At 46.4% G+C, this 230,686-nt stretch carries 190 protein-coding genes and 2 tRNA genes (1 of these 192 running past the window's edge); 67 read left to right on the top strand and 125 right to left on the bottom strand.

Annotated elements, in window-relative coordinates; genetic code table 11:
• The 3 genes from NH568_RS10715 to NH568_RS10705 form a co-directional block, all read left to right on the top strand.
• Nucleotides 1-305: the 3' portion of a tetratricopeptide repeat protein gene (locus tag NH568_RS10715; protein ID WP_253046944.1), read on the top strand. The gene continues 1,033 nt to the left of window position 1, outside the view; only the last 305 of its 1,338 coding nucleotides appear in the window; its start codon lies beyond the left edge, outside the window; it ends in the stop codon at nt 303-305.
• A 110-nt stretch (nt 306-415) separates the two neighbouring features.
• Nucleotides 416-988 carry an elongation factor P-like protein YeiP gene (gene yeiP / locus NH568_RS10710; protein WP_054014673.1) on the top strand — a complete coding sequence of 191 codons (573 nt, stop codon included), beginning with the start codon at nt 416-418 and terminating at the stop codon, nt 986-988.
• A gap of 189 nt (nt 989-1,177) precedes the next feature.
• Nucleotides 1,178-3,841 (top strand): ATP-binding protein, encoded by a 2,664-nt coding sequence (locus NH568_RS10705; RefSeq protein WP_253046941.1) that lies wholly within the window; start codon nt 1,178-1,180, stop codon nt 3,839-3,841.
• Between the two features lie 27 nt (nt 3,842-3,868).
• On the opposite strand, the gene rimI is transcribed toward NH568_RS10705, so the two are convergent.
• The 5 genes from rimI to guaB form a co-directional block, all read right to left on the bottom strand.
• A complete protein-coding gene (gene rimI, locus NH568_RS10700; RefSeq protein ID WP_253046938.1) occupies nt 3,869-4,342 on the bottom strand; it encodes a ribosomal protein S18-alanine N-acetyltransferase in 474 nt (157 codons plus the stop codon).
• Nucleotides 4,339-4,644, bottom strand: a complete 306-nt coding sequence (locus NH568_RS10695) for a hypothetical protein (RefSeq protein ID WP_253046935.1) — start codon at nt 4,642-4,644, stop codon at nt 4,339-4,341. Before NH568_RS10695 ends, rimI begins: the two co-directional genes overlap by 4 nt.
• A 115-nt stretch (nt 4,645-4,759) precedes the next feature.
• Nucleotides 4,760-4,836: transfer RNA gene (locus NH568_RS10690), tRNA-Trp, on the bottom strand.
• Nucleotides 4,837-4,983: 147 nt separating this feature from the next.
• Nucleotides 4,984-6,558, bottom strand: a complete 1,575-nt coding sequence (gene guaA, locus NH568_RS10685; RefSeq protein ID WP_046006173.1) for a glutamine-hydrolyzing GMP synthase — start codon at nt 6,556-6,558, stop codon at nt 4,984-4,986.
• Nucleotides 6,559-6,737: 179 nt separating this feature from the next.
• Nucleotides 6,738-8,207: an IMP dehydrogenase gene (gene guaB, locus NH568_RS10680; protein ID WP_054014677.1), complete on the bottom strand. Its 1,470-nt coding sequence runs from the start codon at nt 8,205-8,207 to the stop codon at nt 6,738-6,740.
• A gap of 131 nt (nt 8,208-8,338) precedes the next feature.
• Here guaB and xseA point away from each other — a divergent pair, with 131 nt between their 5' ends.
• Nucleotides 8,339-9,703: an exodeoxyribonuclease VII large subunit gene (gene xseA, locus NH568_RS10675; RefSeq protein WP_253046932.1), complete on the top strand. Its 1,365-nt coding sequence runs from the start codon at nt 8,339-8,341 to the stop codon at nt 9,701-9,703.
• Here the strand turns inward: xseA and NH568_RS10670 are convergent.
• From NH568_RS10670 to NH568_RS10660, 3 genes are all read right to left on the bottom strand, one after another.
• Nucleotides 9,700-10,362 (bottom strand): hypothetical protein, encoded by a 663-nt coding sequence (locus NH568_RS10670; protein ID WP_253046930.1) that lies wholly within the window; start codon nt 10,360-10,362, stop codon nt 9,700-9,702. The two genes, xseA and NH568_RS10670, sit on opposite strands and share 4 nt — an antisense overlap.
• A 29-nt stretch (nt 10,363-10,391) precedes the next feature.
• Nucleotides 10,392-11,213 carry a serine O-acetyltransferase gene (gene cysE / locus NH568_RS10665; protein ID WP_253046927.1) on the bottom strand — a complete coding sequence of 274 codons (822 nt, stop codon included), beginning with the start codon at nt 11,211-11,213 and terminating at the stop codon, nt 10,392-10,394.
• 199 nt (nt 11,214-11,412) lie between these two features.
• A complete protein-coding gene (locus NH568_RS10660) occupies nt 11,413-14,286 on the bottom strand; it encodes a M16 family metallopeptidase (protein ID WP_253046924.1) in 2,874 nt (957 codons plus the stop codon).
• A 302-nt stretch (nt 14,287-14,588) separates the two neighbouring features.
• On the opposite strand from NH568_RS10660, the gene NH568_RS10655 reads away from it, so the two are divergent.
• On the top strand, nt 14,589-15,545 hold the full coding sequence (locus NH568_RS10655) for a hypothetical protein (protein WP_253046921.1): 957 nt from the start codon (nt 14,589-14,591) through the stop codon (nt 15,543-15,545).
• A 66-nt stretch (nt 15,546-15,611) separates the two neighbouring features.
• On the opposite strand, the gene gpsA is transcribed toward NH568_RS10655, so the two are convergent.
• The 4 genes from gpsA to NH568_RS10635 all read right to left on the bottom strand — a co-directional run bounded on the left by gpsA (nt 15,612) and on the right by NH568_RS10635 (nt 17,873).
• Nucleotides 15,612-16,619: an NAD(P)H-dependent glycerol-3-phosphate dehydrogenase gene (gene gpsA / locus NH568_RS10650; RefSeq protein WP_253046993.1), complete on the bottom strand. Its 1,008-nt coding sequence runs from the start codon at nt 16,617-16,619 to the stop codon at nt 15,612-15,614.
• Between the two features lie 3 nt (nt 16,620-16,622).
• Nucleotides 16,623-17,105, bottom strand: coding sequence for a protein-export chaperone SecB (gene secB, locus NH568_RS10645; RefSeq protein WP_046006181.1), 483 nt, complete (start codon nt 17,103-17,105; stop codon nt 16,623-16,625).
• A 73-nt stretch (nt 17,106-17,178) separates the two neighbouring features.
• On the bottom strand, nt 17,179-17,433 hold the full coding sequence (gene grxC, locus NH568_RS10640; protein WP_054014682.1) for a glutaredoxin 3: 255 nt from the start codon (nt 17,431-17,433) through the stop codon (nt 17,179-17,181).
• Nucleotides 17,434-17,441: 8 nt separating this feature from the next.
• Nucleotides 17,442-17,873, bottom strand: a complete 432-nt coding sequence (locus tag NH568_RS10635) for a rhodanese-like domain-containing protein (protein WP_138551383.1) — start codon at nt 17,871-17,873, stop codon at nt 17,442-17,444.
• Nucleotides 17,874-18,136: 263 nt separating this feature from the next.
• Between NH568_RS10635 and gpmM the strand changes: the two genes are divergently transcribed.
• The 5 genes from gpmM (at nt 18,137) to NH568_RS10610 (ending at nt 23,376) form a co-directional block, all read left to right on the top strand.
• Nucleotides 18,137-19,681 (top strand): 2,3-bisphosphoglycerate-independent phosphoglycerate mutase, encoded by a 1,545-nt coding sequence (gene gpmM, locus NH568_RS10630; RefSeq protein ID WP_253046918.1) that lies wholly within the window; start codon nt 18,137-18,139, stop codon nt 19,679-19,681.
• Nucleotides 19,682-19,684: 3 nt separating this feature from the next.
• Nucleotides 19,685-20,824, top strand: coding sequence for a peptidoglycan DD-metalloendopeptidase family protein (locus tag NH568_RS10625; protein ID WP_253046915.1), 1,140 nt, complete (start codon nt 19,685-19,687; stop codon nt 20,822-20,824).
• A gap of 38 nt (nt 20,825-20,862) precedes the next feature.
• The gene (locus tag NH568_RS10620) at nt 20,863-22,083 is read left to right on the top strand and encodes a S41 family peptidase (RefSeq protein ID WP_253046912.1); all 1,221 of its coding nucleotides are present in this window, start codon (nt 20,863-20,865) and stop codon (nt 22,081-22,083) included.
• Nucleotides 22,084-22,119: 36 nt separating this feature from the next.
• Nucleotides 22,120-22,854 (top strand): divergent polysaccharide deacetylase family protein, encoded by a 735-nt coding sequence (locus NH568_RS10615; RefSeq protein WP_253046909.1) that lies wholly within the window; start codon nt 22,120-22,122, stop codon nt 22,852-22,854.
• A 102-nt stretch (nt 22,855-22,956) separates the two neighbouring features.
• Complete coding sequence (locus NH568_RS10610) at nt 22,957-23,376, top strand: CBS domain-containing protein (RefSeq protein ID WP_138551388.1); 420 nt, start codon at nt 22,957-22,959, stop codon at nt 23,374-23,376.
• Between the two features lie 43 nt (nt 23,377-23,419).
• Here the strand turns inward: NH568_RS10610 and pepB are convergent, their stop codons facing one another.
• The gene (gene pepB, locus NH568_RS10605; RefSeq protein ID WP_253046906.1) at nt 23,420-24,715 is read right to left on the bottom strand and encodes an aminopeptidase PepB; all 1,296 of its coding nucleotides are present in this window, start codon (nt 24,713-24,715) and stop codon (nt 23,420-23,422) included.
• Between the two features lie 81 nt (nt 24,716-24,796).
• Here pepB and sfsA point away from each other — a divergent pair, with 81 nt between their 5' ends.
• The 8 genes from sfsA (at nt 24,797) to NH568_RS10565 (ending at nt 31,334) form a co-directional block, all read left to right on the top strand.
• A complete protein-coding gene (gene sfsA, locus NH568_RS10600; protein WP_253046903.1) occupies nt 24,797-25,504 on the top strand; it encodes a DNA/RNA nuclease SfsA in 708 nt (235 codons plus the stop codon).
• 260 nt (nt 25,505-25,764) lie between these two features.
• Nucleotides 25,765-26,208 (top strand): RNA polymerase-binding protein DksA, encoded by a 444-nt coding sequence (gene dksA / locus NH568_RS10595; protein WP_010383453.1) that lies wholly within the window; start codon nt 25,765-25,767, stop codon nt 26,206-26,208.
• Between the two features lie 18 nt (nt 26,209-26,226).
• The gene (gene gluQRS, locus NH568_RS10590; protein ID WP_253046900.1) at nt 26,227-27,171 is read left to right on the top strand and encodes a tRNA glutamyl-Q(34) synthetase GluQRS; all 945 of its coding nucleotides are present in this window, start codon (nt 26,227-26,229) and stop codon (nt 27,169-27,171) included.
• A 301-nt stretch (nt 27,172-27,472) separates the two neighbouring features.
• On the top strand, nt 27,473-28,804 hold the full coding sequence (pcnB, locus tag NH568_RS10585; RefSeq protein ID WP_349287996.1) for a polynucleotide adenylyltransferase PcnB: 1,332 nt from the start codon (nt 27,473-27,475) through the stop codon (nt 28,802-28,804).
• Nucleotides 28,801-29,310 (top strand): 2-amino-4-hydroxy-6-hydroxymethyldihydropteridine diphosphokinase, encoded by a 510-nt coding sequence (gene folK / locus NH568_RS10580; RefSeq protein ID WP_253046897.1) that lies wholly within the window; start codon nt 28,801-28,803, stop codon nt 29,308-29,310. The genes pcnB and folK overlap by 4 nt, the downstream gene beginning before the upstream one ends.
• Before the next feature lie 55 nt (nt 29,311-29,365).
• Nucleotides 29,366-30,160: a 3-methyl-2-oxobutanoate hydroxymethyltransferase gene (panB, locus tag NH568_RS10575; RefSeq protein ID WP_253046895.1), complete on the top strand. Its 795-nt coding sequence runs from the start codon at nt 29,366-29,368 to the stop codon at nt 30,158-30,160.
• Complete coding sequence (gene panC, locus NH568_RS10570) at nt 30,160-31,014, top strand: pantoate--beta-alanine ligase (protein ID WP_253046891.1); 855 nt, start codon at nt 30,160-30,162, stop codon at nt 31,012-31,014. Before panB ends, panC begins: the two co-directional genes overlap by 1 nt.
• A gap of 80 nt (nt 31,015-31,094) precedes the next feature.
• Entirely contained in the window at nt 31,095-31,334 is a 240-nt protein-coding gene (locus tag NH568_RS10565; protein ID WP_253046888.1) for a hypothetical protein, read from the top strand.
• 70 nt (nt 31,335-31,404) lie between these two features.
• On the opposite strand, the gene NH568_RS10560 is transcribed toward NH568_RS10565, so the two are convergent.
• From NH568_RS10560 to NH568_RS10510, 11 genes are all read right to left on the bottom strand, one after another.
• Entirely contained in the window at nt 31,405-32,373 is a 969-nt protein-coding gene (locus NH568_RS10560) for a phosphate ABC transporter substrate-binding protein PstS family protein (RefSeq protein ID WP_010383461.1), read from the bottom strand.
• Nucleotides 32,374-32,449: 76 nt separating this feature from the next.
• Nucleotides 32,450-33,778 (bottom strand): phosphate regulon sensor histidine kinase PhoR, encoded by a 1,329-nt coding sequence (gene phoR / locus NH568_RS10555; RefSeq protein ID WP_253046885.1) that lies wholly within the window; start codon nt 33,776-33,778, stop codon nt 32,450-32,452.
• 56 nt (nt 33,779-33,834) lie between these two features.
• Nucleotides 33,835-34,524, bottom strand: coding sequence for a phosphate regulon transcriptional regulator PhoB (gene phoB / locus NH568_RS10550; protein ID WP_010383464.1), 690 nt, complete (start codon nt 34,522-34,524; stop codon nt 33,835-33,837).
• Nucleotides 34,525-34,984: 460 nt separating this feature from the next.
• The gene (locus tag NH568_RS10545) at nt 34,985-35,926 is read right to left on the bottom strand and encodes a porin (RefSeq protein ID WP_253046883.1); all 942 of its coding nucleotides are present in this window, start codon (nt 35,924-35,926) and stop codon (nt 34,985-34,987) included.
• A gap of 499 nt (nt 35,927-36,425) precedes the next feature.
• Nucleotides 36,426-37,490 (bottom strand): class II fructose-bisphosphate aldolase, encoded by a 1,065-nt coding sequence (gene fba, locus NH568_RS10540; protein ID WP_054014697.1) that lies wholly within the window; start codon nt 37,488-37,490, stop codon nt 36,426-36,428.
• Nucleotides 37,491-37,688: 198 nt separating this feature from the next.
• On the bottom strand, nt 37,689-38,867 hold the full coding sequence (locus NH568_RS10535) for a phosphoglycerate kinase (RefSeq protein WP_253046880.1): 1,179 nt from the start codon (nt 38,865-38,867) through the stop codon (nt 37,689-37,691).
• A 32-nt stretch (nt 38,868-38,899) separates the two neighbouring features.
• Nucleotides 38,900-39,913, bottom strand: a complete 1,014-nt coding sequence (gene epd, locus NH568_RS10530; protein ID WP_253046878.1) for an erythrose-4-phosphate dehydrogenase — start codon at nt 39,911-39,913, stop codon at nt 38,900-38,902.
• 156 nt (nt 39,914-40,069) lie between these two features.
• Complete coding sequence (locus NH568_RS10525; protein WP_253046875.1) at nt 40,070-40,687, bottom strand: 3'-5' exonuclease; 618 nt, start codon at nt 40,685-40,687, stop codon at nt 40,070-40,072.
• Nucleotides 40,684-42,522, bottom strand: coding sequence for a DUF294 nucleotidyltransferase-like domain-containing protein (locus NH568_RS10520; protein WP_253046872.1), 1,839 nt, complete (start codon nt 42,520-42,522; stop codon nt 40,684-40,686). The genes NH568_RS10525 and NH568_RS10520 overlap by 4 nt, the downstream gene beginning before the upstream one ends.
• Before the next feature lie 85 nt (nt 42,523-42,607).
• Entirely contained in the window at nt 42,608-44,332 is a 1,725-nt protein-coding gene (locus NH568_RS10515) for a sodium:solute symporter family protein (RefSeq protein ID WP_253046987.1), read from the bottom strand.
• Between the two features lie 11 nt (nt 44,333-44,343).
• Entirely contained in the window at nt 44,344-44,607 is a 264-nt protein-coding gene (locus NH568_RS10510) for a DUF4212 domain-containing protein (RefSeq protein ID WP_010383473.1), read from the bottom strand.
• 366 nt (nt 44,608-44,973) lie between these two features.
• On the opposite strand from NH568_RS10510, the gene NH568_RS10505 reads away from it, so the two are divergent.
• Nucleotides 44,974-48,402, top strand: a complete 3,429-nt coding sequence (locus tag NH568_RS10505; RefSeq protein WP_253046869.1) for a PAS domain-containing hybrid sensor histidine kinase/response regulator — start codon at nt 44,974-44,976, stop codon at nt 48,400-48,402.
• Here NH568_RS10505 and NH568_RS10500 read toward each other — a convergent pair.
• Nucleotides 48,399-49,433 carry a sensor domain-containing diguanylate cyclase gene (locus NH568_RS10500; RefSeq protein ID WP_138550654.1) on the bottom strand — a complete coding sequence of 345 codons (1,035 nt, stop codon included), beginning with the start codon at nt 49,431-49,433 and terminating at the stop codon, nt 48,399-48,401. The genes NH568_RS10505 and NH568_RS10500 overlap by 4 nt on opposite strands.
• A gap of 146 nt (nt 49,434-49,579) precedes the next feature.
• Nucleotides 49,580-51,208, bottom strand: a complete 1,629-nt coding sequence (gene panP, locus NH568_RS10495; protein ID WP_253046865.1) for a pyridoxal-dependent aspartate 1-decarboxylase PanP — start codon at nt 51,206-51,208, stop codon at nt 49,580-49,582.
• A 313-nt stretch (nt 51,209-51,521) separates the two neighbouring features.
• Between panP and NH568_RS10490 the strand changes: the two genes are divergently transcribed.
• Nucleotides 51,522-53,420, top strand: coding sequence for a GGDEF domain-containing protein (locus NH568_RS10490; protein WP_253046862.1), 1,899 nt, complete (start codon nt 51,522-51,524; stop codon nt 53,418-53,420).
• A 44-nt stretch (nt 53,421-53,464) separates the two neighbouring features.
• Here NH568_RS10490 and NH568_RS10485 read toward each other — a convergent pair whose 3' ends face one another.
• From NH568_RS10485 to rph, 7 genes are all read right to left on the bottom strand, one after another.
• On the bottom strand, nt 53,465-54,130 hold the full coding sequence (locus NH568_RS10485) for a methyltransferase domain-containing protein (RefSeq protein ID WP_253046860.1): 666 nt from the start codon (nt 54,128-54,130) through the stop codon (nt 53,465-53,467).
• Between the two features lie 281 nt (nt 54,131-54,411).
• Entirely contained in the window at nt 54,412-55,179 is a 768-nt protein-coding gene (locus NH568_RS10480; RefSeq protein WP_253046984.1) for an ABC transporter permease, read from the bottom strand.
• A gap of 2 nt (nt 55,180-55,181) precedes the next feature.
• Nucleotides 55,182-56,102: an ABC transporter ATP-binding protein gene (locus tag NH568_RS10475; RefSeq protein WP_253046857.1), complete on the bottom strand. Its 921-nt coding sequence runs from the start codon at nt 56,100-56,102 to the stop codon at nt 55,182-55,184.
• 75 nt (nt 56,103-56,177) lie between these two features.
• Complete coding sequence (locus NH568_RS10470) at nt 56,178-56,795, bottom strand: flavin prenyltransferase UbiX (protein WP_130244907.1); 618 nt, start codon at nt 56,793-56,795, stop codon at nt 56,178-56,180.
• Nucleotides 56,796-56,799: 4 nt separating this feature from the next.
• A complete protein-coding gene (gene mpl / locus NH568_RS10465; RefSeq protein WP_253046854.1) occupies nt 56,800-58,149 on the bottom strand; it encodes a UDP-N-acetylmuramate:L-alanyl-gamma-D-glutamyl-meso-diaminopimelate ligase in 1,350 nt (449 codons plus the stop codon).
• Between the two features lie 192 nt (nt 58,150-58,341).
• Nucleotides 58,342-58,986: an orotate phosphoribosyltransferase gene (gene pyrE / locus NH568_RS10460; protein WP_253046851.1), complete on the bottom strand. Its 645-nt coding sequence runs from the start codon at nt 58,984-58,986 to the stop codon at nt 58,342-58,344.
• Nucleotides 58,987-59,011: 25 nt separating this feature from the next.
• Complete coding sequence (gene rph / locus NH568_RS10455; protein WP_010383487.1) at nt 59,012-59,725, bottom strand: ribonuclease PH; 714 nt, start codon at nt 59,723-59,725, stop codon at nt 59,012-59,014.
• Nucleotides 59,726-59,950: 225 nt separating this feature from the next.
• Between rph and NH568_RS10450 the strand changes: the two genes are divergently transcribed.
• A complete protein-coding gene (locus NH568_RS10450) occupies nt 59,951-60,811 on the top strand; it encodes a YicC/YloC family endoribonuclease (protein ID WP_130244905.1) in 861 nt (286 codons plus the stop codon).
• Between the two features lie 116 nt (nt 60,812-60,927).
• Here the strand turns inward: NH568_RS10450 and NH568_RS10445 are convergent, their stop codons facing one another.
• Entirely contained in the window at nt 60,928-62,265 is a 1,338-nt protein-coding gene (locus NH568_RS10445; RefSeq protein ID WP_253046847.1) for a HEAT repeat domain-containing protein, read from the bottom strand.
• Between the two features lie 264 nt (nt 62,266-62,529).
• Here NH568_RS10445 and NH568_RS24195 point away from each other — a divergent pair, with 264 nt between their 5' ends.
• Nucleotides 62,530-62,751 carry a DUF4377 domain-containing protein gene (locus tag NH568_RS24195; protein ID WP_366041144.1) on the top strand — a complete coding sequence of 74 codons (222 nt, stop codon included), beginning with the start codon at nt 62,530-62,532 and terminating at the stop codon, nt 62,749-62,751.
• A gap of 800 nt (nt 62,752-63,551) precedes the next feature.
• Here NH568_RS24195 and NH568_RS10440 read toward each other — a convergent pair.
• Together NH568_RS10440 and NH568_RS10435 are read right to left on the bottom strand one after the other, a co-directional pair.
• Nucleotides 63,552-64,088, bottom strand: coding sequence for a hypothetical protein (locus NH568_RS10440; RefSeq protein ID WP_253046844.1), 537 nt, complete (start codon nt 64,086-64,088; stop codon nt 63,552-63,554).
• 3 nt (nt 64,089-64,091) lie between these two features.
• Nucleotides 64,092-64,391: a helix-turn-helix transcriptional regulator gene (locus NH568_RS10435; protein WP_138550669.1), complete on the bottom strand. Its 300-nt coding sequence runs from the start codon at nt 64,389-64,391 to the stop codon at nt 64,092-64,094.
• Between the two features lie 315 nt (nt 64,392-64,706).
• On the opposite strand from NH568_RS10435, the gene NH568_RS10430 reads away from it, so the two are divergent.
• From NH568_RS10430 to NH568_RS10405, 6 genes are all read left to right on the top strand, one after another.
• The gene (locus tag NH568_RS10430; protein ID WP_253046841.1) at nt 64,707-65,882 is read left to right on the top strand and encodes a MerR family transcriptional regulator; all 1,176 of its coding nucleotides are present in this window, start codon (nt 64,707-64,709) and stop codon (nt 65,880-65,882) included.
• A 110-nt stretch (nt 65,883-65,992) separates the two neighbouring features.
• Nucleotides 65,993-66,616, top strand: coding sequence for a guanylate kinase (gene gmk, locus NH568_RS10425; RefSeq protein WP_253046838.1), 624 nt, complete (start codon nt 65,993-65,995; stop codon nt 66,614-66,616).
• A 162-nt stretch (nt 66,617-66,778) separates the two neighbouring features.
• Nucleotides 66,779-67,054 (top strand): DNA-directed RNA polymerase subunit omega, encoded by a 276-nt coding sequence (gene rpoZ / locus NH568_RS10420; RefSeq protein ID WP_054014719.1) that lies wholly within the window; start codon nt 66,779-66,781, stop codon nt 67,052-67,054.
• 250 nt (nt 67,055-67,304) lie between these two features.
• Nucleotides 67,305-69,407 carry a bifunctional GTP diphosphokinase/guanosine-3',5'-bis pyrophosphate 3'-pyrophosphohydrolase gene (gene spoT / locus NH568_RS10415; protein WP_253046835.1) on the top strand — a complete coding sequence of 701 codons (2,103 nt, stop codon included), beginning with the start codon at nt 67,305-67,307 and terminating at the stop codon, nt 69,405-69,407.
• Between the two features lie 10 nt (nt 69,408-69,417).
• Entirely contained in the window at nt 69,418-69,810 is a 393-nt protein-coding gene (locus NH568_RS10410) for a RidA family protein (protein WP_010383501.1), read from the top strand.
• A 229-nt stretch (nt 69,811-70,039) separates the two neighbouring features.
• Nucleotides 70,040-71,650 (top strand): FapA family protein, encoded by a 1,611-nt coding sequence (locus NH568_RS10405; protein ID WP_253046832.1) that lies wholly within the window; start codon nt 70,040-70,042, stop codon nt 71,648-71,650.
• A 42-nt stretch (nt 71,651-71,692) separates the two neighbouring features.
• On the opposite strand, the gene asnA is transcribed toward NH568_RS10405, so the two are convergent.
• Nucleotides 71,693-72,688: an aspartate--ammonia ligase gene (asnA, locus tag NH568_RS10400; protein WP_253046829.1), complete on the bottom strand. Its 996-nt coding sequence runs from the start codon at nt 72,686-72,688 to the stop codon at nt 71,693-71,695.
• 179 nt (nt 72,689-72,867) lie between these two features.
• On the opposite strand from asnA, the gene asnC reads away from it, so the two are divergent.
• The 3 genes from asnC to recG are packed head-to-tail and all read left to right on the top strand — an operon-like array spanning nt 72,868 to nt 76,165.
• Nucleotides 72,868-73,326 carry a transcriptional regulator AsnC gene (asnC, locus tag NH568_RS10395; protein WP_253046826.1) on the top strand — a complete coding sequence of 153 codons (459 nt, stop codon included), beginning with the start codon at nt 72,868-72,870 and terminating at the stop codon, nt 73,324-73,326.
• 53 nt (nt 73,327-73,379) lie between these two features.
• A complete protein-coding gene (gene trmH / locus NH568_RS10390; protein WP_253046823.1) occupies nt 73,380-74,078 on the top strand; it encodes a tRNA (guanosine(18)-2'-O)-methyltransferase TrmH in 699 nt (232 codons plus the stop codon).
• A 2-nt stretch (nt 74,079-74,080) separates the two neighbouring features.
• Nucleotides 74,081-76,165: an ATP-dependent DNA helicase RecG gene (gene recG / locus NH568_RS10385; RefSeq protein WP_253046821.1), complete on the top strand. Its 2,085-nt coding sequence runs from the start codon at nt 74,081-74,083 to the stop codon at nt 76,163-76,165.
• Nucleotides 76,166-76,194: 29 nt separating this feature from the next.
• Here recG and NH568_RS10380 read toward each other — a convergent pair whose 3' ends face one another.
• A complete protein-coding gene (locus NH568_RS10380) occupies nt 76,195-76,590 on the bottom strand; it encodes a VOC family protein (protein ID WP_125717109.1) in 396 nt (131 codons plus the stop codon).
• 14 nt (nt 76,591-76,604) lie between these two features.
• Here NH568_RS10380 and NH568_RS10375 point away from each other — a divergent pair, with 14 nt between their 5' ends.
• Together NH568_RS10375 and NH568_RS10370 are read left to right on the top strand one after the other, a co-directional pair.
• Nucleotides 76,605-76,880: a ribbon-helix-helix domain-containing protein gene (locus NH568_RS10375; RefSeq protein ID WP_253046818.1), complete on the top strand. Its 276-nt coding sequence runs from the start codon at nt 76,605-76,607 to the stop codon at nt 76,878-76,880.
• A gap of 134 nt (nt 76,881-77,014) precedes the next feature.
• On the top strand, nt 77,015-77,698 hold the full coding sequence (locus NH568_RS10370) for a hypothetical protein (protein WP_253046815.1): 684 nt from the start codon (nt 77,015-77,017) through the stop codon (nt 77,696-77,698).
• Between the two features lie 62 nt (nt 77,699-77,760).
• Here the strand turns inward: NH568_RS10370 and galU are convergent, their stop codons facing one another.
• The 6 genes from galU to rplU all read right to left on the bottom strand — a co-directional run bounded on the left by galU (nt 77,761) and on the right by rplU (nt 81,806).
• Nucleotides 77,761-78,636 carry a UTP--glucose-1-phosphate uridylyltransferase GalU gene (gene galU / locus NH568_RS10365; RefSeq protein WP_253046812.1) on the bottom strand — a complete coding sequence of 292 codons (876 nt, stop codon included), beginning with the start codon at nt 78,634-78,636 and terminating at the stop codon, nt 77,761-77,763.
• Between the two features lie 207 nt (nt 78,637-78,843).
• Nucleotides 78,844-79,218: a DUF3718 domain-containing protein gene (locus NH568_RS10360; protein WP_054014727.1), complete on the bottom strand. Its 375-nt coding sequence runs from the start codon at nt 79,216-79,218 to the stop codon at nt 78,844-78,846.
• Nucleotides 79,219-79,295: 77 nt separating this feature from the next.
• Entirely contained in the window at nt 79,296-79,787 is a 492-nt protein-coding gene (gene folA, locus NH568_RS10355) for a type 3 dihydrofolate reductase (RefSeq protein ID WP_253046807.1), read from the bottom strand.
• 89 nt (nt 79,788-79,876) lie between these two features.
• The gene (gene cgtA, locus NH568_RS10350) at nt 79,877-81,025 is read right to left on the bottom strand and encodes an Obg family GTPase CgtA (RefSeq protein ID WP_253046804.1); all 1,149 of its coding nucleotides are present in this window, start codon (nt 81,023-81,025) and stop codon (nt 79,877-79,879) included.
• Nucleotides 81,026-81,219: 194 nt separating this feature from the next.
• On the bottom strand, nt 81,220-81,477 hold the full coding sequence (rpmA, locus tag NH568_RS10345) for a 50S ribosomal protein L27 (RefSeq protein ID WP_010383519.1): 258 nt from the start codon (nt 81,475-81,477) through the stop codon (nt 81,220-81,222).
• 17 nt (nt 81,478-81,494) lie between these two features.
• Nucleotides 81,495-81,806, bottom strand: a complete 312-nt coding sequence (gene rplU, locus NH568_RS10340; RefSeq protein ID WP_010383520.1) for a 50S ribosomal protein L21 — start codon at nt 81,804-81,806, stop codon at nt 81,495-81,497.
• Between the two features lie 357 nt (nt 81,807-82,163).
• Here rplU and ispB point away from each other — a divergent pair, with 357 nt between their 5' ends.
• Nucleotides 82,164-83,135: an octaprenyl diphosphate synthase gene (gene ispB, locus NH568_RS10335; protein WP_253046801.1), complete on the top strand. Its 972-nt coding sequence runs from the start codon at nt 82,164-82,166 to the stop codon at nt 83,133-83,135.
• Nucleotides 83,136-83,190: 55 nt separating this feature from the next.
• On the opposite strand, the gene NH568_RS10330 is transcribed toward ispB, so the two are convergent.
• Both NH568_RS10330 and mutY read right to left on the bottom strand, forming a co-directional pair.
• Nucleotides 83,191-83,463, bottom strand: coding sequence for an oxidative damage protection protein (locus tag NH568_RS10330; RefSeq protein ID WP_054014731.1), 273 nt, complete (start codon nt 83,461-83,463; stop codon nt 83,191-83,193).
• A 34-nt stretch (nt 83,464-83,497) separates the two neighbouring features.
• Complete coding sequence (gene mutY / locus NH568_RS10325) at nt 83,498-84,556, bottom strand: A/G-specific adenine glycosylase (RefSeq protein WP_253046798.1); 1,059 nt, start codon at nt 84,554-84,556, stop codon at nt 83,498-83,500.
• 131 nt (nt 84,557-84,687) lie between these two features.
• Between mutY and trmB the strand changes: the two genes are divergently transcribed.
• The 5 genes from trmB to arcA all read left to right on the top strand — a co-directional run bounded on the left by trmB (nt 84,688) and on the right by arcA (nt 89,659).
• The gene (gene trmB, locus NH568_RS10320) at nt 84,688-85,413 is read left to right on the top strand and encodes a tRNA (guanosine(46)-N7)-methyltransferase TrmB (RefSeq protein ID WP_253046795.1); all 726 of its coding nucleotides are present in this window, start codon (nt 84,688-84,690) and stop codon (nt 85,411-85,413) included.
• 48 nt (nt 85,414-85,461) lie between these two features.
• The gene (locus NH568_RS10315) at nt 85,462-86,499 is read left to right on the top strand and encodes a methyltransferase (protein WP_253046793.1); all 1,038 of its coding nucleotides are present in this window, start codon (nt 85,462-85,464) and stop codon (nt 86,497-86,499) included.
• 186 nt (nt 86,500-86,685) lie between these two features.
• Complete coding sequence (locus NH568_RS10310) at nt 86,686-88,308, top strand: ATP-binding protein (protein WP_253046790.1); 1,623 nt, start codon at nt 86,686-86,688, stop codon at nt 88,306-88,308.
• Nucleotides 88,309-88,313: 5 nt separating this feature from the next.
• Nucleotides 88,314-88,832 (top strand): YfiR family protein, encoded by a 519-nt coding sequence (locus NH568_RS10305; RefSeq protein ID WP_253046981.1) that lies wholly within the window; start codon nt 88,314-88,316, stop codon nt 88,830-88,832.
• A gap of 107 nt (nt 88,833-88,939) precedes the next feature.
• The gene (gene arcA / locus NH568_RS10300) at nt 88,940-89,659 is read left to right on the top strand and encodes a two-component system response regulator ArcA (protein WP_253046787.1); all 720 of its coding nucleotides are present in this window, start codon (nt 88,940-88,942) and stop codon (nt 89,657-89,659) included.
• A gap of 7 nt (nt 89,660-89,666) precedes the next feature.
• Here the strand turns inward: arcA and arcB are convergent, their stop codons facing one another.
• A complete protein-coding gene (gene arcB, locus NH568_RS10295; protein WP_253046783.1) occupies nt 89,667-91,994 on the bottom strand; it encodes an aerobic respiration two-component sensor histidine kinase ArcB in 2,328 nt (775 codons plus the stop codon).
• Nucleotides 91,995-92,265: 271 nt separating this feature from the next.
• Between arcB and folE2 the strand changes: the two genes are divergently transcribed.
• From folE2 to NH568_RS10275, 4 genes are all read left to right on the top strand, one after another.
• Nucleotides 92,266-93,186: a GTP cyclohydrolase FolE2 gene (folE2, locus tag NH568_RS10290; protein WP_253046780.1), complete on the top strand. Its 921-nt coding sequence runs from the start codon at nt 92,266-92,268 to the stop codon at nt 93,184-93,186.
• Between the two features lie 143 nt (nt 93,187-93,329).
• On the top strand, nt 93,330-93,920 hold the full coding sequence (locus tag NH568_RS10285; RefSeq protein ID WP_138545357.1) for a DUF2726 domain-containing protein: 591 nt from the start codon (nt 93,330-93,332) through the stop codon (nt 93,918-93,920).
• Nucleotides 93,921-94,046: 126 nt separating this feature from the next.
• Nucleotides 94,047-94,754, top strand: coding sequence for a 5'-methylthioadenosine/S-adenosylhomocysteine nucleosidase (gene mtnN / locus NH568_RS10280; protein WP_138545356.1), 708 nt, complete (start codon nt 94,047-94,049; stop codon nt 94,752-94,754).
• A gap of 1 nt (nt 94,755) precedes the next feature.
• A complete protein-coding gene (locus NH568_RS10275; protein ID WP_253046776.1) occupies nt 94,756-95,706 on the top strand; it encodes a cobalamin biosynthesis protein in 951 nt (316 codons plus the stop codon).
• Nucleotides 95,707-95,767: 61 nt separating this feature from the next.
• On the opposite strand, the gene tyrS is transcribed toward NH568_RS10275, so the two are convergent.
• Nucleotides 95,768-96,967 carry a tyrosine--tRNA ligase gene (tyrS, locus tag NH568_RS10270; protein WP_054014985.1) on the bottom strand — a complete coding sequence of 400 codons (1,200 nt, stop codon included), beginning with the start codon at nt 96,965-96,967 and terminating at the stop codon, nt 95,768-95,770.
• A 162-nt stretch (nt 96,968-97,129) separates the two neighbouring features.
• Between tyrS and NH568_RS10265 the strand changes: the two genes are divergently transcribed.
• Nucleotides 97,130-98,467, top strand: a complete 1,338-nt coding sequence (locus NH568_RS10265; RefSeq protein WP_253046773.1) for a peptidoglycan DD-metalloendopeptidase family protein — start codon at nt 97,130-97,132, stop codon at nt 98,465-98,467.
• A 61-nt stretch (nt 98,468-98,528) separates the two neighbouring features.
• Here NH568_RS10265 and NH568_RS10260 read toward each other — a convergent pair whose 3' ends face one another.
• Together NH568_RS10260 and radA are read right to left on the bottom strand one after the other, a co-directional pair.
• Complete coding sequence (locus NH568_RS10260) at nt 98,529-99,446, bottom strand: hypothetical protein (protein ID WP_253046770.1); 918 nt, start codon at nt 99,444-99,446, stop codon at nt 98,529-98,531.
• Between the two features lie 15 nt (nt 99,447-99,461).
• Nucleotides 99,462-100,832, bottom strand: coding sequence for a DNA repair protein RadA (gene radA / locus NH568_RS10255; protein ID WP_054014744.1), 1,371 nt, complete (start codon nt 100,830-100,832; stop codon nt 99,462-99,464).
• 136 nt (nt 100,833-100,968) lie between these two features.
• On the opposite strand from radA, the gene NH568_RS10250 reads away from it, so the two are divergent.
• Nucleotides 100,969-103,473, top strand: a complete 2,505-nt coding sequence (locus NH568_RS10250; RefSeq protein ID WP_253046767.1) for a PilZ domain-containing protein — start codon at nt 100,969-100,971, stop codon at nt 103,471-103,473.
• Nucleotides 103,474-103,508: 35 nt separating this feature from the next.
• On the opposite strand, the gene ampE is transcribed toward NH568_RS10250, so the two are convergent.
• Nucleotides 103,509-104,393 (bottom strand): beta-lactamase regulator AmpE, encoded by an 885-nt coding sequence (ampE, locus tag NH568_RS10245; RefSeq protein ID WP_253046764.1) that lies wholly within the window; start codon nt 104,391-104,393, stop codon nt 103,509-103,511.
• Between the two features lie 11 nt (nt 104,394-104,404).
• Nucleotides 104,405-104,941 carry a 1,6-anhydro-N-acetylmuramyl-L-alanine amidase AmpD gene (gene ampD, locus NH568_RS10240; protein ID WP_253046760.1) on the bottom strand — a complete coding sequence of 179 codons (537 nt, stop codon included), beginning with the start codon at nt 104,939-104,941 and terminating at the stop codon, nt 104,405-104,407.
• A 189-nt stretch (nt 104,942-105,130) separates the two neighbouring features.
• Between ampD and nadC the strand changes: the two genes are divergently transcribed.
• The 7 genes from nadC (at nt 105,131) to yacG (ending at nt 111,722) form a co-directional block, all read left to right on the top strand.
• Nucleotides 105,131-105,970: a carboxylating nicotinate-nucleotide diphosphorylase gene (nadC, locus tag NH568_RS10235; RefSeq protein ID WP_253046757.1), complete on the top strand. Its 840-nt coding sequence runs from the start codon at nt 105,131-105,133 to the stop codon at nt 105,968-105,970.
• Nucleotides 105,971-106,370: 400 nt separating this feature from the next.
• On the top strand, nt 106,371-106,826 hold the full coding sequence (locus tag NH568_RS23985; RefSeq protein ID WP_290444192.1) for a prepilin-type N-terminal cleavage/methylation domain-containing protein: 456 nt from the start codon (nt 106,371-106,373) through the stop codon (nt 106,824-106,826).
• 54 nt (nt 106,827-106,880) lie between these two features.
• Nucleotides 106,881-108,113, top strand: a complete 1,233-nt coding sequence (locus NH568_RS10225) for a type II secretion system F family protein (RefSeq protein WP_138545347.1) — start codon at nt 106,881-106,883, stop codon at nt 108,111-108,113.
• A gap of 19 nt (nt 108,114-108,132) precedes the next feature.
• Nucleotides 108,133-109,008: an A24 family peptidase gene (locus NH568_RS10220; RefSeq protein ID WP_253046754.1), complete on the top strand. Its 876-nt coding sequence runs from the start codon at nt 108,133-108,135 to the stop codon at nt 109,006-109,008.
• A 4-nt stretch (nt 109,009-109,012) separates the two neighbouring features.
• The gene (gene coaE / locus NH568_RS10215) at nt 109,013-109,624 is read left to right on the top strand and encodes a dephospho-CoA kinase (protein WP_253046751.1); all 612 of its coding nucleotides are present in this window, start codon (nt 109,013-109,015) and stop codon (nt 109,622-109,624) included.
• 107 nt (nt 109,625-109,731) lie between these two features.
• Nucleotides 109,732-111,408 (top strand): type IV-A pilus assembly ATPase PilB, encoded by a 1,677-nt coding sequence (pilB, locus tag NH568_RS10210; RefSeq protein WP_138545344.1) that lies wholly within the window; start codon nt 109,732-109,734, stop codon nt 111,406-111,408.
• A gap of 71 nt (nt 111,409-111,479) precedes the next feature.
• Complete coding sequence (gene yacG / locus NH568_RS10205) at nt 111,480-111,722, top strand: DNA gyrase inhibitor YacG (protein WP_054014754.1); 243 nt, start codon at nt 111,480-111,482, stop codon at nt 111,720-111,722.
• A 50-nt stretch (nt 111,723-111,772) separates the two neighbouring features.
• Here yacG and NH568_RS10200 read toward each other — a convergent pair whose 3' ends face one another.
• Nucleotides 111,773-112,282, bottom strand: coding sequence for a Spy/CpxP family protein refolding chaperone (locus NH568_RS10200; protein WP_253046748.1), 510 nt, complete (start codon nt 112,280-112,282; stop codon nt 111,773-111,775).
• A gap of 215 nt (nt 112,283-112,497) precedes the next feature.
• On the opposite strand from NH568_RS10200, the gene NH568_RS10195 reads away from it, so the two are divergent.
• The 3 genes from NH568_RS10195 to NH568_RS10185 are packed head-to-tail and all read left to right on the top strand — an operon-like array spanning nt 112,498 to nt 115,571.
• Nucleotides 112,498-113,184 carry a response regulator transcription factor gene (locus NH568_RS10195; RefSeq protein ID WP_253046745.1) on the top strand — a complete coding sequence of 229 codons (687 nt, stop codon included), beginning with the start codon at nt 112,498-112,500 and terminating at the stop codon, nt 113,182-113,184.
• 1 nt (nt 113,185) lies between these two features.
• Nucleotides 113,186-114,565, top strand: a complete 1,380-nt coding sequence (locus NH568_RS10190; protein ID WP_253046742.1) for an ATP-binding protein — start codon at nt 113,186-113,188, stop codon at nt 114,563-114,565.
• The gene (locus NH568_RS10185) at nt 114,555-115,571 is read left to right on the top strand and encodes an alpha/beta fold hydrolase (RefSeq protein ID WP_253046739.1); all 1,017 of its coding nucleotides are present in this window, start codon (nt 114,555-114,557) and stop codon (nt 115,569-115,571) included. Before NH568_RS10190 ends, NH568_RS10185 begins: the two co-directional genes overlap by 11 nt.
• Here NH568_RS10185 and NH568_RS10180 read toward each other — a convergent pair.
• Nucleotides 115,523-116,368, bottom strand: a complete 846-nt coding sequence (locus NH568_RS10180; protein WP_138550877.1) for a cation diffusion facilitator family transporter — start codon at nt 116,366-116,368, stop codon at nt 115,523-115,525. The two genes, NH568_RS10185 and NH568_RS10180, sit on opposite strands and share 49 nt — an antisense overlap.
• A 252-nt stretch (nt 116,369-116,620) precedes the next feature.
• On the opposite strand from NH568_RS10180, the gene trmL reads away from it, so the two are divergent.
• Entirely contained in the window at nt 116,621-117,085 is a 465-nt protein-coding gene (gene trmL, locus NH568_RS10175) for a tRNA (uridine(34)/cytosine(34)/5-carboxymethylaminomethyluridine(34)-2'-O)-methyltransferase TrmL (protein ID WP_253046736.1), read from the top strand.
• 49 nt (nt 117,086-117,134) lie between these two features.
• Here trmL and raiA read toward each other — a convergent pair whose 3' ends face one another.
• Complete coding sequence (gene raiA, locus NH568_RS10170; protein ID WP_054014760.1) at nt 117,135-117,491, bottom strand: ribosome-associated translation inhibitor RaiA; 357 nt, start codon at nt 117,489-117,491, stop codon at nt 117,135-117,137.
• A 599-nt stretch (nt 117,492-118,090) separates the two neighbouring features.
• Here raiA and NH568_RS10165 point away from each other — a divergent pair.
• The 5 genes from NH568_RS10165 (at nt 118,091) to NH568_RS24190 (ending at nt 127,249) form a co-directional block, all read left to right on the top strand.
• Nucleotides 118,091-120,214: a YjbH domain-containing protein gene (locus tag NH568_RS10165; protein ID WP_253046734.1), complete on the top strand. Its 2,124-nt coding sequence runs from the start codon at nt 118,091-118,093 to the stop codon at nt 120,212-120,214.
• Nucleotides 120,215-120,270: 56 nt separating this feature from the next.
• Nucleotides 120,271-121,437, top strand: a complete 1,167-nt coding sequence (locus tag NH568_RS10160; RefSeq protein WP_253046731.1) for a nucleotide sugar dehydrogenase — start codon at nt 120,271-120,273, stop codon at nt 121,435-121,437.
• Nucleotides 121,438-121,710: 273 nt separating this feature from the next.
• Nucleotides 121,711-125,592: a PKD domain-containing protein gene (locus tag NH568_RS10155; RefSeq protein ID WP_253046729.1), complete on the top strand. Its 3,882-nt coding sequence runs from the start codon at nt 121,711-121,713 to the stop codon at nt 125,590-125,592.
• A 255-nt stretch (nt 125,593-125,847) separates the two neighbouring features.
• Nucleotides 125,848-126,926 (top strand): IS3 family transposase gene (locus NH568_RS10150; protein ID WP_253046726.1). Its coding sequence is split into 2 segments (ribosomal slippage): nt 125,848-126,100 and nt 126,100-126,926, totalling 1,080 coding nucleotides; the frame shifts between segments, so codons are not numbered across the junction.
• A gap of 83 nt (nt 126,927-127,009) precedes the next feature.
• Nucleotides 127,010-127,249 carry a helix-turn-helix domain-containing protein gene (locus NH568_RS24190; RefSeq protein ID WP_366041103.1) on the top strand — a complete coding sequence of 80 codons (240 nt, stop codon included), beginning with the start codon at nt 127,010-127,012 and terminating at the stop codon, nt 127,247-127,249.
• 193 nt (nt 127,250-127,442) lie between these two features.
• Here the strand turns inward: NH568_RS24190 and NH568_RS10145 are convergent, their stop codons facing one another.
• From NH568_RS10145 to NH568_RS09960, 38 genes are all read right to left on the bottom strand, one after another.
• On the bottom strand, nt 127,443-129,386 hold the full coding sequence (locus NH568_RS10145) for a nucleoside-diphosphate sugar epimerase/dehydratase (protein ID WP_253046724.1): 1,944 nt from the start codon (nt 129,384-129,386) through the stop codon (nt 127,443-127,445).
• 118 nt (nt 129,387-129,504) lie between these two features.
• On the bottom strand, nt 129,505-130,059 hold the full coding sequence (locus NH568_RS10140; RefSeq protein WP_253046722.1) for a sugar transferase: 555 nt from the start codon (nt 130,057-130,059) through the stop codon (nt 129,505-129,507).
• Nucleotides 130,056-130,982: an NAD-dependent epimerase/dehydratase family protein gene (locus NH568_RS10135; RefSeq protein ID WP_253046720.1), complete on the bottom strand. Its 927-nt coding sequence runs from the start codon at nt 130,980-130,982 to the stop codon at nt 130,056-130,058. The genes NH568_RS10140 and NH568_RS10135 overlap by 4 nt, the downstream gene beginning before the upstream one ends.
• Complete coding sequence (locus NH568_RS10130; RefSeq protein ID WP_253046718.1) at nt 130,969-131,781, bottom strand: glycosyltransferase family 2 protein; 813 nt, start codon at nt 131,779-131,781, stop codon at nt 130,969-130,971. Before NH568_RS10130 ends, NH568_RS10135 begins: the two co-directional genes overlap by 14 nt.
• Before the next feature lie 78 nt (nt 131,782-131,859).
• Nucleotides 131,860-132,306 carry a GDP-mannose mannosyl hydrolase gene (locus NH568_RS10125; protein ID WP_253046716.1) on the bottom strand — a complete coding sequence of 149 codons (447 nt, stop codon included), beginning with the start codon at nt 132,304-132,306 and terminating at the stop codon, nt 131,860-131,862.
• Nucleotides 132,307-132,413: 107 nt separating this feature from the next.
• Nucleotides 132,414-133,208: a hypothetical protein gene (locus NH568_RS10120; protein WP_253046715.1), complete on the bottom strand. Its 795-nt coding sequence runs from the start codon at nt 133,206-133,208 to the stop codon at nt 132,414-132,416.
• A 10-nt stretch (nt 133,209-133,218) separates the two neighbouring features.
• Nucleotides 133,219-134,316, bottom strand: a complete 1,098-nt coding sequence (locus tag NH568_RS10115; protein WP_253046713.1) for a DegT/DnrJ/EryC1/StrS family aminotransferase — start codon at nt 134,314-134,316, stop codon at nt 133,219-133,221.
• A complete protein-coding gene (locus NH568_RS10110; RefSeq protein WP_253046711.1) occupies nt 134,309-134,869 on the bottom strand; it encodes an acyltransferase in 561 nt (186 codons plus the stop codon). Before NH568_RS10110 ends, NH568_RS10115 begins: the two co-directional genes overlap by 8 nt.
• Nucleotides 134,869-135,276: a hypothetical protein gene (locus NH568_RS10105; RefSeq protein ID WP_253046709.1), complete on the bottom strand. Its 408-nt coding sequence runs from the start codon at nt 135,274-135,276 to the stop codon at nt 134,869-134,871. Before NH568_RS10105 ends, NH568_RS10110 begins: the two co-directional genes overlap by 1 nt.
• A 3-nt stretch (nt 135,277-135,279) precedes the next feature.
• Complete coding sequence (locus NH568_RS10100) at nt 135,280-136,197, bottom strand: NAD-dependent epimerase/dehydratase family protein (protein WP_253046707.1); 918 nt, start codon at nt 136,195-136,197, stop codon at nt 135,280-135,282.
• On the bottom strand, nt 136,194-137,228 hold the full coding sequence (gmd, locus tag NH568_RS10095; protein ID WP_253046977.1) for a GDP-mannose 4,6-dehydratase: 1,035 nt from the start codon (nt 137,226-137,228) through the stop codon (nt 136,194-136,196). Before gmd ends, NH568_RS10100 begins: the two co-directional genes overlap by 4 nt.
• Nucleotides 137,229-137,276: 48 nt before the next feature.
• Nucleotides 137,277-138,494: a hypothetical protein gene (locus NH568_RS10090; protein WP_253046705.1), complete on the bottom strand. Its 1,218-nt coding sequence runs from the start codon at nt 138,492-138,494 to the stop codon at nt 137,277-137,279.
• Nucleotides 138,469-139,368, bottom strand: a complete 900-nt coding sequence (locus tag NH568_RS10085) for a glycosyltransferase (RefSeq protein WP_253046703.1) — start codon at nt 139,366-139,368, stop codon at nt 138,469-138,471. Before NH568_RS10085 ends, NH568_RS10090 begins: the two co-directional genes overlap by 26 nt.
• Nucleotides 139,361-140,428 carry a hypothetical protein gene (locus tag NH568_RS10080; RefSeq protein WP_253046701.1) on the bottom strand — a complete coding sequence of 356 codons (1,068 nt, stop codon included), beginning with the start codon at nt 140,426-140,428 and terminating at the stop codon, nt 139,361-139,363. The genes NH568_RS10085 and NH568_RS10080 overlap by 8 nt, the downstream gene beginning before the upstream one ends.
• Nucleotides 140,406-141,521, bottom strand: coding sequence for a hypothetical protein (locus NH568_RS10075; protein WP_253046699.1), 1,116 nt, complete (start codon nt 141,519-141,521; stop codon nt 140,406-140,408). Before NH568_RS10075 ends, NH568_RS10080 begins: the two co-directional genes overlap by 23 nt.
• A 299-nt stretch (nt 141,522-141,820) precedes the next feature.
• The gene (locus NH568_RS10070; RefSeq protein WP_253046697.1) at nt 141,821-142,801 is read right to left on the bottom strand and encodes a hypothetical protein; all 981 of its coding nucleotides are present in this window, start codon (nt 142,799-142,801) and stop codon (nt 141,821-141,823) included.
• A gap of 111 nt (nt 142,802-142,912) precedes the next feature.
• On the bottom strand, nt 142,913-145,147 hold the full coding sequence (locus NH568_RS10065; RefSeq protein WP_253046695.1) for a polysaccharide biosynthesis tyrosine autokinase: 2,235 nt from the start codon (nt 145,145-145,147) through the stop codon (nt 142,913-142,915).
• A gap of 14 nt (nt 145,148-145,161) precedes the next feature.
• Nucleotides 145,162-145,596, bottom strand: a complete 435-nt coding sequence (locus tag NH568_RS10060) for a low molecular weight protein-tyrosine-phosphatase (RefSeq protein WP_253046693.1) — start codon at nt 145,594-145,596, stop codon at nt 145,162-145,164.
• An 11-nt stretch (nt 145,597-145,607) separates the two neighbouring features.
• Nucleotides 145,608-146,732: a polysaccharide export protein gene (locus tag NH568_RS10055; RefSeq protein WP_253046691.1), complete on the bottom strand. Its 1,125-nt coding sequence runs from the start codon at nt 146,730-146,732 to the stop codon at nt 145,608-145,610.
• 411 nt (nt 146,733-147,143) lie between these two features.
• A complete protein-coding gene (locus NH568_RS10050) occupies nt 147,144-148,568 on the bottom strand; it encodes a phosphomannomutase (RefSeq protein ID WP_253046689.1) in 1,425 nt (474 codons plus the stop codon).
• Entirely contained in the window at nt 148,568-149,977 is a 1,410-nt protein-coding gene (locus tag NH568_RS10045) for a mannose-1-phosphate guanylyltransferase/mannose-6-phosphate isomerase (protein WP_253046687.1), read from the bottom strand. The genes NH568_RS10050 and NH568_RS10045 overlap by 1 nt, the downstream gene beginning before the upstream one ends.
• 1,207 nt (nt 149,978-151,184) lie before the next feature.
• Nucleotides 151,185-152,309 (bottom strand): UDP-N-acetylglucosamine 2-epimerase (non-hydrolyzing), encoded by a 1,125-nt coding sequence (gene wecB, locus NH568_RS10040; RefSeq protein ID WP_349287995.1) that lies wholly within the window; start codon nt 152,307-152,309, stop codon nt 151,185-151,187.
• A gap of 604 nt (nt 152,310-152,913) precedes the next feature.
• Nucleotides 152,914-153,633, bottom strand: a complete 720-nt coding sequence (locus NH568_RS10035) for a WecB/TagA/CpsF family glycosyltransferase (protein ID WP_253046685.1) — start codon at nt 153,631-153,633, stop codon at nt 152,914-152,916.
• Complete coding sequence (locus NH568_RS10030) at nt 153,623-155,056, bottom strand: hypothetical protein (protein ID WP_253046683.1); 1,434 nt, start codon at nt 155,054-155,056, stop codon at nt 153,623-153,625. Before NH568_RS10030 ends, NH568_RS10035 begins: the two co-directional genes overlap by 11 nt.
• Nucleotides 155,053-156,456, bottom strand: coding sequence for an oligosaccharide flippase family protein (locus NH568_RS10025; RefSeq protein WP_253046681.1), 1,404 nt, complete (start codon nt 156,454-156,456; stop codon nt 155,053-155,055). Before NH568_RS10025 ends, NH568_RS10030 begins: the two co-directional genes overlap by 4 nt.
• Nucleotides 156,457-156,727: 271 nt before the next feature.
• On the bottom strand, nt 156,728-157,876 hold the full coding sequence (gene rffA, locus NH568_RS10020) for a dTDP-4-amino-4,6-dideoxygalactose transaminase (protein ID WP_253046679.1): 1,149 nt from the start codon (nt 157,874-157,876) through the stop codon (nt 156,728-156,730).
• Nucleotides 157,877-157,911: 35 nt separating this feature from the next.
• Nucleotides 157,912-158,583 carry a formyltransferase family protein gene (locus tag NH568_RS10015; RefSeq protein ID WP_253046677.1) on the bottom strand — a complete coding sequence of 224 codons (672 nt, stop codon included), beginning with the start codon at nt 158,581-158,583 and terminating at the stop codon, nt 157,912-157,914.
• A gap of 5 nt (nt 158,584-158,588) precedes the next feature.
• Complete coding sequence (locus NH568_RS10010; protein WP_253046675.1) at nt 158,589-159,776, bottom strand: ATP-grasp domain-containing protein; 1,188 nt, start codon at nt 159,774-159,776, stop codon at nt 158,589-158,591.
• Entirely contained in the window at nt 159,769-160,809 is a 1,041-nt protein-coding gene (locus tag NH568_RS10005; RefSeq protein WP_253046673.1) for a TDP-N-acetylfucosamine:lipid II N-acetylfucosaminyltransferase, read from the bottom strand. The genes NH568_RS10010 and NH568_RS10005 overlap by 8 nt, the downstream gene beginning before the upstream one ends.
• Nucleotides 160,806-161,681 (bottom strand): glucose-1-phosphate thymidylyltransferase RfbA, encoded by an 876-nt coding sequence (gene rfbA, locus NH568_RS10000; protein ID WP_253046671.1) that lies wholly within the window; start codon nt 161,679-161,681, stop codon nt 160,806-160,808. Before rfbA ends, NH568_RS10005 begins: the two co-directional genes overlap by 4 nt.
• A complete protein-coding gene (gene rfbB, locus NH568_RS09995) occupies nt 161,678-162,742 on the bottom strand; it encodes a dTDP-glucose 4,6-dehydratase (protein ID WP_253046669.1) in 1,065 nt (354 codons plus the stop codon). The genes rfbA and rfbB overlap by 4 nt, the downstream gene beginning before the upstream one ends.
• Nucleotides 162,739-164,007 (bottom strand): UDP-N-acetyl-D-mannosamine dehydrogenase, encoded by a 1,269-nt coding sequence (wecC, locus tag NH568_RS09990; protein ID WP_253046667.1) that lies wholly within the window; start codon nt 164,005-164,007, stop codon nt 162,739-162,741. The genes rfbB and wecC overlap by 4 nt, the downstream gene beginning before the upstream one ends.
• A gap of 13 nt (nt 164,008-164,020) precedes the next feature.
• Entirely contained in the window at nt 164,021-165,154 is a 1,134-nt protein-coding gene (wecB, locus tag NH568_RS09985) for a UDP-N-acetylglucosamine 2-epimerase (non-hydrolyzing) (protein WP_253046665.1), read from the bottom strand.
• Nucleotides 165,155-165,184: 30 nt separating this feature from the next.
• Nucleotides 165,185-166,228, bottom strand: a complete 1,044-nt coding sequence (gene wecA / locus NH568_RS09980; RefSeq protein WP_253046663.1) for a UDP-N-acetylglucosamine--undecaprenyl-phosphate N-acetylglucosaminephosphotransferase — start codon at nt 166,226-166,228, stop codon at nt 165,185-165,187.
• Nucleotides 166,229-166,298: 70 nt separating this feature from the next.
• Entirely contained in the window at nt 166,299-167,240 is a 942-nt protein-coding gene (locus tag NH568_RS09975) for a Wzz/FepE/Etk N-terminal domain-containing protein (protein ID WP_138550739.1), read from the bottom strand.
• 123 nt (nt 167,241-167,363) lie between these two features.
• The gene (locus tag NH568_RS09970; RefSeq protein ID WP_253046661.1) at nt 167,364-170,027 is read right to left on the bottom strand and encodes an SLBB domain-containing protein; all 2,664 of its coding nucleotides are present in this window, start codon (nt 170,025-170,027) and stop codon (nt 167,364-167,366) included.
• A gap of 115 nt (nt 170,028-170,142) precedes the next feature.
• Nucleotides 170,143-170,943 carry a DUF481 domain-containing protein gene (locus NH568_RS09965; RefSeq protein ID WP_253046659.1) on the bottom strand — a complete coding sequence of 267 codons (801 nt, stop codon included), beginning with the start codon at nt 170,941-170,943 and terminating at the stop codon, nt 170,143-170,145.
• A gap of 21 nt (nt 170,944-170,964) precedes the next feature.
• Complete coding sequence (locus tag NH568_RS09960) at nt 170,965-171,780, bottom strand: mechanosensitive ion channel domain-containing protein (protein ID WP_253046657.1); 816 nt, start codon at nt 171,778-171,780, stop codon at nt 170,965-170,967.
• Between the two features lie 186 nt (nt 171,781-171,966).
• Between NH568_RS09960 and NH568_RS09955 the strand changes: the two genes are divergently transcribed.
• Nucleotides 171,967-172,042 (top strand) — tRNA-His (locus NH568_RS09955).
• A gap of 487 nt (nt 172,043-172,529) precedes the next feature.
• Here NH568_RS09955 and nagP read toward each other — a convergent pair.
• The 5 genes from nagP to secA all read right to left on the bottom strand — a co-directional run bounded on the left by nagP (nt 172,530) and on the right by secA (nt 182,154).
• Nucleotides 172,530-173,831 carry an N-acetylglucosamine MFS transporter NagP gene (gene nagP, locus NH568_RS09950; RefSeq protein WP_253046655.1) on the bottom strand — a complete coding sequence of 434 codons (1,302 nt, stop codon included), beginning with the start codon at nt 173,829-173,831 and terminating at the stop codon, nt 172,530-172,532.
• Nucleotides 173,832-174,090: 259 nt separating this feature from the next.
• Nucleotides 174,091-176,676, bottom strand: coding sequence for a family 20 glycosylhydrolase (locus tag NH568_RS09945; RefSeq protein ID WP_253046653.1), 2,586 nt, complete (start codon nt 176,674-176,676; stop codon nt 174,091-174,093).
• Nucleotides 176,677-176,851: 175 nt separating this feature from the next.
• A complete protein-coding gene (locus tag NH568_RS09940; RefSeq protein WP_253046651.1) occupies nt 176,852-178,921 on the bottom strand; it encodes a M13 family metallopeptidase in 2,070 nt (689 codons plus the stop codon).
• Between the two features lie 40 nt (nt 178,922-178,961).
• Nucleotides 178,962-179,369 (bottom strand): 8-oxo-dGTP diphosphatase MutT, encoded by a 408-nt coding sequence (mutT, locus tag NH568_RS09935; RefSeq protein WP_253046648.1) that lies wholly within the window; start codon nt 179,367-179,369, stop codon nt 178,962-178,964.
• 76 nt (nt 179,370-179,445) lie between these two features.
• Nucleotides 179,446-182,154 (bottom strand): preprotein translocase subunit SecA, encoded by a 2,709-nt coding sequence (gene secA, locus NH568_RS09930; RefSeq protein WP_253046645.1) that lies wholly within the window; start codon nt 182,152-182,154, stop codon nt 179,446-179,448.
• A 416-nt stretch (nt 182,155-182,570) separates the two neighbouring features.
• Here secA and NH568_RS09925 point away from each other — a divergent pair, with 416 nt between their 5' ends.
• A complete protein-coding gene (locus tag NH568_RS09925) occupies nt 182,571-183,056 on the top strand; it encodes a DUF721 domain-containing protein (RefSeq protein WP_253046643.1) in 486 nt (161 codons plus the stop codon).
• Nucleotides 183,057-183,088: 32 nt separating this feature from the next.
• Here the strand turns inward: NH568_RS09925 and lpxC are convergent, their stop codons facing one another.
• From lpxC to mraZ, 16 genes are all read right to left on the bottom strand, one after another.
• On the bottom strand, nt 183,089-184,012 hold the full coding sequence (gene lpxC / locus NH568_RS09920) for a UDP-3-O-acyl-N-acetylglucosamine deacetylase (RefSeq protein WP_138550746.1): 924 nt from the start codon (nt 184,010-184,012) through the stop codon (nt 183,089-183,091).
• Nucleotides 184,013-184,107: 95 nt separating this feature from the next.
• Nucleotides 184,108-185,322, bottom strand: coding sequence for a cell division protein FtsZ (ftsZ, locus tag NH568_RS09915; RefSeq protein ID WP_253046641.1), 1,215 nt, complete (start codon nt 185,320-185,322; stop codon nt 184,108-184,110).
• Between the two features lie 20 nt (nt 185,323-185,342).
• Nucleotides 185,343-186,578: a cell division protein FtsA gene (gene ftsA / locus NH568_RS09910; RefSeq protein WP_138550748.1), complete on the bottom strand. Its 1,236-nt coding sequence runs from the start codon at nt 186,576-186,578 to the stop codon at nt 185,343-185,345.
• The gene (locus NH568_RS09905) at nt 186,575-187,354 is read right to left on the bottom strand and encodes a cell division protein FtsQ/DivIB (RefSeq protein WP_253046639.1); all 780 of its coding nucleotides are present in this window, start codon (nt 187,352-187,354) and stop codon (nt 186,575-186,577) included. Before NH568_RS09905 ends, ftsA begins: the two co-directional genes overlap by 4 nt.
• Before the next feature lies 1 nt (nt 187,355).
• Nucleotides 187,356-188,264: a D-alanine--D-alanine ligase gene (locus NH568_RS09900; RefSeq protein WP_253046637.1), complete on the bottom strand. Its 909-nt coding sequence runs from the start codon at nt 188,262-188,264 to the stop codon at nt 187,356-187,358.
• Nucleotides 188,261-189,730 carry a UDP-N-acetylmuramate--L-alanine ligase gene (gene murC / locus NH568_RS09895; RefSeq protein WP_253046635.1) on the bottom strand — a complete coding sequence of 490 codons (1,470 nt, stop codon included), beginning with the start codon at nt 189,728-189,730 and terminating at the stop codon, nt 188,261-188,263. The genes NH568_RS09900 and murC overlap by 4 nt, the downstream gene beginning before the upstream one ends.
• Nucleotides 189,709-190,773: an undecaprenyldiphospho-muramoylpentapeptide beta-N-acetylglucosaminyltransferase gene (murG, locus tag NH568_RS09890; protein ID WP_253046633.1), complete on the bottom strand. Its 1,065-nt coding sequence runs from the start codon at nt 190,771-190,773 to the stop codon at nt 189,709-189,711. The genes murC and murG overlap by 22 nt, the downstream gene beginning before the upstream one ends.
• Nucleotides 190,770-191,945 carry a cell division protein FtsW gene (gene ftsW / locus NH568_RS09885; RefSeq protein WP_253046631.1) on the bottom strand — a complete coding sequence of 392 codons (1,176 nt, stop codon included), beginning with the start codon at nt 191,943-191,945 and terminating at the stop codon, nt 190,770-190,772. The genes murG and ftsW overlap by 4 nt, the downstream gene beginning before the upstream one ends.
• Nucleotides 191,939-193,264 (bottom strand): UDP-N-acetylmuramoyl-L-alanine--D-glutamate ligase, encoded by a 1,326-nt coding sequence (gene murD / locus NH568_RS09880; protein ID WP_253046629.1) that lies wholly within the window; start codon nt 193,262-193,264, stop codon nt 191,939-191,941. Before murD ends, ftsW begins: the two co-directional genes overlap by 7 nt.
• Nucleotides 193,265-193,286: 22 nt before the next feature.
• Nucleotides 193,287-194,369, bottom strand: coding sequence for a phospho-N-acetylmuramoyl-pentapeptide-transferase (gene mraY / locus NH568_RS09875; protein WP_253046627.1), 1,083 nt, complete (start codon nt 194,367-194,369; stop codon nt 193,287-193,289).
• On the bottom strand, nt 194,363-195,766 hold the full coding sequence (gene murF / locus NH568_RS09870; protein WP_253046625.1) for a UDP-N-acetylmuramoyl-tripeptide--D-alanyl-D-alanine ligase: 1,404 nt from the start codon (nt 195,764-195,766) through the stop codon (nt 194,363-194,365). The genes mraY and murF overlap by 7 nt, the downstream gene beginning before the upstream one ends.
• Nucleotides 195,763-197,241: a UDP-N-acetylmuramoyl-L-alanyl-D-glutamate--2,6-diaminopimelate ligase gene (locus NH568_RS09865; RefSeq protein ID WP_253046623.1), complete on the bottom strand. Its 1,479-nt coding sequence runs from the start codon at nt 197,239-197,241 to the stop codon at nt 195,763-195,765. Before NH568_RS09865 ends, murF begins: the two co-directional genes overlap by 4 nt.
• Nucleotides 197,231-199,045, bottom strand: coding sequence for a penicillin-binding transpeptidase domain-containing protein (locus NH568_RS09860; RefSeq protein WP_253046620.1), 1,815 nt, complete (start codon nt 199,043-199,045; stop codon nt 197,231-197,233). The genes NH568_RS09865 and NH568_RS09860 overlap by 11 nt, the downstream gene beginning before the upstream one ends.
• Entirely contained in the window at nt 199,042-199,362 is a 321-nt protein-coding gene (gene ftsL, locus NH568_RS09855) for a cell division protein FtsL (RefSeq protein WP_253046618.1), read from the bottom strand. The genes NH568_RS09860 and ftsL overlap by 4 nt, the downstream gene beginning before the upstream one ends.
• Nucleotides 199,362-200,297, bottom strand: coding sequence for a 16S rRNA (cytosine(1402)-N(4))-methyltransferase RsmH (gene rsmH, locus NH568_RS09850; protein WP_253046616.1), 936 nt, complete (start codon nt 200,295-200,297; stop codon nt 199,362-199,364). The genes ftsL and rsmH overlap by 1 nt, the downstream gene beginning before the upstream one ends.
• A gap of 21 nt (nt 200,298-200,318) precedes the next feature.
• Entirely contained in the window at nt 200,319-200,777 is a 459-nt protein-coding gene (gene mraZ, locus NH568_RS09845; RefSeq protein ID WP_046004813.1) for a division/cell wall cluster transcriptional repressor MraZ, read from the bottom strand.
• 444 nt (nt 200,778-201,221) lie between these two features.
• Here mraZ and NH568_RS09840 point away from each other — a divergent pair, with 444 nt between their 5' ends.
• On the top strand, nt 201,222-204,224 hold the full coding sequence (locus NH568_RS09840) for an EAL domain-containing protein (RefSeq protein ID WP_253046614.1): 3,003 nt from the start codon (nt 201,222-201,224) through the stop codon (nt 204,222-204,224).
• A gap of 265 nt (nt 204,225-204,489) precedes the next feature.
• On the opposite strand, the gene NH568_RS09835 is transcribed toward NH568_RS09840, so the two are convergent.
• The 6 genes from NH568_RS09835 to NH568_RS09810 form a co-directional block, all read right to left on the bottom strand.
• Complete coding sequence (locus NH568_RS09835; RefSeq protein WP_253046612.1) at nt 204,490-205,467, bottom strand: transposase; 978 nt, start codon at nt 205,465-205,467, stop codon at nt 204,490-204,492.
• A 148-nt stretch (nt 205,468-205,615) separates the two neighbouring features.
• A complete protein-coding gene (locus tag NH568_RS09830) occupies nt 205,616-206,182 on the bottom strand; it encodes a hypothetical protein (RefSeq protein WP_253046610.1) in 567 nt (188 codons plus the stop codon).
• Nucleotides 206,183-206,297: 115 nt separating this feature from the next.
• The gene (locus tag NH568_RS09825) at nt 206,298-217,199 is read right to left on the bottom strand and encodes an RHS repeat-associated core domain-containing protein (RefSeq protein ID WP_253046608.1); all 10,902 of its coding nucleotides are present in this window, start codon (nt 217,197-217,199) and stop codon (nt 206,298-206,300) included.
• A 268-nt stretch (nt 217,200-217,467) separates the two neighbouring features.
• Nucleotides 217,468-218,955 (bottom strand): hypothetical protein, encoded by a 1,488-nt coding sequence (locus NH568_RS09820; protein WP_253046606.1) that lies wholly within the window; start codon nt 218,953-218,955, stop codon nt 217,468-217,470.
• Nucleotides 218,956-219,289: 334 nt separating this feature from the next.
• A complete protein-coding gene (locus NH568_RS09815; RefSeq protein WP_253046604.1) occupies nt 219,290-220,993 on the bottom strand; it encodes an alkaline phosphatase in 1,704 nt (567 codons plus the stop codon).
• Between the two features lie 95 nt (nt 220,994-221,088).
• Complete coding sequence (locus tag NH568_RS09810; RefSeq protein WP_253046602.1) at nt 221,089-222,285, bottom strand: cation:proton antiporter; 1,197 nt, start codon at nt 222,283-222,285, stop codon at nt 221,089-221,091.
• A gap of 306 nt (nt 222,286-222,591) precedes the next feature.
• On the opposite strand from NH568_RS09810, the gene NH568_RS09805 reads away from it, so the two are divergent.
• Nucleotides 222,592-223,512, top strand: a complete 921-nt coding sequence (locus tag NH568_RS09805; RefSeq protein ID WP_253046600.1) for a manganese-dependent inorganic pyrophosphatase — start codon at nt 222,592-222,594, stop codon at nt 223,510-223,512.
• Between the two features lie 59 nt (nt 223,513-223,571).
• Here NH568_RS09805 and NH568_RS09800 read toward each other — a convergent pair whose 3' ends face one another.
• The 5 genes from NH568_RS09800 to NH568_RS09780 form a co-directional block, all read right to left on the bottom strand.
• Nucleotides 223,572-224,474: a DMT family transporter gene (locus NH568_RS09800; protein WP_253046598.1), complete on the bottom strand. Its 903-nt coding sequence runs from the start codon at nt 224,472-224,474 to the stop codon at nt 223,572-223,574.
• A gap of 12 nt (nt 224,475-224,486) precedes the next feature.
• Complete coding sequence (locus NH568_RS09795) at nt 224,487-225,884, bottom strand: amidase (RefSeq protein ID WP_253046596.1); 1,398 nt, start codon at nt 225,882-225,884, stop codon at nt 224,487-224,489.
• Nucleotides 225,885-225,897: 13 nt separating this feature from the next.
• Complete coding sequence (locus NH568_RS09790) at nt 225,898-226,863, bottom strand: hypothetical protein (RefSeq protein WP_253046594.1); 966 nt, start codon at nt 226,861-226,863, stop codon at nt 225,898-225,900.
• A 104-nt stretch (nt 226,864-226,967) separates the two neighbouring features.
• Nucleotides 226,968-227,903 (bottom strand): NADP-dependent oxidoreductase, encoded by a 936-nt coding sequence (locus NH568_RS09785; RefSeq protein ID WP_253046592.1) that lies wholly within the window; start codon nt 227,901-227,903, stop codon nt 226,968-226,970.
• Between the two features lie 125 nt (nt 227,904-228,028).
• Nucleotides 228,029-228,715, bottom strand: a complete 687-nt coding sequence (locus NH568_RS09780; protein ID WP_253046590.1) for a thermostable hemolysin — start codon at nt 228,713-228,715, stop codon at nt 228,029-228,031.
• Between the two features lie 265 nt (nt 228,716-228,980).
• On the opposite strand from NH568_RS09780, the gene NH568_RS09775 reads away from it, so the two are divergent.
• A complete protein-coding gene (locus NH568_RS09775; RefSeq protein WP_253046588.1) occupies nt 228,981-229,628 on the top strand; it encodes an acyl-homoserine-lactone synthase in 648 nt (215 codons plus the stop codon).
• Between the two features lie 150 nt (nt 229,629-229,778).
• Nucleotides 229,779-230,513, top strand: a complete 735-nt coding sequence (locus NH568_RS09770) for a LuxR family transcriptional regulator (protein WP_253046586.1) — start codon at nt 229,779-229,781, stop codon at nt 230,511-230,513.
• The last annotated feature ends 173 nt before the right edge of the window (nt 230,514-230,686 follow it).

The following is a 230,686-nucleotide window of genomic DNA, read 5'->3' as shown; positions in this document are numbered from 1 at the left end:
AGGTGCATTACACGCAAAGCCATTATGCCGATTTCCCGGATCTCGATTTGTCGCCCCAGAAGGCCCGTTTTCTGGATGTCAGTTCACGCCTGGATAAGCAGTTGTCTGAGTTACGAACCCAGTTTAAGGCAGATTTAGACCAGGCCTGGCAGCAAACCTATTGCGAGAATAAACTGGCTGCCGCCAGTGGTGAGAATGTCCTGCGCTGCGCCAAACTGGCACCCCATAACGACTATGTCAACAACTGGTTTAACAAGCACTTTGGACTGAATTACCAGGCGATGTCGAGTCTCTACTCACTTTAGTCTTTATTCGTCGTTCCTTTGCAGAACAAGCAGATTGGGAACACAGCACTTGGCGAGATACCGACTTCATGCTAACTTCTCGCTCAGTTTAGACTAACAGGAAGCATTTTATGCCTAAAGCCAGTGAAATTAAAAAACACGCCGCGATTGATTATAATGGTCGCGTTATGATCGTCCGAGACATTGAGCGCTCAGTACCACAAGGCCGTGCTGGCGGCAGTTTGTACCGTATGCGTATGTACGATGTCGTCAATGGCGGTAAAGTAGATGAAACGTTTAAAGCGGAAGAAATGCTGCAACTGGCTGATTTAACCCGCCGTCCTGCTATGCTTTCTTATATTGATGGCGAAGAATATGTGTTTATGGATGAAGAGGATTACACCCCTTACCATATCCACAAAGACTCGATTGCTGAGCAGGTCCTGTTCATAAACGAAGAAACCAAAGGTCTGTTGATTGTGGTTGTTGAAGGCACGCCGGTTTCATTGGATCTGCCGTCAAGCGTTGAGCTGGTGATCGAAGAAACAGCACCATCAATCAAAGGCGCATCGGCCAGTGCCCGCACTAAGCCAGCTACCCTGACAACAGGTCTGGTTGTGCAGGTACCTGAGCATATTTCCACGGGTGATAAGATTAAGATTAACACCGCAGAATCTAAGTTTATGAGCCGCGCAGACAGTTAATCTCAGTGTGCCCGCAACAGAATCGCGGGCACCTAATTTGGGTAAATAAAGTTCAGTTAATTTATATTATACAATAGCCGTTTGACGCAAAAATCGGTAACATGCTCCACAACAGCAGATTAAATTGGACAGGTTTGTGGTCATACTCGGGTGGCTCTCCACCGCGTTGATAGATGGAATTGGACACGGATGAAAACAAGTAAGCTGAGTATCAGGCTATTATGGTATATCACTCCTTTGGTGATACTGCCACTGCTATTGCTCGGTGGTTTTACGCTTACCAACGTCACCAGTTCTACTCAAAAACAGGCAAAACTCATTGTCAGCCGCTTTGTTGAACAGCAACAACAAAAAATGTTCAACTACATGGAGATCTATCAGTCCACCACCAAGTTGCTATCGACTTCACCGGTACTCAGTGATTTTTTGAGCATGCCTGAGGTATCCAGTCAGGAAAAAACCCAGCGCTTAGGGGCACTCATGGATGTGTTTGCCAGTTACACCGAAGCCTATCCGGATATTCTCAGTATTAACCTGGTTGATGAACGTGGCCAGAGTCATGCTTTCTATGCCAGTAACCTCAACCGGGCACCTCAGTCTTATCCCTTTTTTGCTCAGGTCAGGCAAAGTAATTTGCGCCAGCAACAGTTTATGCAGGCATCAAATAATGGTGGTACACAACTGTACTTTGTGCAGCAAATCTACGGGGTGGATTTTAACCTCAACCGTCCTCAGCGAGAGGGTTATATTATCGTCCAGGTTGCACCTTCAATTATTAGCAGCAGTATTCTTGAAGCGCCCTATGACAACACCTTAAACCTGCTGGTATCCGCCTCCGGTGAGGTGTTGTTTAGCTCCGACAGTCATTTTAATCAAAGCTTTCTGAGCGTTGAAGAGATGGCTCAAATCAATACCCTGGCAGATAAAGGCAAGCTGGACTCGCTGGTATTACCATCCATCGACAACCTTCGCCGTATGACCTATAGCGCACAGCTCAGTGGCGGCTATTACTATATCTCTACCATCCCAAAAACGATTTTATATCAGTCGGGTAAAGCAATCAGCCTGACAACAGCCCTGATCGTGATACTGTCTGTGATAACCCTGCCAATTTTGATCTTTATCGTAGTCAGAAACCTGCTGCTGACTCCTATCGAGCTACTTGGCGAAGCCAGTCATCGCGTTGGGGATGGGGATCTCTCTGTTGCCTTGCCCGCGCACGATGATGACGAAGTCGGGATACTGTTTGATGACTTTAATCACATGATCAAACAGATCCGGGATTTCCAGGGAGAGCTGGAGGATTACAAATTACACCTGGAAGAAAAAGTCGAAAACCGCACCCGAGCACTCGAAGAGATGAACCAGCAGCTCGAAGTGGCGATTGCGGAAGCTGAGCAGGCCAGTCAGCTAAAAAGCCGCTTCTTAGCGAATATGAGCCACGAAATCCGCACCCCATTAACCGCTATCATGGGGTTCACCGAGCAGATGCTGCACTCCCCCAATGCCACTAATTCAGCTCTGCATCTGGATACCATTTTACGTAACTCACGGCATCTTCTTGAGCTTATAAATAATATCCTTGATCTGTCTAAGATAGAGGCCGAGAAATTGGCTGTTGAACGAGATCCTATCGAGTTACTTCACTTGCTCAAGGATGTGGAATCCATCATTGCGCCCATGGCAGAACAAAAGCAGCTGGACTTTACAATGCACTATGCATTGCCACTGCCTCAGCAGCTGTTCAGTGATGAAACCCGACTCAAACAGATTTTATTGAATATCGCAACGAATGCGGTGAAGTTTACCGAAACAGGCAGCATTGAGATCAGCGCCCGTTATCGCTCAGATACCGCCCTGTTTGAGTTTGAAGTTAAAGACAGTGGTATTGGTATGTCGCAGGGTGAAATGTCGCGGGTATTCAAACCCTTTGAGCAGGCAGACTCCACCACTACTCGTCGCTTTGGAGGCACCGGCCTGGGACTCTGTATTTCTAAGAACCTGGCCCAGTTACTCGGTGGTGATGTCAGCGTAGAAAGCGCTCAGGGTGTTGGCAGTCGATTTATCATCACCATTGCAGCCAACCACTCGCACAGTGCGTTTGCGTGGATCGAAGACGAAGCGCAGCTGGCACATGACCACGTGGTCTCCACCTTGCAACTTGATCAGACTCAGCTTGAGGCTGACATTTTGCTAGCTGAAGACAACCCGGATAATCAGGAATTACTGACGCTGCTATTAGGGGCCTGGGGACTCAACCCGGATATAGCCAGCAATGGCGCACAAGCCGTGGAGATGGCGCTGGTGAACGATTACGATCTCATTTTGATGGACATGCAAATGCCTGTTATGGGCGGGCTGGAAGCCACTGAAATGCTCCGACATGCTGCTTATGATGGTCCAATCATTGCGCTGACCGCGAATGTCATGAAACATGATATAGACACCTATCTGGCGGCGGGTTGCGATGCCACGCTCGCCAAACCCATCGACCGTGAAAAGCTCGGAGCCGTATTGCTTAAGTATTTGCAATTGGAAGAAGACAAAAGCTCGCAGTGGAACTCGTTACTGCAAAGTGAAAAATACCTGCAGATCAGCCGCAACTATGTTGAAAAGCTACCCGACCAGCTGACACAACTGGAACACTTTTTTGGCGCTCAGGAGTGGGAATCACTCAGAGCACTGGCGCATAGCCTGAAAGGCAGTGCCGGATGTTTTGGTTTTACTAATATTCATAATGCTGCCGGCGATCTGGAAACTTGCCTGCGCGAAGATAACCCTACAAAATGGGAATATGCAATGCTGACACTCACTCAGGCCATCAAATACACCCTTGAACAGGAGCACGCCTGACTCTGTGCAGCGCACGAGATAGTGTGATCACCCATCCGCCAGTTCAGGGTTAAAGAGTACTTTGCCCATCAGCACAGCGTCTTCTTTGCCTTCTGCGCTGGGGTAGTAGTTTTTGCGTACGCCCATCTCCGTGAAACCCGCCTTATGATATAAGCCAATGGCCGCCTCATTACTTACCCGTACTTCCAGAAAGATATTTTCGGCGTTATCTTGCTCGCACCTTGTCATGAAATGCGTCAGCAACTGCCAGGCCAGACCCTGCCCCTGACAAGCAGGAGTGATACAAATATCCATCAGTGTAAAGTCAGGTCCAGCGCGCTCACCTACATAAAACCCGACTAAGCGCTCATCCATATACAGGGCAGCATTAAAGTAACGACCGCTCAAACACGACTGCATCGTCTTGATGGTCCAGGGGTGGCTATGACAGGCCTGTTCAATGTCCATGAGCTGTTGCAGTGGTACGTTGGCCAGATGATCCGACAGGATAGCAACGCTCATTGTTGTGCGCTCCAGATCTGCTGCCACAAGCTGCGTTTTTGCTCACCTGTCAGCTGCGCATCCGGCACAATCAGTTGTGCTTGTTGCCCGTTACAGGCCCAATTTACAGCATCTCCTTTGACGACACTTAACTCACCAACATTGGCGGCTTTGCACAGATCATGTTGCAGCTGCTCATTCAGCGAGAGCGGCTCATGTTCGACAGACACAGGGTCTGGTTTGGCTGGCTGTGGATTGGGATCAAACGCCGATTTAAGTTTAAGTGGCATTACACCAAGTAACTGAGCCTGAGCTGCATGCATGTAAAAACACCGAGAAAATTAAATGCTGAGAATTCTAGAATATGCGCGTAATGACTGCAATCTGAATTGTATTAAATATGGGAATTATCGAGAAATCGAGAAATCGAGAAGGAAGTGGCAGGGGCGGCAGGACTCGAACCCGCAACCATCGGTTTTGGAGACCGCTGTTCTACCAATTGGAACTACGCCCCTGCAATGTCGACGCATTATAATGAGCAATTTGAAAAGGTAAAGAGAAAATATCACATTTCTGATCGTTTGCTGATTTTATCAACAAAAAGGGCGAATAGTTGCCCTATCCGCCCTTTTATTAACCTATATCAGGTGCCTGGCGAGTGATTATTCCCACTCGATCGTCGCAGGCGGTTTACCTGAGATGTCGTACACCACGCGAGAAATACCATCGATTTCGTTGATGATGCGGTTTGAAACCTGGCCCAGGAACTCATACGGCAGGTGTGACCAGCGTGCCGTCATAAAGTCGATGGTTTCTACACAGCGCAGTGAGACAACCCAGTCGTACTTACGTGCATCACCCATTACGCCCACTGAACGTACAGGCAGGAATACAGTGAAAGCCTGAGACACTTTGTGGTACAAATCAGCCTTGTGCAGCTCTTCAATGAAGATAGCGTCGGCACGACGTAGCAGGTCACAGTATTCTTTCTTGATCTCACCCAGTACACGAACACCCAGACCAGGACCTGGGAACGGGTGACGGTATAGCATGTCGTACGGCAGGCCGAGCTCCAGGCCAATCTTACGTACTTCGTCTTTAAACAGCTCACGCAGCGGCTCTACCAGGCCCAACTCCATGTCTTCTGGCAAACCACCTACATTGTGGTGAGACTTGATCACGTGTGCTTTACCCGTGGCTGAAGCCGCAGATTCAATCACGTCCGGGTAGATGGTGCCCTGTGCCAGCCATTTGGCGTTAACACGCTTGCCCGCTTCTTCGTCGAATACTTCAATGAAGGTGTGGCCAATTGCTTTACGCTTGTCTTCCGGATCATCAATGCCTTTAAGGGCATTCAGGAAGCGGTCTTCTGCGTCCACTTTAATGATGTTCAGGCCGAACTTATCGCCGAACATGTCCATCACCTGCTGGCCTTCGTTAAGGCGTAGCAGGCCATTGTCAACGAATACACACGTCAGCTTGTCGCCGATAGCGCGGTTGATCAGCATAGCAACCACAGATGAATCAACCCCGCCTGACAGGCCCAGGATCACTTCGTCGTCACCTACCTGCTCTTTAATACGTGCAACCGCATCTTCGATTATTTGGCTTGGTGTCCACAATTTTTCACAGCCACAGATATCAGTGGCAAAGCGCTCCAGCAAGCGCAGGCCCTGCTGAGTGTGTGTTACTTCCGGGTGGAACTGCACGCCGTAGAAGCGTTTCTCTTCCCAGGACATAGCTGCATGCGGACAGGTTTCTGTTTTTGCAGAAGTGATGAACTGCTCAGGGATCTCGATAACCTTGTCACCGTGACTCATCCACACGTCCAGTTTGCCAATGCCATCTTCGATGTGATCTTCAATCGCTTCAAACAGGGCACAGTTACCCACTTTTTCTACTTTCGCGTAACCAAACTCTTTCTTATCTGAGCTGTGTACTTTACCACCCAGCTGTGACGCCATGGTTTGCATGCCGTAACAAATCCCAAGCACAGGTACACCCGCGTTGAACACATATTCAGGCGCGCGCGGGCTGCCCTCTAGAGTCGTTGACTCCGGACCACCTGACAGAATGATACCCTGCGGATTAAATTCGCGGATCTGCTCCTCGGTTACATCCCAGGCCCATAGCTCACAGTAAACGCCGATCTCACGGATCCGGCGGGCGATCAATTGAGTGTATTGAGAACCAAAATCTAAGATCAAAATACGGGAATCATGGATGTCTTTGCTCATTGATAATCTCGTTTGTTAGGAAGCGATAAAACTAGTAAAGCATAGTAAAAGTACTTTACCTAAATGACCGGGCAAGTTTGCCTGCCCAACGCATTGTGTTTGTTTGTACCCGCCTTATAAAAGCAGACACTAAAATTAAGAAGGGCCGGCAACCGCCAGCCCATTTTTACCCGCCGGGATTAACCCATGCGGTAGTTTGGAGCCTCTTTGGTGATCTGTACGTCATGGACGTGCGATTCACCCATACCAGCAGAGGTCACGCGGACAAACTGCGGCTTTGTATTCAGCTCTAAAATAGTCGCGCATCCTGTCAGACCCATGGCACTGCGGATCCCGCCCACTTGTTGGTGTATGATAGTCGCGATTGGGCCTTTATAAGCCACGCGGCCTTCAATGCCTTCCGGAACCAGTTTTTCAGCAGAGTTGCTCTTTTGGAAGTAACGATCCGATGAGCCTTCTTTTTGGTTCATCGCGCCCAGTGAGCCCATACCACGGTATGACTTGTAGTAACGACCCTGATACAGCTCAACCTCACCCGGTGCTTCTTCAGTACCAGCCAGCATAGAACCAACCATGACACACGATGCACCAGCAACCAGGGCTTTAACAATGTCACCTGAGAAGCGGATACCGCCGTCAGCAATCACCGGAATGTCGCGCCCTTTCAGGCCATCAACGGCATCTGAAATTGCTGTGATTTGAGGCACTCCACACCCAGTTACGATACGTGTAGTACAGATAGAGCCAGGGCCGATACCCACTTTCACCGCATCCACACCCGCGTCAGCCAGTGCCACAGCACCCTCAGCCGTCGCCACGTTACCCGCCACAATTTGCAAGTCAGGGTAAGCTTCGCGGGTTGCTTTAACACGATCAATAACGCCCTGAGAGTGACCATGCGAAGTATCGATAAGTAATACGTCAACGCCAGCAGCAACCAGCGCAGCGATTCGCTCGTCAGTGCCTGCACCCACACCCACAGCTGCACCTACACGAAGACGGCCTTGCTCGTCTTTACATGCGTTTGGTTTTTCTTGCGCTTTTTGATAATCCTTAACGGTGATCATGCCTTTCAGTTTGAAAGCGTCATCAACCACTAAGATTTTCTCGATGCGGTGCTCATGCATCAAACCCAGGATCTCTTCACGTGATGCGCCTTCTTTCACCGTCACCAGATCCGCTTTTTGTGTCATCACAGATGACACAGGCTTATCCAGTTTAGTTTCGAAGCGCATATCACGGCTGGTGATGATACCTTCCAGTAGGTTGTTCTCGCCAACCACAGGGAAGCCTGAGAAACCATTTTCTTCAGCCAATGCTAATGTATCAGCAATGGTCTTGTCTGCGGTCACGGTAACCGGAAAAGAGACAATCCCCGCTTCGTACGCTTTTACTTTACGTACATTACGCGCTTGTTCTTCAATGGTCATATTCTTATGGATGAATCCGATGCCACCTTCCTGTGCAAGTGCAATTGCAAGGCGTGCTTCAGTGACTGTATCCATAGAGGCAGAAACTAATGGCAAATTAAGTTCAATACCACGAGTCAGGCGTGTTTTTAAGTTCGCAGTGTGTGGTAGAACAGTTGAATGAGCGGGTACTAAAAGTACGTCGTCAAAGGTAAGGGCTTCTTTTGCAATTCTTAGCATGTGTGCGGCATCTCTCAAGTGAAACTGAGTATAAGGAATTGCGTGCGCATTTTATCAGCGTTCCTTATGCGAGTAAATAAAATTTAGCAAAAATATGCTAGAGTGTTCGTGAATTTTTTATGGAGCTGAGTATGTCGTTGCCACAACAAGAAAAAGTTTATTCGGTGTCGCGCCTGAATCGAGAGATCCGCAGTTTGCTGGAACAGGGGTTCGCTTCTTTACAGCTGACGGGCGAAATCTCCAACTTTGTCGCCCCGGCGTCCGGGCATTGGTATTTCTCGCTCAAAGACGACAAAGCCCAGGTAAAGGCAGCCATGTGGCGTGGCAACAACCGCTACTGTCGCTACCGGCCACAAAACGGTGAGCAGGTACTGGTGCAGGCTCGGGTGTCTGTATATGAACCCCGCGGTGATTATCAGTTAATCGTCGAACAGATGGCACCGGCAGGTGAAGGCCTGCTAAAACAACAGTTCGATGCACTCAAACTGCGCCTGGCCGGTGAAGGCTTGTTCAGTAGCCAGCATAAGCAACCACTGCCAGCACGCATAAACCGGGTGGGCGTCGTGACGTCTCCGACCGGGGCCGCAGTCAGAGACATTTTGTCGGTTCTGAAACGTCGTGCACCTCAGCTGGAAGTGGTGATCTACCCGACTCAAGTACAAGGTCAGGAAGCACATCATCAGATCGCAGCACAAATTGAGTTGGCGAATATTAGAAGTGAAGTAGATGTACTCATTGTTGGGCGTGGCGGTGGCTCGCTCGAAGATCTGTGGTGCTTTAACGAAGAAACCGTGGCACGGGCCATCTTCGCCAGCCAGCTGCCAGTGATCAGCGCCGTTGGGCATGAAATCGATACCACCATCAGTGATTATGTCGCCGACTTGCGTGCCCCAACCCCTTCAGCCGCCGCTGAGCTGGTCAGCCCGGATGGGGCAGAAATTCAGGCTCAGTTAGGTCAACAGAAACAGCGCCTGAGCAGCGCAATGCAGCGCTATCTGACCCATCATGCTCAGCAGCTGCAAAATTCTCATCAGCGGCTGTTACTCCAACACCCGCAGGCACAGCTGATGCAACAGGCACAAAAAGTAGATGAACTGAGTAGCCGATTGCTCAGGGCAATGAACCACCAGCAACACAGTGCTCAAAGTCGCGTTACCCTGGCACAACATCGCTTGGCGCAGTTTCATCCAGAGCAAAAGCTGCGATACGCACATCAACATCTGGACAGCCTGAAAGAAAAGCTCACCCGGACAATACAGGCTTCACAGCAACAACATACTCAGCAACTGGCTTTGCTCGCAGCCAGGCTCGACAGTGTTAGTCCGCTGGCGGTTTTGTCGCGGGGTTACAGCATTACTAAATCAGGTGGAAAAGTGGTGAAATCAACCCGGGATGTAACGGCAGGCGATATACTCACCACAGAATTACACGATGGTCGGTTGCAAACCCAGGTCATTGATGTCACACCGGCCGAGCCAAATCGCGAAAACGATTAGTACTCAGTGGCCAGCTCTCGCAGACTTTTGGTGCTAAAATGCACCAGCATACCTTGCGCCGTTTGCTGCGCTGAGCTGACCTTAAATTGCTTTATCCAGGGACTATTAAAGAGGCTGTCATTCAGGCGTTGCCACTGCATGGCATCGATATCCTCACTGCGCGGCACAAAACTGAGCTGACAGACATGGCGCTTGCAGCCATAACTGGCGTAAGTAAAGTATGTACTGAGATCACTGGTGTACAGAAAGTCCCCAAGCTGCAATTCCAACTCATCGGCCCAGACAGGGTCCCGCGCTTCAGCTTGAAATATCTCGGCCAGCTGACGGCTAATATTGCCCGATGAAGGGGGTCGTTGTTGCTGGGCGGACTGCTCCGGCTTTGATGATGTATGGTTTTGGACCTGTTCCAGCTCTTCTTGTAACTGAAGAATTTGCTGTTGCAGCGCTATCAGTTCGGTGCTGCTGGCCGGGTCAGAGGCACTTTCTGGTTGAGCCTGCTCCAGGAGCAAAGGAGCTGTGTGTTGGGTCGCATCGCCAGCGTTAGCCAAAACCGAAGTGGCAGGCTGTTCTGGGTCATTTGATGCAAACCACCAGGTTAGAGGAGCCGCAATGGCTGCCCCCAGCAACATCCAAAAACACTTTTGGCTCAGACTATCCATAAAGCACTGCCAGCTTACTCAGTCACATGCTAGAGCATAGCACTGGTGTGTGATTCGTTACGAGCTATCAGATCTTCATCCAGAAAGTTTTGATCCATAGATTCCGCCGGGCAAGAACAGGGCGGTTTGCCAACCACTTTCGCGGGCACACCCACCACTGTGGTGTGTGGATCTACTGCTTTCAATACCACAGAGCCTGCACCTATCCGCGCGCCTTCACCCACTTCAATGTTGCCCAGTACTTTGGCACCCGCGCCGATTAATACGCCTGCACGTATTTTGGGGTGACGATCGCCTTGCTCATTACCGGTTCCCCCTAAGGTAACCGATTGCAAAATAGAGACATTGTTCTCTATTACTGCAGTTTCACCTATGACTATACCAGTCGCATGGTCAAACATAATGCCATGGCCGACTTGACAAGCAGGATGGATATCAACACCAAATACTTCGGATGTACGGCTTTGGATAAAACGCGCGAGCTCTTTTCTGTCTTGTCGCCATAAGCAATGGGCGAGTCGGTGTGCTTGTATTGCATGAAAGCCCTTAAGGTTTGAAATAACGTTAAGATAGCTATCGGCAGCCGGGTCACGATCTTTAACCGCTTTTATATCATGTGCCACATGCGTCAGCATACGGTCGCAATCGACAAAGGCCTGGTCGAATAGTTCACGAATGGTGAATGCAGACACCACGGCGTCTGCCAGCTTGTTTGCCACAATAAAACTCAATGCCGCACCCAGACATTCATGATTTAAAATACTTGAATAAACATGGCTGGCGAGCAACGGCTCGCGGTCAACTAATTCGGTGGCTTCCTGACGAAGCTTTTGCCAGATCTCGTGTCTCATAAACTGCACTTTTTCAATAATTCCAAGGCCTTTGTCTATCTTACCCTGCAATGCGGTAAATTAGCAGTGATAGTCAAATGCTTCTTGCATCAATTTGTTATTAATTATAACCCGAAATAGCGAACAGAGGATGGGAAACAAGGCGGATACACGATCCGCCTGACAAACTCAGAGCCCGGCAGAGGGCTCTGATGGGGCGTTACCTGAAGACCGCTTCTGCGTTCATCACCTCGATGTTCGCAGCCGGAATAGCCAGTTTGTAGTTGGCAATTTGCTTATCTTCATCGATAAGCGCTTGCGGTTTTTGCGCATTATAGTGCATCGGCGACTCAGTCTGATTCACCAGACGTGCTTTCATATCAGCCGCGTTTCCTGTCACAAACACATAGTGAATGTTGTCACTTTGCAGGTTTTCGCGGATCACCCGATTCACATCTTCTACAGTCAGCGAAGCAAGTTGCGCGCGTACGTAGTTCACAAACTCATCGGTATTGTAGAACTGGCTGTCCAGTGCATACCCGAGCTGACGATCCTGACTGGCAACCATCTGAGGCACAAAGTTACTCAGGAAGTTGCGGGTGGCGGAAAAATCACTCTCAGTCATGCCCTCTTTAATCAGCTTGTCTAACTCAAACTGAGCAACACGAGTGGCAAAGTGCGCGTCGTTATTAGAACGCAGCGGACGTAACCACACCTGAAAAATTTGCTCAGAGCGGCCCAGGTTGGCATCGGGCTTAGTCTGGAACATACCACGCGGGAAATACTCAATATAGGCATAGTCACCATAGTTCATACCACGCACCTGACGGATCCGCTGGAACAGGTACGCGTTTGAGTTACGGTGCTCACCAAAGTAAGAGCGCACCAGCCATAAGGCAGTCCAGTCTTTGCTGCTGCGAATGGTATCTATTGGGAAACCAAACGATACCGCAGTCGATTTCGCGCTCTTCTCAACGATAGTAGCATGACGACCCTCTAACGCTGGCGCATCCGGGATCGTCAGCCGAGGCTCCTCCCCTTTGGGCAGCTTAGCCAGTTCAGTGAGCATACGCGCTTTAAGCTGCTCATCCAGCGCACCGGTGATCCCCACGTTCAGTTTTGCCTGAGTAAACTGGCTGTGGTAGAAAGCTTTCACATCATCCAGAGTCAATGCTTCGAGATCGGACAAATCGCCCAGATTGTAACTCTCGTATGGATGGCCCTGATACAATTTATGATACAGCACCTCTTTGCCCAGCTCTTCATCATTTGATGCTTTAAGGCCCGCTTTGATGTTGTCTATCAGCTCTTTTTTCAGACGTTTAAAGTCATCTTCTCTAAAGCCTGGATTGAGTAACTGTTCACTGATCAAGGCATACCATTGTGCAGCATTGTCCTTGTGCACCCGACCACGCAGTGACAGCATTTCTTTGTCAATCTGATAATCAAAGCTACCTGCAATGGGATACAGGGCTTTTTGGATCTCTTTATAAGACTTGCTCTGCGAGCCACCATTGGCAATCATGGCAGCAGTCAGAGCGGCCACGCCTTTTTTGCCTTTAGGATCCGCGGCTGCCCCAGTGTAAAACAGTAGATTCACATCAACCAAAGGGGAAGCATTGGTTTTATCCAGTACGGTGAATTTCTGTTGTTTTGATTGGCTTTGTTGCGACACCAGCGCATCCAGTTCAACTCCTTTGTCAAACCCAGCGACTTGGGTCAATGCCGACATCGTCACTGTGGTACGGCCACTGTCAACGAAATAACGGTTGGCGACATCGCGAATGTCTTCAGCGGTGATGGAATCACTGGTCGCATACAAGGTGTTGATCACTTCAGGATCGCGCTCGAAATGCATATATTCCGCCAACATGCTGGCAATCGCCTGCGAGGAGTCCAGGCCGTTGGCAAAGCTATATTTGCGGTTCGACTTCAGTGCAGCCAGCTTATCACTGTCAACCAGCTCAGTGCGCGCGTTAGCATAAGTACGATTGATTGCATCGCGTACCACAGCTAAGTCACTTTCTTCATTAACCTTAACAAACACGTGAAGCAGACCCGGATCTTTGGTCTCCGGATTATAAGTGAACATCTGGCTGGCAATTTGTTTATCGACGACCAGCTCCTGATAAAGCTCTGAGTTTTCAGAGAAATAAAGCTGTGAGAGCAGATCCAATGCGGCACGGTCTTTCTTTGCAGGTTCCCATGCAGCCCCTTTATAGGAAACCAGTAACCAGTGGCCCGGCAACCCTTCGTAGTGTTCATGCACATACCTGGCTTGTTGCTGCTTCGGCTCCACCGGAATATCGGCAACATAGTTACCACGCTGCCAGCCACCCCAGTGCTTTTTAACCATTGCCATGGTTTCCTGCGGATCGACATCACCCACAATCACGATAGACACGTATTCAGGCTTATAGAAACGCTCAAAAAAGATTTGACCATATTCCATTTGATCCGGCATGGCTTCAATATCTTCGAAGAAGCCCATGGTGGTATGCTTATAGGTGTGCTTATCAAATGCTTCTTTACGCACCGCACTTAACAACTTACGGATCGGGCTGGCGTTGTTCTTCAGGTATTCACCTTTGACCGTCAGCGCTTCGGTACGGAACTGCGACTCACTGTAGCTTAGGTTTTGAAAAATATCCGCTTTGATCTCAAGGACCTTATCCAGATGCTCTTTTGAGAAATTCAAATGGTAGTTAGTATAATCGTTGGTAGTATATGCGCGGTTGTCCACCCCGGAGTTTTTCAGAATGTCGGCATAGACATCCTGTGGAAACTTCTCAGAGCCTTTAAACATCATATGCTCAAAGAAGTGAGCAAACCCGGTTCTGCCCGGCTCGACTTCGTTACGCGAGCCAACAGAGACTGGGATCTGCAGTGACACAACATCTGGGTAGTCGGTTTTCACCACCATCACACGTAAGCCATTATCCAGCTCTTCAAGAACATAGTCTTGTGCAAACACTTTATTGCTGGCCTGCGCCTCTATGCTGGTTGGCGCCTGCTGCGCCGATTGTTGCGTTGCGGTGCAGCCGGCCAGAGCCAGTGACACAGCCAGGCTGGTCGCCAGTAGTTTAAATTTCATATGCTTCCCTTAAATTTGTCGTGATTTTTATTCTTGGTCCCATTGTAATTGGGACGCATAGTTCCCAATTATGCCGCAATCCCACCTTAATTCATCTTTACACGCCCAAATAATGTAAAGAAATATGAACTAAATTTCCCTGAATAAACCGGCGGGCAAACAACAGCTTGCTCCAACATGACGAAAACACCATGAGAGAAATTCATCTGTATTGAATTTGTTTCAAGAAAAAAATCTATCTAGACGTCTAAATGGCTGCTATATTAGATCCCATACACTGAATTTTTGCCGGAATCTGGACCATGGCGTTATCACTACAAGAGAAAATCTTAGACCCGAACCAAGGGGTATATTTGATTGGTACGACTCCGCCCAAATCTGGTACGGAGCAGGATAAGGTAAAACGTATTGCAACTAAGCTTTTGGATCGACTGCATGAAATTGAATACGACGGTGTAATCGTTTACGACATTCAGGATGAAAGCAGCCGCACCGATGTGCCCCGCCCTTTTCCGTTTAAGGAAACCGTCGACCCGTGCGAATACAGTCGTCTGGTGAAGTCGTTGTCACAACTGGACGTGATCACCTATAAAAGTGTGGCACAACGTGATAGTAGTGAATTTAACCAGTGGCTTAGCAACACCAAACAGGAATTTGGCCTGAACAATCTGGTCCTGGTTGGCTCTCCTTCATCACAGGGTAAAATTAACTTGCCACTGCCAGACGCTTATCAGGCCCTGGCTGCGCACCAGGCAGACTTTTTTCTGGGCGGTGTAACCATTGCAGAGCGTCATGCATCCAAACGCAATGAACATGAACGGCTGATTGAAAAAACCGCTCAGGGCTGTGAGTTCTTTATTTCTCAGGCTGTTTATAATGCTCAGGCAACCATAGACCTGATCACCAGCTATGCCCGTACCTGCAAACAACAAGGCATTGAGCCGAAGCGACTGATCCTGACTTTTACCCCATGTGGTGGTGAGAAGACGCTGCAATTTATGGAATGGCTTGGGATTTCAGTACCTGAAGCAACCAAATGGCGCATGCTGGATGCAGACAATACGCTGAGTGAGTCGATCCGCATTTGCCGTGAAAATCTGGATTCCATTCTGCGTAGTTGTGCCCAACTGGATGTCCCGCTGGGACTGAACATAGAAAGTCTGACCAACCGCAAAGAAGAAATTGATGCGTCAATCAACCTGTATCGTTTGCTCAAAGCAACGATGGAACTGACGCTGGCAGAAAAACAAATCGCTTGAGCGATTCACAAAGACATAAAAAAAACCGAGCCTGTGTGCTCGGTTTTTTTATTATCAGAAGCCTGATTACTCCGACTTCTGCTCTCTGCCAAGCAGAGCCATAGCTGCTTCTTTGACGTCTTTTTGTTGATACAGCACCTGATAGATCTGCTCCGTGATCGGCATTTCGATACCTGTGCGCTTTGCCAGCAGGTAAACTTCTTTGGTGTTGCGGTACCCTTCCACCACCTGACCAATGCTCTGCATCGCCTCTTCGACGTTTTTCCCCTGACCCAATGCCAGACCAAAACGTCGGTTTCGCGATTGGTTGTCCGTACAGGTCAGGATCAAATCGCCCAGCCCGGCCATCCCCATAAAGGTTTCCGAGCGTGCACCAAGCGACAACCCGAGTCGGCATAGCTCTGCTAACCCGCGGGTGATCAAGGCAGTTCTGGCATTGGCACCAAAGCCAAAACCATCAGACATACCTGCGCCAATGGCAATCACGTTCTTCACCGCGCCACCAAGCTGAATACCGATAAAGTCATCATTACTGTACACCCGGAACGAGCGACCACAATGCAGCAACTTAGCCAGTTCACCGCGGAACGCTTCGCAACGCGACGACACTGAAATGGCAGTCGGTAACCCGGCAGCCATTTCTTTTGCAAAAGTTGGCCCGGACAACACGGCCAGCGGAACCTGCTCACCGAGTACATCCAATGCCACATCCTGCAATAATCGGCCGGTATCCGGCTCCAATCCTTTCGTTGCCCAGGCCACTTTCGCACCCGGCAACAAATGTGGCTTAATCGCTTCCAGCGTTTGCGCAAACGCGTGGCTGGGTACCACCACCAAAACCAATTGACTGGCCTGAACGGCTTGAGTCAGGTCGGCTTCCAGTTGCAGTGACGCGGGAAAGTCAATATCCGGTAAATAACGGGCATTCTGACGCGAGCTGGCTAACTGCGCAATGGCAGTGCTGTCACGTCCCCAAAGAGTAACCTGGTGACCGTTGCGGGCAAAACAAATAGCAAGGGCGGTGCCATACGACCCCGCCCCTAATACGGTCACAGCTGATTGTGCTGTATTCATCATTTATGCGTCAGCAGGTTGCTCTTGCGCGGCACGTTGCTGCATGTACTGAGCAAATAGCGCGTCAAAATTTACTGGCGCCAGGTTTAGTTGTGGGAAGGTACCACGGTTAACCAGGCTTGCAACCGCTTCACGCGCGTAAGGGAACAGAATGTTCGGGCAGAACGCGCCTAACATATGTGCCATTTGCAGCTCTTCCAGCTCACCAATAGAGAAAATACCAGCCTGTTGGATTTCACACAGGAATGCAGTTTCTTCGCCCAATGACGCAGTGACAGTCAGTGCCAGAACAACTTCATATACACCTTCGTCCAGCTTGGCAGAACGCGTGTCCATGTCCAGCTTTACTTCAGGTGTCCACTCTTTTTGGAAAATAGCCGGAGAGTTTGGCGTTTCGAACGACACATCTTTGGTGTAGATACGCTGAATGTTAAATTGTGGACCTTGTTGTTCTTCTGCAGCAGCTGCGTTGTTTTGCTCTGTCATTGTTCTTCCTAATTATTCGTCTTTATTTTAAGTGGGGTAGCACCTCGGGCCCGTAACCTGGGTGCAATAAATTTTAACTCAGTAAGGCGTCCAGCTTACCTTGTGATTCAAGCGCCATCATGTCATCGCAACCGCCAATGTGCTGCTCTTTAATGAAGATCTGTGGCACCGTGTGACCACCATTTGCTTTGCTGATCATCTCTTCACGCAGCTCGGGTTGCGCGCCGATATCGTACTCGGTATATGTGACACCTTTGCTGTCCAGCAACGCTTTTGCGCGATGACAGTAAGGACAGTAATCCTTTGTATAAATAACAACTTGGCTCATATTTACTCCTATTTACCCGAGGCTGTTGGCAGGCCAGCAGTTTGCCAGGCACCAAATCCACCCGACAACACGTACACTTGCTCAAAGCCAGCTTTGTACATATTGCTGGCAATGCCAGATGCGGTCATGCCAGTGTTACACACCAGTATAATGGGCTTAGTTTTGAACTTTTCAAGTCCTGCGAAATCATTTTGTTTGGCTTTTTCCACATTCATATGCTCGCTACCAGCGATACGTGAACCATTGAACTCTTTCGCCGCACGCATATCAAACACCTGGCCATCCTGACGGTTTACTAAAATAGTAAGCTGCTGCGGATTGATCTGACGGATCTTGGAAAACATGCCTTTCAACCAGCTTGAGACCAACATAGCCGCCAAAACCAGCCAGATAATGCTGAGAATGGGGTTTCTACCTAAAAATTCGATGTATTGTTCCATATTGTTTTTACCAACCAGGAAAATGAAATTGCTCGCGAGTATACTTTCTTACGGGCGCTGGTACAAACATCTGTGACATAATGCCTGACTTTGCGAGCAATCGCTGGCTAACCGCTTGCAGCGCTTAGTGACAGGGTTCAATTCGGGTTTGTAACTTATATGAAATTTAAAGTGGTTGAGGATAAATCACGCCCAGAGGGCTGAATATTCATATAAAACAAGGTATCCTATGGCCAGATTTCGTGCACATTTCAGGAGCCCAAATGACTGCAAAGAAAAAACCTCTGGTATTAATGATCCTCGATGGTTGGGGATATCGCGAAGACGCCGAGAGCAATGCAATTCTGGCGGCTAACACCCCCGTTTTGGATGAACTATGGCAAACGCGTCCACGTACGCTGATCTCGGGTTCAGGTCTGGATGTGGGACTACCGGATGGGCAGATGGGTAACTCTGAAGTCGGCCATGTCAACCTGGGCGCCGGCCGCATTGTTTATCAAGACTTTACGCGCATTACCAAAGCCATCAATGATGGTGAGTTTGAGCACAACCCGGCACTGGTTGAGAACATAGACAAGGCGGTTGCCGCCGGTAAAGCCGTCCACCTGATGGGACTGTTGAGCCCGGGTGGCGTACACAGCCATGAAGACCATATTGTTGCAGCCATCGAACTTGCCGCCAAGCGCGGTGCCAAAGCGGTTTACTTCCACGCCTTCCTGGACGGTCGTGATACGCCACCACGCAGCGCTCAGGCTTCGATTGAACGTATTGAAGCACAGTTTGCAGAACTCAAGTGTGGCCGTCTGGCGTCAATCGTAGGTCGTTATTATGCTATGGACCGTGATAACCGCTGGGAGCGTGTTGAAGCCGCTTACAATCTGATGGTGTGTGGCGAAGCTGAATATCGTAATGCTGATGGGGTCAGTGCCCTGAACGCGGCGTATGAGCGCGACGAAAACGATGAGTTTGTCAAGGCAACCATCATTGCCGCAGAAGGACAAGAAGCAGCGACCATTAACGATGGCGATACGCTGATTTTCCTCAACTTCCGTGCTGACCGTGCCCGTCAGATGACCCGTGCCTTTGTGGATGCGGATTTCGCTGGCTTCGAGAAGAAAAAAGTCCCTGCACTGAGCGGCTTTGTGATGATGACGGAATACGCGGCCGATATTAACGCGCCCGTCGCCTTTGCCCCGGAAAAACTCACCAATGTACTGGGCGAATGGCTGGCAAAACACAACAAAACGCAACTGCGTATTTCCGAGACCGAGAAGTACGCCCACGTCACCTTCTTCTTCAGCGGTGGTCGTGAAGAACTGTTCGACGGCGAAAAACGCGAACTGATCCCATCGCCTCAGGTAGCCACGTACGACCTGCAACCTGAAATGAACTCCGCCCTGCTGACCGATAAGCTAGTCGAAGCCATTCACAGTGGTGAGCACGATGTGATCATCTGTAACTATCCAAATGGTGACATGGTAGGTCACTCAGGTGTCTTTGAAGCCGCCGTGAAAGCCTGTGAAGCCGTTGATACCTGTATCGGCCGCGTTGTTGCAGCACTTGAAGAAACTGGCGGTGAGGCGCTCATTACGGCTGACCACGGTAACGCAGAGCAAATGGTGAACAGCAAAACCGGCCAGGCCCACACAGCACACACCAGTGAGCCGGTACCATTTATTTACATTGGCCGGGATGCAGAACCACAGGCAGGCAAAACACTGAGCGATGTGGCACCGACCATGTTGCACCTGTTGGGCATGCCTCAGCCTGAGGAAATGACTGGTTCACCTGTCATGCGGCTGAAGTAAACTATGCGCCGTACGCTTGCTGTACTTTCGGTCTGTTTGCTCCTGCCCCTGACCGGGCAGGCGAACGAAACCCGCACCAAAGCCGACCTGGCTGCGGTGCAGGCCGAGCTCAAAAAGAGTCAGGTCGCGTATCAGCAACAACAAGCCAGCTTTCGTGCCCTGCAGAGCACCCTGCAGTCTTTTGAACTGGAAATCGCCAAAAGTGCCAAAGCACTGGCATTGACAGAGCAAGGGATCAGCGAAAACAAGCAGCAGCAGTACACACTGCAACGCGAAGCTGAGCAGCTCAAGCAGCAAAAAAAGCGCCTCCAGCGATTACTGGCTGCACAGCTCAAAAGCGCGTATGTGACAGGCAGTCACGATTATTCCAAAATGCTCCTGAACCAACAGCATGCTGCAGCTCTGGAGCGCACCATTAGTTACTACGACTACTTTAATCAGGCCCGCATTGCTCAGCTCGAAGCGCTTAAGTCAGTTTTTGAGAAACTGGCCCAAAACAGCGCGCAACTGGCGCGCAAAAAGAAGCAACTGCACGCTTTACAAGGCCAGCAAAAAACCCGTCAGGACGAGCTGTTGTTGGCACAAAATGCCCGCAGAACCCATCTGTCGAAACTCAACGACAAGCTCAATCAGGCAAAGGCTGCGATTGCCTACCTTGAAGAGAACGAGCAGACCCTGATCACAACCCTGGAAGCCTTGGCCTCCGAGCAGGCAGCCAGCCCTGAACACTATGTCGCGCAGCTGCAAGGGTTACAGCGCTTAAAAGGCAAACTGGCCTGGCCGCTTGATGGCCGCCTGAAGCATCGCTTTGGCCAGCGCAAACATGTCGGCATGAACTGGAAAGGCGTCGTGATCCGCGGCAGCAATGGCGATCCCGTTAATAGCGTGGCACCGGGTCAGGTGGTCTATGCAGATTGGTTGAACGGTTTCGGCTGGGTCATCGTATTAGATCACGGGGAAGGCTTTATGAGCCTGTATGGCCATGCCCAAACCCTGCTCAAAGACGTTGGCGATCAGGTCATGCCAGGCGAGCCCATTGCCCTGGTAGGGCAAAGCGGCGGACAAACCGATCCTGGTCTATACTTCGAAATACGGCATAAGGGAAGCGCTGTTGATCCAGTAAAATGGTGCAGATCCAGTTAACTGACTAACCGATGCTGCCCCCCAGTGAGGAGCAGCATATGATGACTCCATGTGTTCAACCAAATAAAAACTTCGTATGGCAATGGCTGCTGGCACTTGGCCTGATGCTCAGCTTATTGTGCCTGCCACTTAATGCCAGACAGCTTTCGAGCGAGCAAATTGATGAGATCCTGTATCATATTCATACCTACTATGTTGAAGACTTGCCGCTCAGCCATGTTAAAAAAGACAACTTTGGCGAGCTACTCACCCAGTTAGATGACTATTCAAAGTACCTTGATGAACATGAACTTGAAGCCTTATTCAGCGCAGCCAATGGTCGCTACACCGGACTTGGGATCGAAGTTGAAGAAGTCGAAGACGGCGTCGTGATTGTGGATACTCTGCCTGGCTCACCCGCGGAAGCTGCAGGTATTGAGGGGGGTGATAAACTTCTGGCCATCAACACTCATGACGTGAAAAGAAAATCTATTGCTGAAGTTTCAAAATTACTGCGTGAAGCACAGTTCTCGACGATTCAGCTCACCGTAAAGCGCGCCAATGCAGAAGTCACACTGGCCCTTAGACGACAAGAGATCACGCTTCACAGCGTGTCCAGCCAGCTGTTGTCCGGCGGCATTGGCTACATACTGCTAAGTAGCTTTAACAATCACAGTTATCATGATTTTGCCCGGCACATCAGTATGCTTAATAGCCACCTGGGTGAGCCGCTCAAAGGGCTCATTGTCGATTTAAGAGACAACCCGGGCGGTACACTGAACAGCGCCGTCGCCATTTCAGATCTGTTTTTACAAAGCGGCACTATTGTCAGTACCCGGGGTCGTTTTTACGATGCAAACCAACGCTTTTTTGCAGCTCAGGGCGATATACTCAACGGCGCGCCCATGTTGGTGCTTATCAATGAGCAGTCGGCATCGGCGGCTGAGATACTCGCCGGAGCACTGCAAGACAACAGTCGGGCACTCATACTGGGTAACCGCTCTTATGGCAAAGGCTCTGTACAGTCGCTCATTCCCATCGGTAACGGCACCACAGCACTGAAACTGACGACAGCACGCTATTTTACTCCCTCGGGCCAATCTATCGAAGGCACCGGGATCCAACCCGATGTGGTTTTTAGCAAACAAGTACTTTTAGAACTCGACAAAGACGCTATAATGGCTGGTGAAAAAAAGGTCAGACAGACCTTTATTGCCAACCTTGATAAACATTGGCAAGAAGCGGAACAACTATTACAAAACCATAATTTACAACAATAATTCAGGATAGTGCGCTTACTTATATTAGGCTTTGTGGTGCTTTTTCTCTGTGCGGCACCAAGCTATGGCAACCAGGTTGCCATCGTCATTGATGACATTGGATACCACGAACGTGATTTAGAACTGCTGGATTTGCCCGGCCAACTGAGTTACGCCATTTTACCGCATACCCCATTTTCACAACGCTTTGCTTACCAGGCCAGCCACAAACGCCGTGAACTGTTGCTTCACATTCCTATGCAGGCTTTGGAAGACAAAGCCCTTGGGCCGGGCGCCCTGACACTGGATATGCGCAAATGGCAACTGCAAACCACGCTGGGGCATGCCCTGGCTACCCTGCCTCAGGTCAAAGGGGTGAACAATCATATGGGCTCGGCATTAACTCAGTACGTTGAGCCGATGAAATGGACCATGGAATTGCTGAAAAAACGTGGCCTGTATTTTCTGGATAGCCGCACTACAGAGCTCAGTCAGGCCCAGCATGTGGCAAACCTGTATGGCGTGGCCAATGTCGCCCGCCATGTGTTTTTAGACAATCAAACTCATCCGGATGCATTGCGCAGGCAGTTTGATCAGCTCAAGGCATTAGCCCACCAGCAAGGCTATGCCATCGGCATTGCCCACCCTTACCCGCAAACCCGGGCATTTCTTGCCACGGTACTGGGCGAGCTGGCAACCGAAGGCATTGAACTGGTTCCGCTGTCACAACTGGTTGAACACAAGTACATTCAACTGGCTGCCGTCAAACACTCAGCCCAAGCCTCAGAATAAACTTCAGAGTAAAAACCAGACAAAATTGATCTGGCACCATTCACTGACACCCAGTGTCGGCTAGACTTAAGCAAGATATTATGTTCGCTTAAGGAAGTGCTTATGTTAACCACAGTAGCCGATTTAATGACGCCCGATCCACTGGCCGTCAGTAAAACCAATACACTCAACGATGCGCACAACCTGATGCGCGAGAAGAACATTCGCCATATCCCTGTGATAGACGACGATGGCATGCTGGTTGGTATGCTGACACAAAAGATCATGATCGCAAAAGTCATGGGGATCATTGCCACCTATGGCACTAACGCGCTGGAGCGCAAAGAAAAGCAACAGCAGGTTGCAGAAGTCATGGCCACCGACTTTGCCAGTGTACAGCCACAACAGAGCCTGCAAGAAGTGGTACGGTTTTTTGTTGATAATCGTCATGGCTGCATGCCGGTGACCGACGACAAGGGCAAACTACTGGGTATTTTAACCTCGTCAGACTTTGTCCGCCTGGCCGCCGCCTTGCTGTCATAAAAAAGCCCCGTCACGGGGCTTTTTTTATTGCTTACTCTGATTATCAGGCTTTCGCTTGCAGGGTACGTGCAACCGTGCGCATGCCCAATGTCGTAGCGCCTGATGCCCACTGTGAGCCGGCATTATTCTGGAATGACGCCGCCAGGTCGATGTGCACCCAGCCCTGCCCTTCGTTTGGCACAAAGCGAGACAGGAAACCTGCTGCATTAGAGGCGCCACCAAAACCACCGCCTTTTTGCGCTCGGCTATTGGCCGTGTCTGCATATGCCGATGGACAGTTATTCTGATGCCACTTTTCTAATGGTAACGGCCAGGCCGCCTCAAACTCTTCCTGAGCAAACTGCTGTACGTCATTGACCAGCTCTTTGTCCAGGCCAAATAATGCATTGTACTCCTGACCGACCGCAACCAGCGCCGCGCCTGTCAGTGTTGCTGCATCGATGATCAAAGGTGCACCTGTTTCGCCAGCAGCCATCAGGCCATCAGCCAGAACCAAACGTCCCTCTGCATCAGTGTTGACGATTTCAACAGTGGTGCCATTTTTATAAGTCAGAATATCACCCAGCTTGTACGCATGGCCTGAAATCAAGTTTTCAGCACAACACAGGAACAATTTGATGCGCTTGTCGATCCCACGCTGAATAGCAATGGCCAGACCCGCGGTCACTGTCGCTGCACCACCCATGTCACATTTCATGGTCAGCATGCCCTCGCTGGGCTTAATTGAGTAACCGCCCGAGTCGAAAGTGATCCCTTTACCTACCAGAGCTGCGGCAACCGGTGCGTCTTCGTCACCCGTCGGGTTGAAATCCAGTTCCAGTAACACAGGAGGGCGTTCACTACCGCGGCCCACTTCATGGATCCCAATCCATTGATGCTCAAGCAGCGCGTTGCCCTTAATGATTTGGTAGCTCACATGCTCTGGCGCCAGAGACTGAATGAATTCAGCCGCTTTACCCGCCAGGCTTTCAGGATAGATGTCTTCAGCCGTGCCATTGATCATCTGACGGGTCCAGATAGCAGCGGTTTTCAGCGCCTGCAACTCAGCCAGGTCCGACTGTGCGTTGTCACAGAAGATCACACCATCAAGTTGTTTCGGGCTTACAAAGCCCTGATAAAATGCCCACTGAGACTCAGTGCACCAGGTATCCCCCTGTAATTCAACAGCCAGGATCCCTTGCTGAGCCACACTGCGGCCCGCTTTTTGAATAGTCTTCAGTGTGTCGTGTTCGCTCAGATGCACCAGGGCACCATCCTGATCGTACGATAAAGTCGCATTGCCACCCCAATGTTCAGCCGGGGCCTGATCCGTCAGTCGAACAATAAATTTGTCAGCCATATATGATTTCACTCTTGCGCTTATTAGTAACTTGCAGTGTACACTAGCGGGCAAAATGCCCCAAACGAATGCGATTAATCTATGAAGTTTCACGCCCCACTGGCCAAAGCCACCTTGCTTAAACGCTACAAACGCTTTTTGGTTGACTTGCAAGACGACACACAGCGGGAGTTCACCGTACATTGTGCAAACACAGGTAAAATGACCGGCTGCGCCGATCCCGGCTTCAGCGCATATTACTCAACCAGTGACAACCCGAAACGTAAATATCCTCACTCGCTGGAACTGACGGCCAACCAGAACGGTGCACTGATCTGTGTCAATACGGCAATGGCCAATAAGGTGGCCATTGAAGCCATCGAACGTGACGGTGTTTCGGAGTTAACGGGGTATCAGACACTGCGCAGTGAAGTAAAATACGGCACAGAAAACAGCCGCATCGACATCTTACTCCAGGATGACAACAAGCCTGACTGCTATATTGAAGTAAAATCAGTCACTTTGCTGGACAATGAACAAGGTTATTTTCCGGATGCCCAGACAGCCCGGGGACAAAAGCATCTGCGCGAGCTCATCCAGATGCGACAACAAGGCATGCGCGCAGTCTTACTATTTGTCGTCATGCACAATGGCATCCACAGTGTAAAACCGGCTGCACACATCGATAACAAGTACGCCTTACTGATTGAAGAGGCGTTGCAACAAGGGGTAGAAATTTACGCCTACCGGGCGGAGGTATCAACGCAGGAGGTCAACCTGACTCAGGCCCTCCCCTTCAGCACGGATTGAAATGAACGTCACAGTTACAGTGATCTTGGGGCATAAAAAGTGCAGTATAATGAGTATTAAGCTTGAAAGTAGAAAATTTGCCTCCATATAGCTGCAAATGTCAGTGTGACCCCCGTCCGTCGCGACTTTGTGATTCCGATCATACCTTCAAACCGGGAGTGGTCTAACAAGCAAAAAGTGTTTGCCAAGGGGTAAAGATTTTGCTATCTATAGCCGCCGGCGTTAGCTGGGGTTGTTTATTAAGGATTTAGGAGAATGCTATGCCAGACCAGAAAAAACTAGGGTTGTTGGCTCAAGCCGGTTTAGAACCTTATCAGGAAAAGCCGGGTGAAGAATATATGAATGACGCACAGCGTGCGCATTTCAAAAAATTACTGGAAGCGTGGCGTAGCGATCTTCGTAACGAAGTTGACCGCACTAAGAGCCACATGCAAGATGAAGCGGCAAACTTCCCGGATCCAGTCGATCGTGCGGCACAGGAAGAAGAGTTTTCTTTAGAACTGCGTACCCGCGACCGTGAGCGTAAGCTGATCAAGAAAATTGAAAAAACACTACAACTGATCGAAGACGATGATTTCGGTTATTGTGACTCATGTGGCATTGAAATTGGTATTCGCCGCCTTGAGGCCCGCCCGACTGCGGATCTATGTGTAGACTGTAAATCAATCGCTGAAATAAAAGAAAAACAACAAGGCCGGGGCTAACACACGTTCGTCTCAGCTATGCTACCCCAGTTTAATAGCGACTATCTGTCCGGGAGCTATCGAGGTCGATTTGCTCCCTCTCCCTCCGGTGCGCTCCATTTCGGTTCTTTGATCGCCGCACTCGCCAGTTATCTCGATGCCAAAATCAACCAAGGTCAGTGGCTGGTCCGTATGGAAGACATAGACACACCCAGAGTGGTTGCGGGTGCCGCGGACGAGATCCTCAGAACCCTTGAAGCATATGGTTTGCATTGGGACGACGAAGTCGTCTATCAAAGCCAGCGTCATGCGTTATATCGAGATATCTTAGCTCAACTTAACCATGCCGGACTCACTTACCCGTGTAGCTGTACCCGCAAAGCACTCAAGCAACGTGGTGGGTTTTATGACAATCATTGTCGGGACCGCCATATTGCACCCGACGGGAATGCCCTCAGACTAATACAAACCCAGCCAGTCTATGCATTTGACGACCTGTTGCAGGGGCAGGTCAATCTGCCGGCGTCTCTGGCCAAAGAAGACTATATTGTAAAACGTCGGGATGGCCTGTTTGCCTATCAATTGGTAGTGGTGGTTGACGACATTGAGCAGCAAATTACGCGTGTCGTACGTGGTGCCGATTTACTGGAGCCGACAGCTCGTCAGATAAGCCTGTTTAACCAGTTGGGCTACCAGGCCCCAGAATACGCACATGTGTCGTTAGCAGTAGCACAACCGGGGTTTAAACTGTCAAAACAAAACCACGCGCCCGCCATCAACACGACCAAGCCACAACCTGCGTTGTGTGCTGCACTTGGTTTTTTGGGCCTGCCTGTTCCCAGTGAGTTACATGGTGATTCGGTGAACAATATTCTGCACTGGGCTGAACAGCATTTTTCACTGCGTACCTTACCACACCACCGTGAAATTCAGGTCTCGCTGCAAGCCGACGGACACTATGATTTCACTGGGTTAACGGCCTGAGCCCACTCCCATCGTTTCGTGTCTGCCTTGACTGTCAATCTAATGTCGGATTTTTAATCATGAATACGTCCCCGCTCCTTCAATTTGACCCCATTTGAGTATATGATAGCGGGCCTCGTTAATTCGCCTACACTATACAAACTAAAACAAGTTCTATGGCCGTATGGTGAATATAGGTGCATTATGCACGCTTTATTGCACGCAATTTGGATTGTTCAGGGTCGTTAGGAGAGTGGTTATTATTTCCAAAATTATAAAGCTTTGCCGTCAGATAGTTAAAGGCAAGGATCCGGTAGGAACCGTGACATGTAGTGCTACACCTGCGTTAATACCACGCAGTGAACATGCTATCTCGCGCAAACAATTTAGCCCCAATGCAATCAAAGTTTTGTACCGACTTAAAGATGGTGGCTACGACGCCTATCTGGTGGGTGGTTGTATTCGTGATATCTTGTTAGGCATTGAACCCAAAGATTTCGATGTTGTTACCAACGCCACACCTGAGCAAGTCAAAAAGTTATTTCGCAATTGTCGGCTAATCGGCCGCCGCTTCAGGCTCGCTCATATCGTTTTTGGTCGTGAAATCATCGAAGTGGCAACCATGCGTGGACACCACCAGGCACAGGACAACCCGGATCCAACCAGCCAGTCAAGCGATCAGGGCCAGCTGCTGCGCGACAACGTCTATGGCACCATTGAAGAAGATGCACAGCGTCGTGACTTTTCTATCAATGCACTTTACTACTCGATTAACGACTTCAGTATCAGGGACTTTGCAGGCGGTATTGCAGCCATTGAGCAACGCAAGATTGAACTGATTGGCGATCCTGAAACCCGTTATCGAGAAGATCCGGTACGTATGCTGCGTGCCGTGCGCTTCGCCACTAAGTTAGATATGACCATTGCAGGTCCAACCGAAGCACCAATTAAAGCACTCGCACCTCTGTTGACTAATATTCCTCCGGCACGCTTGTTTGAGGAAACACTGAAGCTCTTTTTGGGTGGCAAAGCCGAAGCTAACTTCCTGATGCTCAGAAAATATGGCCTGTTTAAACAACTATTTCCGGCCGTTGACGCTATCTTGGATAATGCCAACAGTGAGTTTGAAAGCACATTTATCCAAAAAATGTTTGCGAATACGGACGAGCGTATTAACGCAGATAAGAAAGTCACCCCAGCCTTTATCTATGCCGCATTACTATGGTTCCCGCTACGAGACCGCAGTAACGCATTAATAGCTGAGGGCATGAATGAATATGATGCCTTTATGCAGGCCATCAGCCAGGTTCTGGCAGAAAACGCCCGTCACATTGCCGTGCCGAAACGCTTTACGCTGGGCGCGCGGGATATCTGGCATATTCAGCAACGTCTCGATAAACGCGGTGGCCAGCGCGCTTACCGTCTTAGTCTGCAACCGAGATTTAAAGCCGGTTATGACTTCTTGCTGTTGCGGGTAGAAAGTGGCGAAACCGACCAGCAGGAGCTGGCAAACTGGTGGACTGACTATTTGCAACAGGACGTCAATGGACAAAAAGAGATGGTGAAAGCGCTAGGTCAACGCTCTGGTGGCTCAGAAAGACGCCGCCGTCGTCCCAGAAATAAACCGCGTAGAAAACCAAACCCAGAATCATGAACACTGTTTATATTGGACTAGGGGCGAATCTGAACGCCCCTGAGGCACAGTTACGCAATGCGTTGGATGCGCTGAGCGCATCCTCATCACTCACGCTGGCAAGCGTATCAAGCTTTTATGCCTCAAAGCCTATGGGTCCGCAGGACCAGCCTGATTATGTCAATGCCGTTGCTAAACTTATGACAGACCTGCCCGCCATAGAAGTGCTCGATCTGCTGCAGCAGATTGAACTACAGCATGGCCGGGTCCGAAAAGCAGAGCGCTGGGGACCACGTACATTAGATTTAGATATCCTGCTATACAACGATGAACAGATAGACACACAGCAATTAATCGTGCCGCATTACGGCTTGTGTGAACGCGAGTTTGTGGTCTTTCCACTGCTAGAAATTGCACCCGAACTCACCTTACCAAATGGGCAGTTGCTGGCCAATATTGCCACTTCACTGCCACGAAATGGGCTTACAGCTGTCGCCCAATATCGCATAACCAAATCGATTGCATAGTAAGATCTGGGCGACACAGTACGCTCAGCTTTGAATTGATCACAAAGGGGGAAATATGGCTAAAGTAACCGTTTCAACATTGGCCAAGAAAAAACGTGAAGGAACAAAAATCACAGCACTTACGGCATACGATGCCAGCTTTGCAAAGCTGTTCCATGACAGCGGCGTTGACGTCATTCTGGTAGGCGACTCTCTGGGTATGGTACTGCAAGGTGGCGAAGATACTCTGGCTGTGACCACAGCGGATATTGCATACCATACGCGCTGTGTTCGTGCCGGCAGCAAAGAGTTGTTTGTGGTAGCCGATATGCCCTTTATGAGTTATGCCAACCCGGCACAAGCATGCGAGAACGCAGCAGTGCTCATGCGTTCAGGCGCTAATATGGTCAAACTGGAAGGCGGAGAATGGTTGCTAGACTCTATTCGACTGCTGACGCAACAAGGCATTCCTGTGTGTGGTCATTTAGGTCTGACTCCGCAATCGGTGAACGTCTTTGGTGGTTTCAAGATCCAGGGTCGTGAAGAAGCCCAGGCTGAGAAAATGATCGCTGATGCCATTGCGCTGGAGCAGGCAGGCGCTCAGCTACTGGTCATCGAATGTATCCCATCAGCACTGGCCAAACGCATCAGCGAAGCACTGACTATCCCTGTGATTGGGATTGGCGCGGGTAAAGATACCGATGGTCAGATTTTGGTTATGCATGATTTAGTTGGAATTTCAGCGGGCTATATTCCTAAGTTCTCGAAAAACTTCCTCGCAGAGACAGGCAATATGCCCGCTGCGGTCGAAAAGTTCTGCACTGATGTCAAAAGCGGTGCATTTCCCTCTCAGGAACATGAGTTTAACTAATGCAATCAATTACAGAAATCAAATCTCTGCGCAGTCAAATTAAAGCCTGGCGACAACAAGGTCAAAGCATTGCATTTGTGCCCACCATGGGCAATCTGCATCAGGGACATTTTTCACTGGTAGAGAAAGCCAAGACACTGGCAGACAAAGTCGTTGTCAGTATTTTTGTCAATCCGATGCAATTTGGGGCCAATGAAGATTTGGATAAATACCCACGCACGCTGACGCAGGACAAGCAAGGGCTGGCCGAGCTGGACACCGATATTGTCTTCACGCCCAGTGTTGATGTGATCTATCCAAACGGCCTTGAAACACAAAGTTATGTGGATGTACCAGGCGTATCCGAGGGCTATTGTGGTGGTAGTCGCAGCGGTCATTTCAGAGGAGTGGCCACAGTTGTGACCAAACTCTTTAATCTGGTTCAACCTGACTTTGCCTGCTTTGGTGAAAAAGACTACCAACAGCTTCAGGTGATAAAAACCATGGTGCGCGACTTATCCATGCCTATTGAAATCATCGGAGTACCAACTCAGCGAGAGATCTCGGGTTTGGCCATGAGTTCTCGCAATGGCTACCTGTCAGAGCAAGAAAAAGACACCGCAAAAGTACTCTGTCAGACTCTCAATGACACAGCTCAAAAGTTGGCAGACGGAGCCCGAGACTTCGCAGCACTGGAGCAAGCCGCCAGCTCGACACTCGAAGCAGCAGGTCTGACACCCGATTACTTTTCTATCGCCCAAAGAGACAGCCTAAAACCTGCTACACTGGAAGACAGTGAGTTTGTGATCCTGGCTGCTGCTTACCTGAATCAGGTGAGACTAATCGACAATATCCAGGTCCTAACTGAAGCATAACAATGAATAGGATCCCCGGTATCACCTTGTGAACTTACGCGGGATCCTCACTTTAAATACTCTCTTGCAGGACTTGTTTCATGAAACCACAGATATCAATGATTGCCTTGTTACTGGTAGGCTGTAGTAATACGAACTCCCCTGAGCTGAATCAGTGCGCACAGCAAAACTATCAATGTGAGCAAAGTTGTGAGCAACGTGCTAACCCTCAGTCTCTGGCTATGCAAGTGTGCAGCGATGGGTGCATCGAGTCCTTTAATCAATGCAAGGCGCAGGCAGAGCAACTCACTCAGCAGCAGCGCAATAGCACGCTGTATTAATCATTATTTTTGTCGAAAAACAGGTATAAAAAAACCGCTCAGTGAGCGGTTTTTTCTTTCCATGCAATGCTTATAGCAGACCTAGCTTCTTAAGCTCTTTGCTTGCTAGCTGGCTTGAAAGTGGTACATACCCATCTTTCTCTACGATCTTCTGACCTTCTTTCGACAGCACCATTTTCAGGAACTCGGCTTCAATTGGAGAAAGCGGCTTGTTCGGGTGCTTGTTTACGTAAAGGTATAGAAAACGAGACAATGGGTATTTGCCCTTTGCAACATTGTCCAAAGTCGCGTCAACAAAGTTATCGCCTTTCTTCGACAGTGGTACAGTACGCACACCTGATGTCTTGTAACCAATGCCCGAGTAACCAATCGCATTCACTGATGAAGAGATTGACTGTACTACAGAAGCTGAACCTGGCTGCTCATTCACGTTGTTACGGAAGTCACCTTTACACAGGGCTTTCTTTTTAAAGTAACCGTAAGTACCTGATACTGAGTTACGACCATACAGCTGAATGTCTTTGCTGCCCCAGTCGCCAGACAAGCCTAAGTCGCTCCAGCGCTCGACTTGCTCAGAAGCACCACATTTACGTGTTGATGAGAAAATCGCGTCAACCTGGTCGATACGCAGACCCTGGATTGGGTTGTCTTTATGTACAAAGACTGCCAGAGCATCGATAGCAACGCGTACTTCAGTTGGCTTGTAACCATAGCGTTTTTCAAACGCTTCGATTTCTTTAGACTTCATCTTACGGCTCATAGGGCCGAAGTTTGCTGTTGCTTCTGTCAGAGCCGGTGGCGCTGTAGAAGAACCTGCTGCCTGAATTTGAATGTTTACGTTAGGGTAAATACGTTTGTATTCTTCCGCCCAGAACGTCATCATGTTAGCCAGCGTGTCAGAGCCCACAGATGAAAAGTTACCTGAGATACCGCTGGTTTTGTTGTACTCAGGTAGATTCTTATCAAGTGCAGAGGCTTGAGCAGATACCAGTGTTGTTACAGCCACACCCATTGCGGCAACTAAGCTTTTAAATTTCATTGGGGTCACTCCAAATGTTCTTCCCATTTAATTTCTGAGCACATTGTGCAGAAAACAAATGACAATAAAATTACTCTCAAATGACACTTTTATGACTTTCAGCATTTGTCATAAAAATACGTTTTTCTTTTTCGAAGGCAAATGAGAAACATGAGCCCTTGCCAAGTGTGCTGTCGATTTCCAGATGTGAATCATGGCGAGACAAGACATGTTTAGTGATAGCCAGACCTAGCCCTGAACCACCCGTTTTACGGCTGCGCGCCTTATCGACCCGATAGAATCGTTCAGTGAGTCGGTTAATGTGCTCAGGTGCAATACCATCGCCATTGTCGATCACAGAAAAGCGTGGCCGTTCGCCATCCAGGTACCAGTTAACCGTGATTTTGCCACCTGGTTTAGTGTAATGAATGGCATTAAACACCAGATTGGAAAAGGCACTGCGCAGTTCATCAATACATCCTTTGATATCCAGTGCCTGGTCGACACTAAACTCAATCTCATGATGCTTATCCTGATTCAGTGAATTCGCTTCGGTCTGAATTAACGTCAGCATGGCTGGCACATTCACCGCTTTGTCATTGTCCTGGTTTCGCTGCCCTTCAATACGAGATAGTGAGAGCAGCTGATTAACCAGACTGTCCATTCGCTTACACTGCTCTATCATAGTGTGATGCGCTTTGTTCCACATTGCCGGCGGCGGCATCTGATCGCCTTCCATCATCTCCAGATAACCAGTGACCACCGTCAGAGGAGTACGCAGTTCATGGGACACGTTAGCGACAAAGTCTTTGCGCATCTGCTCGAGCTGTTTCAGTCTGGAAATATCGCGCACCACCATCATTAACTGCTCAGCGTAAGGCATAACCCGAAATTCTAAAACGCGCTCACCCCCATGCCCGGATTCCATCTCCAGGGGATCATGAAAATCATGAGCCTGCATATATTTAACGAACTTAGGATCGCGGATCAGGTTATCGAGACGCTGGCCATGATCCGTTGGCCATTGCAGACCAAGCACTTTAAGTGCAAGTTGGTTACACCAGACAATACTGAGATCCTGTTGCATCACTATCACTGCATCTGGCACCGCTTCGGCACCTTCACGGAAACGTCGGATCAATTCCGCCAGTTCATTTCGCTTTTTGCGATTGCGGTGTTGTAGTTGATAGATCCCTTCAAAGATCTGCTCCCAGGCACCCGATCCCTCAGGCGGGTTAAAGCTGCGCTGATTGATCAACCAATCGCTCAGCCGATACAGCTGCTGGTAATGCCAGATCAACAGCACCATGGCACCGATAAAGAGTAAAACAAACGGTGCGCCTAATAAGATCCCAATCAGGGTCAATGGCAGAAAATACAAAAACAGGCGTTTCAATAACGCCTGTTTATCAATCACCCTATACATACAAAATGATCCTAAAGAGAATGCGCCATGGCTAGCCTACCATAGCGCCGGATGCTTTACAGCTTACTTGAGAAGCGATAACCAGCACCACGTACTGTTTGTACCAGGCGATCGTGACCCAGTGGTGCAATCGCTTTGCGCAGACGACGGATGTGAACGTCTACCGTGCGATCTTCAACATATACATTGGTGCCCCAAACATGATCCAACAGCTGCTCACGGCTGTAAACACGCTCAGGGTGTGTCATAAAGAAATGAAGTAATCTGAATTCCGTCGGCCCCATTTCCAGCTCGTTGCCGGCAGAGGTTACTCGGTGTGAAATTGGATCAAGGCGTAAGCCATGTACTTCAATGGCTTCTTCCAGTGACGTTGGCGATACACGACGCATCACCGCTTTGATCCGTGCCATTAATTCTTTTGGAGAGAAAGGTTTAGTAACGTAGTCGTCAGCACCCACTTCCAATCCCTTGACCTTATCTTCTTCCTCACCACGTGCTGTCAGCATAATAATGGGGATTTGTCTGGTGTATTCGCTTTGTTTAAATTTCTTGGCAATCTGGATACCGCTGCCACCTGGCAACATCCAATCCAATAGCACCATATCAGGATAAGGCTCAACCATAGCTGCAATTGCAGAATCATAGTCTTCAGCTTCAATGGCCTGAAAACCATTTTGTTCCAACACAAACACCAACATTTCTCTGATCGGCGCTTCGTCATCAACTACCAGTACTTTACGTGACATTCCCATTTATCTCTTACGTTACCGAAGTGGGTTTCATTATTATGACTAAGTATGACAGTTTTATGAAATACCAAGTGATAAAAGATGACAATTGGGAAAAAAATAGGGCCAACCGCTCATAAAGCTATGACACTGAAAAAGCGTAAGTTTCATCGTAATTACACTTCAATTCAAACGAGAAACCGTTTAAATCCTTGTTTAGTCAGGTTTGTTTCAAACGGACCACAAAGACAAACGCAGTTGTGCTGCTGTAAAAGATGCGTAAGGCATGACATACAGGCCATTTAAGTTCATTTACATTGTAGCGGGGCCTTATCAGCATAAAGGCGACTAAACATGGCTCACCATGCCTGTACCTGCCTTCTCATTATGAGCATATTGCCTGCCCCGATACAACAGTGCATAGTGCCAGGTAACGATGTCTGGCTCCGCCTTATCGGTGCAGAGCCAGCAAGAGACTCTAAAAGTCGTAACGCAGCGTCAACGCCATATGGTCCTGATCAGGATTGTTGTCCAGGTCTATCTTGGTATACCACAGATACATCCTGGCTTGTTTAGACAGGCTCTTCTCAACCCCGATAGACGCCGCATCACCGGAATCTTTCAGCTTACCCGTTGCGCCGTCGGAATTTTGGTACTGCGCCAGTAGCTTATAGCCGTTATCAAGCTTGAGCGCTGCGCTGGCCATATAACTGTCCACGGTCTCATTACTACCAATCGCCTCGCTTTGCTGATAGCTGGCCCCCAAAGTAACTTTAGCCACTTTGCCCTGGACCGTAACACGCGTGATGTCCTGGCCTGCTACCTCTTCATCACGGGCTACACTGGCGTAGATAGCGGTTTTTTTCAGTTTGCTGTCACCGTAGCTTGCCGCCATAGACAATCCACTTTCGCCATTTTGCTTACTGTTGTCTTCTGCAATATAACTGACTGTGAACTTCAGATGATTAAGTGACGGCGTCGTATATTGCAAGGTGTCTCCGAGGCGATTTTCGCCTACGAAGAAGCTTTTAATATCTGCTGTGAAATCATTCATCAGGTCAACTTTACCCTGAGATTTCTTCATTGGCGTGTCATCACGACCCAGCAAGAGCTGACCAAACCGGCCTTTAATCCCAACGTACTGCGAACGTGCCGTGATGTTCTCTTCCGACTTACCATCGTTGTCGTTTTCAGACATTTCTACCTGAAACTCCAGCTTATAAAAGGCGGAGATCCCAGTGTCTATATCTGCACTCCCTTTGATCCCCATCCTGGAGGCATAGCTTTCTACCGAAGTGTCTGATCCACTGCCAGTGTCACTGTTTTCCACACCCAAATGTGCACGTCCGTATACTTTGAGTTCTTCAGCTTGTGTTTGGGCACAAACTATTAGCGCCGAGCAGCCTATAAGGGCAGCCATATAGCATTTCTTCATACTATGACCCCAATGAAAAGAATGTGAGCAAAATAGAGTATCCTTTAAAGCTAGACGCTCCAGTCCAGAGATCAAGTGACGAACCGTCGGATCAGAGTTTTTCTAAGCTGGATTGCCTGAGATCAAATTTATACCAAGCGGATCCTCTTTGGATCATTTTTTTACCAACTAAATTGACGGATCCGAACAGGCAAACCTACTAACTCATTGATTTTAGATCTATTCCAGTGCCAGATAAACGCAGATCCCAGACGTCACTTAGTAAGATCTCGATCTCAGGATCCAGATTAGACTCCAACTTAGTCAAGATCTGATCCCAACACTGACAACTAGGTATAATCTTGATCCCAGTATGATCATAAAACGACATTGTTACGCCGTGAAATGGATGACACGACTTGAGTGCTCCAAACTGCAGATACAAAAATGCCGCAGTCCAAAGAGCTGCGGCATTTGCTACTAACCGGGTTTAAATAGTTAGTATTTATTTGATCTGAGGAGCCAGCTCGCCAGACAGGTACTTCAGATGCATATCATCTAGTGAGATAGGCTGGATACGACCGGCCTGGCCTGCTGTACCAAATGCTTCGTAACGTGCAACACAAATCTCTGTCATGGCTTTTGTTGCTTCCGCTAAATACTTACGAGGATCAAAATTGCTCGGGTTATGCGCCAGGTGACGACGGATTGCCCCGGTTGCAGCCAAACGTAAATCAGTATCAATATTTACCTTGCGTACGCCGTGCTTAATGCCTTCGACGATCTGCTCAACAGGCACACCATAAGTTTCCGGGATCTCACCGCCAAACTCGTTGATCACTGCCAGCCACTCCTGAGGAACCGATGAGGAACCGTGCATTACCAGGTGTGTATTCGGGATACGGGCGTGGATCTCTTTGATGCGGTTGATTGCCAGAATGTCGCCTGTTGGTGGACGTGTGAACTTGTACGCTCCGTGCGATGTACCACAGGCAATAGCCAGTGCGTCAACACCCGTTTTCTTAACAAAGTCAGCAGCTTCTTCTGGGTCTGTCAATAGTTGATCATGCGTGAGCTTACCAACCGCACCAATACCATCTTCCTCACCTGCTTCACCCGTTTCCAGTGAGCCCAGTACACCCAGCTCACCTTCCACAGATACACCACATGCGTGTGCCATATCAACCGTGCGGCGTGTTACATCAACGTTGTACTCATAGCTTGAAGGTGTTTTGCCATCTTCCAGTAAAGACCCATCCATCATGACAGATGAAAAGCCAAGCTGGATTGAACGCTGACACACGCCAGGAGACGTGCCGTGATCCTGATGCATAACAACCGGAATATGTGGCCATTCTTCGACTGCGGCCAAAATCATATGGCGAATAAACGGTGCCCCTGCATACTTACGCGCACCTGCCGAACCCTGAACAATGACCGGACTGTTGGTTTTGTCTGCCGCTTCCATGATAGCGCGCATTTGCTCTTGGTTATTTACGTTAAAGGCAGGAACGCCGTAACCATGCTCTGCGGCATGATCCAGCAATTGACGCATACTGATTAAAGCCATTGTGCTTTCTCCAATTGTTGATGAGTGAAGCTGATATTGTCGATTCAGCAGTCATACTCATCGATTTGAACGGGATAGATGTTAAGTGCTACACACTCGATTTGTTTCGGGAGTTAATTGTGAGAGAGTCCCAAAACCGGACCAGTACGTCGGCCCGAAAACATGATGCTGTGGCACAGGCCACAGCAATTTGCCTGATTAAGCTTTCGCTCTTTGTTCAAGCATAGCGACTGCTGGCAGTTTTTTCCCCTCAAGGAACTCTAAAAACGCACCACCACCGGTCGAGATATATGAAATTTCATCGGCTACGCCATACTTATCGATAGCAGCTAATGTGTCACCACCACCAGCGATTGAGAAAGCGCCAGACTTAGCAATTGCGTTTGCAATCGCTTCAGTACCATTGCCAAACTGGTCAAACTCGAACACGCCTACCGGTCCATTCCAGACCACAGTACCCGCGTTTGCAATGATTTTAGCCAGAGTATTGGCAGTCTCCGGACCAATATCAAAGATCATATCTGTGTCGCGTACTTCCGCCACATCTTTGATCTCGGCCACAGCAGATTCAGAGAACTCGTCACCAACAACCACATCAGTAGGTACAGGAATATCACCGTCATTTGCACGCGCCGCTTCGCTGAGCTTATTCGCTTCAGCAATCAGGTCTGGTTCGTACAAAGATTTACCGACAGGGTTGCCTGCCGCGGCAATAAAGGTATTCGCAATACCACCACCTGTGACCAACTGATCAACCACTTTTGACAATGAATCCAGTACCGTCAGCTTAGTCGACACTTTAGAACCACCAACGATAGCAACCAAAGGACGTGCCGGATTATCAAGAGCTTTGCCTAATGCATCGAGTTCAGCGGCCAGTAACGGGCCTGCGCAAGCCACTTCGGCAAATAAACCAACACCATGTGTAGATGCCTGTGCACGGTGTGCGGTACCAAATGCATCCATTACATAAACGTCACACAACGCTGCCAGCTTTTTCGACAGGGCTTCATCATTCTTTTTCTCGCCCACATTGAAGCGCACGTTTTCGAATACCACAACTTCGTTATCTGCGATATCTACGCCATCCAGATAGTTATCTACCAGGCGCACGTTTTGCTCAAGCGCATCGTTTAGGTAATCTACGACGGGCTGCATTGAATACTGCGCATCGTATTCCCCTTCCGTTGGGCGACCCAGGTGAGACATCACCATGACCTTGGCACCTTTTTCAAGGGCTAGTTTGATGGTAGGTAAAGACGCTCTGATACGGGCATCTGATGTAACCTTGCCTTCTTTCACCGGTACGTTAAGATCTTCACGGATCAGAACGCGTTTGCCGTTTAAATCTAAATCCGCCATCTTAATGACTGACATTGACATCTCCTTCAAGAACGATACTTGGTTTTTTAATTAACTTGTGTCATTGCTGCTGCGGTATCGAGCATACGGTTTGCAAACCCCCACTCGTTGTCGCACCACACCAACAATTTCGCCAACCGCTTCTGGCTGACGCGTGTTTGGGTACCATCTATGATACTGGAATGTGGATCATGATTAAAATCCACCGAGACCAACGGCTCCTCAGTGTAGTCCAGTATCCCTTGCAACGGACCTCTTGCGGCCTGTTGTAATGCATTATTCACCTGCTCAATAGTCACATCACTGTTTAGCGTCACACTCAGATCCATCGCGGTGACATTAATGGTTGGCACCCGAACGGCAATCGCTTCGAAACACCCATGAAATTTTGGCAGGATCCGCTCGATCCCTCTCGCCAGCTTTGTATCCACAGGAATGATGGACTGGCTTGCCGCACGAGTACGACGAAGATCCGGATGATATGCATCGATCACCTGTTGATCATGCATTGATGCATGGATCGTCGTAATGGTGCCAGAGCCGATGCCAAAAGCATCATCCAACACATTTATGACAGGGACAATACAGTTAGTTGTACAAGAGCCATTAGATACAATGGTGTGCTCAGGGAGAAGCTCTTTATCATTGATCCCATACACTATGGTTGCATCAACATCTGCGTCGGCGGGATGAGAAAACAGCACTTTCTTTGCCCCTGCACGCAAATGTGACTGAGCATGAAAACGAGAATGGAATACACCGGTGCACTCTAAAACAACGTCGACATCGAGGGCATGCCAGGGCAAATGACTAGGATCTGCTTCGCTAAACAGCTGGATTTTATCGTCGCCGACTGTCAGGTAAGGTGCGTCAAGATGAACGGGGAAAGAAAAACGCCCATGCGAAGTATCGTATTTGAGCAAATGGGCAATACCTTGCGGATCGGCAAGTTCATTTATCGCGACGATTTGAATGTCTCGCTGGCGACCAGATTCATACAAAGCCCGCACTATGTTGCGACCAATACGACCAAAACCATTTATTGCCAGTTTGATAGTCATTAAATTGAAGATCCACCTCGTTGTGAAAAATTGGGGCAATTGCGTGGCACTCCGACTTTATACGCGGCACACGAATAAAAATCCCAAGTCTTCCGTATTAAGATGGCGCTATTGTAATCGACCAGGCAAAAATGTGTAAGAGATATGCAAAAATAATTATGTCAGTTGTCTAACCAACGCGCCATGCGCTCCGCCAAATTGACTATTCTGTGCCAATAACAGTTCAGCCGTACTCAGCGCATCGCTCAGTGCATGATGCTCAGAAGCGTGTGGTAATCCATAACGCTGACGACAGGCGGACAGGGTTAAACAATCTGCCGTAAGCGTTTGTCCTTGTCTGAGCAATCGATCCCGCTCTATCTGCATGGTATCCAGGATTAGCTTTGGCCGCGTCTCAATGTCGTGATGTACAAACGCCCGCTTGATGAACCCCCAATCGAGCAAAGCGTTATGACAGACCAAAATACGCTGTTCAAGCAAGCTGCCCAGTTGCTGCAATAAAGCCCGTAACGTATCACCCTGCTGCAATGCTTGTTCATCGACACCATGGATCACCGGACTTTGCCCCAACTGATGTACCTCCTTGTTCAGCACGTGCCGCGCTGAGTTCAATATAACCCGGCCTTGTCGGATCTCCACCCAGGCAGCCGAGACAATCTCATCACGTTTAGGATCCAGACCGGTTAATTCAAGATCCAGCACCACCAAATCGGCTTCTGTAAACCTCAATTGGCGATAGGTATGCCAGTTTCGCAACCGTGATAACCAGTTCACAAGCTGCCCCTGGCAAATTTAAACGCACACGCCTGCTGGGCTTGTTTGACCAATTGAAAGGCCTCTTTGAGTTGATGCCGCTCCAGTGAGCCCAGATGGCCGGGGTTGATGCAGTTTTCAGGTAAACCTTCTCGATCAATCTGAGTGCGCAAACGCAGCTGAGTCAAAAATCGCCAGCAGTCCTGCAAATTGGCAATGTCTTCATCACTGAGTAGCTTGTGTCCTTTCAGCGCCTTTAAGCGCTGTAATGTATTGGCTTTGCAGATCCCAGCTTGCAACGCGTAAAGACGGACAATATCGTTGATGATCACAACACCGCGCTTTTTCAGATCCAGATATTTATGCTTATACTTGTCTTGCTGAAGTTTAAACTGATGAAACAAGCCAATCGGGACAGTATTCACGTTGATATCAGCGGCCATGGCGGCATAAAACAGCTGGTTTTTTGGGATGTCGTTGAGATGATGCAGGAATTGTCCGAATAGCAGATCAGAGCCCGTGATAAATCGCAGGTCAAAGTAGATTTTACAATTGAGCATGGCATGGGGTGTCGGCGCATGGATCCAGGTTGTGAATCGCTCGCACCATTCACTGAGTGTGCCCCGACACGCCGGATTACTCGCCATGATATTTCCCGGACAAGTACGGATCCCGCATTCATCCAGCTGTTGACATACAAACGATCCGAGCCGCGCAAAATACGCTCTTTGCTCGTCGGTAACGCCCTCGGGCAACAACAGGCCATTGTCCTGATCGGAATGCAGGGTTTGCTCTTCACGAGCCTGAGAGCCAAAACAGATCCAGGCAAACGGGGTAGGTGCAGTACCATGCTGCTGCTGGTATAAGTCGATCAAACGCCCGGTCAAAGCATCACTCAACCCACTGAGTAGCTGCCCTATCAAAGAAATATCTTCGATCTTATTGGCAAACTCACTCAACAGATCCGGGATCTCCTTGGCTAGTTGCTTCACTTCACTATAGCTGCGTGCTTTATAGATCCGCCCAATTAACTGTACCGGATCGCTTTTTTGCTGGCGTAAAAGATCGGTGCTGGTGATCATACCCATAGGGGTGCGATCTTCATTGAGCACCGGCAGATGATGAATATTATGTTTTAGCATCAGGTGAAGTGCCGAAAAGATGCGGTTGTTCTCAAAAATATATTTAGGTTTGACCGTCATGATCTCATGGATCACCCTGGCTGGATCGACCCCTTCTGCCAGCACCCGGTTTCGTAAATCGCGATCAGTCACAACCCCCACGAGCTGCTTGTTCTGTGTCACCATGATCGAAGAAACCCGATGTTTCTTCATGACTTGGGCCGCATCCTGAATACTGGCATGCGGCTCCAGTGTTACCGCCGCCCGGCTCATCAGCTCACTGACCGGACGCTCCGACCAGCTCGTCGTCGACTCTTTATAGTGATTGGACAACAAGCGTTTGGCGTGGGCACGCACAAAATACTGCTCAAAAGGTTTATACTCTCGGCGGAGAAAGTCAAACGCAGCTTGTGGCAATACATACACCAGCCCGGCTTGAACCACTTCCAGTTGATTGCTAATCGGCTCACCCGTCAACAACGAAGGGTAGCCAAAATAGTCCCCTTCGGCCAATCGGGTGATCAGCTCAGCGTTCTCGGAGCGCAGATCGAAATGACCAGAGCGTACCAGATACAGCTGAGGTAATTCGCTTTTGAACCACTGAGCCTGATTCTGCGCGCTGACATAAATGATTTCCAGATGATCAACAAAGTACTCCGTCGCGCTGTCAGCCAACTGACCAAATGGCGCCTGCTGCTGCACGAAGGTCAGCACATCCTGAACATGAGCCGTCACAATCCCTCCCAAAAATAACAACTACTCCACAGCTTTCGCCATGAAGTAGTTGGTTTCTTCGCTATCAGAAAGTATCACGTGAGTATTAATGCGCGTGTGCTGCAGAAGAGCCCTTCGGATTACGGATCCCATCGACCATTTGCTTCACTTCAAGTGGCGTCTCGGCCGTCAGTTTCATCACTATGGCAGCAATACCAAAGTTCACTAACATACCAATAATGCCAATCCCCTCAGGCGAAATACCAAACAACCAGTTCACAGGCGTATTCAGTTCCGGGCTGACAAACTTAAAGTAGATAATGTAAGCCGCAGTGAAACCGATACCACATACCATACCGCTGATGGCGCCCTCTTTATTCATACGTTTGGAGAAGATCCCCATAATGATCGCCGGGAAGAAGCTTGCCGCCGCCAGACCAAAGGCAAAGGCCACCACCGACGCCACGAATCCGGGCGGGTTAATACCAAAGTAAGCAGAGATTGCAATGGCCACCATCGCCGACAAACGTGCCGCCAGGAGTTCTTGCTTATCACTGATATCCGGTTTGAGGGTGCGTTTGAGTAAATCATGAGAGACCGAGGTCGAGATAACCAATAGCAGACCCGCTGTGGTCGACAGCGCCGCTGCAATACCACCTGCCGCGACCAGTGCAATTACCCAAGCCGGTAAATCTGCAATTTCCGGGTTCGCCAGAACCATAATATCGCGATCAATTTTCACCTCATTACGGCTCGCCGGATCGTCAATCTTACCAGCAGAATAGAACATCTTGCCGTCACCATTTTTATCATTGAAGGTGATAAGACCCGTTCTTTCCCAGTTTTTCACCCACTGTGGCGCCTCGGCATACGCCGTACCGCTGCCATCTTTACCATTGATCGTATCAATCATATTCACGCGAGCAAATGATGCAACAGCCGGTGCTGTGGTGTATACAATGGCGATAAAGACTAAGGTCCAGGCCGCAGAAATACGAGTGTCTTTTACTCTGGGTACGGTGAAGAAACGTACGATAACATGTGGCAGACCAGCAGTACCGACCATCAGCGCCGCTGTGATAGCAAACACGTCAATCATACTCTTGGAGCCTTCGGTGTATTGCGCAAAGCCGAGCTCGGTACTGAGCCCGTCGAGTTTATCCAGCAAATAGGTTCCGGAACCATCCGCCAGAGTACCACCAAAGCCGGTTTGCGGCAGTAAGTGACCTGTCATCATCAAAGAGATAAAGATTGCAGGCACCAGGTAGGCGAAAACCAGCACACAGTATTGTGCAACCTGAGTGTAGGTAATGCCTTTCATGCCACCAAGTACGGCGTAGAAGAACACGATCACCATGCCGATATACACGCCGGTTTCGATGTCAACTTCGAGGAAGCGAGAGAATACCACGCCCACACCACGCATTTGTCCGGCAATGTAAGTGAAACAGATAAAAATAGCACACAGAATGGCCACAACCCGTGCCACCTGCGAGTAGTAACGGTCGCCGATAAAATCGGGCACAGTGAATTTGCCAAACTTACGCAGATAAGGCGCCAGGCACAATGCCAGCAGTACGTAACCACCGGTCCAGCCCATCAGATAAACGCCGCCATCATAACCGGCAAATGAGATTATACCGGCCATAGAGATAAACGAAGCAGCACTCATCCAGTCCGCGGCCGTTGCCATGCCGTTTGCCACAGGCGGTACACCACCGCCGGCAACATAGAATTCATTGGTTGAACCGGCACGGGCCCAGATGGCAATGCCGATGTAGAGGGCAAAACTGAGCCCAACAATTATAAAGGTGAGAGTTTGAACATCCATCATAGCGCTCCTTATTCATCCACGCCGTATTTTTTGTCCAGCGCATCCATTTTGAATACATAGACAAAAATCAAAGCAACGAAGGTATAAATTGCGCCCTGCTGCGAAAACCAAAAACCCAATTTAAATCCGAAGAAGCGGACCTCGTTGAGTACATCAACCAGTAGAATGCCGCATCCAAAAGACACCACAAACCACACTACTAATAGCTTAAACATTAAGGCTAGATTCTCTGACCAATATGCTTTTGCTTGTTCTTCACTTTTAAAAGCCATGATAAGTCCCCTTTCACACACCTGTCGCCGATGTGCTGGTGTTAATGACCTTTTGACTGTAGCAATGGCCCGTCAAGATGAAATTGAGACCTTAGTCGTAACGGCAAGGTTACGTTTACGTAAACTGCTGAATAAAATAATTTCAACAACCATTAAAAACCTTAAATTCAATTAGTTAGGGAGTTTACATGGCAGGGTTAGCAAATTCAGGGACACGTATGCAGGAGATAAGACATTAGTCTAATTAACTCAATAAAAATCGAATAATTTTTTAAAATCAGGTGATTATGTCACTTTGGATTATCCGCAAGTGATGCTACTTTAAAGGCATAAAGACAATAACAAGCATTAACACAAGGGTTCACTATGACGGCTGCCTTGATCCTCGTTGCCATCGCCTATATCGGCTTACTATTCTGGCTGGCCAACTGGGGAGATAAAACCACGCCGGCTGCAACACGGATCAGTCACCATCCTTTTGTTTACGCCTTAGCCCTCGGTATCTATTGTACCTCCTGGACCTATTATGGCTCAGTAGGAACCGCCGCAACCAGCAGCTGGCACTATCTGCCCATTTTGCTTGGTCCGGCCCTGCTTTTTATGTTTGGTCAGGGCTTTTTGCGCAAGCTGATCCTGGTCAGTAAAAAGCAGAACATCACCACTATTGCCGACTTCATTTCAGCACGCTACGGTAAGCGTCAGACTACCGCTGTTATGGTGACCATGATAGCGTTGCTGGCCACTATTCCCTATATTGCACTGCAACTCAAAGCCCTGAGCAGCAGCTTTTTGTTGCTACAACAGGGTACCCCGATCTCAGGGGGCATGCTGGCCATGACCGGGACTTTGCTGATGGCACTGTTTGCCATCTTTTTTGGTACCCGCAAAGTCGATGTAACCGAATATCGCTCTGGACTAATGCTCGCCGTCGCATTTGAATCCTTGATCAAACTGCTGGCACTGATGGCCGTTGCCGTCATAGCCATACAGGCTTTACTGTCACAAAACAGCGCCGATATGACGTTGTTTGCACACTGGCAGGGGTTTGATTTTTCCAATTTCAACTTTATCGGCCAGACACTGATGGCCGCCGCCGCCATCATCTGCCTACCCCGACAATTCCATGTGACTGTGGTCGACAATCAGGATAGTCGTCATCTGCGTACCGCACGCTGGGCATTCCCATTGTACCTCATCCTGATAGCGGCAATGATACTGCCCATCGCAAGCGCTGCCATTCATCCTAATATTGGTCAGGCCGTGGCAGCGGATAGCTTTGTACTGGCACTGCCCATGATGCAGGGCCATCCGCTGATCACCACCTTTGTGTTTATCGGGGGGTTATCCGCCGCCACAGCCATGATAGTGGTGGCAACACTCACACTCAGTACCATGCTCTCTAACGATGTCGTGCTGCCCCTGCTGCTAAAGCGTAAGTTTAAAAAGAATCGCCTGACCAGCAACTATAAAACCCGTATCCTGCTGATCCGACGCTTTATCATTGCCGCCATTTTGGTCCTGGCGTTCCTCTATCAGCAGTGGTTTGGCCATGGTGAGGCACTGGCGAACATGGGCCTGGTGGCTTTTTCTCTGGTTACTCAGTTACTTCCGGCCATTGTCGGCGGACTATACTGGCGCAAAGGTCATGCTTATGGCGTCTATGCCGGTCTGCTGGCGGGCTTTTTATGCTGGATGTTATTCCTGATGTTTCCGGTGATTGAAGCCGGTAACAGTCTGGACTTTGAAACCCGTCAGACCATCATCACCCGCGGCACCTTACTGGCGCTGCTGGCTAATATCAGCTGTTATATCAGCTTCTCGTTGGGTGCATATGAGCGTCTGATAGATAAAATTCAGGCCGCTGCCTTTGTCAGCCCCTGGGAACAGGCCAGCGCTGCCAAACGCCTCAACAAAGACGTCAAAGCGACGGTGTATGACTTTACCGTGCTACTGCAAACCTTTTTAGGGATCCAGCGCAGTCAGCAGTTACTCAGCCACTATGCCATCAATCACGATATTGAAGACAGCAATGCCTATCCGAGCGCGGATTTTATTGCCTTTTGTGAGCGTGCACTCACTGGCGTGCTGGGAGCCTCTTCTGCGCGCGCGTTGATCCATGCCGTTTCTTCGGGTAAACAACTAGCTTTTGAAGAAGTGGTCAACTTTTTCGATGAGACCACCCAGGCATTGCAGTTCAACCAGAACCTGCTTTTCACCTCACTGGAAAATCTCAGCCACGGAATTTCAGTGGTGGATAAAGACCTCAACCTGGTTGCCTGGAACCGTCGTTATCATGAAATGTTTGAATACCCGGATGGTTTTTTACAAGTAGGCCAGAGTATTGAGGAAGTGATCCGCTTTAACGCTGAACGCGGCGAATGTGGCCCGGGAGAGCTTGAGAAACTGGTCGAAAAACGTGTACAGCATTTGAAAAATGGCACATCGCACCATTTCATTCGACATCGCAGTAACGGGCAAGTGTTTGAAATGACGGGTAACCCGCTGCCAGAAGGTGGCTTTGTCACCAGTTTCTCTGACATCACCAGCCACATCGACACGCAGAACGCACTGGAAGAGATCAACATGGATCTCGAAAACCGCATTGAGGCAAGAACACAAGAAATCCGTCTGATAAACCAGGATCTTAAAGCCCAGATTGCCAGCCGGGAGGAAACGGAGCAAGCCCTGGTTGCCGCGAAAAAAGAGGCTGAACGCGCCAATGACAGTAAGACCCGATTTTTGGCGCTGGCCAGCCACGATATTTTACAACCGCTGAATGCCGCTCGCCTTTACCTGGCTGCGATTAATGAGGAGAAGCTGGAAGGTAACGACCGCAGTAATCTGGAAAAGCTGGGTGCCAGCCTGGATTCGACCGTTCATCTGATGTCCGCGCTACTGGACATTGCTAAACTGGAACAGGGCGCGATGAAACCCACACCTCGTCATTTTGACATCGATGAGATCATGTCGCCCCTGGCCAGTGAATATGCCATTTTGTGTCAGGAAAAAGGTCTGGCGCTGCATGTTAGAACCAGCCACCAGGTGATCCACAGCGATATTACCTATCTTCGCCGTATTGTGCAGAATCTGGTGTCCAATGCCGTCAAATATACTGAGCATGGTCGTGTTCTGCTGGCTTGTCGCCGCCGCAGCCACAGTGTTCGCATTGAAGTCTGGGATACAGGTCCGGGTATCACCGAACACGAACAACAGAAAATATTTAACGACTTTTACCGTATTCAAAGCGGCGACAATAAAGGCGTGGGGCTGGGGCTGGGTGTTGTAAAACGGCTGTGCGAGCTGCTTAGCATGCCCCTGGAAATGCATTCCATTCCGGGCAAAGGCAGTCGCTTCAGCGTAGAAGTGCCATTGGGAGATTATCAGCAGCTCCAGCAAAAAGCTGGCAGCGTGGAGCAAAAGACTACCAGTAAAACACAACTTAATCTGGTTGTGGTGGATGACGACCCCAAAAACCTGGCCGCCATGGCCAGTTTGCTGGATAAGTGGCAATTTGGGTATCAGATGTTTGACAGGGCAACCAAAGCCCGGAAATATGCTGCAGACAATCCGGCACCGGATTTTATCCTGATGGATTATCAGCTCGATAATGATGAAAATGGCGTCAGCCTGATCCAGGATTTAAGGCAGTGCTGGGATACAAGGATCCCGGCCGTTCTCATTACTGCGGTCCGCGATGACAGTTTAAAGCTACAAGCCAAACAGGCTCAGATCCACTACCTGAGTAAACCACTGAAACCCGCTAAGCTCAAGGCGCTACTTAGCCATGGCAGTTAATAGGCAAGCTGGATCTGATCGCGGCCATTGGCCTTGGCACGATACACCGCCTGATCAGCCATTTTAAGGGCATGACTGAACGGCATACTGGGGTTTACCTCAGCAACCCCAAAGCTGGCTGTGACATGGATCAACATGTTTTCCTGACGCACTTCCATGTCCCGGACGGCCGTGCATAACCGGTTGGCCACCATATGTGCATCGCTGACCGAGGTTTCTGGTAACAACACGACAAACTCTTCACCGCCTAAGCGACAAAAACAGTCTTCCACGCGCACCACATCCAGGCAACACTGGGCAAACTTTTGCAGCACTTTATCGCCGGCATCATGGCCAAAGTCGTCATTGATGCGTTTAAATCTGTCCAGGTCCATCATGATCAAGCTCATCGGCCGCTCAGTGCGCTGATGACGGCTCATCTCACGCTTAGCATGCTCCATCAGGAAACGACGGTTGTTCAGACCCGTCAGCATGTCCTGAAACGCCATTTTGGTGAGCTTTTGCTGCATCTGATATAACTCATGTACCAACAAACGACGGCTACAACAATCAGCAACCATTTCCGTGATGGTCACTTCCCACTCCTGCCACTGACGTACATCAGCAAGCCCTTCACAGCACACCACTCCCAGTGCAATGCCATTTTTAAAAATGGCCGTGTCCAGCATAGTCGCTATGTTGTGAGGTTTGAGGTAGATATCGGTAAATTCGCAGGTACGAGGATCAGTGCATGCATCCTCAGCGGCAATAGACTGGCCGCTGATAATGGTTGCAAAATAAGTAGGGAAATCTTCAATCGTCAACACTGGCAACTGCTGCGGCACCGCCTGCCAGTCAGTATTGGCGTAATTGAGTAACTTGGTCGGCTGATGCATGTCGTCAAACAACCACACCGACACACGATCGACCTGAAGCAAGGATTTTGCCTCAAAAATGATATCTCGCAAAAAGCTCTGATGTTCGCCGGAAACATCGACCTCTTGCGAGCTGATCCGCCGCAATTTTTGCGTGCTCTGAGTTAATCGATTCAAAGGTACTACCAAGTCGCAAAGCTGATGAATTAGGGCATCGTCTTATTGCGATGCCATACCATTGTTATACTCTAATAATATCTCGCCTGCGACAAAATGCATTGTTTTCTTGCCCAGAGCGTATGCATCAAGACCGGATGACCGAACTAGGCCATGTATTTTGCAAGATATTTTTTAAATACCGGGTCACTCTGCGCCAGCCCCTTTTGCTCTGCCAAAATCTCTTTTAACATCTGTTTTGAGGTCAAAGGGTTCGCCAGTACCACTCGGAATACCACGGTGGGCTGATGTTGATACTGAGGCGGCGTTAAGCGGGTACGGGAAACAAACGAACGCCCCGATTCGCGCTGACGCTTCTGCATACTGGCGGTAAAGCGGTTTAACGCGGCATAAATGTCGATGCGCTCTTGCTCATCTGCACGCTCAATTGCCTGGCGGATCTGCTTTGGTACATAGCGATAGGTCAGCAAACACAGCTCAGGGTCCGACACCAATTCAAAATCTTCTTCTTCACGGATCAGCTCTGCAAAGTACCGCGCTTTTTCGATCCCTTTATCGATCAGCATCTCATAGCCTTTGCGCCCGATCACGCGTAAACAGGCATGCACCAGCATCGCCATACCCGGCCGACTGCCTTCGAGTGTATGACTGCCTAAATCTTTTGAACCCTTACGCAGGATATATTCAGCATGATGTTCAATCACGTCTGTTGCTGTGGGGTCTTTAAACAACACTATGCCGGCGCCCATAGGCACGTACATTTGTTTATGCGCATCTATCGTGATGGAATCAGCCAGCTCAATACCGTTAAGTAAATGACGGTAATTAGCAGACAGTAAGGTGGCCCCCCCCCAGGCAGCATCAACATGAAAATGACAGCCAAGCTCCTGACTGAGCGCCGCCATTTCTGGCAGCGGATCTATGTTACCCGTTTCTGTGGTACCCGCGACCCCGACAATCGCCATTACTTTGATGCCTTTTTCAGCTAGCTCCTGCGCTTTAACACGCATCGCATTAACATCCACTTTGTTATTGTCATCGGTTTTGACGGCAATAAAATTACTGCGGCCAATGCCCAGTACATCCGCGGCTTTACCCAATGAGTAATGACCACGCTCAGACACCAACACTGCCAGGCCTTTATAGCCATAATGCAGCATCGCAGCCATGATCCCTTCGCTGGCAAGACCTTTAAAGTTGCCATCCGGGCCCAGCAAACGGTTACGGGCAATCCACAGAGCCGTAATATTGGCAATGGTGCCGCCAGAGCAAAATGCCCCCAGAGCTGTCTTAGCACTGTGCATCCACTTTTCATAAAAACCGTCATTTTCACCATAGGCCAGATGGTGCATCATGCCCAGCACCTGGCGCTCCAATGGCGTGAAAGCCTTTGAAGTTTCTATTTTTACCAGGTTTTGGTTCAGCCCCACCATCAATTTAGACAGCGGCAGAACAAAGTGTGGCAATGCGGATGTCATATGGCCAATAAAACTTGGCGACGCGGTATGAACAGAATGCGCGACCAGTTGCTCCATAATATCCTGAGCATAATCAGACACAAACATCGGTTCTTCCGGGATCATTGCCGACTGAAAGTCTTTCTCTATCTCGTGCAATGGTTTTTCGATTGCGGCGATGTTTTCATTCAGAAAGCCAGCCAGATTACTGGAAATTTCCTGCTCTATCACACTTAACGTGGAGCTGGGTGCTTCTGGAACGGTAAAGATACGCATTAAGCTTTCTTCAGAAGCGACTGCACAACGCTTTGGACCCATTTTAATACCTAATCATGCGTGGGTAACTGATGTCGGGAGTTACCTTGCCAAGTTGATACGAAATGACTAACTTTACTGTAAAGCGATGGGAAAGTCTGCAATGCTGTCAAAAAAAATGAACTCTGCTTGATATTTTGATGAACCTCTGATGACACAGTAAAGAGAGTCAACCCAACCCTTTAGTACGACTCATGTAAGGATTAGGGTTCAAAACTAGCGCAAATTCGTTAAATATTTTGTCAGCAATGCGAGAAATGGATAGTATTAGGAACAATCCACGCCACCAGACTTGAAGACTCAAACGGAAACTGACATGAATAAACGGAATTTTGCCCTAAAGGCGCTATCTCTGACCTGGATAGTCATTGGCTTTGTGATTTTTGTTGCGTCTTTGTCGGCGTACGTGCTCTATACCTACCATCAGACCCGCACCACCATAGTTAAGAGCATAGATCAAAAGCTATTGATGGCCGCACGCAGTGCTCAACTGATACTGGGCGATGATTATCATGACAGGCTCAATGAAGTCAGCAACGAAGAATACCGCCATAAAAGTGCCCAGCTGTCACAGCTGGCTCAGCACCTGGGCGTCGAATATGTCTATGCCATGATTTATGATGCCCCTTCTGTACGGTTCAGCGCCTCCAGTTACACTCAGAGTGACGTTTTACAGGACAAAGTCACCCGAAAGCTGGACTTGTATGCAGAAGCCACCGCGGTAAATAAAAGCGCTTTTCGCTCAACTCAGCCTTTATACGAAGTCTCACAAGATAAATGGGGGCACTTTAAAACCATTTTTATTCCTTATGTGACGCGTGACGGACGGGTCTATCTCACTGGCGCAGACATTAAAACCTCGCATATTCAAACTGAGCTGGCCAAAAGTGTTAAAGAAGCCTTATTTACGGCTTGTTTTTTCTTTGCAATTGCTTTGCTGGTTGCCGGTATGTATTTATTAATACTCAGAAAAACGCTAACTACCGATGCGCGTACCGGGTTCCCGAACCGCCTGGCTCTGGAGCAGGATCTGGCCAAAAACCCAAATCAGCATCTGAGCCTGGCCATTATCGCAATTAAAGAGCTGGAAGAAATTGTGAGCTTTTATGGTACCGATGTTGGCGATGAGATCATGCGTAGAGTGATGACCCACTTCAGTGAGTTTACCGTGCCATTTAAAGTCTATCGCCTTGCGACCGCCAAGCTGGTGCTGCTCAGTGATGCCAATAAAGGGGAGCATTATCTGAGTAGTCTGATTAATGAGTTCCCGACCACTACCCCCATCTTGCAGGATCCACATTTATATATTCAGGTCACCGCAGGGATCGCCAGTGGCAATAAACGCCTGTTACTGGAAAATGCGTTTATCGCCTGTCGTCAGGCGCAGCAAAAGCAGCAACGCGTATGCTTGTATGGCCAAGACCCGACACAGATAAAGACCATTCAGGAGTCGCATATTGCCATTGCAAAAACGGTGCAAAGTGCGTTTGAGCAGCACCGTATTCTTCCCTACTTTACGCCACGTATGGGCACACAGAGTAAAGTGGTTGAACAATACCACTGCACACCCAGGGTGCTGACTGAACAGGGTCTGATCTTACGGCCAGACTCCTTTTCAGACGTTATCCGCCACTCCAGATTAAGCTCGCAACTGACCAAAGTGATGTTAGAGTTGTGCACCGCACATTTTCGTAAATCGCATCATGCCTGGAGCATGCAGTTGGGCTGGCAGGATCTGGCCGATCCGCAAATGATGGAGTTTATTTTTGCTCAGCTTCGGCGCTACCCGCAACCGGCCAAAATTACCTTTGAGCTGGAAGAGCAAGAAGTGATTGAGCACTTTGCCGATATGCGGGTGTATATCAATGTACTGAAAAGCAAAGGCGTGAATATCATGGTGGCGTCGAGTAACAGTGGCTTACTGACCATCAGCAGAGTACTAAAACTCACCATAGACAGCGTAAAACTGACATCCAGTGTGATTGAACAACTGAGCGAAGATACTCAGCTTCATGAATATATTGAGCATATTGCCAAACTGTGTCATGAACGCCAAATCACCTTGCTTGTGGATGGCGTACAAAGCAAACATCAGCTTGAACAACTGCTGGATTGTAACGTAAAACTGGTTGAGGGAAGCCTGATTGGTACGCCGGGGCCACACATCAATATCACCCCTGGTAACATGGGTAAAGACATTCGGGCCAGCGCCTGATTTAGACAGCCACATCACTGGAAATAGAGACATGGCTGTATAAATTACAATTGCGCGATAAGTCGGGTACTTTGTTGTCCGCTGGCCCAGTATTTACGCTCAAACGGCGTCATAGCAGTGTCGCTTTCATAGGCACTGACCTCAGCCTTTTTGCCAGCCAGTTCCAGGCTGCGGGCAAACTCTTCAACGTAAATTGACCAGTTACTACGTAACTCAAGTCGGCCACCCAGCTCAACGATGTAAGGGAACACCGCCGCCCCGTGCCAGCGTCTTTGCAGATGTTTGGCTTTCGGCCACGGGTTGGGATAGAGCAAATAGTGATGACTTGGCTGCCACCTGGCCTCACAGGCCAGACGCCAGAAGTCGTTCAGATCCGCCTGAACCAGAATGTACCGACCAGACTCCGTCTGTTTGTATTCAATATCGTGCTTTTCAAGGCGATGTTCCGACTTGTCGATACCAATGACTAACGCATCCGGATGCCGCTTTGCCAGATTCGCCGTACTCTCGCCAACACCACAACAGGAGTCCAGAATAACGGGACCATCGAATGCCTGCACTTTTTCATTCACCTGCTCAAAAGCCTGTTGAGTATGGGCCGCAATGGGCTTTTTGAACGGTGTATTGAGGTGTTTCTGGACCACTTCGTCTAACTTTTCGTGGAGTCCGGCCTGATTACTGGTGATGCTTCTGGAGTTTGCGTCTGACATAACAGCGAATTGTGGCTCATAGTCTGAAATATAATGGGGGTATTTTATCTCAGTCCGCCTGATTTAGTAAGCGGTTGTGTGGCAGAGTCGCCTCTGCCACCTTTATACCAATTTGCTTAATTAAATGTTCAATTTTGAGGCAAGAAAATAGGGTCGATAACAAGGCAAAAATTTGCGAACTCATACCTTAGGTAAAGGTTCTAAATGAGAAATTTTTAACACAGTTAGCGTCATATTTGCTCCGTCAAATTGAACAGGTATTAAGTGAAATTGGTATTGAATCAATGGCGTAAACCAACACCACGCTTGATCAGATTCAATGCCACCGCAAACAGCACGGTGATAAAGCCAATTAACACACCAAATGCCAGCGTGATATCGACATCAGAGACGCCCAGGAAACCATAGCGGAAGGCATTTACCATGTAGATGATCGGATTTATCTGAGACACGCCCTGCCAGAACTCCGGCAACAAAGTGATGGAGTAAAACACCCCGCCCAGATAAGTGAGAGGCGTCAGCACAAAGGTTGGAATGATGCTGATGTCATCAAAGCTATTAGCAAAGACCGCATTGATCAGACCACCCAGCGCAAAGACTGCCGAGGTCAGCAATACCGTCAGTACTATCACCGCCAGATTGTGAATTTGAATGTCGACAAACAGCAGACTAACCAAAGTGACTATCAACCCCACCAGCATACCACGGGCCATACCGCCACCTATGTATCCCAGTACTATGATGTAGTTAGGCACGGGAGCCACTAACAACTCTTCGATGCTTTTTTGAAACTTAGTGGAATAGAAGCTGGATGCCACATTGGAATACGAGTTGGTGATCACCGACATCATGATAAGACCCGGCACAATGAATTCCATATAGCTGAAACCGCCCATTTCACCGATGCGTGAGCCGATCAGAGAACCAAATATCACAAAGTACAAGGTCATGGTGATGGCCGGTGGCACCAGGGTTTGTACCCAAATACGTAGGAAACGGATACACTCTTTGATCCAGATACTTTTCAGTGCTACGCCATAGTTTAAGATTTTCATTCGCTGCGCCCCTGTTCCAGTAACCCGACAAACAACTCTTCCAGGCGGTTTGCCTTATTTCGCATACTCAGCACCGTGTTGCCCTGCTCATTGAGCTGGGTAAATACCCCGTTCAGACCCTGAGACTTAGCCACCTCGACTTCCAGCGTGTGGTCATCAGTCAGGGTATACTCATAGCCCTCTAGTTTTACCGGGTTGATGGGCGCTTTAAGGTCCAGCACAAAGGTTTCTTTGTCCAGCTTCGCCAGCAAGGCTTTAATGGTGGTGTGTTCTACAATTTTGCCCTGATCGATAATGGCAATATTGCGGCACAGCAGCTCAGCTTCTTCCAGATAATGAGTGGTCAGGATAATGGTGATCCCCTGCGCGTTGATCTCGCGCAGGAAGTCCCACATAGAGCGACGCAGCTCGATATCCACCCCGGCAGTGGGTTCATCCAGAATCAGCAGCTTTGGCTCATGCATTAAAGCACGGGCAATCATCAGGCGGCGTTTCATACCGCCAGACAAGGTGCGCGCCTGCTTGTCTTTTTTATCCAGTAAGCCCAGTTGCTTCAGGTATTTTTCGGCGCGTTCGTGGGCCAGTGCACGCGGTACGCCATAGTAACCGGCCTGATTCACCAAAATCTGATTGAGGGTTTCAAACTGGTTAAAATTGAACTCCTGCGGCACCAGACCAAGGTGAGACTTGGCCGCTTCCAGGTCGGTATCTATGCTCTGGCCAAAGACTTCAACCAGACCCGCCGTTTTGTTTACCAAAGATGAAATAACCCCTATGGTAGTCGACTTACCCGCACCATTTGGGCCGAGCAATGCGAAAAAGTCGCCCTGCTCAACCTGTAAATCAATCCCTTTAACGGCTTCAACGCCATTACTGTAGACCTTACGCAGGCCAGATATGTTTAATGCCTTTGTCATCTTATTGTTTTTCCTCACATCCCCATGTTGTTGTTTTCACTTGTTTGTACCGATACGCCGTTTAACCAAGCGGCATCAATCGCCATAGCCCCAGCGTTTCGCCAGCTGATGCTCTATACCTAAGTGGTCTAAAATGCGCGCCACCATAAAATCGACGAGATCCTCGATGCTTTGCGGCTGGTGATAAAACCCAGGCGCCGCGGGCATAATAGTGACCCCAAGGCGACTTAGCTTGAGCATATTTTCCAGGTGAATAGCACTGAATGGCGTTTCTCTGGGCACCAGAATAAGCTCGCCGCGCTCTTTGATCACCACATCTGCCGCGCGCTCTAACAGGTTATCGGATGCGCCCATGGCAATCGCCGACACACTCCCCGCGCTGCACGGACAGACCACCATTTTCTTCGGCGCCGCAGAGCCCGACGCCACAGGGCTGAACCAGTTGTCTTTACCAAATACCTGGATCTGCCCAGCCTTGGCCTGATAGAGCTCACTGAGCTGTGCTGTGGCTTTGTCTTCGTTACCAGATAACTTAATGTTAGATTCGGTGTCTAGCACTACTCGCGCCGCGCTGGAGATCAGCACATAAACCTGATAATCCAGTGCCACCAACACTTCGAGTAAACGCAATCCGTAGGGCGCGCCCGATGCGCCGCTAAATGCCAGCGTAATGGCCGGCTTAAATTGTGACATAACTTTATGACCTCTTTTCGCGCAGCGCACTTAACACTGCGGCATGGATCCCATTAAACCCACCGTTGCTCATGATCAAGACATGCTCGCCCGGCTTTGCTTTGGCCGCTACCGCCGCCACGATATCATCTGTGTTGTGATAGCAGTCATAGCCTGCCTGCTTAGCAGCGTCTTGCAATGACCAGCTCAGATTGGGCGGCTCAAACAGCATCACCTCATCGGCTGCCGCCAGTGACTCCATCAGGGTTTGCTGATGAACACCCATTTTCATGGTGTTAGAGCGCGGCTCAAGAATAGCGGTGATACGGGCATCGCCTACTTTGGCGCGCAATCCTGCCAAAGTGGTTTCAATGGCCGTGGGGTGATGTGCGAAATCGTCATACACACACACACCGTTTACCTCTCCCAGCAACTCCATACGTCGCTTGGGCGAGATAAATTCACCGAGCGCCTCAATACTGACAGACACAGGAATCCCCACATGACGGGCAGCCGCAATGGCCATCAGGGCATTTTTCACGTTATGCACACCAATGGCCTGCCAGCGCACCGTACCCTGACTTTCATTGTTCAGTAACACCTCAAACTGGCTGCCATCGGCTTTACACAGGCGGTAATCCCAGTCGCCCCCCAGGGTTTCTTGCTGGCTCCAGAAGCCTTTGTCTATCACTTCGCACAGGGGTTTATCCGCTGCCGGGTAAATCGCTTTACCCTGCGCAGGTAAAGTACGAAGTAAATGGTGGAACTGGGTCTGAATGGCGGCCAGATCAGCAAAAATATCGGCGTGATCGAATTCCAGGTTATTCATGATCAGGGTACGCGGCAGATAATGAACAAACTTACTGCGCTTATCAAAAAACGCCGTGTCGTATTCATCGGCCTCAATGACAAAAAACGGGGTATCACTGGTGCGTGCCGACACCCCAAAGTTTTGCACTATGCCACCAATCAGAAAACCCGGGCGTAGTCCTGCATATTCCAGCAACCAGGCCAGCATACTGGCGGTGGTGGTTTTACCATGGGTACCGGCCACCGCCAGTACCCAGCTGTTTTGCAGCACATGATGTTTTAGCCACTCGGGGCCTGAGGTATAAGGCAAGCCCCGCTCCAGTACATATTCCACACAGGCGTTCCCGCGGCTCATGGCATTGCCAATCACCACCATATCGGGTGCCGGGTCCAGCTGGGCTGGATCATAGCCCTGGGTTAATTCAATACCAAGCGACTCCAGCTGAGTGCTCATAGGTGGATAAACGTTTTGGTCGGATCCCGTCACCTTGTGGCCCAGCGACTTCGCAATGGCCGCAATACCACCCATAAAGGTGCCACAGATCCCAAGAATGTGAATATGCATGATTTTATTAACTAATAAGCTGACTAACCCGCTTAGGTTATCATACTCGCCTGAACCTTGGCTGGTTTTGTGAGCAGAACCACACAAAACACTTTTGCAGCTGGTATAAAGTCGCCACAGCAGACATAAAAAAACCGGCTTAAGTGCATCACCTAAGCCGGTTTTTAAATACGATTTTAACGGTCTACTTAATTAAGCAACACCGTACTGGTCGCGATACGCTTTAACCGCTTCCAGGTGCTCTGCCATATCACCTTGTTGCTCAAGGTAAGTGATTAAGTCAGCCAGTTTCACGATAGATACCACAGCGGTATTAAAGTCGCGCTCAACTTCCTGAATGGCAGACAGCTCACCTTTGCCTTTTTCCTGACGATCCAGGGCAATCAATACACCCGCCAGGTCAGCACCGTTGGCTGCGATGATTTCCATCGATTCACGAATAGCCGTGCCCGCCGTGATCACATCATCCACCAGCATGATACGACCAGTCAGCTCAGAACCTACCAGGTTGCCACCTTCACCGTGCTGCTTTTTCTCTTTACGGTTAAAGCAGTAAGGGACGTCTTTGTCGTAGTGATCTGCCAGTGCCACGGCAGTGGTAGTCGCAATTGGGATCCCTTTATACGCCGGGCCAAACAGCACATCGTAGGCAATGCCGGCATCTTCCAGTGCAGCGGCATAAAAACGCCCTAAACGCGCCAGGTCGCGACCGGTGTTAAACAGGCCCGCATTGAAGAAATAAGGGCTGGTACGGCCAGATTTAAGCGTAAATTCACCAAACTTAAGCACCTGCTTTTGCAAAGCAAATTCAATAAAGTCTTTTTGATACTGTTTCATACGATACCTTCTTATTTACGAATACTTATGCCAGTGCCTGTTTTTGCAGGTCAATGATCTCACGGATTGAATGCTTAGCCAGTGCCAGCAGCTCATCCAGCTCTTCAAATGAGAAAGGTTCGCCCTCGGCGGTGCCCTGTACTTCAATCAGTTTGCCGGTTTCGGTCATGATCACGTTCATGTCGGTTTCGGCTTCTGAATCTTCCAGATATTCCAGATCGGTAATGGCTTCGCCGTTGTAAACGCCCACAGAGATAGCCGCAATCATAAACTTCAGCGGGTTCGCGTTGATCATGCCCTTGGCACGCATATGTGTCAGTGCATCAACCAAAGCAACACAAGCGCCGCTGATAGACGCAGTACGTGTGCCACCGTCGGCCTGTAAGACATCACAGTCGATAGTAATAGTGTTTTCACCCAGCGCGCTCAAATCAACCGCGGCACGCAATGCACGGGCGATCAGACGTTGGATTTCCATAGTACGGCCGCCTTGCTTACCTTTTGCCGCTTCACGGCCATTGCGCGTGTGAGTAGAACGCGGAAGCATCCCGTATTCTGCAGTGATCCAGCCTTTGCCCTGGCCTTTCATAAAACGCGGTACACCCGCTTCAACCGTAGCAGTACACAACACTTTAGTGTTGCCAAACTCTACCAGCACCGAGCCCTCGGCATGCATAGTATAGTTACGTGTAAAAGTTACCGGTCTGATTTGATTTGCAGTTCTTTCGCTTGGACGCATCCACCTTCCCCTATGATCAAAGTTTCGCGATATTATAAAGGGTTCCCAGGCGCTATGCCATGCGGATCGCGAATAATTCACGCCCAGCCACTAGAGCTGGCCGATGTTTCAGCTATAATGGCGGTGTTTCGTTCATGGCGATGTGTGTGTTCAGCAACGACAGCGCTGACCCTTTGGTCACCACATGCAGACACGCCACAACCTTAAATTAGATTAGGAACTTATATGATCCATAGTATGACCGCTTATGCCCGTAAAGAGATCAAGGGCGACTGGGGCACCGGTGTGTGGGAGATCCGCTCCGTAAACCAACGCTATCTTGAAACCTTTATCCGTGCACCGGAGCAATTCCGTGGCCTGGAGCCGGTTATTCGCGAGCGCCTGCGCAAACACTTACAGCGCGGTAAAGTGGAAGTATTTTTAAAGTTCACCGCCAACCCGGCGCACGTAGGTCAGCTGTCGATCAACGAAACCCTGAGCAAACAGCTAATTGAAAACGCCAAATGGGTGCAGTCGCACAGCGGTGGCGAGATCAACCCTACTGATATCCTGCGTTGGCCAGGCGTAATGGAAGCCGAAGAAGTAGATCTGGACACAGTCAACAGCGAACTACTAAAAGGCTTTGATGCCCTGGTTGAAGATTTTAAAGCTGCACGCGCCAGTGAAGGTAACAACCTGGAAACCATGATCACCACCCGCCTGGATAGTATTCTGGAGCAGGTTGCCATCGTCGAAGGCCATATGCCAGAAGTCGCTAAATGGCAGCGTGAGAAGCTCACCGCTAAGCTGGAAGACCTGAAAGCCGAAATCGACGAGAACCGCCTGGAGCAGGAACTTATCTATCTTGCCCAAAAGCAGGACGTGGCAGAAGAGCTTGATCGCCTCAAGTCACATGTCAAAGAAACCCATAAGATCCTGAAAAAAGGCGGTGCCTGTGGCCGACGCCTCGACTTTATGATGCAAGAGTTCAACCGCGAGTCTAACACTCTGGCGTCTAAGTCCATCAACACCGAGATCACCAACGCCGCCGTTGAATTAAAAGTACTGATTGAGCAAATGCGCGAGCAGATCCAGAATATTGAGTGATGTAAACTAAACTCGTTCAAAAGCCCCTGCTGTTGGGGCTTTTTAATTCAACACTCCCGCGTTTCATTTCCTCTGCCGCCCCTCGTACAGATATAACAGAATGATTCTTAGAATCTTTAATGAATAGCCAACGTTTTAAGGGCGTGCGCAAAGCTGCGGAAATGTTCACTAAACCTGGTTGCGGGCACTCCCGCCATCAACACGTGGATCCCATAAATTTGCGCTTGCGTAGGCTGGATAAATGAACGGTTATAGTCATCCCCCCAATTCGCCAGCTCTGATTTAACCTGACCTTCATCAAATATAGAAACGACCTGTTCGTTTGACATTAGCATCAGTAAAAATACCACTCTTTCCCACTTATTGATTTGATGAGACAGCGCGACACATGCGCGTGCGGTATGCGAATGATCTGAGCCACAAATGATATCCATCAACGCTTTCGCATTCAGGTAGACCTGTGTTTTTACAATCAGTCTTGTTGCCTCCTTACATACTGAAGGAGAGGGATCTTTTAGCCCGTTCAACAGATAAGCCTTACTATTGTGGGAGTCTAACTTCAATAAACTGTTTAGCGCCTGCTTTCTGAGAGAGGGTGCGCCATGCTGATAAAAGCATTTTATTTTGTCTAGTGCATCAACACACTTCAGATAGCCAAGCCCCCAGATAGCCGCCTTAGTACTTGAGTCTTTAGTAAGGTGCTCCCTGTAAAATGCCACAACATCAATACCGTTTTCCAGGCAGTGCTTTACAGCCAGCTCACGTACAGACGAATGGCGATAAACTAGCCCTTTTTCAGCAACCTGAGCACTGTAAGTGGCCATTAGTAGGTGCCTTAAAGAGGCTCTTCGGATTGGCATAAACTTATCATTTAATAAGCTTAGGTAGTACTTCTCCAGCACTTGCGGATAGTGAACGCCAGACCAGCGAAAGGCATGAACTCTGACTAAGACATCTTTACTCGCAAAGGCCATAGGCAGCAGTGTTTGGGCATCAACAACCTGATGTTCAATGACTAAATTCAAGCAGAGCCTGGCCACATAACTGTTTGCGCTTTGCACAGCTGCCAACAAATGGCTTAGGTTTGTTTCTGTTAACAACAAAGTTTCAACTTGCCGAATAACATCTTGATGATTGGCTCTGTGGCAGTCCTGTAGATGATATACTTGAGGAAGGCACTGAATAAAGGCCTCAACATTTTCGTCTACCATCAATTTGCTCAACGCTTTTACTGCCACATCTCTAACTTGAGGCACCCAATCATTCACGCGGATAATTAGACAGGGAATAGCCACCGGATCGCCCATCATACCTAACCTTAAAACGGCGCTTTCTCGTTTGTGACCGTCATGATCCTGACTCAACTTAATAAGCTCTTCAATAGTTGCTACCTGCTCAGGTTGAGTATTTCTATTTAAGGTTAATTTTTTCAACTGACTGAATAATTTCTGCAAGTCATACACATTAGTGCCTTTTTAAATATGCCCGATTAATCTGTCGACACCAATTGAAACACAATCGGGGGACAGTTAACATCATCGTGCAGTCAAATAAAAAGGAATATGGACATGACAAAAATTACATTACTCAGCAGGCAAGCTCTCTTCTCCAGCGTGGCGGTGCTTTATCTCGCAGGTTGCGGCTCATAAGACTCCAGCGTTGCACCTTCAGTAAAGAATACAAATGAGCGTGCAGAAACAAAAACACAAGTTTGGAACATTGATGCTTACGCTCAACATTGTACTGGAGTGGCACAACAACTATGCCTCAGGGTCAAACCCTCTAATGAGGAAAGCTACTCATTGCATTATGGCTTGATTGAAGGGTTTGAATATCAATGGGGCCACCATTACCAGCTAGAGGTGACAGAGTCTGAGGTAAATAATGCGCCTGCCGACGCATCAAGCAAAAAGGTTCACTCAAAGCCATTAGCTCGGTAAAAGAGGATAATATTGGGACTGAATACATTCTGTCAGATGTCAATTTACAGCCAGATACACTGGTGTATGATGACAAAGAACAAGGCTATCGTTTCTTGGGTAAACCCTTCAGCTGCACCGAATATGTAGACTGTGACCAGTTGTATTCTATGCGAGCAACAGGTGCCAAAGTAAATCTAACCTTCCGTTACGAAGGTAACGCCAATATCGCCCTGCTCAACTGGAATTAATAGCTGCGGCATCTGCATTAGTCGATGCCACATTATTTTTAGGCGCAGAGATCCACTTTGACTCCATTGACTTCACCATTGCGGTTGAGAACATCTATTTGCGCGTACAAAACGAAGATGTGCTGGCCTACCTGGCAGAGCAAAAGGCCGTTGAGCCAGAGTAAATTGTTTGTATGCCAGCCAGCCTCGAATAGTTTCAAATTCAACTTCCCCTTATTGAAACTGTATTGAGTTGTCCAGCGCTATTCACGGGCTAAAGCAAGATTATGTATATCTTCATAAAAAAAGCGCTGAACGCGCTTTTTGTTTTAGCAATTAAGCTGACTTTAGCCGCCACAGCTCTTTTTCGGAGCTGGCTGAGCTACCTGAACTCTGTCTGGCAAATCAGGACTACCAACCCCTGAGCCATACACTTTTTTCAGGCTTTCGATTTGTAATTGCTTCATACTTTCTGACATCCTCCATTTGTCGTTATTTAGATGGATTGCTTACCCTCTGCATAATGACATCGATTACAATCATAAACGTTATGCTCCAAAGATATCGCCTAACTTTTTAATAACTAGCTAACTAATAAGCCTTTTCACGCTCTACAAATTCCTCTCTGGAATTTGCCGTCATTGAGTACGCAAACAAAGCAAAACTAATCATTAAATGAAACAGCAACATCAGATTATCTCGCACATAAATCTTGAACGGCGCTGAATCGAGTATGTAGTATTTGTAAGCTAAAACCTCAAACCACGTTATAACATTTACCACACAAGTTAAGCCAAGAAGCAATATAATCCCACATTCCTGTGCTGATAACGTCTGCAGTTTGTAAACTCGCTTGAAATAACAACTACCAGACAGAGCATATAACCTCAAAGCAAGGCTACGTCTGAATATGATCGGCAGAAGGAACATAGCATTGATCATTACATCAGCAATGTAATAGTGTGTATTCCATTGCATAGTGATTGGCAAAGTGGCGACATCAAGCACTTCAAAGAAACCGTAAGCTAATAAAAACCAACGGGCTGTGGCGACTTTCCAACTCACGACTAACCCAAGCAAAATAGCTACAAGTGGGGCATATTCCATGATGGCGTATACTTCTTTCATAACCTACTCCTTTTCTGGTTTTTCGTCTGGTGAAGGACTTTGGTCTTCAAGGTCGGTTAAGTTCAGTACGCCGGTCAGGTCTTTACCAAAAACCAGAAATAGCTCGAACATCTGGGCATAACTCATATCTGTTTTGCCGGATTCGTAGTTGCTTATGGTCGCCTGGTCGACACCAAGCCGCCTGGCCAGCTCTTGCTGAGACCAGCCTCTGTGGTGTCTTAACTGGCGGATTGAGCGCTGCACATAGCGCCTGAAATTCTCCACTTTGTAATTGCGCTTGTCAGGACTGTTCTTCACGCGCATGCATCTCCCTATTTATTATTGTCGCTAAACTAGCAAGCAAAATTACAAAACGCAACATTTTGGAAACACGATTAACACCCAACCTGCTCTTTATGAATACTTTTATGATCTTAATCAGTTCATTCAACGAATGTGCTGCAAGGCAATTTTCTTGCATTTAAACGAAGACAGACACGCTTAAATATGCACTTTAAACATCCCAATTTTTTTGCCCTCAATCATTGACCTGTCTATAACTTCATAGTTTATCGTTTTCATTTGTTACAGCCTGGCTGCGTTTATTTCGTGCCGGTCAGGCATACATAGGGAGCCAACGTGGTATATCGGATTTCTGAATTGGCTGCGCAGCTTGGGTTGTCGCGCTCAACTTTGTTGTATTACGAAAAGCGCGGACTGCTCTGTGGCAGTCGCGCCAGTAATGGCTATCGGCTATATGGCGAACAGGATCTGCAAAAGGTGCGGCTGCTGCAACAGTTACAGGCCGGAGGGCTGACACTGAGCGAGTGCAAGCAGGCGTTGGAAGCCAGGCTAGACCGCACAGTGCTCAGCCACAGGCTGGCTGAGCTGGAAGCCGAGATAGCACACAAGCAACAGGCGCATACCTTGTTATCGGCGCTGCTTGGGCGTGGATCGCTACGCGACTGGCATGCACAGGTCGATAAGCTGGCACCCGATGCACACCGAAACTGGCTTGAACAACAAGGGTTTGATGAACAGCAGGCCCTGTACTTAAAATGGTTATCAAAAGACATGAATGAACACGATTCTTATATGGCCGACTTTATGGCGGTCTTTCATCAGTTAGAACGCTGGGGACCGGGCAGCAATACCGATACGCACAAAGCGTTGACGCATGTTCCCTTTGCCCCTCAAACCGTGCTGGACATCGGCTGTGGTAAAGGCTTTGCGACTGAGTTGCTGGCAACACAAACTCAGGCACAGATCACGGCGGTGGATAATGAAACACAGGCAATCGATAGCCTGGCGCAACGGCTAAAGCAACAGGGACTCGATAAACGCGTCACGCCCCTGTGCGCCAGTATGACCGCACTGCCCTTTGCGCCCGGCAGTTTTGATCTGCTCTGGGCCGAAAGCTCGGCTTATATCATGGGCTTTGAAGCGGCACTGAACGCCTGGCGCCCGCTTCTGCGCTCAGCTGGTTGCCTGATGGTCAGCGATCTGGTGTGGTTACAGGATACGCCCTCAGAACAAGCAAGCGCCTTCTGGCAACAGGAATATCCGGATATGCAGGCCATTGCAGCGCGCCTGGTGCAAATTGAGCAGGCAGGCTTTCGGGTGTTAGCGCACTTTACACTGAGTCAACAAGCCTGGGCAGACTATTATGAACAGCTCAAAGCCGAGGTCAAAAAGCAGCTCAGCCACCAGCCAGAGTCAGCAGCACTACTGGATATGGCCCGGGAAATTGCCATCTATGAGCAGTATCTTGGCGAGTTTGGCTATCAGATGTTTATGCTACAACGCACGGATTAAGCACCTCGGTGCTGGTAAGTTAAACGATATGGCTTTAAAATAACGCTTTTGGACAACCAGCGATGCGCGCACGCCCACATCGCTGTATTGCAACCCTATAGGTCTGACGTATGCCACATCAAAATCGCGGTAATTTGTTTATTCTTTCGGCGCCTTCCGGTGCCGGAAAGTCAAGTTTGATTAAAGCCCTGCTGGAAAGACAAGATAAGGTCCGGGTATCGGTGTCTCATACAACCCGTGCACCTCGCCCGGGAGAGAATAATGGCGAGCACTATCACTTTGTGTCTGTCGATGAGTTTAAAACCTTAATCAATCAGAATGATTTTTTTGAGTGGGCGCAGGTTTTCGACAACTACTATGGTACCTCTAAGCAGGCAATCGAAGCACAGCTGGCTGCGGGTATCGATGTATTCCTCGACATTGACTGGCAAGGTGCGCGTCAGGTGCGTGAGCTGATGCCTGAAGTAAAAACCATCTTTATTCTGCCGCCTTCTAAGCAGGCACTGGAAGAGCGTCTGAATAATCGCGGACAAGATTCTCAGGAAGTCATTGCCTCGCGGATGGAGCAGGCCAAATCTGAGTGCTCTCACTATAATGAGTTTGACTACCTGCTGGTCAATGATGACTTTGATACCGCTTTGAACGAATTGGAGCATATTGTGGTGGCTGCACGCCTGGAGCTGAAAAAACAGCAACAGAACCAGCAGACACTGATCGCCGAACTGCTAAAATAAGCGATCCCTGTGGCTGGCTGTATCGAGTTTAGGTCTGCGACCGACCAATACAACCTTAAAGCCGCAACGACCCGATATTTTTTAACCATATACTTGGCGAATCCGGTGCTTTTTAGTAGACTAGCCCTTTGCTAAGTGTATTGAATTTTTTGGAGTGCTTCGATGGCTCGCGTAACAGTAGAAGACGCAGTAGATAAAATTGGTAACCGTTTCGACCTAATTCTTGTTGCAGCGCGTCGCGCTCGTCAGATTGCAGTCGGTGGTAAAGACCCTATGGTTGATGCTGAAAATGACAAGCCAACCGTAATCGCATTGCGCGAGATCGAAAAAGGCATGGTCACCAGCGATTCACTGGACATGATCGATCGCGAAGAGCAACAAACTCAGGAAGCTGCTGAGCTTGCTGCTGTTGCTGCAATTGTGGGTGGCAATCGCTAATCCACTGCGACCTGTTATAAGATAACGCCAGCTTTTTAGCTGGCGTTATTGTTTCTGCGCCCCGGGCCAACAGCCTGTGTGTCGCCACCTCTTTATTAGACTAATAAATTTGTTAGTCGATTGGCTTCGAAGTCAATTCATCGTATATTCAGTACTTAACTTATTATTAATACCAATCAAACGTCATAGCCTTATTTCAGGATATGTTATTGCGTAATTGGTATAACTTCGCTGGAACATTGGAGTGTGAATGTATCTGTTTGAAGGCTTAAAGAAAAAAATATCAGAGTATCTGCCACCCGAAGACGTGGAACTGGTGCAAAAAGCCTACGTGGTTGCCCGCGAAGCGCATGAAGGGCAGACCCGCTCCAGCGGCGAGCCTTATATTACCCATCCCGTCGAAGTCACGCAGATCCTGGCCAGTATGAAGCTGGACCATGAAACCCTGATGGCGGCATTGATGCATGATGTCATTGAAGACACCGATTTCAGCCAAAAAGACCTGGCCGAGATCTTCGGCGATACAGTGGCCGAGCTGGTTGCCGGCGTCAGTAAACTGGACAAACTCGACTTTAAAGATAAAAAAGAGTTTCAGGCCGAAAACTACCGCAAGATGATCATGGCCATGACCCAGGACATCCGGGTTATCTTGATCAAACTGGCTGACCGTACCCATAACATGCGTACACTTGGCTTCCTGCGCCCGGAAAAACGCCGCCGGATAGCCCGCGAGACCCTGGAGATCTTTGCACCGATTGCGAACCGTCTGGGTATCCACGACATCAAAAATGAACTGGAAGATTTGGGTTTTGCAGCTCTGTACCCTATGCGTCACAGAGCACTTAAATCAGAAGTTGCTAAAGCACGCGGCAACCGTAAGGAAGTGATCAGTAATATTCAGTCTGAGATTGAATCACGCCTGGAAGAAGCTGGTATTGACGCCTCAGTCAGTGGCCGCGAGAAGCACTTGTACAGTATCTACAAAAAAATGCTTAACAAAGAGCTGCTGTTCAACGAGGTGATGGATATTTATGCTTTTCGCATCAACGTCAACAGCATAGATACCTGCTATCGGGTGTTAGGTGTGGCACACAACCTGTACAAGCCCATAGAAACCCGTTTTAAAGACTATATTGCCGTCCCCAAAACCAATGGCTATCAGTCGTTGCACACCTCTTTGGTTGGGCCTCATGGTATTCCGGTGGAGATCCAAATTCGTACTCATGATATGGATCATATGGCCGACAAAGGGGTTGCTGCGCACTGGATGTATAAAAAAGCCGGTGACAGCTCGGGGCACACCGCACAGCAACGTGCCAGACAGTGGATGCAGAGCCTGCTAGAGCTGCAACAAAGTGCCGGCTCGTCGTTTGAATTTGTTGAAAACGTTAAGACAGAACTGTTCCCGGAAGAAATTTATGTCTTTACGCCGGATGGGCGTATTATTGAGTTGCCAATGGGCGCAACGGCCGTCGACTTCGCTTATGCGGTACACACCGACGTGGGTAATACCTGTGTGGGCGCACGCGTCAATCGCAAACCGTACCCGCTGAGTAAAGCACTGGATACCGGTCAGACCGTTGAGATCATTACCAGCTCGGGCGCACACCCCAATGCCACCTGGCTGAACTTTATCGTAACAGGTAAAGCGCGCCTGGGCGTACGTAACTACCTCAAGAGCCAGCATCAGGAAGAGTCTATCCTGCTGGGCAGACGCTTACTTGACTCCGCGCTGGGCGAGCACAAGCTGGATGACATTCCAACCGAACAGATAGACCGGGTACTGGAAGAGCACTCGCTCAATACGGTACTGGAACTACTGGTGGAAATTGGCAATGGCAACATCATGAGTATGTTGGTTGCAAAACGCCTGTTACAAGCCGATGATGCTATTGAAAGCCTGGCACAACAAGCAAAGGCACCAATTATCGGCACAGAAGGCATGCTGGTCACTTATGCCAAGTGCTGCCGACCTGTACCAGGTGATGATATTACCGCTTATGTCAGCCAGGGTAAGGGCTTGATGGTCCACCGTCAGGAATGCAAAAACATCAAAGGCTGGCGAAATGAACGTGCCAAGTACTTTGTGGTAAAGTGGGAAGATAACCCCGAAAAAGAATACATCGCAGCACTGCGGGTTGAGATCATCAACCATCAGGGTGCGTTGGCCAAATTAACCAATGTGGTTGCAAGTACCCAAGCCAATATTGTGGAGATTGCAACCGAAGAAAAAGAGAGCAACCTGTACGTGATTGACCTGGGTGTTACCGTTAAAGACAGGATCCACGTTGCAAATATTATGCGCCGGATCCGGGTAATGCCAGATGTACAACGCGTAACCAGGAAGCGATAAAGGAAAGACAATGAATAAAGCCATTATTTCAACCGATCAGGCGCCGGCGGCAATCGGCACCTACAGTCAGGCAGTTAAAGTCGGTACGGCGGTTTACCTTTCGGGGCAGATCCCTTTGGTGCCTGAAACAATGGAAGTCATCTCTGAAGACTTTGCGGAGCAAACACAGCAGGTATTTAAAAACCTGACTGCCGTATGTGAAGAAGCAGGCGGCCAGCTGCAGGATATGGTTAAGGTAAATATCTTCCTGACCGACCTGAGTAACTTCGCCACTGTGAATGAGATCATGAGCCAGCACTTTAAAACGCCTTATCCGGCGCGTGCTGCCATTGGTGTCAAAGAGTTACCGAAAGGCGTACAAATTGAGATTGACGGCATCATGGAGCTGCCTTCAACCAACTAATACCTTAGTGTATTCGTATTGCTACTCAGCCCGCTTTATGCGGGCTTTTTCATACCTGCCCGGTGATTTTTCATAGCCTTAACTTTGATCTTAAACACTTGACCGCATACTATTAATTTAGCAATCTGGTCATACGCACATAGCAAGACCTAACTCTGTTATGGCCGTCTACAAAAGCAATTTGAGGTACTCATTATCGTAGTAAGTGATAAGCAATAAGGATAAGCCTGTGTTTAAACTCGCAAAAAATGGCAATATATTGATGGACGTCGCAGCTGCGTCGCCCCCCAGTGCAGCGTTTGTGGTTGAAGCACTTGAACGCTCACCTTATGCGGACTGCGCAATTGATCACGAGTCCATTGCAGCCTATTTTAAACAAGATACCCCCGCTGCTCAGCTGATTGTGGCTCAGCAAAAAGATGCACATATCGAAGTGGCACTCAGCGAAGATAAAATGCAGGCAATCGCCAAACTGACAACTGCTCAGGGTGGCAAAATGATCAGCCTTGAGGATGCCAAACGCGCCATCGTCAAAATCGGCGTAACACGGGGCTATAAACAGGTTTATCTCGAGAATTTACTCAAGCAACAGCTTGAATCCATGCCTGGTACTGAGGTAACCGGGGTTGTCGCACAAGGCCGGCCACCTGAAAATGGTATCCCTGCTAAGTTAATTCCCCATGTTCAGACATTGAAAGAACGCCTGAAACAACCCAAGTTACGTGAAGATGGCACCGTGGATATGCGAGATTTTGGTGCCCTGGCCAGTGTAGCGCCTGGCACCTTACTGGTTACCCAGCGTCCGGCAACACCTGGTAAAGAGGGCTTTACTGTTACAGGCGAAAGCATTACTCCAAAACCTGGCGACACCTTTCAGCTTGTTGCCGGTGAGGGCACGGAGATATCACCTACCAATCCGCTGCAACTGGTGGCCACCATTGCGGGTTGCCCCTCTGATGTTCCAAACGGCATGCGGGTAGACGACATCTTTACCATAGCCGATGTCAATGTACGTAGCGGCCATATTGAGTTCAGTGGCAGCGTGCTGGTCACCCGCAATGTGGAGCCGGGGATGAAGATCAAGGCCCATGGCGATATTACTGTTATGGGCACTGTAGAATCGGGCGAATTGATTTCAGATGGCAATATCGAAGTCAAAGGTGGGGTCATAGGTCATCTGGATCACAGCAACGACGATCAGGGACTCACCTGTCGCCTGATAGCCAAAGGTGATGTCCAGATCACTCACGGTCAGTACACCTATCTGGAAGGCCACAATGTCTTTATCCAAAAGCAAAGCAATCACTGTGATATTAAAGCTGCAAACCTGTTGCAGGTTGGCCTGGATGAGTCGCCCAAGGGCAAACTGATCGGCGGTACCATTTTTGATGCAAAAATGCTGGTGGCTGGCGAAGTTGGCAGCAGCTCAGGGGCAACCATGGCCATCTACCTGGCGCGCAGTGGCATGGAAATCACCGAGCGAACCGATCTGTGCCTGAAAGAATTAAGCCAGACTGATGAGCAGATCAACAATCTGCAAAAAGCGGTCGAAAAAGCCGATCATGTTAAAGACGCCGAAAAGAAAAAAACCTTGCTGGCTAAGATAGGAGCAACCCAGGAACATTATTGCAAACAAGCCGAAGCACTGGAGCATCAGCTGTCTGAATTAGATCATACTTTGCACGACTTGCTCGACAACACTCAGCTGGTGGTTAATACCTCGTTGCACTCTGGCGTAGAAATACATATTTTCGATAAGGTTTATAAAACCAACCGCAGTTATCCTCCCTGCAGCGCCAGGTTGCTCGAAGGAAAAATAGAAATTGAATTTAAGATGTAAGGGAGCCCAACCGGGCTCCCTTACTGTGTGTTGCCATCGCGTCTAAAGTAACCCAGAAACTTCAGTTTTAATTTGCTCAGGCCACACACCAACCTGGACCTGACCAATATGTTGCTTTTGCAGTAACAGCATGACCAAACGAGACTGACCAATCCCCCCGCCTATAGTCTGTGGCAGTGCCCCGGCCAGTAAGCTCTGGTGCCATTCCTGCTCTAGCCTTTGCTCATCCTGAGTCAGGCTGAGCTGACGCTGCAAGCTGTCCGGACACACCCGGATCCCCATAGACGAAATTTCAAAGGCATCTTCAAGAACCGGGTTCCAGACCAGGATATCGCCGTTGAGTCCCTGATATTGCTCGCAGGTGGGCGTCGACCAATCGTCGTAGTCTGGCGCTCTGACGTCATGGATTTTGCCATCACCCAGCTCGGCGCCAATCCCAATCAGAAATACCGCGCCATACTCCTGAGCAATCGCTTTTTCTCTTTGCTTGGGCGTAAAATCCGGATACATGCGGCGCAGCTCTTCACTATGCACAAAAGTGATGTGCTGCGGTAAAAATGGGGTCAGCCCGTAGTCAGATGCCAGTTGCTGCTCGGTTTCACGAATTGCGTTGTACAGGGTCTGAACCGTTTCTTTGAGTTTATCCAAAGAGCGCTCTGACTGCGCGCAGATCACCTGTTCCCAGTCCCACTGATCAACGTACACCGAGTGGATGGGTGACAGCTTGTCTTCGTCCGGACGTAAAGCTTTCATGTGCGTATAGAGTCCCTGCCCTGCGCCAAAGCCATAATCGCCAAGTGTTTTACGCTTCCACTTTGCCAGTGAATGCACGACCTCAAAGTCGCTGTCACTCAGCGTTTTCACCTTAACCTTAACGGCTTTTTCGGTGCCGCTGAGGTTATCCTGAATCCCGTCTCCTACTTTTGCCAGGATAGGTGCCTGGACTTCAATCAGGCCTAGCTTGTCAGTCAGTTGTTGTGAAAAAAGTGCTTTTGCACGAGCTATTTGCTGTTGTGTTTGCAGATACTGTTGCAACATATCGGTTTCCTCATTCCCAATGGTGTTGAATAATGGTGCAGGCTTGCTGCGTTAAATCTATCCTCAACAAAAACGAGCAAAGATTCAATACTCCACAATAAAAACACCTTTACACTATTTTTTTCTTTAAAAATCCGCTTTAATAATTATCGAATCAACAATCAATGTGCAAAATATCCATGGAAAATTATCAAATCGATAATCTCGACCGTTCTATCCTTCATGCATTAATGGACAATGCCAGAACCCCCTATGCTGAATTGGCCAAACGCTTCGCCGTCAGTGCAGGGACTATTCACGTGCGGGTCGAAAAGATGAAGCAAGCCGGTATTATCATCGGCACCCGGGTCAGCATAGATGCCAAACAGCTGGGCTATGATGTCTGCTGTTTTATTGGCGTAAACCTTAAACATGCCCGGGATTACCCGGCCACCATTGAACAATTGGAAGGGTTTGAAGAAGTTGTTGAAGCCTATTACACCACGGGTAATTACAGCATTTTTATCAAGGTGATGGCACGCTCTATTGATCATCTTCAGGATGTACTGATCAACAAGATCCAGACCATTGAGGCGATCCAGTCAACCGAGACCCTGATCTCCTTGCAAGCACCAATAATGCGTGAAGTAATGCCTTAGAGAGGCGCTTTTTGTTATAATCGCGGCAATTTAGTAGTTAAGAGCTGTAATTGATGGAAGAAAACCGTTTTCAGCGCGTTAAGCGCATTTTGGATCAACGCCAGACTGATTTAACTGTGTGCCTGGACGAAGTCCACAAACACCACAATCTGTCGGCCATAGTGCGCACAGCCGATGCGGTCGGCTGCCATCATGTTCATGCGGTTTGGCCGCAGGAACAAAGACGCCTGACCAATAACACCTCAGGTGGCAGTAAAAACTGGGTAGAAACCCATATGCACGACGACATAGATCAGGCTGTTGCCGCGATCCGTACGCAAAACCCGGGGATTCAACTGCTGGCGACTAATCTCAGTGATACCGCCGTAGATTTTCGTGAGATTGATTATACTAAACCGACTGCCGTCATCGTTGGGCAGGAGCGTTTGGGGATCTCTGACAGAGCACTGGAGCATGCCGATCAGCATATCGTGATCCCAATGGCAGGTATGGTACAGTCGTTAAATGTCTCAGTGGCCGCTGCATTGATCTTATATGAAGCACAGCGTCAGCGTGAAGAAGCAGGGCTGTATCAGCGCAATGATATGCTCGACCCGGCAATTAAACACAAACTGTTGTTTGAAGGCTGTCACCCGATCATTGCCAATCGCTGCGTAGAAAAAGGTCTGCCCTACCCGGCGCTGGATGAGCTTGGGGAGATCGTCGCCGACGATGCATTCTGGAACACACTGAAATTCAGCCAAAAAGGATAGCTATGTCTCTTCCCAATTTAGCCCAGTACGCCATTACCGACCTCAAGGGAGTCGGCCCTAAGGCCGCAGAGCGGCTGGCCAAATTGGGGATCCGCAGTGTTCAGGATATGCTATTTCACCTGCCATTGCGTTATGAAGACAGAGCCAGAACTTACCGCATCGCCGAATTGATGCCGCACCTTCATGTGAGTGTGGAGGGCGAAATTGAGCAGGCCAACATCACCTTCGGCAAACGCCGTATGCTGGTGTGCCAGATCAACGATGGCACCGGTCGTATTACTCTGCGCTTTTTCAACTTCAGTGCAGCACAAAAAAATGCCATGCAAAGCGGCAAAATCATGCGCTGTTTTGGTGAAGTGCGCCGTGGCCGGGTCGGCCTGGAAATGGCCCACCCCGAATACAGTATTCGCGATGAACTGAGTGATACACCTCAAGGCGCGGATACCCTCACGCCGGTTTACCCGACCACGGAAGGGCTTAAGCAACTCAGTATTCGCGCCATTGCGGAACAGGCCGTTGCTTTACTGCACAAATACGACATTGACGATCATTTGCCGCAGCAGTTCCGCCCCAATCAGCTGAGCTTAAAAGAGGCCCTGCTGACGCTCCACCAGCCACCTCAGAACATCGCACTGGACCAGCTGGAACTCGGTCAGCACCCGGCACAGCAGCGCCTGGCGTTTGAAGAGTTACTGGCACAAAACCTCAGCCTGCTACAGCTCAGGCAGCAAGGTCAGGCCGTCAAGGCGGTATCTTTGCCGCCCAACAACCTGTTAGAAACCGAATTTCTGGCTCAGCTCCCCTTTAAACCCACAGCGGCACAGAGCCGGGTGGTGGCCGAGATCAAAGGCGATTTGCAACAACCCTACCCTATGATGCGCCTGGTGCAAGGTGATGTAGGCTCAGGTAAAACCCTGGTCGCGGCGCTGAGTGCACTCACGGCCATTGCCAAAGGCTATCAGGTGGCGTTGATGGCACCAACGGAGATTTTATCCGAGCAGCACAACATCAATTTCCAGAATTGGTTTGCGACGCTGGGTATTGAAGTCGTCTGGCTGGCAGGTAAAACCAAAGGGAAAGAGCGTGAACGTGTGCTTGAGCGCATCAGCTCAGGTCAGGCGCAAATGGTCGTAGGCACCCATGCGCTGTTTCAGGAGCAGGTGCAGTTTAGCAATCTGGCGCTGATCATCATTGATGAGCAACACCGCTTTGGTGTTCATCAGCGCCTCTCGTTACGTGAAAAGGGTAAGTTTAACGACTGCTATCCGCATCAGCTGGTTATGACGGCCACGCCAATCCCACGGACACTGGCAATGACTGCCTATGCCGATCTGGAAACCTCAGTGATCGATGAGCTGCCACCAGGGCGCACCCCCATCACAACCGTTGCCGTTCCTGATACGCGTCGCGAAGAAGTGATTGAACGAGTGCGACGCGCCTGTATCGAGCAACAGCGGCAGGTGTACTGGGTCTGTACTTTGATTGATGAATCAGAAGCCTTGCAATGTCAGGCGGCCGAAGACACCGCAGAGCAACTCACCAAAGCCCTGCCGGAGCTGAATATCGCCCTGGTTCATGGCCGTATGAAAGCACAGGAAAAACAGCAGATCATGCAGGACTTTAAGCAAGCGCAAAGTCATGTACTGGTTGCAACGACTGTCATTGAGGTAGGCGTCGATGTGCCCAATGCCAGCCTGATCATTATAGAAAACCCGGAACGTCTGGGCCTGGCACAGCTACACCAGTTGCGTGGCCGGGTTGGTCGTGGTGATATCGCATCGCATTGTCTGCTGCTTTATCATGCGCCTTTATCGGCAACGGCACAAAAGCGCCTGGGCGTGCTGCGCGACAGCAATGATGGCTTTGTCATTGCCGAACGGGATCTGGAGATCCGCGGCCCGGGTGAAGTACTGGGTACTCGCCAGACCGGTCTGGCCGAGCTAAAGATTGCCGATCTCAGCCGGGACAAAGCGCTACTGCCTCAGGTGCGCAGCCTCGCTTTCACCTTGCTGCAACAGCATCCACAAGCCGTTGAGCCATTGATACAGCGCTGGCTGCCTAATCGCAGCGAATTTGCCATGGCTTAGTCACGGATTATCCATGGATTAGCCATGGCTTACTTAAACGTTTCTGAACGTTCGATCACTTCAATCTGGTAGCCGTCAGGATCGGCAACAAAGAAAAAACGTGCTACCAGCGTATCGCCGTTGTAAAACGACTTCATCTCTTTAGGCTGGTAACCCAGCGCCTGTGCCTTAGCATGCACAGGGGCTAAATCATCCACCACCACAGCAATATGACCATAGCCATTACCTAACTCGTAGGGCTGCTGCGTATCATGATTCCAGGTAAGCTCTAATTCAAATTCAGCCTCTTCGTTACCCAGATAAACGAGGCTAAAATCATCAAACTCAATGCGCCTGCGCTCGCCCAGTGCTAATACATCGTGATAAAATGTCAGGGATTTTTGCAAGTCCATTACCCTAACCATGCTGTGAATGAGTTTTGCCATCAAGGAGTCCTCTTATGTGTGAATTATATGCCTCGGCCAATCCAGAGAGCTATGAGGTTATACGCCGCTCGATGCGTATTCAGGGGGCCGTAACCAGCCTGGCACTGGAACGCCAGATCTGGGACCTGTTACAGGAGATAGCTGTTGCAGAGCAACTCAGTGTGGCTGAATTTGTCTCGACCCTTTATCAGGAAGTACTGGAACGTCAGGGCGAGGTAAAAAACCTTGCCTCTTTGCTGCGTATCACCTGCTTAACCTACCTGGCCAATCATACGCGTAGTCGCAGCTAAAGGGGTAGTATCTGGCTACTACATTAACATTAGGCTTTTGCTTATCAGTAAAAGTCGATACACTGAATTTGATTCGGTCTTAGTAATCCTTTGAATTGTGTGAACTCTTTAGGCACAAGGTATAGCGCTATCTTATGAAATCTCATTTAGGCCGCCGTGCATTTTCAAACATGGAATTGTATACCCTGTTTAACGGCTACATTTATGGTGATGAAAAACAAAAGCGTGAGCAGCCGAAGCATTGGCACTTCTGGTTGCCGGTGCTGGCTTACTACACAGGTGCCTACAGTGACGAAATTGGCAATCTAACTCGCTCAGATATCACCAAACAAGACCAGGTGCGCGGTTTCACATTTACGACTCATGGCAAGCTCCAACCCCGATTTGTGCCCATTCACCCAGCGCTCTGGCATGCCGGATTACAGGACTATCTACACTTCTTAGAACAACAAGGCCACACCCGGCTGATGTTTGATTTACCTGCTAAGTCAGGCCGCTTCAGTGAAAAAGTCAGGATCTGGTTTTCCGGAGAAGGTGAGCGACTGGGTTACTTGCAAAAGTGTGGTCTGCCCAATGTAGACCAGCAAGGCATGAAAACGGCAATCAGTAGTCTGAGACTGAACTTTGAGCAGCAGATACACATCTCAGCTATCCAGCAGGGTAACAAAGCCGCCATGCTATATTTGCTGGGCCTGAAAAATGATGGCCAGATCCTTGAGCAACCCAAAGCTCAACAGCTCAAACAAATACTCACACAAGTGAGAGTGATTAATCCCAATATTCACTGGCAGCGCTTTACCGAACGCCATGGACAATAAACCATGACAGATACAAAAAACCCGGTTGCACACCGGGTTCATGCTTATAAAAGCGCAGACTCTTATAATGATTTCACAAACTTGCTAAATTCTTCGCCCAATTTATCATCACGCATCGCATATTCAACAATGGCTTTCAGATAGCCCATTTTGTCACCGCAATCATGTGCACGGCCACTCATATGGAAAGCTTCTACGCTCTCGCTTTCCATCAGCATGTCAATGGCATCTGTTAGCTGGATCTCGCCCCCAGCTCCAAGTGGTGTGCGCTCCAGCAAAGGCCAGATATTACGCGACAAAACGTAACGACCAACTACGGCAAGATTTGAAGGCGCTTTATCAACCGCTGGTTTCTCAACCATATGCTTGATGGGTGCGCTCTCACCCGGTTTGAGATCTAATCCCTGAATATCTGCGATACCATATTTGTTCACCTCTTCTCGAGGAACCGGCTCAAGCATAATCTGACTTAATTTAGTCGCTGAAAACCTATGAACCATAGCTGCCAGGTTTTCCTTACTCTGATCAGCGGTGTACTCATCCAGGATCACATCAGGTAAAACAACCACAAAGTCATCATCACCAACAATCGGCTTTGCGCACAACACCGCGTGACCCAGCCCTTTAGCCTCCCCCTGCCTTACATGCATAATAGTAACGCCGTCAGGACAAATGGAGCGAACTTCCTCAAGTAGAGTACGCTTTACCCGCATCTCTAGTGTTGCTTCTAGCTCAAAGCTGGTATCAAAGTGATTTTCAATCGCATTTTTTGAAGAGTGAGTGACTAAAACGATTTCGGAAATACCCGCTGCTGCGCATTCTTTGACGATATATTGAATGAGGGGCTTGTCGACGATAGGTAACATTTCCTTGGGAATAGCCTTTGTCATAGGTAACATCCGCGTACCAAGTCCAGCTACAGGTATTACAGCTTTCATAGTTCATCCATTATTGCATAAGTGGCGGAAGAATTTCTCACCATTAGAATCGTTGTGTGTCAAAGTATTCTAATCGAATACGCAAGCAGTGCAAGTTTAGAAAAGCTCCTTTCACACATCTTATCCATAAAAATGCCCGTTCACTGAGAGTGACGGGCATTTTAAAAATACTTTAATATTTTCAAGCGCTAAGCCAGAAAAGGCTCTTTACAGGCCTGCACGCTTTTTGATAGCTGCAATCAGAGCTGAACCACCGTGACCATTACTTTCTGCCCACGCGATATCAGCACCATCTTCCAAAGCACTCTTTGGCAGACTCTTGACGATAAACTCACCTGCATCTACTGCATTACTAGCAATGGCGTGGCGCAGCATATTGTTACCATTACACTGAATTGAATCGTATACGTTACGGATTTTAACCCGTGAGCTCTTTAGCGTACTACGGATACGTCTTTTATCATCAGCTGCAATATACTCGCACAGAGAAACTGCTAGCTGGTCGTTTGCTTTGCTCGCAAAACTTACTGTTAATGCCGAAACGCCAAGACTCACACCAATAACTAAAGGAATTACTTTCATCACCAATCACCTAGTACTTTTTTCGTAAGAACAAACGCTCAATATTGTATCAACCAATACAATTGTTAGCAACAAAGTTATATTCCTTTATTTAGAGTTACGAACTTATAACTATACAAATTTTTCTCATCTGCCTCAAAAGCTTGGCACGCTACTTCGTGCCACTCACCTACCTGAGTATGGTCCGGAAAGCGCGTATCTCCTGAGACTTCTAAGTCTATATAAGTTAGATAGAGCCGATTACTTAAGGGTAGAAACTGTTCATAAATATTTCCACCTCCAATGATCATAACTTCTTCACTTCCGTCCACTAAGGCTAACGCATCTTGTGGTGATGAAACCACCTCAATTCCCTCAGCGCGATAATTTGAGTTGCGGCTGATCACAATATTTCGTCTGCCAGGAAGAGGACGGCCGATTGATTCGAATGTTTTGCGCCCCATCACTACGGGTTTATTCAAGGTGATGGCTTTAAAATGTTTCAAGTCAGCCGGTAAATGCCAGGGCATAGCGTTATCATCGCCAATGATACGTCCGTTTGCCATCGCTGCAATCATTGATATTATCACAATACACTCCACTCATACTTTTATACTAAAAAAGGGCCCGAGGCCCTTTTCGTACCAATCCGATTAGTAGACTCCAATACGAATTGCGCTTATCTTTCGTAGACGACTTCCACATCGTAGTCATCTTCGTCCCAGTCATCCCAGTCATCATCGTTGTCCTGAGTTGCCTGACGATGGTAGGTATCCCATTTGAATTCGACTTCTTCTTGCTCTTGTTCTTCGAACTTATCACGCGGCATGCTATCCAGCAGCCCCTGAATGTCGTAACACAATTGCTGGGTATTGAACTTATTCGCAGCAGAAATGCGATACACATGCTCTGCATCCAGCTCATCAGCAATACGCTGGCACACTTCTTCCAGCTCATCTTCTGCAAGCAAGTCTATTTTGTTCAGTACCAACCAACGCGGTTTATTGGCGAGTTTAGGGCTGTACTGATGCAACTCATTGATGATTGCGAATGCATTGTCTACCGGATCTGTGCCATCAATTGGCATGACATCTACAACGTGCAGCAACACACGACAACGCTCAAGGTGCTTCAGGAAACGAATACCCAGACCGGCGCCATCCGATGCACCTTCAATTAACCCAGGAATATCGGCAATGACAAACGACTTGTTTGCTTCTGGACGCACGACTCCAAGATTAGGCACTAAGGTGGTAAACGGATAATCCGCTACTTTAGGTTTTGCGGCAGATACGCTGCGAATGAAGGTAGATTTACCCGCATTTGGCAAGCCCAGCAAACCAACATCGGCCAACAGCATAAGCTCAAGTTTTAAATTTCGTACCTCACCAGGTGTACCCAGTGTTTTTTGTCTTGGCGCACGGTTTGTGCTCGATTTGAAGCGAGTATTACCTAACCCGTGATAACCACCTTTGGCTACCAGTAGCTTTTGTCCATGTTTTGTCAGATCGCCCAGACACTCTTGAGTATCCACGTCCGTCACTCGTGTCCCTTCAGGCACTTTCAGGATTAAGTCGGCGCCTTTTTTACCTGTCATGTTACGGCCATGACCATTGGTGCCACGCTCAGCACGGTGAAACCGTTCAAACTGGTAATCAATCAGGGTATTGAGGTTTTCGTCTGCCTCAAGGTAAACGCTACCTCCGTCTCCGCCGTCGCCACCATCCGGGCCACCGTCGGGTACAAATTTTTCGCGGCGAAATGAAACGACACCGCTTCCACCGTCTCCGGCTTCCGCGCGGATCTCTACTTCATCGACAAACTTCATGGTTACTCTCTTACTGGTTGTTCAGCACCTGCTATTATAGCAAGTTCATAGCGGCTTGATCAGCATGGGCAAATGCCTAACTACCGGTCTGTGGCGCGTATTTGACAGGAATAAGGTTAGAGCAAAATTAAGACTGTGCTCTATAAAAACAAAAAACCCCGCCTAAGCGGGGTTTTTCAATATTCTTTTACCGATTACTCAGCAATGATGCTAACGTATTTACGGTTTAAAGGACCTTTCTGCTCAAAAACAACTTTACCGTCTGCTTTTGCGAAGATTGTGTGGTCTTTACCGATACCTGCGTTAGTACCTGCGTGGAACTTAGTACCACGTTGACGAACAATGATGTTACCCGCTAGTACAGATTCACCACCGAAACGCTTAACACCTAAGCGTTTACTTTCTGAATCGCGACCGTTACGAGTACTACCAGCTGCCTTCTTATGTGCCATCTTTCTGTACCTCTAAATTAAGCGCTAATGCCAGTGATTTTAACTTCAGTGAACCACTGACGGTGGCCCATCTGCTTACGAGAATGCTTACGACGTCTAAATTTAACGATCTTAATTTTCTCGCCACGACCGTGAGATACAACTTCAGCTGTAATCTTACCACCGTTTACGAACGGCGCACCGATCTCGATTTTTTCACCATCAGCTACAAGAAGTACTGAATCAAATTCAATTGATGCACCAGTCTCAACGTCTAGTTTCTCTAGACGAATTGTTTGACCTTCAGTCACACGGTGCTGTTTACCACCACTTTGGAAAACCGCGTACATAATTAACTCCGTCTGTGCGCCCTCAAATCGACGCAACTTAATATTCTTCAATAGGGCGCGAAGTTTACGCTAATGTGCTACTTCACGCAAGCCCTAGATCGCAAATAAATGAATAAAAAATAGCTAACTTGAGGGCGTAATAATATTTTCATTTATTCTAACGAAAAGGTGTGATAAGCCAAGCTCTTTTTTGCTTTCTTACTCACGAATTTTGATAGGAAATGACCACAAAGAACAAAAAACAAACAAAAGCATCGATTTTTTAACCTCTATCAAGGCAAGTTATCGAGTCACGGGAATTTTTAATGTACACTTGCGACTCGAACATCCCTGAATGAGGCTTTAGCTCGGAGCGTTATGGATATCAAAGCGATCCAGAGATTGATTGAGCAAGACATGCTTGCCGTTAATCAACTTATAGGCGACCAAATGCAATCTGACGTCGCACTGGTTAATCAACTTGGCTTATATATAGTCAATAGTGGTGGAAAACGCATCCGCCCTATGCTGGCACTTTTGGTTGCTAAAGCATTGGGATATCAGGGCGATAAACACGTTACACTGGCGACCATTATCGAGTTTATCCACACAGCCACTTTGCTGCATGACGACGTCGTTGATGAATCAGCTCTGCGTCGGGGTGAACCCACTGCCAATGCCGAGTTTGGTAATGCGGCAAGCGTGTTAGTTGGCGACTTTATATACACCCGTTCCTTTCAGCTGATGGTTGGACTTGAGAATATGGAAGTCATGCAAATCCTGGCTGATGCGACCAATGTTATCGCAGAGGGCGAGGTTTTACAGCTGATGAACTGTAACGACCCGGACACGACAGAGCAAAGCTATATGCAGGTAATATATAGTAAAACGGCTAAACTGTTCGAAGCCGCAACTATGCTACCCGCAGTTATCCTGAACAAATCAGATGCAACCAAAGAAGCTCTGAAACTCTATGGTATGCACCTGGGCACAGCATTTCAGTTAGTTGATGATGTGCTCGACTACAGTGCCAATGCTGAGCAGCTCGGAAAAAACATTGGTGATGACTTAGCCGAAGGCAAACCAACGCTGCCGTTAATTTACGCAATGCGTCACGGCACTGATCACCAGATTGCACAGATCCGTGATGCCATAGCAAACGGTAATGGCCTCGATAACCTGAACGAAATTCTGGCTACGCTTGAGCAGACCAACGCGCTTGAACACACTATGGAGCGTGCCCGCACAGAGTCGCAAAAAGCCATTGAGCAACTCAGTGTACTCGAGGAGTCAGAGCACAAAACAGCTCTGGTTTCATTGGCAAAACTAGCGGTAGAGCGCAGCTATTAAGCTGATAGAAGATATTAAAAAAGGCTGCTCAGGCAGCCTTTTTTAGTTGAGGTGATTACCCTTCTTTTGGACGATAACCTTCAATCTCAACGTCTTTACCTTCAAACAAAAAGCCCACCATCTGATCTTCGAGTTGCTGGCGGTGTTCAGGATCCATCATGTTCAGGTGCTTCTCATTGATCAGCATAGTTTGCTTGTGCTGCCATTGTTGCCACGCTTCTTTACTGATGTTGTTGAAGATACGTTCGCCAACTTCACCCGGATACAGTTGAAAATCCAGTCCAGGTGCTTCTTTTTGTAACTTTTGACAAAATACGGTACGTGCCATCTCTTTACCCTTTAAGCATTCATTTAGGTTAAGTTTACCCCATTGCCTTTAAGACTTTAACCAACTTTTTAGTCGGTGCAGCTAAGCCCACCTCTGCCGGCTGCGCCAGCGCGTACCACAAGAGCGGGTTATCGTGAACACAGTCAGGAACCGCGCTTAATTCAACAATTACCGGAGTGATAGTCAATTCAAAGTGGGTAAATATGTGGACAAATGGCGACAATGTTTGTCGGCTGCCCGAAATCCCCTGCTGCGCCAAAAAGGTCTCAAGCTCGGTCAGTTCGCTAAACTCAAAGAAACCAAACAAACCACCCCAAATACCGCTACTGGGGCGCTTTTCCATCAGCACTTTGTCATCCGCTCGTACTATTAAGTGATAAGTGGCTTTTTTGGGTTTGGCTTTTTTCGGCTTCGAATTTGGAAATTCCTTCACCCTGCCCTGTTGGTATGCCTGGCAACGACTGACCAATGGACAAGCCTCACAATCAAAATTGCTGCGACTACATAAGCTGGCCCCCAAATCCATCATTGCCTGATTATATTCAGTCACGCTGTCTTTGGGTGTCAACGCATCGGTCAATGTCCAGAGATGATTTTCAACCTTCTTAACGCCATACCAGCCTTCAACCATAAAGAAACGGGCCAGTACACGTTTCACATTGCCATCCAGAATAGGGTGTGGCTGCCCCAGAGAAAGAGAAAGTACCGCTCCCGCCGTGGAGCGACCAATACCAGGCAGTGCCATTACTTCTTCCAGTGTTTCAGGAAATCTTCCCTGATACTCATCGCGTACAATTTTTGCAGTCTTGTGCAGATTTCTTGCACGGGCGTAATAGCCAAGCCCAGTCCAGTGGTGCAACACTTCATCCTCTGGTGCATTTGCTAAATCAATGATGGTTGGAAAGCGCGCCATAAAGCGTTCAAAATACGGGATCACAGTCACAACCTGAGTTTGTTGTAACATTACTTCTGACACCCACACTTTATATGGGGTCTTCTCAAGTTGCCAGGGTAGCGTTTTACGCCCGTGTAACTGGTACCAGTCGACAACTTGCTTGGCAAACCACTGGGCTTGCTCATTATTTACTGTCATTGCGAGACTCTGCTTTTTACTTGCTAATACACGCGCCAGTGTATGAAGCTTTTTTCAAAGGTCAAGCTCTTGTACTTGGCGCTGTGAATAGCGATAATGTGCGCCCATTTTTTACACCGAAGATGAAGACCATGAACGAATCGAGTAAAACAGCGCTTGAACAAGCTGAGCAGGAAGGCAAATACATTCGCAAAGTGCGTAGCTTTGTAAAGCGTGAAGGCCGCCTGACCAAAGGGCAAGCTGCCGCCATTGATAAATGCTGGGCAACGATGGGCCTGGAGCATGCTCAGGGTCGCCTGGACTTTGCTGAGGTGTTTGGCAACGACAATGATGTTGTGGTCGAGATTGGTTTTGGTATGGGTAAATCGCTGGTAGAAATGGCGAAAAATACACCAGACCAGAATTTTATTGGCATTGAAGTACATCGCCCTGGAGTTGGTGCCTGCCTGATGGAAGCGGATGAACAAGGTGTCACTAACCTGCGTGTGTTCGAACATGACGCGGTCGAAGTACTGGCAGACTGTATTCCAGATGCCAGCCTGGCAAAACTTCAGCTGTTTTTCCCTGATCCCTGGCACAAGAAACGTCATCATAAACGTCGCATCGTTCAGACCGAATTTGTTGAGAAGCTCCGTACTAAATTGCGTATTGGCGGTGTTTTCCATATGGCGACAGACTGGGAAAACTATGCAGAGCATATGCTGGAAGTCATGCAGGCCGCGCCAGGTTTCGAAAACCAGTCCGAAACTAATGACTATGTGCCTCGTCCAGATTTTCGCCCATTAACCAAGTTTGAACAACGCGGTCACCGCCTCGGTCATGGCGTCTGGGATCTGATGTTTGAGCGCACGGCCTGACTTGTCATTGCTACCGGGGCATAGCGCCCCGCCTATTCTGGATCTGAGATGCAAAAATTAACCAACCCTAGCTTGCTGTTACTGCGCAATGAAGAAGAGCTGACGGGCCAGCATATTTTGGTGATCAATCACCAGCGTGATGGTTTTCTGTCTGAACTGAAGCAATTAAACCCGCAGGCCGTCATCAGCGCATTTAGTTATGACTTTGCGGATCATCTGGCAGCCGCCTCGGTCAAAAATATCAACAGCTATGTGTCACACAGCCTGCCTGCGCTCGATGATTTAGACTTAATCATTTATTACTACCCAAAGTCCAAGCCTGAAGCGCAGATGATGTTCGACAACATTCGTGCACTGTGCTCTGAGCAGACCCGTTTACTCGTGGTTGGTGAAAATAAAGGCGGCGTTAAGTCGGCGGAGAAGCAGCTGCAAGATAAATGCGAAACACATTACAAACTCGATAGCGCCAAGCATTGTATTTTGTACGAATTTGCTCAACTGCAAACTGAGGCACACTTTGATATTGCCAGCTATCTGCAGACCTTCACCATTGCGGTTGCCGGGCAACAGTTTGACGCTGTCAGTGTCCCCGGTGTGTTTAATCATGGCAAGCTGGATGTCGGGACCAAACTCCTGCTAGAAAACCTCGATTTGCCAGCCCATGGTAACATGCTCGACTTTGGCTGCGGTGCAGGGATCATTGCTACCTTTGTACTCAATCAGTCACCAAGAATTCGCTTCAGCTGCCTGGATGTCAATGCATTGGCTTTATACGCCTGCGAGCAAACTGTGCGCTTAAATGGCCATAAGGTTGAACTGGTACTCAGTGATGGTCTCAAGCAGTTGAAAGGCCGCTTTGATGCCATTATCAGTAACCCGCCTTTTCATACCGGTATAAAAACTGATTATGATATAGCTGAAGAGTTTATCAATAGTGCGACCATGCATATGAACAAAGGCGCCCAACTGCATATTGTCGCGAATAGCTTCTTAAAGTACCCACCACTTATTGAGGCACGCTTTGGGCATTGCAATACACAGATAAAAAACACCAAATTTGCTGTTTATCGTGCAATCCTGAACTAGTGCAAAGCCAGTTCAGGCAAAAGTTGAACTGGCTCCAATCCTATTCTACTGCCATCCCAGCCTTCTTAATACTCTATTTAAAAGAGCAAAGTGCTGAATCGTTTCGTAAAATGTGAGCTTTTTTGTGTTCTATACTGCTAAACTAAGGTGAGTGAATAGCAGGCAAGCGGGATTTGTGGTCTCCCAATGGGTAAATACGCAACAAAAACAAGTATAAGAAAAGTGCTGATCAGTGCCGTCATGCTAGTTACGGCGCTGTCTTTGTCCCTGTCTATCTCAATTTCGACCTACCTCGACGTTAAAAAGCAAAAGCAACTGATCATCAACAAGCTGGAGATGATCGCTGAAATCATTGCGTTTAATGCCCAGGTAACGCTGATTTTCGATGACAGAAAAACCGAAGAAAAGCGTCTAAAATCGTTTGATAAGGTTGATCTGGTCAAGAACATTCACATCTATGCGATTGATGATGTAACGAACAGGCCCGTGTTTTTCACCAGCTACAATGCCAGTAAAACGCCCCCAGTGCCGCTCAAAGTCAATCAAATAGAGGAACTCCGAGCACCTAAGATATCTGAAGACTACATTGAGCTTATCCTGCCCGTAGAATACGAAGGTAATATAGAAGGATATGTTTATCTGCGTGGCGGCCTTGAGCACCTGGCTGAATATATAAACAGAAAAATTTTGGTTGATATCGCCTTAACCCTGTTTGTTCTTGTGTTAGTAATGTTTGTCGCCCGGGGGATCCAAAAGCGGATCGCCAGCCCCATAGAATCTCTCTCAACCCTGTTGCAGGACGTTTCCAAGAACCACAACTACGCCACTCGGGCTGAAAAAAGTGACATAGAAGAAATTAATATTCTGGCGAACAACCTCAACATCATGCTTACCAGGACGCAAAACCAGCTTGAACGCCATCAGGCCGACAAGCAGGAAATAAAGCAACTCAACCAAAGCCTGGAAGAAAAAGTAAACCAGCGTACGATAGCGCTTAGAGAAGCAAACCAGGAGCTGCTTAACACCCTGGAGCGTATGCACCAGTATCAAAATCAGATTGTTGAAAATGAAAAAATGGCCTCACTTGGCCAAATGGTTGCAGGCGTTGCGCATGAAGTAAATACCCCCATTGGGCTGGGAGTAACCGGCTCAACATTGCTGCGTGATAAGCTCAGCGACATAGAAGTCGCCTTCCAGCAAAAAACGCTGACCTCCAAACAGCTGGAACGGTTTATAAAAGAAGGGATCGAGAACCTGGATCTCATTTATCGTAATCTCAACAGAGCGGCCGACCTTATTTCCAGCTTTAAGAAAGTGGCTGTAAGCCAGGATATTGAGATCAATTCAGACGTCAATATCACTAAATTGCTTAACGCCGTTATGGGCGCGATGCGCACTGAGCTGGAACTCAAAGCGCCCCAGATCCATATTGACTGTCCTGAAGACCTCACCATCAGAAGCAAATCTGGCTTGCTGCAACAGGTGTTTGAACAATTGTTTTCAAACTCTCTGCTCCATGGATTTGTAAGTAACGAAAATAACGAAATTGCTATAAAAGTGAACCGTGAAGATCCGCAATTAACGATTGTATACAGCGACAATGGTGTAGGCGTGCCCAATGCGATCAAAAAGCGTATTTTTGATCCATTTGTTACAACAAGGCGGGGCGAAGGTGGCAGTGGTCTGGGTATGCACCTGGTGTATAATTTGGTCACTCAGGCACTAGGGGGAAGCATTACGCTGCAAGAAGACTATAAATCAGGTACTCAATTTGTGATTAGTCTGCCTCTGAAAGGAGGTACACAGTGAGATTAATGTACCTATTTATTTTGTGTTCACTTGCGTTGTTTTCTACATTTAGCTACGCCAAATCGCCCGAGGAAATCCGCTCAGCTTTTTTATATCAGATGGCAAAGTTCATTGATTTTCCAGAGCAAAAAAATAAGAAAACAACTCGTTTTTGTTTTTATGATATCAAAAAAGGTCCAGGTGCTGTTTTATATAGTAATCGTACCTTAAAAATACGTTTAAAGCCGATAGAAATAATCGAAGTTAAAAAGTCTGAGTCGTTGCGGGAACTTTCCCAGCGATGTGATATCACATACATTGATGAAACAATGGAAGATGATATACTCTCCGCTTGGACCGATACAATGGCCCTAAGTATGGTAACTGTGGGCGAAAGTATCGAATTTTTGGAAGGGGGTGGGATTGCGTCCTTGGTCCAGGAAGGGAGTAAGATAAGGCTGTATATAAACAAGCAAGAAGTCACTCAGCACAACTTTAAAGTGCTTTCTCGGTTGCTTGCCGTCTCCAAGTTTTATCCTAACTGATTTTACTTGTTAACAATTGAATATACTCCTATAATCGTTAACATTCGGTTTTATTATATAACGCCGAAGATTTTGTAAATACAATATTCCGAAAAGGTTAATTAATAATGCAAACGCCAGTCATTCTAATTGTTGAGGATGAAGACGTAACTCGACTGAACCTCGTTAGTTTATTTGAAGCCGAAGGTTATAAGGTAATTGAAGCCATAGATGGCGATGATATGCATGAAAAATTGACATCTAACGATGATGTCAACTGTGTAATCATGGATATTAACCTGCCAGGCAAAAATGGCCTTATCCTGGCTCGTGAGTTACGCCAGAAGAAAAACATCGGCCTAATTTTCTTAACCGGCCGTGACAACGATGTTGACCGTATTCTTGGTCTTGAAATCGGTGCCGACGACTACGTAACTAAGCCTTTCAATCCACGAGAGCTTACAATTCGCGTGCGTAACCTGATCTCTCGTACCGGCTCAAACCCGGAAGAGTCCAGCATTGATAGCAATGGCGTCATCACCTTTAACGGTTGGGAGCTGGATGAGAATAGCCGCTGTCTGACTTCTCCAACAGGTGAGTCAAAACGCTTACCTAAAGGCGAGTATCGCGCGTTGCGCCTGATGCTTGACTCACCTGGTCGTATCTTTAGCCGCGAGCAGCTTATTAAGCATATGACAGGTCGTGAGTTGCGTGCAAACGACAGAACAGTTGACGTGACTATTCGTCGTATTCGTAAGCACTTTGAAACCGACAACAACACTCCTGAACTGATCAGCACCATTCATGGTGAGGGCTACCGCTTCATTGGGAAGATCGATAGCCAGTAAGTTTGCGTTACGAGTTTTCAGCGAGTTTTGCAATTAATGAGTGAAGGGCAGTTTGCCCTTCTCTTATTTTCACTTCCAGCTCTGCCAGCCAGTCCGCACGTTGTGCCATACTTGCTTCTTCACCCTCAAGTTCCATTGTCTTTGCATGTAGCTGAACATTTTGCAGCCCAACTGAGCCTGCAGCGCCTTTTAATTTGTGAGCGACAGAGACATAAGTCTCGGTATCATCTCCCTGATTCGCTTCATCAAGCTCATTACAGTATGTCGGGTTAAGTCGCGCAAACAAGTCACAACTGCGCTTAAATGCTTCAATACCCATAGATGAAACAAAGTCGGTGATGGTTTCAACATCGAGCAGGGCTTGCTCCTGCTCACTCAATTGCAGTGGCTCAGCTTCTGGTGAGGATTGTTTGTCCTTGCTTGCTTCAATACCAAACAACTCTGCAAGCATTTTGTCCAGTTTGGTCGTATTGATGGGCTTGGCCAGTGCCCCCTGAATATTAATGCCCTGTAATTCCTGCTCTGCACTGCGCACATTAGCTGTCAGAGCGACAATAGGCAGCTCGTCAAAGTGGCTATCGGAGCGAACCTGCCTTGCTACTTCATCACCATTAATATCTGGCAACTGCATGTCTAGCAGGATAAGGTCTAGTTCGTCTTCAGTTTCGACCATGGACAGCGCATCTTCTCCAGTTTCTGCCCAGATGACTTCATGCCCACGTTGCTCCAGCAAGTTTGTCGCTATCTCGGCGTTGAGCGGCACATCCTCAACCAACAGGATATAAAGGCTGCGCCCTGCATAGCTTTGCTCATTCGGTGCAGCACACAGCTCCAACGGCAACTCAACATCAAAGCGACTTCCCTCTCCTTGCATACTGCTTACATGAATTGTCCCTCTCATGGCGTGCACCAGAGCTTTTGTCACAGCCAAACCTATGCCCGAACCTATGGCATTATTGCCACTGGCATCAGGCGCTTTATAGTACATATCGAAAATCCGTTCCTGCTGATCAGATGGGATCCCCATGCCCGTATCAATCACACTGATCGACAACCAGGGACCGTCTTCACGGTTTTCACGGCGACACTCAAGCGTCACGCCACCCCGGTGCGTAAATTTTACTGCATTGTTGATCAGGTTCCACAGCACCTGACGCAGCCGGGTTGGATCCAATAAAGCATGAATATCCAGCAAGCCTGTGCGTTTAATGTTGAACTCAAGGCCCTTTTGCTCTGCAATAAGACCTGCAAAGTTCACTACATCATTGATAAAGTCCGAGACATTAATGCTGTCTGTCGCAATATCCAGTTGTTCCCTGTCTATCTTGTCCAGGTCAATAATATCATTGAAGATATTACCCAAAGTTTCAGCACTGGAAAAAACGGTGTTGCACCAGCTCTTTTGCTGCTTTGTCAACTCAGTATCGAGCAACATACGGGTCAGTCCGACAATACCATTGAGCGGTGTACGAAGCTCATGGCTCAATGTGGCAATAAATTTCCCTTTGTCTTTGTACGCTGTTTCAAGCGCCTGCTCCGCTTCTTTACGGCTGGTGATATCACGTCCAAACGCCAGCAGCCCGATATATTGCCCATCGTCATTTATGAAGGGCAGCTTACGCATCTCAAACCAACAGTTTTCATTGGCGACAGGATACTCGACATCGACATTGATAGATTGCTGGGTCTCAATAACGTGCTCATCGGTTTGCAGCACCTCAGGAATGTCTTGCTCACCAAACACCTGCTGTACCGTATGTCCGATGAGTTCTTCGCTGGTTTTACCAATGACTTGTTCAAATTTCTTGTTGCACCCGGCAAACACCCCACGCTCGTCACGGTAGTAGAACAAATCGGGGGAAGAATCCACAATACTACGCAACAGCATACTTTGCTGCGCCAGCTCTTGCTCAGCTTTACGGCGCTCCGAAATCTCCTTACGTAGCTCTGCAATCGCCCTGTGCTTGGCATGCAATGCCATTTTCCGCTCATCGATTTCATTATTTAGCCGGTTGATATTGTCTTTGAGGGTCTGATTGAGCAACTTTTCCTGCTGCGTGGCTGATTCGAGATACTCTTTTGAAGCATCAAGCTGGCGCATTGCATAGATGGCAACAGAAAGCAGCAATGGCGAGGTTAAGGCCGCAAACAATACAACGGACAGCACATTGACCAGTGTCACTTCACCAAGTGCGACGTAATAAAACATGCACGCCAACACCAGAGACACGATCAGCACAAATGCATAGGCGACAATACCCGCCCAACGGTCCCCGTAGTTCCTAATCAAATTTGATAAAATTCGGGCCCAGGTCCCAAATGAAGAGTCAAGCATAATAAAATCACCTAGTTAACTTCTACATTATACCTGACCCAAACACAGAAGCGAGTGACCAAAAGTCGCAAGCGACATTGCACAAACCAAAATAACCCCGCCAGCTCCCGTATTCAGGGTCTTTCATCGGTGTTTAGAAAGTCGACTTAAGCGTATGATTTTTTGCACACTTGGGCGATTTTTTTACCAGATAATTTCCAATGGGCTCGGCAAGTTGTGACATTTTGGTGTAACATGCCTCCCCCTTATAGTCGTGATTAAGAGAGTTCAAATGCCAACTTCAATGCCTGACATTGCACATTCTGCTGACGCCTTACAAGAAGGTAAGCTGGACTGGGTAGGAATGGGAAATATCGAGCTGCCTTTATTGTTATCCAGCAAAGGGTTGAATGACACACCTGTGACTGCCAAAGCAGACGCGTTTGTCAGCCTGGACAGGAAAGATGCCAAAGGCATTCATATGTCACGACTATTTTTGGCACTCGACGAGTTGTCGTGTGAGCAGAGACTCTCTCCGAGCTCTATTCGTGCGGTGCTGGACAGTTTTATCACCAGCCACGAAGGCCTGAGCCAAAGCGCCAAAGTCACCTTTAATTTCGAATTACCTTTGCGTCGAGCTTCATTACTGAGTGGTAAGCAGGGTTGGAAAAATTACCCGGTTATTATCACAGCTACCCTGCAGGACGGCCAGTTTAACCTGGAGTTGGCCGTTGATGTTACGTATTCATCCACCTGCCCCTGCTCTGCCGCTCTGGCTCGCCAGCTAATCCAAAACGCTTTTGAGCAAAAATTTGCCGGTCAGCCTCTCGACCATGCCAGTGTACATGCCTGGTTAGGTACAACCGAGGGAATTTTAGCCACACCACACTCACAACGCTCAGTGACTAACATCAAAGTAAAACTGGATGAGCACTGTCAGGAGTTTGACATACTGGGTTTAGTGGATCTGGTGGAAGATGAATTGAAAACGCCAGTTCAGGCAGCGGTCAAACGTGAAGATGAGCAGGAGTTTGCCCGTCTTAATGGCCAAAACCTGATGTTCTGTGAAGATGCGGCAAGAAAACTTAAGGCCTTGTTTGAGCAAGAAAATTATCAGGACTACTATATAAAAATAAACCATTATGAGTCGCTGCATGCACACGATGCGGTCGCTTATGCAGTAAAAGGGTTGAAGGACGGTTATCGCATCTAATCCTTTGAGATGCTTTTGGCATCATTTAAGCTCGGTGACAACCAGCCGCCGAGCACACCACCTCATTATCTTCATCAAAAATCACTTTAGGCACACTCTTTGCTTAATAATCACCAAGTCAAATTGTTGTCGTGGAGTGATTTATGGAACTAACATTACTATCTATTCTGGCGCTGGTCGTTATTGCTTCCATTGTTATTTCAAAGTATACGGATACCGGCGGTAACCCCTATCCGTTTAATCGAAAAGATTCTGTGTTTACTACGGTTGAGGCTTCGTTCCTGCAGCTGTTAGAGCGTTCAGTGGGTGACAAGTTTAAAGTTGTGAGCCGGGTCAAGCTGATCGAGATCATCGAGTGCAAACCTGGCTTGTCTAAAAAGGCGCGTCGCTCAGCCATCACCAAAGCGCAAAACAAACAGCTTGATTATGTATTGGTTGATAAAGAAACCCTGAATATTGTTGCCGCAGTTGATCTGGTTAATAACGCCAACAAAAACGGCCACAAAGCGCAGAAAGACTGGTTTGTTAGCGGGGCTCTGGAATCTGCCGGAATTCCACACATTCGTATGAAGGTCAAAAGTGGTTATAAAAGTGCAGAAGTGCGTGCTGCAATCCTGTTCAAACTGGGTAAAAAGCCAGAACCACAAAGCAAGCCGCGTAATCGTAATTACAAGCCTGCGGTACTCTCACCCTCTCAGGCCAAAGCCGCTGCCACTCAGTTAGCCGAGATATAGCCAAGCCCATTTGCTGTCACCCATCATCTGGACTGACAGCAAAACCTTTTCCCCGCCTAACTCCATATTCTCAGCACCCATTTATGATATATAATGAGCAGCACTGTTAAAAAATAAGAGAAGACTATGAAAGTAGGCATTATTGGCGCCATGGAACAGGAAGTCACTATCCTGCGTGGCGCAATGAAAAACACGCAAACCGCAACCAAGGGCGGGTTTACCTTTTACCATGGTGAACTGGGTGGTCATGAAGTCACGCTGGTTCAGTCTGGTATCGGTAAAGTCGCTGCGACCGTTGCTACCACTTTGCTTATCGACAACTATACGCCGGATTGTGTGATCAACACAGGCTCTGCCGGCGGTTTCGATCCTGAACTTAATGTTGGTGATGTGGTGATCTCTTCAGAAGTAAAACACCACGATGTAGACGTTACCGCATTTGGCTATGAACTGGGTCAGGTTCCTCAAATGCCGGCAGGTTACAGCGCGCATTCGGCTCTGGTTGATGCAGCTCAGCAAAGTGTTGGCGAATTGGCAGATATTCAGACGAAAGTTGGTCTTATCTGTACTGGTGATTCCTTCATGTGCGATCCCGTACGTATCGATAAGACGCGTCAGGATTTCCCTGAAATGCTTGCCGTTGAAATGGAAGGCGCAGCAATCGCGCAAGCTTGCCATGTGTTAAACACCCCTTTTGTTGTGATCCGTTCATTGTCTGATATCGCGGGCAAAGAGTCGCCACAATCGTTCGAAGCTTACTTAGAAATTGCCTCAGTGAACTCGTCAAAGCTGGTAACAGCCCTGCTGGCTAAGCTGGATCAGGTTTCGCTCTAAGGTGTTAATTGAACAATTGCAAGCCCATACGGGCTTGCTGATATTTCTACTGGCTACACTCAGCGCAATAGGATTCAGAACCTCCAGCCTGTATCACCCCAATGTGCTTATGACCTTGTTGTTTGCGAATCTCGCACAGAAAGTCTGCCGACCAAAAGCCTCTGCGGGTTATCAATTGCTATCCGGTAGTCTCGCATTCGTACTGCCAGTCCTGACCATGTTGATATTACTCGCCACACTCGGCTATTTGTCTTTCTACCCCCAGTGGCTTGGTGGCCTGGTACTGTTTCTTTGTCTTGATATCCAACATGAACGCCGTGCAAAGCGTATTGCCATCTTAGTAAAACAACAACAAAAGGCCGCCGCGCGTCAGTTGCTGAGTGCCATGGTCAAACGGGATGTCGAGCAGCTCTCTGCCATGGGTATTTGCAAGGCTTGCCTGGATAGTCTGGCACTGCGGGGGATCAGACACTTTTATGTGGTGATTATCTTCTATCTCATTGGTGGACCTTTGCTGGCCCTGAGCTATAAACTGATGCTACTGTGTGATCAGGCCTGGCGCAGCAAGATGCGACCAGATGCGTCGTTTATGAAGCCTCTGCAAATGTGTCTGACGGTCTTAGAATGGTTACCCGTGAGGGCGTTAGTCCTAATGATGGCGCTGACACAAAATCTCAGTAAAACACTCCATTACCTCAGGCATTATGGCCAGTTTTACCGACCCGGTAACTCGGGCTGGATTTTGACGTTATTCTCGGCGAGTCTGAACACACAACTGGCGGGGCCACGCTTTTATCAGCAACAGCGCTTTGACAATATGCGCATTGGCAGCGATACCCCACCTGAACCCGAGACCATTGCACTGATGCTGAAGTTACTGGCGACCATGCGCTGGTTTTTCCTTTGCGCCCTGTGTTTATGCTGGCTAACCGTTAATATTCTGACTCATTAAAAAAAGGCGACCAGATGGTTCGCCTTTTTCATGTTCGTATTCGCTTGATCAGCTCGTCGAATTATTCAACGCTGATTTTAGCGAATTTGCGTTTACCAACCTGATAAATCGCCGTGGAGCCTTTTTCCACACTCAGTTTAGAGTCGGTGACTTTCTCTTCACCATTAAGTTTAACCGCGCCTTGTTTGATCATGCGCATTGCTTCTGAGGTACTGGCTACCAGGCCTGCTTCTTTCAGTACATTGGTAATGAAAGTCGCTGATTCCGCGATGGTAATGGTCACTTCAGGAATATCATCTGGCAGTGCATTTTTCTGGAAGCGCTTGATAAAGTCCTGGTGCGCCGCCTCGGCATCCGCTTCACTATGGAAACGTGCAATCATTTCTTTGGCAAACTCGATTTTAATGTCTCGTGGGTTGCGACCACCAGCTACTTCTTCTTTCAGGCCTGCTATCTCTTCCAGAGATTTAGCACTGAGCAACTCATAGTAGCGCCACATCAGCTCATCAGAAATCGACATCACTTTACCAAACATATCGTTTGGTGCATCTGTGATACCAATGTAGTTACCCAAAGACTTAGACATCTTCTGCACACCATCGGTACCTTCAAGCAGCGGCATCATCAGCACAGTCTGCGGCTTCTGACCTTCTTCTTTTTGTAACTCCCTGCCCATCAGCAGGTTAAAGCGTTGATCGGTACCACCCAACTCAACATCCGCTTCAAGCGCTACCGAGTCCCACCCCTGAACCAGAGGGTAAAGAAACTCATGGATGGCGATTGACTGACCGCCAGCGTAACGCTTTTTGAAATCATCACGTTCCAGCATACGGGCAACTGTTTGACGTGCTGCAAGCTTGATCATGCCCGCACTGCCTAATTTCTCCATCCACTCGGAATTGAACGCCACAGTGGTTTTAGCTGGATCCAGAATCTTAAATACTTGCTCTTTATAGGTTTCAGCATTGGCCAGAACATCGTCACGTGTAAGTGGCTTACGCGTGACATTTTTGCCAGTCGGATCGCCAATCATGCCTGTGAAATCACCGATCAGGAAAATGACCTCATGGCCTAAGTCTTGGAAAGTTTTTAGCTTGTTGATAAGGACAGTATGGCCCAGGTGCAGATCTGGCGCTGTTGGATCAAAACCGGCTTTGATCCGCAACTTTTTACCAGACTTCAGTCTTTCTTTTAAATCTTCTTCAATCAGAATCTCTTCAGCACCACGCTTTATCTCTGCTAGTGCCGTTTCTATGTCCACAGTTGTCACGCCAACCTCACTCCAACAATTTAATCAGTTAATCGCCCGATTTTAGCTTATATTCGGGGCAGTTTAAATGTATAAAAGACTGGTATTTGCGCATTATTACGTATATGCTGCACTATTATTTGCAATAATTCTTGACAGCGGAAAAGGCACGTTATGGTACATGCAGTGCACAAACTCCCAAAAAAACACAAGTTGCTGATCCTGGGCTTGCTGTCAGCAATGGTCGCTATTGCACTCATCCCATCTGAGAAGGCAACAGCCTCCCGTGATCACGACAAAAGCGCGCTCGAAGTTGGCAAAAGATACGAACTGCCACTCAACGTCGGTGAGCAACAACCTGAACTCACTGAGCTCAGCGAAGCGCCTGTAGACACAGCAGAGCCGATTGTCCCGGAAGCTATCCAGTACGACTTCAAAGACCACCAGGTCCGCAACGGCGATAGTTTGGCGGTGATTTTCAAACGCGCCGGCTTTTCAGCACAAACGCTTCATAACCTCGTCAATACCAACGCTGAAACCCGTAAACTCACCAAGATCCACCCAGGTGAAGTGCTGAGCTTTGCCAGTAATGAACAGGGTGAACTATTACTGCTGAAATACGTGCTCTCGAAAACAGATACGCTACTTGTCAGTCGTAATGAGGAAGGCAACTACGCCACACGGATCGAAAGCAAAGAAATTGAAACGGTTGAAAAATCAGCAGGTGGTGAGATCAAGTCCAGTTTCTGGACAGCCGGTATTACCGCTGGCTTATCAGAACGCCAGATCATGAACTTTGCTCATATTTTCGGCTGGGATGTCGACTTCGCCAACGACATCCGCAAGGGCGACCGTTTTACATTGATATACGAGTCACACTTTGTTGACGGTGAAGAAATTGGCACGGGTAAAATTATCGCTGCTGAATTCATCAATCAGGGAGAGCGATATACAGCAGTTCGTCACTCTGACGGTGACTTTTATACCCCTGAAGGGCGCAGCATGAAGAAAGCCTTCCTGCGTGCCCCGGTTGATTTCAAGTATATTAGTTCTAATTTCAACCCTCGCCGCTTGCATCCGGTAACCGGTCGTGTGTCGGCACACCGCGGAATTGATTATGCAGCCAGAACAGGCACCCCAGTAGTGTCGGCTGGTAATGGTAAAGTCATTAAATCGGGTTACAACCGCCTGAATGGTAATTATGTGTTTATTCAGCATGGCAGCCAGTATGTGACCAAATACCTGCACTTGCATAAACGTCACGTTAAGCAGGGTCAGAAGGTTAAACAGGGCCAGAAAATTGGTACTGTCGGTGCCACCGGCCGGGTGACTGGTGCTCATCTTCACTATGAATTCCTGGTAAATGGCGTACATCGCAATCCACGTACGGTTAAACTGCCGAAGTCACAGCCTTTACCAGCTGCTGAACTGGCAACGTTTAAGCCTCTGGCGCAGCAAATGCTGGCAAAGCTGGAGCGTAATCGCGAACTGATGCTGGCACTGAATGACTAATACCAAACAGCTAAATAAAAAAGCCACCGTCAGGTGGCTTTTTTATTGACTGAAAGTCAGACTAGGAGCCACTTACTTTCAGGTTTAAGAATTTTTCGAGGCCCTCAGGATCTGCTGCAAGCATCTGAACTTGCTGAGAAAAAGCGTTAAAGTTCATGGCTTCATCCACTGACACCTCTACCTTCAAGGCATTTAGCCCAGTGGCAAAGCCAGTGATCCCTTGTTTGACGGCTTCAGAAACCGGCACCTGAGCAAGTTGCATTGTCAGCATTTGCTGAAATTGATCTTTCGTCAGTCCTTTGCTGGTGAGTAGTTCTGTAACTAATAGTTCCAGCTTTGGCTGCCCGTCAACGGCAAAGGTCAGCTTCTGTGGCTCCAGGGATTGTATTGCAGAAAGTAGCTTGCTTTGCATTTGCAATTCCTGCTCCAGGGTCATCTCTGACCCCTGTTGCTGCATCTCAAGCGATGTACTCATCAACTCAGCACTGTTGCCAAGGTCAAAGTTAAATTCAAGACCAACAACACCCTCAGCCTCAACCGCCGATTTAAACTGACTATTGCCAGTTTGCTCATCGTAACGCATGGATGAAGTGAGTGCGAAGTGAGTCCCTGCCAAAGCTGTGGATTGCTGTTCAAGTTCAGCCGCAATCGCCGGGCTTAAGGTCACATTAGTCAACTTCACTTCGGTAAAGTCACTCACTGTGTCTGCTTCATAGCCCTGCAAACTGAACTCACCTATGTTCAGCAGCGCTTGCTGATCTATCGCATCTTTGACCACCAGGGACTGCACTTTGACAGTATCAGTAAACAGGTTGTACGAAGACCCCTGATACTCGATTAGCATGTCTGACTGCTCTGCAAACTGGCTGATCTGCTGCTCAATAACAAGTTCAGCCTGCTGATTGGCATAGAGATGTGCACCAACAACAGCAGCTGACATTACACCACCGAGTGCCAGCATGATCGTAGATTTTTTCATTTTTTTGAGTTTCCTTTAAAACAAGGCTTCAAGTGCATCACTGAGGCTGGCAACGGCAACGACCTCCATACCCTCAATGGCATCCTTTGGTTTATTTGCGATGGGTACAATAGCACGTTTGAAGCCATGTTTCGCGGCTTCGCGTAGTCTTTCCTGACCACTGGGTACCGGACGGATCTCCCCACCTAAACCGACTTCACCGAATACCACCATCTGGCGCTCCAGCGCATGATTCTTAAAGCTGGACACCAGCGCGGCGATTAGCGCAAGGTCGGCACTGGTTTCAGACACCTTAACCCCGCCCACCACGTTCACAAACACATCCTGATCTGCTACCTGCAGACCACCATGACGATGCAACACCGCCAGTAGCATAGCCAATCGGTTTTGCTCCAGACCGACCGTCACACGCCGCGGATTGGCCAGTTGAGAGTAATCCACCAGAGCCTGCACTTCCACCAGCAATGGCCGGGTGCCTTCCCAGATCACCATCACCAGAGAGCCAGGTGTTTGTTCTTCTCCGCGATTGAGGAAAATAGCAGAAGGGTTACTGACTTCTTTTAGGCCCTGCCCTGTCATCGCAAAGACCCCGAGTTCATTCACGGCACCGAATCGGTTCTTGTTGCCACGCAGGGTTCTGAAACGACTGTCACTACTGCCTTCAAGCAAAATGGAGCAGTCTATACAGTGTTCCAATACTTTAGGTCCGGCCAGTGACCCGTCTTTGGTCACATGGCCTACCATAATAATGGCAACCTGATTTTGCTTGGCAAAGCGAGTCAGATAGGCTGCACTCTCTCGTACCTGAGAAACGCTGCCAGGCGCAGACTGTACGTCGCTCATGTGCATGACCTGAATCGAGTCAATGACCATAATGGCCGGCTTTTCGCGCAACGCCAGTTGGCAGATACTCTCAACATTTGTTTCAGCGAGTGTACGTAATTTATTGGTTGGCAGGCCCAGTCGCTTTGCACGCATGGCAACTTGTTGCAGAGATTCTTCGCCCGTTACATATAAGGTCGACATGGTCTCGGCAAGCAAACACATGGTCTGCAACAGCAAAGTACTCTTACCGGCACCTGGTTCACCACCAATCAAAATGGCGCTGCCAGGCACGACACCGCCGCCCAATACGCGATCGAACTCTTTGAATCCAGTGGTAAATCTAGGCAGAGATTCGAGATTAACTTCGTCCAGAGTCTGAACCTTAGCTTCAACGACACCGGCATAGCCGGCCATAGTACCGGCTCGTGGGGCAGCTTTCACAGAAGGGACTCTGAACTCAGTAATTGTATTCCAGGCTTTACATTCAGAACATTGCCCTTGCCATCGAGCAAATTCCGCTCCACAATCACTACAGACAAATGCGGTTTTCTTTTTTCCCATAAAAATCAAGGCATAGTTATTGCTTAAATTAAAACTCAATTAAGCTTAGTTCAACAGTAAGCGTTAATACTGACATAAATTTGGCAAAGGCTAAAACAATAACCGGGTAAGATCTGCTGATTTAAAATGTGTACCTATGGCTGAAGATAAATTACAACAATACCAAGACTTAATAGATGAATTAAAGATTGATCTCGGCGATCCTAATTTTGACTTTATCTTCAAGCAAAAAACGGCGCAACTCAGTAAGCCTGATCAGTTCTTGCTGAAAATGGAAATGACCCGGCTGTCACAACCCGTTGCCCGCTTTATTGATCTGCGCGGTCAGGTTTCCGGTCAAGTAAAACCCTACGAGTACGAAGGCAAGCAACATTTTATGGACGATGTTGCTATTCGGGTGTTCGAACAGGAGGTCGCCCGATATGGCGGCTACACCTTAGCCGTATACGAAGCGGTCATGAACACCGACAATAATTTTAAGGTGATGCAGAAGCAGGCTGCCCAACAGCAGGATGAAGATGTCACCGGGCTGGACGTCTCTCAGGCAACCCAATATATTCGCTTTGCTTCTTATGAAAGCCGTATCGAAGAGCGGATGAACTACTCAATCAAAATCACCGTCGAGTTTGGTAACCAACGGCTGGCCAATGCCAGTACATCGGACATCTCTCTCAGCGGCGCCAAAATCAAATTGGCACCAAACTATCACCTGCATAAAGGCGATCTGGTGTCACTAAGACTGGTGGGGCTGGAGCAAGATTTTGAGTTGGGCCTGAAAAGCGGGATCCAATACGAGGTCGTCGCCGTTGAACCGGTATCCAGTGAGTATAATCATGTTCGCCTCAAGCGTACGTTTGTGGAGAACAACAGCGGCTTTGATGACTTCCTGCAAAGCTTTATTCATGGCAATAAACGACGCTATAAAATCAATCTGGATAATACAATGGATGCCGTCGTGTGCAAGGGGTATGAACAATACTACCTTCCGCGCGTCAATTCCCTGTTCGTATTCTTCAGCCAGGCCAATACCATGCTCTACCCGAGTCTGGTCCTGACAAATGAAAACAATGCACATATCAACTACTATTTTGAAGATGAACGCAAGACATCTTCCCTTTATAGCGTGTTTAATCAGCAACGTCTGGATATGTTACTGCAGCGCCCGGAACCCGTAAAAGAAGCTTTTTGCTACACCTTCACGCATGGAAAGAACGGTAAGATCTACTTTTACTCAGCCTTTGACTGGGAGCTAAAAAAGTCTGCGGAGTTGCGTGATTTGTTTATGGGCTTTGGTAGCCAAAAAGACAGCTGGCGGATTTTTAAAGTGCAGCTCATGCCCAGTCATCATGAGGATGCTTTTATTCCTCTGTCCCTGCCATCCAGTGCCGGGAAGAATGTAGAAAAGCTCAACAAGCGCCCCACCCCACGTGTACAGGGACTAATTGAGAACGTTAAATACCTGATGACCCTCAGTGATATTACCACTGAGCAGCAAACCGCTTACTATCAGGCACTGCAATACCCCAAAGAGCAGGTCAACCAAATCAAGCAGTTTGGTCACGGCAAGGCCAAGGTTCCTCCCCCACTCGAAGTTGTGGCCCTTGAGTATGTGAATCTGCGCTCGCACAAACGCTATTTATATAAAACCGCAGCCACGGTGGTGCAAGACGACGGACAAGCTTTACACGGCTACACCCGAGATTTTTCCGTAATGGGTTTACAGGTCGCACTGGAAGAAGCCACGACGCTACAGAAAGGGGATATTGTGCACCTCGACTTACCTGAGCTGCAGAAAATCACCAAGCAACACAACCTGACGAAACTCAGATATGAGGTGATGGCTGTCAATAAGGCAAAAACCATCATTAACCTCAAGGTGAATATTCTCAGTAATGTGCAGCACACAGCCATCACGTTTTTCAAGATCCTGATTGAAAGCAATAAAAATAAGCTTCAGCCCTGTGAAGAAGCACCAAGGATCCCCGGTCTGTCCCATGCACTGCGCAATATGGTGACCAAGAGTATTTGTCAGTTCCCTTTGTATCTGCACAAAGCGGCGGCCCATTTTAGAATTGGCGCAATAGGCCAGGGGCTCTACCCGACAGCACTTCATACAATTTTGCTCTCTGAAGTGTTCCATCATAACCATCAGGAATATGTCCAGACCCATGGCCTGTTACCCAGTGACTTCACTGGTGAATATCTGAGTGAACGGCTACGCAAGCAATCACGTCAGGACAAACCTCTGCAATACACAGTATTTTTACGTTTTGATCCACACGCTAAAGAACTGAAAGACGCGCTGAAAAGCCAATGTGTGGCAGCAGGTGAGTCGCTTGAGCCCTTGTTCTTATTCATCAAGCGTGCATTGAAAAAAGAGCTGCTGTTTGTGTTTCATTTGTATATATCCAAAACAGGACGCCCTGATATGGACTATCTGGCCAACGAGCTAAGATACGTCAGCCATTATGCGATACATAAAGCAAAGGGGCTCGAAGAAGCATTATGGAATGTGGCTGGAGTCTGTGACCTGATAGACATCACAGAACAAATCTTGCCGACCCTGGATGTAGATCAAAACCAGCTGGATGTGATGTCAGAGCGCAAAAAAGCCTGGTTAGCTACTCAACCAGGTACCTGACAGACCTACACTGTCAGGTACTGTACTGTATATGCCTAGCTCAGGCCGCCAAACAAGGTCAGCAAGGCAGTCAGTACTAAAAAGAAAAGGATGTTACGTTTAACCAAACGCATCATACAGGTTGCTTCGTAAGTACAGCCAAAAAACTGCTGCTCTATCTGTTCAGCAGCCAGTGCAATGTCACTCACCACTCGCCGGTTAGACGTCTCAAAGTCGAGCAGGTATTTGAGCCAACACCCGGTGCCCTGGGTAAAGTTGCCTATGATCAGGTAGCCAAAACTGGCTATTCTGGCAGGCAACCAGTCAAGCCAAAATAGTAACTGGGAGAAGCGTTGTGTATGCGTGTCCAGTGTACTGCGTACCAGTGCTACCTGAGCGGGCATGTCCTCTTCCTGACGCTCAGTCAGTGTGCTGACCAAAGAGCGCGCTGTTGCATATAACACTGCACCTGGTGCGCCCAATACAACAAACCAGAACATGACCGCGCAGTAATGCTGAAAATTAATCCACACTAAGGTTTGTCCGAATGTTTCGCCATTGCGTTCAGTTTCCGTACGCTCTTGCCCCATTTGTAATGCATAGAGCGTAACCGCCTCGGAATCACCCCGGGTCAATGCGTTGAGGTAGCCTTTGTACAGCCTGCGATAGCGTCCGCACCCAAAGCACACTAGCAATATCAGTACGTTCAACACTAACTGAAATAAGACAAAATCAGAGAGATGGAATACCACAGCAGTCAGCACTGCCGGTATGACAAACCAGATCATCACACCCAGATCAGAGCCCAAAACGCCCTTGTTGCTTAGCTGCTTTTTACTCCAGGTCAGGTACTTCGCTATATAGAAGTCAATCTGCCAATGTTCTGAGCGGGCGCCTAAACGCTCGATCACTAAAGCAATTATGATAGAAATTAACATCATGTCCGCTACTCTTATGTTATCAACGCAAAATATTTATCCCAATCGAACGCCACTCCGGGATCGCTCTTTCTGCCAGGTGCGATATCACTGTGGCCTACAATACGCTCTTTGGTCAGCTCTGGGAGCCTCTGTTGTAACCACACGGTGAGCTTAGCCAACGCCTGATATTGCGCCTCGGTATAAGCGGAAGTGTCTGTGCCCTCCAGCTCAACACCGATGCTAAAATCATTGCAGTTCTCTTGCCCGGCAAATTCAGAAACACCTGCATGCCAGGCCCGTTTATCAAAAGGAACATACTGAACAACAGTGCCATCACGACGGATCACACAATGTGCGGACACCCTTACACCACGCAGTGACTCGAAACTAGGGTGTGCCTGGCAGTCCAGTGTCCCCATAAATAAATTGTCTATATGATCACCACCATATTCACCTTCAGGCAATGAAATGCAATGGATCACCAGTAGCGAAGGCTGACACGCTGCCGGACGCTCATTGTAATGTGGTGAATGCCGTTGCAGTGCACCACAAAGCCAATTTAACTGCATGAATAGAACCACTTAGCTAATCAATATTGTTATTACCTTAGCAAGTTTGCCATACTTTCACTATGTTATTTTGACACCCAAACCCGGGTAGCTGGAAGCTGACTCACGCTGACCCTGATAAACGACATTGTCATTAACGGACTTAACACAGTAGAATTAGGTTATTGAATAACAAAGCCAAGATAGCCCATGTTAAATGAACAGCTCACCCAGCTTGTTAAGCTGGCACTTGATGAAGACCTGAATAACCAAAACGCCACTGAGGGCGATATTACCGCCGCCCTGATCCCAGCCTCACAGCAGGCTCAAGCTTACGTGATCACACGTGAAGAGTGCATTTTTTGCGGCAAAGACCTGATCCTTGAGGTGTTCAGACAAGTTGATCCCAGTGTTCAGGTAAATGTACTTGTCGCAGACGGAGACAGGTTGCAGCCAAACCAACGTATTTTTGAAGCAAAAGGCAGCGCGCGTGCTATCCTCACAGCAGAACGTACCGCCCTGAATTTTGTTCAAACCCTCTCTGGCACAGCCACTTCCACAGCACATTATGTCGCGGCATTGGCGAATACTAATACTCAGCTGCTGGATACTCGTAAAACCATCCCGGGCCTGCGCGCTTTGCAAAAATATGCCGTTACCTGCGGTGGAGGCAAAAACCATCGTATCGGGCTGTTTGATGCTTTCCTGATCAAAGAAAACCACATTGCCGCCTGCGGCGGAATTGACAAAGCCGTTGCACAAGCCAGACATAACCATCCGGACAAACCGGTAGAGGTTGAGGTTGAGAACCTGGATGAGCTGCAGCAAGCGCTTGCAGCCGGTGCCGATATCATCATGCTTGATAACTTTACCGTTGAAGACATTCAAATTGCCGTTAAACATACTGCTGGTAGAGCTAAGCTGGAGGTGTCGGGTAATATGACCTTAGATAAACTGGCGACGTATGCGCAAGCGGGAGTTGACTACATTTCCAGCGGCGCATTGACGAAACACCTCCAGAGTATAGACTTATCTATGCGCTTTGAGTAACAGGTGTAACGGCTTTGTAAGAAAATACAGAGCCGGTTCGTTGACAAGGTCAAGAAAACTCTTTTTAATACGAACAAATAATTAGCATATAAATTATTCGTGTTCTTGATTTAATGCCAGCTCACCGTATTAACAGCTGTTATATAAAGGTGTAGACACCACGGATGATCGCGGGCGAACAGAAAAAAGACCTAAACTGTCATAGTAATGTAGTAGACTATAAAGGACTATTCATTATCATTGACTAGGCCAAAGTAATGACAATCTACTTTGATTTACAACAAATTGGCGATAAGAAGAACGACCTATACTGGGTCTAAACTCTGAGAGCACAGATTTAATAAACCCCTGGTGTGAGTGGTTGCTGGCATCGGGTCTAACATCCCTTAGGAGACACATCATGACGCAAAGACAACAGGGTGGTTTTACCCTTATCGAATTAATGATTGTAATCGCAATCATTGGTATTCTTGCTGCCGTTGCACTGCCGGCATACCAGGATTACATCAACCGCTCTAAAGCATCTGAGCTATTAGCTGCATCGACTATGCCTAAAGCCTGTGCGACAGAAACCGCTCAAATCGGTGGCAACCCGGCTGTCTGTGACGACGACTTCGACGGCACTCAGTATGTCACTACCCTGACTGTAAGCGCCGCGGGCTTGATTACTATCACAGGTCAGGCTGACATGGCAGGTCTGGTTGTGACACTCACGCCAATTAATGGCGCTGATGGTGAAGCGGCAGAAGCCGGTGACTTCACTGCTGGTTTCCAGATTTCCAGCTGGCAATGTAACGGCACGGTAACTGGTAACGCACAAGCGAGCTGGTTACCTGCAAGCTGTACGACTAACTAATAGTTAGCGCTCAATTATGCAAGAGGGGCTCTCCCTCTTGCAGACTCATCGCATATGAATCAACCCGACAAAAATTCTGCCAAGGTCGATACCTTTATCTGGGTCGGCGTCAGTGCCCGTGGCAAACGCCTGCAGGGCGAACTCACCGGAACCAGTGTGGCGCTAGTAAAAGCGCAACTTCGCAAACAGGGTATCACCCCCTCTAAAGTAAAACGCAAACCAAAACCTTTGTTTGGTTTGAGCAGTACCCAAAAAATCACCCCGAAAGACATTGCTGTTGTCACCCGACAAATTGCAACTATGCTGACCGCAGGTGTGGCTTTAGTACAGGCACTAGATATGATTGCGTCCGGAGCGAAAAATAAAAGTGTCAGTAAGCTGATCACCCATATTGCAGACGAAGTCAAAGCAGGTCAGCCGCTGGCAAAATCGCTGCGCAGCCACCCAAAGTATTTTGATGAATTATATTGTGACCTGGTTGAATCGGGCGAACAGTCCGGTGCATTAGATCGTATTTTCGACCGGGTGGCGTTATACAAAGAAAAAGCTGAAGCACTGAAATCAAAGATCAAGAAAGCCATGTTTTACCCCATAGCTGTGTTGTCAGTTGCCCTGATCGTGACCTCCATTTTATTGATTTTTGTTGTGCCTCAGTTTGAAGAAATTTTTACCGGCTTTGGGGCTGAATTACCCGGCTTTACCCTGATGGTGTTAGGTATTTCTGAGTTTATGCAGGAATACTGGTGGCTGTTCCTCATCGGGCTGGGCGGAAGTGGTTACGCCTATAAAGAAGCACTACAACGCAGTGCCGCTGTGCGCCACTTTAACGACCGCATGGTGCTGCAGATCCCGGCAATTGGTGAGATCCTGAAAAAAGCAGCGGTTGCTCGCTATGCCAGAACTTTGTCTACCACCTTTGCCGCGGGTGTTCCCCTGGTAAATGCGTTGGAATCTGCCGCAGGTGCATCCGGCAACATTATCTATAAGAACGCTATTTTAGACATCAAAGGCGAAGTCAGCTCGGGTAATCAGATGAACTGGGCAATGCGCAATTCCAGAATTTTTCCCGACATGGTCGTACAGATGGTGGCTATTGGTGAAGAGTCCGGTGCACTTGACAGCATGCTGGCAAAAGTCGCCAGTATTTATGAGCAGGAAGTAGATGACGCCGTAGATGGGTTATCATCACTGCTTGAACCTATGATCATGGTGATCCTGGGCGTACTGGTTGGCGGCTTGATTGTTGCTATGTATTTGCCTATATTCCAGCTCGGCACCGTCATTTAACAATAAAAAAGACTCTATTATGCAAGAAGTTTGGCACCTCATGGAGCAGCAAACCTGGTTTTGGTTGCTGACCGTCGCTCTGACCAGCCTATGTATAGGCAGCTTTCTAAACGTCGTAATTTATCGTTTACCCATCATGATGCAACGCGGCTGGCAGGCAGAATGCAGAGTGATTTTATCCCAGGAGCCTGAGCAGCCTGAGCCCGCCCCCTTTAATCTGATGACGCCGGGCTCAACCTGTCCTAAGTGTGAGAATAAAATTAAAGTTCATCACAATATCCCCCTGCTCAGCTGGTTATGCTTGAAAGGGAAATGCGCATACTGCGACACCCCTATCGCCAAACGTTATCCACTTATCGAATTACTCACAGGGGTTGCGTCAGTCTGGCTGGCCTGGCATTTTTCCGCAACACCACAGGCACTTGTCTACTTACTTGTGACTTGGGTACTCATCGCCCTGATTTTTATCGACATTGACCATATGTTACTACCCGATCAGCTGACCTTGCCCTTACTCTGGTTTGCGCTGCTGGCCGCCGTATTTGGTATAACCGTCACGCCTTCCCAAGCTATCATTGGCGCGGCTGTCGGCTATTTGAGCCTGTGGAGTATTTACTGGGCTTTTAAGTTACTAACAGGAAAAGAAGGGATGGGGTTTGGTGATTTTAAACTGCTGGCGGTATTTGGCGCGCTCATGGGATGGCAGTCCTTATTGCTGATTGTGTTGTTGTCCAGTGTCGTCGGTGCCGTGATCGGTGCCACTCAGCTTGCCATGCAAGGAAAAAACAAAGCCACACCTATCCCATTTGGCCCTTACCTCGCCATTGCCGGCTGGCTGACCTTGTTATATGGTGAGCAGATCAGTCGCTGGTACTTTTCGCTATTAGGAGCTTGATGCGATGGCTAAATGGATCTTAGGCTTAACAGGCGGAATTGGCGCCGGTAAAACAACAGTATCCGATTTTCTGAACCGATTAGGGATTGTCGTTGTGGATGCAGATATTGTCGCCAGAGAAGTTGTTGAGCCAGGTAGCGACGGGTTGGCTGCGATTGTTGAGCATTTTGGAGAGCTGATACTGACAGCAGAAGGCACGCTTGACCGCCAGGCCTTACGCAAAACCATTTTTAGCGATGAAAAGGAAAAACTCTGGTTGAATAGCCTATTGCACCCGATGATCAGGGCGCAATTATTAGCCCAGTTAAACCGCGCCCAGAGCGACTATGTCATTCTGTCTGCCCCCTTATTGTTTGAAAACGGACTTGAACAATACTGCGACAAAACGCTGCTTGTCGATGTCCCCGTCGAAATCCAGATTGCGCGAACCTGTAAAAGAGACAATAGTCCGCAGCAGCAAGTTGAGCGCATCATAGAGGCACAAATGAGCAGAGCCGATAAACGCGACAAAGCCGATTTTATTCTCGATAACCACCAACCTATCGAAGCAATGCACAAACAACTGAGCACATTGCATCAAACCTTTTTACAACAGGCTGCGGCAAATCATGCTTGATATGCGTTGAACAGATTCTGGCATAGCCCGGATCGTCATCAATTCTCTACCCGCATCTAAGCATTTTTGCTACATTTAGTGTAACTCGTTGAAGTCTTAAGAGCATTATGGAACATCACTCGCCATTACTGAGAAAGTTTATTACCCTTGGCAAACTCACTGCTGAGCAGGTTAAAGCCAAACAAGCCGATGCCCACTCCACCGCTGAACTTATTTGTCTGTGCAGCGGCATGAGTAGCCAGGAAATGGCCGAACAATGCCTGGATCTTTTCAGAGTCCCCTACTTTGATCTGAGCGGTTTTGATATCACTCAGGTACCAAAAGAGCTGGTTAAGGAAAAGCTGATCCGCCAGCACCACCTGCTGCCGCTGGTTAAAAAGGACAGAAAGCTCTTCATTGCCACGTCAGATCCAACAGACTACGGGGCATTTGAAAACTTTGAGTTCAGCACAGGTTTGCAGTGCGAAGTTGTCGTCGTAGATTACAAACTGCTCGATCAAAAAATCGATCAGCTCTTTGATGACAATAGTAGCTTGAGCCTGAGTGAAGACGAGTTTAAGGAATTCGCCAGTCTGGATGTCGAAGACGAACCCAAGACTCAGAACACAGACGAAGAAAAAGATGATGCTCCAATCATTGTCTATATCAATAAGATTTTGATGGATGCGATAAAAAAAGGGGCCTCGGATCTCCACTTTGAACCCTATGAAAAAAAGTATCGGGTACGTTTTCGTATCGATGGCTTGCTACATGAAATGGCCAGTCCCCCTCACGCATTATCCAGCCGCTTATCAGCTCGTATCAAAGTTATGTCGCATCTGGATATTGCAGAGAAGCGCAAGCCACAGGATGGCCGTATTAAACTGAAAATCTCGGAGCGCAAAAGTATTGATTTTCGTGTCAGTACACTGCCAACCATGTGGGGCGAAAAAATTGTAATGCGGATCCTGGATTCATCCGCAGCAAAACTGGGAATCGATGCACTGGGGTATGAAGCTGACCAAAAAGACATGTATCTCAATGCCCTGGAACAACCGCAAGGGATGATACTGGTCACGGGCCCTACCGGTTCGGGTAAAACGGTTTCTCTTTATACTGGTCTGAATATACTTAATAAACCAGAGCGCAATATCAGCACCGCGGAAGATCCTGTGGAAATCAATCTCGAAGGGATCAACCAGGTTCAAATTAATACCAAAGCCGATATGACCTTTGCCAACGCACTGCGGGCATTCCTGCGTCAGGATCCCGATGTCGTTATGGTTGGTGAGATCCGGGATCTGGAAACGGCCGAGATTGCTATCAAAGCTGCACAAACAGGTCACCTGGTGATGAGTACTCTGCACACCAATTCGGCTTCAGAAACCCTGACCCGACTGCTCAACATGGGTGTCCCCGCCTATAACGTAGCAAGCTCAGTGAGCCTTATCATTGCACAGCGTCTGGCCCGGCGTCTTTGCCCTAAATGCAAGGAACCAGAAGATCTGCCAGCAGAAGAATTGCAACGCCAGGGTTTTAGCGAGGAGCAGATAAAAAATATGACGGTCTATTCACCCAAAGGGTGCGATCACTGTACTGATGGCTATAAAGGCCGGGTGGGCATTTACGAAGTGATGAAAATCACACCAGAGATCTCTCATGCAATCATGGATGGCGGAAACTCTCTGGAAATCGCGGAGCTGGCTGCCAAGCAGGGCTTTGCGAACCTAAGACAATCCGGACTTAAAAAAGCAGCAGATGGGATCACCTCACTGGCGGAAGTGAACCGGGTAACCAACTACTAAATCCCGGCTCCCCCGTGACTGTGTGAGAGCTGCACAGTACAATAGAGTAAAATAGTTATGCTGAGGTGCTTATGCCTGTATCTGTAAAATGTCCTACCTGCCAGGCCGCCGTCGTCTGGTCGGCGCAAAGCCCACATCGCCCTTTTTGCTCGAAGCGCTGTCAACTCATTGATTTAGGAGAGTGGTCAGAAGAGAACAATAAAATCTCAACGCCACTTAACAGTGCGGATTTATCGCCTGAAGCAGCACGGGATATGGTGGAAGATCTGGAAGCCTTACTGGCCAAAAACGACGATAGTTTTTTTAAAGACTAACTTATACAACGACAAAGCCCGAATAAATAGTTCGGGCTTTGTTCAGTGGTTCAGGATGACTGATGTTGGTGATGCTTTTTCCCCATCCGTTTATGGCGCAACTCCTTGAGCTTATCACGCTGCTCTTCGGTCAGAATGTGATAGACCTTATGCTGGGTTTCCAGTCTGATCAGCATCATGTCACGCTTTTGAGGCTGAAATTGCTCCAATAATACCTGTGCCTGTGCTTTGTCGAACTGCTCGGCCTCGATCAATGCCTTAAATGCTGTGTGATGTTCTCCTTTGTCTCTGCCACCACGCAGTGACTTAACTTGCTCCTTCTGAGCATCGAAAATACTTTTTAGCTCAGCTTGCTGGCTTTCAGTCAGTGCCAAATGCTTTATCGCACGTTTTGATAACAACATGCGCCCCATTGTTTGCATCGGTTTCATGTGCTTTGCCTGAGCATGCGCCTCAGCCTTATCGGTATCAGCTAAAACCGTGCCACTGCCAGCCATAACCGAAGCCAGCAATAATGCTTTTAAAGTGTGACGAATTTTCATCTTAGTGGGTGTGTTCATAATAGCGTCTCCTGTTAAGTTAGGTTCAACTTTAGCAACGCCAGAGCAAAGCAACGTCAAGGCTGTGTAAAGTTTTGTCAAGAGCTGTTGCAGCCCTCACACATCCAGCGTTTCGACATCATTCCCAGAGCGTAAAGAAGTGTAAAGTCAGTCACCTTACTTATATAGTAAGTAGTAAGGTAAGATAGGCGTGAAAAGAGTGATTGAGTAACAGTATGAGTGCGAAAGTACTGATAATAGACGACGATAGAGGCCTGTGTGAGCTTCTGCAAGACTATCTGCAAGGCGAAGGGTTTTGTGTTGACACCGCCCATACGGGCCCTGTGGGACTGGATATGGCGTTAGACAGGGAGTTTGATGTCATCCTGCTGGATGTGATGCTCCCCCAGTTGGACGGCTTTGAAGTGCTCAAAGCATTACGTGCAAAAAAAATGACGCCCGTGATTATGTTGACCGCCAAAGGCGATGATTTTGACCGGATCTTCGGGCTTGAACTTGGTGCTGATGATTACATCCCAAAACCATTCAATCACAGAGAATTACTGGCAAGGATCAAAGCCATTACTCGCCGCGTCGCCCATTTACTTCATACCACGACCAGTCCCCGTTTCGAATGCCATGAGCTTGCTCTGGATTTATCCTCACGCACCGCGAGTATTAAGGGTATACCACTGCCATTGACAGGCACTGAGTACGAGATGCTCCACCAGCTTATGAAATCTGCGGGTCAGACCGTGACTAAACAAACTTTGTCTCAAGCTGTGCTGGGTCGCCCCCTGGCACCCTATGACAGATCTGTGGATATGCATGTCAGTAATGTGAGAAAAAAAATCGCCGTACATAGTGCACATACCTATATCAAAACCTTACGAGGTTCTGGCTATATTTTTCTTAAGGCTTGAGATGAGGAAGTACTTACTAGTAAAAATTTTCCTATGGTTCTGGGGCACAATTGCTGCCACGCTGTTTATGCTGATGAGTATCAGTCTGTTACAGCCAGACATACTGGAAACACGCCAAATCAGTCCTGCTATGATGAAAAACATGCATCACTTGAAACGTAGCATAGAACGACGTGCACAGAGCCGGCCAGGGCAGGAACTGAATACCTTGTTACCTGGGCGTCATCGCAACCACGGTCCGAAAATTTACTTACGTCACAGTGATGAACAGCTCAGTGTTTTAAGCCATGCCGCACTTCAGGAGTGGGACTTATCTTTGCTGAATTTTACCACCAGTTCGCAACCACAAGTTGTTGATACCGAACGTTATCGGGCCTATGGTCCACTAGATATCCAATTGCATGGAGAAACATATCAGCTGTTTCAGCTGATGGACCACCGAGACCCGCATATTCTGACAAAGATACGGATGCTACCTAACTGGGCTAAGCTCTTGGTATTAATACTGGCAAGCTTCGCATTTAGTCTTTGGTTTGCACGCGGACTGCTCAAACCTGTGCGTCAGCTTCAACAGGCTGCCGCTTCCCTCGCTCAGGGGAAGCTCGATGCACGAGCAGGGATAAACTTTTCGCGCCAGGACGAATTAGGCCAGCTGGGTAAAGATTTTGATCAAATGGCGAGCCGCCTGCAAGCTCATGTGACACAACAAAAACGGTTACTGGCTGATATTTCTCACGAATTGCGCTCTCCCTTAACCAGATTACAGATGGCAAACGGCATTGCCAGTGATAAAGCCCCTGCCCCTTTGATACCGTACTTGCAACGCGTTGAAAAAGAGGCACACTTACTTGAGCACATGTTGAGTGATATTTTGCAACTGTCCCGACTCGAATCTCAGCAACTGGTGCTCACCCCTCATCCAATTTCGCTGACAGAGTTATTAGAACCTATCCTGGATGATGCCAAATTTGAGGGCCAGCAACTGGGTAAACAGATTGAATGGCAACCATTGCCCGACATCACCCTGACAGTCGATGCAGCGTTACTCAACCGTGCATTTGAGAACATCCTGCGTAACGCCATCAAATACGCCAATAAACAAGTAAGCTTGACGATACAACGCAGTGACGATCAACTCACTGTCACGATCAGCGACGATGGCCCTGGTGTCAGTGACACTATGCTGGAAAAACTGTGTATCCCCTTTTTCAGAGCCTCACAAGCACGCACCCCTGATGGTGCAGCAGAACCCGGTGGATTCGGACTGGGGCTGGCAATTGCGCAGCACGCTGTAAAAGTGCATCATGGCCACATTCAGTTTAGTAACCATAGTGGCCTGCGTGTTACCGTAACGCTGCCAACAGGCAATCATGTATTATAGCGAAAGCACACACTTAACGGACAATCTGGTTCATATCCAGGCGCACTGGCAACGCTGCCAAAAAGGTACATTTTCCAGTGGGGTAGGACCACTCTTTTACGCCAGCCATATTCCGGACCGGGCAAAATTTGCGGTTGTTCTGGTCAATGGCCGTATTGAATCGGCGCATAAATATCAGGAGTTAATGTGGGAGCTCGCCCGCAACCAAATCGCCGTTTTTACCTTTGATCACCCAGGTCAGGGCCTGTCTGGGCGCTTCCTTGCCAATTTGCATATTGGCTATATTGACACTTTTACACAATATGGCGATTGCCTCGATGCCTTTATGCAAGAAGTGGTCACCTCACAGTGGCAAGGTGACACGATGATATTGGCACATTCAATGGGGGGAGCGATTGTATGTGATTATTTGTCCCGCTTCACAACTTCTGTTAAAGGTGCATTTCTCAGCGCCCCCATGCTTGCGATCAACACAGCCCCTTACCCTGCCTGGTTTGCGCATGGCGTTGCATCTACAGCGTGCCTGCTGGGATTGGGGAAGTGCTATGCGATTGGTCAGGCAGACTACCAGCCAAAAGCCTTCGAGGACAATGAATTAACCCAGTGTAGACACCGTTACGCATTATTCAGGCAACTCTACCGTGATAACCCGGGATTACAGCTGGGCGGTGTCAGTTTCCGCTGGCTTCAGCAGGCACTGCAATTTACTCGAAACATCGAGCAGTTACAGATAACACTGCCGCTGAGCATCGCCAGTGCTGAGTATGACAGTATTGTCTGCTCAACAGCGCAAGAACAGTTTGCACAACGTCAAACGCATTGTCAGATACAGTCCTATCCAGGTAAACACGAATTACTTTGCGAAACAGACACCATACGACGTGCTGTACTGAACCAGTTTTATACGTTTGCCGAACAACTCCTTGGCTATCAGGCGTCTCTCAAAAACATCACCAATTACACTGCGGATGAGTTTGGTGACACTGACAGTGACACTGGGTCCTGATGGATCAGGATATCCATTTCCGACTCAAAAGCAGCTTTAATATGTGCCACGACTTCATCGCTGATCTCATGCGCACGAGCCAATGGAATATGGTCATCCAGCTCCAGATGCAACTGTACAAACTTCACTTTACCACTTTGCCGGGTGCGCAGATCATGCACCCCATACACCTCTTCATGACTGGACGCTAACAGGATAATTTCCGTTTTTTCTTCGTCAGGCAGCTCTTTATCCATCAAATGATCCGCACTTTCTCGAGCTATTTCCCAACAATTGTATAGCAGATAAGCAGCAACACCTATCGCAAACAGGGCATCGGCATGCTCTACCTGCCAATGACTCAACAGTAACGCCGTCAACACGGCCAGGTTAAGCAGAATGTCCCCTTTATAATGCAAAGAGTCTGCTTTTATCGCAATTGACTGGGTTCGCTTAACCACATGATGCTGCACAATGACAACAGCCAATGTGCACCCCACAGCAAACAGGCTAACCCACACCCCCAACAGGCTATGCTGAATTGCAACCGGGTTAAACAGGCGTTCAATACCATGGAAAGTGAGTAAACACGCTGAGCCTGCAATAAATGCTGCCTGACCGAGGCCTGCCAAAGCTTCTGCTTTACCATGACCAAAACGATGATCGTCGTCTGCAGGGCGGAGCGCATAACTGAGCACCAAAAAACTCATCATAGAAGCACTGACATCAAGTAAGGAATCCGTCAGCGACCCCAACATAGCTGCGCTGCCAGACGCCAGCCAGGCCCAGGCCTTCGCTGTGATCATTAATGCCGCCATTGCGAGCGTAAAAATGCTGGAAAATCGAACTAAAAAGTCATAATTATGGGACACTTATTACCTCAACAACCTCGTAAAACTCCTGTTTAGGCTTATCTTATAGTGTAAGTCATCAAAATGAAAAATTAGTGACGCCGACATGCTAAATATTGGCCAGGTATTTGTCACCGTAACGCACAAAGGCTATACACTGACTTTTAGCCTCCCCACCAGATGCGCTATACTGCGGGCAATATTATTTTGAGGTTATCCATGTTAGACATCGTATTGTATCAGCCTGAAATTCCCCCTAATACAGGCAACATTATTCGCCTGTGTGCAAACACAGGGTTTTCGTTACACCTGATTGAACCTCTGGGTTTTGACTGGGACGACAAACGCGTCAGGCGCGCCGGTTTGGATTACCATGAATTCAGCGAAGTAAAACGTTACCCCTCTTTGGATGCATATCTGCAAGAGCGCAAACCAAATAGAGTCTTTGCCTGCACGACTAAAGGCACCCGATACCATCACGAACCAGACTATCAGAGCGGTGACTGTCTGCTATTTGGACCTGAAACCAGAGGCTTGCCAGAAGACTTGATTTTCTCTCTACCGGCAGAACAGCGTCTGCGGATCCCAATGCGACCAGACAGCAGGAGCATGAACCTGTCAAACGCGGTATCCGTTTTTGTCTATGAATCGTGGCGTCAAATGGGGTTTGATGGAGCGGTTTAAGACCTAATATAAATGAAGCCACCGGCAGGTGGCTTCTTTAAACTTATCTTTAATTCAGGTTCATTTCCTGAATAATCTCGTGGGCAATAGGCGGAGTCGTACTCACAGGTTTTTCATGTTTGTTAGCCTTGAGCTGACCTTTTCTGTGTTTTAGTGCCGCATCTAACTTTTTAGCTGCATTAGCAATGGCCGGATACATGACGTCGTCCTCTCCTCTTACAGATATCCGGGCGCCTGAATAATTGGTATTGATCTCAGTATAAAATTTCTTGTGTTCCTTACTGACTATGACATCTATCGACAACAGCGACGGGAAATGGTTAGCTACTTTGGCAAACTTTTCATCAACGTGTTGCTTTACGGCTTCTGTCATATCTACATGGTGGCCTGAAAGGTTAATTTTCATAAGCGCTCCCTTTTGTTGTTTACCTATTACTAAGTATTGGAGCGAAAGACACAATTCTCAAGCCCTACATTCAACTTTTTTGACAGATTTATAAATATTTGATGTAACGCAAGGTATGTAACGTAAAACACCTTGATTCATATGCAAATTCCAAGCAAAACAGCATTAAAGAACTATAACCCCCTTACGGACACCTGCTGCATAAGTGCATAAGAGCTTTCTATCAAGCTGGGGGTCTCAGCGCGGCACCAAGTTTTTCTGGCTGAGGACACCAAAGCTGTCATGTGAAACATTTTTAATTTGAATAACGCAAATAGCCGCAACCGATACTACATAACGATTCTAGAAAAGATCTTAATTCCATGTACACTATGTCTGCACACAGTCACGACTCGTACTCAAATAAAATCTTCATAGCCGATCATCTCAAATCTTTACCGTTAACTGATTACAACTCCAATTTATGTTAAATTGGCAATAGCTTTGATATTTTATGTGCATTATTTTGGGGGATTTTAAATTCATCACTTCATTTGTAAATGTCACATGTTATATTAACGGGCAAAATACCTTAACGATTTCTAATTCGGGCTTAAAGGATGTCTAAACAGTCTTTGATACTTGCAAGTAGTTCAGCAATTTTTTCTCTATCTGTATGTGCAAATGAACCCCCTACCGTCTACGAATCATTCGCAGGATATAGTGGTGTAATCAACACACCTAACGCAGAAGTAAAACCGCGTGGAAATATCGGGGTCAGCTATAACAACCAACTAGATATGAGAGGGGATAGATATGAAGATGGCTACAATTATATCTTTTCAGCAGGTATCTGGGAAAACCTAGAAGTCAGCGGGATGATTGCTGCCAGTAGTATGCATGACAACATGTTTTCCCAAAGGGTTATGGGAGAGGATCCTCTGAGAGATCTCTCATTCAATTTAAAGTATGCAATCCCCCTAATCCCAAAAGACTGGTTTTCACTCGCCGTTGGCTCAAAAGATGTTGGCGGTGCCTCAAACAAATACAAAACTCACTACATTGCCGCTTCAAAAGCTCTAAATAACTTCAGATTCACCTTAGGTGCCGCCAGCAGCGAGCGCGCAACAGGTCAGATGGACGGTATGTTTGCAGGCGTTGAATGGCAACTTTTCCCATGGCTTGCCTTGCAGTCTGAATATGATGCAGAGGCATTCAACACAGCAGTTAGAGTGAGCGTACCTAAAGAGTGGATATTCAATACAGGTGAGTTAACCTTTACAGGCAAAATACACAGCGACACAGACCACTCAGCCAAGGATACCTATTGGGGAGTTAGCTACTCGTTGCCTCTTAGCTCACAAAACCGAAGCCAGTATCAGGACATTGAACCAGCTCCTTTTGTTGCTCCGCCAACTCCTCGAGCGGAGCGCGCGCAACCAAAAGCAACGCACGGTCAGGTAGTAGCAGAAAAGACAAAGACAAAGACACATTCAGCTACACCTTCAGAACGCGCCAGTGAAGAGCCTAAGTTACTTAACGATTCTCTCAGAGCTCTGCGAAACGCCCTCATTGAAGATGGCTTTGAATCGGTCTCAATTGGGTTCAATCATCACCCTCATATTGTTATACACTTCGAGAACTCTGTATTCAACCGTAATGACCTCGACGCCTTAGGTCTCGTTTTAGGACGCGCTGTTGAACATATAAATCTGAAAGACGCGCAAGTGTCAGTCCAACTTAAGAAGCACGATATACCATTGCTTGCAGTGGTAACTCAGCTAGAGTCATATCGTCAGTTCGTTGCAACAGGGGCGAGCCCATCACTTAGAGTAAACCAAGGCAAACTTGAGCCAGTTCCCGCTATCGCATGGATCGAAACATCGGCCAATAACTCACCTTATCTAAAGCCTCGTTTGACGCTGGGGCCCGCTCTTTCGTCTACATACGCTACAGAGCTGGGCGTATACGACTTCTCTCTTGCACTACGCGCTGACCTAGAAGTCCCATTGTGGAAAGGTGCAGGAGTTAATATCACCGCCCAAACGGTCGTTGCAGATACAGATGATTTTGAACCAAATGACACCTTCGAGGGGAGAAGGGAGCAAAACGGCCTTGAACGTGCAGTATTTTATCAAACTTTTGACCTACCCTTCGGATTCTACAATCAAACTCAGATAGGTATTTTCAGAGAGTATTACGACTATAACGCCATAATCAACGAAACAGCTTGGGTCAGTCCCTCTGGAAGACATAAGATATACAACAACTATGGTTATTTTGACTATGCAGATTATGACGCAGACAGAGAATACCATGTTGTTGGTTATCAATATCATTGGGTAGAACAGGACATTACCTTCCACGCTTCAGGTGGCGAGTTTTGGCGAAAAGACAAAGGCCTGAAACTCGAAACAAAGTTCTGGATTGGTGATAGCTATATTTCTCTTTTCGCGTATGACACAGATGTCCGGGTAGCGGGGATCTCGTTTAGTATTCCACTGACTTCAAGAAAAGACATGAATGTCACACAGTATGGCCAAGTCAAAGGTAACCAAGCGTGGCGTCATAGTGTCGGAACCCGCATTAGTGAGGATCACAATAAGTTGGTTTATAAAAAAGCTTATATACCAGAGACTTCAATTAGCTTAGATCGAACTTATTTTAACCAAGGTCGCATGTCTAGCAGTTACGTATATGCGAACTTAGCTCGATTGCGCGAAGCTTATTTGAGCTTCAAGTAAATCTTGAGTAGGTTGAATAAGTAGGATAGTGGAATTAGGAAATCATTGGAAAGAGTATGAGAATAACCATTGTAGGAACTGGTTACGTTGGCCTATCAAATGCCTTATTGTTGGCCCAACACAATGAAGTGATCGCTTTAGACATAGACGAAGATAAAGTTGCATTATTACAATCAGGAAAGTCACCTATTGTTGATGCGGACATCTCTGACTTTTTGCAAAGTGAAAAGCTGAATTTTTACGCCACAACGGACAAAAATAAGGCACTGCGAGGTGCTGAGTTTGTCATAATTGCAACACCAACTGATTATGACCCGACTACAAACTACTTTAATACCAGCTCGGTCGAATCTGTAATTGATGATGTGTTGTCAATTGCCCCCGACGCGGTAATGATCATAAAATCAACTGTTCCAGTTGGTTTCACCAAAGCTATTAATGAGAAGTTTGGCGTCAACAACATTATTTTTTCTCCTGAGTTTTTGAGAGAAGGCAAAGCCCTGCACGACAACTTATACCCATCGAGAATCATTGTTGGAGAAAATAGTGAACGTGCAAAGGCCTTTGCCCACCTTCTGATCCAAGGCGCAAGAAAGGAGTCCGTTGAGACACTTTTTACAAACGCAACAGAAGCTGAAGCTATCAAATTGTTTTCAAATACCTACCTAGCGATGCGAGTTGCTTATTTTAATGAGCTGGATAGTTATGCTGAGTCTCATGGCTTGGACAGTAGGCAAATTATTGAAGGCGTTGGACTAGATCCTCGCATTGGAAAACACTATAACAACCCCTCCTTTGGCTATGGAGGTTATTGCTTACCAAAAGATACCAAGCAGCTTCTGGCAAACTACAAAGATGTGCCAAATAAAATTATTCAGGCTATTGTGGATGCAAACACAACCAGGAAAGATTTTATTGCCGACTCTATCATCAGCAAATCACCAAAGGTCGTTGGTGTGTACAGACTCGTCATGAAGTCAGGTTCTGATAACTTTAGAGCATCGGCCATTCAAGGGATCATGAAAAGAATAAAAGGCAAAGGTATAGAAGTAATTGTTTACGAGCCAAGTTTAAAAGCAGATGACTTCTACAACTCAGAAGTAGTCCAGTCCATTGAGGAGCTCAAAGAACGTTCGGATGTGATCATTGCTAACCGAATGTGTGACATTCTCGCAGATGTCAAAGACAAAGTTTACACCAGAGACTTGTTTGGCAACGACTAACCCCCCGCTTCATCAAACAGAACTTTAAGGTTATAGACTGCCCCCCACAAGCAGTCTATAATACCAATTGTGAGAACTTTTAATTCAATAATACTAAAAAAATAATCATGTTTGCACTCTAAGAAAGGGAACTCCTAGTGTTAGCAAAAAGCCTCGTCACCTCACATCAAAGAGGCTAACTATACCGCTCTCATCAAAGTATCCCACTATTAGTGCATTTAAGCTGCAACGTTATTAATAAGCCCAAAGCACATCTACAGATAAGGAATGCTCATGCAATTTGCAACAAAATCTGTTGTAGTAGCGGTATTGAGTGCTGTGACAGTAAATGTCTCGCTCGCATCAACCTTAAAGCTACAGACTACTTCCAACCCTTTCAATGTGGTTGACTCACAGGACTTGACTCCTAAGGCACAATCCACATACATAACGTCATTCGAAACTTCGGATTTCCCCGACTGGATTCAGCTTCCAGCCGATTCACCTTGGGTCCGTACTCAGTCACAAAGTTCAGACGGCGCGTGGAGTTTACGCTCTGCCAGCCTGAACGCTGGCGAATCGAGTACGTTCAAGATACAAGGCGAGTTTAAGCCGGGCTTTCTTGTTTACGACTTTCGGCTTCAAACCTCCGGCACTGACAACTTTCGTATCACATACAATAATACGCAAGTAAAAACACACAACTCTGATATTCAGCAGTTTTGGCTATCTGACTCTTTTCAGTTTACAGGCAGTGGTTATGCTGAGCTTGAATTTAGTTTGACAGCACCGCAAGGACAATTTAATACTGACGTGGCTTGGGTCGATAATATACTTTTTATCGGTGAAGATGATCTGAGAGATACTGATGGTGACGGCCTGCCAGACTATTGGGAACTAAAGTATGGTTTAAATCGAAACAGTAACCAGGACTTCGATACGGATCCCGATGGCGATGGCCTAACCGCACTGCAAGAATACCAATTAGGTACAAACCCTAAACACAGTGATTCGGATAACGATCAAATGGGTGACTACTATGAGGTCGAAAATAACTTAGATCCAACAAGTGCGCATGATGCCACACTTGATAACGACACTGACGGTTACACAAACCTGCAAGAGTACTTTGCCGTTAGCGATCCTAACGACAGCACATCAGTCGCTCCAACTTATACGAGCTTTTTTGAAAATTTCTCATCACCGGAAAGACCGAGCTGGTTAAGAGAGCTAGCCGACAACATTACCCCTTGGTATGTAGTTCCAGGGCAGCCAAAAGGCTGCTTCCGTGTTCGGACTCACTGGAGCCCGGGTGCGAGAACATCAGGGTTTGCTATTGCCGGTGAGTTCAATGGAGGGACAATATGGTTCCAGTCATGGATCTATCAGACCCGAAATTTCGTCGTGTACGTCAATGATATTGAAACCTTAAGAGTGAACAACAGAGAGCATTTTGCCGGCTCACTTCAGAAAGTCGATATCCCTGAAGGCTTTAATGTCATCAAATTTGTTGTAGATGGAAACCCAAGTAACTCTCCCATCACTAGTATGTGTGTGACAAACCTTCAGTACTTTCAAGAAGTACCACTTGAGCAAGATTCTGACGAAGATGGCGTCCCAGATTATTATGAGCTCATGCATGGTATGAATGGTGTTGTAGATGATAGTGCTGAAGATTTTGACCGTGATGGCGTCAGTAACCTGATCGAGTTTCAAATTGGCAGCAACCCAAACTCAGAAGATTCAGATCTTGATGGCATTCCTGACTCCGAAGACGCTCATCCCGCAGATCCGGATAAAGGTGAAAACCAAGCGCCCGTGTTCGGCGAACTTGAACCGTTATTTATAGAAGCCACTTACGAAGTTACCAATATAATTGAGGCAGCCGGCCCCCTGGTCAACGTCACCGATAATGGTAACCTACCTGTCAAGCTTTGGGTTGAAGGTGAGAGTCAGCTCGGCTTAGGACAACATAAGGTGACATGGATAGCCGTTGACCATGTCGGCAATAAATCTAGTGCATCACAGATAATCACTATTGCAGATACAACCCCCCCCTCCCTTAGTGATATCGGAGAGTGGGAAGCATACAATAAAACCGATCTACTGACTTCGCTTTCAGGTTACTACAAAGATGAGATTGACAAACGCAATTATCAATTCGAATTTTATGATGATTTTGAAATGCGTTATGGTGATGTATTACTTCCCCTACGCGTAACAGACAGCGCAGGAAACGTCCAGCAAGCTCAAATAAAAGCCTATCTCAAGCCCTACCTGAAGCTGGACGACATAACCTACTTTGACTTTAACGGCGATCTGACTCTCAAACTTGAGGTACTCGGCCAGCCTAAGGACATACACACAGAATTGCGAGTTAAAGTTGGAAGAAAAACAGTTCCTTTGTTCACAAGTCGTATATGGCCTTATATGTACGTGACGCTGCCTGCAGGTTACTTACTAGATGACGCGGAAATCAGAATTGATAGAGCATCTGGGCTCGGTGTTACAAATGGTCCGGTTCGATCCAGGCTAAGATATATTGAAGAAAGTAATGATATGCCAGTGCATATGGAAATCACTCAATTACAAAACAGTGAACCTGTCGCCGTAGGGGTTAAAAACGAGCATCAGGTATGGTTCCATATCTATTTTGAAGATCCTAACGGAAATGACGTTTACACGCTAACAACTGAACATGAGTTGGGAACAAATGGTCAACTCTTCCGTATTGAAGATCACTACTGGCGCTTCCAGTTTGACCCAAGAGAAGTCCAGTCTGATGCTGCCACTGTTGTGTTCAATGCCTCGAAAAAAGGCCAGGAGAATACGGTACACCTGTCTAAGCAAGTTACTATAAAACTGATTGACGCTGCCCCTACTTTTGACGATGACTCGACGGACACCGATGGTGACTGGGTCACAGACTATGAAGAAGGTATTCGTGACATAGATGGAGACCGTATTGTCGATTACCTTGACCCATACTATAACAAGACCATTGCTCACCTCAGTGATAATACAGTGGTAACCAGTCAAGATGAAAGAAACAGGGTTCAGCTTGGACTGACAAAGGTTATATTTAGTGAGACAACGCCAGTTAATATGTCTTTGACATCTAAAGAACTATCTGACTATGCAGCTCATGCTGGGATCTACAACCCTCAAGACCCTTACTTTCTTACTTACAGCGATACTGCCAATGTGATGATATCTTTGCACCCTGAAAGCGACACGGCAGCTATCACCTTACCAGCAAAGCAGGGGATCAACGACCCAGCTTTGCTTGTCAGAGCCATGACAGGCACAGGCTGGAAGACACTCGGTCATAAGATTGATAACACTCTACAGTGTGAGCAGTGTGTTGGTATTGAGATAAAAGATGGCAGCGAGTTCGATCTCGATGGCAAAGTCAATGGACAGGTAGAGTTTATCGCTAGAACGGCCACATCTTCCAATAACCGCGCTCCAGAACTCGTGATCACGGTACCGGATAGCATCGAAGAACTTTCCAGTATCACATTGGATGCATCTCAAAGTACAGATCCTGATGGTGATGAATTAACCTTCAGCTGGACCGTTAGATTACCAGGTGCCCAGATAACGACTGATGAAGACAGTGCCAAGGCTGTATTGTCAGTTCCTGAGCTTACTCAGAGTGAAACAAGTACCTTAATTATTAACATCAATGACGGGTTCTCAACGACAGACTTTGCGTATGATATTGAATTCCTAAACGTCAACAAAGCACCTGTCATAGAGCTTAGTGAAAACCTAACAGCTAACGAAGGCAGTAATATCAAGATCAATGCACAAGTCACAGATTTAGATGGAGACGCCATAACCTACCTATGGACACAAACGGCAGGAAAAAATGTAGAACTAATTGACAACACTTCTGCGACATTATCGTTTGTTGCCCCCACTGTAGACACCCAGACTGTATTGAGTTTTCAGTTAAGTGCCTCAGATGGGCAGCTGACTGTAAATGAACAAATCAATATTACAATTGAAAATAAAAGCACTGATGGCGACACACCTGACTCCAACGATGGTGATGATGGTAGTAAGACACCTGACCCAGCTCCTGACTCAGGTTCTGGTGGCGCGTTATCGTTACTATTCTTAATACTTAGCACCATAGTGTTAACAAGAAGAAGAGCTTACTCAGGGTAAAACAATACGCTGATAGGTAATTCTATAACACAAGGCATGCCAGTAGCAGCTGACAGACCTTGAAAAGAAAGCGCTTACAGAGCGCTTTCTTTTTGTCTAATACCGAATTGATTAAATTTATGATCTAATGCCAAAATCCAATTTTCATCGATGTGAGAATGATTTTGCAGCCCTCTGAATTTATTATGTAACTCCCCCATAAACTGCAACAGTTCTTGAGTAGAATTTCCATTAACAGAAGAAGGAAGTTTTACGATGAGAAAAAGCAAGTTCACCGAGTCACAAATTGTTGCCATGATCAAAGAAGCTGAATCGGGTGTATCGGTCCCAGATCTTTGCCGAAAACATGGAATTGGACAGAGCACATTTTATAAATGGCGCTCCAAATATGGCGGCATGGAAGCGTCGGATGTAAAGCGACTGAAAGAGCTTGAAGAAGAGAATCGCAAGCTCAAAGACATGTTTGCAACACTGAGCCTTAAACACACTATGCTTGAGGAAATCGTTGCAAAAAAGCTGTAAGCACAAGCAAGCGTAGAGCGTGGGTTGAGCACTTCCTAGAGCAGTATGAGGTAAGTGTGGCACTTGCTTGTGAGGTTGCAGGACTAAATCGAAGTGTCTATTACTACACGCATAAACGGCCACCAGATGATGAGGTAATCGATGCGTTGCTGTTGCTTGTGGAGCGTCATCCTCGCTGGGGTTTACCTAAGCTGTTTAAACGGCTTAGGCATCAGGGTAAAAAATGGAACAAGAAGCGTGTTGAACGCGTTTACAATATGCTAAAGCTCAACTTGAGGCGAAAAGGAAAGCGCCGTGTTCCGACACGCAGCCCAGAGCCATTGAGTACGCCGGAAAAGCACAATGATTCTTGGTCTATGGATTTCATGAGCGACGCTTTAAGCTTTGGACATCGCTTCAGAACATTAAATATTATTGATGATTATAATCGGCAAGCACTGGCCATCGAAGTTGACACCAGCTTGACCACAGAGCGAGTTATTAGGACGCTTGAACGAGTGATTGCCTGGCGAGGAAAGCTGTCGCAAATAAGGGTTGATAATGGACCTGAATTTACATCCAGCCTGTTAGAAAGTTGGGCGCAGGAGAAAAACATAAAGCTAGAGTTTATTCAGCCTGGTAGCCCTTATCAAAACGGTTTTGTGGAGCGCTTTAATCGCAGTTATCGAGAAGAAGTATTAGATTTATATCTGTTCGATTCACTACAACAAGTACGCGAAATCACAGATGAATGGTTAGAAATTTACAATTATGAAAGGCCTCACGATGCACTGGAAGACATGACTCCAGTTGGCTACCTTGAGGCTGCATAATTCTACTAATGAGCTGTACTAGGTTGGGTGGAGTTACAATTAAGCTCTCCAAATAGACCAAAAATCCAAGAAAGAAAGTGTACATGCTCGCACTGGCTCATTTCTTTGAAAGTAAATCTCGCTATCAGATTGCAGAATACTTAAAGGTCAGTCGTACTAGCGTGAACAAATGGGTGAAAGGCTATCTCGACCATGGATTAGAAGGCTTGGAAGAGCTACCTCGTGCGGGGCGCACTTGCAAACTTGATGATTCACAACTGAAGCAGCCTAAGGCATATGTACTCGACTCTATAAATCGCGCGGAAAGTGGTAGGCTAACATGAGAAGATATTCAGCAGTATATATCTGAGTCTTGTCACATAGCAGCATGAACTCAAAAGGTAAGCCATATATTCAACATTCGAGACCAAAACGAAAAAACGCCTGATGGACAGCATCAGGCGTTTTCTATTCTAATCAATTGTGACTTTAGTAAAGCCCCAATGAAGAAGTTATCCGAGTTGTGTATCGTATATGCTATTTAAAACTGACAATATTATCAGGAATATCCATTTTCTTACGTGCACTCCATACCAAATCACAAATATCGTCTGTGGGCGCAAAACTCAATGGTGCCTGAAGTAAAAGTTTCCGAATCGCTTCATGATCAAAGTTATGACATGCCTTATCCAGCGCATCTAGCAGCAACTGGAGTTCTTCTTTGGGCAGCATTACCTCATTTGCAGTCATAATACGCTCGTGAGATGTACTCTCAACATCATCGCCAATTAGTAGCTCTTCATATAGCTTCTCGCCAGGCCTTAATCCTGTACACCGAATTGCAATATCGCCGTCTAAGTTTGTTTCGCTCTGCACTTCCAACCCTGATAAGTGGATCATCCGGGTAGCCAGATCTTTAATTTTTACTGACTCGCCCATATCCAGTACAAACACGTCTCCGCCTTTACCCATAGCACCTGCTTGAATAACAAGCTGAGCCGCCTCAGGAATCGTCATGAAAAACCGTGTTATCTCGGGGTGAGTCAAAGTAATAGGCCCCCCCTCTTTAATTTGACGCCTAAACAAAGGCACTACAGAGCCTGAAGAGCCGAGTACATTGCCAAATCTCACCATACAAAAACGCGTGCCATGACTCCCTTGCGTATATCCGGTAGCAAGTCCTTGCAGAACCAATTCAGCCATACGTTTTGTCGCTCCCATTACGTTTGTCGGACGTACAGCTTTATCGGTTGAAATCAAAACAAAAGTCTCTACGCCAACATTGATAGCAGCTTTTGCAGTACAATAAGTACCAAAAACATTGTTCCGCACGCCTTCAACCACATTGTGCTCCACCAAAGGAACATGTTTGTACGCCGCAGCGTGATAGACAGTTTGTACGCCAAAAGCCTGCATACAATTCTCAACACGGTTTATTCTCTGCACCGAACCAATGATCGGCAGTAGCTCTGTATCAAGTCCCTTTGCCCTGATAAGGTCTGATAACTCTTTTTCGATACAATAGAGACCATATTCTGACAATTCGAATAAAACCAACTTTACTGGGTTGTACTGTACAATCTGCCTGCAAAGCTCTGAGCCTATAGAGCCACCGGCTCCCGTAACCATCACCACTTTATCTTTAATATTGGCAGCCATGAGTTCCGGTTTAGGGTCAACGGGGTCTCTACCAAGCAGGTCTTCTATTTCAACCTCTTTGATTTGATTTAAAGATGCCTTGCCTTCAATCACATCCGCCATACCAGGCACTGTCATGACCTCCACAGGTAACTTTTCTAATTTATAAATAATCTCTTGTCTTCGCTTTCTCGATGCACTTGGCAGCGCAAGTAGTATTTTATCAACTTTGTTACGGTCAATGAGATTATAAATAGATTGAAAAGCAACAACCGGCACCCCTTGAATCACTGAGTTTTGTTTTGCTTTATCATCATCAATGAATGCAGAAACAAAGTACTCTGGACCGGTGCCTAAAGCGGTAGCAAGTTGTCGACCAGCTTCGCCTGCACCATAAATTACGACTGGTGTTTTCTTAACCGCGATAAAACGATAGAACATTGCCCGAACAGCAATACGAGCCCCACCAACTGACAATACCAATAGCCAAGCATATATAATGGGCATAGTTCTCGGGATAGGCACACCTAACCCGAATGCACATAACACTAAAGTCACGGTGCTAACGATTGTGCCTATCAATATTGATGATACAACATGGGCGCCTGCAAATCTCAATACAGCACGATACAAACCCAACTGAATAAAAACCAACAAACTAACCGGCAGCAGTGCAAATAACAAAAGCCAGTTATTCCAATCCGTCAACGGTACCAGACTGTCCAATCTAACAAAAAGCGACAGCCAAAATGCGCTTGCAATAAAAAAGCAGTCAACCAGAAGTGTAAATAAGCGCTTATTTCTTCTGGATGTCCTCAATAAAGCTCGGAGCAAACGGTCCATGAAAAATCCCTAAAATTTGCAATCTTCAACTAGGGCTGTAGCAGCCACAATATTCCTATAGTAGACTAAATATTTACAATAAACGAACATCTATTGCATTAATTAAGCAGTCTATCACTCAGGATCCCTTTACTCGATCTCCGCTTCCCTTGCCGGAAATGGTCAGAAAAATATACTTAAAGTACTTACCAACTGTCAGACTATCTAGCATTTTTTTATCTGTCTTTGCCAGTAACTCTGGCGTTGACATATCAATTTCATTAACCTGAGATAAACCTGTAATGCCAGGTCTATGCGCATAGATCCCAAGCTCAGATCTGTGTTCAGTAAGTTCCGTCTGATTGAACAATCCTGGACGTGGACCGACTAAACTCATCTCGCCTTTAAGTACATTCCATAGCTGTGGCAATTCATCAAGCTTTGACTTTCTTAAGAAACTGCCAAATTTGGTAATGCTACTCGAGCTCGCCAAATGACTCGCCACGGACGCTGTACCGACTGTCATAGTACGAAATTTAACGAGCGTAAATGGTTTCTGATTTCTACCAACCCGTTCTTGGCGGAAAAGAGGAGAGCCGGTGTCAAACAAACCAATAATGTATATCAATATCAAGATTGGAGCACCAACAACCAAACCTAGGAAGGCGAATATAGCATCTAAAAGCCGGATCATTTTTCTACCTTATATAATTCTTTTAAAGCATCTTCTGCTGAATATGGAGGAGCCCAATCTAGCTCTCTTTTTGCAGCAGTCGTATTTATGACTGAATTAGACGTGATCTGCCTAATTAAATTTCTTTTTCCTGTAATTGCTCCCAACAGCTTTAGCAAAGGTAGTGGAATTGGCAATTGCATCATATTCATCCTGCCATACTTAGACAAATGTTTCGCAAGTAAATTAAAGCTCAGGGGCTCTCTATCACTGATCACAAAAGCCCGATTGCCTGCCTTCTCGTGGTTGCAGCAAACAAATATGAAATCTACCAAATTTAGCACCGAAATAAAGCTCCTCGGATTTTTGGCAAAGCCAAACGGGGTAACTTTGAACTTCCTAATAAAGCTTAATAGTACGCCAATGTTCCCAGGCGCATCAAAGGAATATACCAAAGGGCTACGGACTATCACAACTTCCATCTGCGTTTCGGAAGCTAGCTGCTTGAGTAACTCTTCACACTCGACCCGAAGTTCAGATTCCGGGGTTTGAGGCGCTACCCTTGTTTCATCCTCAATTAACTCAGCATGCCCATAGACATTAGAACTGCTGAGATAAATAAACCTCTTCACTCCAGCTTTTTCAGCATCCTTAGCTAACTTTATGCAGGCATCAACATTCACCGCTCTTAGCGCTTCCAGCGAATGCTGGTAGCTATGAGCTGAGGACGCCAAATGTATAATGACATCAATATCTTTTACGTGTTCGGAGTAATCAACAGATGGTGACAATTTATCTAAAAACCGCCACTGGTCTGCGGCTCCTTTATACCGAGACAAAAATTTAAAATTACGACTTCGTGGGTCTTGTCGAATATAGCTGCCAATGTAGCCATTGGCTCCAGTTAACAAGACTCGTTGATTAGTATTGCTACCTTCGCTCATACAACCTCGCTCTTGGGATATAGAGCTTCAAGAACATTGGGTATAAGTTTGGAGCCTTTTTCTTAATAACGGTCAAGACCGCAAAGAAGAAAGTTTTAAATAATGCGGATACATAACTAATATTCTGAAGACGGTGCAATACGTGAAAATATGACTGAAAAGCATCTTTTTTATTAGAAGAAAGCGATGCGTTGTGTACGCGATACCTCGCTAGATCAAGTCCAACATTCCTCGCTTCATGAAACTTTCTGAGCATATTCAACCATAACGCAAAATCATGTCGTTTCTTGGTTTCAGGGAAATAAAACTTGCCATGCTCGGAAACATCATAAACAACAGTCAAGCAACCAATAAAATTGCTCTTTATAAGCATCTTATAATCTACAAACTGAGGTGCCGTGATCTTAAAATCCGCATCATCACCATCACGAAATTGCGTATAATTAGTATACGAGAAACCGATACCCTCCCTTGTCATATAAGCGATTTGCTTTTCCAACTTAGTCGGTTCCCAAAGGTCATCTGAATCCAAAAATGCAATATAACGACCTGTAGCCACCTCAATCGCCTTATTCCTACTACCAGCTCCGCCTCTATTTACTTCGTTTTTAATCAATTTGATTCTGACGTCACCCATGAATCTTTCAATAATTTCAACACTTTCATCTTTAGATTTATCATCGACAATGATTAATTCCCAATCCGTATGGCTTTGTGCCAGTACCGATTCTATTGATTCCGAAATATATGCAGAGCTATTAAAGCAAGGCATAATAATCGACACTTTACTATTTGACACATTAATCCTCATAAATATCAAGTGTTAAGCTAACTAAAACCGTTCCCTCCTTTAATCAGAGGGTATAAATCTTAAAAACTAAAAGTAAGGCAAACAATTTTTGTGTATATTATCGCTTTCAAGTGCATCATGCTTAGAAAAGAACTCATAGTGAGAGTGTTGGCTTTTGGGTAGTGAAGATGCGCCTTTAAAAGGGGTATTCAACTGATATGCCAGTACAACATAGTGCGTTTCAAAATCATCTGAAAAAAAATTACTATTATAAAAGTGCTCGTAAACCCCTTGAAAATTGAAATCCTCTATACTTAACGCAATTCCAACCTCACTTGAAGATATACGTTTAATCGCACTATCTATACTCTCATTTTTCCAAATTCTTCCTCCCGGGACAAACCAGCTCCCTTTTGCGGGTTCATTGGTTCTTTTACCAAATAAGACTCGGTTCTTATCATCTTTCAAAATCAAATCAATCGAGATAAGTGGAGCATTTTTAATAACTGCTTTGAAGTCAATTTCATTTAACATTAATAATGCCACTCTAACTAGAGCTAAAGCTCATTGAAATTCTAGCTGACCATTGAGCTTAAAGCTCAATGATCATTGAACGCCCATCCTATATAAAAGAGCTCAATTTATATAAGTTCAGAGCGACCTAATATTTTTTTATATATTAACTCTCTGAGCTTTCTCTGATATTTTGCTGGTACCAAACGAAACACTCGGCTTCTCAAGAATACGAAACGTAGCTTCAGATCATCTTTGAAGCTCATAACTCCGCGCTTTTCACTATCGAAGTTGATACCAACTTGTTTTAGCTCTTTCACAGCCTGTCGAGTCCATTTACCTTTGATAACGCCGTGGATCCCCTCAAATACATCTTCATAAACAGAGTAAAATCCACCGTAATTATCTGAACGAACAGAACCTTTGAGCTCAAACTCCCAAGCACTTTCGCCATCTTTCAGAATATCAAAAAGTACGTCTTTCTTCCAAATTGATGGAAAAATCGCTGTACGATATAAACTATCTTTAGAAATTTCGCCTATATCCTGATTAAAATCGATATCAGGTAATGGTGAATTTTTCAATCGAAGATAATTCATACCACTATCTATAAACTCTTGATATAACGATGATAGTTTTTCAAAATCGACATCTTTTGTAAAAATAATATCGTCGATAAGTAGTAGAACATATTCTTCTTCAAGCTGGGATAGCGAACTTCGAATACTGGAAGACCAGTCTTTGTCTTCACCAGACTTGATTACTTGTAACCCCGGATAGTCATAATCTTTTTGGTTACTGGCCAAATAAATTGGCCATGGAGATCCTTTCCAGTGACGGCTGTAACCTTCAAAAAATGGAGGCCACAGGTCACTGTAATGATCACAAGTAAGAACTACTACGGCCAGATTATTGCTAGCCATAATTTATCCCTCACTTATTATAAAACTCTTTGATTGCATCACAGATGTAATCTATCTGTGCATCTTCTAACTGAGTCTGAGAAGGCAGCCATAGACCCTGTTCCCCAATGAAGTTCGAGACTTGATGCTCACCGGGATAGTTATAAGCAGCCTGCTTATTAATTGGTGGATACATCACACGAGTCCCGATTCCCTTTTCTTTAAGGAATGCCTGTAACTCAGTGCGATTTTGAACTGTTACATCGATAAACCAAGGGGTCGTATTCTCCAGATCTTGCTCAAAGAACGTAACCTGCTCACACCCTTTTAGATTATCCTGATAGCGGCGAAGAATGTCTTTCTTGCGCTCAACACGCCAAGGTAACTTCTTCATTTGCTCAATGCCGATACACGCTTGTAGTTCAGTAAACTTGAAGTTAAAACCGATTTCGTCATGGATGTCGTTTCCACCACCTGAACGACCAAAATCCTTCAGCTTTCTTAACTTTGTCGCAATTGCATCATCATTTGTGATAACACAACCACCTTGACCTGTTGAAATGATCTTTGGTGCTGAGAATGAAAAACTACCTACATCTCCAACTGTACCCATATGTCTTCCATCTGGATATCTAGAGCCAAGTGATTGAGCTGCATCTTCAATCAATTTGAGGCCTTTCTCATCTGCAAGTTGTCTGAATGCTTCAATACCCGATGTTGGGTAACGACCATTGACAGATACTAGCAAGATTGCTTTTGTTTTATCCGTAATAGCAGCTTTAACTTTTTCGATATCAAGCACTAGACTCTCAGGCTCAACATCGACAAATACAGGCTGTGCACCAAACATTTTGACTGAGTTGGCAGAAGCAATCATGGTGAAGTTAGGAACAATCACCTCATCACCTGCTTCAACTCCGACGGCTAGTGCAGCTAAAGTCAAACTCACAGTACCATTATTAACAACAATACAGTGTTTTGCTTGCGTATAGTCGGCTATCATTTGCTCAAATTGTTCAGTTCGCTTGAACTCTGTAATAAAGCCATCTTCATCCATGTAGTCGCAGACAGCTTTCTTTTCTTCTTCGCCAAACCAGGGGCGCATTTGCATAATAAATGAATCAGACATCCAAACTCCTTAAAAATTCTTTTTCCAGCTCTTCAATTTTTTTTCCATCACGATCTTTGAGCTTTCTAGCGGGAACCCCACCATATAGCGACCACTCACTGAGGTTGTCTTTTACCAAAGATTGTGCGCCAACACTCGCACCTACTTCAAATGTAACATTTGGCAAAACCGTGGAATTCGCACCTACAATACAGTGACGACCGATAAAAATATCACCAAGTACAACTTCACCTTTAAATTCAAGTGGCACCATAGGAGTTGCGATACCAGCGATATAATCATCACTACCAGCCGCGAGCACCACGTTCGGGGCTAACGTCGAGAACGATTCCATCGTGACAGTCGCCTCTTTGCCACCAATGATCTTGCAGCCAGAGGCTATATGCACATTGTCCATGATATTCATTGCAGTTGAAATATAAGTGAAGTCGTCAATAATGACGTTATCTCCAATCTCAACCAATTCTGGGTACCTGATCCGAACCGTTTTCCCAATGATTACGTTCTTCCCGCAGCTTTTGAGCTGCTTTGGATCAAAAAAAATGTTGTCCATTACAAGCGTCTTCTGTCAGCATCAGCACCCACATACGGGCCATTTTTAACTTCTAGAACCTGCGTACCATCTTCCAAAATATCATAGCCATGGCCGCCCATTAATAAAATAATGACGTCACCTTCAGAAACTTCCAGCTCTGCTACTTTTTCTTCTTTGGTATTGTAAACGTGGGCAAGAATTTTACCTTTACGAACATAAAGAACTTCTTGAGTCCAAAGTACTTCACGCTTAACTTCGTTGTGAGTATGAGCTAATAGCTTTTTGCCATTATCATAGCCCCAGGTGCCTACCTGAATATATTCTTCATCTTCGGAGAAAAAGTTTAGATTACCCGCCCAAGCCTGCTCTTCAGGGATGTGACGTGCCAAAACCAAATCATTCTCTTTTATTTCTTTGATAGACATTACTTAGCTTCCTATTTCTTTGTTATACCACTCAATAGTGGCCTTAACACCTTGCTCAAACGGTATTTCTGGTTTCCAATTGAATAGCTGCTCTCCTTTAGTACCATCAACGGTTTTGAAAGGCGCGCCATCAGGCTTCGTGGGATCTAATTGTATTTTACCCTCGTAACCAACTAGTTCTTTGATTTTTTCCGCCATTTCGAGAATTGACACGCCCTCAGCAACACCGATATTGATGGGGTCGACGCTTGCAGCTACATCCATTGAACGTACCATAGCTTGTGCCCCATCATCGACATGCAACCACTCGCGGACAGGTTTTCCACTTCCCCATACGTTCACAGCCTCGGCTCCCTCTTTCTTAGCCTTAGTGAACTTCATTATCAAAGCGCCCAAAGCATGTGAGCGCTCTTCCTCGAAATGATCTTCAGGGCCATACATGTTAGATAGGATAATATTCATCACATCCATACCGTATTGTTGTGTATATGCCCACGAGCCAATCCAAAAAGCTTTACGAACAAAACCGTATACCATCACTGATTCATGTAGCGGTCCATCCCAGAATTCTTCTTCTTTAAACAGAGTAGCCTGCCCTGGGTACGCACAATTAGAGATTGGATTAACAATTCGCTTTACACCGACTTGATTCGCTGCCTCTAACAAACTCAGTGTCATCTTCAGGTTGTTCTGGAACAGATCAACTGGATATTTACCACCAAACTGTATCCCGCCCACAAAGGCTGCACAGTTCAACACATAAGTTGGCCGCACTTTTTTGAACAAGTTTAATGTTGCCTCACTATCTCGAAGGTCAACTCCCAAAGACAATGATGTAGGAACGAATTCGAGTCCTTTTTCAGTCAACAGTTTACAAACACGCTTACCTAAGAATCCCGTTGCGCCAGTAACTAAGATCATGATATATCAGCTCCATAAGTATCGTGTTTAAGGTCATACTGGACCATGATACTCACTAGTTCACGCAGTGAAGTTTTTGCTTTCCAGCCCAGTTCTCTTTCGGCTTTGCTGGCATCGCCCCATAACAGCTCTACTTCTGCCGGGCGATAGTATTTAGGGTCAATTTCGACTAGTAACTCACCGGTCTTCTTATCAAAGCCTTTCTCATTTTCGCCTGTACCTTCCCAAATCACCTCGATACCGACTTCATCAAATGCAAATTCAACAAACTGCCTAACTGTATAAGTTTTACCCGTTGCAATTACATAATCAGTTGGCTTGTCTTGTTGAAGCATTAACCACATCATCTCAACGTAATCTTTTGCGTAACCCCAGTCGCGCTTAGCATCAAGATTACCTAATTTAAGAAGCTTCTGACGGCCCTGGGAAATACGTGCAACAGCTTTAGTAATCTTTTTAGTTACAAACGTCTCGCCTCGACGAGGTGACTCATGGTTAAACAAGATGCCATTACAAGCAAATAAGCCATATGATTCACGATAGTTTACAGTTACCCAATAACTATAAATCTTAGCAGCACCATATGGAGATTTAGGGTAGAAAGGTGTTGATTCGCTCTGCGGCGCAGTATCAGGTAATCCCCCAAACAGCTCCGAAGTTGAAGCTTGATAAAACTTAGGGTTAATACCCAAGTCTTTGATAGCATCCAACAAACGAATTGTGCCCACACCGTCAACCTCTGCAGTATACTCTGGCACTTCGAATGATACAGCTACATGTGATTGAGCTGCCAAATTGTATACTTCATCAGGTTGGATCTTAGATAATAGGCTATGTAAATTACTCGAATCTGTAAGATCTCCATGATATGTGTAGAAGTTTTCATGATCCATCAGATGATCAATCCTCGGTGTCGTAAACACCGAAGAGCGACGCAATATTGCGTGGACTTCGTACCCTTTTTCAAGTAGAAGCTCTGCTAAATATGACCCGTCCTGACCAGTAACACCGGTGACAAAAGCTTTTTTCATTTCCATAACCACTATTCAAGTATTTAAAATTACTAAGAAAAAACAAGTTCAACTGCTTTTTCTACTAAATGTCGCGTTAGATGCCAGCCTATAATAACTGTATATGACTAGTAAATACACAATATCTGTCATCAATCGCAGCGATGAAATCACTACGACATCCAAGACTTCACCAAATAGCTCACTAAAGACTAGCGGCACTGTAAAAAACAGAGAGCTAAAAATAGTAGCTTTCAAATGAAGACTAAATAAACCATTGGTAAAGATATAAACATTCGAGATAATAGATTTAAGTACACCAAAGATTAAAAGGCTACTTAATATCACCATCGATATACGCATAACCTCTACTTGAGGAATAAATTCAATATCTTTACCTGTGATAATGCTGAATATTTGTTCCGAAAACAGGTTGACGAGTGAGAAACAACCCAGCGCATATAAAACAACAAAGAACACAGCGTTATTTAAAGACACTCCTCCACGATCTGCCCTAACAAAAATTATTTTATAAATCACATTTATTGCAGACAATGCTGCTCGAATTACTTTTCTACAGACTATGTATATAACTGACTGCTCGGCACTAAGAGTAGCCGAAATCAAATAACTATCAAGCTGCGTGAACAAGCTGGTAAATAAATCCGACAAGAAATAGTTTACATACCGTTTGTAGAATAAAGTCATAACTCTTAATGATGGCTTTTGAAGCTTGAACTGAACTGAGAAAAACAAAAATGCAGTGAAGCTCACTACATATGCGATAACCAGTGCGACAAACAATTCAAAACCAGAAAAATACAATCCTAAAAAGACGACAAACTTTACCGAAGATAGCAAGACAAAATAATAAGCTTTGCCTTTATTCAAAAACGCAATAGCGCTTTCAGAAGTAGAAAGCAGCAAAAGGGTAGAGGCGATAACAGTTAAAGTAAAAGACTGATCAAAAGCAAAGTTTAACAGTGCGATAAAAATTATAGAAACACAGAAATTCACCAGTCTAAAACAGAATAGTGTACTATATACCTTATTCAGAAACCTACTAGTATATGTTTTAGAAGAGAAAAATTGTGACGCACCAAAGTCTCCCACTATAGAGAAAAAAGCGACAAGAGAAATTATTTTCTCATAGTCAATAAGTGTTTCTGATGAATCATTTAGCAAAGTTCTCGCAATCAGCAAAGGGAGTAATAAATTTAACCCTTGAAAAGCTAACGAAAGAAAACTCTCTTTATCTAATTTACTTAAATATCTTGCCAAAAACATAACCTATCCCTTTGGCCATATAACATAAATTTAGAATTGCTATATCCTCTATATGAAACTTACCACACTTCTTCACGGAAATAGCAGTACTAATCAGAAATAGTCCTGCTAGAGGTATTATAGTAAATGGTGCTAATATTAAGGACATCATGATAACTAAAAACCAAGTAATAAATATGACATGCCCAGTTTGGTTTTGGCCAATTCTTGCATCCCACTTAGAATACCTAAAGTGTTGTAAAAACAGCGCTTTAAATGTATCTCTAACGTCCCAAGCAACTAGTGCACTAGGCTTGAAGAGAAACGAAAAACCTGCTTTACGCATTTTTATATCAAAATCAGTATCTTCACCAATAGCAAAGCTTTCATCATATCCACCGACAGCTTCCCAGGCATACTTGTGTAAGCCCAGAGATCTAGATGAGGGATTAAAAGTTGCCCCATCAATACGCTCAGAAGGTTTATAAAAAAGTCTCTTATAAGACTTTTGAATTAAATTTTCACCTGTGTATTCATAGTAGCCAGATACAATATCACTTTCCTCTAGCCCAGTGTAAATTTCATGGAGCCAATTATCTACTAGTGCAACTCCAGCATCAGTAACCGCTACTTTTTCAAAGTCAGCATTTCCTATTGCTAGGTTACGTCCCTGCGAAATATTACACTTTTCTTCTATAACTTTCAGTTCGATGTCAGTACAAGATAAAGACTCTCTAAAAATGCGTACGGTGTCATCTTTAGATATAGAATCAACTAAGACAATTTGAGCGGGCCAAAATGTTTGCTCAATAATACTTTTACAAAACTTAGCGATTGATTTTTCTTCATTATAAGTCGTAATAATTAATGATATATCTAATTTTTCTTTATTCATACAAAATCAAAAACCTATAGTACAAGTCTGTAAAAAGTGTTAAATAACCATCATCAGCAAAACCCATGACCATTTGATTAAATAACTTTCTCTCCAGGTCAGGGCTAAAGCGGGTATTGCCTTCTATTTGCCCAGTATTTTCCAAAACTTCTTTAATGACAAACGGTGCAACAACATTGACACAATCAACACCATATTTCTCATATTTATTCACAAAATCATAAGACTCCCTAACATCAATGGTTAGAAAGTCTTCACTCAAATATTTTTTTAGCGTATGTAGAGATGCAACATATTCGCCATTCAATGAGCTATCACCAGACAGTTTTATATAACGACCTAACAAAGAGAGTTGAGTCTGCAAGTATGGTGTCCTTAATCGGTTTTCCCAGTCTGCTGGTGCTTCCGGAAAGAACCCTCTCTTGTCAGTCAGCCACACAAAGTCTGATTTTATAAATTTTATTAGCTTTGCCTGACTCTCTTTGTAACGATTAGAGTCAAAAGTGTCTTTATAACTCTCAAAAGCAAGAACCCCAGCGATAGCATGATTCCCCCCCCATTGTGGAGGATGTTCAGCCAGCCAATTTAATGAGAGTTCAACTTTTTCTCTTATCAGTTGCTTTTCTGAAAACGCTTCAAATGATTGCAACAACGCAGTAACAAACAAAGCACTTCGAACGTAAGCCTCTGTTTTATATTGCTTAAATGCACCATTCTCCTGTTGATTATTGCTCAGAGCTGCTGCTACAACGGCCTCTAACTTTATGCTAGGAAACAGCTCAGGGCAGTTTCTGTGTAGAAATATATAAGACTCAATATACTCAAAATGACTTATATCTCTGAAATCTTCGTTTTCAAAACACATCCCATCCTGTTCGCACGCTTTAATAAAAGTCTGCGCAAGAACCTCGGAAAAGTAGTTAAGGTGGTTATCTGATTTGCACTTCCCTGCCTTTACATGATAGAAACTTGAAACTTTAACAGGCTGTCGAACCTCTTCAGTACAGCCAGTTAACAATAAAAATAATAAAAAAACTCTAAACCCTGAGTAAAGTTTCATTATTCTTTCCATACACTTTGTTGTAGCCATTATTGGCCACACTAGGGGTCACTGTATGGTTTTCTGCCTTAAGCATTAAAAAGACCCAAATCGTGATAAAACCACAAAACTGCACACTACTCATCCAGAGAAACACAAAAAATATAACTGATAAATATGTACAAACAGAGGTCTCAATCTTCCGCAATGCTGAAAAGACTATCAGCATGGTCACAATCAATCCTATTATACCAACTTGCATAAAAATTCGCACTAAAGTTTCATGAACAAGATGAAACTCTCCGCTGTCTACTTCGTCCTTTGGAAAGGTAAATTCATGGAGATCCAAGTAACTGAACACATGCTCGGTGTCCGTATAGATTGAACCTATCCCCCTTCCAAACAGCGTAGTGAACACAGTGTTTTCATTACTTATCGCATGGAGAGAAGCAAACCTCACCCCCAAGGAATTAACATCACTAAATGTATTGCTGCCGGAAACAATCTCAGACGCCTTTACGACTTGACCAACTTTTAATTTAACCCAAGAGCCAGAAGGTGCAGCATGATAGATAAATACAACGGCGACAATAATTGCGAGTGTATATGCTAAGTAGACAATTTTTCGATAGGCAAGAAGGCTAATACAGAGAGTCAGGATAATTAGCACCAAGTGTGCAGACTGCATAGTTTTTAGAAAAACAGCTAAGTTGATCAATATTGCAACCGATGAAAGGCTAAAATATTTCTTGTCGATTGTCAGCTTGTAAAAAGCGCCAAAAATTATAACAAAATTAACCAAATGCCCGTAAAAAAAGTAATATGAGCCATACAACTCATAACCAAGCCCGCCAAAATACACGAGAATATAACAAATAGGCAACATCGTTGAAAAACGATAGAGTATATAAAAATAATCCAGTTTTGGAGGCTCGATTAGCCTATTGGAAAATAATAGAGCAAATGCGGCAATATAGAAAAACAGATCATTAAAGAAGTACTTACTTCTAAAAAAATCACCTATCGTAATTTGTGTCAGAGTCGGTAGTATTAACATAAAGACGAAAGGTACTATATAAAGATTTACACTTCGAACAGCAGTTAATAACAACAAGGAAACAACCAACTTATAGGGCCCGGACAGAAAGCTCACCATAGTATCACTATATGGATAAGCTGAGTATTGGTGAAATATTAGAAAGTAAAACAGAGAGAGCGTATAGAAAACACTAATATTATTAATTCTGAAAAAAACAAGCAGAGACAAATACAAAACATTCTCAAAATGAAAGAGAATATTTGCAAGCTCACTGTGCTGTATAAAGTAATTCAATATAAAGAAGAATATACCTATTACAGCTACTAATGATTCACTCCTGACCTTACCCACTATCCCACGTAGCCTCTTATCGTTTAACAAGCATTTTCAAAACCAAATAACGATGTAACATTGGTTATTGTATTCTCTAAATACAAATGCTCTTCCTCGAAAAACACTCGACGCTGGCTTTCATACTCTTCGGCATTAAAGTTAAAAATATCAACTTTATCAATCATTACAAATAGTGCAGGGTAACTTTCAAGGAACCTTTTAAGGCCTTCGTTTTCATTCACGCATACACAAACACAACCCGCAGCTATATACTCATAGAGCTTAATAGGTGCACAGTAGTTATTATTCACTTCACTTGTGGTGTAGCTCAATAAGGCATATTGGAAATTCTTTTGAGTATCTTGAGACTTTCTTTGTTCAAGAACACCATAGTAATGGTGATTTTCAAAAACTGACAAATCGAAATCGTGTGCGACATGTCCTAATAAATTAAAGTTCAAGCCTGATTTATTTATTTTACTTATATACTCTTCAGGAAATCGGTTCGCACTAATCAACCCAGCATAAACAAGCTCAGGCCTTTTTACTTCAATTTCACTCTCCTCTAAAAAAGAAGGTATATTGGGAAGGACCAATAGCCCAGATACGTCATAGTACCCTTCTAGAAGCTTTGAGCGCTCGATGCTTGAAACTAGTATTCTCTTTGAAAAGCGTTTAAATATAAACCTATCAAGCTTTCCCACAATACTATTATCTAACCGAGGCAGCTCATTATAAACAAAAACCAGTCTTCTATTGGCTAGACCAGCAAAAAAGAAGATACGGCATAAATTAGTACCAAAGAGTATTACCGGTTTATGTAGAACCACTTGAATAGCGGGAACTAATAAGCACTTGAATAAATGGATCAGCTCTTTTCTGTAAGAGCGCTGCTTTGAGAACCAGCTAGAGTGATGACTAACATCATATTTCACCATCTCACACGAAGCCTTTTCCAATAGCTCCTCATACTTAAAGCAACTACTCGCCCAAGAAAAGCAATAGCTAGTATTTTTCTTCATTAGAAGTAACCCAACAAAAGAACGTACTGAGATCGCTTAAATTCACAAATAGCATGCGATTTAAGCAATCCATAAGTAAGCAGAAGAAGAATAATTTTATATGGTCAAAAATCACTTATCCGATTTGTATTCATAATTATAATAACCATAATACCCATAAGCATTACTTGCTTTCTTGACTACGCCATTAAACACAACACCTCGAACTTCAACTCCATTTTGCTCAAACCGGCTTCTGGTAAGAGCCAGCTCTTTAACTTGGTTTTGACCAAACCTAGTTACCAATATGGTGGTTCCCGCATGTGCACTGACAATGGCGGGGTCTGTTACCGCTAGAATAGGTGGCGTATCAACCAAGATGAGGTCATACCGTGAGGTTACTTCATCTATTAATGCCGAGAAGTTCGGGTGCATCAACAGCTCAGAAGGATTGGGGGGCACCTGGCCACGGGTAATAATGTCCAAATGCTCTACCTGACTCTTTCTGATCACTTCGTCCAGTTTTTTCTCTCCAGAAAGTAAATCACTTAACCCACAATTCCAACTAATTCCAAATTGAGTATGCAAATAACCCTTACGCATATCTGCATCAATTATCAGAACCTTTTTACCGCTTTGTGCCAGAACCGTCGCTAAGTTAACAGAGATGAAAGACTTACCAACACCTGGACTAGGTCCAGATATTGCGATGATATTGTTCTTTGCTTCGAGCATAGCAAAATGAAGACTCGTCCTTAGACTTCGCAATGCTTCAATCGATAAGTCTGCCGGATTATCGACGGCCAAGATAGATTTCGATTTTAAAGTTTTATCTTTTCTCGCTCGCGCAAACCCGGTGAGCTTGAGCTGATACTCTGAAAAAGGAACACTGGCGTATACAGGCAATCCCAGAGCTTCAATCTCTGCCGGGTCTTCAATGCCACGGCGTACCATCTTTTGAAGCACAACAATAGCCACAGCTAAAGCAAAGCCTAGTAGGGTATACATAACAACGATCAGAGACTTTTTCGGTTTAACAGGGCTGTAAGTATTTACCTCAGCCTCATCCACTATACGCGTATTACCTACAGTGCCAGCCCTGACAATATCTAATTCTTGTGCCTTAGCCAGTAACAGGGTGTAAATCTCGCTATTAACTTCCACGTCACGTTTTAGTCTAAGTAGCTCTTGTTGAGTTTCAGGTAACAACGCAACTTGACTACTAAAGCTATCTTTTTCTTTACTAAGCGCTGTAATTTGTTCGATAACACCACGATAAGAAGGGTGCTCTTTAGTGAACTTGCGAGACATCTCTAGCTTCTTAAGATCAAGTTCCTGAAGCTTAGTTTCAAGCGCTACAATTTGCTCCAATACAGCCTGAGTTTCCAGACTTATATCTACAGATTGCTGCCTGACCTGGTACTCATTAAACCTTTCTTCGGCAGATTCTAAACTTTTCTTGATGCTTGGCAATTGCACTTCAAGAAAATCAAGAGATTTCTGCGCTTCAGCACTGTTTCTTTCGACATTCTTTTGTACGTATAGCTCAGCTATTTTATTCAGAACATCCTTCGCATACTTGGGGTCGCTATGTTGTAGGTTGAGATTAATAATCCCAGAGTCTTTTCCTCTCTCACTAGCGACAATCGAAGATTGCAGACCAATTATAGTCAACAGGCGACTTTGCTTTGAGATGCCAAATTCCGTGCCAGGTCTAGCAACAAGACTGCGAACGGTTAACTTAAATCCATCACTAGCAAGCTCGTCACCGACTTTCCCCGAAAGCAGAACTTCTTCATCACCACCGATTAAAGATATCGTATTGTTCTCACCTACTCGAAGCAAAAAGCCCTGACCGATGGCGAACGAAGGGACCTCAAAAGCAAATATATCTATTTTTTCTCCACCCCAGGCATAAGATGTGGCACCGAATGAAGGCTCGGCAAGTTCGCCTTCATAACTAGGGTTAAATTTACGAAAAGCACGGTTACCTATAACAGGAAATAACTTTGGTGAAACAGTGGTATCTAGCTGCAACAAGTCGACCACTTCGCCAATGACCGTTCTCGATTTGAGTAATTCTATTTCTGTTACCGCAGCAGAAGCACCTTGAAATATTCCTAGCTCATCAAAACCTGGAACTGTTCCGCCTTTTTCTTCAACTTGGATTACCGCTGAAGCTTGATAAATTGGCGTGCTAAAAATGGCATGCGCAATACCTATGCCTGCAAAGATGACCGTTACAATTACAATCAATAGCTTTCGATCAAGCAATATACCAAAAAGAGATAACAGATCTATTTCATGGCTATTAGAAGAAGAGGATTTTGGGGTCGACGATGATATCATGTTGGGCTGAGCATTCATTTATTCTCAGTTCCTTATAAATACTTTTGCCAAGCGCTACAAGCACTATCTATTAATTCGTATACATATTCGAAAGCTTCTTTACTTTGCCTGTAAGGATCGGGGATTTCTTTATCATCTAACCACTTACCTAGTAAAAATGTTTTCCCTCGTGCTTCTGGGTATCTGGAGCATAAATCCGACACATGTCGATGCTCCATAACCAATATAACATCGTTATGCACTATCAGGTTTGAATCTAACTGTCTACCTTTGTGTCCAGACATATCAATACCATGGGTTTGAGCAATTAATAGCGCATTCTGATCGGCCTTGTGCCCTTCCATTGCGGTCAACCCTGCGGAAGATACATTAATGTTTTTACCTTCCACTTTGTCACGCAAAACATACTCAGCCGTGGGGCTACGACAAATATTGCCTGCGCAGACAATCAATATATTCTCAAACATAATTTTTTCGCCTATTGATTGTCTATATCTTGCAAGCTATCTACTGTTGTTAAGGAAGGTAGTAACAAAGAGATGACTTTATTCCAGCGCGAGATAGGTGCACTAGTGACGTATATAACATCTTGAGGTTGTAGCTCAAATTGCTCAGCCAGTACAAGGGCCGCGATATTTTTCGAATGCAGCTGGTAAACGTCAGCAAAATAACCATCCTCTTCGATATTACGCTTGCGCAAAACGAAAATACCGTTAGCATCAGCACTTCTTTCATTAATCCCGCCAACTTCAGCCATGGCCTCGGCTAAACTGAGCCCATAGCGATTTACAGGAACTGTACCAGCACGCATTACATCACCTAAGACATATACATTCCGTTTGTCGTTTCGCCCAATGTGCACTATATCACCGTGTTTTAGCAATCGGTTTTGTGAGATATCACCATACGAATATAAGTCATCAAGGTGAATGATTTCACTTTTATTATTGCGGCTAAATGTCACAGTTTCCCAATCAGCGCGGTCGTTTAAGCCGCCAGCTAAATTGATTGCGTCAACGAGAGTAAGGGGAGTCTCCGTGATAGGATAAACACCGGGTTTACTTACTTCACCAGTAACATAGACTTTCTGGCTTCTAAAACCAACGACCTTAACATCGATTTGCGGATCTTCAATGACTCGGCTCAGCCTTTGTACCAAATCGTCTCTCAACTCACTAACAGTTTTACCTGCAGCCTGGATTTTAGGAGCATAGGCATAGCTAATTGTTCCATCGGCAGCGACTCGAAACCCGTCAAATTCTGCGGTGCGTTGAACTGCTGCTGGAATAGTCAACTCGGGGTGGTCCCACACACCAATAGTGACCACGTCACCGACACCTAACCGGTATTCATAGTCGTTAATTCCTAAATCTTGGTAGTTAGGTGCAACGGACACATCCGCTTGACTTTTCAATTGATTGATTAATTCTGAATCAATCAATTGTATATTCAATTTATTTAACTCTTCACTGACACTATCTGTTTTTTCACCAGAAGTTATACCTTTAAAGTGACCACCGGGTATTAATGTACAACCACTTGTAACGAGTAAGCACGTCAAAACTGCTGACGTTGCAATGAATTTTCTACAGCATTGCGCCATTTGCTCTTCCTAACATCCTAAATTATTTAACTCAAATTGCTCGCTAACCCATGCCTTTGCCAGTTGCGTTCGAGCAGCGTGCTAATTAAATCATGCTACAAGCTCCTTCGCAAGTGAACTTTGCTTTTCACGTTACAAGCCATTTACGACACCATTTTGAAATTAACACTATTACCAAAAATAGAACTGCCTGATATATTTATTTCAATACTAACATAGGCATATAATTGAGATGTGATTAATTGCTTAAGGGTTACGTTGTGAAATGAATTTAAAATAAATTCAATTTTCTTGCGACGAATGAAGCGAGTCTCGCCCCCAAATAGCTAATCAATACATTGGAACTGATCACAGACTTAGAAGCTTGAGCAAATGACAGTTTACAATTTACTCAAGCCTCTATATTGTCGCTTAATAAACAGGTAAGTTCTGCAAAACGCGATTGACCAGATCCTCAGCCCGTTTCTGGCTATCCGATTCAGCATAGCAACGGAGTTCTGGTGCGTTTCCGGACGGGCGTAGGTGAACTACCTCTGAGTTTGAAGCTGTTAATCGGAAACCATCCGTCTCATTAATGTCAAGCACCGCGAGCCCATCTCCCACCAAGTCACAGAGTGCTTGCGGCGAACTGCGAAACTTATCAATTAGCCCAAGACTCACGCCTTTTTCGATTTCCTTTAGACGGTCACTTGCAGTAAAGCGTACAGGCAAACCGCTAACCACTTGGGAGATATGCTTACCTTCATTCCAACAGTGTGCGAATAGCGCAATTGCTGGCAACAACGCGTCTCTTGTAGGCAATGCCTTCAACGGAACTGCGTTGTAATGGATATCACTGGCAAGCAAGAACCCCCCGTTTGCTTCAAATCCAGCTACCTTATACCCTGCTGATATTAAATCTGAAAACGCATCTATCACATAGGGGGAGCCAATTCTTGTGCGGACAACACTTTCAAATTGCTTAGACTTTTCAACCGCGGTATTACAGTTTACAGGCATCGCTAATGCATCAACATTCAAAGCCGCAGCGGTTAACAAACCGAGCACATCCCCTCTTAACCAATTACCTTGCTCATCAGCAATTAAGGGCCTATCTCCATCACCATCTGTAGAAAAAATAGCATCAAGGCTATACTTTTCAGACCATTCTTTAGCCAGTTTTCGGTCTTTCTGAGATACAGCTTCGGTATCAATTGGCACAAACGTGTCACTGCGGCCTAAACTAATTACTTCTGCCCCCAAAACCTCAAAAACGTCCCTATATAAATCACGCCCAGCACTGGAGTGTTCATAAATACCAAGACGTCTATTCTGGAACGGCTTAGAATTGAAAAGTTCAACGTAGCGTGCAACATAATCATCACTCGCTTTTAGACTCAATGCTAAGTTCTCTAGCGGTGACTCAAATTCACACACTGAGTCACAGGTGAGTATCGCGCCTTCATCCTGCTTAGTAATCTCGCCATCAGGTTTGTAAAATTTCAGTCCATTCCTGTCAAACGGTATATGGCTTCCTGTCACCATGATACTGGGGATATTGAGTGAGCTAGAATGAAGAGCCAAAGCAGGTGTTGGTAACACGCCACTGTAGTCTACAGATAAGCCAGCCTTTTTCGCTGCTGCTGCACAGCTTAATGCTATTCCGTAACTACTAGGCCTATTGTCAATTCCTATCGCAATACTATCAAACTCATACTGTGCTCTCAAAGACTCTATGAATGCCTGTGTGAACGCAAAACATACTTCAGGCTGGAATTGCTCAACCAGCCCTCTTGCACCACTAGTACCAAAAGCAATACCACTGTCTTTAATGATTCTTTGGACCGTATCTTGCATTATACTCTACCGTACTTATCTTCAAAGCGTACTATGTCGTCTTCACCTAGATAAGCGCCAGATTGAACTTCTATGAGCTCCAAATCGACTTTACCTGGGTTCTCAAGCGCATGAACTGAAGTAATGGGTATATAGACTGACTCGTTTTCTGTCACAAAGCGCTCTTCACCATCCAAGTGAACTTTGGCCGTACCAGATACCACAATCCAATGTTCTGCCCTATGGTAATGCATCTGCACAGATAGCTTAGCGCCTGGCTTAACGGTGATCCGTTTAACCTGGAAACGCTCGCCATTGTCAACAGAATCATATTTACCCCAAGGTCGATATACTTCTCTGTGAAAGCTCACTTCTCTACGCTGTTCACACTTCAGCTTTTTAACAATTTGCTTAACTTCCTGAGATTTATCTTTATGCGTTACCAGCACCGTGTCTTTTGTATTGACGATAACAAGATCTTCAACTCCAACAACAGACACTAATTTATCCTCGGAATAGACAAGTGTATTTTTCGTATCTATCGCAGTTACATCGCCTGTAAACGCATTATTATTCTCATCCTTTTTGCACACTTCCCATAAAGCAGCAAAACCGCCAACGTCATTCCAACCTACGGTCATCGGAACAACTACGGCTCCTGAGGTTTTTTCCATAACAGCATAGTCAACAGAGTCTTCAGGACACGACTTGAAAGTTTCAGCATCAACTCGAATAAAGTCTAGATCTCTTTTTTGTACTTTACTCGCCTCTAAACAGACCTCATAGATATCAGGTCTGTGCTCTTTAAGCTCTTCTAAAAAGCGGCTCGCTTTAAACATGAACAATCCACTGTTCCAATAATATTGACCAGATTCCAGATACTCCCTCGCTTTCTCAATATTGGGTTTCTCAACGAATTTGTCAACTGAGAATGCCTGAGACTCTTGAATACGCTCGCCACGCTTAATATAACCATATCCTGTTTCAGGTTTGTCGCAGGAGATACCAAAGGTAACTAGTTTGCCTTGTTCTGCTAATACGCTTGCTTCATTGATGCTCTCACAAAAAGCAGCTTCATCTTCTACAACATGATCTGCCGCCAACACCAATAACAATGGGTCCGACCCACTTTCAAGCGCAGTTATTGCAGCCAGCGCAATAGCAGGAGCCGTATTTCTTCCCACGGGTTCTAACAAAATACCACTGTGTCCAACTCCAAGCTGCCTGACCTGCTCAGCTGCAATAAATCTATGATCCTCATTACAAATGAGAAGACAGGGCTGGTGTTCAATCCCTTCGAGCCTCTTTATAGTTTGTTGCAGCATGGTGTATTCACCATGCAACTTAAGAAACTGTTTCGGGTAATTCCCTCTTGATAGAGGCCATAATCGGGTGCCTGACCCTCCAGCTAAAATGACAGGTAGTATCATTTAGAATTCCTTAAATTACATAATCAATAAGACTTTTTTGTACTATCAGAACAAAAATATCTGTTACTTCTATTGTCTCTTAATTAAGAACAATATAGTTCAATTGTTAATTCTCTTCACTTTACTATGCAAAAACTGTTGAGGCTATTAAATTTGATTGACATCGCATCAGTATCCTATACATAGTTGGCCTGTATCTATAAACGCTTTTCGAATCGCCAGGTCTTACTCTAATTTGACGCTTGCAATTAACGCTCAAAAAGTCACATGTATTCGCAATACACAGGCCTAATTATGCTCATTAAGCAAGTGAGATGATTTCTATTACTTCTACACAGCGTAGCCTCACAGCTTTACGATGTCGTATTTTCTCATCATAAACATCCAGTTCTATCTGCAAGAGATCCTAGAGGAGGCAGCTATCGCTGCAGAAGACGTGACGTCAAAAAATAAAGACAAGCTACATAGAAGCTAATATGAATGGTCAAAAAGTAATTGAGTTTACTTTCTCTTTCAGTAATGCGCATCAACCTGATTCGTTCCTTCTTTATATAAACAGCAAAATTACTGTTTTCCATTTTACAATATGGTATCTGGTCTACAACCAGCTTAATTATACGCATTAGTGAACCCTAGTCCACTTTATATTCGTTCGTATATACACATCAAACATATCATACACACTTTGTAACCTTTCAAAAGCAGAACATAACTTCAAAGTATGAAATTTGAACACACATCAATGTAAACGCAACTTTCTACACCAACCACGCAGCCACAGCAAACCCCGACACTTTGCTGTAAGACCACGAACTTTAAAACAAGGCCTGATTAGCATCAGATTTTAGACTTGCCAGCAGTAATATACACTATGATAGCGAGAGTTTTCTGTATTTAAACACTAATCGAGCTTCGGACAACCTGATTAACTTATGGCTACCATTTACTCTCTTCTATCCGCACAGTCTATAGCATCGAACATACAAGAATGCGGTTACGCTTTTACTCCCCTAATGCCGTGGAAACACGCATTAATTGTTCACGATATGGCTAGCTGCTGGTTATTTTGCTTTCACCCAATGTAATTAACAACCATTGCTCACCCTGAGATGAGCTAATAGTCTCCACATTTTTGCTCTTATCGACCTCAAGGTCGAAAAAGCGCATGGTCGTTGGCCACCCAAATTCTTTGATACTTGCCTTCAACCTATAAAGTTAATGCTGCTAGACTGTCACAAATTCGCTCACATGCATTACCATCTCCGTATGGGTTATGTGCGAAACTCATTAAATTGTAAGCATCTTCATCTGTAAGTAGCTTAGTAAGCTCTGTGGTAATGCGCTCAACATCTGTACCAACCAACTTCACAGTTCCTGCTTCGACGGCCTCAGGTCGCTCTGTTGTATCTCTCATCACCAGAACAGGTTTACCCAAGCTTGGCGCCTCTTCTTGAATCCCCCCTGAATCAGTTAATATGATGTCAGCTCGATTCATAAGGTAAACGAAAGGCAGATATTGTTGCGGTTCTATCAAATGCACGTTCTTGATGTCTTTCAAAATACGATTCACCGGCTCCTGGACATTGGGATTAAGGTGAACAGGATAAACAACTTGAACATTTTCATGCATGCTCGCAGTCTTTGCTAACGATTCACAAATTCGCTCGAACCCTCCTCCAAAGCTCTCTCTGCGATGACCGGTCACTAGGATGAGTTTTTTGTTTGGATCTAAAAAAGGAAACTGTGTCGTTAGCTTCTCGCTTAATACTTGGTCTTCTTCAATCTGCTGCTTAACTAGCAGAAGTGCGTCTATCACCGTATTACCAGTGACATAGATCTTCGACTCATTAAAATTCTCAGCCAATAAATTCTGCTTTGATGTTTCTGTTGGAGCGAAATGAAGCTCAGTCAATACACCTGTTAACTTTCGGTTTGCTTCTTCTGGCCAGGGTGAATAAATATCACCTGTTCTTAATCCAGCTTCTACGTGTCCAACTTTGATCTGCTCAAAGTAAGCAGCTAGGCTAGCTGCAAACGTCGTCGCCGTATCACCATGAACCAATACGATATCTGGCTTAAACTCTCTTAATATTCCATTCAACTCAGTTAGGATACGACTGGTTACTTCAGGTAATGTTTGGCCCGACTTCATAATGTTCAAGTCATAGTCCGGAGATATTTTAAACAAGTCCAAAACTTGATCTAACATTTCACGGTGCTGTGCAGTAACACATACACGAGCTTCAAACCGACCATCATTAGCTAATTTACGTACTAAAGGCGCCATTTTAATGGCTTCTGGTCTGGTACCGAATACAGTTAAAACTTTCACTTCATCTCCTCTTGAATCACACAATTTATTCTTCCAATGCTGCTCACCCCACTTCATATACCGATGAGTTTTATATCAACTGATAAAAATTGCACCGCATAAAAGGGGCCAGTATTTCAGCTACGCACGTTGTTCCCTAGTGCAACAAAGTTTGTTTAGTCATTCATATTATCCACAACTAGAAAATTTGCTCCAGTTATATGCCCATAAATCTGCTTAAGTAGCTGATTTGCACGACCACTTTCCCTGTCTACAGAAAATTTACTTGACAACTGTTTCAATTTGTCGAGGGCTTACACGAAGAGAAGCATTTCTGGGAGATCATGATAGTAATATCAGCCCTGCTGAAGGAGTATCAACTAACCAGGTATGTGGAGGCCTTCGACTATAAAGTCAGAGAGTATGCTAACACCAGAGAAAGATTTACTGAACATGTTACTTTTAACTTCCACAAGCAAGAAATGTCCATACCCAATTCCAAAGCACTAGCTTGGGCTGCCCAATTGCGGGTTTGTACAATAGGGCATAGCCTGAAAACGTCAGTTATCGCTCTCCCACACTTGGTGACTTTAAGCCGTGTAAAGTTGGAAAAGTGGAATTGATATTATTTATTTCTAAACAGCATAGCGACAAACCGAAACAATTTAATTTGTCTTCCAATTCTGCTTGGCTGCGCAAGTAAACGGTACAACCACTCTAAACCGAGATTGCAAAAAATGCGTGGAGCTCTTTTGACGTGCCCTGTAAAAACATCGTAGGTTCCGCCCACTCCCATCATAACAGCCTTAACCCCGTTGTCCTTGCATTTGAACATAAACTGCTCTTGCCTTGGTGATCCTAAGGCCACTGATACGAATTCAGCTTTGGAAGCTTTTATTTTCTCAATAAGCGCATCTTCATTATCGAAAAAGCCATCCTCGTGTCCTACAATATTCGCCCCATAAAGCTGAGCTGCTTTCTCTGCTGTGGCTTGGTTTACTTCTTTGGAGGCACCCACAAAAAAAATGGGCAGGCCAGTCTTACCAGCTTCCGCAACCAATGCTTCCCAAAGCTCGCACCCCGGCACACGCTTAATCGATTCACCGTGCTTTAACTTTACAGCTTTCACTATGCCCATTCCATCAGCATAAAGGACATCGCTTTTCTTTAAAATATCGCCGATTTCTTTTGATTCCTGGCCTTTAAGTACCTTTTCAGGGTTCAGAGCTGTCAATATAATGCCTTTGTCTTTTATATTCATATCCATGATATGACTAACAGCGTTCTTAATGTCTGGAAAGCAGTGGACTTGCAAGCCAAAAACTTCCAGTAACTTAATGTTCATTTGATTTAGAAACCCCAATTAAAAAGTATAGCACTAGAGCATAGCAACATATTCTAAGAACAGAGAAACTCAAGTTGAACGAGTTCTCTTGTAGAAAAGAAGCGGACAAAATTGACGCACTTGTCGCAAACAAAAAGTAACCGATTCTAGTTTTGCTTAACACCGCTTTTTTTAAGATAGTAAGACAAAACATAACCAGAAAAAACAGACCAAGGATCCCGGTATTATACATAACGAGTCCAACGAAACTTTCAGCTCCCTGAGTGACCCAGCCGCCCATATTGCCACCCGTACCCAGGTCATGACCTATGAAGAAGCTCAACCAAGAGTCAAAGGTGATAAACGGTAGGACTAAACCCTGCACATGAATTGCAGAGCTATCTGTCACGCCACTTTGCAATGCTCGAAGGGAAATTATTATAACAGCACAACCAACAGCGAACAAAGACAGCCTATATTTAGTAGTCCCTGAAACTTTTAGCCTCAAGCAGATATTAATTGCCAAAAAGCATGCCAATAGAAAGAAAAAGGCCTTACTTAATGTTGCTGCGGCAAGCAAGATACATATAACTAAACCAGACAGCTTCAGAGCTGGATTTTTAACAAAATAATAAATATACGAAAAAAACAAGAAAAACGAGTAAGCGGCTAATATTGGATCAGCAAACACCCCTGGAAAACGCATAAAAAACATGCCAAAAAGAATCGTTCTGTTATTCCCTTCTGCCCCTCCCCGCCCCAACGTTTTTCCAATGTCCAGAAAGACTTCATTCAGACTAAAATCGAATGCTATCTGAAGTGACATAAAGAATAGCGAAATAAATAAGACGACGGCAATTATCAGCTTAAAGAGTGGGCTTCCATGATACCTCACTTGAGCGCAGTGCTTTGCTTTGAGTAAGTAGCTACAGCACCATGAAATCAAAAGAAACTGTAGTAAGAAAGGGAAGTAGACATTAACAAAGTAAGCCACTGAGACAAATGCATCTGTTTTCAGTCCCTTTACCAGGGAAGCCAAAAGAATCAAAACAAAAAAGAAAAAGTACTTATAGCTAGTATCTGTGCTCGATAATTTAAAGTTAGAACACGCTAAAATAGCAATAATAATTGGAAAAACCAAAGCAGCTTTAATTATTGCCCAATAACTGCTTGACATGTAAAAGTCCAAGTTCAAAACATAGCTTAAATACAACCAATAAAAAACCGACAATAAGCTAGTAACTGTCAACGTGAGAATAGCAGCTGCTCTGGAGTAAAAAGAAATGCCTGACATGAAGATCGCAAACGCCAACAATGCCAGAGGTTCACTTGCAATAAGAAGCACCGAAATACAAGCCACTAATAGCATTAAAGAAGCGCGCAATACAGCGCTGTATTGGCAAGGTATCCGCAATAGGTGCGTCACGTAATTATCCTGATTCATTTTGGCTTTCTCAAAATAACGAGATATTGATTGGCTCGTACTCGGACACGAGATAGTGCGAAGAGTAACAAGCAGACTGCAGATAAACCAACCCATAGTTTAGCTTTTTCTTGCAATAAAGCGTCAATTGAAGCACATACCAACAAAGCGCTGATCACAAAGTAATCTCTCCTCTGATAAACCGGCTTCCAGACTTTTCTTGAAAACTCACTCCTAAGCACATAAAACACCATAAAGGCACTCATGGTGGCTATCGCCGCGCCTGGAGCTCCTAAGTGAGGTATTAGCAGTATATTAAAACCGAGTGCAACAATTAGGCTTAGAATCGCTGATGCGACTGAATATTTTGTTTTCTTTGTTATTCCTATTCCGACCTTTGTACATTCTGAAAGCATATACATCAGAGGAGCAACAATACAACTTGAAAGTAAATATTGAACACTTACATACGAATTCGGAAGGAGGTAACTAACTAGGGGTTTGAATAACAACACCAAAGAGAAAATAATGACCACAGCATCTCTTACCAGTTTAACAAAGGTATTAAATACACTTGTGTCCCCTCCATATGAATTAACCTTGTAAACATACGGGGTCCATATAGTGGAAAAAACTTGCTGAAAAATCATTGCGACACCAGCAAGGTTTACTGCTAAGGCGTAGTTTGCTAATTCTCCTAAACCCGAATACTCTTTGAGTAACAACCTATCAATTGAGACTAAGCCCCAATACGCCAAACTGGAGATAACAAGTGGTGATGCATAAGAGAGCACTTTTTGAACAAGCCTTTTGTCAAAGTTACTCAAATTCATAGCAGAAATTGAAGGAATAACTTTCCATGCAACAAAGGAAAACGTAATAACATATGATGCCGTAAAGCCAAGCAAGATATACTTAAAATCATTAAAATCGTATAGACTCGCGGCAACAACACTCACTAAAAATAAAAATCGTGGTAAAACCTGAACAACCGAGTATAACAGCGCACGCTCACTCATTCTGGATTCAATTTGCAAAAATCTTATTAGGTAATTAGTGAGCAATATGATGCAAACAAGTATATAAGAAAAATACCATTCAAAGTTAAACCATAACTCAATAAACTCGCTGGAATAGAAACCAACTAATGCACTAGCGACCAGCAGCAGAATAAGCCCGGGGAGGCTAAATGAAACTAAAAATGCTGACCTATCTTTGGCATCATGGTACTCACGAACATAAGCCTGATCCAATCCAAGTGTAAAAAACAGCAGAGAAAAGGAAACTAACACTTGTATAAGTGCGTATCTGCCTATATCTTCACTAGAGAACAGCCAAGACATAACAGGTAAGGTAATTAACCCCACTAAAGCAGTTAAAACTGGTCCAAGTGAGAAATGTAAAATTTTCTTAAAACTCATTATAACTCAAACTAATATACCAATATTAAGGTCCAGCAAATAAAAGCTCTGATAGGCGCTTAACCTATCCATAAATATTTTCTTGTGGAGACAGCTTTCATCCGGGGTTGCCGAATATAAAAATCTGCTGTATCCGTTTGCACTTTTGGATAGCCCCGCATCTTACCGTGGTACTTTCCGCCCAGGAAAGCATGCCTCCCATCAATAAGCTTCATTGAGTAAATAAATCAACATGAAGCTTACCGAAAGGTCTTAAGCAAAAGACTTTTTGTTAGGAGCCCTGAAAAAACCTCTTTATTTCATTACATACATGCTCAATGTCTTGCCCATCCAAGCCGTACCAAAGAGGTAACCTAAGCAGCCTATTACTCTCTAGAGTTGTAAACTCGTCTTGTCCACTGAATCTTGAAAACACTTTACCTGCTGTCGAAGAATGAAGTGGCACATAGTGAAAAGCCGTTTGAATATTAGATTCGCGTAAAAACTGAATTAGCTGTGTCCGAGTTTCAAGAGAATCTAGCTTTACGTAAAACATATGGGCATTATGCTCGCACTCTTCAGGAATTGATGGTAGTTCCGCATGCCCTTGTCTCTCGACCTCGGCCAGACCGTCATAATATCGTTTCCAACTATTCAAACGATCTTGGTTAATTAACTGAGCATTACCGCCTTCCATCTGTGCCAATAGATAAGCAGCGCTAATATCATTCATCAATAAGCTGCTGCCTATGTCAACCCAAGAATATTTATCAACCTGTCCTCGTAAAAATTGACTTCGGTCGGTGCCTTTTTCACGAATGATCTCTGCTCGCTCAATCAAAGTTTCATCGTTGATCAATAACAAACCACCTTCTCCTGCACTCGTATAATTCTTGGTTTCATGAAACGAGAATGCACCTAAGTGGCCAATAGTTCCTAAAGGCTTCCCTTTGTAAGTACTCATCACCCCTTGTGCGGCATCTTCAACCACGAACAGCTTATACTTTTGCGCGATACTCATAATTGTATCCATCTCACAAGCAACGCCAGCATAGTGAACAGGAACTATTACTTTGGTCTTTTCTGTAATGGCAGCTTCGATCTTAGATTCATCAATATTCATCGTGTCTTTTCGAACATCAACAAACACGATTTTAGCGCCTCGCAGAACAAAAGCATTTGCTGTTGACACAAAGGTATAGCTGGGCATGATCACTTCATCGCCCTCTTTTATATCAAGCAATATCGCACTCAGTTCTAACGCGTGAGTACAAGAAGGTGTTAGCAGTGTTTTCTTTACAGAAAATGCATTTTCAAACCATTGTTGACACTTTTTCGTGTATGGTCCATCACCGCATAACTTATTATTTCCTAGAGCTTGTTTGATGTAGTCAATTTCATTGCCAACAACAGGCGGGTTATTAAACGGAATATTATTCATGATTGGACCTTTACTTATTGAGGCAAAATTGAGATTTATCTATATGGTGTAAGAACTTTATCAGAAGGGTTCTTTTCATTGTGTTCGCGTATACTATGAAAAAACTCTCGATCTTGTTTTAAGAAGTATCGCCCGGAGCCAGTTTGCGGTTTGCCCTTATCTCCGAGAAATACCATTTTCAGCGATTTCGGCAGCTCATGTGCTATTAACTCACACATTCTGTAGTGTAAAATCTTTGGTGTTTCTTCAGGGAAGAGCTTGAGTTTACTTTGTGCCAAGATATTGCCGGCATCCACTTGTTCACTGACATAATGAATCGTAATGCCATAATACTCTTCAATATTAGCCCAGTAATGCATATAAGCCCTTGACCCCTTGTAATCTGGCAAGTAAGAACCATGACAATTGATTAACTTTCCATCTAGTGCATTTATTTCTCTTGCTTTTATTATGTAGGGCCACCCTAGAAGCACCAAGATATAATCATCACAATCAGCAGTGAAAGATTTAACTTCCGATGGGCAAATTGCTTTTCCAGTAACATGGTATTCGATATCCAAGTTATTTGCCGCGGTGACAGCGCAGCCTTCGGAGCACGAAGAGAAAAACATCAGTTGGTAATCACTTTTCAAGCTTTGATGGGTTAGCTCAATAATAAGCTGTGCTTTAAGGGAGTTACCTTCACCGACGAATATAACCTTATTCATACAAACTAGCCTCGAATAACGATATTAATATCAGAAAGTAAGCTATCGAGCTCTGATCCAGCATCCGCAATAGAGGAACCACTAACAACAATATGACCTATTCTGTCGGGACCTACCGCGAACTTGCGCACACTATCAGAAACATCGTAGTCGAGTTGAAATGCCTCAACGTTTTCCTTTGAGCTAACATCAGGCATATCTATACTTTCAATAACGCCAGCCTTATCACTAATTAATAGTCTAGATACATTTGCTTTCCCTGAACCTGAGAAGCTCATGTCTATATCTCTACCTAAACACAAATTAATGATCAGCTCGTACATATCCACGTTGTAAAAGGAAGCTATGTTCTCTGGTATACACGTCGCCCCCATTCTTCCACCAATTTCAATGATATAAGCCTGATCACCAACAACCATAATATCAGAATTAGAAACCGTGCATGTGATATTCAAAGCTTCAACGGCCTTCAATAGCTCAGCTTCAATGTTCTTTTTCACAATATCACTGCATTGCGATGGAATGGCATGACCGATTGGCACGTCGGTTTTCCCACTGAAGTTTATTCTATCGTGAATAATGACTTTCGCATTGCCACTGCGATCGATGATGACTTCAGCCCCCACCTCTTCGCCTTCGAGAAACTCTTCAACAATAATTTCATTGCTTTTACTGATTTCTGTGGCCAATTCATAGGCACTCACCGCCTCATCGACGCTGTATACTTTAGTAATACCCCGACTGCCAGACAGGTTTGGCGCTTTGACCATAACTGGGTATGTGAAGGACTCTAAGGCTTGATGCATGTCAGCTTTTGATTCTATAACAGCAAACTTGGCTGTGTTGACGTTAGCATCCAGTAGCTTTCGCTTCATACTTACTTTGTTCGTACACGCCTTGGCATTTTCATAGCCAATACCACTCAACCCCAAGTGCTCTGCAACGTAGCCAACGGTAGGCACGCCCACATCGCTCCCCGTCGTAACTATACCTGATATACCATGTTGCTTTGCATGCTTTAATACCTCGACCTCATCCTTAATATCACAAAACACACACTCGTCCGCGATCAGTAGCCCTGGATAGTTACCATTAGGAGATACAACTATGGTAGTAAAGTTTAACTCTTTTGCCTTTTTGATAAGAGGAACCTGATAAACACCAGCTCCTAAGATCATTATTTTTTCACTCATCAGAAAATAAACCGTTCAAATTTTTAAGTAACTGTGCTTGGCTATATTCGGTTCTAACAATAGCGACATTTTCTTCAACATTGGGCAGTACTGGGCTGCTTAAAACTTTTTCTTTAGAGTATATTTTAATTCCAAGTTGAGTTAAGTGGTTGTAGCTTGAAGTGCCTTCGCGCATGCATACGACCTTACCCATAGCAAGTAGCTGTATGATATTGCCCATCGCTTGCTGTCTGTTCATATCAAATATAGCAACATCTATCGAAGCTAGAAGTGCATTGTATTCGTCCAGGGGCAACATTTTTCTTAATGCGGTAAACCTGTTACCAAATAACTTCCCCCCCAAAGACTCCACCTCATCTCCATAGGCAGAATCTCCGTAATTGAGAGGACAGATAACTTCAAAGTCAAACGTCACTTGCTCTTTGATGCGACGCAACACCTCAGCATGGTTATTAACGGCGGTAGCCGAATTTCCAACTAAGATTCTAACTTTTGCATTGCTTGACGAAGGATTTGTTGTGACAGCAATTGAATCAGGCTTAACTGTAACACTTGGATAGGTAAACCCCTTATAATGCCGGGCTCGAGTTTGATACCACAGCCTTGCTAACGCAAACTCCCCGTCCATAGAAGTGGCTATGGTTGAAATGTTCTTAATTAGCCTTCTGCGAAAATACTCATAACACCTTTTTGCAATGGAGCGCTTTCTCTCGTTATAAGCATAAAGGTCGTTTCCCCAAAGGATCCAGACAGACTTACTAAGCACGCCTGTCATGAGTGAAAACAGTACAACCAGAATATGGACAAATAAACCATGAAAATAAACCCTGTCGGCCTTCTTGGCATGTTTTACTGTTGCAACGAGCTGTTTGAGGTTTTTTGAGCTGAGTTGAGTCACATTTGCTGGGTAGGTTTTATCCGTCCCCCCCTCAAAAACTAAGAAATGATGCTCTCCTTCCGGAAAAGCATCATTAATCGTTTCAATCACTGCTGGTACAAACTTTTCGCACTTCATTAGATGAAGGTGTTTCATTTATTTGATATTTCCTTCAAATAATCTCCATAAGAGTTCTTACCGTACTTTTCTGCGATGCTTTGTATCTGTTCCTTACTCAGCCACTTGTTGTAAAACGCAATCTCTTCGAGACAGGCAATCTTAAACCCCTGGCGCTTTTCGATTGTTTCAACAAACTGAGCCGCCTCTAGCAGGCTGTCATGCGTACCGGTATCAAGCCAAGCAAACCCTCGCCCTAACAGCTCAACATTGAGTTCACCTTTCTCCAGATACATTTGGTTGAGCGTCGTAATCTCCAGCTCACCTCGGGCAGAAGGCTTAACTTTTTTCGCCATTTCTACAACATTTGAGTCATAGAAATACAATCCAGTGACCGCAAAGTTTGACTTCGCTACACTTGGTTTCTCTTCGATTGAAATCACATTTCGATCTTTATCAAACTCAACAACCCCAAAACGGTTTGGATCCTTCACTTGATATCCAAATACTGTAGCGCCAGTCTGCTGCGACATCGCGGCACTCAACTTTGGCGTAAAGCCCTGACCATAAAAAATATTGTCACCAAGTACCAGGCATACGGGGTCATCCCCAATAAACTCTTCTCCGATGATAAAAGCCTGTGCAAGCCCTTCAGGCTTAGGTTGAACTGCATAACTCAGCGCGATACCGAAACAACTGCCGTCACCTAAAAGACGCTTAAAGCTATCCAGATCTTCTGGTGTTGTAATGATCAATACTTCTTTGATCCCTGCAAGCATTAGTACCGACAGTGGATAATAGATCATTGGCTTGTCATACACAGGCAACAACTGCTTTGATATACCATGAGTGATCGGAAAAAGACGAGAACCCGTTCCGCCAGCCAATATTATACCTTTACGCTTAATCATTTATCTTCAACACCTTTACTTTGTTGATAACTGCCATCAAGCACATGCTGCCACCAGGGTGTGTTGTCTAGATACCACTCAACTGTTTTACGAATGCCAGATTCAAATGTCTCCCTGGGGGTCCATCCCAGTTCTTTCTCAATCTTACTCGCATCTATTGCATAGCGAACATCGTGACCGGGGCGATCCTTTACAAACGTGATAAGATCTTCGTACCTTGCCACATTTTCCGGCTTTTCAGGGGCTAACTCCTCGAGCAGCTGACAGATCACTTTAACAACATCTATGTTCTGTCTTTCGTTGTGGCCACCAATATTGTATGTTTCACCGTCTACGCCATTGAGTAAAACCGTATACAATGCTCTGGCATGATCTTCAACATAGAGCCAATCACGCACTTGAGTACCATCGCCATAGACAGGCAGTGCCTTGCCATGCAGTGCATTTAAAATAACATGTGGGATCAATTTTTCCGGGAAGTGATATGGTCCATAATTGTTACTACAATTAGTCAGTAGAATAGGTAAACCATAAGTCCTTCCCCAAGCTCTGACTAAGTGGTCTGAGCCAGCTTTACTCGCAGAATATGGGCTACTAGGTGCATAAGGGGTCGACTCGGTAAACAAGTCTTCTGTGCCTTCTAAATCACCGTAAACCTCATCGGTAGAAACATGATGAAATTTAAACCTTGATTTCTCTTCTGCTGGCAGCTTATTCCAGTATTGCCTGGCAACTTCCAATAAAGTAAAAGTACCAACCAGATTGGTCTGTATAAACTCAGCTGAGTCATCGATTGAACGGTCTACATGAGACTCAGCAGCCAGGTGCATAATGGCATCTGGCTTAGTCGTCTCAAAGACGCGAGTAAGTGCCTGCCTGTCGCAAATATCAACTCGCTCAAACTGATAACGTTCATTTTTATCGACCGAACTCAATGACTCAAGGTTCCCAGCGTAGGTCAACTTGTCAACATTAACAACGGAGTCATTTGTATTTTCGATGATGTGTCTAATCACCGCAGAACCGATGAATCCGGCTCCGCCTGTCACAATAATCTTCACAGCCAAATTCCTTTTGTATCGATTACAAGCTTACTCTTGTCTATTTCAGTAGACTTAAACTCTTTGTGATCAACTAACAATAAGTGAATGTCGCATGTAGATAAAGCATCCTCCAGATCGACCAGCTCTACCTCTCCTAGCTGCGTCGGCACAGACTCAATATTAGGTTCAACGACAAGAATTTTTCCTGCGTGGACGTCTCTGACCTCTTGTACAATCTGCATTGCCGGACTTTCTCTCAAGTCATCAATGTCTGGTTTGAATGCCAATCCGTAACATCCTATTGTCACTGATTTAGCAGTGCGTTCGGGACGCGATTGTAGAAATTCACCGACAGCTTGGTTAACTTTGTCGACTACCCACAATGGCTTTGAATCATTCACCTTCCTGGCCGTGTGTATTAGTTTCGCAGAGTCCGGTGATTTCGAAATAATAAACCAGGGATCAACGGCAATACAGTGTCCACCTACACCTGGACCTGGCTGTAAAATGTTTACGCGTGGATGACGGTTGGCAAGCTTGATAAGCTCCCAAACATCGACATTTATCTCATCACAAATTAATGACAGTTCATTTGCAAAAGCAATTTGCACATCCCGGCTACTATTTTCTGTCAATTTGGCCATCTCTGCAGTGCGACTATCAGTAATGATGCATTCACCCTCAACAAACGTTTTGTATAGTTTGATGGCCGCAGCTGAGCACTCTGGAGACATACCACCAATTACCCTGTCGTTTTCTACGAGTTCGCGTACAACATGTCCCGGCAAAACACGCTCTGGGCAATATGCGATTTTAATATCTGCTTCACTCCCCACGCTCTGCGGGAAAGTAAGCTCAGGCCTCATCTGGGCTAGCCAAGCAGCCAATTGCTCTGTTGCGCCAACTGGAGAAGTTGACTCTAAAACCACAAGATTGCCTTTTTCAAGCACCGGAGCGATAGACTTGGCTGCCGCTTCAATATATCCAAGATCAGGTTCAGGTATAACTGAGCTACCTGCTTTGAAAGGAGTTGGCACAGCTATCAAGAAAGCGTCTGCAGGCTCAGCTGTGGTTGATGCACGGAAATACCCTTCTGTCACCGATGCATGAACCAAGATATCTAGCTCAGGTTCAACAATGTGGATCTCACCGCGATTAATAATATCTACTGCCTTCTTATTGACATCCACACCGATTACTTTTTTTCTTTTTGATGCGAACATTGCGGCTGTGGGCAAACCAATATAGCCCAACCCGATGACAGAAACAGTTTCAAACGACATACTGACTCCTAACTTAGATTTTCTTTAAAGTTGCTAATACATCACAAATCTGCTTACTAGCTGTACCATCACCATAGGGGTTATGCGCTAAGCTCATTTCTTTGTATGCATCAGAATCATTGAGTAACTTGGAAACTGCGTCGGTAATTCTATTAAAGTCGGTACCTACCAGCTCAACAGTGCCTGCTTCAACAGCTTCAGGTCTCTCAGTCGTATCCCTCATAACTAACACGGGTTTGCCCAGGCTTGGCGCTTCTTCTTGAATTCCTCCTGAATCCGTTAGTATCAAATACGCTTCATTCATTAGGTAAACAAAAGGTAAGTATTCCTGAGGTTCAATCAAGTGAACATTGTCCAGACCATTTAGAGTTCTATTGACTGGTTCCTGAACACTTGGGTTCAAATGCACCGGGTAGACGATTTGAACATCTGGATACTCAGTAGCAATAGCCGCTAAAGCTCTGCAAATACTTTCAAAGCCCAAACCAAAATTCTCGCGCCTATGTCCTGTGACAAGAATCAACTTTTTTGTTTTATCTAAAAATGGGAACTTACCACCAAGCTCTTCTTGAAGTGAAAGATCTGTATCGATTTTTTGCTTCACATCTAATAAGGTATCGATAACTGTGTTGCCCGTTACATAAACACTATCTGCAGGATAGCTTTCATCTAAAAGATTCTTTTTCGCTTTGCTAGTCGGCGCAAAATGCAAATGAGTAAGGCAGCCAGTAAGACGACGGTTCGCTTCTTCAGGCCATGGCGAATAGATATCACCAGTCCGTAAACCAGCCTCAACATGCGCGACCGGGATTTGTTCATAATAGGCAGCTAAGCTAGCCGAAAAAGTAGTTGCGGTATCACCGTGTACAGCAACAATATCGGGACGAAACTCTTTTAAAACGGGTGTAAGCTCAAGAAGAATTCTGGATGTCAGTTCTGGCAAGGTTTGTCCTGCCTGCATCAAGTCTAAGTCAAAGTCGGGGGTAATTTGGAATAACCCCAATACTTGATCGAGCATTTCTCTGTGCTGTGCAGTGACACATACTTTGGACTCAAACCGAGGATTCTGCTCCAAAGCACTTACAAGAGGAGCCATTTTTATTGCTTCGGGCCGAGTGCCAAATATAGTTAAAATCTTAATTGCCATAATACCTTGCTAAAAAAATCGGTGAGAAGATCACTTGCGTCTCAGCCAGCTCAATATACGCCACACGTGCGCTAAAGCATAATTGTAGACTAAAAACATACCTATGAAAATCGAAAACATTAACCACTCAGATGTATTTCTAAGCTCTAAAAAACCACCTAGAAATGCAATAAATGCTGCCGCTAGAGAGATTATAATTAATGCTCTACGCCGACTATATCCGGCTCTTTCAAAGATATGATGCAAGTGGTCTCTATCTGCTTTAAAAGGCGAAGTTCCTTTCTTAATTCTCCGATACATTATCGCTACCATATCCATTAACGGAATAGCGATAATATAAAGAGCTGTGACTGGTCTAAAAGATTTAGATTCTTGTTCGATACCAATAACCAGTAACCAAATTATTGTAAATCCAATCAACATACTACCAGCGTCGCCCATAAAAACTTTATTCATTGATTTGCTGGGCCAGCGAAGGTTGAACATTAAGAACGCAGCTATTGAAGCGACAAAAAGAATAGCTAATAAAAACCATTCACTCCCGGAAATCCAAAGCAATGTGCCCAGCGCGAGAAAAGACACAAGGCTCAACGCACCTGCCAATCCATCAATACCATCTACCATATTAAACGCATTAATCGTACCAATGACACCCAACACAGTAATTACAACACCAAAGTAACCAAGCTTAAATTCGAAAAAACCTAATATAGATCCAAATGAACTTAAATGATTACCGGTTCCAAAAATCATAAAAACAGCAATCGCTAGCTGAACTATAATTCTAACCCTTACAGAAAGGTCATATTTATCATCTAATACCCCTAGCAAAAGAATAAATGATGCTGAAATAATATATACACTAAAATAGACGCTATATTCTAAAAACAGCATCGATGACATTAAAACACCAAAGTATATTGCAACACCGCCTATCAGCGGAATATGACCGTCATGATGTTTTCTTGAGTTGGGGACGTCAACAAGCCCAGTTCTAATGGCAAATGGCTTAGTAATATAAATCGCCATGACGCAAAATATAAATGACGATATTAAAGGAGCCAGATAAAACATTTAACCTCCATAGCTGACAGCACAATTGACACAGCTTACTAACCAGATTTCATTAACACGAAACTGGTCACTAGGCAAACTCACTTCTTCCTTTAAAAGCAGAAACAGATACAACCGTAAACATCCCTAACAATAATCCGATAAAGGCTCCCAAAATGCATAGCATTGCTCTTTTAGGACCTTCTTTTCTCTCTGGCATTATCGCAGGATCGATCGTGGTAAAAACATACTCATCTCGCACTTCGGCAAGCATGATTGTTTTAGTTTCATCTTCCATTAATTTATATAGGATAGCTCTGAGACTAGTAATATCATCTGTCTTTAGTTGCTTATTGAGAAAATGTAAGCTTCTCTTAGCTTCAGTTACATCTCGCTCTTTCATTGTCATGTTTATTTCAGAAATGATTAAATTGACCCAGTCCCTTGCTAAGACAGGCGAGTTATGCTCGATAGCAATACTAACCAAACCAGTTTTCTTTATAAGTTGAACATCGAGCATCTCGAGAAATGCTTCAAATGCTTCTTGCTGTGAAGGTTTAGGAGTACGTGGTAAGTCCACCTCTCTGACCCACAATTTCTTTTCTACATCATAAATATCGGGATCATAAGAAAGCTTTTTTTGAACGGGATCCCATGATTTCGCAGCCATAATATCGACCAATAAATCATGCTTTTCGATAAACTCACTAATAAATTTGCGAGACTGTAAAATCTCAATCGCAAGGCTAGTCTTGTCTATACCACCACCAGTGTTCAGCTCAATCCCAGCGACAGAAGCTAACCCTCCTAATTGAGAGGCTAGTCCACTGTCATCCTGAGAGCTAACAGGAGCAAGCAAAGCTTCTGACTTATATACGTCATGCATTTTAAAAGCTATCACAGCAAATATGCACAAAAACACAAATGAAAACAGCAGGACGACTATCTTGCCTTTCCATATTGAGATACATATTTCTCTTAAGTCTAGCTCTCCAGGCAAATCAGATATTTCAAAGGCTCTTTTACTGGACACTGTTCGTTCTCACTTTAAATACCAATAGTTGTTACCAACCAGATTCTAATTACTCGCACTTTTTACAATTTAAAATTACAAAAATGTTATCTACAAATAGACTTAAAAAGTATGGTTAAGCCTCTATAGCCGTGCTATCGCAGCAACACCAACACCTAACTGATAGAATATTTGCGTAGCTGTACTCCAGAGCGTCAAATTGTCCAAATGTGACGAATCCATAGGAACAACGATTGTGTCGCCAGCCTCAAGCTCTGTGTCATGGTTAATAGCGAACCAAGAGTTTCTGTTCGGTATAAATACGGCGCCATTGGCTTTGATAACATATATTTTTTCGGCATCTGCACGATCTCTCAGTCCCCCACTTAGGGTGATGTACTCTTCAATCGAAGTGCCCGATTTAAATAAATGAGAGGAACTGTAGTTCACCTCACCTATTATTGAAATAGACTCTCGCTTCCCTGGTACATAAAGTGCATCACCATCTTGCAAAACAAGAGAGTCCGCTTGCGAAACGATATTTGGTAGATCAATTATCAGCCTTCCCAATGCTTTAACATTCGCAAGGTCTTTTAGTAACCGGTTAGCATCGCTGTAACTAAGAGAAGAGTTGGCTCCAATCGACTTCTGAAAACTCTTGGCTGCAATATCCTTACGCAACTCATCAGACAGTCTTGCTAGCTGCTTGCGCTCTTGCTCCTTTATCGCTTCTCGAGTAAACACTGCCGCTCTGGGTTCTGCATACTCGGTTAATCCGCCAGCACGATTCAGAAGGCTATACAGTGTCTCTCCACGCTTTACAATATATTCCCCTGGGAAAGTAACTTCCCCCTTTAACGTAACGCGATAACTAACCTGCCAATTTGGCTTCATCAATACATTCAGTACATCACGACTATTAATCGAACTCTCTATGCCTTCGGAGGTCAAAGGAACTTTGATATGCGCAACTTGTCCATCCCCTTGTTCACGGGTAATTTCAGCGAACTCAGTGTATGCAGACTCCAGCAAACCTCCAGCTGCGGAAATTGCGTCACTCGCTTTCATATCCTTTGATATTGGATATATACCTGGAAAACGAACTTGCCCCAAAACTTCGATGATCTGACTCTCAGATGAGGAAGATGACTGATATTCAAGCTGAGCAAGCACAGGCGCAAGTAACGTCTCTCGACCGAAAACCGTTGGTACATAGATGTTTTCGTTGATTTCTTGGTTTTCTGTGTCTTCTTCTAGCTCGACCTCTTTATCTTTTTCTGTCTCTTTGTTGTTCTCTGTCGACTTGTTCTGAGTGTCTTTTTCTTCCTGTTGAAAAGATACTTTATTTTCAAATTGGCGTCGTTTATACAGGTGCCAAAGCTTTACGCTTTTCTGTAACTCTTGTTCTTGAGCTGACATCGCCAAATTTTTCAGCGCACTTTCTTCTTGTTCCTGTGAGTTAAACCGGCTAAAGATAAAAACTTCGTCATTTTTTTGTAATGGAATGCCTTTAGAGTTCAGTGCTTCAGACAGGGAAAATTGCAGCACTTCAATTTTCCCTAACTCTTCACTTTCTCTGACAATGATTGAGTAGCCCAAATCAGCTTGTGGAAGTAGATCAGTTCTCGGGTCTTCTATATAGGACTTTAACGTGGCACCTTCAAACCATTGATAGTTACCAGGTCTCGCAACGGCACCGATCAAAGAGACCGAATCGACAACATCATCATTGACAGCCTGAACTTTTATTTCATCTCCACCCTGAGGGATGTAATCAACCTCGCTCTCGCTAAAATTGACTGAGATGACGGACTTTACAGCATTATTCAGAACTCGATTGACCTGTACACGCTGCAAAAATGCCCCTTCTTTGAACCCACCAAACATTTGAGTCAAAGATTCGGCAGTGTCCCCTTCTTTTAATTCAAAAATAGCAGGTCGCTTTACCTGGCCTCCGACTTTCACTTGTGGCCCAACAGAAGGAATAAACACCACGTCCCCAGATTGTAGCGTTATGTCATCGCTACTATCCCCTTTAAGAAGAAGATCATACAAGTCCATAACGGCGATAGTATTCCCCTGCCTTTTCACCTCAATGTTGCGTAATGAGGCTATTTTGGTAACGCCACCGGTTGAGAATAGAGCATTAGTCACGCTTGACAAAGGTGAGAGTGTGTAAGTGCCGGGGCGATAAGCTTCACCCACTATCAATACCTGAATACTTCTCAGCTCGGCCATAGATACAAATGCACTAAGACCAATGGCCTCATTTTTCACTTTTTCAGCAATAACTTGTTTTAACTCTGCGTAGGTCAAACCGACTACACTAACAGGCCTAAATTCAGGTATGTTCAGGCGGCCTTCACGATCGACCATGACCATGTGTGTCGCCGACTCCTTACCATACAAATTAATCGTTACCGTATCACCACTGGCTATAACATAGTCATTGGGTACAAGTTGTAACTCTGTAGGTGCAAAGCTGGTTGGCTCACCAGAAAATAACTCATAACCGAAAGGCTCCAGCTCCTCAACTATTGGCTCCAAAGGATCACGGGGTGCTTTATCATCCTCATCAGGCTGTCTCGGAAAAACACTCGGAGTACTAGAGTTTTGCATTTGAGTTGGATTATTTAACCCCCCACCAGAAACGTCAGATAGATTGATACCGTATTGCTTTGCCAGCGCCTGTTGTTGGCTTTTTGGCAATTTCTTAAACTGTTCTATTTGTTGTGCAGTAGGTGTAAAAGCTATTGAAACCGCACTAAACATCAGCAAAATTGCCGCAAAAATACGTTTGAAAGACATCCGGTTTTGTATCCTGTTTCACGATAGGCCAAAAAGATTGCGTATTTTACATAAAAGTATTGCTATAAAAAAAGGGCTTATCGCCCTTTTTTTGATATATCTTTGGTTAATTATGTTAAAAGCTGTAAACTAAGGTCAAAGAAGTTTCTGTATCCGTACTTTCCTTGCCCTCATCAACAGTTGAGTTATGGGTAATATTGTACGCCACCTTCATTTGTAAGGAGCCATTGATCTTGGTCAGTAATGCAGATTCAGAGGTGGTTTTAGTATTGGTATCACCATACTCCATCCCCACAACCTGAGTGAATCTTGCGTTATCCGATACCTGCCACTCAAAGTCAACTTTGGCAACACCAATGACCTCATTATCTGTTGTTCCTGCAAGTGGATTGCCATTCTCATCCAGTTCTGTACTGTCATCCTGATATTCAAAGCGCTTCACACCGGGGCCAATTTCCGCATCTAAGTACATAGTGTCAAGGTTAAGTAAACGCAAGCCGTAACCCACAGAAACGACTGTTTCACTACGATAGGCACCAAAGTAGTCCGAGTCGTAAGAACCAAAAATAAACAAGTGACTGTGATCTTCGTTAAGCTTGTAATTTCCCTGCATTGAAACAGAATACTTCTCGTTGGTGCGCTCGCTTACGCGCTCACCATCGTCATTTTCAATTTCATCTTCCTTATATATCCCGCTCAGCTTATATTCATTGCGCCAGTTTTTAAGGTTATGCTTCGCCTTAAGTGCCCCTTTAAGTGTCGTGGTTTCGGTATTACCACTGGTGATAATAGCTCCCACTTCACTGGTAACATCCCAGGTTTTTTGCTTTTTGGGCTTCTTTGCAGAAGCTTCTTGTGCAGCTACATTCGAGCTAACAGCTGCCAATACGCACAGAGATAAAAGTTTTAATTTCATTGCCTATAAACCTGTCATTAATTAGTCTTTGTGAAGGTGAACATCCATTTGCGGGAATGGAATTTCGATATTAGCATCGTCTAATGCTAATTTTATATTCTCAACCAGGTCAAAGTAAGTGGGCCAGTAGTCTGATGTTGCAACCCAGGGGCGAACAACAAAATTGACACTTGAGTCTGCCATTTCCAATACGGCAACCGTATATGCTGGCTCTTTAAGGATCCGTGCTTCTTTGTCCAGCACGGATTTTAACACATTTTTTGCCTCTCGGAGATCCGCTTCATAGCTCACGCCAATAACCAAATCGATACGACGTGTTTTTTCGCGGGAGTAGTTAACGATGGCGCCCGACATAATCGCAGAGTTAGGCATAATAATAACTTTGTTGTCCGGCGTTCTTAATTCGGTCGAAAAGATCTCAATGCGTTGCACACTGCCCGCTTTTCCTCCAGCCTCAATATAGTCGCCGGACTTAAAGGGACGCAGAATAATGATCAGGACGCCTGAGGCGAAGTTCGATAAGGAGCCTTGTAAGGCCAGGCCGATTGCCAAACCGGCGGCACCCAGAATAGCCACAAAGGAGGTTGTTTCTATGCCAACCTGAGACAGTGCCATCAACAGCGTCGCTGCAAACACTATGCTGTAAGCAATGTTACCGACAAACGCGCCAACCGCCTTATCCACTTTGCGTTTACTAAACGCTTTTTCTGTCAGATTTGCTGCAAGCTTTGCCAGTTTCATACCAATGAAGAATATGACCAGGGCCAGCAGTCCCTGAAAAAGGTGGTGTATGATAAGAGATGAGTTATCATCGACCCAATGAACAATCGTTTCCATAGTGACTCCTGTAAGCACTTGAGTGAGATAGCGGGGCGATTTTACCCAGCCAGTATGAATATTAGCTGTACAAGTCGGGGATACTCAACGAACTTCTTTGAGATTTTTTTAATTTAACCCTTTGCAAAGCCCACGTTTTTATGTATTATGCGCGCCACACCAGCAAAGGTGTTCTTATCTTTTGTGGCGGCTGTAGCTCAGTTGGTAGAGCCCCGGATTGTGATTCCGGTTGTCGCGAGTTCAAGCCTCGTCAGTCGCCCCACTTTTTAATCCAAACCTCATCGATTATATCTCACAGGTCAATACATTGATATCAATGGTGTTGTTCATTCCGAGTAGATTTTCCTGATTTTGATAAGCTCGCTATTTATTTGGTGCTACTGTAAGACATCATTCGTTGAAAGTATCGATACTGTTTAGTGCAAACCCGTTGCACTTCGGCTATCTTTTGCAGCCTTTTTCTTCTACTCAGAGTTCACTGGCAACAATCATTAACTTTTTTATTTATGAATTCAAGCTGTTAAAATTTATAAAAAATTCGATTATTTAATGCTGTCAATATATCGCTGTCATTGCAATCAGTGTATTGAAAAGCTCTCCATATACTGTAAGAGAATTGGGCTGGTTTCTTAATACGGCGAAAGCACAATTGAAAGGTTTTGCAGATAAAGGAGTGACATAAAAAATGCCACCTTTCGGTGGCATTACACACGGGATTATTTCTACTTTACAGATAGAAATTCTGTTCGCTATTTCCAGCTTCTCATCTTGTGACCTTTTAAGGCATAGAAAAGAATAAACAGATAGCTGGGTAGCATTAAACTGTACGCACCCTGAGCACCAAGCCCAGCAACATTGCCAACACCAATCAACAGAGGACCTAGTGCACCGCCGGCTATTCCCATGATTAACAGGCCTGATGCAGTGCCCGTTAAACGTCCTAAACCATCAAGCGCGAGAGGCCAAATTGCTGGCCAAACCATAGCATTAGCAAAGCCTAACAGCGCAATACACAAGAGTGGATCTGGTAACTGAGGACCACCAAAGGGTACAAGCAAAATATTTGCCAAGGCTGTCGAATCATTGTCCCCTAAAACTACAGCAAAAACGGTAACAATACCAGCGATTGCAGACATGACGAGTGCATTTTGTTGTGACATAAAACGTGGGATCAATGCAATGCCAATTGCATAACCAATCAGCATACAACCCATAGTATAAGAAGTCATGACAGAATAATCGGCAATACCAAGCTGCAATGCATAAGAACCAATGGTATCAGCGGCGATCACCTCTACGGCAACATACAGTGCAATACCGACAACCCCTAGTGCGAGGTGAGGATGACTCAAAGCCTCCTTAACTTCACCTTTACTGGTTTGCCCTTCTTCTTCAAAAACCAGATCAGGCAAAGGAGAAAACTTAGCGAATGCAGCAAACAAGAAAATCAGACCAGCAATAGCCAGGTAGGGTGCGATAAGGCTATTCGCCATCATATCTTTTTGAGCCTGGCTGAGTGATTCACCTTCGTTCACCACACCACTGACAACCACTGCAGCAAATACTATGGGCACTATTACGCCAGCAGACTTATTCAGCAAGCCCATAATACAGACACGGACCGCAGCCGATCGCTCAGATCCCATTTTAACAACGTATGGGTTTACAGCGGTCTGAAGGACAGTCTGTCCGACCCCTATCATGAGCTGTGCAAACAAGAAGATCTCTATCATCTGCATTTTAGCTGCCGGAATATACATCAATGCGGAAAACGCCATGACAGCACACCCTATCGCCATGCCATTTTTGTATCCAACTCGTTTTATTAGCATGGCTGAGGGAATACCTGCAACCGTCACTGCGATGTAAAATGAGGAAATAATGAAAGAGGCCTGTAGCGGACTCAGTTCCAGCATTTGCTGAAGAAACGGCGTGATGGCGCCATTTAACCAGGTGATACAACCCAATATAAAGAACATTGAGCCAGCAAGTGTCATTGGTAACCAGACACTTTGCTTTTCGAGGTCATCTTTTTCCACTGTCGCTTCCATAAAACTCTTCTTGTTGCTAATTAAGATTAATACAGGTCGGATTAAAACGAATTAAAAGTAATCCGGATTATTATATTCTGTGCTATCTGCCTTTATGAACGCATCCTCAAACCGGCGGTTCAACTATCTAAAACCAAAATGACAGCGCTGACATTTAACTTTACGTTAAAATTTGGCCTTTTTCTAGTTAGTTTTGTAATCAAATGTCTTCAACCTGGGGAAAGCGATATGCCTTCCCCGAGATGACGTAGCCGGGTGATTAGTCTAACCCTGTGGTGCGGCTAAACTTTTTATCGCCTAAACGGGTACGTAATAATACGCTACCGGATTGACTTACACTCATCGGAGCTGTGTAAATTTGCCAACTCTTGCCATTATCAAGGCTCACTTCAATGGTTAAGTACGGGAATGCACTGTTCGCATGAAGCTGGCCATTAATCACTTTACCGCCCGGCACGGGGAGGTTCACATTGACACCGGCTTTATCCAGCTTAGCCAGCTCTTTTAGTGCCAGAGCACCGGAGAATCTGTGCCAGTCCTGCGCAAAGCGCTTATTATCCAGGCGCTCCCCTTCCCAGCCGGCTTTATGCCAGGCACGCTCTGCCATCGCAAGCAAGCGTGGAAAGACCATCGCCTGCATCTGGTCTTCAGTGCGAATGGTTTCACTCCAGACCTGCCCCTGAATACCTAGAATATTTTCCGGCTTTTCAAGCTCTGGTAGCGGACGCCCAACCAGGGCCTCTAAGTTTTCAATGACCTCCCCACTGCGGGTAAAATCGGCGTTGGCATAGACATCATCGGGCATGTAACTGAAAGTCTTCTTGCTGTCCGTGTAGCGGGCTGCCCAATAGTAACCTCGCTCAGCCGGATGTGGCTCATAAGGATGATCAAAGTATAAGTGCGTGCCATGGGACAACACCACCTGATAGCCATCATTGGCCAGACGATGCGCCCTGTCAGCCACGCCCCACTCCCAGATATTGTCCCATACGTTGGCTGTAAAAACGTCATTTGGAAATGCATCGCGGTTAAACGGATTGACCTTGTCATACATCAGACCATCTTCCCAGGCGCCCGGCGCAATTCCTCGTTTTGCCAGCAAAGTGGCGACTCGCTGTGTAAAATAGGGCTTGAGGTCGGTTGGACCAGTAATGCCATTGTTAGGATCGGCAAATAATGCCTGACACACAGGCGAATCTACCCAGGAGCCAGCCCCAACTTCGTCACCACCAAAATGCAGATTCGTCAGGCGCGTGCCGGCTTCACGATACATACCTTGCAACTCATAGGTGACCTTTTCAATGAATGCATAAGTCGAGTCCTGACAGACATTCATAGAGTTATCGGTATAATTCTGTACTGTGATGTACTGTGAGGTGTCTTGAGGGTCGCTGAGCAGATAAGCTTTTGCCTGCTCCGGTTTGCCCGCTTCCATCAGAGTATGATAGCGCGCTTCCATTGCCTTAATCGATGCACGAGCATGGCCCGGACCTTCAATCTCAGGAATAATCTGAACATGGCGCGCCTTGGCAAACTTGAGTAATTCAACAAACTCATCCCGGGTCAGATAACCATTGCCAGAACCCGATTTATGCGGACCGGTGCCAAGCTGAGTCAGTAAACACTCACGCTCCTGCAAATCAAAGCAGCGATGAGCGCCAATCTCCGTCAGTTCAGGCAAGCCTGGGATCTCAAGTCGCCAGCCTTCATCTTCAGAAAAGTGCCAGTGAAACTTGTTCAGTTTGTAACGGCCCATCTGCTCGACCAATTTGAACAGCGCCTCTTTACCATGATAGTTACGGCCGTTGTCATAGTGCATGCCACGCCAGCCAAAACGCGGGGCATCTTTAATCTCAACATTAGGCACCTGGATCTGACCTTGTTGGTCGGCTGGGAATAGCGCGAGCAAACTCTGAATGCCGTAAAACACACCCGCATTGTCATGGCCGGTGATCACAATTTTGTCGTCGTCTACTTCCAGCTGATAGCCCTCACTGCCCAGGTCGGCCTGCTCCTCCACTTGTAAATAGATGGTTTTGGTTTTACCGGCACTAATATGATCCGGCTGTGCTTCCAATGTCAGGCCATAATCAGCCAGATCTTCCTGAAATACCGCGACTTCACTTTTGAGTCTGCCCGCAAAACGGATCTGCCACTGACTGGACAAATCAGCATAACCGCGGTTGAAATCAACATCCATCGGCTTCGGGATAATGCGTTTCAGTGCATCTTCGCGTGACAGCTTGCCGGTCTGCTGGTTTTGTTCATAACGCCATGCCGCGGTTGCACGGGGTGATAAGTCTTTTGGCTCGGCGTGCCGATCCAGTTGGTTATCGCGAACAATCGGCGCGACAAAATCCAACATGTTTTCGCTGTCTGTATTGGTAAACACAGCAGGCTGTTTATCACCACTGACCATAAAAGCCCGCGGCATAAAATCAGTATAAGCGGCTATCCAGGCAGCGGCCTCATAGGGAATAGTCAAGCTTTCGCCCGGCTTTAACCCGGCAAACGCTTTGGTAGGCACTAACCGGTGTAAGTCGCCATTTACATGCTCAAACTTCAGCCCACTGGCCTGCTCAGTCGCGACCTTCCGGATGGAATGAAAGTAGATCTGCCAGTCGCTTTCACCAGCAGGTAACGCTATCTTTGAGTTGTTTTGTAAGGTGATAGAAGCCAGAAAGCTGCTGCTGCCATTATGATAATTGCTTTCGATTGCAAATGTAAAAGTGGTATTGTCAGTAAAGGCTTGCAGTTGCGAATTATCCCAGGTGGCTTTAGCCATCATCGGGACTAAAAGCGTGGCCGCGATGGCCCGGGTGAGCAGTTTTTTCTGTATTTTCATTCCGGCTCCTTAACCTGCGCTGAGCGCAAACTTCAAATTGTTGTAAATACCATCATATAGAAGAAAAAATGACAGCGCTATCAATTTTTCCTTACAAGATCTATATCGTCTTTTTCCTCAGAGAGTTAATACAAAAAAGCCGCCAAAAATTGGCGGCCATAATAGCAGTAAACACTTACCAGATTTTGACCCGCTCTTGCGGTTTAAGATACATTTTGTCACCTTCTTTGACATCAAACGCATCATAAAACGCAGGCATATTGGGCAACACGCCAATAACACGATAGTGGCTGGGTGAGTGCGAGTCGGTCATCAATCGATTACGCAACTCTTCATCTCGATAGTTGCGACGCCAGATCTGCGCCCATCCCATAAAGAAGCGCTGCTCACCGGTGTAACCATCAATCACCGGAGCCGGCTTACCTTGCAAAGATAGCTGATACGCTTTTAACGCCACACTTAGACCACCAAGGTCACCAATGTTTTCGCCTAATGTCAGCTCGCCGTTTACACTTACATCTTCAAAAGGCTGGTACTGGTTATACTGCTCAACCAGCTTTTGGCTGCGCGCCTGAAACTGAGCCAAATCTTGCTCACTCCACCAGTTGCGTAAGTTGCCATCACCATCATACTTAGCGCCCTGATCGTCAAACCCATGACCTAGTTCATGACCAATGACAGCTCCAATTGCACCATAGTTAACGGCATCATCGGCTTCCAGGTTAAAGAAAGGCGGCTGCAGGATGGCAGCAGGGAAGACAATTTCGTTATTAACCGGGTTGTAGTAAGCGTTAACGGTTTGCGGTGTCATAAACCATTCGCTACGGTCAACTGGCTTGTCAACTTTACTCACCATATCCTGATAAGCCCACTGATTGTAGCGCACATAGTTGCCGACCAGGTCGTCGGCACTGATCTCTAACCCTGAATAGTCTCGCCACTTGTCCGGATAACCAATCTTAGGTGTAAACTTGCTGAGTTTAACCTTCGCGGCCTGCTTGGTTTGTTCACTCATCCATTCCAGTTCATTGATTGACTGTTCAAAACCTTTAATCAAGTTGTCGACCAGCTCACCCATACGGGCTTTGGCTTCCGGCGGAAAATACTCTTTTACATAGATCTTACCCAGCAACTCGCCCAGTACATCATTGCTGGCATTTACGGCCTTCTTCCATACCGGTGCCTGCTCTTCAAGCCCTCGCAGTGTTTTGCCATAGAAGTTAAACTTCAGGTCAACCGCTGTTTTGTGCAGCAGCTGTGCATAATCACTGGCAAAGTGAAAGGTCAGATAATCGCGCCAAGCAGCCACATCTGTTTTACCGATTAGGTCTGATAACCCTTCCAGATAGCTAGGCTGAGTCACGACTAGCTCATTGGTAGTCAGGCCAAACGCTTTCAAATAAGCCGCCATGTCGAAATGTGGCAACTGTGCATTGAGCGTATCAACCTGAAATTTGTTGTAGGTTTTATCCGCATCCCGACTTTCAACCCGTGACCACTGTATTTCTGCCATCGCGGTTTCAAGTGCCATGATATGCTTCGCTGCCTGCTCAGCACGAGGCTGATCATAGCCCATCACCTGCAACAGGCGTTCAATGTATTGGCTGTATTGCGCACGAATTTGTGTAAACTTTTCCGTATCCTGAAGGTAAAAGTCTCGGTCCGGCAAGCCTAAACCCGATTGCCACAAATAGAGCGTATTCATTGTGGAGTTTTTGGCATCATTATTTGCATACCAGCTTAAAGGCGTCGTGCCGCCCTGAGATAAGGCACGAGCAAATAAAACTGGCAGCTCAGATTTACTCTGTAATGCCTGAAAAGGGGCAAGGTAAGATTGCAGAGGTGAAGTACCTAACTCTTCGCGTGCCAATTCATCGGTGTAGCTGCGATAGAAATCGCCAAGCTTGGCTTCGTCTGAGCCAGGCTTCGCCTGATCGTTACTGGCTGCCTGCTCCAGCGTTTTACGCAATGCTTTTTGTGATGCATCATACAGTTCAGTGAATGAGCCATAATTTGACTTGTCTGCAGGTATTTCGGTACGCGCTAACCATTTGCCATTCACATGGTAGTAGAAATCATCCTGTGCCCGTACGGTACTATCTATATTGTCTAGTGCGACCCCTGAGTTCAGCGTACTCTCTGCTTGCATCACTTCGGCTTGTGCGTCAGTTTTCACCTGCTCGCTACACCCAGTCAGACCCAGTGCCAGCGCAACCGCTGCGGCAGTGACTGCTATTTTTTTCATTTTTATCATCCTTACTATTAATTTTGCTCAACGCCCGTTGCTACTGATGCGCACTATACTGTTGCGCCAGTGCGTCCAGAATAGCCACATTGGCTGCGGGAAACGCCAGTTGCTTTAACTCACCCCAGCTCACCCACTGGCTGGGTTGCCCTTCCAGCCCTGTCGCTTGTCCCGAAAAATCTTCGACCTTATGTACTTCCAGTTTAACCTGTTTGTCGCCATAGTCATGCTCAATTGTCAGTAAATGTTCAGAACCGTGGACGTCAATACCAATCTCTTCTTTCAACTCTCTGGCCAATGCCTGAGTCACGCTTTCCTGCGATTCAATTTTGCCACCAGGAAACTCCCACAGGCCACCCTGATGCTGCTCTTTGGCCCGTTTACATACAAAAAACTGCGCATCCCGAATGATGACACCCACAGCTACATTCACCACTTTTTTAGTCATATCTAACTCTAATAATCTGTTTTTCTGAGATAAAAAAAGCGACACAAGGTCGCTTTTTCTCAATGTCGCTGAAAACTTAAGAGAGTTTACCGCAACATTGTTTATACTTTTTGCCTGATTTACACGGGCACGGCTCGTTGCGCCCTACCTTAGGTTCAGTGCGTGCCGCGACCGCTGCACCCTGAGGCGCTTCTCCACCGACTGGCGCTGACTCTTCATGCTGATACTGGCGCGGTGCCTGCTCGCTGCGACGATGTTGCTCTTCTACTTTTTCAACATCTTCTTCAGCACGTACCTGCACTTTGCTCAACACACCAACAACGTCCACTTTAAGGTTTTCAAGCATTTCCGAGAACAACTCAAACGACTCGCGCTTGTATTCCTGTTTCGGATTTTTCTGTGCATAACCACGCAGGTGAATACCCTGACGTAAGTGATCCATCGCAGCAAGGTGATCTTTCCAGTGCTGATCCAGACTTTGCAGCATGACAGCCTTTTCGAACTGACGCAGTACCTGAGCACCCACCATCTCTTCTTTTTGCTTGTATGCGGCTTCAATCTCCTCACCGATACGCTCACGCAAACGCTCTTCGTATAGTTTATTGTCTTCCTCAAGCCATTTGGCAATCGGTAATTCAACCATAAAGTCGTTCTTCAGCCGCTCTTCCAGGCCAGGGATATCCCACATTTCAGCCAGGCTCTGTGGCGGAATGTATTGATCAACCGCACTATTAATTACATCACCACGGATAGCAGAAATAGTTTCAGAAATGTCGCCTTCTTCCAGCAGCTCGTTACGCTGCTCATATACCACGCGACGCTGGTCGTTGGCTACATCATCATATTCAAGCAGTTGCTTACGAATATCAAAGTTACGTGCTTCTACTTTACGCTGTGCATTCTCAATCGCACGGTTAACCCACGGGTGTTCAATCGCTTCACCGCGTTGCATACCAAGCTTACGCATCATGTTAGTCATGCGTTCGCCCGCGAAGATACGCATGAGCGCGTCGTCCATTGACAGATAGAAACGGCTCGAACCCGCATCACCCTGACGGCCAGAACGACCACGTAGCTGGTTATCGATACGACGAGACTCATGACGTTCAGTACCGATAATGTGCAGACCCCCAGCTTCCAATACATCATCGTGACGTTTCTGCCACTGTGCCTTGATGTCATCAATTTGGGCATCGCTTGGGTTGTCGAGTTTAGACACATCATTCTGCCAGTTACCACCCAGCATGATGTCCGTACCACGACCCGCCATATTGGTTGCAATCGTGACTTTGCCGGGTAAACCAGCATCTGCAATGATATCCGCTTCCTGAGCGTGGAATTTCGCATTCAGTACGTTGTGTTCAATCTTTTCCTTACGCAGGAAGTGCGACAAATACTCAGAGCTTTCGATTGAAATCGTACCGACCAGTACAGGCTGACCGCGTTTCTGACAGTCGCGGATATCGGCCAGAATGGCTTCAAACTTCTCGTCCTGAGTCAGATAGACGAGATCAGCACGATCATCACGGATCATCGGCTTGTTGGTCGGGATAACCACGGTATCCAGTCCGTAGATTGACTGGAATTCAAACGCTTCTGTATCGGCAGTACCTGTCATCCCGGCCAGTTTGTCGTACAAACGGAAGTAGTTCTGGAACGTAATGGAGGCCAGCGTCTGGTTTTCGTTTTGAATACGAACATTCTCTTTGGCTTCCACCGCCTGGTGCAGGCCTTCTGACCAGCGACGCCCTTCCATAGTACGACCCGTGTGCTCATCAACAATGATGACTTCATTGTCTTTTACAACATAGTCAACGTCTTTCTGATATAGCTTGTGTGCACGCAGCGCCGCATAAACATGGCTCAGCAGGGTAATATTACCCGCAGAGTAAAGCGAATCGCCTTCTTCAATCAGGCCATTTTTAACCAGTAATTCTTCCACTTTAACCTGACCACGCTCGGTCAGGTGAACCTGTTTGCTCTTTTCGTCGAGCGTGAAATCACCATCGCCTTCAACCCCTTCTTCATCTTCCTTCTCCTGCAGGATCAGCTCAGGTACGATGGTGTTGATCTTAGTGTATAGCTCAGAGCTGTCTTCTGCCGGACCGGAAATAATCAACGGTGTACGGGCTTCATCGATCAGGATTGAGTCAACTTCATCCACGACAGCATAATGCAGTGGACGCTGAACACGCTCTTCAATGCTGAACGCCATGTTGTCGCGCAAATAGTCAAACCCGAATTCGTTGTTGGTACCATAAGTGATGTCGGCTGCGTAGGCTCCTTTTTTCTGAGCTGGCATCATACCCGGCACGTTACAGCCAACGGTGAGCCCTAAGAATTCGAACAGTGGGCGGTTATTCTCGGCATCACGCTTGGCAAGATAATCGTTCACGGTAATCACGTGCACACCTTTTCCTGTCAAACCATTTAAGTAAGCAGGAAGTGTCGCAGTGAGTGTTTTACCTTCACCAGTACGCATTTCAGAAATGCGACCCTGATGCAGGACAATACCACCGATCATTTGTACGTCGAAGTGACGCATACCAAATACCCGTGTCGATGCTTCACGCACCGTAGCAAAAGCTTCTGGCAGCATGTCATCCAGGCTGGTGCCTTGCTCAAATCTTTGTCTGAATTCCGCGGTTTTAGCTTGCAGTTCTTCGTCTGATAGCGCCTTATATTGTTCTTCTAGGGCATTAATCAGGGCGACCGTTTTTCTCAGATTTTTAATCATTCGGTCGTTGCGGCTACCAAAAATCTTGGTAAAAATTTTCGTTATCATGTTTAAACCATTTCACTCATCTATTTGCGAGCACCTATTTGGGTAACGCGGTTGTCACGCTCGCTCGTCCTGTTGGCGACAAAGTCGGACCTTGCTGTGTGCCGAGTTAAATTTGTGCCCTATCATACCAGACTATGCGCGTCTGCAAACCATCAAAAAGTAATCTGTTCCTATTTAATCATACAAGGTTGGGAAACACACCCGAACCACTCGATGGCAGCTGACAATGTCGACTTCCAAATGCAGAAAGTAGGTAAGGTTTTTGAGGTACTGACCCTATATATTGGGGTAATAGGTGTGTATTTCAAGCACAATCTGTATCGCGGGCATGTAACTACTACCTGTCGTGGTAAGCACGCGTTATACTTGTACATGGAAGAGCGAAACCAGTAAGTTAGCCGTTGTGAGTGGGTATTATGAGTAAAAATCGGTTTGACCCTAAGCCGCTAGGCGAATTGGCCGGTGGCTGGTCAGATAAACTACATGGTTATATGCAAAAAGCGCAGGGGATCACAGAACTGCAGCAACCTCTGCAAAACGCATTGGGCCCTGTTCTCAGCAAAAAGTGTCGTGTTGCCAATTATCAGGACGGAACTTTGTATGTTGAGGCAGCTTCGGCGACATTGGCAACGCGATTAAATTACCTGAAAATGGAGATCCTCAGTAGCTTTCGCGCCGCTGGTTACCATGACTGTTGCCAGGTTAAGATTGGCACCAACCCAGAGGCACAACAAAGACTTACCAAGCCTCACAATCAGATTAAAACACCCAGTACGAGCTATTCAGGACGCCAAATGAGTGAGCAAACGGCAGGCGATTTAATGGCACTCGCCGAGCATGCTCCAGCCGGGCTAAAAGAAAAACTACTGCGCCTGGCAAAACATGGCAGGCAAAAAAAATGACGCACTCGGCGTCATTTTTCATCTAATTTTTTTCAGGCAGTAACCAAAGACGTATCTACGTCCATGCCTGGTGCTGGCATAGTCACAGGCTCATCAAATGTTGCCCATTCCCAAGCAGACTCCGACGCCATGATCTGACGCAGTAGCTTATTGTTAAGGCCATGACCTGACTTGAAGCAAGTGATTTTGCCCAGAATGTTGTGCCCTGCCATAAACATGTCGCCCACACAATCCAGGATCTTGTGCTTTACGAATTCATCTTTATAACGTAATCCGTTCGGGTTCAAAACCTTGAACTCGTCCAGAACAACAGCATTATCCATACTGCCACCCAGGGCCAGGTTATTAGCATGCATATACTCGATGTCTTTCATGAAACCGAATGTGCGTGCACGGCTGATCTCTTCAGTAAAGCTCTGTGCGGTAATATCCAAGCCAATACGCTGACGACTGGCATTAATTGCCGGGTGGTTGAAAGCAATTTCAAAGTCGATGTGGAAACCGTCATAAGGCTCAATTTCAGCCCATTTGTCGCCGTCTTCCACACGCACTTTTTCTTTGATTCGAATAAAGCGCTTTGCCTGGTTCTGCTCTGCAATACCGCCTTTTTGCAGTAAGTAAATGAAAGGTAATGCACTACCATCCATAATCGGTACTTCTGCACTATCCAGCTCAACGATTAGGTTATCAATTCCCAGTGCCGCAACGGCCGCAATTAAATGCTCCGTTGTTGACAGACGGACACCGTCTTTATTGGTCAAACAAGTACACAATTGCGTGTCGCCCACAGCTTCGGGGGTTGTTTCAAAATCGACAACCGGGTCGAGATCTACGCGACGAAATACGATCCCCGTATTTACGCTCGCAGGTCGGAGAGTGATCGTGACCTTTTCACCTTTGTGTAATCCTACACCTGTGGCTTTAACGACTTCAGCAATCGTTCGTTGTTTTATCATAGGTTCGTCCGCTTCTGACTGGTTAATGACTAATGAGACCGCAAATTCTATCATAGATAGAAGTCGCTGCCAATCGTTTGTTTTTTAACCTGACGTTAATCAGATTGTTTGCGCAAAAACGCAGGGATATCAAAGTAATCCCCTTTTTCCTTACCACCTGAGCTATTCGACGATGTAGGTGTACTCGTCGGTTTAGGCTCAGATACTGCCGGACCGCTTTGCTCAGGTTCACTACTTTCACCGGTGCTTTGCGTAAAGCTAGGGACAAACATATTCTGTCCTTTGCCGCCTTCGCTGTCCGAACCGACCACTTTTTTAAGGCCACTCTCTACAATGCCAAATTGAGGTCTGCGCTCGCCACCCAGTCCAGTTGCAACCACTGTTACACGTAGTTCTTCACTCATCTCTGGGTCGATAACAGCACCAACCACGACTGTTGCATTTTCAGACGCCAGCGCCTTCACATGGTTCCCCACAATCTCAAATTCTTCGATTGTGATGTCCATACCAGCCGTGATGTTAACCAAAATACCTTTCGCACCGGTTAAATCAACATCTTCAAGCAGTGGGCTGGAAATCGCAGCTTCTGCCGCTTCTTGTGCCCTGTCGGGACCACTGGCCGCCGCCGTGCCCATCATTGCAGTGCCCATCGCCGACATAACAGTACGTACGTCCGCAAAATCCACATTGATCAAACCTGAACGCGTGATCAGTTCTGCAATGCCCTGCACCGCGCCGTACAATACGTCGTTTGCTTTAGCGAAGGCATCTAATAATGTAGTGCCTTTGCCTAAAACTTTAAGTAACTTGTTGTTAGGAATTGTGATGAGTGAATCTACAATTTCTGACAACTCACCAATACCCTGATCGGCTGCGGCCATACGCTTTTTGCCTTCCAGGTCGAATGGACGTGTTACCACTGCCACAGTCAGTATGCCTAGCTCTTTAGCCACACGCGCAACAACCGGCGCCGCACCTGTGCCGGTTCCGCCACCCATACCGGCAGCGATAAACACCATGTCAGCCCCTTCAAGGCTCGCTTTAATGGCATCGACATCTTCTTCTGCTGCGCTGCGTCCCACTTCTGGGTTGGCACCTGCGCCCAGGCCTTGGGTGATCTGAGTGCCCAGCTGCACAGTCACATCGGCAGAGGATTTACGCAGAGCCTGCGCGTCGGTATTCGCTACGATGAAGCGAACACCTTCAATTTCCTGCTTTACCATATGTTCTACAGCGTTACCGCCGCCGCCACCGACGCCGATGACTTTAATAACGGCTTCTTCGCCGTGTTGTTCCATAATATCAAACATCTTCACTCTCCGACTTGAGCTTAAAACTCACCTTGGAACCATTTTGTGACTCGGTTCCACCAACCATCTTCGGCATCCGCTTTCGTCCTGTGTGCATTTTTGACTTGCAGCGTTCGGCCGTATTGTAACAAACCTACCGCTGTTGCGTATGCCGGATCATCAACATAATCGGTTAACCCTGTTATCCCTACAGGTTTACCAACACGAACGGGCATCTGGAAAATGTCTTCCGCCACTTCCAATGCCCCTTTCATTTTCGCACTGCCGCCAGTGAGTACAATACCCGCGGCAATTTGATCTTCAAACCCAGACCGACGTACCTCTTCAAGTACGAGCTCAAACAGTTCTCGAAATCTGGGCTCAACAACCTCAGACAAGGTGTGTCGAGACATAATCCGCGCAGGCCTTCCACCTACGCTGGGTACTTCAATCGTTTCTTCGTTGCTAGCCATCTGGCTGCTCGCATAGGCATATTGTACCTTCAGCGATTCCGCGTGAGAAATAGGGGTGCGGAAAATTTTTGCAATATCCCCCGTTACCTGATTGCCAGCAACCGGGATAACGGCGGTATGGCGCAATGCACCATTGACGTAGATAGCAATGTCCATGGTACCACCGCCAATATCGACAACCGCCACGCCCAGCTCTTTTTCGTCTTCAGTCAGCACTGAGTAACAAGATGCCAAGGCCGTAAAAGTCAGCTGATCAACCTGTAACCCACAACGCTCGACACACTTTTCGATGTTTTTCGCCATGTCATTTGAGCAGGTAATAATATGCGCCTTGGCTTCCATTCTGACACCACTCATTCCCAGTGGGTTCTTAATGCCTTCTTGCATATCCACGCTATATTCCTGAGGCAGCGAATGCAGCATTTTTCGCTCTGCTGACATAGGTACCGAGCGTGCAATGTGGATTACGTTCGCAATATCATCATCAGTGATCTCTGCATTATTGTTAATTGCAACAACACCGCTCTCGTTCTGGCACTGAATGTGTTTACCCGAAATACCGAGATACACGGAGCTGATCCGACAATCAGCCATCAACTCAGCTTCGTCAACAGCACGCTTAATAGAATCAGACACCAGATTAAGGTCGTTGACACCTCCTTTATCCATACCATGGGCAACCTGATTTCCGACCCCCACGATACTCAGCTGGTTGTCTGCGGTGATCTCCCCAACCGTTGCAACCACCTTAGAGGTGCCCACATCCAGTCCAATCACTAAGTTTCTCTCTGCCGACTTGGTCATGCTTTACTCTTATCTTTATTGTCTTCGTTCTGGCTGAACTTCCAGCTAACCGCCAGTCCCGTATCATATCTCAGGTCAATCGCATCTACCTGAGCCCCCTCAGGCTTTTCCAGCCTAGGGTAAACATCTATAAACCTCTGAACACGCTGTGCTTTGTCTTCACGGCCCAGATTGAGTCGAATACCGTTGTCCAGCCATAACTGCCAGGCAAATCGCTCTGACAGTGCCAAACTAACCAGGTTAAACTGGTTGACAGCCAGCATTTCTTTTAATTGTACAAACGTCTGCCAGGCTTCTACTTCACTCCCTTCCGGGCCGTAAAGCTCTGGTAGCGTCTTTGACAGCCGAGTGCTGTTGGCTTGAAACACACCGCCTGCACTATTTAACAACAGATCGCTATTCCAATAAGCAACCGGTTTATGTTCAACCACGTACACCTGCAGGGCATCTGGCCACTGCTTCCTGACCGAGACAGTCGCCACCCAGGGCAGAGCTTGTACCTGATCGTGCACAGCCTTCACATCGAGTTCAAAGAAACTCGACAGATCCGCTTTTCGGATCGCTGCCACAATGTCGTTCTCGGCAGTGTAATAAGGCTGGCCAAGTACCGTCAGGGTCTTGATTTGGGTATCTCTGTGCTGGGTCAACCAGTCACGAGCCCATAGCCCAGTTTGCATCAGACCAAGTAGCACAATCAGAAAAAAGCCCACACCAAAAAACAGTGACCAGTTGACACTGTGCTTCAGAGCAGCGATTTTTCCAAAAAGAGCACGCATATTAAAGGGTTTGCTCCAAAATGCGAATAACTAATTGTTTAAATGACAACCCATTTTGCTGTGCTGCCATAGGCACCAAAGATTTTTCTGTCATTCCCGGTACCGTATTTACTTCCAGCAGATAAAACTGACCATTGCCATCTTGCATGGCATCTACCCGCCCCCAGCCTGTTGCACCAACCAACTCAAACGCATGCTTGGCCATTATCTGTAACTGCTCGGTATGAGCCGCACTAATCTCTGCCGGGCAATAATATTCGGTGCTGTTGGCCTGATACTTTGCCTGATAATCATAAAACCCACGTGGCGTGCGCATTTCAATCACAGGGAGTGCCTCTTCTGCAAGCATAGCAACGGTAAACTCTCTGCCTTCAATCCACTGCTCCACCAAAACTTCATCGTCATATTTAAATGCTTCAGTGAGCGCAGTTTGCAGCTCTGGTGCTGTGGCAGCCTGAGTCATACCAATACTGGAGCCCTCGTGACTTGGCTTCACCATGACTTTGCCAAATTCAGCCATCAATGCGCTGGTATCTATATCCTGAGAAGCTTTGACCACGCAGTAACGCGCCGTGCTCAACTTGGCAGATTCAAATAATTGTTTGCAGCGGATCTTATCCATCGCCAGAGCACTCCCCAGCACACCACTACCGGTGTAAGGTAAGCCCATAAATTCAAGCGCCCCTTGCACTGTACCATCTTCACCACCTCGGCCATGCAAAGCAATAAACACCCTGTCAACCTTGAGGCTTTTCAATTCCCACAAGTTACGCTCGGCAGGGTCAAATGGCACGACCTCTACCCCGGCTTCTTCAAGCGCATTGATAATTGCCTGGCCAGACTTTAGCGATACTTCTCGCTCGGCTGAGTGACCACCCAGTAGTACAGCAACTTTGCCAAACTCACTCATAATGCACCTTGTTTTAATTTTTCGACCGACAACTCTGTGGCTGCCAGCTGCTTTACGATTTGCCCGATGTTGCCGGCCCCTTGCGTGATCACCAGATCATTGTCACGCAATACGTCCGCCAGTACGGCTTGTAAATCCTGACCATCCGCGACATGGATTGGCTCAACACCACGCTGGCGCAGACTGCGACACAGACTCTTGCTGTCTGCACCGACGATAGGGGTTTCTCCGGCACTATATACATCCAACAACAACAGTTGGTCGACTTCACTCAGAACCTTCACAAAGTCTTCATAAAGGTCACGGGTGCGGGTATAGCGATGCGGCTGATACAACATAACCAAGCGCTTATCAGGCCAGCCAGCTCGCGCTGCACGGATAGTTACAGCCACTTCTGAGGGATGGTGACCATAATCATCGACCAACATGACTTCGCCACGTTCATTTTGGAAAGAACCATAATGCTGAAAGCGACGCCCAATTCCGGCGAATTTTTCCAGCGCCGATAAAATAGCTTCGTTACCTATGTCGTGATCTTTTGCCACGGCGATAGCCGCGGTAGCATTCAGTGCATTGTGCTTACCGGGCATGCTGAGTGTTACCTCGAGCTGTTCGCCAGCTTTATGCACTACTTTAAAACGACTCTGGTTCTGCGTTTGCTCAAAGTCCACCATGCGGTAATCCGCTTCAGGGTTTTCCCCGTACGTGATCGCAGGTCGGGCGAAGCGGGGTAACAACTCTTTGGCAACATCGGAGTCGGTACACACCACAGCTAAACCATAGAAAGGCAGGTTGTGAATGAACTCGACATACGTATCTTTCATCTTTTCAAAGTCGCCATCATAGGTGTCCATATGATCGGCTTCGATATTAGTGATCACCGATACCATTGGCTGCAAATGTAAAAATGACGCGTCACTTTCGTCGGCCTCTGCAATCAGATAATCGCTGCTACCCACCTTGGCATTACTGCCCGCACTGTTTAACAAACCACCGATAATAAAGGTTGGGTCTAATCTCGCTTCAGCGAAAATACTGGCGATCAAACTGGTTGTTGTGGTTTTACCATGAGTTCCGGCAACAGCAATACCATGGCGAAAGCGCATTAACTCAGCCAACATTTCGGCCCGTCTGACGACCGGTACCCGAGCGCGTTTCGCCGCCACAATCTCCGGGTTGCTGGTATCAATGGCGCTGGAAACCACGACTACGTCGGCATCTTTAACATTGTTTTCATCATGCCCGATAAAAACTTCAGCCCCTGCGCGGATAAGACGTTCCGTCATCGCATTCTGGGCAATGTCTGAACCGGTAATTCGGTACCCTTCAAAAGCCAGTACTTCTGCAATTCCGCCCATACCAGCCCCACCTATTCCGATGAAGTGGATGGTGTTAATGCGTCTCATGGCTCTGCGTCTGTTAATTTCTTTCACTGTTTTCTCTTTTAATTCGTTACTTCTTCGCATATGGCGGCCACTGACTGAGTTGCTGAAAGCTGTGCACAGGCTTTGGCTTTATTTGCTTTGTCCCAGATCTGTGCCCGGTCGCGACAATAAGGCACCAAAGTGTCGCACAAATGCTGTGCAGATAAAGCTGATTGTGGAACCAGCAACGCCGCTGATCCGTCTACTAAAAATCGCGCATTGGCCGTCTGATGATCATCCACCGCATGCGGTAAAGGCACAAAAATGGCCATCTTACCTGCGGCAGCAATCTCGCTCACCGTCAGTGCACCCGCGCGGCAAATCACCATATCGGCCCAGTCATATGCCTGATCCATATCATCAATAAACTCTGCTACCTTGGCCTGCAATCCAAAGCGCTGGTAGTCACCTTCTAGTGCTACATGATTGCCTTTACCGCTTTGGTGCCAAACCTGTATGTCGCAGGATGTTGCCTCAGTCAGTAATGCCATAGCCTCAGGGACCGTATCGTTGAGCACTTTCGCGCCCAGCGAACCACCGACAACCAGTACATTGACAGAGGTACCCGGTTGTTTCGGCTGAAGCTGCGCCACACTTGCACGTACGGGATTACCTACAACATCATGGGCACGCTCGGCAAAGGCCTGCGGAAATGCCGCTAATACTCTGCTGGCAATGCGCGCCAACAATTTATTACTCAAGCCGGCAACCGCATTTTGTTCATGGATCACCAAAGGCACCCCAGCCAGCTTAGCTGCCAGTCCAACGGGACCTGTGACATAACCTCCCATCGCCAGGATCACGTCCGGACGGCGATTGCGAATAATGGCTCTGGCAGCAAAAATGGCTTTTATCACCATCCAGGGTGCAGTCAGCAAGCGTTTTACCCCGTTACCGCGTACCCCTTTTACTTCTATAAAGTCGATGTCTATACCATGTGCCGGTACGACTTGCGCTTCCATTCTGTCTGCGGTACCTATCCAGGATATCTTCCAGCCCTGCGCTTCCAGTGCTTTTGCCACCGCAATACCCGGAAAGATATGCCCGCCCGTTCCACCGGCGACAACAAGTAACCGCTTGGTCATTTTTTACCTCCACGGGAAGTGGCCTGTCGCGTCGACAGCTTGGTCTCAAAATCAATGCGTTGCAATAAACCGGCGGCGATCGTCATGATCAATAAGCTAGAACCACCGTAGGATATGAAGGGTAACGTCAAGCCCTTAGTTGGCAGCATTCCCGCACTCGCGCCGACATTCACCACAGTTTGAAACGCAAACCAGATACCAATCCCCAGTGCCAGATAACCTTCGTATTCTTTACCCGCTTTCAGCGCTTTTTGCCCGATGAGTAACGCTCTGAACACCAATGTAGCCAGTGTCATCAACACACAAATCACACCGATAAAGCCCAGTTCCTCCGCCACGACCGCGAAGATAAAGTCATTGTGGGCCTCAGGTAAGTACTGCAACTTCTGTACACTATTACCCAGCCCCTGACCGAGCCAGCCACCCTGACCGTACGCCATAAGAGACTGGACCAGCTGATAACCTTTACCGAAGGGATCTTCCCAGGGCTCCAGGAAACCGACTACCCGCGCCATCCGGTAAGGCTCAAAAATAATCAACATCACAACCAGCAACACACCGGTCAACATCAGGGCAAAAAACTGCCAGAGTTTTGCACCTGCCAAAAATAGTAAACCGACCGTTGTAACAAACATCACCACCACAGTACCTAAGTCTGGCTGCATCAAAATTAAAAATGCGTAGACTGCAAATACAATAATGGGTTTTGCAAACCCCTTGAGGTTTTCCTGCACTTCGTCACGCTTACGCACCAGATAACCGGCAATGTAGCTAAAGAAAAAAAGTTTCGCAGCTTCAGCGACCTGGAAACCTATCGGTCCTACAGGCAACCAGCGTTTTGAACCATTTACTTCACGCCCGATAACCAGTACAACCGCCAGTAACACCAGTCCCAACAACAGCAAGTACGGATTAAAGCGCTTCCACCAGGTCATCGGCACTGTAGTACTGAGCCAGAACAACACTAATGCCATGACCAGGAACATGCCGTGGCGCGTCACTATGTGATATGGGTTATCGTACAAGCGTTCAGCTACAGGCATAGAGGCACTGGTCACCATCACAAAACCTATTCCGACCAGGCATAACATGGCATACAGCAGCGGTACGTCGAATAACGAGTCCGATGGAGCCGGGGTGAAAGAGCGCCGCAGTGCGGTCATACTCAGCATGCTTGCCCCTCAACCAGCCGACAGAACTCCTCGCCACGGGCCATGTAGTTGGCATACATGTCAATGCTGGCACACGCTGGCGCCAGTAACACCAGGTCCCCGGGCGTGGCCTGTTGGGCTGCCAGTGCTACGGCTTCACTCAAGTTGTTGACCATCTGACTCTCAGGATGCAAAGGCATGAAATCCGCGCCATCTTTACCAAAGCAAAAGATGGTTTTGCAGTAGTGTTTTAAAGGTTGCTTGAGTGGAGACAGATCTGCGCCTTTGGCATCGCCGCCAACGATCAACAGGATCTGCCCCTGCTCACCGGCCAGACTCTCCAACGCCGCCACCGTCGCGCCAACATTGGTTGCCTTAGAGTCATTAAAATAACGAACCCCTTTTACATCGGCAACCAACTGACAGCGATGCGGTAATCCTTTGAATGCCCTAAATGCCCTGATGAACGCGCTCTCTGGCAAAGACAGAGGAGACAGGAGCGCCATCACAGCCAGAGCATTAAACTGATTATGTCTACCAGGCATGGCAAGCTCATCAGCCGGACACAGTTTTTTGCCATTCAGCGCAAAATAACTCTGTCCCTCTTCTTCTGTTAAACAACACGCAGCCCCCTCAAGCGCCACACTCAGCGCGTTATCGTGGGGTAAATAGGTACGGGCGTCTTCGGCGTTATATACAAGACAATCGACCTGCTGATAGATGCGTAATTTGGCTTCGCAGTAGGCAGCAAAATCCGGGTATCTGTCCATATGATCTTCGGTGATGTTGAGGATCATCGCGCTCATACAGTGCAAACTATGGGTAGTTTCAAGCTGAAAACTAGACAGCTCCAGCACAAACACATCAAAGTCTTGCTCCAGCAGATCCAACACAGAAGTACCAATGTTCCCACCCAGGCCAACTTTGAGACCAGCTTGCTGACATACCTCAGCAGCCAGGCTGACCACGGTTGATTTACCGTTCGAGCCTGTCACAGCAATTACCGGCTTTTCATTCAGGCGAGCAAATAATTCCACGTCGCCAATGACTTCAACTCCGGCAGCAATGGCCTGGGCAACACAGGTCTCATACAAAGGCACACCCGGGCTAATCACAACCAGATCGGTGGCACTCAGTGCCGCCTCTGCGAGCGGGCCAAATACCGCTTCACACTCTGGCAGATTATGATTCATCCAGTCTGCTCCGGGAGGCACAGGTCGTGAGTCAACTACCTTAGGGGTAATCCCATGGCGTACCAGAAAACGTACTATGCCCAGACCGGTCACACCCAGCCCGAGTACAGTTATATGTTTATTCTTTAAGGTGTCTAAATAACCCATATCCTGACCTTAGTGTACTACTTTAGCGGATCTTTAAAGTTGCCAGCCCCGCCAGCACTAATATGATCGAAATAATCCAAAATCGCACAATTACTCTGGGCTCTGGCCAACCCTTTAATTCATAATGATGATGGATAGGCGCCATACGGAAAATCCGCTGACCACGCAATTTATAGGAGCCAACCTGTAAGATCACAGAAAGTGCTTCCATAACGAACACCCCGCCCATAATCAGCAACACCAGCTCCTGACGTACCAAAATGGCGATAATCCCGAGTGCGCCACCGAGTGCAAGTGAGCCAACGTCGCCCATAAAGACTTGAGCCGGATAGGTGTTAAACCACAAAAAGCCAAGCCCTGCGCCAACAATTGCCGTGCAGACCACCACCAGCTCACTGGCAGAGGCTATATGAGGAATATGGAGGTAATTTGCAAATACAGCATTTCCGGTTACATAAGCGATAATGGCCAGTGCCGACGCCACAAGAATGGTCGGCACTATGGCTAAACCATCAAGTCCATCGGTCAGGTTCACGGCGTTCGACGTGCCTACCAGCACAAAATAGCTCATCACCAGATAAAACAAGCCCAGTTGAGGCAATACGTCTTTGAAAAATGGCACGACGAGCACAGTTTCTGACGGATCTGAGGAAGTGAAGTAAATAAAGGCCGCGACCGAAATCGCAATCACTGACTGCCAAAAATATTTCCACCGGGCTATCAAACCTTTACTGTCTTTACGTATTACTTTACGGTAGTCATCAACGAACCCGACAACCCCCAGCGATCCAATCACAAACAAAGTGATCCAGACATATTTATTGCCAAGGTCACCCCACAGTAAAGTGCTGGCAAAAATAGCACCCAAGATCAACAACCCGCCCATGGTTGGCGTGCCTGATTTAGATAAATGCGATTCAGGACCATCATCCCGGACTGTCTGGCCAATCTGCATTCGCTGTAACGCTCTGATCAGCTTAGGCCCGAAATACAAAGAGATGATTAACGCGGTCAGGATCCCCAGGATCGCACGTAGCGTCAGATAGGAGAAAACGTTAAAGCCACTGTAATATTGCGTCAGATATTCCGCTAACCAGGCTAACATGGGCGTTCCTCTTCACTGTCAGAACCATTATTGGATGCTTGCTCGGCTGCAACCAGATCTGCAACCAGTAACTCCATGCGTGCACTGCGTGACCCTTTTACGACCACGGTACAAACCTCATCGCGTTGTGCCAGTAGTTGTACAATTGCCTGCAGCATATGCTCTCTCTGAGAAAAATGCCGATTGGCAGTTTCAAGTACATCGCTGGCATAACGACTCAATACACCTAATGAAAACAGCGCATCAATGCCTTTTTCTTTGGCATATTCACCTACTTCTTCATGGTATCGACGTGCTTCTTCTCCCAGCTCGCCCATATCACCTAATGCGAATACACGATAACCTGGCATACTGGCCAACAAATCAATGGCGGCTTTAACTGAACGAACATTCGCGTTGTAGCTATCGTCAATGATCCGCAGCGTGTCTGATACCTCGATCAAATTGACGCGACCTTTTACCTCTGCCATGTTTTCCAGCGCCAGTTTCACATCTTCCAACGTCGCCCCCAGCTGTACGGTACAAGAGGCTGCTATCAGGGCATTCATAACGTTGTGCTCACCTGGTAAAGGGAGCGTGATGGAGACGCGTTGCGTACCCTGACACAGTATAAAAGTGGCACGTCCCAGTGTATCCAGGGTGATATCTTCCACCCACAGATCACGTTGCTGTGTCATAGAGAAACGGCTGGTACGCTGAGTTGTCAGACTTTGCTCCCACATCGGCGCAAAGCGACAGTCACAGTTCAACACAGCAACACCGTTATCTTTCAGACCGGAGAAAATTTCCCCTTTTGCCTGCCCAACTCCTTCAATCGAGCCAAAACCCTCAATGTGCGCCGGCGCAACATTACAGACAACAGCAACATCTGGCTTTACCAGTGCACTGGTATAAGCAATTTCACCGATATGGTTTGCGCCCAGCTCTATCACGGCAAATTCATCGTCTTCACTGAGACGCAACAAAGTCAGTGGCACCCCAATGTCATTGTTGAAATTACCGGCAGTCGCCAACACTTTACCCAACCGGGACAAAATGGCCGCAGACATTTCTTTCACTGTGGTCTTGCCAACACTCCCCGTAATAGCAAGTGTTTTTGGTGCGACCTGCCTGATCACGGCCTGACCAAGTTGCCCCAGTGCCAGTCGTGTATCTTTCACTACCAGTTGAGGAATATCTACTTCTACCGGATGATCAACAATGGCGGCAATCGCGCCTTTTTGCTGCGCCTGGGCAACAAATTTGTGACCGTCAAAATTCGGCCCTTTTAACGCCAGAAACACTTCGTTTTCACTAATTGTACGTGTATCTGTATTTACATTTGAAACACTGCGGTTTTGCCCGTCATAAGGGGCCTTCAGTACATCCGCAAGCCAAGAGAGATCCATCTTGATCATGCACTTTCCCCTGATAATATTTTCTGGGCCCAGCTAATATCACTAAAAGCCAGGCGTTGTTTTCCTATAATCTGATAGTCCTCATGCCCTTTACCCGCGATCAGGATCACACTGTGTTGATCAGCGCCCCGAATTGCGTCACGTATGGCACTCGCCCTATCAGGCTGACAAAGAGCATACTCGGGCTTACTGAGCCCAGCCTTAATGTCTTCAATAATTGCTAATGGGTCTTCACCACGCGGGTTGTCACTGGTGATCACCACGGTATCTGCATATCGCTCAGCCGCCTGTGCCATTAACGCGCGCTTGCCTTTATCGCGCTCACCACCGCAGCCAAACACACAAGTTACTTTGCCTGGTACATGCTGCTGCAACGCCTGAAGTGCCAGTGCCAGTGCATCCGGCGTATGGGCATAGTCGACCACACATGTTGGCTGTCCGGCAACTTCGATGGCCTGCATCCGGCCGGTGACGGGCTGTAATTGTGCAGCTCCTGCAACCAGCTGAGCCAGTGGAATACCCTGAACCAGCAATACAGCAAATGCCGCACTCAGGTTGTACAGATTAAACTCACCAAATAGCGGGGTACTGACCTCAGCGTCTCCCCAGCTGGTGTGCAATCTAAAATGGATCCCCTGACTGTCAAATTGTGCCTCACTGAAGTACACGAAATGCTTTAACGCGTCATGTAATAGGCCATCAGCTGGTTTGCGACCAAAACCTATCGGGTGAACAACCTTACCCGCTTTCAGCCATTCCTGTGCCCAGGGGTCGTCAATATTAACCACCCCGTAATTCGGCTTACAGTCACTAAATAGCTTTAGTTTGGCCTCGGCATACTTTTCCATTGTGCCATGATAATCAAGATGGTCGCGGCTCAGATTGGTAAATACCGCCACATTAAACTGACACTGTGAGACTCGCCCCTGTACCAGCCCATGAGATGATACTTCCATAGCAGCCAGTTGGTAGCTGTGACGCAGTTCATTTAAAATACGTTGCAAATCAACATGAGACGGAGTGGTATTATGCAATGGCGTCAGTGCATCTGGTGCACCATATCCCAGTGTGCCAATCACTGCACCGGGCAAACCACACGCGCCAGCCAAATGTGCAATCATTGCCGTCGTGGTTGACTTACCGTTGGTCCCAGTGACACCAACGAGTTTCAGAGCACGGCTGGGCTCACCATAAAATGTCGCCGCCAGCAGAGCCACTTTGTCTGCCAGTGCGCTGATCCGCAATACTCGTTCATCCTCTACATCGAGGGTACAGTGTGTGTCGGCCAAGACCACAGCTGCGCCACGCTTTAGCGCTGCACCGACATACTGACCACCATCTTGCTGATGGCCCTGAAGTGCAATAAAGCAATCGCCCGGACACACATCTCGGCTGTCCAGGCGCAAATCGTTGACGGGGATAGCTGGGTATGACACCCCAATATTAGCCAGTGCAAGGCTCAGATCATGTATCATTATCAGGCCTCGACAGGTAGGCGACACGCTCTTTATCCGGTGCCACATTTAAAATTCTCAGTGCATTGGAAACGATTTCGGCAAATACCGGCCCCGCCGTATGACCACCGTAATACACATCACCACCAGGTTCATTGATCATCACAACCACCGCAAGACGGGGATTGCTGACAGGCGCAACACCGGCGAAATAACCCACATATTCGTCGCCATACCCGCCTGCGATGGCTTTTTCCGAAGTACCGGTTTTAGCTGCTGCCCGATATCCATCGACGATGACATTAGAAGCCGTGCCGCCTTTTTCAAACACCGATTCCATCATCTCCACCACAGCCAGTGCATCTTCTTCACGGAACAGGCGTTCTCCCGGCACAGGTCCATCCTGCTTCATTATGGTCAGTGGCCGGGAAATCCCGCCAGCACCAAGCGTAGCGTAAAGTCTGGCTACCTGTGCCGTACTGACTGAAACCGCATAACCATATGACAAGGTAGCAATTTCAAAGTCAGACCAGCGACGGTTAGGGTAAAACAGGCCCGAACTTTCGCCAATCATCATAGTGCCGGTGTCTTCGCCAAACCCAACCTGCTGATACAGGCCAACAAAATATTCTTTGGGCAGCATCTGGCTGATTTTAGCCACCCCCATGTTACTGGAAATCTTAAGGATTTCGCGCAGTGTCATTTCACCGTGATTACGCTCATCTTTGACCAAGCCACCATTAAGGCGCATCCAGCCCGGGTAGGTATCTATGGTGTCGTCCGCCTGGATCACGCCATGATCTAACCCGGCCAGCACAGCCAGCGGCTTGAGCGTGGAGCCCGGCTCAAATAGATCGGTTATAGCACGGTTACGGCGTTTATATGGCGCCGCATCACTCATATCATTGGGATTAAAGCTGGGACTATTAACCATCGCCAGAATTTCACCGGTATGCACATCAACCACCATGGCCGAGCCAGAGGTTGCCTGATAAGTCAGTACAGCTGATTTAAGTGCCTGATAAGCAATCGCCTGGATACGTAAATCAATACTCAGGTGCACATCTTCCGGCTCTACGCGTTCTTCTTCGGCCAAAACCTGAACCTCGCGCCCCTGTGCATCCTTACGTATGGTGCGGCGGCCTTCAGTACCAGTCATCGCCTTGTCATAGAGCTTTTCAATGCCTTCGATGCCAATGCCATCAATATTGGTGACACCCAGTACATGGGCCGTGACTTCCCCATTGGGGTAATAACGTTTCGACTCGTCGAGTAAGTGGATCCCGGGTAAGCGCATCTGACGAATATAATTGGCCACCGCAGGTGTGACCTGGCGCTTTAAATATACAAAGCGACGCTTGGGATTGTCGCGCAGGCGTTTATCTATCTTTTCTTGTTTGATTTGCAGCACATCAGCCAGTTCCCGCCAACGCACTTCGTCCCGATAGAAAGCGTGTTTACGGGCACTCAGCTCTGCAGCGTTGTCGGCTAATGCCTGAGTATCTTCACCATTACGGCGGGCTTTTCTCAGCACCTTTTTCGATAATGCTTTGTCCAGCGCTTTAGGATCAGCATAAACACTGACCACAGGCACACTGACCGCCAGTTCCTTGCCATTGCGATCGAAGATCATCCCGCGTTGTACCCGCACAGTCTCAACCCGTACAGTGCGCTTGGCATTTTCAGAACGAGCTTTATCGGGCTCAATCACTTGCAAATAAGCGGCACGCGCAATCAGTGCGGCAAATACCAGCACCAGCATCACGCTGACCAACGCAAAACGCCAGCTGATTAAATTGACTGTGGTCTTCTTCGCCGGGCTCATGGTAGTACGATCACCTGTTCTTCTTTACTGGTTGGCCGCTTCATCTGCAATTGAGTTCTGGCGACTTCTTCAATGCGCGCATGTTGCGAGTAAAACTCCTCCTCAACCAACAAGTAGCGCCATTCCAGATCCAGTTCATCTCGTTTTTGTAATAATTTATCCTGCTCAATCAGCTGCTGGCGGGTTAGGTGGGTCACCTGCACCACGGCAAGGGCCGACCCTAAGGTCAATGCCAGCAGCAAAAACGTCAGCTTGTTATCCAGTAACAACTGGCATATTTCTACGAATAACTTAGGCTGACGCTGATGCTTTTTCATTACAGTTTCTCAGCAATTCTCAACACTGAGCTGCGCGCCCGCGGATTGGCGTCAATTTCTGCCTGACTCGGTTTGATAGCCTTGCCCACCGCCTTCAGTGTCAGATTTTGCTTTAGCTGTGCATCCGTCAGCGGCAAACCGCGTGGCACAGCCTCGCCTTTACTCTGTTTTTTAATAAATTGCTTAACAATGCGATCTTCCAGCGAGTGAAACGAGATCACCACCAGGCGCCCACCCGGTTTTAATACCGCCAACGCAGCCTGCAATGCCGTCTGGATCTCTTCCAGCTCACTGTTGATATAAATTCGAATCGCCTGAAAAGTGCGGGTAGCAGGATGTTTGTGCTTGTCTTTTACCGGCACCGCTTCATCAATGAGGTCTGCCAGTTGCTTGGTGGAGGTGATCTCAGTGTGCTCACGGGTTTCAATGATTTTGGTCGCAATCCGGCGGGCAAACTTTTCCTCGCCATATTTTTTGATCACAAACACCATGTCTTCCAGTTCGGCTTCCGCTAACCACTGTGCGGCACTGCGACCTGCCGTTGGGTTCATGCGCATATCAAGCGGACCATCTTTCATGAAGCTAAAGCCACGCTCGGCGTCATCAAGCTGAGGTGAAGACACGCCAATATCCAGCAAAATACCATCAACCTGACCCAGCAAGCCGGCATCACGGGCAACGCTCTCAATGTGTGAAAAACGATTGTGGGCAATACTGAAACGCGGATCATCGGCAAACTTCTGCGCCGCCGCAATCGCTTGCGGATCCTGATCGATGGCCTGCAATCTGCCCTGCTCGTTCAGCCGCTTAAGTATTTCACCCGAGTGACCACCGCGGCCGAATGTGCCATCGATATAAGTGCCATCGGGTTGGATATTCAATGCATCCAGCGTTTCAGCCATCAGCACTGAAATATGTTGCCGTTCTGTCGCCATAAAATTTGGTTTTCACCCCAGTTATAAAGAAAAGTCATCCAGCTCAGGGCACGCTTCCACGTCACCACTTCGCTCGATCTCAGTATCGGCCTGCATTTGTTCATACCAGCGTGCTTCGTCCCAAATCTCAAACTTATTGAGCAGTCCCACCAGCATCAGCTTTTTGCCAAGGCCAGCGTGCGCACGCAGCGTGGGCGCCAGTAAAATACGGCCGTTTTTGTCCAGCTGGTATTCTTCCGCATGCCCCAAAAGCATGCGCTGCCAGCGTCTGACTCTGGGGTTAGTGTTGGAGAGTCGTTGTAGCCTGGATTCTATTTCTCGCCATTCAGACAGTGGATACAGCCACAGGCATGGTTCGTTGATCGCAATAGTGCAAATCACAGCGCCCTGTTCTTCAGACAGCAGAGGCTGGCGATACCGAGTTGGTATCGAAAAGCGTCCTTTGTCATCGAGGCTCAATGAGCTTGCGCCGCGGAACATACTTACCCGCTCGGCCTGTTACAATAAACGAATCTTTGATCCAATTTGATCCACTCTAACCCACATTTTCCCACAGGATGACAGTCTAGGGCTTGACAAGCCTTTTTGTCAAGTTGGATCACTCACCTTGACTCGCCTACAGGCCAGAAAAATCGCGGGGTTTATGGAACTCCATGAAATCGGTGGGAAAATGTGGGCAGACGAATAATCCGAGATCTTTTGGCTGAAAAACGTACCTAATTTGACTACTTAAGGATATTTCATTCATGAGATCTTTAGGCTCGATGGTGTTACCAAAAAGCCGAAAATTTAATAACTCTCGACTAGTATTTAGGTTAAACGGGTTGGTTAAAGCGCGCAGCGCTTGTATCATGCCGCCACCTCATAACCAGGCGAGTTTGTATTATTAAAGAAATATCAATAAAACAGCGATTTTACCGATTGATGCTGGTGCTCAGTCTGCCTGGGTTCTTGTTGATACTGGCTCTGTTATTCGCGCAACGCAGCAATATGCTACAAATGCAGGAACAGCAGGCGTTAATGTATGCCAACCAGGTTGCCACGCTGCAGCATGCGGAAATTGCCGCAACACAAAGGCTACTGCAGCAATTGGCCTATCAGCCAAAAGAATTGCAACATCAGCCAGGCGTGTGTCCGCAGCTGCTTTCAAGTGCACAACACTTATCACCCAGCTTCGCGAATTTTGGTCTGGCCACACCGGATGGCAACGTCACCTGCTCGTTATCTCGAATATCAGGCCCAATCTCTATCGCCGATCGTCCCTACTTTCAGCAAGCGATAGATGAAGGCACATTCAGCATTGGGGAATACCAGCATGACAGAAGCATTAACAGTGCAACGCTCAATTTTGCTCACCCAGTCTATCAGGACGGGCAGCTCGCCATGGTGATCATTGCCGTCAAACGCCTGTCGCACTGGAGTCGCTCACTATCAAGGCTGACGCTGCCTCAAGGTACCCGTGTGATGGTGGCCGATCATACCCGAGCGATTGTCGCAGAATACCCCTACAGCAATGCGCCTTTAGGCAGAGCCGTTAGCGAAGACTGGCCCGAAGGCCTGAATGAACAGGCTGTGCTGCTCAATGATGCCAATGGCCATCACCATGTGTACATTCGCCTGCCCTTGTTGGCAGCACGGGGTGAACTGACCATTTATTTCGCTTTCCCCTTTGAAAGTGCCTGGCAACAAACACAGCGCCACTTTGCCTTGGTTTTAAGCAGCTTTTTTATCTTGTTATGCCTGCTTATCTGGCTGGCACGTTATCGTCTCAACAAAACCCTGTTGCAACCCTTAACGCAATTCAGACAAGCCATTGCGGCTCTGGCACAGGGACGCACACTGGACCTCACCAGCCACACCATGCCTCAGGAGCTTGCGGTTCTGGGTGCGCATTTTGAAAGCATGGCCAAGGTGCGCTTGCAAACTGAACAGCAATTGACAAATAAACACACTGAACTCCAGACCTTGCTGTCGGCGCTGCCCGACAGTTACCTCCGTGTTGATACTCAGGGACAGGTGCTTGCTAAGCATGGCTCGCTGGTGCAGCAAGGCAATACACTGAGTGAGCTATTTCCCCATCATATTAATAAACGGATCCGTGTTGCTCTGACGTTGCTCAAAGATCAGCCGCACCTGCTTCTGGAATACACGCAGGGCGAAAACCAACGAGGCTACGAAGTCAGAGTCCAGGGAATGAGTCATGCTGAAGAGGCCGTTATTGTGATCCGAGATATCAGTCATCGCAAACAACAGGAAGAAGCACTGAATCTGGCTGCGCTGGTTTATAACAACTCAAGTGAAGGCATGGTGATCACGGATGCTCATGGATATATCTTAGATGTGAACCTTGCCTTTACCGAGGTGACAGGTTTCTCTGCGCATGAAGCAATTGGCAAAACCACCGCCATACTCAATTCAGGCAAACACGATCGCGCTTTTTACCGCCAAATGTGGCATGCATTGAGCGATACCGGCCGCTGGCAGGGCGAGATTATTAACCAGAGAAAAAATGGGGAACTGTATACCGAATGGCTGACCATAGATACCGTCTATGATGAACAACAGGAAGCCTATCGCAGAGTCGCGATTTTCACCGATATAACCGACAATAAACTCAAAGATGAGCAACTTTGGCGACAAAGTCACTATGACTCATTAACCGATCTGCCCAACCGGACCAGTCTTAAAAAGCATCTCAATAATCTGCTGGCAGAGCCAGGTAAGCAACTGGCCATACTGTTAATGGACATTGACCATTTTAAGGATATCAACGACACCCTGGGACACTACTACGGCGATCAACTACTCACCCTGGTAGCCAGAGCATTGCAATCACTTGAGCAGACTGGCGTCACTCTTTCGCGGATCGGCGGTGATGAATTTGTCATCATTTGTGAGCACTGCAATAGTGAGGCAAAAGCCATCGCCCTGGCAGAGCGGGTTCAGCGAGTATTTAAACAGGACTTTGTTTTGGATGGAGAGTCCTGCCATGTGGGTGCCAGCATTGGCATTGCACTGAGCCCCCGTGATGGTGACAGCAGTGAGTTATTGCTAAAAGCGGCCGATCAGGCCATGTATCGGGCCAAAGATCAGGGCCGTAACGGATATGCGTGTTTCGATTCTACTTTACGCCAGCAAAGCGAGCAGCGCTTATTAATGCTCAGAGACATGCGTCAGGCATTATCCGACGCGCAGTTTGTGATGTATTACCAGCCCATTGTGAACATGCAAGATCAGCAGATCCATAAAGCCGAAGCCCTGATCCGCTGGCAGCACCCCGATAAAGGCATGATCAGCCCCGGCCACTTTATTCCGCTGGCGGAAGAAACTCAGCTGATCCATCAGCTGGGTGAATTTGCCTTTCAACAAACCCTGCTCATGCTTAAGCGGTTGCAGCAACATTATGGCACGTTTCAGATCAGCCTGAATGTGTCACCGGTACAGTTCAATGCCAAACACACCAGCCTGCTGAAGTGGCAAGAACAGCTCCACAACGCCAATTTGCAACCCGAAGACGTGGTCATTGAAATCACTGAAGGCCTGATGATGCAAGGAGAAGGCCGCAGTCAGGCACGGCTTGGTCAGCTTATCCAGCAAGGCTTTTCGGTCGCACTGGATGATTTTGGTACCGGTTACTCCTCCCTGGCTTATCTTAAGCAAATGGACACCGACTTTATCAAGATAGACAAACGCTTTGTTGACGGCATAGAACACAACGAAGACGATCTGGTGCTGTGTGAAACCATGATCATGATGGCACACCAGCTGGGGCTCAAAGTGATTGCTGAAGGAATAGAAACCGCCACGCAACATGAACTGCTCAAACAGGCAGGCTGCGACTTTGGCCAGGGGTACTTTTACGCCAAACCTATGAGCCAGACGGATTTAGAGGCTTTGCTGTTAGAAAAGTCACAGCAGCGGCAATAAAGAAGTACGACTTTGACACACTTTAAAGCGTGTCCGTGAGAACAAATGGGGAAGGGATATGAGTATACCGCGTGGCGTAACACAGCCTAAAATATGGAGCCTATGTTCTAAATTGAACTATTGAAGGGTGCGCTTTCTATAAGCCTCGAATAGCGAAAATCGTAAGTTTCACCACAAAACCCTGAAGAATAGTCAAATCCGGGTAATACGAAAGCGCATCCAAGCCTGAACTTAGATAAATCGGAACAACACTGAAGGAAAAGTGTTAACCCAGTAATCGCTCGCACTCGCACTGAGTCAAGTTGGCACGTCGCCTTTTATGAAGATGTTCACAGTAATCTGTCATCGCTTGCTTTCGCCCCACTGCACCATGAAAGACCTTTGTAAACTGCGTAGTCAGTTTGAGCCAGTTGTCTGGCTCTATTTGCAATCGTGTCAGCAATGGTTGGCTATCGCTGATGTAACCTCGCTTATCTGCACGCATGCATCGGCCTGTTAACTCAACCAGTTGAATATAATAAGTTAGCTCAAACGGTAGCCCTTTGGGCCTGTGCTTTCTTGGGTTACCCGCAAAACGCAGTAAGCTTTTGGGTTGCTTACCTTGCAGTGCATGCTCAATACGCTTTTTAATGCTGGTATAATCTGACATTTCCGGAGTCTCGGCCATTTTGGCTCTGACGGGGTTCAGGTCAACATAAGCCAGGCACGCTGCCAGTGCCGCTTCATCCAGTAAAGCCTGTGACTTAAATCGCCCTTCCCAAAATCGACCTGTACAACCACCTTCTTTATTCGCCCTACGAGCAATGTCTTCATTAAGCACCCGCATAAACCAGCTGATGCTCGCAAGCCGTAGTCTGAATTCAGCTATACCAGCTGCCAGCATACTATACTCGGATGCGCTCAGCTCATCACCACGAATGAACTTGTGCGTCAGCCAGTTACCTTTAAACAGTTTATGCCAGCGAAGTACGATTGCTCTGTCTGATATCCTTTGTGCTTTTACATCATCTACATACAGTACGATATGTGTATGATTGCTCATAACCGCGTAGCCACACACATTAATGCAAAACACCTTAGCAAGGGTCAGCAATTTTTCCTCAACCCAGTCTCGCCGATGCTCATAAGACTTGCCCGTTACGCGGTCTTCGCCGCACAGAAATGCCCGGCGAACACACCGGGATATGCAGTGGTAGTATTTAGTGTCTGACAGGCTGACCTGTCTCTTCCTTGCTGATGGCATAATCTAGCATCCTCAATCCATTGAGAATCACCTAAAGGTAGACGGCGTACATTCCGTACGCCAATTTTAGGTGGCTGTCCACGTAACTTTACCTGCACGCCAAGCAACTCTTATTTATCCTTTAAATACATTACAAACGGCCTTAAAACTATTTTTCTATTAGCTGCCTCAGTGATGGCCCATACAAATCACTTAATATCGCCTCATGGGTAAATACTTTATACGAAGCCTCCCCAAGCAGTTTGTCTCCAATCGCTATCCAATATTCTTCTGAGTATTGTTCGTTTTTATTTGGAAAAACCCCTGTTTCTTTAAAGTATGCAATGAGGTAGGCAGCTTCAGCTGACCCATTTTTCATTGCAGTGTATAGATTGTATAGCGCTAGTTTATTGCTTTTATTAAGATACTCACCTTTTAATATCGCCAGCGCTGATTGAATATGAAATCGATTGAGCGCCTTTGTATTTGACTGCCCTACCCCTCTCAAAATTGACATCGCAGACAATAGCTCTGTAGAGCTGCTGGCATGGTTAAACAGGTAACTACCCGCAAGTTCGGCGCCATGTTCAGAGCCATAAGACGACGCAAGTAGCCAAAACTCAATAGCCTCCTTTTCCTTTCCTTTTTTATATAGGCACCTACCAAATGTATTCAATTGACTTATAAAAAGATCATTCATGTGTGGCCGGTTTAAATCAGGCTCCTTCTGATTCATAGCCCCACCTTCTTCCAGTTTCTGACAAAACGTTTCTGAGGGTATCTGCACATTCAGATCAAAAGAGAATACATTGGGTATAAAAAACAAAAAAAACAATAGAATGTAGTACATGTTAATTTCCGAGTACTTGCTCAAAGAAAGACCCTTGTGGATCTGCAAGCATTAATAGTTCATCTGGCGCAGCTGGGATATACTTATCAAGTGGAGTCCAATCTGCACCTAAACAGTATTGCTTACATACTTGATAGTTTGTCATCTCATGCTCAATAAATTCAATTGCATATGTGAGAGGAGTTCTTCCATACCCCTCTAATCCCATGACAGTTCTCCAATCATCTACCCTTTGCGAGCACATATTATAAACATTGTTCCTTGCACATCCACCTAAATACTTATGATCAAATGAATTAACATTGCCACTATACCCGTCAGGTACAAGCTCTGAAGCTGCATCAGCTACATCAGCAAAGTTTCTTTTTAACCATTTCTTAGCGCGCGTCGCAAAACTTTGATTATACAAATACTGCATAGCACCGAATTGAGCACCATTAGAGAACTTGCCTCCAGAAATCTCTGATGCTGTACCACCAATGGCTGCAGAGATAACCGTTCCCTGGGCTATCTGTGTGGCTGTCAACTCGCCACCTCCAGGCAAGTAAGCCCCGCCAACTCCTTTTGTGATCCCCGCACTAAAGAAACCATGACCAAACTTTCCGTCGCTCATTACAGAAGAGATTCCGCCAATAACGGCATGTGCTGTGATTTGTGCCGCCACCTGCCCGGTAGTCAACATGTTGCCACCAAAGCTATGCAGACCAGCGCTTTTGGCAGCTTCAACGCTACCATACTTAGCCAAGTTTTTCGCACCTACCTTGTTGAAGTTCCCACCAATTTGGGTCAGTACATGGGCACTCATAAAGGCAATATACGCCGAGTTTCTGGCATACTCTGGTGGAACGCCCATAGCGCGGTTATATTCATAATTCCAGATCGCAATACACGCAGGTGCTCCTGGGCCACATTGCGCTGCCAGCGCTGTTCCTACAATATTTGTTAACTCTTTACCAAATACCTTAGCCGTCGCACGAATGATATTCCGCCTCAGCTTTTTCAGTGGCTTAATAATATAGCCACTCGGGTCGGTATAAGACAGCGGGTTGTTATACACATAACTATAGGTATTGTAGTTTTGCAAATTGCCCGGTGCCTGCGTGACGGGATCCGGCTGCATAAAGCGCCCGGTAAGTGCGTCATAAATGCGGCCATTCATATGTATGATACGGCTTTCACCGTCAAGCATTACGGGCTCATGTCCCGTATAACCGCGGGTGTTGTCAGAAATATCAAACAGGAACGCCAGGTCAGGGTGCAACCCAACCGCCTTCGCAGCTTTTTCCGTTTCAGATTCTGATGTACGCAATTGGCCAAACACGTCGTAGCTCATGCGCTTTACAACATTAAAATACTGATCGGTAATAGCCACAATCGATCCCTGATGGTCCGTAAACAGCCACTGTATCGTGCTGCCAGGAGCCTGTTCATCGCCCGAGGTGTACTTTATCGTCGCATCATTACCCACATAACGCTTAATGAAAGCCTGCTTGTCATTGCCCGACTTGGTCGTTAACTCCAGCGCCCCTACATAATAGACCGTCTGACTGCCATCTTCCCGCTTGTAGCGACGGTTGTTAATGTCGTAGTCGAAGGTCACTGTTTCACTACGGCCTTCGATTTCCTTCACTTTGTTACGTGTGCTATATTTGAGGGTCCGTGTTGTTACTCCATCACGCTTCATACGCGTCTGGTTGCCATTTGCATCGTAAAAATAAGATTCTGTTACGTAAACACTATCCGCAATATTCGCGTTACTCAATGGTGCTGCAAAACGACTTTGAAGTGTCGCATTGCTTTGCGCCTCCTCGCTCCCCCAGGTATCGAACTTGGGTGGTGGTGGCGGAAGAATGATAGGCGTACCACTTCCATTACCACCTGAGTTAATCGAATTGCTTCTGGTAGTTAGCGCATGGGGCGCTGCACCATGCTCCCCATATGTCTGGTGCCATTTCCCTATTTTTCTGAGGTTACCATTACTGTCGTATTCAAACTGTTGTGTACCATTGATATGCGTCACCCGATTGAGCTCATCATAGCCAAACGTTTCCAGCTCAAACCCGGTCAGGGTACGATTAATCAGGTTACCCAGACCATCAAAGGCATAACTGTCTGACTGGACGGCCTCAAGCTCTCCTTCACCTGAAAATTGAGTCAGAGCTCCGGTAACAGGGTCATAGGTGACTGCCATCGTCTTACCACCTTTGATGTACTGGCTCACCTGTCCGCGTGTATTTAAGGACTTAACCTGGTAGTAGATACGTCCTCTGCTCCCTTCACGAGCTTCCCTTCGCTCAAACAATTGGCCATATTGATAGGTATTTTTCACGCCTCTGGCTTCAATATATTTGTCTTCCCCACCGTTATTCATACGGCGGTAGTCATCAAACTGGAAGGCAAGTCTGCCATGAGCATCATAGGCTTGCTGCTGAATGACACACAATGAAGTTAAAGGATCAGCTATAGCAGGTAAGTTGTCCGGATCTGATACTTTAATACGCAGATCATAGTGGTTGGAATCCAGCTCAACATCATCTTTATTACAAGCACTTGCGCGCTCGAGCGATGTCAGGGTCGCAACCGCGCGGCCAAAATTATCGTAGAAATAAAACTGACGCCAGTCCTGCCCCTGAGAAGCAGAAATTAACTGATGCACATTGCTGGCCTCTGTACCGTATTCCCAGGTACTGTCGCCTTCAGATATTATTTCCGTTTGCAGATAAGCCGCACTGTCTTTACCATCGGCCGCAGCTCCTACTTCCTGGGTCTGGTGTGTTTTACGACCCAGTAAGTCATAGGTAAAGAACTGAGTTACCTTACGCGCATCAGTCTGACTTGTAAGCTCACCGAAAGCATTATACGTGTATGCCCAGGTGCCTCTGTCAGCATCTTTCAACTCAACTCTGCGACCAAGCGCATCGTACTCATTGTCTAACAGGATACGGCCATTATCCGCTGACGAAGAAACAGTATCCTGATTGCCCATAACATCATATGTATAGGTTAGAGTGTTACCCATACTATCAGTGGCCTGAACAACCTGACCCAATGCATTCTTTGTCGTCGTCGTGGATTGTGAGGCACTAGATTCATTGCCAATATGACCACTGATTGTGGTTGTCGACTCTAATCCGCTGAAAGTCGTTTCAGTCGTCATACCAGAGTTTTCATCGACCACTTTCTGAACCCGATCAAAAATATCATGGTAGGTTTTTACTGGTTTGGCACGATGTGCTTGAGTTTGAAGCAGTCGGCCATACGTATCATAAACGTTAGTGGTTTCTAAAGGCGCCCCTAACACACTCGGTACAATAGATTTATAGGGTCTGCCTGCTTTATCCAGATACTGTGTCTCGAGCAGCTCACCGTTAACATAACGCTCAGATTTCACGGAACACTGAAGCTCAGCACATTCTCTTAGGTAGGTATAGCTGTGCGCGCCCGTGGTTTGATACTGACCAATGGCACTGCCAAAGGTATCATATAGCTTATAAGTGTACATTCCACTAGGAGAAAGGATTTTTGTGGGTGCTCCGTGTTCGTTACGGACCAGGACTTCAGCACTTTTTGCAACCAAAGTATCAGAGCCCTTCAACCCAGCGCTTAAGTCAGCTGGAGCGGTATCCACATTTTGCAAGCTATATCGCAGGTAGCGACCATCAGCATCATACACATGTTCAGTCACACGCGTTTGCTTGTCCTTACTTTCACATTGGTCACTGTCGTTACTTGTCTTCGTAAGTTTGATATTTCCAACATCATCATAGATATACGTTTTAGTTAGTTGCGCATCACAACTCCCGCCCGGGGCAATGATTTCCTGCTTAAGCATGTACGGATGTGTGTCACTTGCACCGTAATACACAAACTCTGATGTCTTGCTGATGCCGTTATTACCGCTACCATCTGTATGTTTTGCTGTTGCCTTAGTGATCCGGCCAAAGCGTTTCGCTTGTGCTGTGCCGGTATACTCATTGGTGGTGGTGACTTTAGACAGTGCAGTTCCAGCATTACCAGAGCGTATAAAGGTATAAATATCCGAAGTATTCACATTGAACTTGGTAACGACAGACTCAATCAGATTCGCGTTGTTATCCTTATCATGCGTCATGGCAGTTTCACTACACCCATAGCCGCTGATTGTATAATTGCTATTTAATCTCGCATCACATTCGCGAGCATTTTGCAGCAGAGCCTGGTAGGCCTTACCACCGCGGTGCTCGATTTCAACATATTTGTATGTATTGTATGCCCGTGTCAAATACTTAGTTGGTGACATAAATGTGTCCGCTTCACCTACTTTCTTAAAATACTTGTCGGTCGACACTGGCATGCCTGTGAATGGAAAATGCTGCAGATAACGTGTTGTTGTTACTATTGCATATTGTTCATCTGACTGCTGTTCTTGTTTATAAGAAGTTGTGGTCAGAGACTGAAAGCCCAGCATACCGCGTCCACCAAACTGTACGCGCGCACCTTCATAGAAGTAATCTATCGATACCGTGCCAACATTTGTACTGTCCGGACTGTCCGTCGTTACCTTACTGACCAACTGTATAGGAGCAATATACTTATTTACTTTGAGATCAGTACGCTTCACTGCTTCGTCTTGCGTAAACGCGATAACATTGCCTTTGTAAACATCGGGGTCAGTCATAGAGGCATAGTCTATCTCAGTTTTACTGCCGTACCCTTGTGTTACCGTTCTGAGGAGCCCACTGGTGGCCATCATGCTTTGATCATAACGGATCTCGATAAATGGACCTTTTTTGAAAAGCAAATCATTATTTCCATCTGAATCAAAATCAAAGGATGTGAGATAGTCTCCTGATATTGACCGCAGGGTTGCGGTTGAAATCGAAAACCTGTCTACCTGATCCAGCGTATTTTTTTGTGGCGACCACTCGAAATGCGTCCAGTTGATATCTAGCTTACCCCGGAAGAACAGATCTGGTTTACCATTTCGGTCTACATCAATGGCTGTGGGTGTAGTGACATCTTTATGGATTTCGCTGCGATCACTCAAATCCAGGTCAACATCGTATGTAAAGTTACGCTCAAACATAGGCTCAGACTGAGACTTATTGATCCATAACTGCCAGCTACCTGCCTGATCGCCTTTGTACTTATCCCACTCTGAGACATCTAAAAAGAGCAAGTCGATAAGGCCATCTGCATTGGCATCCATCAGCTGTAGAGAGCGGACTTTTTTGGTAGAGACAATTTGCTGCGACTCAAATTGCAGAGCTAACGCCCCTGCATCAGGGTAATTTGTTTCAATGGAACCGCGATTATAGTTGACTAGAACGCTATTTGATTGTTTTTCATCACACTTATTCAGTTCATTGCATTTCAACGAAACAATATCAGCCAGTCCATCAGCATTCATATCAGCTACATACCACTCTCCATCTTCTTCACTTACAGAGGCTGACCAGTTGGTACCATAAACAGTAACGTCTAAGGGAACCGAGAATACATTCTCAACCGGATCAAAATAGCGCACATATGCTGTTTCACCAGTGTCACGCTTATAGACAATATCGCTATACCCATCGCCGTTAAAATCAGCAAATTTGGGCTCTTTAAAATACAAATTGCTTTCCAGTGTAGAGTGTTTAAATATGTCATCGATATCCACACGTTGCAGGGTCTGGCCAACCAGTTCATAGATAGTAAAGTAATCACGCTTATAGTTGCTGTCATAGTCTTTTTTCATGTTGACAAACAGCTCTTGTTTACCATCATTATTGTAGTCTATGGACTCAACAGAGACACTTACTTCATCATCACCACGCACAAAGCTTGTACAAACAAAGCGAGAAGCTTCATCGTTACGATTACGACCTTTTTTGAGTAAACACAGTTTGTAATCTTTATCTTCGTAGCGCTCGAGTACCGCAATTTCAGGCACACCATCGCCTTCACTGTCTACACTCAACATTGCAGCAAGCCGGTGGTTCCCATTCTCATCGTAGGGTAACCCATAAACGGTAGAACTTTCCGTGTAAGTTAGAGAATCAGAGAAAGTGTCATAGCTAAACTGGATTGGCAATTTGCAGACACTGCCAGCATCACATTGCTTAACTGAAGTCAGTAAACGCAGACCATTTACTGTAGTTTCTGTTCCTAGCTCAAAGCGGGATATAACTCTCTTGTAATGATTCTTGACGATGATATTTTGCAGCTCGGCACGCTCAGATGACATTAGTCCATCAAAAACATAACCCGCTCTGCGTATGTCGCCCGATCTATAATCAAATTCAACACTGTTACCACTGTAGGTAATTTTCGTCAGCACTTTTTCCGCTTCGCCTAGGACATGACCTGACACAGAGGCACTGTACTCATACTTTATAGCTGTGTCTTCGGCTTGCATGTTGTCATACACCGAATGCAGTAGCCAGGTTAGTGTTCTGTCGTTTCTGCCACCAAGACGAACTTCATTGTCAGCCTTTCCACCAAATCGCTTCAGTGTGCCATCTTTCCCTTTGACTAAAAACTCTACGCTGTCTGCGGTACTGATTTTTGCAACCGTCACCTGAGAGTCTAGTTCCAGTACGTAGGTCTCCAGGGTGTTGTAATCATCAAAGTCACCTTCCACATCTGCTGGGATCAACCTTTGTCCACCCAAGCAGAAGCGGTCGCTTTGTGTAAAGGTTAACGGCTTAAACTGACCATCCTGTGCGAGCGTTTGTGGGCAACGAGAAATAGCCCCACCTGCACCGATGGACCAACCCAGCGCCACGTTAGAGTTACCCGCCTGTGAATCGTAGTTAAGTGTTACCTGTGGTGTGACCCCTGCTATACCGGATGGCAATTCAATCGGTACTGTGTAACCGGCACTGCCATTTTCTGTTACTCGGAAATTACCCTGAGTTGGCGTAAGGCGTGCGTGTAGCGCACGTGCATACATATCATGTGTAGGCTCTCTCACAGCCAAGTCGGGTAGGTGAAGATTAATATTAGACATAGCCACGCTGTCCTGAACCAACACATGTAGGGCCTCAGAGTACTGTTGGCTACAGAACGTTTTTTCTGCACCAGGCTCTAAAGCAACAGAAACACACGCTTTTATCCTGAACTTGAAACTACCGTTAGGTACAGACACTAAATGTGACGTCGAATCTGAGCTTTGCGCATTTTCGCCACTCTTGCTTGCTTTCACCCAAGTGTCTATCTCATAGGACTGTCCGTTTTCACTTTTTTCTAGCACATACTGCTCAACCGCACCAGAAGAGGAAAACACAAAACTCAAATTGCCAAAATTCTGACTTTCTAGCACAAGCGTTGGAGTTTGCAAACCATCACTCTTATCAAAGGGGTCGGTACCAAGTGCCAACTCAGCGGCAAAGCTGAGCCCGTCGCCATCATCGTCGGCACTGTAGTTACATGCTTCATTGGTCGAACAGAAATCGTAGAAGTAATTGAGTGTTTTCAGTGTTAACTGGTCATATTGCTCACTTCGATAAAATAGCAACTCGAGCACCAGGTTTGCTCTGGACATGCCCTCATCAAGCAAGCCCTGCCAATAAACGTAGTTTTTTCCACCTACTAATACCGCTTTAGCTTCGTGGTGAGATATATTTTTCACTTTGGCTATCATGGCCAAAGCGAAATCTTCATTTGACATTGCAATGTTGCTGTATATCGCAACATTATCTTCTGTCACGCTACTCAAAATTAAGCGTGTTACCTCTTCAATAGACAGAAGATTATTGGTGACGAGATAGCTCAATATATTAATTTGATCTTTTGTTGGGTACTCATTTCTGAGTACAAACATGAGCTCTGTGAGTGTCCAAATTACCTCATCTCTTTGTTCCGGATGCAGCAGTTTCGCATCCCCTTCGATGGTATCGCGCCACTGTGGAAAATGCTCGTTCAGTAACTTTTCGAGTTCACCTAACCCTTTCCAATGCATAGCATTTTGTTTGATCAGTCCAGGGCTTATAACGTAAACATCTTTCTTGGTTTGAACATAGACATAACCATCAGCAGATACTTGAGGTTGCGCAACAATCCCGCCGGAATCAGGGAGCAAATAATGCCAATAAACTTCACCTGTGTCCGCATTCAATGCGTACAAGGCTTCATCTAAAGAGCCGACATAAACAACTGGTAATTCTGCTCCATACACTTTTGAAAGTTGAGCTGGTGCTACAATTGGTCCTCGAGTATCAAACAACCACACAACGCGCTTACTGGACTCATTTGCATTGGTGATGTCATGTTTAATACGATAAAAGCGATTGTTGCGTGAACCAAAGTAAACGTCATCATATATTCCTCCTTGCGTTAAAGAAGTGTTACTTTTGACCACGGGCATTGCTACCACATCGTCATATTTCGAGGCTTCCGCCAGACCAGCCGGTGTTTCATGGGTCCATTTCAACTCAAACTTTTGTTCTGGTGTCACTATATAGGCATTGAGCCCCGACTCTGAGCCAGCATACAAAATACCATTACCACTGAAAGTAAAGCCTCGGGAAAGTAGATCAGGGCCGTTATCTGAGCCACTGCCAGAAACGACAATGCTAGAGTGAACTGGTAACTGATTGTGTTTCACACCATTGCCGATCTTAAGGTAAGCACCTCCTTCAATTAACTTGTCAGCAATATAGTTGGAAAGAGGTTGCTGAAACCCGTCAGGCACTAGTGTTAGAAAAGAATACGAATAGGTCTCAGCTGTCTGGCGCAGCTGTAACTGAAGAGTGGATTGTGTCGCAGAAAAGCCAATACCTTTTACATCAAGGCAACGCTGAGTACCACACTGGACTACACTTGCAGACTGAATATATGGCGGTAGGTGCTCAACGGTAAACTGCTGACCTGCAGTACACGTACTGTCATCAAAGCATGCGTGTATTTCGTAAGTTACGTGACCTTGTTCAGGACTATTAATCGTTACTTGATTCTCAGCCCCTTCATATATCAGCTCAGACAAATCACGATCAGAGGGCAAGCCATTCCAACGGTACAAGCGGAATACATTAGTTGCACCATCATTTTGTTGCTGCCACTGAACGGTGTATTTGCCGCTAACCTGAGATTTCAGTGCGCTGAATTTGGGTGTCTCCGGTATGGGCTTTGGATGTGTAATCTGCTGCGTTACACATACCTGCTGATCAGCTTCTTTGAACGTATCAGGGATAGCCTCATCACCAGAGATCAAATAATTTGATGCAAGTACACAGACCCGTAATGTCTTGTTATGGTCCGCATAGTTGACATCTAACTGAACAGAAGCGCTGTCACCTGGTGACTTAATTTCTGCATTAGGTAAAATGGCTTTGTCTGCACCATTGACGGTTGCTGAAAAGTTAAGCTGCCTTGTATTTGACAGTTCGCTTGCCACAACCTGATAGGTGCCAGCACCGGCGGGGTTGATAATGAGTTTAGGCAGCCCTGGCTTGGGGGTATCCGGATATACTATGTCCAAATAAACAGAAGACGTGTGAACCAACTGATTCTTATCATCGTACAACACAGCTGATACAGGCATGTTTGAACGAACCACCTCTGGTGTCCAGGAAAAGTGGTGTTCTACGGCTTTATCCCGGGAAAGTGGGATGTTGACCGAGTAGGACTGCAGCAAAGTCTCTCCAGACTTAAGCTCTATACGCTTTAGAGTTTCTGAATTCTTATTAATCGCCCCGATGAGAGCAACGAATGAAACGGGGTTACCCACAATATGGCTAGTACCGGGGAGAGCATTAATGCTCAGCGCACCACCAAAGTAACTCTTGGGCATCACAGTGAGTAAAGATTCCTCTGTATCACCAAACTTATTGGCCGCATAAACTTTGAAGTTAGCAGGAGTGGAATATCCTGCCAGATTATAGAATGCAGAACAGCTACCGTTTGTTTTATTACAGGCACTGCTGATAATGGCACTAGAGGGACAAGGAGCACCTTGGGTAAAACGGCCTCCTCTCATTGCACATAGCTGTAAAGTATCCAAATACTCCAAACCACTATTTAAGTTTGCAGTGACTTTCACTATATCATCAATAAACGGAGTGACTGGTGAGACAGAAATTGAAGAGACCGTCAGATCTGCAGGCACAAACTTTACAGTGTCGCTGCTGCTGTCATTAGCTCTCTCCTTATCGTACACTGTCAGCGTAATACTGGTTTGAGCATTATCTGCGTTGATAGTGCCAAAATTTAGCGTACAGCTTTTGTAACCCTCCCCCAAAAGAGCACAGTCTTGTTGCGAAACTGTGACAGGATCCTGACTATCCCGCTGCAACGTTACATGTGAGAGTTTATTATAGCTTTGTGTATCGTTATCTTTTACGGTAAAGCTAACTGATATCGCTTGCCCGACTGCACCAATGTCTGGTGAGACAGAAAAATTACTGATGATGGGAGCTGTGTTTTTCTCCTTCACTGTCACCTTACGGGTTGCGGTGACATCATAGCCCCGGCTATCCTTTACAGTAGCTTTAAAAGTATGCTCACCAAGACCCAAGCCATTTTTTCCATAACTCACCTTACAAGTTTTTGACTTGTTGCCATTTGAACTGGAACAGCTGGGCGATAGGCGCGTTGTACCGCGGTAGATATTAAATGACGCATAGTCTGCACCTGCATCAAAAGCGGTAAAACTCACAGTTAAAGGTTGATCCTGCACTATTTGAGTGTCGCTGGATGGACTCGTGCTTCTGATTTCCGGTTTAGTTAAATTGAAGATATCAATTTTGACCACACAGTCATGATCATACGGTATATATGAAGGCACCTGGCTATATGGATCGTCCACTTCTTCATGATCTGCTGTTGTCATACGTACTACGAGATCATACTTCCCAACGGTCATATTAGAAGTAACCAATAAAGGTACATAATAGTCTTCTGTAGCATGCTTCAGACCGGCCGGTAATTCACTTTCTCTCAAGATCCTCGTAGTCCATCCATGAAGCTTATTATTCCCTTTGTACAAAGAGTGAATCCCTTGAAAACTGGTATATTGACTCCCCGTTTCTGGGAAATAATATTCCTCATAGTTTCCAGTTAGTGTGATCTTAAGACTGGAGCTGTAAGGTAATTCATAAGAATTTTTTAAGAAACAGTTGTTAAAGACCGGTATAGCATGCGCTTCCAGTGAAAAAAACGATACCAGCAAAGCAAAGAAAGTAATCAGTAATTGCTTATTATATCTCATATTATAACTCCGCTTCCCATACCACTTGCATTGACTGGCTATCCTGAGACGCCGGTTGTGACGTTTCCAGGCCTAACATACGTGACATCAACTCTGTGGCAGAAGCACTCTGAGGTGCATTTTTTGGGAAAGTGATCCCCAGCAATCTATTACCTTCACGGTAAATAAGCTGAGGTTCAGAAACAGAGGAATTCATCACTTCTTCCACTTTCTGAGCAAGCCGAGAGGATTGCTGCGCAGCATGAACAAGCTCAATAGACCCAACGAGCAAAGGTGTTGTGATAACGTTCTTTACTTGTGATGGCATAGTGTAGGTTTTAAGCTCTGATGTGAGATCTTTGGTGTCCAGCACCTTGATGGTGCCATCGCGTTGGAAAATATACAGACCACTGGTCAGCACCGCATTTGGCTCAGGTGCTGAGCTCAATAAACTAGATTTGTCAAACGAAGACGCTGCACTATTGAGCAAAGTCTTATTGACTAATACCGGTGCAGCAATGATATTACTGTTAAATTGCCTCGAGCACCTTACATCGGAATTATTTATATCAACCTTGCAGACCTTGCCTTTCTCTCCCATCATACTCACAGTGAAGTAAGCAAAACCGTCATTAAACACAGGCGCATTGGCTACAACCCCAGCAGTATTGAGCTCCCACTCTTTTTGCCAGGTAATATCTCTTTCGCCATGCTCTATATGTATGACCTGACTTTTATATTTGAACAACCTTTCGTCGTGGGTTGCAAAATACAGGCTACCATTGTGTTCAATAATAGTTCGCTCTATCACATCCAGGCCCAGCTCCCGTAATGGTTGGGGATAACTGGATGGCAATGCTTGCTCAATAATGCGGGCCTCAGCGAGCGGAGAAACGACAAGCTCGCGCTGAATGCTTTGCCCACCAAAACCATAGGCTGTTAATTTATATTTAGTAACATGATTGGTACTTTGCGACAGCGACCTTAATGAAGGTGACTTCATTGTCAGTGCAGGTGTTGTGTATTGGTTAACAGATTTGGTAACTGAAATCGCAGTTGCACCTGATAGCGACCAGTGCAACTTAAACACCTCACCGGATTCAACCCGACTGCTACTGGCGTAAAATGCCTGAACTTCCAGATCTGCATCGACCGTCACTGCATTTTGCTGCCACTGTGAACAACCATAGCGATGACATGACTTTATTCGAAAAGGACCAGTGTGAGTTGTGCTGGTAAAAGGCGTCAGGACCTTGTCATTCACCGTTCTCCATTGGCCACCCTGATAGTACTCGACTACGTAATAGTCTGCATCCGAAACAGGTGTCCAAGCCAGTTGAGAGGCATCACCCGTTCGTTTAGTAGATAGCCGAACGATGTTCTCAGGCATCAATTCAATGGGAATGACGGTTATGATTTTGCCAACTCGTATAGGGGCGTAAGCCTGCTCAAATGCGTTTAGCAGTGGTGAAAAGAACACAACACAACACAATAGTCCTTTAAAGTTCATCGTTAACCTATGTTTCTTAAACGGGAAATCGGCGCGGATTATACCATAATGACTACTTTATTCACATATGACATTCACCCTGGATTCATAAACCAATATTTATTCTCAAAGCGAGAACTATATCTCTCCATACTCGGAGATCTAACAATATTACAAGTGTAAGTAAGCATTTCTCATGCACACAGACTCACCTTCACCACACAGTTAAAGTGCGCTTTGCGCTTTTTAGAGTTTGTTTTGGGTAAAACAAAAAAGGCCACTGCACTGCAGTGGCCCAACAAGATCTCCAGATCTTACATGTTTGTTATTATGGATTATCCTTAAAAGTCAGCACTTACTCTGCGTCTTGCAGGCCCAGAGCTTTGATCATCTTAGTACCGATGTCGACATGGTGTTGCAGCGTAGAAAACTGCTCAGTCACGCCCGCCGGACCAAAGGCATAGACAGGTACTGGTGCCGCTGTATGCGTGCCAGTACCCCAAACTACGTTTTGTTGCTTCGCCACTACACGACCGATTTTTGCAGTAAAGTCTTCTGTGTCATAAACATAGAAGTCTGAGAAGTCTTCAAATTTAGGCAGTGGGTAGTTGCTGCTATTCAGAGCATCTGAGGCATTCACTTTTGCAGCTTCTTCTAATGTCACTGTATATGGCGTGTATTTCTCAATGGCGTCTTTCCATTGCTGATCCGTCGAATCGCTGTAGTTGTAGTCACCATTTACTTCACCCAGCACGTCGTAGAAAGTGCCCACTTGCCCATATAAAGTATCCAGAATGCCCAGCCCACCAAAGTTAAACTTCGGCTTATACTCGGCGCCCTTCATACCATCACCTGGCAACAATACGCCTTCTGGCTTGTTGTGGCTTGAGTAACTAAAACCAAAGCTGCCGGTTTCATGGTCAGCGGTGACCAAGACCAGCGTATCTGTGCGATCTTTTGCCCACTCATGAACGGCTTCAACAGCTTCGTCGAACTTAAGCAGCTCGTTCAACATCCAGCCGGCATCATTCGCATGGCCTGCCCAGTCAATCTGGCCGCCTTCAATCATCAGGAAGAAACCGTCTTCATCTTTAGACAGGATATCCAGTGCCTTAACCGTCATCTCTTTAAGAGACGGCTGCGTACAACTGTCATCGGCTTTACAGTCTCTGTAAGCAATGCCATCCGCCATACCTGAGTTGGCAAACAAGCCAAGCAGTTTATCGCTATCCGTTTTAGCTAACTGTGCCTTATCAAACGCCAGTGTATAGCCATGCTGGTCTTTCGCTTCAACAACAACATTGCGGTCATCACTGCGCTTAGATTTTTTATAGACACTGGCAGGCATGCCCAGCTCTGCAAGTATTTGCTGATCCTCGGCATCTTCTTTAATATCAGATGGGATAAAGACGCGTGCACCACCAGAAAGCATGACATCGACCATGCCGCTTTCTACCATTTCAACCGCAATTTCAGGCTCCAATGAGCGATGTGGTTGGTGTGCTGCAAAGGCCGCTGGCGTAGCGTGTGTTAAGCGAGTATCAGAAACCAGACCTGTCGCTTTGCCGGCTTTTTTCGCTTTTTCAAGAATAGTTTCAATGATGTAACCCTGGTCATCCAGGCCAATCATCTCTGAGCCCGACGCTTTACCAGTCGCCAGTTGAGTTGCTGAACACGCAGAGTCTACAACCAGGCTGCCATTTGCACCGTGAGGTGCGTTCAGAGACAGACCCAAATGGCCACCCGCTGCAAGCTTAGACAGTGCAGTTTGGTTGTTTTTATTATTGTATGTTGAGTTAGGTGCACGGCGCGCATACTCTTCCAGTAAACCAACCTGCTGGGCACCCATACCATCGCCAATCATCAGGATAACATTCTTAACCTGAGTCACAGCCGTCGGAGGCACTTTCACCTCTTTAATCACTTCGACTTCAACTTCTTTAACCACTTCTTTTGCAACTTCGACTTCCTTTACGACTTCAACCGTTCTGGTGTCGTCATTGTTACATGCGGTCAATAAGACGGCAGATACTGCCACTGCTAATAGCTTTTTATTCATTGTAGTGTTCCTAAAACGTAATCATCTGAGCCGCGGCACAGTTTAGGGACACTTGATGACTTTTTTATTTCACCCGAGTGACACTTTTTGTTCGTCTACTGTTGTTTTTTAGTCAAAAAAGAGCCAGCAAGATGGCCGCTCACACCAAAGATAAAAATACTCAGCAACACAGTTGCAGCGGTAATCTTCGTCAGTAGCAGGCTATACGCAAGATTGGAACCCAGCAGCATCAGGCTCAGTACCACAGAGGCTAGTCCCTTTGGACCAAACCAGGCCAGCGTCACTTGCGCCCGCCAGTCTAAACGGGTCGGCATCAGCAGCACCATAACAGGGATAAAACGAAACACCACAACAGCCAGCAGGGCATAAAGCCATATCTGCCACTCAAATGCAGTAAATAACAGCACACTGGCACTGATCCCAAAGATGACCCAAAGGATATAGGCTGCCAACTCTGCTATTTGCTCACTTTCCTCGATTAATTTGTCTTTAAAGGCATCGCGAAACCCATAGTCAAACAACAGGCCGCTGATAAACACCGCAATAAAACCACTTCCCTCCAGTAACTGAGTAAGCGAAAAGACCCCAATCGCAATGCCAATAAATAAAAACGGGCTACTTTTAGCGGCAAAAAAGTGATGACGATAGGTCAATTTTATCAGCCATATGGCGGCAATGGTTAACATTAATGCAACAGCAAGTGCAATCCCTACCTCCTGTAAAAACAACATCAAAAGTGAGTGCCCCGAAGGCGCTTGCGTATGAATGCTGCTGCTTAATAAAAACAGAAAAACAGGCACACATAAGCCATCATTCAGACCACTCTCGACATTGATGGCCTCACGGAGTTTCGCTGGTACTTGTTTATCCTGAATAAAGCTCTGACACAGCGCGGCATCAGTTGGTGTCAACATGATGGCCAAAATCAGCCCGGGCAGCCAGGGCAGTGAGAGTAGCCAATGTGCCCCCAGTGCGGCCAGGCCCATAGTCAGAGGCAGAGCCAGCAGTAATAACAGGGGAAGTTGATAAGAGTGCAGCAACACTCTGAGCCGGGTTTTTGCGGCATCAGAGAAAAGAAAAATGGCCAGGATCAGCTCCACCAGCGGCAAAAACTCACGCAAGTTCTCTAGGCGCAGCGACAGTGATTCCTGAAAGTACCATCCCAGCGCACAGCCAAACAACACAAACCACATCGGTCCGGTAAATTCCGCCCGTTTCAGCTGCCGAATAGCGATGGAATACAAAAAAATAGCCAACCCCATCCAGGCCAGCACCAGATAGATTTTTTCCATTCAACGCCTCCTTGGCCCGTCAATTATCGACACATGTCAGCAGTGTTAGTCATCGTCGAAATACCCAAGGCAAGCTTCAATGAGTATTGATATTTCGAGCAAAATAAACCTATTTCTATATTAGCGTGTCAGCAAACACAGCGCAAAGACCTGTCATTTCGCGTGATCACGTCCTCGCTATTGTTTCAGTGCACAGAGTATCGTCTCTGTAAGGTACATGAAAAAGCTGCGATTAGCCCCGCTTATGCTGTTTTCTTGTGGTTAATTTTTGCTAGAATGGCGACAAATTTTTTTGGAGAACCGTCAATGGCAATGTATGTAGTGGGACATAAGATCCCTGACTCAGATTCAATTTGTGGTGCAATTGCACTGGCTTACCTGAAGAACCAGATCGGTGAAGAAGCAATCCCAACACGTTTGGGCGATGTCTCTCCTGAAACTCAGTTTATTCTGGACCGCTTTGGCTTTGAAGCGCCGGAGTTAAAACTGAGCTATGCGGGTGAAGAAGTCTATATCGTTGACCATACCGAAAAGACTCAGGCACCGGATGACATCGATGAAGCAACCGTTGTAGGTGTGGTTGATCACCATAAACTGGGCGACCTGACTACCTCAACGCCGCTTGAGTGCTGGATCCGTCCGGTTGGCTGTAGTAACACCATCATCAAAATGATGTATGACTTCTACGGCGTTGAAATCCCACAAGGGATCGCAGGTCTGATGATGTGTGCAATTCTGAGCGATACTGTGATCTTTAAGTCACCAACCTGTACTACAGCAGACATTAAATGTGTTGAAGCGCTGGCTAAAATTGCAGGCGTAGAAGACTTTAAAGCACTGGGCATGGACATGTTCAAAGTAAAATCAGCGGTTGAAGGTACTCCGGCACGCGATCTGGTTATGCGTGACTTTAAAGACTTCAACATGAATGGCAACCTGGTTGGTATTGGCCAGCTGGAAGTGATTGACCTGTCTGTATTTGATGACATCAAAGCCGACCTGGAAGCTGACATTGCTAAGCTGAAAGAAGAAGGCGGCCGTCACTCAGTATTACTGCTGCTGACCGATATCATGAAAGAAGGCTCACAAATGCTGATCGCATCTGACGACGAAAGCATTGTAGAAAAAGCCTACCAGGTCACCCCTGAAAATAGCCGGGTATGGCTGGATGGCGTACTGAGCCGTAAAAAGCAGGTCGTTCCGCCACTACAGGATGCGTTTGCATAATCCGCATTACTGTCGGTAACCCTAAATTAAGCCCTGATCATATCAGGGCTTTTTTGTTGCTAGCTGTTATGTACCGCTGACGGCGCCTCTTGTGACGTACTGCTGCGTTTGCCCTGATACTGATAGACAAAAATCGCAAACATGATAATCGCCAGACTCACCAGGATCCGCGAGTCAAATACCTGATCCGTCACCAGATAAGACAGTAATACTCCAACTGTTGGTACCAGGTAATTGCTGAATGAAGCAAATGCAGGTCCTTTACTCATGATCAATTGCATAAACAGAATATAGACCACACCACCACAGAACACGCCGAGATAACCGCTGGCAAGCATCGCATCGACACTTATCTGTGTGACATTAAGATCCGCAAACAGCATCGCTAACGGTAGCAATTGCAATGCGGAGAGTGCAATAACGTCACGGGCAACTACAACCGGATGCAAATGCTCAAGCTTTTTCACCAGAATTAAGCTCAGTGCAAAGCTCAGTGCTGCGATAAAGATGGCTGCGGCACCGACAAACTGGGATGCTGACTGCGCCTGAAGCTGAGGTAAAAATAAATAAAGCAAACCGGCAAAGCCAATTAATCCGCACAGAATGCCTTTGACGCTGAAATCGCTGTCCTTTAGCAACAAAGGCGCCAGTAAAATCGTCAGTAACGGGTTCATACCCGTGATGACAGCAGCGTGAGACGCCGCCGTCGTTTGCTGACCCCAGGCAACCAGCAAGAAGGGCAAGGTGGCTTCCAGCAATCCAATCACAAACAGTAATCGCCAGTGACCTGGCTCACGCTTTAAGCCCAGAAAGTAACAAGCAACAATCAGTACCAGTGCGCCAATGGTGGAGCGCAATGCTGCGATCCACAAAGCTGGCATGCTCTCAAGAGCAATGGCGTTAAAAATATACTGAGATCCCCACAGGAAACCACACGCCACTAACATAATCATATATTTCATCAAACACTCCTTTTATGAATTGGCTGCATCTGATTGAGCAAAGGCACGCTCCAGTACCGATGCAACCGCCAGCACCTGATGCTCACACCACAACTGCCCAACCACCTGCACCCCAATCGGCAAACCGTTATTATCTTTTCCAATACAAACAGTTGCCACAGGTTGGCCACTTAAACTGTAAGCCATGGTAAAGGTGTAATTGTCGATCTGTCTTACTGAGTGTCCGTGGGCTTGTGCCGTTGTGGCACTGACCGGGCACAAAGTGATTGGGTAACGCTGGCTAAAAGCCTGCATTGCAAAATTGTATTGGTCCCACTCACGCAGTCGGCCACGCAATTCAGTGACCGTCAGCTGACAAGACGATGCAGACTCCAAAAAGGCCTCAAACAGGGGAGACAGTGCTTTGCTCCCCATTAATTTTGCCCCCTGATACCAGCTTTGTCCGCCATCAGCACCAAACGCAATCATCTCCAGAGCCAGCGACTTAACCTTATTCAGACATGCCGGCGCGTCATTGGTCACTGATCCAACAAACGGCGCAAGTGTATCAACGGCCCGTCGCAATGCCTGCACGATTTCCGGCTGGACATCGCACCAGCCATTGTTTTCATACCAGGCCACATCCAACGTAGAGATATCACAACGCTGGTAATCCTGCACGGGTACAGGCATGGTGTTCGGGTCAATGCCATCTGGCCCGGCAATGATCTCCAACAGTAACGCCACGTCATCAATGTAACGCCCCATAGGACCATAAGACGCCGATCTTACGTGCAGACTGGCCCCTTCCATGGGCACCCGTCCGGTTTGTGGCAAGCGACCTTGTGTGACTTTTAGCCCGGCAATGCCCACCATGCTGGCAGGAACACGAACACTGCCCATCGAATCTGAACCAAGTCCGGCTGGCGAACAACCCGATGCAATAGCAGCCGCTTCTCCCCCGCTGCTACCACCGGGTGATAAGTGCGAGTCAAGCGGATGATTGGTTCGGCCATAGATCAGGTTATCCGTCTCGAACGCCATCAGTAATTCAGGCACATTGGTAATGCCCAGAATAATGGCTCCTTGCGCTTTGACCCGCGCAACTATGGTGGCATCTTCTTCGGCAACAAACCCGGTCAGCCCTTCCGTCCCCATGGTGCAGGGGAAACCTGCGACCTTACACATGTCTTTGACTGTCATGGGCACACCATGCAGACGACCCAGTGGTGCGCCACTGCGTACCTTTTCGTCCGCGGCTTGTGCCTGTGCAATAAGGTCTTCAACCCGAGCTACCTGAACAATGGCATTCACTTCACCATTGTGTTTTGAAATCATATCCAGATAATGACGCACCAGCGCTTCACTTGATAGCGCACCAGACGCTATCAAGTCAGCCTGAGTGCGCAATGATAAAGTTGCAATATCCACTCAGACCTCCGGCTTACTTGGCAATTAGTGGCTGGTCATACTGGATCTTCTCCAGGCCATTAATGGGGAACATGATTTGATCGTGGATCACGATGCCAGGTGGTTGTGTGCTTTCGAACACACTGCCATCTTTGTCAATAACCGTTGCAGGTGCTGCGGTAATAAAGGAAGAGGCACCTGTGATAGACGCATTCGGGTGATAACTGATGATCAGATACAACAGTGAGCTGCCATCCTCAGTAGGCAGTAGCGGACAGCCGTTAATTTCTTTTTCATAGCGCGCATTACCACGTTTATCTGTGATGAATACATTCGGCAGGCCACCGAAAGGCTGTACCACTAACTCGCCAGCCCGATCCCAGACCGCCAGCATCGAGTACATAGAATTAGGAAACAAGTGCTTGAATCTGGCCACAGTTTTCGCCGAATTATCGTTATAACACTGAAACTTGTAACGACCACGCGCTTTAGACCAGGAGCCTAAGGTGATCTCTTCTTTCGGTCCGTCGAAGAAGGGCACAGGGTTCGAGTGCTCAGGTAAACGACGCTCGATGTAGCCATGATTACCGATCAGGTCGACATAAGTTGGCTTGTCCATAATGGGACGATTTTTAAGTCGGGGATCGGCGTCTGGCATGTCCAGAAAACTCTGCAACCAGGCTACATTAACAGGATCGGTCGTTGAGGCAAGAATGGTATCAGCCTCACAGTTCTCTGCACTTAATGGCTTGGCGTCCAGCGCCCCCGGCGTTGGATCGTATTCGCCAACAAACTGAAAAGACAGATCGTTAAGGCTATCGTAAGCCGCCGGGAATTCGAATAATTTACGACCACAGTAGTTATTTACCCCTGTGGTTAAATGACCTTTTACAGTGCGTTTAGCAATAATTTGTTTGTCGTGTTCACTCTGCTGGGCTTGTGTTTGAGGTGCAGCATACAATCCGGTGGCACACAGCAGTCCGATGATCAGTTTGTTCATGAGTTTGTTCCTTTTATCCTATTGGGCTAATAGCGCATCTGCGGCTCGAAAATCTACTGGTGTTTGCCAGGACTAAGAGTGAGCCGCAATATTGAATTGAAAAGTTAAATGCTAATGACAATCTTGCCGCGCACATGCTCGGTTTCTGATAAGGCATGAGCTTCGCCGATGCTTGTAAAAGGCATTTCAACAATTTCCGGAAGCTTAATTTCTCCGTTGTCAATTAATGCACCTATCTCACTAAGCTGACCGCCGTTTGGCATCACCAGTACGCGCTCATGCGCGAAGTCATATCGGGCTGGCAGCTCGTGTGTCTTGAGTGTTGAAATATATTTGCCAGTTGCTTTGACTGTGTCGTAAATACCCGCAACATCGTTGTCGACAATATCAAAGACCACATCAAACTGACCCAGAGATTGCAGATAGTCCGGTGTGTTGTAGTCGACCACTTGATCTGCACCTAAGGTACGCAAGTAGTCATGATTCTTTGCTGATGCAACCGCCGTAACGGTGGCACCCAGACGCTTTGCAAACTGCACAGCGAAGCTGCCAACACCGCCGCTGGCACCATGAATAAGGATCGATGTCTCAGAATCGATATCAGCCAATTGATTAATCGCCTGCCAGGCGGTCAAAGAGGTAAGCGGGACAGATGCGGCTTGTGCAAAATCCAACTTCTGTGGTTTTTTCGCAACCAGCGCGGCATTCACACTAATAAACTGTGCATAGGCACCGTCTTTGGTCAGATCGCCAAACGCATAGACCGGGTCGCCAACCTGAAAGCCCGTCACGTGCTCACCGACTTTAGCCACAGTTCCGGCAACGTCCCAGCCCAGGATCAAGGGCAACTGATGAAGCTCTTCTTCTGCTAACCAGCCTTCGCGGACTTTCCAGTCAACCGGGTTAACACTGGTGTAAGCCACCTCTATCAGTACGTCGTCCTCAGCAACGTTGGGCAGTGCGACCTGCTCTTCTAGCAGTTTACTCTGCCCACCGTATTCGTGAATTCTGAGGGCCTTCATAGTCATGATGTTCGTCATATTTGCTCCTGATTAAATGTAATGAATCAACCAGTCATATGCTAATACGACGCTGTTTTTGTGCACCTGTCCAGGCAGTCAGGTTTACCCAGATAGGCCATTTGGTCGCGTTCCGGCTGCACCTTTCAGGCAGCCACTTCCAAATGATTCAGCACTTTTCCATGCTCATTCAACCTCAACTCAGCGACCTGATATTTACCAAATAGCAAAGGCAAAGTACTTTGCAAACTGGCGGCCAGATCCACTAACAGCACTTTGGGATTATGTTCATAATAGCGCCCCCAGGTAGATTGCTGCTGTTGTGGTAACATCTCGACGTTAGCCCGTGCCACTTCATGGAAATAAAACCCCAGCCGGCCAATCATTTTTTCAACGATGGGGGTAACAGTCACTAAGGTATATTTCTGACCTTTTGACCACATAATATAAGGTAAGGATTCCAGTAGTTTGAGCGCGCCACCTCGTCCCTTAAATGACGAGAATGCACCAATCTCACAAATTTCCTGACGAGACAACTCTATGCCCAATGTATCGAGCACATGTGTTTCAATGTTATCTCCTTCTATATATTGCTCCGAAAATAAGGCTTTGTTTGCCGCATAGGTAATCCCATAGGCCGCCAAATACTCTTCACAACCATTGGCGCTTTTTTTCAGTGATATGAATTCATCGACCTTAGGCTCAATGATGGCTTCATGGACCAGTTCATAGTGACTCGCGACCAGCTGCTTAAGAATAGAAAAACAGGATGAGTCTGGGTTTATGGTATTAATTGTGGACAGTGTTTGTGTACAGTTTTCGATTGCAGTCATGATATTTCCTTAATGCTAGTTTGTGATTACCTGTCCACTGTACTGCCCTATCCCCATTACAGACACAACGCAATATTTCGTTTCATTTCAAACGATTACATATCACACTGATATATTTCAGGACCTTTCACTGTCCAACAGTACAGCTGCCCATTGGATCGGTTATGCGATTTTCAGCGCTCCCTATAATGGGTCGTATTGAAGCAACACGGCTTAATAAAAAACGTACTAATGCGAAACGGCTTAATTAAAAAGGAACTGAACCATGACTAAGGCAATCTCAATCATCGAAAACAACTGGCAGGTACTGGTAACACGTGCATCAAACAAACTTATCGACTGCTTTAAACTCAGACACAGTGTTTTCTCTGAAGAACTGCGCTGGGTAAAAACAGAACAAAGTAAAATGGAAATCGATAAGTACGACTTTGCCAGCACTCATGTCATGGCCTATCAGGAAGATACTGTGAAAGGTTACATGCGTATCACTCCTGAGCATTCGCCCTGGCTGCTGAATGATACATTTAGTTTCCTGATTGAAGATAAAAACTATCAGTTTGAGAAAAACAGTGCAGAAGTAACACGTCTTGCAGTCGATATCATTTCCCGAGATGCCAAGGTAAAAGACACCTTTACAGTGTGTGACCTGTTGATAAAAGGACTACTGGCACATGCGCAGCAAAATAATATCCAATACTGGTATATCGTTGTTTCAAGACAGATTTTGTCACTACTAAAACGTAAAGGCCTGCCATGTGAAATACTGGGTAAAACAGTGACGATGCCTGATGGAGTAAGAACCGTTGCAGCCAAAATTGATGTACGCCAATTTATTTCTGCCTGTAACCAGTTTTATCTGACAAATACTGCACCAGAACCTGTGGAAAATATATCCTACCTGCAAGCTGCATAAAATATATTTAAAAAGCCGGAGCTTGGTTACCATCCGTTCCAGTAACCAAGCTGTACCCGGGATAAAAACTTCACAAATTAACACTTGACTAACCATGCACTCACCATAGAATAAATATTCTCATTAAAACGTAACTATGGTGTGCTTAATATGATTGACAAGGATAAATTGATCCAAACACTGGATTTTGTCGATAGCTGTGTAAAATCGGAAAATGACAGTACCTCAGTAAATAACTTATTTAATAAACTAGACAAACTCATTCCCATCAAAACCGCGATTTTAGCCATCGATGTACAAAATCAATTCCAGCTCACGAGTCCCTCGCAGTTATTTTCCTACAACTTGAGCAATGAGTGGCAGGATATCTACTTTCAGCGTAAGTTCTATCAACAGGACCCCGTGCTTAATGCGCTGTCTCAAAGCAACCAGGTGGTTGACTGGCAAAGTGCATTTCAGTTCTCTCCGGCAAAAGAGCAATACTCCAGTGATTTTCAGTTTTTATCTCAGAAATATGTAGGAAGTCATGGCTTGTCTATTGTCGTCAACAACCACAGTGGCTCTACCCTACTGTCTATTTCGACCGAGGCTACGACCAATAAAGCAGACGCGCATATCTTGTCTTACATCGCGCCACACTTTCACGAGCTGTTTTCACGCGATGGTGAAAACACACGACGAAAAATTGGCATGCCACAACTGTCCAAACGTGAGCTTGAGGTTTTACAATGGGCTAAAGAGGGCAAAAACAATGGTGATATTGCCATCATCCTCAGTATATCCGAGCGTACAGTGAAGTTTCATTTATCTAATATATTCACCAAGTTGAATGTGGTAAACCGTTCTCAGGCCATTGCGAAAGGCATGAGCTTCGGTATTATCTAGACTGACAAAACTCACTAAGGAAAAGAACATTATTTTGTTACAAATAATATATCCACACAAACAGCACCTTCTATTTAAGTGGATATATTATTTTCAAGATAACAGATAGGATAATACTAGACTTTATTGAAGATAATAGAAAAATATCATTTACAACAACAATCCTGTTGTTC

This window comes from Pseudoalteromonas sp. XMcav2-N, assembly GCF_024124545.1.
In the GTDB taxonomy this organism is placed as follows: Bacteria; Pseudomonadota; Gammaproteobacteria; order Enterobacterales; family Alteromonadaceae; genus Pseudoalteromonas.
Note: the sequence above shows the minus strand (reverse complement) of the source record. Positions and strands in the feature narration are given on the sequence as shown.

Bases quoted from the DNA above. Each gene is read 5' to 3' on its own strand.
- yeiP (WP_054014673.1), top strand. From the start codon at position 416: ATGCCTAAAGCCAGTGAAATTAAAAAACACGCCGCGATTGATTATAAT.
- NH568_RS10705 (WP_253046941.1), top strand. From the start codon at position 1,178: ATGAAAACAAGTAAGCTGAGTATCAGGCTATTATGGTATATCACTCCT.
- rimI (WP_253046938.1), bottom strand. From the start codon at position 4,342: ATGAGCGTTGCTATCCTGTCGGATCATCTGGCCAACGTACCACTGCAA.
- NH568_RS10695 (WP_253046935.1), bottom strand. From the start codon at position 4,644: ATGCATGCAGCTCAGGCTCAGTTACTTGGTGTAATGCCACTTAAACTT.
- guaA (WP_046006173.1), bottom strand. From the start codon at position 6,558: ATGAGCAAAGACATCCATGATTCCCGTATTTTGATCTTAGATTTTGGT.
- guaB (WP_054014677.1), bottom strand. From the start codon at position 8,207: ATGCTAAGAATTGCAAAAGAAGCCCTTACCTTTGACGACGTACTTTTA.
- xseA (WP_253046932.1), top strand. From the start codon at position 8,339: ATGTCGTTGCCACAACAAGAAAAAGTTTATTCGGTGTCGCGCCTGAAT.
- NH568_RS10670 (WP_253046930.1), bottom strand. From the start codon at position 10,362: ATGGATAGTCTGAGCCAAAAGTGTTTTTGGATGTTGCTGGGGGCAGCC.
- cysE (WP_253046927.1), bottom strand. From the start codon at position 11,213: ATGAGACACGAGATCTGGCAAAAGCTTCGTCAGGAAGCCACCGAATTA.
- NH568_RS10660 (WP_253046924.1), bottom strand. From the start codon at position 14,286: ATGAAATTTAAACTACTGGCGACCAGCCTGGCTGTGTCACTGGCTCTG.
- NH568_RS10655 (WP_253046921.1), top strand. From the start codon at position 14,589: ATGGCGTTATCACTACAAGAGAAAATCTTAGACCCGAACCAAGGGGTA.
- gpsA (WP_253046993.1), bottom strand. From the start codon at position 16,619: ATGAATACAGCACAATCAGCTGTGACCGTATTAGGGGCGGGGTCGTAT.
- secB (WP_046006181.1), bottom strand. From the start codon at position 17,105: ATGACAGAGCAAAACAACGCAGCTGCTGCAGAAGAACAACAAGGTCCA.
- grxC (WP_054014682.1), bottom strand. From the start codon at position 17,433: ATGAGCCAAGTTGTTATTTATACAAAGGATTACTGTCCTTACTGTCAT.
- NH568_RS10635 (WP_138551383.1), bottom strand. From the start codon at position 17,873: ATGGAACAATACATCGAATTTTTAGGTAGAAACCCCATTCTCAGCATT.
- gpmM (WP_253046918.1), top strand. From the start codon at position 18,137: ATGACTGCAAAGAAAAAACCTCTGGTATTAATGATCCTCGATGGTTGG.
- NH568_RS10625 (WP_253046915.1), top strand. From the start codon at position 19,685: ATGCGCCGTACGCTTGCTGTACTTTCGGTCTGTTTGCTCCTGCCCCTG.
- NH568_RS10620 (WP_253046912.1), top strand. From the start codon at position 20,863: ATGATGACTCCATGTGTTCAACCAAATAAAAACTTCGTATGGCAATGG.
- NH568_RS10610 (WP_138551388.1), top strand. From the start codon at position 22,957: ATGTTAACCACAGTAGCCGATTTAATGACGCCCGATCCACTGGCCGTC.
- pepB (WP_253046906.1), bottom strand. From the start codon at position 24,715: ATGGCTGACAAATTTATTGTTCGACTGACGGATCAGGCCCCGGCTGAA.
- sfsA (WP_253046903.1), top strand. From the start codon at position 24,797: ATGAAGTTTCACGCCCCACTGGCCAAAGCCACCTTGCTTAAACGCTAC.
- dksA (WP_010383453.1), top strand. From the start codon at position 25,765: ATGCCAGACCAGAAAAAACTAGGGTTGTTGGCTCAAGCCGGTTTAGAA.
- gluQRS (WP_253046900.1), top strand. From the start codon at position 26,227: ATGCTACCCCAGTTTAATAGCGACTATCTGTCCGGGAGCTATCGAGGT.
- folK (WP_253046897.1), top strand. From the start codon at position 28,801: ATGAACACTGTTTATATTGGACTAGGGGCGAATCTGAACGCCCCTGAG.
- panB (WP_253046895.1), top strand. From the start codon at position 29,366: ATGGCTAAAGTAACCGTTTCAACATTGGCCAAGAAAAAACGTGAAGGA.
- panC (WP_253046891.1), top strand. From the start codon at position 30,160: ATGCAATCAATTACAGAAATCAAATCTCTGCGCAGTCAAATTAAAGCC.
- NH568_RS10565 (WP_253046888.1), top strand. From the start codon at position 31,095: ATGAAACCACAGATATCAATGATTGCCTTGTTACTGGTAGGCTGTAGT.
- NH568_RS10560 (WP_010383461.1), bottom strand. From the start codon at position 32,373: ATGAAATTTAAAAGCTTAGTTGCCGCAATGGGTGTGGCTGTAACAACA.
- phoR (WP_253046885.1), bottom strand. From the start codon at position 33,778: ATGTATAGGGTGATTGATAAACAGGCGTTATTGAAACGCCTGTTTTTG.
- phoB (WP_010383464.1), bottom strand. From the start codon at position 34,524: ATGTCACGTAAAGTACTGGTAGTTGATGACGAAGCGCCGATCAGAGAA.
- NH568_RS10545 (WP_253046883.1), bottom strand. From the start codon at position 35,926: ATGGCTGCCCTTATAGGCTGCTCGGCGCTAATAGTTTGTGCCCAAACA.
- fba (WP_054014697.1), bottom strand. From the start codon at position 37,490: ATGGCTTTAATCAGTATGCGTCAATTGCTGGATCATGCCGCAGAGCAT.
- NH568_RS10535 (WP_253046880.1), bottom strand. From the start codon at position 38,867: ATGTCAGTCATTAAGATGGCGGATTTAGATTTAAACGGCAAACGCGTT.
- epd (WP_253046878.1), bottom strand. From the start codon at position 39,913: ATGACTATCAAACTGGCAATAAATGGTTTTGGTCGTATTGGTCGCAAC.
- NH568_RS10515 (WP_253046987.1), bottom strand. From the start codon at position 44,332: ATGGATGTTCAAACTCTCACCTTTATAATTGTTGGGCTCAGTTTTGCC.
- NH568_RS10510 (WP_010383473.1), bottom strand. From the start codon at position 44,607: ATGGCTTTTAAAAGTGAAGAACAAGCAAAAGCATATTGGTCAGAGAAT.
- NH568_RS10505 (WP_253046869.1), top strand. From the start codon at position 44,974: ATGACGGCTGCCTTGATCCTCGTTGCCATCGCCTATATCGGCTTACTA.
- panP (WP_253046865.1), bottom strand. From the start codon at position 51,208: ATGGGTCCAAAGCGTTGTGCAGTCGCTTCTGAAGAAAGCTTAATGCGT.
- NH568_RS10490 (WP_253046862.1), top strand. From the start codon at position 51,522: ATGAATAAACGGAATTTTGCCCTAAAGGCGCTATCTCTGACCTGGATA.
- NH568_RS10485 (WP_253046860.1), bottom strand. From the start codon at position 54,130: ATGTCAGACGCAAACTCCAGAAGCATCACCAGTAATCAGGCCGGACTC.
- NH568_RS10475 (WP_253046857.1), bottom strand. From the start codon at position 56,102: ATGACAAAGGCATTAAACATATCTGGCCTGCGTAAGGTCTACAGTAAT.
- NH568_RS10470 (WP_130244907.1), bottom strand. From the start codon at position 56,795: ATGTCACAATTTAAGCCGGCCATTACGCTGGCATTTAGCGGCGCATCG.
- mpl (WP_253046854.1), bottom strand. From the start codon at position 58,149: ATGCATATTCACATTCTTGGGATCTGTGGCACCTTTATGGGTGGTATT.
- pyrE (WP_253046851.1), bottom strand. From the start codon at position 58,986: ATGAAACAGTATCAAAAAGACTTTATTGAATTTGCTTTGCAAAAGCAG.
- rph (WP_010383487.1), bottom strand. From the start codon at position 59,725: ATGCGTCCAAGCGAAAGAACTGCAAATCAAATCAGACCGGTAACTTTT.
- NH568_RS10450 (WP_130244905.1), top strand. From the start codon at position 59,951: ATGATCCATAGTATGACCGCTTATGCCCGTAAAGAGATCAAGGGCGAC.
- NH568_RS10440 (WP_253046844.1), bottom strand. From the start codon at position 64,088: ATGAAAGAAGTATACGCCATCATGGAATATGCCCCACTTGTAGCTATT.
- NH568_RS10435 (WP_138550669.1), bottom strand. From the start codon at position 64,391: ATGCGCGTGAAGAACAGTCCTGACAAGCGCAATTACAAAGTGGAGAAT.
- gmk (WP_253046838.1), top strand. From the start codon at position 65,993: ATGCCACATCAAAATCGCGGTAATTTGTTTATTCTTTCGGCGCCTTCC.
- rpoZ (WP_054014719.1), top strand. From the start codon at position 66,779: ATGGCTCGCGTAACAGTAGAAGACGCAGTAGATAAAATTGGTAACCGT.
- spoT (WP_253046835.1), top strand. From the start codon at position 67,305: ATGTATCTGTTTGAAGGCTTAAAGAAAAAAATATCAGAGTATCTGCCA.
- NH568_RS10410 (WP_010383501.1), top strand. From the start codon at position 69,418: ATGAATAAAGCCATTATTTCAACCGATCAGGCGCCGGCGGCAATCGGC.
- asnA (WP_253046829.1), bottom strand. From the start codon at position 72,688: ATGTTGCAACAGTATCTGCAAACACAACAGCAAATAGCTCGTGCAAAA.
- asnC (WP_253046826.1), top strand. From the start codon at position 72,868: ATGGAAAATTATCAAATCGATAATCTCGACCGTTCTATCCTTCATGCA.
- trmH (WP_253046823.1), top strand. From the start codon at position 73,380: ATGGAAGAAAACCGTTTTCAGCGCGTTAAGCGCATTTTGGATCAACGC.
- recG (WP_253046821.1), top strand. From the start codon at position 74,081: ATGTCTCTTCCCAATTTAGCCCAGTACGCCATTACCGACCTCAAGGGA.
- NH568_RS10380 (WP_125717109.1), bottom strand. From the start codon at position 76,590: ATGGCAAAACTCATTCACAGCATGGTTAGGGTAATGGACTTGCAAAAA.
- NH568_RS10375 (WP_253046818.1), top strand. From the start codon at position 76,605: ATGTGTGAATTATATGCCTCGGCCAATCCAGAGAGCTATGAGGTTATA.
- NH568_RS10370 (WP_253046815.1), top strand. From the start codon at position 77,015: ATGAAATCTCATTTAGGCCGCCGTGCATTTTCAAACATGGAATTGTAT.
- galU (WP_253046812.1), bottom strand. From the start codon at position 78,636: ATGAAAGCTGTAATACCTGTAGCTGGACTTGGTACGCGGATGTTACCT.
- NH568_RS10360 (WP_054014727.1), bottom strand. From the start codon at position 79,218: ATGAAAGTAATTCCTTTAGTTATTGGTGTGAGTCTTGGCGTTTCGGCA.
- cgtA (WP_253046804.1), bottom strand. From the start codon at position 81,025: ATGAAGTTTGTCGATGAAGTAGAGATCCGCGCGGAAGCCGGAGACGGT.
- rpmA (WP_010383519.1), bottom strand. From the start codon at position 81,477: ATGGCACATAAGAAGGCAGCTGGTAGTACTCGTAACGGTCGCGATTCA.
- rplU (WP_010383520.1), bottom strand. From the start codon at position 81,806: ATGTACGCGGTTTTCCAAAGTGGTGGTAAACAGCACCGTGTGACTGAA.
- ispB (WP_253046801.1), top strand. From the start codon at position 82,164: ATGGATATCAAAGCGATCCAGAGATTGATTGAGCAAGACATGCTTGCC.
- NH568_RS10330 (WP_054014731.1), bottom strand. From the start codon at position 83,463: ATGGCACGTACCGTATTTTGTCAAAAGTTACAAAAAGAAGCACCTGGA.
- mutY (WP_253046798.1), bottom strand. From the start codon at position 84,556: ATGACAGTAAATAATGAGCAAGCCCAGTGGTTTGCCAAGCAAGTTGTC.
- trmB (WP_253046795.1), top strand. From the start codon at position 84,688: ATGAACGAATCGAGTAAAACAGCGCTTGAACAAGCTGAGCAGGAAGGC.
- NH568_RS10315 (WP_253046793.1), top strand. From the start codon at position 85,462: ATGCAAAAATTAACCAACCCTAGCTTGCTGTTACTGCGCAATGAAGAA.
- NH568_RS10310 (WP_253046790.1), top strand. From the start codon at position 86,686: ATGGGTAAATACGCAACAAAAACAAGTATAAGAAAAGTGCTGATCAGT.
- NH568_RS10305 (WP_253046981.1), top strand. From the start codon at position 88,314: ATGTACCTATTTATTTTGTGTTCACTTGCGTTGTTTTCTACATTTAGC.
- arcA (WP_253046787.1), top strand. From the start codon at position 88,940: ATGCAAACGCCAGTCATTCTAATTGTTGAGGATGAAGACGTAACTCGA.
- arcB (WP_253046783.1), bottom strand. From the start codon at position 91,994: ATGCTTGACTCTTCATTTGGGACCTGGGCCCGAATTTTATCAAATTTG.
- folE2 (WP_253046780.1), top strand. From the start codon at position 92,266: ATGCCAACTTCAATGCCTGACATTGCACATTCTGCTGACGCCTTACAA.
- NH568_RS10285 (WP_138545357.1), top strand. From the start codon at position 93,330: ATGGAACTAACATTACTATCTATTCTGGCGCTGGTCGTTATTGCTTCC.
- mtnN (WP_138545356.1), top strand. From the start codon at position 94,047: ATGAAAGTAGGCATTATTGGCGCCATGGAACAGGAAGTCACTATCCTG.
- NH568_RS10265 (WP_253046773.1), top strand. From the start codon at position 97,130: ATGGTACATGCAGTGCACAAACTCCCAAAAAAACACAAGTTGCTGATC.
- NH568_RS10260 (WP_253046770.1), bottom strand. From the start codon at position 99,446: ATGAAAAAATCTACGATCATGCTGGCACTCGGTGGTGTAATGTCAGCT.
- radA (WP_054014744.1), bottom strand. From the start codon at position 100,832: ATGGGAAAAAAGAAAACCGCATTTGTCTGTAGTGATTGTGGAGCGGAA.
- NH568_RS10250 (WP_253046767.1), top strand. From the start codon at position 100,969: ATGGCTGAAGATAAATTACAACAATACCAAGACTTAATAGATGAATTA.
- ampE (WP_253046764.1), bottom strand. From the start codon at position 104,393: ATGATGTTAATTTCTATCATAATTGCTTTAGTGATCGAGCGTTTAGGC.
- ampD (WP_253046760.1), bottom strand. From the start codon at position 104,941: ATGCAGTTAAATTGGCTTTGTGGTGCACTGCAACGGCATTCACCACAT.
- nadC (WP_253046757.1), top strand. From the start codon at position 105,131: ATGTTAAATGAACAGCTCACCCAGCTTGTTAAGCTGGCACTTGATGAA.
- NH568_RS23985 (WP_290444192.1), top strand. From the start codon at position 106,371: ATGACGCAAAGACAACAGGGTGGTTTTACCCTTATCGAATTAATGATT.
- NH568_RS10225 (WP_138545347.1), top strand. From the start codon at position 106,881: ATGAATCAACCCGACAAAAATTCTGCCAAGGTCGATACCTTTATCTGG.
- NH568_RS10220 (WP_253046754.1), top strand. From the start codon at position 108,133: ATGCAAGAAGTTTGGCACCTCATGGAGCAGCAAACCTGGTTTTGGTTG.
- coaE (WP_253046751.1), top strand. From the start codon at position 109,013: ATGGCTAAATGGATCTTAGGCTTAACAGGCGGAATTGGCGCCGGTAAA.
- pilB (WP_138545344.1), top strand. From the start codon at position 109,732: ATGGAACATCACTCGCCATTACTGAGAAAGTTTATTACCCTTGGCAAA.
- yacG (WP_054014754.1), top strand. From the start codon at position 111,480: ATGCCTGTATCTGTAAAATGTCCTACCTGCCAGGCCGCCGTCGTCTGG.
- NH568_RS10200 (WP_253046748.1), bottom strand. From the start codon at position 112,282: ATGAACACACCCACTAAGATGAAAATTCGTCACACTTTAAAAGCATTA.
- NH568_RS10195 (WP_253046745.1), top strand. From the start codon at position 112,498: ATGAGTGCGAAAGTACTGATAATAGACGACGATAGAGGCCTGTGTGAG.
- NH568_RS10190 (WP_253046742.1), top strand. From the start codon at position 113,186: ATGAGGAAGTACTTACTAGTAAAAATTTTCCTATGGTTCTGGGGCACA.
- NH568_RS10185 (WP_253046739.1), top strand. From the start codon at position 114,555: ATGTATTATAGCGAAAGCACACACTTAACGGACAATCTGGTTCATATC.
- NH568_RS10180 (WP_138550877.1), bottom strand. From the start codon at position 116,368: ATGGCGGCATTAATGATCACAGCGAAGGCCTGGGCCTGGCTGGCGTCT.
- trmL (WP_253046736.1), top strand. From the start codon at position 116,621: ATGTTAGACATCGTATTGTATCAGCCTGAAATTCCCCCTAATACAGGC.
- raiA (WP_054014760.1), bottom strand. From the start codon at position 117,491: ATGAAAATTAACCTTTCAGGCCACCATGTAGATATGACAGAAGCCGTA.
- NH568_RS10165 (WP_253046734.1), top strand. From the start codon at position 118,091: ATGTCTAAACAGTCTTTGATACTTGCAAGTAGTTCAGCAATTTTTTCT.
- NH568_RS10160 (WP_253046731.1), top strand. From the start codon at position 120,271: ATGAGAATAACCATTGTAGGAACTGGTTACGTTGGCCTATCAAATGCC.
- NH568_RS10155 (WP_253046729.1), top strand. From the start codon at position 121,711: ATGCAATTTGCAACAAAATCTGTTGTAGTAGCGGTATTGAGTGCTGTG.
- NH568_RS24190 (WP_366041103.1), top strand. From the start codon at position 127,010: ATGCTCGCACTGGCTCATTTCTTTGAAAGTAAATCTCGCTATCAGATT.
- NH568_RS10145 (WP_253046724.1), bottom strand. From the start codon at position 129,386: ATGGACCGTTTGCTCCGAGCTTTATTGAGGACATCCAGAAGAAATAAG.
- NH568_RS10140 (WP_253046722.1), bottom strand. From the start codon at position 130,059: ATGATCCGGCTTTTAGATGCTATATTCGCCTTCCTAGGTTTGGTTGTT.
- NH568_RS10135 (WP_253046720.1), bottom strand. From the start codon at position 130,982: ATGAGCGAAGGTAGCAATACTAATCAACGAGTCTTGTTAACTGGAGCC.
- NH568_RS10125 (WP_253046716.1), bottom strand. From the start codon at position 132,306: ATGTTAAATGAAATTGACTTCAAAGCAGTTATTAAAAATGCTCCACTT.
- NH568_RS10120 (WP_253046715.1), bottom strand. From the start codon at position 133,208: ATGGCTAGCAATAATCTGGCCGTAGTAGTTCTTACTTGTGATCATTAC.
- NH568_RS10115 (WP_253046713.1), bottom strand. From the start codon at position 134,316: ATGTCTGATTCATTTATTATGCAAATGCGCCCCTGGTTTGGCGAAGAA.
- NH568_RS10110 (WP_253046711.1), bottom strand. From the start codon at position 134,869: ATGGACAACATTTTTTTTGATCCAAAGCAGCTCAAAAGCTGCGGGAAG.
- NH568_RS10105 (WP_253046709.1), bottom strand. From the start codon at position 135,276: ATGTCTATCAAAGAAATAAAAGAGAATGATTTGGTTTTGGCACGTCAC.
- NH568_RS10100 (WP_253046707.1), bottom strand. From the start codon at position 136,197: ATGATCTTAGTTACTGGCGCAACGGGATTCTTAGGTAAGCGTGTTTGT.
- gmd (WP_253046977.1), bottom strand. From the start codon at position 137,228: ATGAAAAAAGCTTTTGTCACCGGTGTTACTGGTCAGGACGGGTCATAT.
- NH568_RS10090 (WP_253046705.1), bottom strand. From the start codon at position 138,494: ATGTTTTTGGCAAGATATTTAAGTAAATTAGATAAAGAGAGTTTTCTT.
- NH568_RS10085 (WP_253046703.1), bottom strand. From the start codon at position 139,368: ATGAATAAAGAAAAATTAGATATATCATTAATTATTACGACTTATAAT.
- NH568_RS10080 (WP_253046701.1), bottom strand. From the start codon at position 140,428: ATGAAACTTTACTCAGGGTTTAGAGTTTTTTTATTATTTTTATTGTTA.
- NH568_RS10070 (WP_253046697.1), bottom strand. From the start codon at position 142,801: ATGAAGAAAAATACTAGCTATTGCTTTTCTTGGGCGAGTAGTTGCTTT.
- NH568_RS10065 (WP_253046695.1), bottom strand. From the start codon at position 145,147: ATGAATGCTCAGCCCAACATGATATCATCGTCGACCCCAAAATCCTCT.
- NH568_RS10060 (WP_253046693.1), bottom strand. From the start codon at position 145,596: ATGTTTGAGAATATATTGATTGTCTGCGCAGGCAATATTTGTCGTAGC.
- NH568_RS10055 (WP_253046691.1), bottom strand. From the start codon at position 146,732: ATGGCGCAATGCTGTAGAAAATTCATTGCAACGTCAGCAGTTTTGACG.
- NH568_RS10050 (WP_253046689.1), bottom strand. From the start codon at position 148,568: ATGCAAGATACGGTCCAAAGAATCATTAAAGACAGTGGTATTGCTTTT.
- NH568_RS10045 (WP_253046687.1), bottom strand. From the start codon at position 149,977: ATGATACTACCTGTCATTTTAGCTGGAGGGTCAGGCACCCGATTATGG.
- NH568_RS10035 (WP_253046685.1), bottom strand. From the start codon at position 153,633: ATGAACATTAAGTTACTGGAAGTTTTTGGCTTGCAAGTCCACTGCTTT.
- NH568_RS10030 (WP_253046683.1), bottom strand. From the start codon at position 155,056: ATGAATCAGGATAATTACGTGACGCACCTATTGCGGATACCTTGCCAA.
- NH568_RS10025 (WP_253046681.1), bottom strand. From the start codon at position 156,456: ATGAGTTTTAAGAAAATTTTACATTTCTCACTTGGACCAGTTTTAACT.
- rffA (WP_253046679.1), bottom strand. From the start codon at position 157,876: ATGAATAATATTCCGTTTAATAACCCGCCTGTTGTTGGCAATGAAATT.
- NH568_RS10015 (WP_253046677.1), bottom strand. From the start codon at position 158,583: ATGAATAAGGTTATATTCGTCGGTGAAGGTAACTCCCTTAAAGCACAG.
- NH568_RS10010 (WP_253046675.1), bottom strand. From the start codon at position 159,776: ATGAGTGAAAAAATAATGATCTTAGGAGCTGGTGTTTATCAGGTTCCT.
- NH568_RS10005 (WP_253046673.1), bottom strand. From the start codon at position 160,809: ATGAAACACCTTCATCTAATGAAGTGCGAAAAGTTTGTACCAGCAGTG.
- rfbA (WP_253046671.1), bottom strand. From the start codon at position 161,681: ATGATTAAGCGTAAAGGTATAATATTGGCTGGCGGAACGGGTTCTCGT.
- wecC (WP_253046667.1), bottom strand. From the start codon at position 164,007: ATGTCGTTTGAAACTGTTTCTGTCATCGGGTTGGGCTATATTGGTTTG.
- wecB (WP_253046665.1), bottom strand. From the start codon at position 165,154: ATGGCAATTAAGATTTTAACTATATTTGGCACTCGGCCCGAAGCAATA.
- wecA (WP_253046663.1), bottom strand. From the start codon at position 166,228: ATGTTTTATCTGGCTCCTTTAATATCGTCATTTATATTTTGCGTCATG.
- NH568_RS09970 (WP_253046661.1), bottom strand. From the start codon at position 170,027: ATGTCTTTCAAACGTATTTTTGCGGCAATTTTGCTGATGTTTAGTGCG.
- NH568_RS09965 (WP_253046659.1), bottom strand. From the start codon at position 170,943: ATGAAATTAAAACTTTTATCTCTGTGCGTATTGGCAGCTGTTAGCTCG.
- NH568_RS09960 (WP_253046657.1), bottom strand. From the start codon at position 171,780: ATGGAAACGATTGTTCATTGGGTCGATGATAACTCATCTCTTATCATA.
- nagP (WP_253046655.1), bottom strand. From the start codon at position 173,831: ATGGAAGCGACAGTGGAAAAAGATGACCTCGAAAAGCAAAGTGTCTGG.
- NH568_RS09945 (WP_253046653.1), bottom strand. From the start codon at position 176,676: ATGAAAATACAGAAAAAACTGCTCACCCGGGCCATCGCGGCCACGCTT.
- NH568_RS09940 (WP_253046651.1), bottom strand. From the start codon at position 178,921: ATGAAAAAAATAGCAGTCACTGCCGCAGCGGTTGCGCTGGCACTGGGT.
- mutT (WP_253046648.1), bottom strand. From the start codon at position 179,369: ATGACTAAAAAAGTGGTGAATGTAGCTGTGGGTGTCATCATTCGGGAT.
- secA (WP_253046645.1), bottom strand. From the start codon at position 182,154: ATGATAACGAAAATTTTTACCAAGATTTTTGGTAGCCGCAACGACCGA.
- NH568_RS09925 (WP_253046643.1), top strand. From the start codon at position 182,571: ATGAGTAAAAATCGGTTTGACCCTAAGCCGCTAGGCGAATTGGCCGGT.
- lpxC (WP_138550746.1), bottom strand. From the start codon at position 184,012: ATGATAAAACAACGAACGATTGCTGAAGTCGTTAAAGCCACAGGTGTA.
- ftsZ (WP_253046641.1), bottom strand. From the start codon at position 185,322: ATGTTTGATATTATGGAACAACACGGCGAAGAAGCCGTTATTAAAGTC.
- ftsA (WP_138550748.1), bottom strand. From the start codon at position 186,578: ATGACCAAGTCGGCAGAGAGAAACTTAGTGATTGGACTGGATGTGGGC.
- NH568_RS09905 (WP_253046639.1), bottom strand. From the start codon at position 187,354: ATGCGTGCTCTTTTTGGAAAAATCGCTGCTCTGAAGCACAGTGTCAAC.
- NH568_RS09900 (WP_253046637.1), bottom strand. From the start codon at position 188,264: ATGAGTGAGTTTGGCAAAGTTGCTGTACTACTGGGTGGTCACTCAGCC.
- murC (WP_253046635.1), bottom strand. From the start codon at position 189,730: ATGCGAAGAAGTAACGAATTAAAAGAGAAAACAGTGAAAGAAATTAAC.
- murG (WP_253046633.1), bottom strand. From the start codon at position 190,773: ATGACCAAGCGGTTACTTGTTGTCGCCGGTGGAACGGGCGGGCATATC.
- ftsW (WP_253046631.1), bottom strand. From the start codon at position 191,945: ATGCTGAGTATGACCGCACTGCGGCGCTCTTTCACCCCGGCTCCATCG.
- murD (WP_253046629.1), bottom strand. From the start codon at position 193,264: ATGGGTTATTTAGACACCTTAAAGAATAAACATATAACTGTACTCGGG.
- mraY (WP_253046627.1), bottom strand. From the start codon at position 194,369: ATGTTAGCCTGGTTAGCGGAATATCTGACGCAATATTACAGTGGCTTT.
- murF (WP_253046625.1), bottom strand. From the start codon at position 195,766: ATGATCAAGATGGATCTCTCTTGGCTTGCGGATGTACTGAAGGCCCCT.
- NH568_RS09865 (WP_253046623.1), bottom strand. From the start codon at position 197,241: ATGATACATGATCTGAGCCTTGCACTGGCTAATATTGGGGTGTCATAC.
- NH568_RS09860 (WP_253046620.1), bottom strand. From the start codon at position 199,045: ATGAGCCCGGCGAAGAAGACCACAGTCAATTTAATCAGCTGGCGTTTT.
- ftsL (WP_253046618.1), bottom strand. From the start codon at position 199,362: ATGAAAAAGCATCAGCGTCAGCCTAAGTTATTCGTAGAAATATGCCAG.
- rsmH (WP_253046616.1), bottom strand. From the start codon at position 200,297: ATGGCGACAGAACGGCAACATATTTCAGTGCTGATGGCTGAAACGCTG.
- mraZ (WP_046004813.1), bottom strand. From the start codon at position 200,777: ATGTTCCGCGGCGCAAGCTCATTGAGCCTCGATGACAAAGGACGCTTT.
- NH568_RS09840 (WP_253046614.1), top strand. From the start codon at position 201,222: ATGCTGGTGCTCAGTCTGCCTGGGTTCTTGTTGATACTGGCTCTGTTA.
- NH568_RS09835 (WP_253046612.1), bottom strand. From the start codon at position 205,467: ATGCCATCAGCAAGGAAGAGACAGGTCAGCCTGTCAGACACTAAATAC.
- NH568_RS09830 (WP_253046610.1), bottom strand. From the start codon at position 206,182: ATGAATCAGAAGGAGCCTGATTTAAACCGGCCACACATGAATGATCTT.
- NH568_RS09820 (WP_253046606.1), bottom strand. From the start codon at position 218,955: ATGAACTTTAAAGGACTATTGTGTTGTGTTGTGTTCTTTTCACCACTG.
- NH568_RS09815 (WP_253046604.1), bottom strand. From the start codon at position 220,993: ATGAATAAAAAGCTATTAGCAGTGGCAGTATCTGCCGTCTTATTGACC.
- NH568_RS09810 (WP_253046602.1), bottom strand. From the start codon at position 222,285: ATGGAAAAAATCTATCTGGTGCTGGCCTGGATGGGGTTGGCTATTTTT.
- NH568_RS09805 (WP_253046600.1), top strand. From the start codon at position 222,592: ATGGCAATGTATGTAGTGGGACATAAGATCCCTGACTCAGATTCAATT.
- NH568_RS09800 (WP_253046598.1), bottom strand. From the start codon at position 224,474: ATGAAATATATGATTATGTTAGTGGCGTGTGGTTTCCTGTGGGGATCT.
- NH568_RS09790 (WP_253046594.1), bottom strand. From the start codon at position 226,863: ATGAACAAACTGATCATCGGACTGCTGTGTGCCACCGGATTGTATGCT.
- NH568_RS09785 (WP_253046592.1), bottom strand. From the start codon at position 227,903: ATGACGAACATCATGACTATGAAGGCCCTCAGAATTCACGAATACGGT.
- NH568_RS09780 (WP_253046590.1), bottom strand. From the start codon at position 228,715: ATGACTGCAATCGAAAACTGTACACAAACACTGTCCACAATTAATACC.
- NH568_RS09775 (WP_253046588.1), top strand. From the start codon at position 228,981: ATGACTAAGGCAATCTCAATCATCGAAAACAACTGGCAGGTACTGGTA.
- NH568_RS09770 (WP_253046586.1), top strand. From the start codon at position 229,779: ATGATTGACAAGGATAAATTGATCCAAACACTGGATTTTGTCGATAGC.